218 protein-coding genes, 2 tRNA genes, 16 pseudogenes and 1 riboswitch (2 of these 237 only partly in view) are annotated in these 221,990 nt (G+C 70.4%); of the genes and pseudogenes, 81 read left to right on the forward strand and 155 right to left on the reverse strand.

All coding sequences use genetic code 11. The features are described from left to right. Positions 1–1,874: the 3' portion of a phenylacetic acid degradation bifunctional protein PaaZ gene (paaZ, locus tag ACQ86L_RS06830; protein WP_434318224.1), read on the forward strand. It extends 178 nt beyond the left edge of the window; 1,874 of the gene's 2,052 nt are visible here — the last part of the coding sequence; its start codon lies off the left edge, out of view; its stop codon occupies positions 1,872–1,874. 71 nt (positions 1,875–1,945) lie between these two features. Here paaZ and ACQ86L_RS06835 read toward each other — a convergent pair whose 3' ends face one another. Beyond that, positions 1,946–2,557, reverse strand: coding sequence for a TetR/AcrR family transcriptional regulator (locus ACQ86L_RS06835; RefSeq protein WP_434318225.1), 612 nt, complete (start codon positions 2,555–2,557; stop codon positions 1,946–1,948). A 65-nt stretch (positions 2,558–2,622) separates the two neighbouring features. On the opposite strand from ACQ86L_RS06835, the pseudogene paaA reads away from it, so the two are divergent. The 7 genes and pseudogenes from paaA (at position 2,623) to ACQ86L_RS06870 (ending at position 8,625) form a co-directional block, all read left to right on the forward strand. After that, positions 2,623–3,608: pseudogene (gene paaA, locus ACQ86L_RS06840) on the forward strand (1,2-phenylacetyl-CoA epoxidase subunit PaaA). Then, positions 3,605–3,910, forward strand: coding sequence for a 1,2-phenylacetyl-CoA epoxidase subunit PaaB (gene paaB / locus ACQ86L_RS06845; protein ID WP_434318226.1), 306 nt, complete (start codon positions 3,605–3,607; stop codon positions 3,908–3,910). The pseudogene paaA and the gene paaB overlap by 4 nt, the downstream one beginning before the upstream one ends. Then, positions 3,907–4,734, forward strand: a complete 828-nt coding sequence (gene paaC / locus ACQ86L_RS06850; RefSeq protein ID WP_434318227.1) for a 1,2-phenylacetyl-CoA epoxidase subunit PaaC — start codon at positions 3,907–3,909, stop codon at positions 4,732–4,734. The genes paaB and paaC overlap by 4 nt, the downstream gene beginning before the upstream one ends. Beyond that, positions 4,731–5,213, forward strand: coding sequence for a 1,2-phenylacetyl-CoA epoxidase subunit PaaD (gene paaD / locus ACQ86L_RS06855; RefSeq protein ID WP_434318228.1), 483 nt, complete (start codon positions 4,731–4,733; stop codon positions 5,211–5,213). The genes paaC and paaD overlap by 4 nt, the downstream gene beginning before the upstream one ends. A 10-nt stretch (positions 5,214–5,223) precedes the next feature. Further along, positions 5,224–6,311: pseudogene (gene paaE / locus ACQ86L_RS06860) on the forward strand (1,2-phenylacetyl-CoA epoxidase subunit PaaE). A gap of 27 nt (positions 6,312–6,338) precedes the next feature. After that, entirely contained in the window at positions 6,339–7,109 is a 771-nt protein-coding gene (locus ACQ86L_RS06865; RefSeq protein ID WP_434318229.1) for an enoyl-CoA hydratase/isomerase family protein, read from the forward strand. 130 nt (positions 7,110–7,239) lie between these two features. After that, the gene (locus ACQ86L_RS06870) at positions 7,240–8,625 is read left to right on the forward strand and encodes an LLM class flavin-dependent oxidoreductase (protein ID WP_434318230.1); all 1,386 of its coding nucleotides are present in this window, start codon (positions 7,240–7,242) and stop codon (positions 8,623–8,625) included. A gap of 170 nt (positions 8,626–8,795) precedes the next feature. Here ACQ86L_RS06870 and ACQ86L_RS06875 read toward each other — a convergent pair whose 3' ends face one another. Then, positions 8,796–10,151, reverse strand: a complete 1,356-nt coding sequence (locus tag ACQ86L_RS06875) for a maltokinase N-terminal cap-like domain-containing protein (RefSeq protein WP_434318231.1) — start codon at positions 10,149–10,151, stop codon at positions 8,796–8,798. Further along, the gene (locus ACQ86L_RS06880; protein ID WP_434318232.1) at positions 10,148–11,503 is read right to left on the reverse strand and encodes a M23 family metallopeptidase; all 1,356 of its coding nucleotides are present in this window, start codon (positions 11,501–11,503) and stop codon (positions 10,148–10,150) included. Before ACQ86L_RS06880 ends, ACQ86L_RS06875 begins: the two co-directional genes overlap by 4 nt. Positions 11,504–11,844: 341 nt before the next feature. Here ACQ86L_RS06880 and lepB point away from each other — a divergent pair, with 341 nt between their 5' ends. Beyond that, positions 11,845–12,555: a signal peptidase I gene (lepB, locus tag ACQ86L_RS06885; protein WP_434318855.1), complete on the forward strand. Its 711-nt coding sequence runs from the start codon at positions 11,845–11,847 to the stop codon at positions 12,553–12,555. A gap of 4 nt (positions 12,556–12,559) precedes the next feature. Here the strand turns inward: lepB and ACQ86L_RS06890 are convergent, their stop codons facing one another. Continuing rightward, positions 12,560–13,480 (reverse strand): siderophore-interacting protein, encoded by a 921-nt coding sequence (locus tag ACQ86L_RS06890; protein ID WP_434318233.1) that lies wholly within the window; start codon positions 13,478–13,480, stop codon positions 12,560–12,562. Positions 13,481–13,607: 127 nt separating this feature from the next. Between ACQ86L_RS06890 and ACQ86L_RS06895 the strand changes: the two genes are divergently transcribed. Genes ACQ86L_RS06895 through ACQ86L_RS06905 form a run of 3 tightly spaced genes read left to right on the forward strand, consistent with a single transcriptional unit; the run spans position 13,608 to position 14,820 of the window. Then, complete coding sequence (locus ACQ86L_RS06895; RefSeq protein ID WP_434318234.1) at positions 13,608–14,075, forward strand: hypothetical protein; 468 nt, start codon at positions 13,608–13,610, stop codon at positions 14,073–14,075. 33 nt (positions 14,076–14,108) lie between these two features. Then, complete coding sequence (locus ACQ86L_RS06900; protein ID WP_434318235.1) at positions 14,109–14,438, forward strand: YciI family protein; 330 nt, start codon at positions 14,109–14,111, stop codon at positions 14,436–14,438. A 25-nt stretch (positions 14,439–14,463) separates the two neighbouring features. Then, positions 14,464–14,820 carry a PLD nuclease N-terminal domain-containing protein gene (locus ACQ86L_RS06905; RefSeq protein ID WP_434318236.1) on the forward strand — a complete coding sequence of 119 codons (357 nt, stop codon included), beginning with the start codon at positions 14,464–14,466 and terminating at the stop codon, positions 14,818–14,820. A 12-nt stretch (positions 14,821–14,832) separates the two neighbouring features. Here ACQ86L_RS06905 and ACQ86L_RS06910 read toward each other — a convergent pair whose 3' ends face one another. The 4 genes and pseudogenes from ACQ86L_RS06910 to ACQ86L_RS06925 form a co-directional block, all read right to left on the reverse strand. Beyond that, positions 14,833–16,605 carry a glycoside hydrolase family 35 protein gene (locus ACQ86L_RS06910; protein WP_434318237.1) on the reverse strand — a complete coding sequence of 591 codons (1,773 nt, stop codon included), beginning with the start codon at positions 16,603–16,605 and terminating at the stop codon, positions 14,833–14,835. A gap of 64 nt (positions 16,606–16,669) precedes the next feature. After that, positions 16,670–18,019, reverse strand: coding sequence for an ABC transporter substrate-binding protein (locus ACQ86L_RS06915; RefSeq protein ID WP_434318238.1), 1,350 nt, complete (start codon positions 18,017–18,019; stop codon positions 16,670–16,672). Positions 18,020–18,066: 47 nt separating this feature from the next. Continuing rightward, a pseudogene (locus ACQ86L_RS06920) lies at positions 18,067–19,001 on the reverse strand (carbohydrate ABC transporter permease). Then, positions 19,001–19,927, reverse strand: a complete 927-nt coding sequence (locus ACQ86L_RS06925) for a carbohydrate ABC transporter permease (RefSeq protein WP_434318239.1) — start codon at positions 19,925–19,927, stop codon at positions 19,001–19,003. The pseudogene ACQ86L_RS06920 and the gene ACQ86L_RS06925 overlap by 1 nt, the downstream one beginning before the upstream one ends. Before the next feature lie 186 nt (positions 19,928–20,113). Here ACQ86L_RS06925 and ACQ86L_RS06930 point away from each other — a divergent pair, with 186 nt between their 5' ends. Then, positions 20,114–21,184 (forward strand): LacI family DNA-binding transcriptional regulator, encoded by a 1,071-nt coding sequence (locus ACQ86L_RS06930; protein WP_434318240.1) that lies wholly within the window; start codon positions 20,114–20,116, stop codon positions 21,182–21,184. Positions 21,185–21,190: 6 nt separating this feature from the next. On the opposite strand, the gene ACQ86L_RS06935 is transcribed toward ACQ86L_RS06930, so the two are convergent. Then, positions 21,191–21,988 carry an SDR family oxidoreductase gene (locus tag ACQ86L_RS06935; protein ID WP_434318241.1) on the reverse strand — a complete coding sequence of 266 codons (798 nt, stop codon included), beginning with the start codon at positions 21,986–21,988 and terminating at the stop codon, positions 21,191–21,193. A gap of 71 nt (positions 21,989–22,059) precedes the next feature. Between ACQ86L_RS06935 and ACQ86L_RS06940 the strand changes: the two genes are divergently transcribed. Beyond that, a complete protein-coding gene (locus tag ACQ86L_RS06940; protein WP_434318242.1) occupies positions 22,060–22,920 on the forward strand; it encodes a sigma-70 family RNA polymerase sigma factor in 861 nt (286 codons plus the stop codon). Between the two features lie 68 nt (positions 22,921–22,988). Here the strand turns inward: ACQ86L_RS06940 and ACQ86L_RS06945 are convergent, their stop codons facing one another. Further along, positions 22,989–23,369, reverse strand: a complete 381-nt coding sequence (locus ACQ86L_RS06945; protein WP_434318243.1) for a VOC family protein — start codon at positions 23,367–23,369, stop codon at positions 22,989–22,991. 42 nt (positions 23,370–23,411) lie between these two features. Next, entirely contained in the window at positions 23,412–23,768 is a 357-nt protein-coding gene (locus tag ACQ86L_RS06950; RefSeq protein WP_434318244.1) for a YciI family protein, read from the reverse strand. A 200-nt stretch (positions 23,769–23,968) separates the two neighbouring features. On the opposite strand from ACQ86L_RS06950, the gene ACQ86L_RS06955 reads away from it, so the two are divergent. From ACQ86L_RS06955 to ACQ86L_RS06970, 4 genes and pseudogenes are all read left to right on the forward strand, one after another. After that, positions 23,969–25,621, forward strand: a complete 1,653-nt coding sequence (locus ACQ86L_RS06955) for a thiamine pyrophosphate-binding protein (RefSeq protein ID WP_434318245.1) — start codon at positions 23,969–23,971, stop codon at positions 25,619–25,621. A gap of 100 nt (positions 25,622–25,721) precedes the next feature. Further along, positions 25,722–26,654: pseudogene (locus ACQ86L_RS06960) on the forward strand (cellulose binding domain-containing protein); the annotation flags it as partial. A gap of 20 nt (positions 26,655–26,674) precedes the next feature. Continuing rightward, complete coding sequence (locus ACQ86L_RS06965) at positions 26,675–27,688, forward strand: chitinase (protein ID WP_434318246.1); 1,014 nt, start codon at positions 26,675–26,677, stop codon at positions 27,686–27,688. 47 nt (positions 27,689–27,735) lie between these two features. Continuing rightward, positions 27,736–28,476 (forward strand): IclR family transcriptional regulator, encoded by a 741-nt coding sequence (locus ACQ86L_RS06970; protein WP_434318247.1) that lies wholly within the window; start codon positions 27,736–27,738, stop codon positions 28,474–28,476. 19 nt (positions 28,477–28,495) lie between these two features. Here the strand turns inward: ACQ86L_RS06970 and ACQ86L_RS06975 are convergent, their stop codons facing one another. The 3 genes from ACQ86L_RS06975 to ACQ86L_RS06985 all read right to left on the reverse strand — a co-directional run bounded on the left by ACQ86L_RS06975 (position 28,496) and on the right by ACQ86L_RS06985 (position 31,586). Continuing rightward, a complete protein-coding gene (locus ACQ86L_RS06975; protein ID WP_434318248.1) occupies positions 28,496–30,394 on the reverse strand; it encodes an FAD-binding monooxygenase in 1,899 nt (632 codons plus the stop codon). A gap of 141 nt (positions 30,395–30,535) precedes the next feature. Beyond that, positions 30,536–30,608, reverse strand: a tRNA-Thr gene (locus ACQ86L_RS06980). A 78-nt stretch (positions 30,609–30,686) separates the two neighbouring features. Continuing rightward, entirely contained in the window at positions 30,687–31,586 is a 900-nt protein-coding gene (locus tag ACQ86L_RS06985) for a DsbA family protein (RefSeq protein WP_434318249.1), read from the reverse strand. A 345-nt stretch (positions 31,587–31,931) separates the two neighbouring features. On the opposite strand from ACQ86L_RS06985, the gene ACQ86L_RS06990 reads away from it, so the two are divergent. Together ACQ86L_RS06990 and ACQ86L_RS06995 are read left to right on the forward strand one after the other, a co-directional pair. Further along, positions 31,932–33,026, forward strand: a complete 1,095-nt coding sequence (locus tag ACQ86L_RS06990) for an ABC transporter ATP-binding protein (protein WP_434318250.1) — start codon at positions 31,932–31,934, stop codon at positions 33,024–33,026. Positions 33,027–33,117: 91 nt separating this feature from the next. Further along, a complete protein-coding gene (locus tag ACQ86L_RS06995) occupies positions 33,118–34,422 on the forward strand; it encodes a DUF4032 domain-containing protein (protein WP_434318251.1) in 1,305 nt (434 codons plus the stop codon). Between the two features lie 76 nt (positions 34,423–34,498). On the opposite strand, the gene rlmB is transcribed toward ACQ86L_RS06995, so the two are convergent. The 5 genes and pseudogenes from rlmB to ACQ86L_RS07020 all read right to left on the reverse strand — a co-directional run bounded on the left by rlmB (position 34,499) and on the right by ACQ86L_RS07020 (position 39,263). After that, positions 34,499–35,521, reverse strand: coding sequence for a 23S rRNA (guanosine(2251)-2'-O)-methyltransferase RlmB (gene rlmB, locus ACQ86L_RS07000; protein WP_434318252.1), 1,023 nt, complete (start codon positions 35,519–35,521; stop codon positions 34,499–34,501). Further along, positions 35,518–36,950: pseudogene (cysS, locus tag ACQ86L_RS07005) on the reverse strand (cysteine--tRNA ligase). Before cysS ends, rlmB begins: the two are co-directional and overlap by 4 nt. An 89-nt stretch (positions 36,951–37,039) precedes the next feature. Continuing rightward, positions 37,040–37,420: a nuclear transport factor 2 family protein gene (locus tag ACQ86L_RS07010; protein ID WP_434318253.1), complete on the reverse strand. Its 381-nt coding sequence runs from the start codon at positions 37,418–37,420 to the stop codon at positions 37,040–37,042. A gap of 102 nt (positions 37,421–37,522) precedes the next feature. Further along, a complete protein-coding gene (gene ispD, locus ACQ86L_RS07015; RefSeq protein WP_434318254.1) occupies positions 37,523–38,683 on the reverse strand; it encodes a 2-C-methyl-D-erythritol 4-phosphate cytidylyltransferase in 1,161 nt (386 codons plus the stop codon). Between the two features lie 97 nt (positions 38,684–38,780). Then, a complete protein-coding gene (locus tag ACQ86L_RS07020; protein ID WP_021763858.1) occupies positions 38,781–39,263 on the reverse strand; it encodes a CarD family transcriptional regulator in 483 nt (160 codons plus the stop codon). A gap of 177 nt (positions 39,264–39,440) precedes the next feature. On the opposite strand from ACQ86L_RS07020, the gene ACQ86L_RS07025 reads away from it, so the two are divergent. Next, the gene (locus ACQ86L_RS07025) at positions 39,441–39,944 is read left to right on the forward strand and encodes a hypothetical protein (protein ID WP_434318255.1); all 504 of its coding nucleotides are present in this window, start codon (positions 39,441–39,443) and stop codon (positions 39,942–39,944) included. Positions 39,945–40,019: 75 nt separating this feature from the next. Here the strand turns inward: ACQ86L_RS07025 and ACQ86L_RS07030 are convergent, their stop codons facing one another. Together ACQ86L_RS07030 and ACQ86L_RS07035 are read right to left on the reverse strand one after the other, a co-directional pair. Further along, positions 40,020–40,703, reverse strand: coding sequence for a response regulator (locus ACQ86L_RS07030; protein ID WP_434318256.1), 684 nt, complete (start codon positions 40,701–40,703; stop codon positions 40,020–40,022). Then, positions 40,700–41,851, reverse strand: coding sequence for a sensor histidine kinase (locus ACQ86L_RS07035; protein ID WP_434318257.1), 1,152 nt, complete (start codon positions 41,849–41,851; stop codon positions 40,700–40,702). The genes ACQ86L_RS07030 and ACQ86L_RS07035 overlap by 4 nt, the downstream gene beginning before the upstream one ends. Positions 41,852–42,044: 193 nt before the next feature. Here ACQ86L_RS07035 and phoU point away from each other — a divergent pair, with 193 nt between their 5' ends. Both phoU and ACQ86L_RS07045 read left to right on the forward strand, forming a co-directional pair. Continuing rightward, the gene (gene phoU, locus ACQ86L_RS07040; RefSeq protein WP_369962404.1) at positions 42,045–42,701 is read left to right on the forward strand and encodes a phosphate signaling complex protein PhoU; all 657 of its coding nucleotides are present in this window, start codon (positions 42,045–42,047) and stop codon (positions 42,699–42,701) included. Positions 42,702–42,890: 189 nt separating this feature from the next. Beyond that, positions 42,891–44,735 (forward strand): hypothetical protein, encoded by a 1,845-nt coding sequence (locus tag ACQ86L_RS07045; protein WP_434318258.1) that lies wholly within the window; start codon positions 42,891–42,893, stop codon positions 44,733–44,735. A 1,034-nt stretch (positions 44,736–45,769) separates the two neighbouring features. On the opposite strand, the gene ACQ86L_RS07050 is transcribed toward ACQ86L_RS07045, so the two are convergent. From ACQ86L_RS07050 to ACQ86L_RS07120, 15 genes are all read right to left on the reverse strand, one after another. Beyond that, positions 45,770–46,246 carry a DUF5085 family protein gene (locus tag ACQ86L_RS07050; RefSeq protein WP_434318259.1) on the reverse strand — a complete coding sequence of 159 codons (477 nt, stop codon included), beginning with the start codon at positions 46,244–46,246 and terminating at the stop codon, positions 45,770–45,772. Then, complete coding sequence (locus tag ACQ86L_RS07055) at positions 46,246–46,689, reverse strand: hypothetical protein (protein WP_434318260.1); 444 nt, start codon at positions 46,687–46,689, stop codon at positions 46,246–46,248. Before ACQ86L_RS07055 ends, ACQ86L_RS07050 begins: the two co-directional genes overlap by 1 nt. Positions 46,690–46,724: 35 nt before the next feature. Then, positions 46,725–47,237 carry a hypothetical protein gene (locus ACQ86L_RS07060; protein WP_434318261.1) on the reverse strand — a complete coding sequence of 171 codons (513 nt, stop codon included), beginning with the start codon at positions 47,235–47,237 and terminating at the stop codon, positions 46,725–46,727. Continuing rightward, positions 47,237–47,593, reverse strand: coding sequence for a hypothetical protein (locus tag ACQ86L_RS07065; RefSeq protein WP_434318262.1), 357 nt, complete (start codon positions 47,591–47,593; stop codon positions 47,237–47,239). Before ACQ86L_RS07065 ends, ACQ86L_RS07060 begins: the two co-directional genes overlap by 1 nt. A 4-nt stretch (positions 47,594–47,597) precedes the next feature. Further along, positions 47,598–48,854 (reverse strand): hypothetical protein, encoded by a 1,257-nt coding sequence (locus ACQ86L_RS07070; protein ID WP_434318263.1) that lies wholly within the window; start codon positions 48,852–48,854, stop codon positions 47,598–47,600. Next, positions 48,845–49,201 carry a hypothetical protein gene (locus tag ACQ86L_RS07075; RefSeq protein WP_434318264.1) on the reverse strand — a complete coding sequence of 119 codons (357 nt, stop codon included), beginning with the start codon at positions 49,199–49,201 and terminating at the stop codon, positions 48,845–48,847. Before ACQ86L_RS07075 ends, ACQ86L_RS07070 begins: the two co-directional genes overlap by 10 nt. Further along, positions 49,198–49,467, reverse strand: a complete 270-nt coding sequence (locus ACQ86L_RS07080; protein ID WP_434318265.1) for a hypothetical protein — start codon at positions 49,465–49,467, stop codon at positions 49,198–49,200. Before ACQ86L_RS07080 ends, ACQ86L_RS07075 begins: the two co-directional genes overlap by 4 nt. Next, positions 49,464–49,922: a DUF4176 domain-containing protein gene (locus ACQ86L_RS07085; RefSeq protein WP_434318856.1), complete on the reverse strand. Its 459-nt coding sequence runs from the start codon at positions 49,920–49,922 to the stop codon at positions 49,464–49,466. The genes ACQ86L_RS07080 and ACQ86L_RS07085 overlap by 4 nt, the downstream gene beginning before the upstream one ends. Then, entirely contained in the window at positions 49,922–54,376 is a 4,455-nt protein-coding gene (gene essC / locus ACQ86L_RS07090) for a type VII secretion protein EssC (RefSeq protein ID WP_434318266.1), read from the reverse strand. The genes ACQ86L_RS07085 and essC overlap by 1 nt, the downstream gene beginning before the upstream one ends. After that, a complete protein-coding gene (gene essB, locus ACQ86L_RS07095) occupies positions 54,373–55,452 on the reverse strand; it encodes a type VII secretion protein EssB (RefSeq protein WP_434318267.1) in 1,080 nt (359 codons plus the stop codon). Before essB ends, essC begins: the two co-directional genes overlap by 4 nt. A gap of 67 nt (positions 55,453–55,519) precedes the next feature. Then, positions 55,520–55,753, reverse strand: coding sequence for an EsaB/YukD family protein (locus tag ACQ86L_RS07100; protein ID WP_434318268.1), 234 nt, complete (start codon positions 55,751–55,753; stop codon positions 55,520–55,522). After that, the gene (locus tag ACQ86L_RS07105; RefSeq protein ID WP_434318269.1) at positions 55,750–56,268 is read right to left on the reverse strand and encodes a hypothetical protein; all 519 of its coding nucleotides are present in this window, start codon (positions 56,266–56,268) and stop codon (positions 55,750–55,752) included. The genes ACQ86L_RS07100 and ACQ86L_RS07105 overlap by 4 nt, the downstream gene beginning before the upstream one ends. Beyond that, entirely contained in the window at positions 56,234–56,524 is a 291-nt protein-coding gene (locus tag ACQ86L_RS07110) for a WXG100 family type VII secretion target (RefSeq protein ID WP_179605143.1), read from the reverse strand. The genes ACQ86L_RS07105 and ACQ86L_RS07110 overlap by 35 nt, the downstream gene beginning before the upstream one ends. Before the next feature lie 136 nt (positions 56,525–56,660). Next, positions 56,661–57,098, reverse strand: a complete 438-nt coding sequence (locus ACQ86L_RS07115) for a 2'-5' RNA ligase family protein (protein ID WP_434318857.1) — start codon at positions 57,096–57,098, stop codon at positions 56,661–56,663. A gap of 38 nt (positions 57,099–57,136) precedes the next feature. Further along, on the reverse strand, positions 57,137–57,886 hold the full coding sequence (locus tag ACQ86L_RS07120; protein ID WP_434318270.1) for a phosphoglyceromutase: 750 nt from the start codon (positions 57,884–57,886) through the stop codon (positions 57,137–57,139). 17 nt (positions 57,887–57,903) lie between these two features. Between ACQ86L_RS07120 and ACQ86L_RS07125 the strand changes: the two genes are divergently transcribed. After that, positions 57,904–58,737, forward strand: a complete 834-nt coding sequence (locus ACQ86L_RS07125; RefSeq protein ID WP_434318271.1) for a class I SAM-dependent methyltransferase — start codon at positions 57,904–57,906, stop codon at positions 58,735–58,737. An 84-nt stretch (positions 58,738–58,821) separates the two neighbouring features. Here the strand turns inward: ACQ86L_RS07125 and ACQ86L_RS07130 are convergent, their stop codons facing one another. From ACQ86L_RS07130 to ACQ86L_RS07140, 3 genes are all read right to left on the reverse strand, one after another. Continuing rightward, complete coding sequence (locus tag ACQ86L_RS07130; RefSeq protein ID WP_434318272.1) at positions 58,822–59,934, reverse strand: YgfZ/GcvT domain-containing protein; 1,113 nt, start codon at positions 59,932–59,934, stop codon at positions 58,822–58,824. Position 59,935: 1 nt separating this feature from the next. Continuing rightward, positions 59,936–60,532: an FABP family protein gene (locus ACQ86L_RS07135; protein WP_434318273.1), complete on the reverse strand. Its 597-nt coding sequence runs from the start codon at positions 60,530–60,532 to the stop codon at positions 59,936–59,938. 126 nt (positions 60,533–60,658) lie between these two features. After that, positions 60,659–61,000: a hypothetical protein gene (locus ACQ86L_RS07140; protein WP_345834192.1), complete on the reverse strand. Its 342-nt coding sequence runs from the start codon at positions 60,998–61,000 to the stop codon at positions 60,659–60,661. Positions 61,001–61,114: 114 nt separating this feature from the next. On the opposite strand from ACQ86L_RS07140, the gene ACQ86L_RS07145 reads away from it, so the two are divergent. From ACQ86L_RS07145 to pstB, 9 genes and pseudogenes are all read left to right on the forward strand, one after another. Beyond that, complete coding sequence (locus tag ACQ86L_RS07145; protein ID WP_434318274.1) at positions 61,115–61,807, forward strand: response regulator transcription factor; 693 nt, start codon at positions 61,115–61,117, stop codon at positions 61,805–61,807. A 109-nt stretch (positions 61,808–61,916) separates the two neighbouring features. Continuing rightward, positions 61,917–64,130, forward strand: coding sequence for an RNA degradosome polyphosphate kinase (locus ACQ86L_RS07150; protein WP_434318275.1), 2,214 nt, complete (start codon positions 61,917–61,919; stop codon positions 64,128–64,130). Next, the gene (locus ACQ86L_RS07155) at positions 64,127–65,065 is read left to right on the forward strand and encodes an NUDIX hydrolase (RefSeq protein WP_434318276.1); all 939 of its coding nucleotides are present in this window, start codon (positions 64,127–64,129) and stop codon (positions 65,063–65,065) included. Before ACQ86L_RS07150 ends, ACQ86L_RS07155 begins: the two co-directional genes overlap by 4 nt. A 95-nt stretch (positions 65,066–65,160) precedes the next feature. Beyond that, positions 65,161–65,937, forward strand: coding sequence for a hypothetical protein (locus ACQ86L_RS07160; RefSeq protein ID WP_434318277.1), 777 nt, complete (start codon positions 65,161–65,163; stop codon positions 65,935–65,937). 68 nt (positions 65,938–66,005) lie between these two features. Further along, complete coding sequence (locus tag ACQ86L_RS07165) at positions 66,006–66,866, forward strand: L,D-transpeptidase (protein WP_434318278.1); 861 nt, start codon at positions 66,006–66,008, stop codon at positions 66,864–66,866. A 163-nt stretch (positions 66,867–67,029) separates the two neighbouring features. Continuing rightward, positions 67,030–68,124, forward strand: coding sequence for a phosphate ABC transporter substrate-binding protein PstS (gene pstS / locus ACQ86L_RS07170; protein WP_434318279.1), 1,095 nt, complete (start codon positions 67,030–67,032; stop codon positions 68,122–68,124). 94 nt (positions 68,125–68,218) lie between these two features. Continuing rightward, entirely contained in the window at positions 68,219–69,166 is a 948-nt protein-coding gene (pstC, locus tag ACQ86L_RS07175) for a phosphate ABC transporter permease subunit PstC (protein ID WP_185276620.1), read from the forward strand. Then, positions 69,166–70,262 (forward strand): annotated as a pseudogene (gene pstA / locus ACQ86L_RS07180) (phosphate ABC transporter permease PstA). The gene pstC and the pseudogene pstA overlap by 1 nt, the downstream one beginning before the upstream one ends. Positions 70,263–70,309: 47 nt before the next feature. Continuing rightward, on the forward strand, positions 70,310–71,089 hold the full coding sequence (pstB, locus tag ACQ86L_RS07185) for a phosphate ABC transporter ATP-binding protein PstB (protein WP_434318280.1): 780 nt from the start codon (positions 70,310–70,312) through the stop codon (positions 71,087–71,089). Between the two features lie 75 nt (positions 71,090–71,164). Here pstB and ACQ86L_RS07190 read toward each other — a convergent pair whose 3' ends face one another. The 3 genes and pseudogenes from ACQ86L_RS07190 to ACQ86L_RS07200 all read right to left on the reverse strand — a co-directional run bounded on the left by ACQ86L_RS07190 (position 71,165) and on the right by ACQ86L_RS07200 (position 73,415). Then, the gene (locus tag ACQ86L_RS07190; RefSeq protein WP_434318281.1) at positions 71,165–71,965 is read right to left on the reverse strand and encodes an anti-sigma factor domain-containing protein; all 801 of its coding nucleotides are present in this window, start codon (positions 71,963–71,965) and stop codon (positions 71,165–71,167) included. Further along, entirely contained in the window at positions 71,962–72,525 is a 564-nt protein-coding gene (sigK, locus tag ACQ86L_RS07195) for an ECF RNA polymerase sigma factor SigK (RefSeq protein ID WP_434318282.1), read from the reverse strand. Before sigK ends, ACQ86L_RS07190 begins: the two co-directional genes overlap by 4 nt. A gap of 262 nt (positions 72,526–72,787) precedes the next feature. After that, a pseudogene (locus ACQ86L_RS07200) lies at positions 72,788–73,415 on the reverse strand (DNA-directed RNA polymerase subunit beta). 56 nt (positions 73,416–73,471) lie between these two features. On the opposite strand from ACQ86L_RS07200, the gene ACQ86L_RS07205 reads away from it, so the two are divergent. Further along, positions 73,472–73,544 (forward strand) — tRNA-Lys (locus ACQ86L_RS07205). Positions 73,545–73,594: 50 nt separating this feature from the next. Here the strand turns inward: ACQ86L_RS07205 and ACQ86L_RS07210 are convergent. Both ACQ86L_RS07210 and ACQ86L_RS07215 read right to left on the reverse strand, forming a co-directional pair. Continuing rightward, positions 73,595–74,065: a nucleoside deaminase gene (locus ACQ86L_RS07210; protein WP_434318283.1), complete on the reverse strand. Its 471-nt coding sequence runs from the start codon at positions 74,063–74,065 to the stop codon at positions 73,595–73,597. Next, positions 74,062–75,513, reverse strand: coding sequence for a purine-cytosine permease family protein (locus tag ACQ86L_RS07215; protein WP_434318284.1), 1,452 nt, complete (start codon positions 75,511–75,513; stop codon positions 74,062–74,064). Before ACQ86L_RS07215 ends, ACQ86L_RS07210 begins: the two co-directional genes overlap by 4 nt. A 202-nt stretch (positions 75,514–75,715) precedes the next feature. On the opposite strand from ACQ86L_RS07215, the gene ACQ86L_RS07220 reads away from it, so the two are divergent. Beyond that, complete coding sequence (locus tag ACQ86L_RS07220; RefSeq protein WP_434318285.1) at positions 75,716–76,270, forward strand: hypothetical protein; 555 nt, start codon at positions 75,716–75,718, stop codon at positions 76,268–76,270. Between the two features lie 211 nt (positions 76,271–76,481). Here the strand turns inward: ACQ86L_RS07220 and ACQ86L_RS07225 are convergent, their stop codons facing one another. The 4 genes from ACQ86L_RS07225 to ACQ86L_RS07240 form a co-directional block, all read right to left on the reverse strand. Continuing rightward, entirely contained in the window at positions 76,482–77,066 is a 585-nt protein-coding gene (locus tag ACQ86L_RS07225; protein WP_434318286.1) for a protein tyrosine phosphatase, read from the reverse strand. 296 nt (positions 77,067–77,362) lie between these two features. Then, a complete protein-coding gene (locus tag ACQ86L_RS07230) occupies positions 77,363–78,637 on the reverse strand; it encodes a S1C family serine protease (protein WP_434318287.1) in 1,275 nt (424 codons plus the stop codon). 143 nt (positions 78,638–78,780) lie between these two features. Continuing rightward, positions 78,781–80,058, reverse strand: a complete 1,278-nt coding sequence (locus ACQ86L_RS07235; RefSeq protein ID WP_434318288.1) for a chloride channel protein — start codon at positions 80,056–80,058, stop codon at positions 78,781–78,783. A gap of 61 nt (positions 80,059–80,119) precedes the next feature. Further along, positions 80,120–80,479: a DUF4232 domain-containing protein gene (locus ACQ86L_RS07240; RefSeq protein WP_434318289.1), complete on the reverse strand. Its 360-nt coding sequence runs from the start codon at positions 80,477–80,479 to the stop codon at positions 80,120–80,122. Positions 80,480–80,518: 39 nt separating this feature from the next. On the opposite strand from ACQ86L_RS07240, the gene ACQ86L_RS07245 reads away from it, so the two are divergent. The 3 genes from ACQ86L_RS07245 to ACQ86L_RS07255 are packed head-to-tail and all read left to right on the forward strand — an operon-like array spanning position 80,519 to position 82,345. Further along, the gene (locus tag ACQ86L_RS07245) at positions 80,519–80,833 is read left to right on the forward strand and encodes a hypothetical protein (protein WP_434318290.1); all 315 of its coding nucleotides are present in this window, start codon (positions 80,519–80,521) and stop codon (positions 80,831–80,833) included. Then, positions 80,830–81,927, forward strand: coding sequence for a calcium:proton antiporter (locus ACQ86L_RS07250; RefSeq protein ID WP_434318291.1), 1,098 nt, complete (start codon positions 80,830–80,832; stop codon positions 81,925–81,927). The genes ACQ86L_RS07245 and ACQ86L_RS07250 overlap by 4 nt, the downstream gene beginning before the upstream one ends. 25 nt (positions 81,928–81,952) lie before the next feature. After that, positions 81,953–82,345: a DUF1801 domain-containing protein gene (locus tag ACQ86L_RS07255; RefSeq protein WP_434318292.1), complete on the forward strand. Its 393-nt coding sequence runs from the start codon at positions 81,953–81,955 to the stop codon at positions 82,343–82,345. On the opposite strand, the gene ACQ86L_RS07260 is transcribed toward ACQ86L_RS07255, so the two are convergent. Next, the gene (locus ACQ86L_RS07260) at positions 82,329–82,910 is read right to left on the reverse strand and encodes a TetR/AcrR family transcriptional regulator (protein WP_434318293.1); all 582 of its coding nucleotides are present in this window, start codon (positions 82,908–82,910) and stop codon (positions 82,329–82,331) included. The two genes, ACQ86L_RS07255 and ACQ86L_RS07260, sit on opposite strands and share 17 nt — an antisense overlap. An 87-nt stretch (positions 82,911–82,997) precedes the next feature. Between ACQ86L_RS07260 and ACQ86L_RS07265 the strand changes: the two genes are divergently transcribed. Further along, a complete protein-coding gene (locus ACQ86L_RS07265; protein ID WP_434318294.1) occupies positions 82,998–83,702 on the forward strand; it encodes an SDR family oxidoreductase in 705 nt (234 codons plus the stop codon). On the opposite strand, the gene ACQ86L_RS07270 is transcribed toward ACQ86L_RS07265, so the two are convergent. Continuing rightward, positions 83,681–84,613 (reverse strand): aldose 1-epimerase family protein, encoded by a 933-nt coding sequence (locus ACQ86L_RS07270; protein ID WP_434318295.1) that lies wholly within the window; start codon positions 84,611–84,613, stop codon positions 83,681–83,683. The two genes, ACQ86L_RS07265 and ACQ86L_RS07270, sit on opposite strands and share 22 nt — an antisense overlap. Positions 84,614–84,629: 16 nt before the next feature. Next, positions 84,630–85,415 (reverse strand): DeoR/GlpR family DNA-binding transcription regulator, encoded by a 786-nt coding sequence (locus ACQ86L_RS07275; RefSeq protein ID WP_434318296.1) that lies wholly within the window; start codon positions 85,413–85,415, stop codon positions 84,630–84,632. Positions 85,416–85,497: 82 nt separating this feature from the next. On the opposite strand from ACQ86L_RS07275, the pseudogene galT reads away from it, so the two are divergent. From galT to ACQ86L_RS07295, 4 genes and pseudogenes are all read left to right on the forward strand, one after another. Then, positions 85,498–86,696 (forward strand): annotated as a pseudogene (galT, locus tag ACQ86L_RS07280) (galactose-1-phosphate uridylyltransferase). After that, a pseudogene (gene galK, locus ACQ86L_RS07285) lies at positions 86,693–87,853 on the forward strand (galactokinase); the annotation flags it as partial. The pseudogenes galT and galK, both read left to right, overlap by 4 nt. Before the next feature lie 43 nt (positions 87,854–87,896). Beyond that, on the forward strand, positions 87,897–88,685 hold the full coding sequence (locus ACQ86L_RS07290) for an MBL fold metallo-hydrolase (RefSeq protein ID WP_434318297.1): 789 nt from the start codon (positions 87,897–87,899) through the stop codon (positions 88,683–88,685). Positions 88,686–88,735: 50 nt separating this feature from the next. Further along, positions 88,736–89,248, forward strand: coding sequence for a gamma carbonic anhydrase family protein (locus ACQ86L_RS07295; RefSeq protein ID WP_434318298.1), 513 nt, complete (start codon positions 88,736–88,738; stop codon positions 89,246–89,248). A 73-nt stretch (positions 89,249–89,321) separates the two neighbouring features. On the opposite strand, the gene ACQ86L_RS07300 is transcribed toward ACQ86L_RS07295, so the two are convergent. From ACQ86L_RS07300 to glyA, 3 genes are all read right to left on the reverse strand, one after another. After that, complete coding sequence (locus tag ACQ86L_RS07300; RefSeq protein WP_434318299.1) at positions 89,322–89,819, reverse strand: YbaK/EbsC family protein; 498 nt, start codon at positions 89,817–89,819, stop codon at positions 89,322–89,324. Beyond that, positions 89,816–90,697 (reverse strand): bifunctional methylenetetrahydrofolate dehydrogenase/methenyltetrahydrofolate cyclohydrolase, encoded by an 882-nt coding sequence (locus ACQ86L_RS07305; RefSeq protein WP_434318300.1) that lies wholly within the window; start codon positions 90,695–90,697, stop codon positions 89,816–89,818. The genes ACQ86L_RS07300 and ACQ86L_RS07305 overlap by 4 nt, the downstream gene beginning before the upstream one ends. Positions 90,698–90,781: 84 nt before the next feature. Further along, positions 90,782–92,107 (reverse strand): serine hydroxymethyltransferase, encoded by a 1,326-nt coding sequence (glyA, locus tag ACQ86L_RS07310; protein WP_434318301.1) that lies wholly within the window; start codon positions 92,105–92,107, stop codon positions 90,782–90,784. A gap of 36 nt (positions 92,108–92,143) precedes the next feature. Beyond that, positions 92,144–92,243, reverse strand: a riboswitch (ZMP/ZTP riboswitch). Positions 92,244–92,395: 152 nt separating this feature from the next. Between glyA and ACQ86L_RS07315 the strand changes: the two genes are divergently transcribed. Then, complete coding sequence (locus ACQ86L_RS07315; protein WP_434318302.1) at positions 92,396–93,907, forward strand: family 20 glycosylhydrolase; 1,512 nt, start codon at positions 92,396–92,398, stop codon at positions 93,905–93,907. A gap of 115 nt (positions 93,908–94,022) precedes the next feature. On the opposite strand, the gene ACQ86L_RS07320 is transcribed toward ACQ86L_RS07315, so the two are convergent. From ACQ86L_RS07320 to ACQ86L_RS07330, 3 genes are read right to left on the reverse strand one after another with little or no spacing between them, the layout of a single operon-like run. Further along, entirely contained in the window at positions 94,023–94,145 is a 123-nt protein-coding gene (locus tag ACQ86L_RS07320; protein ID WP_434318303.1) for a hypothetical protein, read from the reverse strand. After that, positions 94,142–94,678: a hypothetical protein gene (locus tag ACQ86L_RS07325; protein ID WP_434318304.1), complete on the reverse strand. Its 537-nt coding sequence runs from the start codon at positions 94,676–94,678 to the stop codon at positions 94,142–94,144. The genes ACQ86L_RS07320 and ACQ86L_RS07325 overlap by 4 nt, the downstream gene beginning before the upstream one ends. 51 nt (positions 94,679–94,729) lie before the next feature. Continuing rightward, entirely contained in the window at positions 94,730–96,559 is a 1,830-nt protein-coding gene (locus tag ACQ86L_RS07330; RefSeq protein ID WP_434318305.1) for a DUF4012 domain-containing protein, read from the reverse strand. 195 nt (positions 96,560–96,754) lie between these two features. On the opposite strand from ACQ86L_RS07330, the gene ACQ86L_RS07335 reads away from it, so the two are divergent. Then, positions 96,755–98,821: a LuxR C-terminal-related transcriptional regulator gene (locus ACQ86L_RS07335; protein WP_434318306.1), complete on the forward strand. Its 2,067-nt coding sequence runs from the start codon at positions 96,755–96,757 to the stop codon at positions 98,819–98,821. An 11-nt stretch (positions 98,822–98,832) separates the two neighbouring features. Here the strand turns inward: ACQ86L_RS07335 and ACQ86L_RS07340 are convergent, their stop codons facing one another. From ACQ86L_RS07340 to ACQ86L_RS07355, 4 genes are all read right to left on the reverse strand, one after another. Further along, complete coding sequence (locus tag ACQ86L_RS07340; RefSeq protein WP_434318307.1) at positions 98,833–100,077, reverse strand: mannosyltransferase family protein; 1,245 nt, start codon at positions 100,075–100,077, stop codon at positions 98,833–98,835. Between the two features lie 107 nt (positions 100,078–100,184). Continuing rightward, positions 100,185–101,087 (reverse strand): carbohydrate ABC transporter permease, encoded by a 903-nt coding sequence (locus tag ACQ86L_RS07345; protein WP_434318308.1) that lies wholly within the window; start codon positions 101,085–101,087, stop codon positions 100,185–100,187. Continuing rightward, entirely contained in the window at positions 101,084–102,040 is a 957-nt protein-coding gene (locus ACQ86L_RS07350) for a carbohydrate ABC transporter permease (protein WP_434318309.1), read from the reverse strand. The genes ACQ86L_RS07345 and ACQ86L_RS07350 overlap by 4 nt, the downstream gene beginning before the upstream one ends. Before the next feature lie 7 nt (positions 102,041–102,047). Further along, positions 102,048–103,289 (reverse strand): extracellular solute-binding protein, encoded by a 1,242-nt coding sequence (locus ACQ86L_RS07355; RefSeq protein ID WP_434318310.1) that lies wholly within the window; start codon positions 103,287–103,289, stop codon positions 102,048–102,050. Positions 103,290–103,605: 316 nt separating this feature from the next. Here ACQ86L_RS07355 and ACQ86L_RS07360 point away from each other — a divergent pair, with 316 nt between their 5' ends. The 10 genes and pseudogenes from ACQ86L_RS07360 (at position 103,606) to nagA (ACQ86L_RS07405) (ending at position 111,694) form a co-directional block, all read left to right on the forward strand. Next, positions 103,606–104,511 (forward strand): SIS domain-containing protein, encoded by a 906-nt coding sequence (locus ACQ86L_RS07360; protein WP_434318311.1) that lies wholly within the window; start codon positions 103,606–103,608, stop codon positions 104,509–104,511. Next, positions 104,508–105,482, forward strand: a complete 975-nt coding sequence (locus ACQ86L_RS07365) for an ROK family protein (protein WP_434318312.1) — start codon at positions 104,508–104,510, stop codon at positions 105,480–105,482. Before ACQ86L_RS07360 ends, ACQ86L_RS07365 begins: the two co-directional genes overlap by 4 nt. Further along, positions 105,479–105,751 (forward strand): annotated as a pseudogene (locus tag ACQ86L_RS07370) (PfkB family carbohydrate kinase); the annotation flags it as partial. The gene ACQ86L_RS07365 and the pseudogene ACQ86L_RS07370, both read left to right, overlap by 4 nt. Before the next feature lie 80 nt (positions 105,752–105,831). After that, positions 105,832–106,386: a PfkB family carbohydrate kinase gene (locus ACQ86L_RS07375; protein WP_434318858.1), complete on the forward strand. Its 555-nt coding sequence runs from the start codon at positions 105,832–105,834 to the stop codon at positions 106,384–106,386. Between the two features lie 24 nt (positions 106,387–106,410). Beyond that, the gene (locus ACQ86L_RS07380) at positions 106,411–107,283 is read left to right on the forward strand and encodes a class II fructose-bisphosphate aldolase (protein WP_434318313.1); all 873 of its coding nucleotides are present in this window, start codon (positions 106,411–106,413) and stop codon (positions 107,281–107,283) included. Then, on the forward strand, positions 107,280–108,065 hold the full coding sequence (locus ACQ86L_RS07385) for a DeoR/GlpR family DNA-binding transcription regulator (RefSeq protein ID WP_185276578.1): 786 nt from the start codon (positions 107,280–107,282) through the stop codon (positions 108,063–108,065). Before ACQ86L_RS07380 ends, ACQ86L_RS07385 begins: the two co-directional genes overlap by 4 nt. Further along, on the forward strand, positions 108,062–109,222 hold the full coding sequence (gene nagA, locus ACQ86L_RS07390; RefSeq protein WP_434318314.1) for an N-acetylglucosamine-6-phosphate deacetylase: 1,161 nt from the start codon (positions 108,062–108,064) through the stop codon (positions 109,220–109,222). The genes ACQ86L_RS07385 and nagA (ACQ86L_RS07390) overlap by 4 nt, the downstream gene beginning before the upstream one ends. Before the next feature lie 42 nt (positions 109,223–109,264). Beyond that, the gene (gene purU, locus ACQ86L_RS07395) at positions 109,265–110,137 is read left to right on the forward strand and encodes a formyltetrahydrofolate deformylase (RefSeq protein WP_434318315.1); all 873 of its coding nucleotides are present in this window, start codon (positions 109,265–109,267) and stop codon (positions 110,135–110,137) included. A gap of 50 nt (positions 110,138–110,187) precedes the next feature. Further along, complete coding sequence (locus ACQ86L_RS07400) at positions 110,188–110,550, forward strand: YrdB family protein (protein ID WP_434318316.1); 363 nt, start codon at positions 110,188–110,190, stop codon at positions 110,548–110,550. After that, positions 110,547–111,694, forward strand: a pseudogene (nagA, locus tag ACQ86L_RS07405) (N-acetylglucosamine-6-phosphate deacetylase). Before ACQ86L_RS07400 ends, nagA (ACQ86L_RS07405) begins: the two are co-directional and overlap by 4 nt. A gap of 6 nt (positions 111,695–111,700) precedes the next feature. On the opposite strand, the gene ACQ86L_RS07410 reads toward nagA (ACQ86L_RS07405), so the two are convergent. The 10 genes from ACQ86L_RS07410 to ACQ86L_RS07455 form a co-directional block, all read right to left on the reverse strand. Next, positions 111,701–112,486 carry a glucosamine-6-phosphate deaminase gene (locus ACQ86L_RS07410; protein ID WP_434318317.1) on the reverse strand — a complete coding sequence of 262 codons (786 nt, stop codon included), beginning with the start codon at positions 112,484–112,486 and terminating at the stop codon, positions 111,701–111,703. Next, a complete protein-coding gene (locus tag ACQ86L_RS07415; protein ID WP_434318318.1) occupies positions 112,479–113,381 on the reverse strand; it encodes an ROK family protein in 903 nt (300 codons plus the stop codon). The genes ACQ86L_RS07410 and ACQ86L_RS07415 overlap by 8 nt, the downstream gene beginning before the upstream one ends. Beyond that, on the reverse strand, positions 113,378–114,535 hold the full coding sequence (locus ACQ86L_RS07420) for a glycoside hydrolase family 3 N-terminal domain-containing protein (protein ID WP_434318319.1): 1,158 nt from the start codon (positions 114,533–114,535) through the stop codon (positions 113,378–113,380). Before ACQ86L_RS07420 ends, ACQ86L_RS07415 begins: the two co-directional genes overlap by 4 nt. After that, on the reverse strand, positions 114,532–114,906 hold the full coding sequence (locus tag ACQ86L_RS07425; RefSeq protein WP_434318320.1) for a hypothetical protein: 375 nt from the start codon (positions 114,904–114,906) through the stop codon (positions 114,532–114,534). Before ACQ86L_RS07425 ends, ACQ86L_RS07420 begins: the two co-directional genes overlap by 4 nt. A gap of 5 nt (positions 114,907–114,911) precedes the next feature. After that, positions 114,912–115,781: a carbohydrate ABC transporter permease gene (locus tag ACQ86L_RS07430; RefSeq protein WP_434318321.1), complete on the reverse strand. Its 870-nt coding sequence runs from the start codon at positions 115,779–115,781 to the stop codon at positions 114,912–114,914. Beyond that, entirely contained in the window at positions 115,778–116,734 is a 957-nt protein-coding gene (locus tag ACQ86L_RS07435) for a carbohydrate ABC transporter permease (RefSeq protein WP_345834128.1), read from the reverse strand. The genes ACQ86L_RS07430 and ACQ86L_RS07435 overlap by 4 nt, the downstream gene beginning before the upstream one ends. Before the next feature lie 121 nt (positions 116,735–116,855). After that, complete coding sequence (locus tag ACQ86L_RS07440) at positions 116,856–118,205, reverse strand: extracellular solute-binding protein (protein ID WP_434318322.1); 1,350 nt, start codon at positions 118,203–118,205, stop codon at positions 116,856–116,858. Positions 118,206–118,304: 99 nt separating this feature from the next. Then, on the reverse strand, positions 118,305–119,486 hold the full coding sequence (locus ACQ86L_RS07445) for an ROK family transcriptional regulator (protein WP_434318323.1): 1,182 nt from the start codon (positions 119,484–119,486) through the stop codon (positions 118,305–118,307). Positions 119,487–119,556: 70 nt separating this feature from the next. Beyond that, a complete protein-coding gene (locus ACQ86L_RS07450) occupies positions 119,557–119,922 on the reverse strand; it encodes a cupin domain-containing protein (RefSeq protein WP_434318324.1) in 366 nt (121 codons plus the stop codon). Further along, on the reverse strand, positions 119,922–120,653 hold the full coding sequence (locus tag ACQ86L_RS07455) for an alpha/beta fold hydrolase (RefSeq protein WP_434318325.1): 732 nt from the start codon (positions 120,651–120,653) through the stop codon (positions 119,922–119,924). The genes ACQ86L_RS07450 and ACQ86L_RS07455 overlap by 1 nt, the downstream gene beginning before the upstream one ends. Before the next feature lie 158 nt (positions 120,654–120,811). Here ACQ86L_RS07455 and ACQ86L_RS07460 point away from each other — a divergent pair, with 158 nt between their 5' ends. Further along, entirely contained in the window at positions 120,812–121,600 is a 789-nt protein-coding gene (locus ACQ86L_RS07460; RefSeq protein WP_434318326.1) for an SDR family NAD(P)-dependent oxidoreductase, read from the forward strand. A gap of 84 nt (positions 121,601–121,684) precedes the next feature. Here the strand turns inward: ACQ86L_RS07460 and ACQ86L_RS07465 are convergent, their stop codons facing one another. Continuing rightward, the gene (locus tag ACQ86L_RS07465; protein ID WP_434318327.1) at positions 121,685–122,899 is read right to left on the reverse strand and encodes an NADP-dependent isocitrate dehydrogenase; all 1,215 of its coding nucleotides are present in this window, start codon (positions 122,897–122,899) and stop codon (positions 121,685–121,687) included. Positions 122,900–123,048: 149 nt separating this feature from the next. Between ACQ86L_RS07465 and ACQ86L_RS07470 the strand changes: the two genes are divergently transcribed. The 3 genes from ACQ86L_RS07470 (at position 123,049) to ACQ86L_RS07480 (ending at position 124,366) form a co-directional block, all read left to right on the forward strand. Further along, positions 123,049–123,501: a GNAT family N-acetyltransferase gene (locus ACQ86L_RS07470; RefSeq protein WP_434318328.1), complete on the forward strand. Its 453-nt coding sequence runs from the start codon at positions 123,049–123,051 to the stop codon at positions 123,499–123,501. Then, positions 123,485–123,814, forward strand: a complete 330-nt coding sequence (locus ACQ86L_RS07475; RefSeq protein ID WP_434318329.1) for an MGMT family protein — start codon at positions 123,485–123,487, stop codon at positions 123,812–123,814. Before ACQ86L_RS07470 ends, ACQ86L_RS07475 begins: the two co-directional genes overlap by 17 nt. A gap of 111 nt (positions 123,815–123,925) precedes the next feature. Then, a complete protein-coding gene (locus ACQ86L_RS07480; protein ID WP_434318330.1) occupies positions 123,926–124,366 on the forward strand; it encodes a hypothetical protein in 441 nt (146 codons plus the stop codon). Between the two features lie 21 nt (positions 124,367–124,387). Here ACQ86L_RS07480 and ACQ86L_RS07485 read toward each other — a convergent pair whose 3' ends face one another. From ACQ86L_RS07485 to ACQ86L_RS07495, 3 genes are read right to left on the reverse strand one after another with little or no spacing between them, the layout of a single operon-like run. Then, positions 124,388–126,178, reverse strand: coding sequence for a sensor histidine kinase (locus tag ACQ86L_RS07485; RefSeq protein WP_434318331.1), 1,791 nt, complete (start codon positions 126,176–126,178; stop codon positions 124,388–124,390). 7 nt (positions 126,179–126,185) lie between these two features. After that, positions 126,186–126,869: a response regulator gene (locus ACQ86L_RS07490; RefSeq protein WP_434318332.1), complete on the reverse strand. Its 684-nt coding sequence runs from the start codon at positions 126,867–126,869 to the stop codon at positions 126,186–126,188. A 4-nt stretch (positions 126,870–126,873) separates the two neighbouring features. Then, positions 126,874–127,221, reverse strand: coding sequence for a response regulator (locus ACQ86L_RS07495; RefSeq protein ID WP_434318333.1), 348 nt, complete (start codon positions 127,219–127,221; stop codon positions 126,874–126,876). Between the two features lie 169 nt (positions 127,222–127,390). Between ACQ86L_RS07495 and ACQ86L_RS07500 the strand changes: the two genes are divergently transcribed. Then, a complete protein-coding gene (locus ACQ86L_RS07500; protein WP_434318334.1) occupies positions 127,391–128,389 on the forward strand; it encodes a hypothetical protein in 999 nt (332 codons plus the stop codon). Positions 128,390–128,522: 133 nt separating this feature from the next. Beyond that, complete coding sequence (locus ACQ86L_RS07505) at positions 128,523–130,226, forward strand: hypothetical protein (RefSeq protein ID WP_434318335.1); 1,704 nt, start codon at positions 128,523–128,525, stop codon at positions 130,224–130,226. 64 nt (positions 130,227–130,290) lie between these two features. Here the strand turns inward: ACQ86L_RS07505 and ACQ86L_RS07510 are convergent, their stop codons facing one another. The 3 genes and pseudogenes from ACQ86L_RS07510 to ACQ86L_RS07520 all read right to left on the reverse strand — a co-directional run bounded on the left by ACQ86L_RS07510 (position 130,291) and on the right by ACQ86L_RS07520 (position 135,003). Beyond that, complete coding sequence (locus ACQ86L_RS07510; protein ID WP_434318336.1) at positions 130,291–132,105, reverse strand: ABC transporter ATP-binding protein; 1,815 nt, start codon at positions 132,103–132,105, stop codon at positions 130,291–130,293. Next, positions 132,102–133,945: pseudogene (locus tag ACQ86L_RS07515) on the reverse strand (ABC transporter ATP-binding protein). Before ACQ86L_RS07515 ends, ACQ86L_RS07510 begins: the two are co-directional and overlap by 4 nt. Positions 133,946–134,391: 446 nt before the next feature. Continuing rightward, positions 134,392–135,003, reverse strand: coding sequence for a dimethylarginine dimethylaminohydrolase family protein (locus tag ACQ86L_RS07520; protein WP_434318337.1), 612 nt, complete (start codon positions 135,001–135,003; stop codon positions 134,392–134,394). 248 nt (positions 135,004–135,251) lie between these two features. Here ACQ86L_RS07520 and ACQ86L_RS07525 point away from each other — a divergent pair, with 248 nt between their 5' ends. Next, a complete protein-coding gene (locus tag ACQ86L_RS07525; protein WP_434318338.1) occupies positions 135,252–135,455 on the forward strand; it encodes a hypothetical protein in 204 nt (67 codons plus the stop codon). Between the two features lie 245 nt (positions 135,456–135,700). Here ACQ86L_RS07525 and ACQ86L_RS07530 read toward each other — a convergent pair whose 3' ends face one another. From ACQ86L_RS07530 to sucC, 7 genes and pseudogenes are all read right to left on the reverse strand, one after another. After that, positions 135,701–136,756 carry a Glu/Leu/Phe/Val dehydrogenase dimerization domain-containing protein gene (locus tag ACQ86L_RS07530; RefSeq protein WP_434318339.1) on the reverse strand — a complete coding sequence of 352 codons (1,056 nt, stop codon included), beginning with the start codon at positions 136,754–136,756 and terminating at the stop codon, positions 135,701–135,703. 97 nt (positions 136,757–136,853) lie between these two features. Next, a pseudogene (purH, locus tag ACQ86L_RS07535) lies at positions 136,854–138,433 on the reverse strand (bifunctional phosphoribosylaminoimidazolecarboxamide formyltransferase/IMP cyclohydrolase). Continuing rightward, complete coding sequence (gene purN / locus ACQ86L_RS07540; protein WP_345834108.1) at positions 138,430–139,023, reverse strand: phosphoribosylglycinamide formyltransferase; 594 nt, start codon at positions 139,021–139,023, stop codon at positions 138,430–138,432. Before purN ends, purH begins: the two are co-directional and overlap by 4 nt. 9 nt (positions 139,024–139,032) lie before the next feature. Further along, positions 139,033–140,357: pseudogene (locus ACQ86L_RS07545) on the reverse strand (cell division protein PerM). Between the two features lie 55 nt (positions 140,358–140,412). Continuing rightward, positions 140,413–141,798: a hypothetical protein gene (locus ACQ86L_RS07550; RefSeq protein WP_434318340.1), complete on the reverse strand. Its 1,386-nt coding sequence runs from the start codon at positions 141,796–141,798 to the stop codon at positions 140,413–140,415. 145 nt (positions 141,799–141,943) lie between these two features. Beyond that, on the reverse strand, positions 141,944–142,831 hold the full coding sequence (sucD, locus tag ACQ86L_RS07555) for a succinate--CoA ligase subunit alpha (protein ID WP_179605066.1): 888 nt from the start codon (positions 142,829–142,831) through the stop codon (positions 141,944–141,946). 18 nt (positions 142,832–142,849) lie between these two features. Next, positions 142,850–144,013 carry an ADP-forming succinate--CoA ligase subunit beta gene (sucC, locus tag ACQ86L_RS07560; RefSeq protein ID WP_434318341.1) on the reverse strand — a complete coding sequence of 388 codons (1,164 nt, stop codon included), beginning with the start codon at positions 144,011–144,013 and terminating at the stop codon, positions 142,850–142,852. Positions 144,014–144,247: 234 nt separating this feature from the next. Here sucC and ACQ86L_RS07565 point away from each other — a divergent pair, with 234 nt between their 5' ends. Both ACQ86L_RS07565 and ACQ86L_RS07570 read left to right on the forward strand, forming a co-directional pair. Further along, a complete protein-coding gene (locus tag ACQ86L_RS07565; RefSeq protein ID WP_434318342.1) occupies positions 144,248–145,747 on the forward strand; it encodes a hypothetical protein in 1,500 nt (499 codons plus the stop codon). Further along, complete coding sequence (locus ACQ86L_RS07570) at positions 145,744–146,583, forward strand: oxygenase MpaB family protein (protein ID WP_434318343.1); 840 nt, start codon at positions 145,744–145,746, stop codon at positions 146,581–146,583. The genes ACQ86L_RS07565 and ACQ86L_RS07570 overlap by 4 nt, the downstream gene beginning before the upstream one ends. Here the strand turns inward: ACQ86L_RS07570 and ACQ86L_RS07575 are convergent. From ACQ86L_RS07575 to ACQ86L_RS07585, 3 genes are all read right to left on the reverse strand, one after another. Next, positions 146,580–147,641: an FUSC family protein gene (locus tag ACQ86L_RS07575; RefSeq protein ID WP_434318344.1), complete on the reverse strand. Its 1,062-nt coding sequence runs from the start codon at positions 147,639–147,641 to the stop codon at positions 146,580–146,582. The two genes, ACQ86L_RS07570 and ACQ86L_RS07575, sit on opposite strands and share 4 nt — an antisense overlap. Then, positions 147,638–150,160, reverse strand: coding sequence for an ATP-dependent helicase (locus ACQ86L_RS07580; protein ID WP_434318345.1), 2,523 nt, complete (start codon positions 150,158–150,160; stop codon positions 147,638–147,640). The genes ACQ86L_RS07575 and ACQ86L_RS07580 overlap by 4 nt, the downstream gene beginning before the upstream one ends. Before the next feature lie 89 nt (positions 150,161–150,249). Beyond that, complete coding sequence (locus tag ACQ86L_RS07585; RefSeq protein ID WP_345834100.1) at positions 150,250–151,317, reverse strand: glycerophosphodiester phosphodiesterase family protein; 1,068 nt, start codon at positions 151,315–151,317, stop codon at positions 150,250–150,252. A gap of 64 nt (positions 151,318–151,381) precedes the next feature. Here ACQ86L_RS07585 and ACQ86L_RS07590 point away from each other — a divergent pair, with 64 nt between their 5' ends. Beyond that, complete coding sequence (locus ACQ86L_RS07590) at positions 151,382–151,984, forward strand: hypothetical protein (RefSeq protein WP_434318346.1); 603 nt, start codon at positions 151,382–151,384, stop codon at positions 151,982–151,984. Positions 151,985–152,011: 27 nt separating this feature from the next. Continuing rightward, a complete protein-coding gene (locus ACQ86L_RS07595; protein WP_434318347.1) occupies positions 152,012–152,806 on the forward strand; it encodes a Bax inhibitor-1/YccA family protein in 795 nt (264 codons plus the stop codon). A 66-nt stretch (positions 152,807–152,872) separates the two neighbouring features. On the opposite strand, the gene guaA is transcribed toward ACQ86L_RS07595, so the two are convergent. The 6 genes from guaA to ACQ86L_RS07625 form a co-directional block, all read right to left on the reverse strand. Continuing rightward, on the reverse strand, positions 152,873–154,486 hold the full coding sequence (guaA, locus tag ACQ86L_RS07600) for a glutamine-hydrolyzing GMP synthase (protein ID WP_434318348.1): 1,614 nt from the start codon (positions 154,484–154,486) through the stop codon (positions 152,873–152,875). Between the two features lie 10 nt (positions 154,487–154,496). Then, a complete protein-coding gene (locus tag ACQ86L_RS07605; RefSeq protein ID WP_345834096.1) occupies positions 154,497–154,946 on the reverse strand; it encodes a DUF3817 domain-containing protein in 450 nt (149 codons plus the stop codon). Between the two features lie 4 nt (positions 154,947–154,950). After that, on the reverse strand, positions 154,951–155,757 hold the full coding sequence (locus ACQ86L_RS07610) for an SURF1 family cytochrome oxidase biogenesis protein (RefSeq protein ID WP_434318349.1): 807 nt from the start codon (positions 155,755–155,757) through the stop codon (positions 154,951–154,953). Positions 155,758–155,826: 69 nt separating this feature from the next. Next, the gene (locus ACQ86L_RS07615; RefSeq protein ID WP_434318350.1) at positions 155,827–156,126 is read right to left on the reverse strand and encodes a hypothetical protein; all 300 of its coding nucleotides are present in this window, start codon (positions 156,124–156,126) and stop codon (positions 155,827–155,829) included. After that, a complete protein-coding gene (locus ACQ86L_RS07620) occupies positions 156,099–157,190 on the reverse strand; it encodes a cation:proton antiporter (protein ID WP_434318351.1) in 1,092 nt (363 codons plus the stop codon). Before ACQ86L_RS07620 ends, ACQ86L_RS07615 begins: the two co-directional genes overlap by 28 nt. A gap of 3 nt (positions 157,191–157,193) precedes the next feature. After that, positions 157,194–157,721, reverse strand: coding sequence for a cation:proton antiporter regulatory subunit (locus ACQ86L_RS07625; protein ID WP_345834093.1), 528 nt, complete (start codon positions 157,719–157,721; stop codon positions 157,194–157,196). 95 nt (positions 157,722–157,816) lie between these two features. On the opposite strand from ACQ86L_RS07625, the gene ACQ86L_RS07630 reads away from it, so the two are divergent. Continuing rightward, entirely contained in the window at positions 157,817–158,098 is a 282-nt protein-coding gene (locus tag ACQ86L_RS07630) for a type II toxin-antitoxin system Phd/YefM family antitoxin (protein WP_434318352.1), read from the forward strand. Continuing rightward, a complete protein-coding gene (locus tag ACQ86L_RS07635) occupies positions 158,095–158,349 on the forward strand; it encodes a type II toxin-antitoxin system RelE family toxin (RefSeq protein ID WP_434318353.1) in 255 nt (84 codons plus the stop codon). The genes ACQ86L_RS07630 and ACQ86L_RS07635 overlap by 4 nt, the downstream gene beginning before the upstream one ends. A 6-nt stretch (positions 158,350–158,355) precedes the next feature. On the opposite strand, the gene ACQ86L_RS07640 is transcribed toward ACQ86L_RS07635, so the two are convergent. Together ACQ86L_RS07640 and ACQ86L_RS07645 are read right to left on the reverse strand one after the other, a co-directional pair. Then, the gene (locus ACQ86L_RS07640) at positions 158,356–160,227 is read right to left on the reverse strand and encodes a glycerol-3-phosphate dehydrogenase/oxidase (RefSeq protein ID WP_434318354.1); all 1,872 of its coding nucleotides are present in this window, start codon (positions 160,225–160,227) and stop codon (positions 158,356–158,358) included. Positions 160,228–160,261: 34 nt separating this feature from the next. Further along, on the reverse strand, positions 160,262–161,380 hold the full coding sequence (locus ACQ86L_RS07645; protein WP_434318859.1) for a GuaB3 family IMP dehydrogenase-related protein: 1,119 nt from the start codon (positions 161,378–161,380) through the stop codon (positions 160,262–160,264). Between the two features lie 45 nt (positions 161,381–161,425). Between ACQ86L_RS07645 and ACQ86L_RS07650 the strand changes: the two genes are divergently transcribed. Beyond that, positions 161,426–162,568: a MalY/PatB family protein gene (locus tag ACQ86L_RS07650; protein WP_434318355.1), complete on the forward strand. Its 1,143-nt coding sequence runs from the start codon at positions 161,426–161,428 to the stop codon at positions 162,566–162,568. Positions 162,569–162,600: 32 nt separating this feature from the next. Here the strand turns inward: ACQ86L_RS07650 and ACQ86L_RS07655 are convergent, their stop codons facing one another. From ACQ86L_RS07655 to groES, 4 genes are all read right to left on the reverse strand, one after another. Next, positions 162,601–164,289: an ABC-F family ATP-binding cassette domain-containing protein gene (locus ACQ86L_RS07655; protein WP_434318356.1), complete on the reverse strand. Its 1,689-nt coding sequence runs from the start codon at positions 164,287–164,289 to the stop codon at positions 162,601–162,603. 94 nt (positions 164,290–164,383) lie between these two features. Next, complete coding sequence (gene guaB, locus ACQ86L_RS07660; RefSeq protein ID WP_345834086.1) at positions 164,384–165,886, reverse strand: IMP dehydrogenase; 1,503 nt, start codon at positions 165,884–165,886, stop codon at positions 164,384–164,386. Between the two features lie 153 nt (positions 165,887–166,039). Beyond that, complete coding sequence (gene rarD / locus ACQ86L_RS07665; protein WP_434318357.1) at positions 166,040–166,975, reverse strand: EamA family transporter RarD; 936 nt, start codon at positions 166,973–166,975, stop codon at positions 166,040–166,042. Between the two features lie 120 nt (positions 166,976–167,095). Beyond that, complete coding sequence (gene groES, locus ACQ86L_RS07670; protein WP_055894868.1) at positions 167,096–167,392, reverse strand: co-chaperone GroES; 297 nt, start codon at positions 167,390–167,392, stop codon at positions 167,096–167,098. Positions 167,393–167,543: 151 nt separating this feature from the next. Here groES and ACQ86L_RS07675 point away from each other — a divergent pair, with 151 nt between their 5' ends. Further along, complete coding sequence (locus ACQ86L_RS07675; RefSeq protein WP_434318358.1) at positions 167,544–168,731, forward strand: THUMP-like domain-containing protein; 1,188 nt, start codon at positions 167,544–167,546, stop codon at positions 168,729–168,731. A gap of 6 nt (positions 168,732–168,737) precedes the next feature. Here ACQ86L_RS07675 and ACQ86L_RS07680 read toward each other — a convergent pair whose 3' ends face one another. The 4 genes from ACQ86L_RS07680 to tsaB form a co-directional block, all read right to left on the reverse strand. Beyond that, a complete protein-coding gene (locus ACQ86L_RS07680; protein ID WP_434318359.1) occupies positions 168,738–169,397 on the reverse strand; it encodes a DUF4190 domain-containing protein in 660 nt (219 codons plus the stop codon). Between the two features lie 104 nt (positions 169,398–169,501). After that, positions 169,502–170,596 carry a tRNA (adenosine(37)-N6)-threonylcarbamoyltransferase complex transferase subunit TsaD gene (tsaD, locus tag ACQ86L_RS07685; RefSeq protein ID WP_434318360.1) on the reverse strand — a complete coding sequence of 365 codons (1,095 nt, stop codon included), beginning with the start codon at positions 170,594–170,596 and terminating at the stop codon, positions 169,502–169,504. Continuing rightward, positions 170,593–171,027, reverse strand: coding sequence for a ribosomal protein S18-alanine N-acetyltransferase (rimI, locus tag ACQ86L_RS07690; RefSeq protein WP_434318860.1), 435 nt, complete (start codon positions 171,025–171,027; stop codon positions 170,593–170,595). The genes tsaD and rimI overlap by 4 nt, the downstream gene beginning before the upstream one ends. Before the next feature lie 68 nt (positions 171,028–171,095). Next, on the reverse strand, positions 171,096–171,716 hold the full coding sequence (gene tsaB, locus ACQ86L_RS07695; protein ID WP_434318361.1) for a tRNA (adenosine(37)-N6)-threonylcarbamoyltransferase complex dimerization subunit type 1 TsaB: 621 nt from the start codon (positions 171,714–171,716) through the stop codon (positions 171,096–171,098). Between the two features lie 68 nt (positions 171,717–171,784). Between tsaB and ACQ86L_RS07700 the strand changes: the two genes are divergently transcribed. The 3 genes from ACQ86L_RS07700 (at position 171,785) to ACQ86L_RS07710 (ending at position 175,931) form a co-directional block, all read left to right on the forward strand. Next, positions 171,785–173,035, forward strand: coding sequence for an ROK family protein (locus tag ACQ86L_RS07700; protein WP_434318362.1), 1,251 nt, complete (start codon positions 171,785–171,787; stop codon positions 173,033–173,035). 131 nt (positions 173,036–173,166) lie between these two features. Then, the gene (locus tag ACQ86L_RS07705) at positions 173,167–174,423 is read left to right on the forward strand and encodes an MFS transporter (protein WP_434318363.1); all 1,257 of its coding nucleotides are present in this window, start codon (positions 173,167–173,169) and stop codon (positions 174,421–174,423) included. A 14-nt stretch (positions 174,424–174,437) separates the two neighbouring features. After that, entirely contained in the window at positions 174,438–175,931 is a 1,494-nt protein-coding gene (locus ACQ86L_RS07710; protein WP_434318364.1) for a carboxylesterase/lipase family protein, read from the forward strand. Between the two features lie 75 nt (positions 175,932–176,006). On the opposite strand, the gene tsaE is transcribed toward ACQ86L_RS07710, so the two are convergent. The 4 genes from tsaE to glmS are packed head-to-tail and all read right to left on the reverse strand — an operon-like array spanning position 176,007 to position 179,850. After that, entirely contained in the window at positions 176,007–176,474 is a 468-nt protein-coding gene (gene tsaE, locus ACQ86L_RS07715) for a tRNA (adenosine(37)-N6)-threonylcarbamoyltransferase complex ATPase subunit type 1 TsaE (RefSeq protein ID WP_434318861.1), read from the reverse strand. 44 nt (positions 176,475–176,518) lie between these two features. After that, positions 176,519–177,640 carry an alanine racemase gene (gene alr, locus ACQ86L_RS07720; protein ID WP_434318365.1) on the reverse strand — a complete coding sequence of 374 codons (1,122 nt, stop codon included), beginning with the start codon at positions 177,638–177,640 and terminating at the stop codon, positions 176,519–176,521. Continuing rightward, positions 177,637–177,993 (reverse strand): holo-ACP synthase, encoded by a 357-nt coding sequence (locus ACQ86L_RS07725; protein ID WP_434318366.1) that lies wholly within the window; start codon positions 177,991–177,993, stop codon positions 177,637–177,639. Before ACQ86L_RS07725 ends, alr begins: the two co-directional genes overlap by 4 nt. 6 nt (positions 177,994–177,999) lie before the next feature. Then, positions 178,000–179,850 carry a glutamine--fructose-6-phosphate transaminase (isomerizing) gene (glmS, locus tag ACQ86L_RS07730; RefSeq protein ID WP_434318367.1) on the reverse strand — a complete coding sequence of 617 codons (1,851 nt, stop codon included), beginning with the start codon at positions 179,848–179,850 and terminating at the stop codon, positions 178,000–178,002. 41 nt (positions 179,851–179,891) lie between these two features. On the opposite strand from glmS, the gene coaA reads away from it, so the two are divergent. From coaA to ACQ86L_RS07750, 4 genes are all read left to right on the forward strand, one after another. Next, entirely contained in the window at positions 179,892–180,860 is a 969-nt protein-coding gene (gene coaA, locus ACQ86L_RS07735) for a type I pantothenate kinase (RefSeq protein WP_434318368.1), read from the forward strand. A gap of 112 nt (positions 180,861–180,972) precedes the next feature. Further along, entirely contained in the window at positions 180,973–181,281 is a 309-nt protein-coding gene (locus ACQ86L_RS07740) for a helix-turn-helix domain-containing protein (protein WP_434318369.1), read from the forward strand. Positions 181,282–181,362: 81 nt separating this feature from the next. Continuing rightward, complete coding sequence (locus ACQ86L_RS07745; protein WP_434318370.1) at positions 181,363–181,686, forward strand: helix-turn-helix domain-containing protein; 324 nt, start codon at positions 181,363–181,365, stop codon at positions 181,684–181,686. Between the two features lie 9 nt (positions 181,687–181,695). After that, entirely contained in the window at positions 181,696–182,046 is a 351-nt protein-coding gene (locus tag ACQ86L_RS07750; RefSeq protein WP_434318371.1) for a helix-turn-helix domain-containing protein, read from the forward strand. Here the strand turns inward: ACQ86L_RS07750 and glmM are convergent. From glmM to ACQ86L_RS07785, 7 genes and pseudogenes are all read right to left on the reverse strand, one after another. Next, positions 182,043–183,404 (reverse strand): phosphoglucosamine mutase, encoded by a 1,362-nt coding sequence (gene glmM / locus ACQ86L_RS07755; protein ID WP_434318372.1) that lies wholly within the window; start codon positions 183,402–183,404, stop codon positions 182,043–182,045. The two genes, ACQ86L_RS07750 and glmM, sit on opposite strands and share 4 nt — an antisense overlap. 27 nt (positions 183,405–183,431) lie before the next feature. Continuing rightward, complete coding sequence (gene rpsI, locus ACQ86L_RS07760; RefSeq protein WP_345834069.1) at positions 183,432–183,932, reverse strand: 30S ribosomal protein S9; 501 nt, start codon at positions 183,930–183,932, stop codon at positions 183,432–183,434. 49 nt (positions 183,933–183,981) lie between these two features. After that, positions 183,982–184,428: a 50S ribosomal protein L13 gene (gene rplM, locus ACQ86L_RS07765; RefSeq protein WP_345834068.1), complete on the reverse strand. Its 447-nt coding sequence runs from the start codon at positions 184,426–184,428 to the stop codon at positions 183,982–183,984. Positions 184,429–184,633: 205 nt separating this feature from the next. Continuing rightward, a pseudogene (locus ACQ86L_RS07770) lies at positions 184,634–185,499 on the reverse strand (tRNA pseudouridine synthase A). 22 nt (positions 185,500–185,521) lie between these two features. Continuing rightward, positions 185,522–186,562: a GNAT family N-acetyltransferase gene (locus tag ACQ86L_RS07775; protein WP_434318373.1), complete on the reverse strand. Its 1,041-nt coding sequence runs from the start codon at positions 186,560–186,562 to the stop codon at positions 185,522–185,524. A gap of 9 nt (positions 186,563–186,571) precedes the next feature. Beyond that, positions 186,572–187,876 (reverse strand): MFS transporter, encoded by a 1,305-nt coding sequence (locus ACQ86L_RS07780; protein ID WP_434318374.1) that lies wholly within the window; start codon positions 187,874–187,876, stop codon positions 186,572–186,574. Positions 187,877–187,933: 57 nt separating this feature from the next. Beyond that, the gene (locus tag ACQ86L_RS07785; protein WP_434318375.1) at positions 187,934–188,575 is read right to left on the reverse strand and encodes a TetR/AcrR family transcriptional regulator; all 642 of its coding nucleotides are present in this window, start codon (positions 188,573–188,575) and stop codon (positions 187,934–187,936) included. Positions 188,576–188,669: 94 nt separating this feature from the next. On the opposite strand from ACQ86L_RS07785, the gene ACQ86L_RS07790 reads away from it, so the two are divergent. Together ACQ86L_RS07790 and ACQ86L_RS07795 are read left to right on the forward strand one after the other, a co-directional pair. After that, positions 188,670–189,563, forward strand: a complete 894-nt coding sequence (locus ACQ86L_RS07790; RefSeq protein ID WP_434318376.1) for a shikimate dehydrogenase — start codon at positions 188,670–188,672, stop codon at positions 189,561–189,563. Further along, positions 189,563–191,347 (forward strand): bifunctional sugar phosphate isomerase/epimerase/4-hydroxyphenylpyruvate dioxygenase family protein, encoded by a 1,785-nt coding sequence (locus tag ACQ86L_RS07795; protein WP_434318377.1) that lies wholly within the window; start codon positions 189,563–189,565, stop codon positions 191,345–191,347. The genes ACQ86L_RS07790 and ACQ86L_RS07795 overlap by 1 nt, the downstream gene beginning before the upstream one ends. Positions 191,348–191,352: 5 nt before the next feature. Here ACQ86L_RS07795 and ACQ86L_RS07800 read toward each other — a convergent pair whose 3' ends face one another. The 30 genes and pseudogenes from ACQ86L_RS07800 to rpsJ form a co-directional block, all read right to left on the reverse strand. Continuing rightward, positions 191,353–192,633, reverse strand: coding sequence for an acyltransferase family protein (locus ACQ86L_RS07800; protein WP_434318378.1), 1,281 nt, complete (start codon positions 192,631–192,633; stop codon positions 191,353–191,355). Positions 192,634–192,760: 127 nt separating this feature from the next. After that, positions 192,761–193,318, reverse strand: coding sequence for a 50S ribosomal protein L17 (gene rplQ, locus ACQ86L_RS07805; RefSeq protein WP_434318379.1), 558 nt, complete (start codon positions 193,316–193,318; stop codon positions 192,761–192,763). A gap of 49 nt (positions 193,319–193,367) precedes the next feature. After that, a complete protein-coding gene (locus ACQ86L_RS07810) occupies positions 193,368–194,366 on the reverse strand; it encodes a DNA-directed RNA polymerase subunit alpha (RefSeq protein WP_345834060.1) in 999 nt (332 codons plus the stop codon). A 118-nt stretch (positions 194,367–194,484) separates the two neighbouring features. After that, positions 194,485–194,883 carry a 30S ribosomal protein S11 gene (rpsK, locus tag ACQ86L_RS07815; protein ID WP_018191944.1) on the reverse strand — a complete coding sequence of 133 codons (399 nt, stop codon included), beginning with the start codon at positions 194,881–194,883 and terminating at the stop codon, positions 194,485–194,487. A gap of 29 nt (positions 194,884–194,912) precedes the next feature. Then, positions 194,913–195,287, reverse strand: a complete 375-nt coding sequence (gene rpsM / locus ACQ86L_RS07820; RefSeq protein ID WP_055914002.1) for a 30S ribosomal protein S13 — start codon at positions 195,285–195,287, stop codon at positions 194,913–194,915. A gap of 150 nt (positions 195,288–195,437) precedes the next feature. Beyond that, entirely contained in the window at positions 195,438–195,551 is a 114-nt protein-coding gene (gene rpmJ, locus ACQ86L_RS07825) for a 50S ribosomal protein L36 (protein WP_011186712.1), read from the reverse strand. Between the two features lie 79 nt (positions 195,552–195,630). Then, positions 195,631–195,852 carry a translation initiation factor IF-1 gene (gene infA / locus ACQ86L_RS07830; RefSeq protein ID WP_011186713.1) on the reverse strand — a complete coding sequence of 74 codons (222 nt, stop codon included), beginning with the start codon at positions 195,850–195,852 and terminating at the stop codon, positions 195,631–195,633. A gap of 172 nt (positions 195,853–196,024) precedes the next feature. Further along, a pseudogene (gene map, locus ACQ86L_RS07835) lies at positions 196,025–196,854 on the reverse strand (type I methionyl aminopeptidase). 4 nt (positions 196,855–196,858) lie between these two features. Continuing rightward, positions 196,859–197,467 carry an adenylate kinase gene (locus ACQ86L_RS07840; RefSeq protein ID WP_434318380.1) on the reverse strand — a complete coding sequence of 203 codons (609 nt, stop codon included), beginning with the start codon at positions 197,465–197,467 and terminating at the stop codon, positions 196,859–196,861. Further along, complete coding sequence (secY, locus tag ACQ86L_RS07845) at positions 197,464–198,786, reverse strand: preprotein translocase subunit SecY (protein ID WP_434318381.1); 1,323 nt, start codon at positions 198,784–198,786, stop codon at positions 197,464–197,466. The genes ACQ86L_RS07840 and secY overlap by 4 nt, the downstream gene beginning before the upstream one ends. Before the next feature lie 80 nt (positions 198,787–198,866). Then, complete coding sequence (rplO, locus tag ACQ86L_RS07850) at positions 198,867–199,544, reverse strand: 50S ribosomal protein L15 (RefSeq protein WP_434318382.1); 678 nt, start codon at positions 199,542–199,544, stop codon at positions 198,867–198,869. Then, positions 199,544–199,729, reverse strand: coding sequence for a 50S ribosomal protein L30 (rpmD, locus tag ACQ86L_RS07855; protein ID WP_185276507.1), 186 nt, complete (start codon positions 199,727–199,729; stop codon positions 199,544–199,546). The genes rplO and rpmD overlap by 1 nt, the downstream gene beginning before the upstream one ends. After that, positions 199,729–200,448 carry a 30S ribosomal protein S5 gene (rpsE, locus tag ACQ86L_RS07860; RefSeq protein ID WP_055913991.1) on the reverse strand — a complete coding sequence of 240 codons (720 nt, stop codon included), beginning with the start codon at positions 200,446–200,448 and terminating at the stop codon, positions 199,729–199,731. Before rpsE ends, rpmD begins: the two co-directional genes overlap by 1 nt. Then, positions 200,445–200,816 (reverse strand): 50S ribosomal protein L18, encoded by a 372-nt coding sequence (gene rplR, locus ACQ86L_RS07865; RefSeq protein ID WP_370054590.1) that lies wholly within the window; start codon positions 200,814–200,816, stop codon positions 200,445–200,447. The genes rpsE and rplR overlap by 4 nt, the downstream gene beginning before the upstream one ends. A 2-nt stretch (positions 200,817–200,818) precedes the next feature. Further along, a complete protein-coding gene (gene rplF, locus ACQ86L_RS07870; RefSeq protein ID WP_434318383.1) occupies positions 200,819–201,355 on the reverse strand; it encodes a 50S ribosomal protein L6 in 537 nt (178 codons plus the stop codon). A gap of 7 nt (positions 201,356–201,362) precedes the next feature. After that, complete coding sequence (rpsH, locus tag ACQ86L_RS07875) at positions 201,363–201,761, reverse strand: 30S ribosomal protein S8 (RefSeq protein WP_345834053.1); 399 nt, start codon at positions 201,759–201,761, stop codon at positions 201,363–201,365. Between the two features lie 110 nt (positions 201,762–201,871). Continuing rightward, positions 201,872–202,459: a 50S ribosomal protein L5 gene (gene rplE / locus ACQ86L_RS07880; RefSeq protein ID WP_370054592.1), complete on the reverse strand. Its 588-nt coding sequence runs from the start codon at positions 202,457–202,459 to the stop codon at positions 201,872–201,874. After that, positions 202,459–202,818: a 50S ribosomal protein L24 gene (rplX, locus tag ACQ86L_RS07885; protein WP_158865608.1), complete on the reverse strand. Its 360-nt coding sequence runs from the start codon at positions 202,816–202,818 to the stop codon at positions 202,459–202,461. Before rplX ends, rplE begins: the two co-directional genes overlap by 1 nt. A gap of 2 nt (positions 202,819–202,820) precedes the next feature. Continuing rightward, a complete protein-coding gene (gene rplN, locus ACQ86L_RS07890; protein ID WP_018191958.1) occupies positions 202,821–203,189 on the reverse strand; it encodes a 50S ribosomal protein L14 in 369 nt (122 codons plus the stop codon). Beyond that, positions 203,186–203,491: a 30S ribosomal protein S17 gene (gene rpsQ / locus ACQ86L_RS07895; protein ID WP_018191959.1), complete on the reverse strand. Its 306-nt coding sequence runs from the start codon at positions 203,489–203,491 to the stop codon at positions 203,186–203,188. The genes rplN and rpsQ overlap by 4 nt, the downstream gene beginning before the upstream one ends. Further along, complete coding sequence (rpmC, locus tag ACQ86L_RS07900) at positions 203,491–203,823, reverse strand: 50S ribosomal protein L29 (RefSeq protein ID WP_345834051.1); 333 nt, start codon at positions 203,821–203,823, stop codon at positions 203,491–203,493. Before rpmC ends, rpsQ begins: the two co-directional genes overlap by 1 nt. Further along, positions 203,823–204,242 (reverse strand): 50S ribosomal protein L16, encoded by a 420-nt coding sequence (rplP, locus tag ACQ86L_RS07905; RefSeq protein WP_055894786.1) that lies wholly within the window; start codon positions 204,240–204,242, stop codon positions 203,823–203,825. Before rplP ends, rpmC begins: the two co-directional genes overlap by 1 nt. A 2-nt stretch (positions 204,243–204,244) precedes the next feature. After that, the gene (rpsC, locus tag ACQ86L_RS07910) at positions 204,245–205,024 is read right to left on the reverse strand and encodes a 30S ribosomal protein S3 (RefSeq protein ID WP_345834050.1); all 780 of its coding nucleotides are present in this window, start codon (positions 205,022–205,024) and stop codon (positions 204,245–204,247) included. Then, complete coding sequence (gene rplV / locus ACQ86L_RS07915) at positions 205,024–205,416, reverse strand: 50S ribosomal protein L22 (RefSeq protein WP_345834049.1); 393 nt, start codon at positions 205,414–205,416, stop codon at positions 205,024–205,026. Before rplV ends, rpsC begins: the two co-directional genes overlap by 1 nt. A gap of 24 nt (positions 205,417–205,440) precedes the next feature. Beyond that, positions 205,441–205,722, reverse strand: coding sequence for a 30S ribosomal protein S19 (gene rpsS, locus ACQ86L_RS07920; RefSeq protein ID WP_018191964.1), 282 nt, complete (start codon positions 205,720–205,722; stop codon positions 205,441–205,443). Between the two features lie 12 nt (positions 205,723–205,734). After that, positions 205,735–206,574, reverse strand: coding sequence for a 50S ribosomal protein L2 (gene rplB / locus ACQ86L_RS07925; protein ID WP_345834048.1), 840 nt, complete (start codon positions 206,572–206,574; stop codon positions 205,735–205,737). A 24-nt stretch (positions 206,575–206,598) separates the two neighbouring features. Continuing rightward, on the reverse strand, positions 206,599–206,898 hold the full coding sequence (gene rplW, locus ACQ86L_RS07930) for a 50S ribosomal protein L23 (protein WP_434318384.1): 300 nt from the start codon (positions 206,896–206,898) through the stop codon (positions 206,599–206,601). Further along, a complete protein-coding gene (gene rplD, locus ACQ86L_RS07935) occupies positions 206,898–207,548 on the reverse strand; it encodes a 50S ribosomal protein L4 (protein WP_434318385.1) in 651 nt (216 codons plus the stop codon). The genes rplW and rplD overlap by 1 nt, the downstream gene beginning before the upstream one ends. Positions 207,549–207,552: 4 nt before the next feature. Continuing rightward, on the reverse strand, positions 207,553–208,212 hold the full coding sequence (gene rplC / locus ACQ86L_RS07940) for a 50S ribosomal protein L3 (protein ID WP_345834046.1): 660 nt from the start codon (positions 208,210–208,212) through the stop codon (positions 207,553–207,555). A gap of 13 nt (positions 208,213–208,225) precedes the next feature. After that, complete coding sequence (rpsJ, locus tag ACQ86L_RS07945; RefSeq protein WP_005050520.1) at positions 208,226–208,534, reverse strand: 30S ribosomal protein S10; 309 nt, start codon at positions 208,532–208,534, stop codon at positions 208,226–208,228. A 455-nt stretch (positions 208,535–208,989) separates the two neighbouring features. Here rpsJ and ACQ86L_RS07950 point away from each other — a divergent pair, with 455 nt between their 5' ends. Then, complete coding sequence (locus ACQ86L_RS07950) at positions 208,990–209,928, forward strand: hypothetical protein (RefSeq protein ID WP_434318386.1); 939 nt, start codon at positions 208,990–208,992, stop codon at positions 209,926–209,928. 245 nt (positions 209,929–210,173) lie between these two features. Here ACQ86L_RS07950 and ACQ86L_RS07955 read toward each other — a convergent pair whose 3' ends face one another. The 5 genes from ACQ86L_RS07955 to rpsL all read right to left on the reverse strand — a co-directional run bounded on the left by ACQ86L_RS07955 (position 210,174) and on the right by rpsL (position 216,219). Continuing rightward, entirely contained in the window at positions 210,174–211,727 is a 1,554-nt protein-coding gene (locus ACQ86L_RS07955; protein ID WP_434318387.1) for a choice-of-anchor L domain-containing protein, read from the reverse strand. 137 nt (positions 211,728–211,864) lie between these two features. Continuing rightward, a complete protein-coding gene (gene tuf / locus ACQ86L_RS07960; protein WP_055913937.1) occupies positions 211,865–213,058 on the reverse strand; it encodes an elongation factor Tu in 1,194 nt (397 codons plus the stop codon). Between the two features lie 114 nt (positions 213,059–213,172). Then, positions 213,173–215,287 (reverse strand): elongation factor G, encoded by a 2,115-nt coding sequence (gene fusA, locus ACQ86L_RS07965; protein ID WP_345834044.1) that lies wholly within the window; start codon positions 215,285–215,287, stop codon positions 213,173–213,175. An 87-nt stretch (positions 215,288–215,374) separates the two neighbouring features. After that, a complete protein-coding gene (gene rpsG / locus ACQ86L_RS07970) occupies positions 215,375–215,845 on the reverse strand; it encodes a 30S ribosomal protein S7 (RefSeq protein WP_345834043.1) in 471 nt (156 codons plus the stop codon). Next, positions 215,845–216,219: a 30S ribosomal protein S12 gene (gene rpsL, locus ACQ86L_RS07975; RefSeq protein WP_055811472.1), complete on the reverse strand. Its 375-nt coding sequence runs from the start codon at positions 216,217–216,219 to the stop codon at positions 215,845–215,847. The genes rpsG and rpsL overlap by 1 nt, the downstream gene beginning before the upstream one ends. Positions 216,220–216,639: 420 nt before the next feature. Here rpsL and ACQ86L_RS07980 point away from each other — a divergent pair, with 420 nt between their 5' ends. Continuing rightward, the gene (locus ACQ86L_RS07980) at positions 216,640–217,482 is read left to right on the forward strand and encodes a WecB/TagA/CpsF family glycosyltransferase (RefSeq protein WP_434318388.1); all 843 of its coding nucleotides are present in this window, start codon (positions 216,640–216,642) and stop codon (positions 217,480–217,482) included. A gap of 15 nt (positions 217,483–217,497) precedes the next feature. Here ACQ86L_RS07980 and ACQ86L_RS07985 read toward each other — a convergent pair whose 3' ends face one another. The 5 genes from ACQ86L_RS07985 to ACQ86L_RS08005 all read right to left on the reverse strand — a co-directional run. Beyond that, positions 217,498–218,613 carry a hypothetical protein gene (locus ACQ86L_RS07985; protein ID WP_434318389.1) on the reverse strand — a complete coding sequence of 372 codons (1,116 nt, stop codon included), beginning with the start codon at positions 218,611–218,613 and terminating at the stop codon, positions 217,498–217,500. Positions 218,614–218,693: 80 nt separating this feature from the next. Then, positions 218,694–219,185 (reverse strand): DUF6121 family protein, encoded by a 492-nt coding sequence (locus tag ACQ86L_RS07990; RefSeq protein WP_434318390.1) that lies wholly within the window; start codon positions 219,183–219,185, stop codon positions 218,694–218,696. Positions 219,186–219,234: 49 nt separating this feature from the next. Next, positions 219,235–220,398 carry a hypothetical protein gene (locus tag ACQ86L_RS07995; RefSeq protein ID WP_434318391.1) on the reverse strand — a complete coding sequence of 388 codons (1,164 nt, stop codon included), beginning with the start codon at positions 220,396–220,398 and terminating at the stop codon, positions 219,235–219,237. A gap of 100 nt (positions 220,399–220,498) precedes the next feature. Continuing rightward, positions 220,499–221,245: a type 4a pilus biogenesis protein PilO gene (gene pilO / locus ACQ86L_RS08000; RefSeq protein WP_434318392.1), complete on the reverse strand. Its 747-nt coding sequence runs from the start codon at positions 221,243–221,245 to the stop codon at positions 220,499–220,501. Positions 221,246–221,247: 2 nt separating this feature from the next. Beyond that, positions 221,248–221,990 carry the 3' portion of a hypothetical protein gene (locus ACQ86L_RS08005; RefSeq protein ID WP_434318393.1) on the reverse strand. 85 nt of this gene lie beyond the right edge of the window, so 743 of the gene's 828 nt are visible here — the last part of the coding sequence; its start codon lies off the right edge, out of view — the gene reads right to left on this strand; the stop codon is at positions 221,248–221,250.

Below are 221,990 nucleotides of genomic sequence, written 5' to 3' on the forward strand. Positions count from 1 at the left end.
TGACCTTCCACCAGCGGGCGATGCTGCTCAAGCGGATGGCGCAGGTCCTGACCGAACGCAAGCAGGAGCTGTACGACCTCTCCGCCCGCGCCGGCGCCACCCGGACGGACGCCTGGATCGACGTGGACGGCGGCATCGGCGCGATGTTCACCTACTCGTCGAAGGGCCGTCGCGAACTCCCGAACGCGCACGTCATCGTGGACGGTCCCGCGGAGTCGCTGGCGAAGGACGGCTCGTTCCTCGGGCAGCACATCTTCACCCGGCTCCCCGGCGTCGCCGTGCAGATCAACGCGTTCAACTTCCCGGTCTGGGGGCTGCTGGAGAAGTTCGCACCCTCCTTCCTCGCCGGGATGCCGACCCTGGCGAAGCCTGCGACGCCGACCGCGTACGTGGCGGAGGCGATGGTGCGCATCCTGGTCGAGTCCGGCCTGCTGCCCGCCGGCTCGCTGCAACTGGTCTCGGGCAGCGTGCCCGGGCTGTTCGACCACCTGCGGCTGGGCGACCTGGTCGCGTTCACCGGTTCGGCCTCCACCGCCGAGCGCCTGCGCGCGCACGGCTCGGTGCAGACCGGCGGCGTGCGGTTCACGAGCGAGACGGACTCCATCAACGCGTCGGTGCTCGGCCCCGACGCGCTCCCCGGCACTCCCGAGTTCGACGCCTACGTGAAGCAGCTCGTGGTCGAGCTGACCGCCAAGGCCGGCCAGAAGTGCACGGCGATCCGCCGCGCGATCGTCCCGGCCGCCGCAGTCGATGACCTGCTCGCCGCGGTGCGCTCGCGCATCGAGGAGCGCGTGGTCGTCGGGGACCCGCGGGCGGAGGGGGTCACGATGGGCCCGCTCGCCTCGCGCGAGCAGCGTGCGGAGGTGCTGCGGCAGGTGGCGCGGCTGGTGGAGGCCGGTGGCGAGCTGGCCATCGGCGGCCTCGACCAGCCGAGCGTCGTGCGGGCCGACGGCAGCCTCGGCGTCGAGCTGGAGGGCGCCTTCGTCGCCCCGATCGTGCTGCGGTTCGCCGACGCCCGCACCCCGGAGGCGCACTCCGTGGAGGCTTTCGGCCCGGTCGCGGCCGTGCTGCCGTACGGCTCGGCCGCCGAGGCGGCGCAGCTCGTCGCGCTCGGCGGCGGCTCGCTCGTGACGAGCGCGGCGACGCACGACCCCGACTTCGCCCGCGAGCTCGTGATGGCGACCGCGGCCTACAACGGCCGCATCCTGCTGCTCGACCGCGACGACGCGCGCACCTCCACCGGCCACGGCTCGCCGATGCCGCACCTGGTCCACGGCGGCCCCGGCCGCGCGGGCGGCGGCGAGGAGCTGGGCGGCATCCGCGCCGTGCTGAACCACATGCAGCGCACCGCCATCCAGGGCTCCCCCGACCTCCTCACGGCGGTCACCGGTGTGTGGCACGAGGGCGCCGCGGCCGAGACCGACGGCCCGCACCCGTTCCGCAAGTCGCTCGCGACGCTGCGGATCGGCGACCAGGTGCAGTCGGAGTCGCGCCGCGTGACCCTGGACGACATCGAGACGTTCGCGACCTTCACCGGCGACACGTTCTACGCGCACATGGACGAGGAGGCCGCGGCCGCGAACCCGTTCTTCCCCGGGCGGGTCGCGCACGGCTACCTGCTCGTGTCGTGGGCGGCCGGCCTGTTCGTGGACCCGGCGCCGGGCCCCGTGCTGGCGAACTACGGGCTGGAGAACCTGCGCTTCCTGACGCCGGTCTCCCCCGGCGACAGCATCCGGGTGGCGCTGACGGCCAAGCAGATCACGCCGCGCGAGACGGACGAGTACGGCGAGGTGCGCTGGGACGCGCGCATCCTCAACCAGAAGGACGAGCTGGTCGCGTCGTACGACGTCCTCACCCTGGTCGCGAAGGAGTGATCCCACCCGCCGAGGGGCACGTTGTTGTCACTTTCGAGCGCGAGAAGTGACAACAACGTGCCCCTCGGCGGTTACGAACGGAGGGCCAGCGCGAGGATGGTGTCCGCGAGCGCATCGGGCGGGACCGGCCCTGCGGGGTCGTACCACTCGGTGAGCGAGTTGATCATGCCGAACAGCAGTCGGGCGACCACCGCCGGGTCGGCGTCCACCCGCAGCGAGCCCTCGTCGCGCGCCTCCGCCACCATCGCGGCCACCGCGTGATCGAAGGCGCGCCGGCGCTGCAGCGCCGCCCGCTCGACCTCGGTGTTGCCGCGGACGCGCAGCAGCAGGGTGACGTACGGGAGGCGGTCCGCCAGCACCAGCACGGCCTCGCGGAGCACCTGGGCCAGCCGGTCGGCGGCGGTCCCTGTGGTCTCCTCGGCCGAGCGCAGCGCGCCCTCCAGGCCGTCGAGCGCCTCGTCCAGGGCGAGCGCCAGCAGCTCGTCCTTGGAGGCGACGTGGTGGTAGATCGCCGACTTGGACAGCCCAAGCCGCTCGGCGAGCATCCCGATGGAGGTGGCGTCGTAGCCGTGCTCATTGAAGGCGGCGACGGCGACCTCGAGGATGCCGCGCTGGTCGTAGCCGGGCGGCCCCGGCGCAGGGGTTCGGCCGTCCGGGTGTCGGTCACCCAGCAAGTGTGGCACGAACCCACCCGGCTCGCATATACTGAACGAACGATCAGTAAGTATTGATGGGAGAGCTTGGTTCAATGGCGAACACGACGGAAGCCACTACCCTCACGGACGACGACGCCGCCGGCGAGGCGCTCTTCGAGCAGCTCATCGCCGCAGACTCCCGCGTCGAGCCGCGCGACTGGATGCCCGACGCCTACCGGCGCACCCTCATCCGGCAGATGTCGCAGCACGCGCACTCCGAGATCATCGGCATGCAGCCGGAGGCCAACTGGATCAGCCGCGCCCCGAGCCTCAAGCGCAAGGCCATCCTGATGGCCAAGGTGCAGGACGAAGCGGGCCACGGGCTCTACCTCTACTCGGCGACCCAGACGCTCGGCATCACGCGCGACGAGATGACCGAGCAGCTGATCAGCGGCGCCGCGAAGTACTCCTCGATCTTCAACTACCCCACCCTGAGCTGGGCCGACATCGGCGCGATCGGCTGGCTCGTCGACGGCGCGGCGATCTGCAACCAGGTGCCGCTGTGCCGCTGCTCGTACGCGCCGTACGGCCGCGCGATGGTGCGCATCTGCAAGGAGGAGTCCTTCCACCAGCGGCAGGGCTTCGAGATCCTGCTGACGCTGATGCGCGGCACCCCGGAGCAGCAGCGGATGGCGCAGGACGCCGTGAACCGCTGGTACTGGCCGTCGCTGATGATGTTCGGGCCGCCGGATGCCGACTCCCCAACTCCGCGCGCTCGATGGCGTGGAAGATCAAGCGCTTCTCCAACGACGAGCTGCGGCAGCGGTTCGTCGGGATGCTCGTGCCGCAGGCCGAGGCGCTCGGCGTGACGTTCCCCGACCCCGACCTGCGCTGGAACGAGGAGCGCCAGGCGTACGACCTCGGCGAGATCGACTGGAGCGAGCTGCAGCGCGTCATCGCCGGCGACGGCCCGTGCAACGCCCAGCGGCTGCAGCGCCGCCGCGACGCGCACGAGGACGGCGCCTGGGTGCGCGAGGCCGCGGCGGCCTATGCGGAGAAGAAGGCCCAGCAGGCCCGGAACCAGGAGGTCGCCGCATGAGCGCCCAGCAGAAGCCCGCCCACGAGGTCTGGCCCCTGTGGGAGGTCTTCGTGCGGGCCTCCCGCGGCCTCAGCCACGTCCACGTCGGCTCGCTGCACGCGCCCGACGAGGAGCTCGCGGTGCGCAACGCCCGCGACCTCTACACCCGCCGCGGCGAGGGCGTCTCGATCTGGGTGGTCCGCTCCGACGCGATCACCACGAGCGACCCGTCCGCCAAGGACGCGTTCTTCACTTCGCCGGAGGGCAAGAACTTCCGGCACGCCACGTACTACACGGAGAGCGAAGGGGTGAAGCACCTGTGACGGACCACGATCACGACGAGCACGGCCACGTCGAGCTCAGCACCGTGACCCTGTCGGCCGAGTTCGTCGCCGACGAGGCCACGGCCTCCCCCGACGCCGCCGAGTACGCGCTCTGGCTCGGCGACGACTCGCTCGTGCTCGCGCAGCGGCTCGGCTGGTGGATCTCCCGCGCCCCCGAGCTGGAGGAGGACGTCGCGCTCGCGAACATCGCCCTCGACCTGCTCGGCCACGCCCGTGCCCTGCTCCGGTACGCCGGCAGCGCCACCGAGCGGTCGGAGGACGACCTGGCCTACTGGCGCGACGAGCAGGACTTCCGCTCCGCGCACCTCTTCGAGCAGCCGAACGGCGACTTCGCGCACACGATCGTGCGGCAGTTCGCGGCCTCCCACTACCTCTTCGAGCTCTACGAGCGGCTGCGTGCATCGGCCGACCCGGTGCTCGCCGCCATCGCGGGCAAGGCCGTCAAGGAGGTCGCCTACCACTGCGACCACGCCGACCAGTGGGTGCTGCGGCTGGCGCTCGGCACCGACGAGTCCCGCCGCCGCACGCTGACCGCGTTCGACGACCTGTGGCCGTACGTGGCGGAACTGTTCCGCGACGAGGCGCTGAACGACCGGCTGGAGGACGTGGCCCCGCGGCCGTCGACCCTGCGCGACGCCTTCGACGCGGCGATCGCGCCGATCGTGGCGGAGGCCGAGCTGGAACTCCCGACGACGTTCACCGCCGCGGGTGGCGGCCGCGAGGGCCGCCACTCCGAGCACCTGGCGCCGCTGCTGGCGGAGATGCAGGTGCTGACCCGCTCGCACCCGGGGGCGACCTGGTGACCGGGCACGCGGCCGAGGCCGGCCGGGCATGGGCGGCGGCGGCGGCCGTCCTCGATCCCGAGGTGCCCGTGCTGACGATCGACGACCTCGGCGTCCTGCGCGCGGTCACGGTGACCGACACCGGCGTGGAGGTCGTGCTCACGCCGACCTACTCGGGCTGCCCGGCGATGGATGCGATCCGCGAGGATGTCGTGCGCGCCCTCGCCGCCGAGGGCTTCGCCGACGTGCGTGTCAGCCTGGCGCTGGCCCCGGCCTGGACGACGGACTGGATCAGCGACCACGGCCGCGCCGCGCTCCGCGACTTCGGCATCGCGCCGCCTCCCGGCACCGGCCCCGTCCGGCTCACGCTCGCGATCAAGTGCCCGCACTGCAGCTCGCTGAAGACCAGGGAGATCTCCCACTTCGGCTCCACCGCGTGCAAGGCCCTCTACGTCTGCGACGAGTGCGGCGAGCCGTTCGACCACTTCAAGGCTCTGTGAGGTTCCCCTGATGGCGCGTGCGCGATTCCACACGCTCGCGGTCGCAGAGGTGCGCCCGCTGACCGCCGCGAGCGTCGAGGTGACGTTCGCCGTCCCCGACGACCTGCACGGCGAGTACGACTACCTGCCGGGGCAGCACGTCGCCCTCCGCGCGACCGTCGGCGGCAAGGAGCTGCGGCGCAGCTACTCGATCTGCCGCCCGCCGTCGCCCGGCCGGATCAGCGTCGCGATCAAGCGCGACCTGGGCGGAGCGTTCTCCACCTGGGCGACCAGCGAGCTGCGCACGGGCGACCGGATCGACGTGATGAGCCCGCAGGGCACGTTCACGATCGACCTCGGCGCGCTCGACGGCGTGCACGTCGCCGGGATCGCGGCCGGGTCGGGCATCACGCCGCTGATGGCGCTGGCCTCCAGCGTGCTGGCGGCCTCCGACACCAGCTCGTTCACCCTCGTCTACACGAACCGCACGGCGATCGACGTGATGTTCCTGGAGGAACTGGCGGACCTCAAGGACCGCTACCCGTCGCGGCTCGCGCTGCATCACGTGCTCTCGCGCGAGCAGCGCTCCGCTCCCTGCTCTCCGGCCGGATCGACGAGGAGCGGCTGCGTACCATCCTGGACGCGCTGCTGCCGCCGGACACCGTGGACCAGTGGTTCCTCTGCGGCCCGTTCGAGCTGGTGCAGCTCTGCCGCGACGTGCTGGAGACCTACGACGTGCCGCCGTCCAGCGTCCACTTCGAGCTGTTCACGACCGGCGACCCCGGCGAGGTCCGCGGTGACGTCGGGCACCCGGTCGTCGTGCACGAGGGCGAGAAGACGGCGGAGATCGAGTTCACGCTCGACGGCCAGACCTCCACGGTGACGACGCCGGTGGATGCGAACGAGTCGGTGCTCAACGCCGCGCTGCGCGTGCGGCCGGACGTGCCGTTCGCCTGCACCGGCGGCGTCTGCGGCACCTGCCGCGCGCGGCTGCTCTCCGGCGACGTGCGGATGACCGAGAACTACGCACTCGAACCGGAGGAGCTGGAGGCGGGCTACGTCCTCACCTGCCAGTCGCACCCGCTCACCGAGAAGGTCGCGGTGGACTATGACGTCTGAGTCGTTCCTGATATCCGAGGAGGCGCAGTGATCGAGCTCACCATCCGGGACGACGTCGCGCACGTCACGCTGAACGCGCCGGAGCGGCTCAACGCGCTCGGGCCCGACGACCTCCGGGCGCTCGACGCCGCCTACGCCGAGGCCGAGGCGGCCGGGGTGCGCGCGCTCGTGCTGCGCGGCGAGGGGCGCTCGTTCTGCGCCGGACGCGACATCTCCGGCGTCGACCCGGCGACGGACGATGTGTCGGGCTACCTCGACGGGCTGGTGACGCCGCTGCTGCGCCGGATGAGCGCGTTCCCCGCGCCGACCTTCGCGGCGGCGCGCGGCGCGGCCCTCGGCGTCGGACTCGGCCTCCTGGTCGCCACAGACGTCGTGTACGTCGCCGAGGACGCCAAGATCGGCTCGCCGTTCGCCGCCCTGGGCGCCGCGCTCGACTCGGGAGGCCACTGGCTGCTGGTGTCGAGGCTCGGCCCGCACCGCGCACTCGACCTCATCTACTCCGGAAAGCTGATCTCCGGCGCGGAGGCCGTGGCGGGCGGGCTGTTCAGCCGCGCGCTGCCCGCGGACGACGTGGAGGCCGCCGCGACGGGGGCCGCGACTGTAGCCTCCCGCGGCGCCACCCAGGCGTACCTCGCGAGCAAGCGCATCGTCGCGGGCCTGCGCGACGGCGACCTCGACCTCTGGTCGTCCGTCGCCGCTGAGAACGCCGCGCAGGCGGAGCTGCGCGACACGCAGGACTACCACGAGGGCTTCGCCGCCTTCCAGCAGAAACGTCCCCCACTCTTCCGCGGCCACTGACTCCATCCGTTCCGGAGTTGTGTACGCGACACGCCGCGGCGGAGCGTACATAACTCCGGAAACGATGGCGGCGTTACGGAATGTGGCGGAGGACGTGCGGGGCGCGAAGAACGCATGCATTGTTGAGCGCATGACTCGGCAGATTCGTTTCAACGCTTTCGATATGAACTGCGTCGCCCACCAGTCCTCGGGGATGTGGCGTCACCCCGACGACCAGGCCTGGCGGTACAAGGACCTCACCTACTGGACCGAGCTCGCGAAGCTCCTCGAGCGCGGCACTTTCGACGGGATCTTCATCGCCGACGTCCTCGGCACCTACGACGTCTACGGCGGCAGCAACGAGGCCGCGATCCGGCACGGAGCGCAGGTCCCGGTCAACGACCCGCTCCTCCTCGTCTCGGCGATGGCGCTGGTGACCGAGAACCTGGGCTTCGGCGTCACCGCGGGCACCGCCTACGAGCACCCCTACCCGTTCGCGCGCCGGATGTCGACGCTCGACCACCTGACCAACGGCCGGGTCGGCTGGAACGTCGTCACCGGCTACCTGCCGTCCGCGGCGCGCAACATGGGCCACGACGACCAGCTGCAGCACGACGACCGCTACGACCACGCCGACGAGTACCTGGAGGTGCTCTACAAGCTGTGGGAGGGCTCCTGGGAGGACGACGCCGTCATCCGCGACCGCGAGTCCGGCGTCTTCACCGACCCGGCGAAGGTGCACGAGATCGGCCACAAGGGCAAGCACTTCACGGTCCCCGGCATCCACCTCTCCGAGCCGAGCCCGCAGCGCACACCGGTGATCTACCAGGCCGGCGCGTCCAAGCGCGGCATCTCCTTCGCGGCCGAGAACGCCGAGGCGATCTTCGTCGCGGCTTCCACCAAGGAGGGCCTCAAGGAGACGGTCAGCAAGCTGCGCGACGCGCTGGAGGCCGCGGGCCGCGACCGCTACTCCGCCCGCATCTACACGCTGCTCACGATCGTCACCGACGAGACCGACGAGAAGGCACAGGCCAAGTTCGAGGACTTCCTGCAGTACACGAACGACGAGGGCGCGCTGGTCTTCATGTCGGGCTGGATGGGCGTCGACCTGTCCCAGTACGACCTGGACGAGCCGATAGGCAACGTCAAGAGCAACGCTATCCAGTCGGCGGTCGCGAACTTCCAGCGGCCGAACGCCGACGGCGGCGAGTGGACGGTCCGCGACATCGGCCGCAACGGCGTCATCGGCGGCCTCGGCCCGTTCATCGTCGGCGGCGCCGTCAGCATCGCCGACCAGCTCCAGGAGTGGGTCGAGGAGACCGATGTGGACGGGTTCAACCTGGCCTACGCGATCACGCCCGGCACGTTCGAGGACATCGTGGAGTTCGTCATCCCCGAGCTGCGCAAGCGCGGCGCGTACCCGGAGGCCTACGCCGAGGGCACCCTGCGCAACAAGCTGCACGGCGCCGGCGACCGGCTCCCGGAAGGCCACCGCGGCGCGAAGTACCGGATCGGCGCGAAGGCCGCCTCGGCCTGACGCCCTCCGGGCCGCGGGGTAGACGGCATGGTCTGTCTCCCCGCGGCCGTGCGCGCGCCGCACAATGCCTCCACGGCGGGCATGGGCTTCGAAGATGTCCGCCTACGCGGCGCCCGGCGTGCGGGTAACACGCCCGGCGCCGCGGTTGCGCCTCCGGGCCGCCGCCGGCCTCAGTGCGCCACCCCGGCCGCATCGCTCAGCAGCCGGTCGACCGCCGCGCGCGGGATGGGGATCCAGCTCGGCCGGTGCCGAGCCTCGTAGGTGATCTCGTAGACCGCCTTGTCGAGTTCGAACGCCGCCAGCAGCACGGCGAACTCGTCCAGGACGTCCCCGGCCACGCTCGCGTAGCCGTCCAGATACGCCTTCCTGGCGTCCGCCGCCCACCGGGAGGCGTCGATCGGGTCCTCGCGCCGGGCGAGCGAGCCGGCGACGTAGTCGAAGGAGCGCAGCATTCCTGCCACGTCGCGCATGGTCGCGTCGGGCAGCGCGCGCTCGGCGAGCGGCCGCAGCGGCTCGCCCTCGAAGTCGATGAACTGCCAGCCGCGGGCGGGCGAGAACAGCACCTGACCCAGGTGAAGGTCGCCGTGGATGCGCTGCAACACGGGCAGCGGAGCGGTCGCGGCCGCTTCGTAGACCGTCGCGATCGCCGCCCGCAGCGTCTCGACCTCCGGGACCTCCGTGGTCGTGATCGTGAGTCGCTGGAACATCCCGTCGAGCGCGACGCGCACGTCGTCGGGCTCGGCGCGCTTGGTCGGCAGCACGCCCGCGAGCAGGCGGTGCAGCTCGGCCGTGCCTGCGCCGAGGGCGAAGGCGCGCTCGGTGAAGTCCTCGCCCGCCTCGGCCGCGCTGACCGCCAGCTCCCAGCCGTCCTCCGCGCCGGGGACGAAGTCCTGCATCAGCGCGAGCTCCCCGGCGGCCGCGCCGCCCTCTGGCGCAGGCCACGAACCGGTCAGCCAGCCGAGCAGCGCCGGCGTGCGCTCCGAGCCGCCCGCCGTCAGCGCGGCGAGCGTGGAGATGTCCGGGTTCTCACCGTCCTGCACCACCCGGAAGACCTTCACGAGCGAGAGCCGGTCGCCCAGCTCGGCGACGATGGAGGTGTTCGACTGCTCCGCCGACAGCCGCCTGGACGACAGCACGGGGATGCGCTCGCCGAGTGTGTGGCCGCTCGCGCGGGCGTGCTCGCCGTCCGCCGCCCCTGCCCCGGTCATCAGCGCCGCGAGCGCCGCGACGTACGCCTCCTCGACCGGCCCGTCGTAGAGGTACCGGCCGCCGGCCTCGCCCACGTACCCGGCCGGGTCGCCGTCCCTGCGCACGCGCGCGACCAGCGGCACCTGGTAGACGCGGGGCGTGCGCGGCGCGTCGTCGCAGAAGAAGTGCGTCACGATCCGGGATCCGTCGTCCGCGCTCTCGGGCGCGCGCTCCAGTTCGAAGGAGCCCAGGAGCCGCAGCCTCGGCTCGAACGCTTTGGTCGAGTACCAGCGCTGGCGGCGCATCCACGAGCCCACCAGCTCCGTCAGTTCCGTCATGCCTGAACCGTACGCCCCTCAGCGGGTTCCGACGATGACCCCCGGGCCGCGAGGAAGGGGTACGGATCAATCTGCACGCCGTTCACCCGGACTTCCAGATGCAGGTGGCATCCCGTGGAGGCGCCGGTCGAGCCGACCTGCGCGATCGGCTGCCCGACCGCGACGTGCTCGCCGACCGTCACGCCGATTCCGCCGTCCCGGATGTGCCCGTAGGCGGTCTCGACGCCGCCGCCGTGGTCGATGAGGATGAAGTTCCCATACGACCCGTTCGGGCCCGCGGCGAGGATGGTGCCCGCTGCGGCGGCGACGATGGTCGTGCCGCACGCCGCGCCGATGTCGTCGCCCGGGTGGAAGGGCGCCGTCCCGGCCGGGCGCGACGGCCGCGGGCCGAACGGGTCGGTCATCGGGCCGTGCACGGGGAGCGTCCATCCCGCCGCGATGGCGGACGGGTCGACGGTGAGCGCCTGCCAGCCGGTCCCGGCGGTGAGCACGGTGGGGAGCTGCGCGAGCGCGGCGGAGGCCGAGTCGACCTGCGCCTGCGCGTCCGTGACCGCCTGCTGGCTGGCGCCGACGTCGATGCCGGCCAGCGCGTCGGCCGCGTGCTTCGCCTGGCCGCTCAGGGTGGTCGCGGCCTTGGCGTCCGCCGCGGCGTCGCGCAGTGCGGTCACCCGGTCTCCGGAGAGCGTGCGCAGCCGGTCGACGGCCCCGAGCTTCGAGAGGAGGTCGCCGTTCGTCCCGAGCACCGCCGCGAGCGGGTCCGACCCGAGACCCTTCCAGCCGGAGGCGCGGATCAGCGCCGTCGCGAAGGCGGCGGAGGCGTCGGCCTTCTTCTTCGCGGCCTTCGCCTGCGCGGCGAGCGCGGCGGACGCGGCCTGCGCCTGGGCCTGCTCGCGCTGCGCGCCGAGGTTGGCGTCGGTGGCGTCGGCGAGCGTCTGCTGGGCCGTTGCCAGGTCGCTGGCGAGCTGGGCCGCCTGCTCGACCTGGGCGATGTCGGACTGCACGGTGCCGCCGAGGTCGGGCGGTACGAGCAGCGGGATGTCGTCGACCGGGTCGGGGGCGGGCGCGGGGGGCGGGGTCGGGGTGGGCGTGGGTGTCGGGGTGGGCGTTGGCGTCGGGGTGGGCGTGGGCGTCGGGGTGGGCGTCGGAGTCGGGGTGGGAGTCGGCGTAGGCGTCGGTTTCGGCGTCGGGGTGGGTGTCGGCGTCGGCGAGGGTGTCGGCGCGGGTGAATCGTCCGGATCGGGCGTCGGCGTCGAGGTGGTGCAGTCCGTGCCCCGGCACTCGTCGGCCGAGGCCGGCAACGGCGCGAGCACGAGCCCGGTCGCCAGGAGCAGCGCCGCCGCGTGGGCCAGCACCCTCAGGAGCGATCGGCCGTCCGGGGTCGGGCCTCCCGGGACGCCCCCGCGCAGCCCGGCGGGACCACCCGGAAAGGGCAACGGACCGGCGGCACGGAGGGCCGGATCGCGGCGGATGCGCCCTCCATCGCCGCGGCGCGGAGGTTCGCGTCGTGTCAGCAGTCTGAAGCGCGTCAACGCATCCCGCATGATCACGCGGGCACCCGACGGGCGTCGGGCCGGCCCGTCCTCCGATCCTTTCACCGCGCCGGGCCGGAGGACAATCCCTCGTCAGGGGGTCGGATGCGTCTCACAGCCTGGGCACGCTAGCGTGAAGCCTTGTGACCGACAGCACCGAGACCATGCGACCCCGTCGAGCCACCCGCAAGTCCGGCTGGAAGGTGCTCCTCCGCGACGTCGTGGTGATCTTCGTGATCGCGGTGCTGGTCTCGTTCCTGATCAAGACGTTCGTGGCCCGCTCGTTCTACATCCCCTCGGGCTCGATGGAGAACACCCTCCAGATCAACGACCGGATCATCGTCAACGAGCTGCAGCCGTCGGTCTTCCCGCTCTCCCGCGGGGATGTCGTCGTGTTCAAGGATCCGGGCGGCTGGCTGCCCGCCGCGGCGCCGAAGACCGGCAACCCCATCCAGCAGGGCGTCGGGGCCGTGCTCGACTTCGTCGGCCTCGGCGCGTCGGACAGCGACCAGCACCTCGTGAAGCGCCTGATCGGCCTCCCGGGCGACCACATCACCTGCTGCAACGCGCTCGGTCAGATGAGCGTGAACGGGGTGCCGCTCAAGGAGCCGTACGTGCTGCTGCCGGCGGGGCAGCAGGCGGTGTCGGCCAAGCCGTTCGACGTGACCGTGCCTGCCGGCAAGGTCTGGGTCATGGGCGACAACCGCTACAACTCTGCGGACTCCCGGTACCACATGGACGACCCGACCAAGGGTTTCGTGCCGCTGAGCGACGTCGTCGGCCGGGCCTTCGTGGTGAGCTGGCCGGTGAGCCATTGGACCTGGCTGAGCAACTATCCCGAGACGTTCTCGGGCACCGAGGTCAACGGCAAGTAGCGCGCTAGGCCTGCTCCGCCCGCCCCAGCCGCCAGTACCCCATGAACGCCACCCGCCCGCGGTCGATCCCGTGCCCGCGCACGAGGAGCCTGCGGAGCGTCTTCACGACGCCCGACTCCCCCGCGATCCAGGCGTAGAACCCGCCGGAGGCCTCCCCCGGGCTGTCCCACAGGATGTCCGCGTCCACGTCGACCTCCTCCAGGCGCTGTGTGCGTCCCGCTGCGGCCGCCGCGACCACGTCCAGGTGCCCGGCCAGCCAGCCGGTCACCGCAGGGAGGAGGGCGCAGCCGTGCTCGCCGCCGTCCCGCGGCACCCACGTGACCTCGACGTTCCGTCCGACCCGGAGCGGCAGGGCATCGGCGCCGGTCGGCACCTCGATGAACGCGTGCGCCGTGCGCGTCGGCGGCAGCGCCTCCAGGATCGAGGCGATCGCCGGGGCCGCGGTCTCGTCGCCCGCGAGGAGCAGCTCGGTGGCCTCCCCCGGCCTCCAGTCGATGCCGACCCCGGAGTGCGGGCTGAGCGCGTCCGGACCGATCACCACGAGCTCGTCCCCCGGCGCCGCGGAGGCCAGCCAGCGAGCGGCCGGGCCGCCGTCTCCGTGCACGACGAAGTCCACGTCGACGCGGCGCTCGTGCGGGTCGACGTCGCGCACCGTGTAGGTGCGGAACGGATTGCGGCGGTGCTCGGGCAGCGCGCGCCAGTGGCCGTACCAGTCGCCCGCGTCGAGCGGGCTGAAGCTGCCGTCCTGGAGCGGGAAGACCAGCTTGATCCGCTGGTCCAGCCGCTCGATGCCGAAGGTCTCGAACTCGTCGCAGGAAAGGCTCACGCGTGCGAAGCCCGGGCTCAGCCTCCGGAGCCCCAGCACCTGCGCGCGATACGGCCGGTACGCCGGACGATCGGTGAGCGGCGTGGCGAGCACGGGCACAGCGGTTCCCTTCGGGCCGGGGAGCGGGGCGGGAGGATGAGTAAGGTAAGGCTACACTAACCAGATCGGACGACCGCTCGGGCGGGACGCTGGACGCCCCCGCCGCCCGCACAGTATCGTCGGGCGCGTGACGACCGCGCACCACCACCACCCTCTGCTCGGGAGGGACGCGCGCCTGATCATCCTGATCACCGGCGTGCTGGCGGGCGCCGTCGTCGGCTTCCTGCACATCATCGACTATGAGCTGGGCAGCGACACCAAGCGCGAACTGCTCAGCCCGCAGCTCTTCCTCTACGGCCCGGCGGCCGCGGGCGTGGGGTTCGTCAGCGCGGCCGTCCACTACGCCTGGTTCGCGCGCGCCCGGCCGGGCGGCATCCACTGGTGGCGGCACGTCTGCGCCACGGCGAGCGCGTTCGTGGTCGCGTACGTCGGCTACATCCTGCTCTGGCTGACCACGCCGGCGACCTACCTCGGCTGGTTCAGCGAGCCGCTGGGGGCCGCCGCTGTGGCGGGGACCGTGGAGTACGTCGTGTACCGGCTCATCCTCGGGCGACGGAATGTCGAGCGGCGGCCGCTCCGTTCGACGTCCGAGTGAACCGACAATCCGATTCCGAAAGGACCCACCCCGATGAAGTACATGATGTTCGTGATCACCGACTCCCAGCCGGACACCGAGACCGACGAGTCCGACGTCGACCTCTGGGTGGACCCGCTCGACGCCAGCGGCAAGCGGATCATCGGGGAGGTGCTCCAGCCGCAGTCCGAGTCGCGCGTCGTCCGCGTGCGCGACGGCAAGCGCTACGTGACCGACGGGCCCTTCACCGAGACGAAGGAAGTCATCTGCGGCTTCGACATCCTGGACGTCGAGGACCTGGACGAGGCCATCGAGATCGCCTCCCGGCACCCGATGGCACGCAATGGCCAGCTGGAACTGCGGCCCTTCATGGTCTGGGGGTGAGCGGGCCTCACCCTAGACTCGGCGCATGGCCGTCGTCCCCCTGCTGATCCTCGTCTTCTTCGTCGTCGCACTCATCGACATCATCCTGCGCGACAGCAGTCAGGTGAAGCACCTGCCGAAGGTGGCCTGGATCTTCATCGTGATCCTGCTCCCGCTGATCGGGGGCGTGCTGTGGTTCGCGGTCGGGCGGGAGTACAGCGGCGCCGGGTACCGCCGCCCGCGGGGGACGTACGTCGTCCGCGAGCAGGCGGCCCCGGCCGCCCGGCCGCTGTCGACGGAGGAGCAGCTGGCCGCCCTCGAACGGGAGATCGAGGACGACCGCATCCGGCAGCTGGAGGCCGAGCTCCGCAACCGCCGCGACCTCGACCCCGACCCCTCCTGACGTTCCTCGGCGTCAGAAGTCGGTGTGGCCGAGGCGCGGCTCGGAGACGAACGCCGCGGTCGCGTCGGCGGCGGACTCCAGCTCCAGGATCACGAGCTCGTTGCGCCCGGCGCGGGTGATCGGCGCGGGGACGTGCAGCGTCTCCTGGGGGCCGCGGGTCCAGTAGCGGCCGAGGTTGAAGCCGTTGATCCAGGCGACGCCCTTGCCCCATCCGGTCGTGTCGAGGAACAGCGTCCCCTGCTCCTCCAGGTCGAAGGTGGCGCGCGCGAACACCGGCCCGGCGAGCCGCTCGGGTTCGCGCTCCACCGCGATGCCCGCGGCGTCGAGCTCGGCGCGCACGGAGTCCAGCGATGGCAGGGGCAGCGGGAGCACGCTCCAGCGCCGCAGTCCCTCGCCGTTCAGCCGGACCGGGCCGATCAGGCCCTTCGGCTCGCCGATCCGGGGGCCGTAGTCGACGCGGCCCTGGTCCTCCACGAGCACGGTGAGCGTGCCGCGGCTCGGTGAGAGGGTGATCGCGCTGTCGTGGTGGTCGCGGGCGAGCACGCCGACGCGGGTGGAGCCGACGAAGACGTAGGCGCGGTCGCGCACCTCGCCGAACTCCAGCACCGCGGGCTCAGTCGTGTCGATCTCGGTGCGGTAGAGCCCGAACCCCGCGTAGTGACCGAGCGCGTCGAAGGTCGGGAGGTCGTCGGTGTGCTGCCAGTCGCCCAGCTTCGGCGCGACCGCGAACAGCGGGACGGCGTCGAGGAACGGCACGCTGAACGCGGGCGCGGCGGCGGCCACGACGGGCTCCTCCGCGGGGACCGGCGCGTGCTTGACGATCACGTCGCGGAACGCCCAGAACTTCTCGGTGGGCTCTCCCGCCTCGTCCAGCGGGGCGTCGTAGTCGTAGCTGGTGACGATCGGCTGGTAGACGCCCTTGTCGTTAGCGCCGTTCGTGAAGCCGAAGTTCGTGCCGCCGTGGAACATGTAGATGTTGACCGAGGCGCCGAGCGCGAGAAGCTCGTCCAGGTCGGCGGCGGACTGCTCGACGGAGGTCGTGTGGTGGTGCGCGCCCCAGTGGTCGAACCAGCCGTCCCAGAACTCGGAGCACATCAGCGGGCCGGTCGGCTGGTGCTCGCGGAGGGTGGCGAGCCGTTCGCGCGAGCGGGAACCGAAGGAGGCCGTCTTGAGGAGGCCGGGCAGCGAGCCGTTCTCGAGCATCGCCGGCTCCGGCTGGTCGACCGTGGTCAGCGGGACGGTGATGCCCGCGACCCGGATGACCTCCACGAGGTGCCGGAGGTAGTCCTTGTCGTCGCCGTACGCGCCGTACTCGTTCTCGACCTGCACGAGCAGCACCGGGCCGCCCTCCGTCACCTGCAACGGGCGGACGATCGCGAGCACCCGCTCCAGGAACGCCGTGACCGCCGCCAGGAACACCGGCTCCGAGCGCCGGATGCCGACCGCCGGGTCCGTGAACAGCCACGCCGGCAGTCCGCCGTTGTCCCACTCGGCGCAGATGTACGGCCCGGGCCGCACGATCGCGTGCATCCCCTCCTCCTGCACCGTGCGCAGGAAGCGCGCCAGGTCGAGCGCGCCTTCCGCGGTCCACTCGCCCGGCCGCGGCTCGTGGGCATTCCACGGCACGTACGTCTCGACGGTGTTCAGGCCCATCAGCCGCGCCTTGCGGATGCGGTCGGCCCAGTCGTCGGGGTGGACGCGGAAGTAGTGGATCGCCCCCGACAGGATGCGGTGGGGACGGCCGTCGAGGAAGAAGTCGTCCCCGGCGATCTCGAACGTGCTCATGTGCTCTCTCCTCCCCGGGCGCCCGCCGTACGACAGCGGACGCCCGAGGGCCGGTGGATGGTTGTTACTTGCCGCTGACCGTGAAGCCCTGCTGGTTGCCGTAGCTCACCAGCGCCTTCTGCCAGGCCTGCAGGCCGGGGTTCAGGCTGGAGTTCGAGGTGTACGACTGGCCGACGGTGTCGCCGTAGATGCTGTTCGCGTAGACCTGGAAGGGCAGGTACTGCCAGCCGGTGGAGACGTTCTTCGCGCCGTCGACGAGCACCTCGTTGATCTTCTGGCCGCCGAAGTACTCCGGCGCCTGGGCGAGGAAGTCGGACGAGTTCAGGTCCTTGGTCGTGGACGGGAAGCCGCCGGACCGCAGGAACACCTCGATCGACGCCGGGTCGTTGTTCAGCCACTTGAGGAAGCCCGCGGCGAGCGCCTGGTTCTTCGACTGCTTGAGCACGACCTGCGCGCCGCCGCCGTTCTCCGCGTTGGTCGGGGTGCCGTCGTAGGTCGGGATGGGCGCGACACGCCACTGGCCGGAGCCGTCCTTGACCGAGGACTCCAGCACGCCGGGCATCCAGGCACCGGTGACCAGGGTCGCGATCGAGCCGTTGCCGAGCGCCTTGAACCAGTCGTCGCTCCAGCCGGGGACGGTGGAGAGCAGCTTGCCCTGCACCAGCTTGTCCCAGGTGCCGGTCCACTTCTTGCTGCCCTCGTCCTGCAGGTTGATCGACACCTTGGTGCCGTCCACCTGGAACGGCCGGCCGCCGGCCTGCCAGATCATCGAGGTGGTGAAGCCGGAGTCGCCCGAGTCGCTGGTGATGTACTTGGTCGGGTCGGCCGCGTGCAGCTTCTGCGCGTCGGCGACGTACTCGTCCCACGTCTTCGGGACGGTCAGGCCGTACTTGTCGAAGACCGTCTTGTTGTAGAACATCGCCATGGGGCCGCTGTCCTGCGGGAGGCCGACGAGCTTGCCGCCGACGTTGACCGAGCCCCACGGACCGGGCGTGTAGTCGCTCTTGAGCGAGTCGAAGCCGTACTGCTTCAGGTCGACGAGCGAGTCGGAGAGCGCGAACTGCGGGATGGCGTAGTACTCGACCTGGGCGACGTCGGGCGCGCCGGAGCCGGCTTTGATCGCATTCTGCAGCTTGGTGTACTCGGTGGTGTTGGTGCCGGCGTTGACGAGCTTGACCTTCACCTTCGGGTAGGCCTTCTCGAACGCGGCGACCTGGGCCTCCGCCGACGGGGTCCACGACCAGTACGTGATCGTGCCGCCCTGCTTGAGGGCCGCGTCGACGTCGGAGGAGCTGCCGCCGCCGGTGGAGCCGGAGCCCGACGAGCACGCGGCGAGCGAGGCGCCGATGACGGCGCTCGCGACGACGGCGGTCGCCAACCGGCGCAGGTTCCGTGAACGCAGGATGCGCTTCATGGTGGTGTTCCTTTCACTTCCTTGTGGGTGGGAGGGACGTGCTGTGTTCACTGCTTGACGCTTCCGGCGGCCAGACCCGACTGCCAGTAGCGCTGGAGCACCAGGAACGCGGCCACGATCGGGATGATCGTGACGAGCGACCCGGTGATCACGAGGTTGAAGATCGGCTGGGCGCCGACCCCGGTCGCCTGCGCGCTCCACTGGCTGAGGCCGACCGTGAGGGGTACCAGGTCGGGTCGCTGAGCATGATGAGCGGCAGGAAGTAGTTGTTCCAGGTGGCGACGATCGCGAACAGCGCGACGGTCACGACTCCGGGGGCGAGGAGGCGGAGCGAGATGGTGAAGAAGGTGCGGAACTCGCCGGCGCCGTCCATCCGGGCGGCCTCCAGCAGCTCGGTCGGGATGGCCTCGCTGGCGTAGGTCCAGATCAGGTAGAAGCCGAACGGGCTGATCAGCGACGGCAGGATGACCGCCCACGGGGTGTTCGTGAGCCCCACCTGGCTGAACATCAGGAAGGTCGGGACGGCCAGCGCCGTGCCGGGCACCGCGATCGCGCCCAGCACGACGGCGAACACCAGCCGCTTCCCCGGGAAGTTGAACTTGGCCATCCCGTACCCGGCGACCGTGGCGAGCAGCGTCGCCCCGCCCGCGCCCACCACGACATAGAGGAGCGTGTTGCCGAGCCACTGCAGGAAGATCCCGTCGCGGTAGGTGAACAGCTGCGCGAGGTTCTCGAAGAGGTTGAAGTCCTTGCCGAACCAGAGCCCGAACGACGAGTACAGGTCGGGCTGGCTCTTCGTCGCGTTGACGATCAGCCAGACCAGCGGCACGAACGAGTAGAGCGTGAACACGATCATCACGACGGTGAGCACGGTCGACTTGCGGGTGCGGCGACCGGAGACCGGCGCGGCCGCACGGGCGGCGCGGTTGGAGCGGGCGGCGGCGCGCGAGGGCGCTTTGCGGCGTTCGGTGAGCGCGGTCATCAGCGGACCTCCTTGCGCGAGCCCCGGAGCTGGACGACGTAGGCGATCACCGCGGTGATGACGCCCATCACGATCGCGACCGTCGCCGCGTAGTTGAACTGCTGACCGGCGAACGACAGGTTGTAGGCGTACATGTTGGGCGTGAAGTAGCTGCTGATCGCGTTGGGCGCCAGCTGCTTGAGCAGGTTCGGCTCGTTGAAGAGCTGGAAGCTGCCGATGATCGAGAAGATCGTCGCGATGACGATCGCGCCGCGGACCGCGGGCAGCTTGATGCTGAAAACGGTGCGGAACGCGCCGGCGCCGTCGATCTCGGCCGCCTCGTACAGCTCACCGGGGATGACGCGCAGCGCCGCATAGAAGATGAGCATGTTGTAGCCCATGAACTCCCAGGTCACGATGTTGCCGATCGAGCCGAGGATCCACTGCCCGGCGAGCGGAGCCAGCTGCGTACCGAGCAAGTGGTTGACGCTCGCGGTCAGGCCGAACTGATCGCCGTAGATGAATCCCCAGATCAGCGCCGCGACCACGCCGGGGACGGCGTACGGCAGGAAGAGCGCGATGCGGAAGAACCCGGCGCCGTACAGCCGGGCCGAGTCGAGCGCGAGGGCCGCGACGAGCGAGAGGGCGAGCATGATCGGCACCTGGATGACCAGGAAGAGCGCGACCCGGCCGAAGGACTCCCAGAACTTCGCGTCCTGCAGCAGCCCGAGGTAGTTGTCGAGCCCGACGAACGCGTTGCCGCCGACGAGTTGCTGGCGGAACAGGCTGAGGTAGAGCGCGTAGACCACCGGCGCGACGATCATGAGGGCGAACACGACCAGGAACGGGGCGACGAAGGCCCAGCCGCGCCAGTCTTTTCGCGGACGGCGGAGGCGCCGCTGCGGGGATGCCGGCGGGGCGGCCGGCGTGAGGGACGTCGTTGTCATGGCCTTCCTCGGTGAATCGGTGCTCGCCGCGGCGTGCAGTGGTGTCCTGCGGTGTCTCGGCGGATGTTTACGTCAACATCTGGTTGCATACCCTAGCATGTTGACGTCAACATGATGCAAGTCCCGTTTCCGCCTCCGGGCTGTCGCGGCAGGAATCACCCTCAGCACTCACCAGAATGGGGAACCATGACCGAGTCGATCGCCGACCCGGCGCCCGCACGCCGCGGCGGCCGCACCCGCGGTCCGTCGCTCGGCGACGTCGCAGCGCACGCCGGGGTCTCCACCCAGACCGTGTCGCGCGTCGCCAACGGCCTGACCAACGTGGAGGGCGCCACCCGCGACCGCGTGCTGGCCTCCATGCAGGCGCTCGGCTACCGGCCCAACCGCGCTGCGCGGGCGCTGCGCTCCGGGCTGTTCCGCAACATCGGCGTCGTGATGTTCACGCTCTCGTCGTACGGCAACATGCGGACGCTGGACGCGATCGCCGGCTCCGCAGCGACCGCCGGTTACTCCATCACCGTCGTGCCGGTGGAGCGTCCCACCCAGCAGGACGTCAGCGTCGCCTTCACGCGCCTGCTGGAGCAGGCGGTGGACGGCATCATCATCGTCATCGAGGCCCACATCGTCGACCGCGCCGACGTGGAGCTGCCGTCCGGGCTGTCCGTCGTGGTCATCGACTCCACCGAGCGGCCCGACTACCCGCAGGTGGACACCGACCAGGCGGAGGGCGCGCGCCAAGCGACCGAGCACCTGCTCTCGCTCGGCCACGAGACCGTGTGGCACATCTCCGGGCCGGCCGACTCGTACTCGGCCGCGCGCCGCGAGCAGGCCTGGCGGGACACGCTGGAGGCCGCCGGGGCCCCGGTGCCGGAGGTGTTCCGCGGCGACTGGTCGACCACGGCCGGGTACGGCTACGGACGGGAGATCGCCGCGCGCCCCGAGATCACCGCGGTCTTCGCCGCGAACGACCAGATGGCGCTCGGCGTCCTCCGAGCGCTCCACGAGGCCGGCCGCCGGGTGCCGGCCGACGTGAGCGTGGTCGGCTTCGACGACATGGCGGAGGCGGACTCGTTCTGGCCGCCGCTGACCACGATCCACCAGGAGTTCGAGGCCACCGGCCGCCGCGCGGTCGAGCTGCTCATCGCCGAGATCGAGGGCCGGCCGGAGCCGGTGCGCTCGTCCGTGCTGCCCACCCGCCTCGTCGTCCGCGCCAGCACCGGCCCGGCGCCCGCCTCCCCCTCGCCGAAGGGCACGTAAACGCCCCTAAGACCGCGTTTTAGGGGCGTCTACGTGCCCCTCGACGGTCAGCTCAGGCGCGGTGCGGAGGAATTCGGCCCAGGTGGTGCGGCCGCGGCGGGCGTCGGCGCCGGCGAGGTTGGCGCCGGCGCGGTAGGCGGCGCCCACCTTCCCCGGCAGGCCGAAGCGCACGAACCGGCGCCGCAGGCCGCGCGCGTCGGCGTACTCGCGCAGCAGCTCCTCCGCCTCCAGCACCTCCGGCCCGGCCAGCTCGCCGGCCATCCCGGCGGGCGACCCCGACGCGAGCTCGGCCAGCCGTTCGGCGACCTCCCCGGCGTCCACCGGCTCGAAGCGGATGCGCGGCGCGGGAGCCACCGGCAGCTTGGTCATCCCGGCCGCCATCCGCAGCACGAGCTGGTGGACCTGCGCCGCCCGCAGGACGGTCGACGGCACCGCCGACGCCGCGAAGATCGTCTCGACCTGCTCCTTCGCCCGGAAGTACCCGATCGGCATCCGCCCCGCGCCGACCACCGAGAGGGTCAGGATGTGTCGCACGCCTGCGCGCTCGGCCGCGGCCGTGACGTTCGCCGCCGCGACGTCGTCGCCCTTCGCCCCTCCGGCGAGGTGGACCACGGCCTCCACGCCCGTCATGGCGGCGTCGAGGCCCGCACCGGTCATCACGTCGCCGACGACGTGGTCCGCCGCGCCACCCAGGGGCGCATGCCGGGTCAGCACCCGCACGGTCGCGCCGCGCCCCTCCAGCAGCGGCACCAGCCGCCGTCCGATCGTGCCGGTCCCGCCGGTCACCAGGATCCGTCCGTCCATGTCGTCCTCCTGTCACATCGAGGCGCACCGCCTCGTCGATAGGGTGACGAGCAGGTGACGGAGGATGTGACATGAGCGAGGACGACCAGCGGCTGGCAGCTCGCTTCGAGACCGCGCGCCCGCGACTGCGCGCGATCGCGACCCAGCTGCTGGGCTCCGCGGCCGACGCCGACGACGCGGTCCAGGAGGCCTGGCTCCGCCTCCGGCGCACCGATGTCGCCGCGATCGACAACCTCGACGCCTGGCTCACCACCGTGGTCTCCCGGGTCTGCCTCGACCAGCTCAAGAGCGCACGGCGGACGCGGGAGCGGTCGTGGGAGGTCCTCCCCTGGCAGGACGAGCCGGTGTCCGACCTCGGCGACCCGGCCGAGTTGGCGGCGCTCGGCGACCGGGTGAGCGTCGCGCTCCTGGTCGTGCTGGAGACGCTCTCGCCCGCCGAACGCCTCGCCTTCGTGCTCCACGACGTGTTCGGCCTCCCGTTCGACGAGGTCGCCGGGGTGCTCGACCGCTCCCCCGACGCCGCACGCCAGCTCGCCTCCCGCGCCCGCCGCCGGCTCCGGGAGGCGCCCCCGCCCGCGCGCCCGGCCCGGCGCGAGCAGCGCGGTGTGCTCGACGCCTGGCTGCGCGCGGTGCAGGAGGGCGACCTGTCGGCGCTGCTGGCGCTCCTGGACGATGGCGCGGTGCTGCACGCCGACTACGGGCGCGGACGGCTGCAGACCCTCGTGGGCGCGACCGCCATCGCCGAGCAGGCGACCCTCGCGGCCCGCCTCGCGCAGACCTCCGTCCCGGTGCTCATCGACGGCCGGCCGGGCGTGGCCGCAGTGGTCGACGGCCGGGTCGTGTCGGTCATGGCGTTCGACATCGCCGGCGGCCGCATCCGCGCCCTCGACGTGCTCTTCGACCCCGCCCGCCTCGCCGGCACCCACCTCTGACACCCGCCGAGGGGCACGTTGTTGTCACTTCCGCGCGCGAAAAGTGACAACGACGTGCCCCTCGGCGGTCAGCTCGCGCGCTCGACCACTTCGAAACGGTTGCCGTCGGCGTCGCGGGCCTGGAACATCGCGGGCACGCCGGGCCAGCGCAGCAGCGCCCCCACGTCCACCCCGCGCCGGGTCAGCTCCTCGTGGGTGGCGCCCGCGTCCGCGCTCTCGAACCGGACGCCCGTCTCGATGCCGGCCGGGACGTCCTCGCTGGCGGCCACGAGCGACACCGACACCGTCGACCCGGGCGGCGCCAGCATGATCCAGCGCCCTCCCGTCGGCAGCGGCGCGTCGACCAGCACGGCGAAGCCGAGCATGTCGCGGTAGAAAGCCAGCGCCCGGTCCTGGTCCTCGACCGGGATGCCGATGGTGTTCACTCCGATGATCCCTGTGTCCGTCATGACCGCATCCTCCTCTCGCCGTCGTCCTCCTGACAACGGGCGTCAGCCGCGGCTCACGAGCGGCCGCACCTCGATGCCGCCGTGCCCCTGCCGCGCCTCCGCGAGCGAGCTCGCCAACGCGACCGCCTCCTCCTGGCTCTCCGCCTCGATCACGTAGAACCCCCCGACGACCTCCTTGGACTCCGAGAACGGCCCGTCGGTGGGCCGTGGCTCACCGTCCGGGCCGGTGCGGACCGTCGTCGCCGTGGACGACGCCTGCAGCTCCCCCGCGGCACGCACCGCAGCGCCCGCCTTCTCGTTGAACGCCCGATGGGCGTCGTCGACCGCGGCGCGCCCCTCCTGGTCGAGCGCGTCCCAGCGGCTCTCGTCGCCGTAGATGAGGATCAGGTAGCCGGTCATGTCTCTCCCTTTCGTGGATGCCGAACACCTGGACGTCGAACGAGCGGCGCGTTTTTCGACAGCGGCTATACTGCTGACGTCCGGCCGTCCAACGGCCCGGTGCTCGAAAAATGGGCACGAAGCCGCGCTCGGCGGATCAGCAGCGCGCGAGACACATACGGATCATCGCACCCTCCGTTCCCGTCTCGAAAGGCACCGTCATGCCCTCCGTCTCCGCGCACGTCGCCGCCACCCTCGCCCGCCACGTCGACCAGGTCTTCGGGGTGATGGGCAACGGCAACGCCCACTTCCTCGACGCCATCGAGCGCGAGGGACGCGTCCCCTATACCGCCATGCGCCACGAGGCCGGCGCGGTCGTCGCCGCAGACGCGTACCACCGCGCGTCCGGGAGGCTCGCCGCCGCCACCGCCACCTACGGCGCAGGGTTCACCAACACCCTGACCGCGCTGGCGGAGGCCCGCCAGGCGCACATCCCGCTCGTCCTCGTCGTCGGCGACGAGCCGACCTCCGGCCCGCGCCCCTGGGGCGTGGACCAGATCGCGCTGGCCAGCGCAGTCGGCGCACGCACCTACACGGTCGGCCGCACCGACGCCGCGGCGACCACGGCCATCGCGGTCGAGCACGCGCTCACCTATCGCGTGCCCACCGTGCTCGCGATCCCGTACGACGTCGCCACCCGGGAGGCCGGCCCGGTGCCCGAGGCGCCGGCGCCCGCCCTCCCCGCACCGCTCGCCCCCGCCGGCCCGTTCGCGCGCGGCGCGATCGTCGACGCCGCCGCAGCCCTCGCCGGCGCGGAGCGGCCCTTCCTCCTCGCGGGCCGCGGCGCCTGGATCGCCGGCGCGGGAGACGCGCTCGGCGCCCTCGCCGACGCGACCGGCGCCCTCACCGCGGGCACAGCGCTCGGCCGCGGCGTGTTCCCCGACGCCCGCTACGACCTCGGCGTGACCGGGGGCTTCGGCGCGGAGGGCGCGATGGAGGCCGTCCGCTCGGCCGACGTCGCGGTCGTCTTCGGCGCGTCCCTCAACCAGTTCACGATGCGCTTCGGCGACCTGTTCGCGCCGGGCACGCGCGTCATCCAAGTGGACGTCGCCCCCGCCGCGACCCACCCGAACGTCGGCGCCTACCTGCGCGGCGACGCCCGCGTGGTCGCCAAGGCGCTGCTGGAGGAGCTGCGCGCGCTCGGCGCCGCACCCTCCGGCTGGCGCGAGTCGGCCGACCTCCCGGCACTCCGTACGCGCCCGGCCGGCGACGGCCTGGCCGCGGACGGCCGCCTCGACCCGCGCACGGCCGCGGCCCGCATCGGCGATTTGCTGCCCACGGACCGCGTCGTCGTCTCCGACGGCGGTCACTTCATCGGCTGGGCGAACATGTACTGGCCGGTCGCCTCCCCGGACCGGATGATCATGGTCGGCACCGCTTACCAGTCGATCGGCCTCGGCTTCCCGAGCGTCGCCGGAGCCGCCCTCGCGCACCCGGAGTCGACGATCGTGCTCACGACCGGCGACGGCGGCGGCCTGATGGCGCTGGCCGACCTGGAGTCCGCGGTCCGCGTCGCGGGAGGCCGCGGCCTGTGCGTGGTCTGGAACGACGCCGCCTACGGTGCGGAGGTCAACCTCTACGGGCTGAAGGGGCTCGCCCAGGGCCCGATGCGTATCCCCGAGGTCGACTTCGCCGGGCTCGGCGCGGCGGTCGGCGCGGAGGGCGTCGTGGTGCGGACGCCGGAGGACTTGGAGGCGCTGGCCCGCTGGGCGGCGCGCCCGGCTGCCGAGCGCCCGTTCCTGGTGCTGGACCTGCGGATCTCGGGCGATGTGGTGGCGCCGTATCAGGAGGAGATCATCCGGGTGAACTCGTGAACGACGGTGACTGCGTGGCGCGCTGACCGAGCCCCCGCGATGGCCGATAGTGACTGACGTACCTCCCTTCGCCGTTCCGTCGTAAGTCGTCAGGAGTGCCATGCCCGAGTCAGCGTCCCGTCCCGCACGCCACCGGGCGACCGGCCACCGAGTCCAGGCGGCCGTCCGCCGGCTGCTCGGGCAGTTCCGCCCCGGCCGCCGCACCTCGCATCGGCGGCAGGCTTTCATCGCCGCACTGGCCGTCGCCGGCCTTCTCGGCGCGGGCGCCGTCGCGACCTCCGGCGCACTGGCCGCCGCGACGCCGAGCGTGAACGTCACCTGGACGACCGCGAACTCCTGGACCACCGGCTTCCAGTCGGCGGTCACCGTGGCCAATGGGACCAGCACGACGCTGAAGCCGTGGCAGGTGCGGTTCGACTTCCCGCACACGCTCGTCAGCATCTGGTCGGCGGTCTCCACGACCTCCCCGGCCGGGACGCTCACCGTCGGCGCGCCCTCCTGGGCGACGACCCTGGCCCCGGGAGGCTCGGCCTCGTTCGGCCTGACCGCGACCCGGGTCGGGACGGCGGCGATCGTGCCGACGTCGTGCACGATCGTCGGACTGTCGGCCGGTGCGAGCGTGCCGTGCGCGGTGAACGGCGGCGCGGCGGGCGGCACCACCTCGTCGCCCACGCCGACGCCGACCCCTACACCCAAGCCGACCCCCACCCCCACACCGACCGCCACCCCATCCCCCACTCCCGGCGCCGGCCTCACCGTCGCCTGGACCGTCACCTCCGAGTGGACCTCCGGCTTCCAGTCGTCCGTCTCGGTCACCAACACCTCGCAGACCACCCTGTCGCCCTGGCAGCTCGCCTTCACGACCGCCGACAGCGTCGTCACCCTCTGGGACGGCACCGCCACGACCACGAGCGACGGCTTCGGCGTGACCGCGCCGTCCTACGCCGGCACGCTCGCCCCCGGCGCGACCGCGACCTTCGGCCTCACCTCGACGAAGGCGGCGGGAGCCCCGCTGGTCCCGACCGCCTGCCGCGTGGTCGGGGCGAACCTCCCGTGCTCGATCGGTGGAGGCGCCACCTCGACGCCGACGCCCACACCGACTCCCACGCCCACCCCCACTCCGACCCCGTCCCCCACCCCCGGCACGCCCTCCCCCTCCTCATCGCCCCCTACGTCGACATGGGCCTCTGGCCCACCGCCGACCTCACCTCGTTCGCGTCGTCGGCGGGGGTGCGGGCCGTCACCGCGGCGTTCATCGTCGCCGACCGCAGCAGCGCCTGCTCGCCCACCTGGGCCGGTTACACCGCTTACACGATCGGCGGCAGCCAGGACTTCCTCGCCGACGTCACGGCTTTCCAGTCACAGGGCGGCCGGGTCGTCGCCTCCTTCGGCGGCGCGGCCAACGATGAGCTCGCCCGCGTCTGCACCGACCCGGCCGAACTCCTCGCCGCATACTCGACGGTCGTCTCGCGGTTCTCGCTCGACCGGGTGGACTTCGACATCGAGGGCGCCGACGTCTCCGACTCCGCGTCGAACATCCGCCGCGCCACCGCGGTCGCGGCCCTCCAGCGGCAGCGCGCCGCGGCGGGCCACCCGCTGCAGGTCACGCTCACGCTTCCTGTGATGCCGTACGGCCTCCTGACGAGCGGCGTCCGTACCATCTCCGAGTTCACCGCCGCCGGCGTGCAGCTCTCGGCCGTGAACGTGATGACGATGGACTACGGCACCGGCGTGACGAACATGGGACAGGCCGCGATCGACGCCGCCACCGCGACCGCGGGACAGCTGAAGGGTGTCGCCGCATACGCGTCCTGGACCGACACCCAGCGCCTCGGCCTGATCGCCGTGACCCCGATGTTCGGCCTGAACGACACCGGCGAGCAGTTCACGCTCACCGACGCCACGACAGTGGGACGCTACGCGAAGGCGAACGGGCTCGCCGGCCTGAGCTGGTGGGAGCTGACCCGCGACCAGCCGTGCACCTCGGGCGTCCCCGCCTACATGTGCTCGGGGACGAGCCAGCCGCGCTGGGCGTACTCCCGCGCGTTCGTCGCAGCGGCGGCCTGAGCCGCGGCCGTCACCGCGTCCCGCCCGGGATGCGAAAGAATGGGCGCATGGCGAGCACACCTGACGACGCGGGCGCACCGGAAGCGCCCGACGCCACGGCCGCCCCGCACTCGCAGACGCTCTCGCGCGGCATCCGCGTGCTGGAGGCGCTGGCCGACGCCGACCGCCCCCTCACCATCGTCGAGCTCGCCGCTTCCCTCGGCGTGCACCGCTCGATCGTCTACCGCATCCTCCGCACGCTGGAGGACCACGGCCTCGTCGTCCGCAACCCGGCCGGGGCCGCCCTGCTCGGGCCGCGGATGGCGACCCTCGCCCGTGCTGTGTCCCGCGACCTCCAGTCCGCTGCCGTCCCGGAGCTCGGCGCGGTCGCGAACGAGCTCGGGATGACCGCCTTCCTCGCCGTGCTCGACCGCGGCGAGGTCGTCACCCTGGTCAGCATCGAGCCCTCGCACGCGCAGGCCGCCGTCGCCCAGCGGCCGGGCAGCCGGCACCCGATCACCACGGGTGCGCCGGGGATCGCCCTCCAGTCGGCGCTCACCGAGGCGCAGTGGGGCGAGCTGCCCGACGGTCACCCGCGCGAGGAGGCCATGGAGGCCCGCGGACGCGGCTTCGCGACCAGCCACGACGAGGTCATCCCCGGCCTGGCGTCGGTGGCGGTGCCGCTCGTCATCCACGGTCAGCCGCTCGCCGCGCTCGCGGTCGTGTACGTGGCGAACGGACGGGATGTGGCCGCGATCGGCGCGCGCCTCGGCCGGGCGGCGGCCACGGTCGCCGGCGAGCTGCGCTGAGCCGACCGGCGACCACCCGTCAGACGGCCGCCTTCTCCTCAGCCCCCACTCGCAGGATCGGCGCGAAGAACTCCCCCAGTTCCGCGTACCCCGCCAACGGCAGCACCTGCGCCACGTACTGATCCGGCCGCACCACCACGATCACCCCGCCGCGGTCGATCCCGCGGGCGTCGAACACATCGTCTCCCGGCGCCGCGGCGTACACCTTCTCGTAGTCGACCAGGTCGAACGGCCCGGTCCGCGGCAGGAACGCCTCCGGCACCCGCCCGAGGTCGACGCCGGTGTGGTCCTGCTGGTAGACGACCTTCACGTCGAACCAGGCGTCGATGTCCGCGCCGCGCGGGGTCGCGGCGAGCGGCGAGTCTGCGGAGGTCGTGAGCCAGTCCGCGAACGCCGGCACCAGCGCACCCTCCCCGGCCGCCGCCGCGTCGCCGAACACGTAGATCCGCCAGCGCCCGTCCGCCGTCGCGTGGTGCCCCAGGTGCACCGGATTCCCATCGCAGACCCGCTCGACGACCGGCGACTTGAACCGCTTGCCGATCGGGAACCCGGTCGCGAGCTCCTGGTGCTCCGGCTCTCCGACGATCAGCGACGGCGCGTACTCGGTCAGGAATCCCGCGGGGAACTCCGCCGTGCGCACGTAGAAGTCCTCCAGCTCGGACGGGTCCTTCAGGTCCTCCGGCTTCGTGGCCATCAGCGTCGACCACTCCTTGTCGAAGTCGATCAGGTTCTTGGCGACCACGTGCCGCTCCGCCGAGTAGGTTGCCAGCAGCGACTCCGGGCTGCGGCCCTGCAGCACGTGGCCGAGCTTCCAGCCGAGGTTGAAGCCGTCCTGGATGGAGACGTTCATCCCCTGCCCGGCCTTGGCGCTGTGCGTGTGGCAGGCGTCGCCGGCGATGAACACCCGCGGCGTTCGCGACCCGAGCACGTGGAGCGGGATGTCGTCGAACCGGTCGGTCAGCCGGTGGCCGACCTCGTAGACGCTGTGCCAGGCGACGTTGCGCACGTCGAGCGTGTACGGGTGCAGGATCTCGTTGGCCTTGGCGATGATCTGCTCGATGCTCGTCGCCCGCACCGCGCCGTGGTCGTCGTCGGCCACCGCGCCGAGGTCCACGTACATCCGGAACAGATAGCCGCCCTCGCGCGGGATGAGCAGGATGTTGCCGTACTCCGACTGGATCGAGCACTTGGTGCGGATGTCGGGGAAGTCGGTGACGGCGAGCACGTCCATCACGCCCCAGGCGTGGTTGGCCTGGTCGCCGGCGAGGGTGCAGCCGATGGACTCGCGCACCTTGCTGCGCGCGCCGTCGGCGCCGACCACGTACTTGGCGCGGACCACCCGCTCCTCGCCCGCGTTCTCACCCGCACTGCGCACGAGCGTGACGACGACCGGGTACTCTCCCTCGTCCTCGACGCGCAGCCCGCGGAACTCCCAGCCGTAGTCGGGCCGCATCCGCGTCGGTCCGTTGGTCATGAACTCGGCGAAGTAGTCGAGCACGCGCGCCTGGTTGACGAGCAGGTGCGGGAACTCGCTGATCCCGGTCGGGTCGTCGACCGCCCGCGCCGCCCGGACGATCCGGGTGGGGTCGGCCGGGTCCGGCTTCCAGAACGCCATCTCGGTGATCCGGTAGGCCTCGGCGGTGATCCGCTCCGCGAACCCGAACGCCTGGAAGGTCTCGACGCTGCGTGCCTGGATGCCGTCCGCCTGCCCGATCTCCAGCCGGCCGCCGCGGCGCTCCACGAGCCGGGTGCTGACGCCGGGGAACTGCGCGAGCTGCGCCGCGGTGACCATCCCGGCCGGTCCGGAGCCGACGACGAGCACGTCGATGACCTCCGGCAGCTCGGGCGACCAGGCCGGCCCGACCGCGGGCAGCACGTGCGGGTCGCCGGACACGTAGCCGTGGTGGTGGAACTGCATGGGAAGGCTCCTCACATCGTCGTGATCGCGTGTTCTATATCCGAACGCCTGGTTCTGATTTCGCACAATCAGGATAAAGCGGACGACGACGACCGGCAAGCGCGACGAACGGCGCCGCACGGCGAAGAGGGAAAGGAACGGAGCCGACTGCGAGGTTCGAACTCGCGACCGCTCGCTTACAAGGCGAGTGCTCTACCAGCTGAGCTAAGTCGGCGAACAGGCCGGACGCCCGTCGCGAACCATCCTAGAGGATGCGCGGCGGGCGCCCTGGTGCCGGACGGGAGGCCGGAACTCAGCTCCCCGCGCTCGGCGACGGCGTCGGCGTGGAGGTCGACGAGTACTCGTCGCCCTGGGCCTGGAGGATGAACGCCTTGAAGTCGTCCGCGTTGGTCAGCGAGCCGGTGTACGGCTTGCCGTTGACGAGCACGAGCAGCGCGTTCGTCATCTTCTTGACGCTGGAGTTCGGGATCGGGCCGCTGAGCGCGCGGTCGCTGGCGGAGCCGACCCAGGTCTTGAACCGGCCGTCATCCACGCAGGAGTCGATGTCCGAGTGGGAGGCGCCGGCCGCGGCCGCGAGCTTCTTCAGCTGGTCGTCGCTGAGGCCCGGGCCGCCGTCGGCGGGCTGGTTCTGGAACAGCGACTGGTTGAACGCCCAGAACGACCTCGGCGAGTAGTTCGCGACGCAGGCCGCGGCGTTCGCGGCGCGCAGCGAGTAGCGGGTGCCCGCGGAGTGGCTGGTGTAGATCGCGACCGGGTGCATCTCGACCGTGACCGCGCCGTCCTTCACCAGCGGCTGGAGCTGCTTGAGGTTCGTGCGCTGGAAGTCGCCGCACAGCTTGCACAGGTAGTCGGCGTAGATGCGGATGTCCACCGAGCTGCCGTTCGGGTCCGGCGCGCTGGCGATCGGCTTGGCGTCCGCCGCGAGCGCCGGGGTCGTCTTGACCTTGAGGCCGGAGCCGACGACCACGCCGTCGCTCGCCATGTTCTTCGGGCCGGGGACAGTGGGCCGGATCGCGCCCATGATGACCACCGCGACGATGGCCAGGACCGCGATGACGCCGACCACGATGCCGCCGGACAGCAGGGCCTTGTTCCTGCGGTCCCTGCGGTTCTGCGTCGTGCGGAGCTGTCGGGCTTTCTCCCGCGCGGCTGCGCGGACGTCGCCGCTGCGGCTCTCGTCGGGGTCGTTCATGGAACTCATATCTCGGGGGAATCGGCTCTCGGGGGTAGGCGGTGCGGCGCGCGGGGGACGTGCCGCCGGGTGTGGCGTGAGCAGACGCAACCAGACGACCATATTGCGGCAGTCTGGGAATAGACCAGACATACCCCGCTCACGCCCCGAGCGCCACCTGGGGATTGGCCCCCGTGTGCGGTACACCGGCGCGCGGCGGGCTCCCGAATACTCGTGGTAAGAGCAGCGCTTCGGATGCCTTACTATGGGGGTCGTGGCATCGACGCCCTCGGACGTCGACGCCACGTCTATTCCTCACAACGGATCGTCCGGCACGTACCTGCCGGTGAAGGAGACAACAGAAACATGGCTACTGTCACGTATGACAAGGCGACCCGGCTCTATCCGGGTTCCAACCGCCCCGCGGTCGACGCCCTCGACCTCGACATCGCGGACGGGGAGTTCCTCGTCCTGGTCGGCCCGTCCGGCTGCGGCAAGTCCACCTCGCTCCGCATGCTCGCGGGCCTCGAAGAGGTCAACGACGGCAACATCTTCATCGGCGAGCGCAACGTCACCGACGTCCCGCCGAAGGACCGCGACATCGCGATGGTGTTCCAGAACTACGCGCTGTACCCGCACATGACGGTCGCCGAGAACATGGGCTTCGCGCTCAAGATCGCCGGCGTCGGCAAGGACGAGCGCGCCTCCCGCGTCCTCGAGGCCGCAAAGCTGCTCGACCTGGAGCCCTACCTCGGCCGCAAGCCGAAGGCGCTCTCCGGTGGTCAGCGTCAGCGCGTCGCCATGGGCCGCGCGATCGTCCGCTCCCCGCAGGTGTTCCTCATGGACGAGCCGCTGTCGAACCTCGACGCCAAGCTCCGCGTCCAGACCCGCACCCAGATCGCGTCCCTCACCCGCCGCCTCGGCGTGACCACGGTCTACGTCACCCACGACCAGACCGAGGCGCTCACCATGGGCGACCGCATCGCGGTCCTCAAGGACGGCGTGCTCCAGCAGGTCGGCACCCCGCGCGACCTGTACGCGCAGCCGAAGAACGTCTTCGTCGCCGGCTTCATCGGCTCTCCCGCCATGAACCTGTTCACCGCGGACGTCACCGACGGCGGCGTCAAGTTCGGCACGACGGTCGTCCCGATCGAGCGCGAGATCCTCGCGAACGCCGGCAACGCCGTCACCATCGGTGTCCGTCCCGAGGACGTCGTCGTCTCGTCCGCCGAGAGCGGCGGCCTGAAGGTCGCGGTCGACCTCGTCGAGGAGCTCGGCGCCGACGGCTACCTCTACGGCCACTCCGAGCTCGAAGGCAAGCGCACCGACATCGTCGGCCGCGTCGATGGCCGCGTTCACCCGAACGCGGGCGACACCGTCTACATCACCCCGAAGCCGGGCCACGTCCACCTCTTCCACGCGGAGTCGGGCGAGCGTCTCGGCGGCGCCGTCGTCGACTGAGGTCGTCGCAGCTGATCCTCACTCTGCCGCAGTCCGGTCCCGGGCTGCGGCAGAGTGCTTTCCGCCCTCACCCGCTCCTGGAAGGCGCCTCATGGCCGGCTCTGTCAACATCACCGCGGCGACCGTCGATCCCGCCCTGCTCGATCTGCCCTGGAACCTGCCGCTGGACCAGTGGTCGAACGAGCACATCGCGCTGCTGCCGAAGGGCATCAGCCGGCACCTCGTCCGGTTCGCGAACCTCTCCGGCTACGTCATCGCCATCAAGGAGACGACAGCGGAGATGGCGCAGCGCGAGTACGAGATGCTGCGCACCCTCCAGCGCCTGGACGTGCCCTGCGTCGACCCGGTCGCCGTCATCAAGAACCGGACGGACGACGACGGCGACGCGCTGAACGCCGCGCTCGTCACCCGGCACCTCAAGTTCTCGCTCCCCTACCGCGCGCTGTTCTCGCAGACCCTGCGCCCGGACACGGCGACCCGTCTGGTCGACGCCCTGGCCGTCCTGCTGGTGCGGCTGCACATCGTCGGCTTCTTCTGGGGCGACGTCTCGCTCTCGAACACGCTGTTCCGCCGTGATGCGGGCGCGTTCGCGGCGTACCTGGTGGACGCCGAGACCGGCCAGCTCTACGACGGCGGCCTGTCGAACGGGCAGCGCGAGAACGACCTGGAGATCGCCCGCGTGAACATCGCAGGCGAGCTGATGGACCTGGAGGCCGGCGGCCGGGTGGACGAGGAGCTCGACCCCATCAAGGTGTCGAACGGGATCGTCGCGGCCTACCGCTCGCTCTGGAAGGAGCTGACCGGCAGCGAGTCGTTCTCCTCGTCGGAGCGCTGGCGGATCAGCCAGCGCGTCGAGCGCCTCAACGAGCTCGGCTTCGACATCGAGGAGCTGGCGATCAAGACCTCCGACGAGGGCACGACCGTCCGCATCCAGCCGAAGGTCGTGGACGCGGGCCATCACTCCCGCCGCCTGCTGCGCCTGACCGGTCTGGACACCGGCGAGAACCAGGCCCGCCGCCTCCTCAACGACCTGGACTCCTATGCGGCGACGGTCGGCAAGCCCGGCCTCGACGAGGAGGCGATGGCCCACGAGTGGCTGATGCGCGTCTTCGAGCCCGTCGTCCGCGCCATCCCGGCCGATCTGAAGGGCAAGCTGGAGCCGGCGGAGGTCTTCCACCAGCTCCTGGAGCACCGCTGGTTCATGTCGCAGGCCGAGGGCCGGGACGTCCCTCTGGCGGAGGCGCTGACCTCCTACATCAACGACATCCTCCGCCACCGCCGCGACGAGGCCACCGTCGTCGCACCGATCACCGAGACGCTCAGCATCCCGGTGCTCGGCGGTGCCACCACCGCCGAGACCGACGACGACGAGGACGACTGGCGCTCCAAAGTCTGAGCCCCAACGCCGAGGGGCACGTTGTTGTCGCTTTCCGGGCTCGGAAGCGACAACAACGTGCCCCTCGATGGTTGCGTCAGCGCTTGACGGGCTTGCCCTCCGCGCGGAGCTTCGAGATCTCGTAGAGGGTGACGCTCGCCGCGATGCCCGCGTTGAGCGACTCCGTGGAGGCCGAGATCGGGATCGACACGACCGCGTCGCAGGTTTCGGTCACCAGGCGGGACAGGCCCTTGCCCTCGCTGCCGACGACGATCACGACCGGTCGGTCGGCGAAGGAGAGGCCGGGGAGGCTGGTGTCGCCGTCGCCGTCGAGACCGAGGACGAAGACGCCCGCCTTCTTGAACTCCTTCAGCGTCTGGGTCAGGTTCGGGGCCATCGCGACCGGCGTGCGCGCAGCCGCGCCCGCGGAGGTCTTCCACGCCGCCGCGGTCATGCCGACCGAGCGGCGCTGCGGGATGATGACGCCCTGACCGCCGAACGCGGCCGTCGAGCGGATGATCGCGCCCAGGTTGCGGGGGTCGGTGATCCCGTCGAGCGCGACGAACAGCGGCGTCTGGCCCTTGCGGAGCGTGTAGTCGAGCAGCTCGCCCGGGTGGGCGTACTCGTAGGGCGGCACCTTCAGCGCGACGCCCTGGTGCACGGCGTCGCGGCCGGCCAGGCGGTCCAGTTCCGGACGCATGATCTCCAGCACCGGGATGGCGCGGCCGGTCGCGATCGAAAGGATCTCCTTCATCCGGTCGTCCATCTCGATCCGCGACGCGATGTAGAGCGTGGAGGCCGGGATCGCCGCGCGCAGCGCCTCCAGCACGGAGTTGCGGCCGGTGACGATCTCGCTCTCGTCGCCGGTCTTCGCCCGGCGGGCCGCGCCGGACGCGCCGCGGGGAGCGCCGTCGCGGCCGCCGCGCAGCTCCGCCTTGGCCGCCGCGCGCTCGCGGAGCTGCTTGTTCTTGTAGGCCACGTGGTATTCGCGGTCCTCCGCCTTCGGGGTCGGGCCGCGGCCTTCGAGGGCCTTGCGGCCGTGGCCGCCGGTGCCGACCTGCGCGCCCTTCTTGCTCTTGCGCACTGCCCCGGCCCGGGGCTTGCCACCTGAGTTCTTCATGCTTCGATACTCCAATGCGACCCCGACGGGGTGTCTTCGATACTGATTCCCGCGGCGGTCAATTCGTCGCGGATGCGGTCTGCTGCCGCGAAGTCACGTGCCTGACGCGCCTCCTGACGGTCGTCGAGAAGGCGACCGATCAGCGTGCCGAGCGCGTGCTCGGCCGTGCTCGAACCGGCGGAGCGCCAGTGCGGCGAGAGCGGGTTGATGCCGAGCACCTCGGTCATCGCGAGAACATGGCCGCGCGCGGCCGCGGCCGCCTCCAAGTCTTCCGCATCCAGTGCCGCGTTTCCTGAACGTACGGTGTCGTGCAGCACGGCGAGCGCCTGCGGCACGGCGAGGTCGTCGTCCATCGCCTCGGCGAACGCGCCGGGGACGACCTCCACGCCGCTGCCGGCGAAGCGCGTGCCCGCGAGCCGCCGGTCGACGCGCTCGAAGAAGCCGGCGATGCGGTCGAGCGCCGCCTCCGCCTCGCTGAGCGAGCCGTCGTGGAAGTCGATGGTCGACCGGTAGTGCGCCGACCCGAGGTAGTAGCGCACGACCAGCGGACGGGCGGCGCCGAGCAGGTCGGCGGCGTACACCGAGTTGCCGAGCGACTTGCTCATCTTCTGCCCGTTGACGTGGACGAGACCGTTGTGCACCCAGTAGGAGGCGAACGCGTCCCCGGCGGCCGTCGACTGGGCGAGCTCGTTCTCGTGGTGCGGGAACCGCAGATCGAGGCCGCCGCCGTGGATGTCGAACTGCGGCCCGAGGTAGCGGCGCGACATCGCGGAGCACTCGATGTGCCAGCCCGGCCGCCCCTCCCCCACGGCGACGGGAACGCCGCCGAAGCGGGCTCGTCGCTCTTGCGCCCCTTCCAGAGGGCGAAGTCGCGGGGATCGCGCTTGGCCCGCGGGTCGGCGTCGGCCGCGGCCTCCATGTTGTCGATGCTCTGCCGGGTGAGCTCGCCGTACGCCGGCCAGCTCTTGACGTCGAAGTAGACGTCGCCCGAGCCGTCCTCGGCGACGTAGGCGTGCCCGCGCTCGATCAGCCGGGCGATCAGCTCCTGCATCTGGGGGATGCTCGCGGTCGCGCGCGGCTCGTAGGTGGGCGGCTGGACGCCGAGGGCCGTGTAGCCGGCCGTGAACTCCAGCTCGAACCGGTAGGCGAGCGCCCACCACTCCTCCGAGCCGCCCTGCGACTGCGCCGCGAGCGCGTTGACGAGGATCTTGTCGTCGATGTCGGTGACATTGCGCACCAGGGTCACGTCCAGCCCGCGATACGCGAGCCAGCGGCGCAACTGGTCGTAGACCAGCGCCGAGCGGAGGTGCCCGATGTGCGGCGACGACTGCACCGTCGGCCCGCACACGTACATGCCCACCGCGCCGGGGCGCAGGGGGACGAAGTCGCGCAGGGCGCCGGCCTTCGTGTCGAAGAGTCGCAGAGTCACGGCACCAGCCTACGGGTCGGGGCGAACGACCGCTTCGCGCGCGACGAAGATGTGGAGGACCGTGTCCGGCTGCGCACCCGTGGAGGAGCTCAGCGGGCCGCCCGCTCCGCCAGCGCCTCGTTGACCGGCGCGAACGCGACCCGATCGAAGATCAGCTCGATCGCGGTGATCCGTCCCTCACGCACGGTGACCAGTTCCACGCACGGCACCGCGCCGGCCGGGGTGTCCGTCACGAAGTCGTAGACGACGCAGGCGCGGTCGCCGTCGGCGAAGACCTCCCGCACGTCGTTGCGCACCAGCGCGGGCAGCAACCGGCCGAGCGCCGCGATCCATTCCTGCTTCCCGATCGTCCCGCCCGCGAAGACCGCCGCGAGCTCGTCGGAGAGCAGGCCGCCGACCGTCTCCAGGTCGTGCGCGCCGACCGCCTCGATGTACGTCCGCGCGATGGCCGCGCTCTCTGACTGCGTCATGTCGTCCCGTCCCTCTGCTCGCTCCGGCCGCGCCCGATTCCCGAGCCCGTCACGCCACAGGGTAAGGGCCGCCGCCGACATGCGTACGGGCGCTTCGACGGGTCAGCGCGGGAACAGCAGGGCGGTGGCGAAGACGGCGATCCCCTCGCCGCGGCCCGTGAAGCCGAGCCCGTCCGTGGTCGTCGCACTGAGCGACACCGGGGCGCCGAGGAGGCCGGACAGAAGCTGCTCGGCCTCCACCCGCCGCGGCGCGAACTTCGGCCGCTGCCCGATGAGCTGCACCGAGACGTTCCCGATCCGGTAGCCCGCCTCCTCCACGAGGCGGCGCGTCTCCGTCAGGAACACCTCCCCGTGCGCTCCCGCGAAGCGCGGGTCGCCCGTGCCGAACACCCCGCCGATGTCGCCCAGGCCGGCCGCGCCGAGCAGAGCGTCGACGATCGCGTGGCTCGCGGCGTCCCCGTCGCTGTGCCCGGACAGCCCCGACTCGTCGGGCCAGTGGAGGCCGGCGAGCCACAGCTCGGCCGCCGGGTCGAACGCGTGCGTGTCCGTGCCGAGCCCGATGCGCGGCACACCGGAGGGCGCGAGGAGGTCGTGGGCACGCTGCAGGTCCCACGGCGTGGTGATCTTGAACGCCTCCGTCGCACCCGGCACGACGGTCACACGGAATCCGGCCGCCGCGACCAGACCCGCGTCGTCGGTCTCGTCGGTGGTCGCGGCGGCGTAGGCGGCGAGGAGCTGGTCCCGCGGGAAGCCCTGCGGGGTCTGCACGGCGGCGAGTGTGGAGCGGTCCACGGTCTCGTGAACGGAGCCGTCACCCGCGACGCGCTTGATGGTGTCGCTGACCGCGAGCCCCGGGATCACGCCGTGACCCGTCTCCACGACCGCGTCGACCACGGCGTCGAACAGCGCCGAGGGAGCGAGCGCGCGGGCGGCGTCGTGGACGAGCACGACCTCCACCTCGTCGCCGACCACGGCGAGCCCGGCCGCGACCGACTGCTGACGGGTGGCGCCTCCCGCCACGACTCTCGCCGACCGGCCGAGCGCCGCGCTGCCGATGACTGCGGCCTCCTCGACACGGTCGGCGGGGACGACGAGGATCGCATCGGCCGCGGACCGCATGCCGCGCACGGCATGCAGCGACCGCTCCAGCAGCGTCCGTCCGTCGAGCTCCACGAACGCCTTCGGCACCTCGGCCCCCAGGCGTGTGCCGGAGCCTGCTGCGACGACGACGACCGCGACGCGCGGTCCGGAGTTGCTGCTCATGATCCCGAGACTACCCGCCGCGCCTCCAGGCGCGCGGACGCCGAAGGGGCCCGCGACGCAACGTCGCGGGCCCCTTCGAAGACGGGTGAATCGCAGGTTAGGAGGCGAGCACCTCGTCGAGGAGGCTGGAGGCCTTCTCGTCGTCGGTCTTCTCCGCCAGGGCGAGCTCCGAGATGAGAATCTGCCGGGCCTTGGCCAGCATGCGCTTCTCACCGGCGGACAGGCCGCGGTCCTGGTCGCGGCGCCACAGGTCGCGGACCACCTCGGAGACCTTGATGACGTCGCCCGACGCCAGCTTCTCCAGGTTGGCCTTGTACCGGCGGGACCAGTTGGTGGGCTCCTCCGTGAAGGGGGCGCGCAGCACCTCGAACACGCGGTCGAGGCCCTCCTTGCCGATGACATCGCGCACGCCCACGAGATCCACGTTCTCCGCGGGGACCTCGATGGTCAGGTCGCCCTGAGTCACGTTGAGCTTGAGGTACAGCTTCTCTTCACCCTTGATGATTCTTTTCTTGACTTCGGTGATCGTTGCAGCACCGTGATGGGGGTAAACGACGGTTTCGCCAACCTCGAAAAGCATAGATATGTTGTCCCTTCAGCAACGAATAGGATACCACACGAGGCACATGCTAAGGTTCGCCCCCGCAGCTCCCGGAGGGCCGGGGCGCCCTGTCGGCATACGGTAAACTCGGCACGAAACCGCTTCGTGACAAGGCATCAGCGCGCCGTCGAGCGGAACGATACGGAGGATCATCCAGTGAAAGCTCGCGTCGCGGCGTCCATCGTCCTCGCCCTGGCGGTCGCAGCCGGCACAGCCGGGTGCGGATTCATCGCACCGCAGGCCACCACGAAGCACTACGACGCCAGCGACGGCGTGAGCGGCAACGTCGGCCAGATCGACGTGCGCAACGCCTTCATCGTCACCGACGGCGTCGGCGGCAAGGTCGGGAACCTCGTGGTCAGCCTGGTCAACACCGACAGCAAGAGCCACCGCGTCGCCATCACCTCCGGCTCCTCCGGAAGCGCGGCCTACGTCACCGTCGAGCCCGGCCAGGTCAAGAAGATCGGCGCACAGCCCGACAAGGCGTCCTCCAGCAACGTCTTCCTCACCCCGTTCGAGGCGCTGCCGGGCAGCAACTACGACGTGTACTTCCAGTACGCCGACGAGACCGGCGTGAAGCTGCAGGTCCCGGTCCTCGACGGCGGCCTCCCGGACTACAAGAGCCTCGTGCCGCCGACCATCCTCCCGGCCCAGGGCTGAGCCGGACGAACGCAGACAGACGAAAGCCGCCCTCGCGATTCGCGAGGGCGGCTTCGTCGTTCGCAGGGACGGCCGTCAGGCGTTGAAGCGGTAGCCGAGCCCGCGCACCGTCACCAGCATCTGCGGGTCCGACGGGCTCTCCTCGATGCGCGAGCGGATGCGCTTGATGTGCACGTCCAGCGTCTTGGTGTCGCCGAAGTAGTCGCTCCCCCACACCCGGTCGATGAGCTGACCGCGGGTGAGCACGCGTCCGGCGTTGCGGAGCAGCAGCTCCAGCAGCTCGAATTCCTTCAGCGGCATGGAGATCTCGTCGCCCTTGACCGCGACCGTGTGCCGGTCCACGTCCATGCGGACCGTGCCGGCCTCCAGGATGCCGTCGTCCTCCAGCTCGGCCTCGTCCACCCGCCGGCGCAGCACCGCGCGGATTCGGGCCAGCAGCTCGCGCGAGGAGTACGGCTTGGTCACGTAGTCGTCCGCGCCCAGCTCCAGGCCGACCACGATGTCCACCTCGGAGTCCTTGGCGGTCAGCATGATGATCGGGACGGTGGAGCGCGTGCGGATCTCGCGGCACACCTCGGTGCCGGGGATGCCGGGGAGCATGAGGTCGAGCAGCACCAGATCGGCGCCGCCGCGGTCGAACTCCGCGAGGGCCGTCGGGCCGTCTTCGGCGACGGTCACCTCGTAGCCCTCACGCTTGAGCAGGTACGCGAGCGGCTCACTGAGCGCGGCCTCATCCTCGACGAGCAGGATCGCTGTCACAGGTTCTCTCCAATCGGGGGACGGACGGCGGCGGCCTCGGGCAGCCGGATGGTGAAGGTGGAGCCTCGGCCGGGCTGCGACCAGACCCGGACCTCTCCGCCATGGTTCTGCACGGCGTGCTTGACGATCGAGAGGCCGAGCCCGGTGCCCCCGGTGTTGCGGGAGCGGGCCTGGTCCACCCGGAAGAAGCGCTCGAACACGCGGTCGAGGTCCTCCTCGGGGATGCCCTCGCCCTGGTCGGTGACGGCGATCTCGACCACGCCGTCGACCGTGCGCACGCCGATCCCGATGCGGGAGTCCTCCGGCGAGTACTGGATCGCGTTCGAGATGAGGTTGTGGACCGCCGTGACGAGCAGGGCCTCGTTGCCGAGCACGGTCGCGTCCTTCTCGCCGCGCATCGCGATCTCGATCTGGCGCGACTCCGCCGCGACCTTGTTCTGGTCGATCGCGGCGCGGACGACCTTCTTGGCCGAGAGCCGCTCCGCGTCGCCGAGCGCGTCGGCGGCCTGCAGGCGGCTCAGTTCGATGATGTCCTGGGTGATGCGGGCGAGCCGGGAGGCCTCCTCGCTCAGCCGCAGCGCGAACCGGCGCACCTGCTCCGGGTCGTCGGAGGCGTCGTCCAGCGCCTCGGCCAGGAGGCCGACGGCGCCGATCGGCGTCTTCAGCTCGTGGCTGATGTTCGCCACGAAGTCGCGGCGCACGGACTCGAGCCGGAACGACTCCGTGCGGTCCTCGGCCAGCAGCAGGATGTACCGCGAGCCCAGCCGAGCCACCCGCACGCTCAGGTGGATGTTGGCGTCGCCGAACGGCCCGCGCGCCAGCTCGCACTCCTCCGTGACCGGCTCGCCCGTGCGGCGCACGCGGTCGACCAGTGCCACGAGGTGCGGGTGGACGAGCGCGCCGTTCCAGACCAGGCCGATCGCATGCGCGCCGGGGGATGCCTTGATGACGTTGTTCGACGGGTCGATGACGACGCCTGCGGACTCCATCGCGTCGAGCACCTGGTCGACGCCGTCCGGGACCGCCGGGTTGGACACTGCGGCCGCGTGGTCCCCGCGCCGTGCCGCGATGTGGAGGATCCAGACGAATCCCGCGCCGACGACCAGCCCCAGCCCGAGCGAGAGCAGCACCAACCAGGCGGAGTCCATACCCAAAGCGTAGGTGATCCGCGAGGACGCGCCGCGACCGATGAGGCTCTGCGCCGCGTGTTTTCGCGGGTACGTTAGACAGTGTTCAGCCCTACGGCACCGTCCGTTAACCTCCCGAAGCGACCATGCTGAACGGGGTCAGTCGACCCCTGTATCCCGCGTGCCCGCGCACGCCCAGGAAGGATCTCATCCCATGCGCGAAGTTTTCCAGCAGGAGCTGGCCGACGTCCAGGACCGGTTGGTCGAGATCGCCGAGCTTGTCGTCCGCTCGATCCGCAGCGCCACGGAGGCGTTCAACGAGTCGGACGTGTCCCTCGCCGAAGAGGTGATCGCCAACGACCACCGCATCGATGAGCTGACGGTGCTGCTCGACGAGCTCTCGATCCAGATCCTCGCCCGCCAGCAGCCGGTCGCCCGTGACCTCCGCATCGTCGTGAGCGCGCTGCGCATCAGCGCCTCCCTGGAGCGGATGGGCGACATGGCCGAGCACATCGCCCAGCTCGCCCGCTACCGCTTCCCCGACAAGGTGGTGCCCAAGAGCCTCCGCGGGACCTTCGCCGAGATGGGCCGCCTCGACGTGCAGATCGCCGAGAAGCTCGCCGAGCTGCTGCGAACGCAGGACATGCGGATCGCCGACGAGATCCGCAACGACGACGACGACATCGACGAGCTGCACGCCAGCGTGTTCGACAAGGTGCTCGGCGAGACCTGGAAGGGCCAGGCCGTGGACACCGTCGATGCCACCCTCGCGAGCCGCTACCACGAGCGCTTCGCCGACCACGCCGTCTCCATCGCCAAGAAGGTCCAGTACCTCGCCACCGGCGACTGGGCTCCCGAGCTGGCGGGCTGAGCCTCGACGCACACCGCCGAGTACGCGAACCGCTCGCGTACTCGGCGGTTTTGTTTTCCCTCCATGGGCTTGGATATCCGGGCTTAGATTTCATACGCATTATGATGGACGGAGCGAACAGCGATCTCGTGGGGAGAGGTGCACATGGCAGGCCGGCCGGCAGGAAAGCGTGGATCGAAGCTGGCGCGGTTGCTGTCCGTGCCCCTGCTGCTGGCGGCGCTGGTCGCCGGCTTCCTGATCCTGAACGACGACGCGGCCCATCGAGTCGGTGACTTCCGGCCGACGGTGGGGCTGGTGAACGAGGACCTCGCCGCCGAGTTCAACAACGAGGAGTACGCGTTCGGCACGTCTTTCATGGACCGGATCTCCAAGGACTCCGAATACAACTGGACGGTGGTCTCGCGGCCCGTCGCGGAGAAGGCGTACCGGGACGGCTCGGTCGACGCCGTCCTCTACATCCCGCAGTCGTTCACGCACGACATCCTGACGCTCCAGGAGACCAGCCCGACCCAGGCGACGGTCGAGTTCCGGCTTCGGCACCAGCCGGACGACAGCGCCGATCGCCTGCTGGAGAGCAGGATCCGCGGCATCGTGCACGACTTCAACCGGAGCGTGGTCACCATGTACTACGCCTCGCTCGCCGACAACATCGCCGAGGCGGACGGGCACATGAGCGCCGCCGTCGGCATCCAGAAGGCCCTCATCGCGGCACTCGCGTCGGACGTGCACGAACCGTTCGCGACGACGATGCCGACCTTCGACAGCCTCATCTCGAGCGCCACCGGCCTGAAGGCCGTCAACGCGGCAGCCCTCGAAGCGCAGAGCTCCTTCGCGAAGGCGGTCGCGGACCTGCTCACCGGCAACGCCGACGCTCTCTCCGGCCAGCTGCCCGGGATCGAGGAGCACGCCGAGCGCCAACGAGAGATCGCACAGCTCAACGCCGAGAACAGCAACCGGGGCATCGCCGATCAGGCCGAGTCCGACCGCGACGTCTACGGAGCCCAGTTCGACCTGTTCAGGACCGGCACCCTGTGCACGCTGAGCGGTCTGGACGCGCTCGACGCCCCGGCGCCGTGCGCTGACCCGGACGGCGTCGTCCCGCCGCATCTGCAGAGCAGGGTCGCCGAGCTCCGGCAGGCGATCACGCAGCACTCCGAGGACCTCGCCCTCTCCCTCAAAGCCGTGACCGACGACCTCGACCGGAGAATCGGCAACCTGCGAGCCGTCGAACTGCTGTTGAACCCTCCGGCCGAGCCGACCGATCCCGATGACCCTCCCCTGCCGGCTCCCCCGACCCCGCCTGCCGCGCCCGTCGACCTCGCGATCCTCACGATCCTGCACGACGAGATCGACGCGCTGGAGGCGACCAGAGCCTCCCTCGACCCCGGCGGCGAGCCTTCTCCACTGTTCGAGCCGGAGTTGACGAACCTGGACGCCTGGTACGCCGCCGCCCTCGACTTCGTGAAGGGCGCCGCCCTCGCGCCGAACACGGTCAACAGCCTCGACGTCCAGGACTGGACCACCTACACCCCAGACGGCGGCGGGGTCTACGTCGACAACAGCCAACAACTCCACAACCAGCTCAGCACGTTCATCACCCAGTCGGCGGAGACCAGCAGCCGCCTCACCATCAACTCCACGACGACGCCCGACAACTCCAGCCTGTTCGACACGCTCCTGCAGAACTCGACCACCACGTCGTCCGGCGCCGAGAGGGCGCTCCACGGAGTCGACAAGCTGCTGTCCAGAGGGAACACCGGCCTCGCAGAGAACCAGGCGTACTACGCCAACTTCGCGACCGTCCTCGCCAACACGAGAACACCGGGCGTCGACACCGGCAACATCTACGCCTTCTTCTCCGCCCCGATCGACGCGAAGAACGTGACACCCGAGCGCCCGTCCGTGGCGTCAGTGGCCGCCGACGCGGCGGGCACGCTGGACCCGAAATGGCTGATCGTCTTCGCGGGCGGCTTGCTCGTGGGAGGGTCCCTGATGGCGGTCGGCGGCGATATCCGCAAGCGGAAGAGGGCGTGAACTCGTCACGCTCGCTCGCCGGGTTTCGGAAGAACTTCGCGCGAAAGATGATCCGAGCCGACTACCGGCTGAACGACCCGCTTTTCGGAGCTGTTCATCGAACTCGCGGGAACGGGCCAAACGCAAGGCATTACCTCAAGCTCGGCGAAGTCGGGCGCAGTCGACTCGTCAGCAACAGGGCGTTCTGGGTTCTCGTCAACGCCTATGGGATCTTCCTCGTCGGCAGCGGATGATCCGGTGGTACCCGGAGGAATACCTCACGAGCGACAAGCTCGGCCGAGCCATCATGATCGTGTCGACGCTGTTGCCGATATCGTTAGGGCTTCTCCTTCTCTACTACGTGCGCCCGTCAAACCTCGTCGGCGAATTCTCTGCTGGGTTACCACTTCGTCGCCATCACCCTCTGCCTGTCGTGGCGGATACTCCTTGACTCGCAGTCCTTTCTGCGGTGGACGTTCCGCAACTGGAATACGCCCGCCGAGAACTCACCATGAGCATCTCTCACGCTGGATGGCCCCCGGTGGCGTGACCGGGGATCAGCGATTCCACGAGGCACCACAGGGCTAGAGCCGCCAACCCGAAAGCCACATACTGCATCGGTATCCCGAAGAGGGTGTGTCGGTTTCGGGCCGTTCTGGTCACCTCGGCTTCTTCGGCCGCGAACAGGTCCTCCGACATGCGTTGCGCTTCTTCGAGCGATGCCGGCTGGGGTTGGCCGGGTCCGAGCGAGAATCTTCCGCTCACCACCAGCTCATCCAGCTGCGCACGACGGCCCTGCGCCCAGGCGCCGACCCTACGCTGAGGGCGATTCGGTTCAACGCCACGCCCGTAAACCAGGTGGCCACCGCCGCGAGAAGCAGGACGCAACATGCCACAATCGCGAAGGACGATTGCGGAAGACCCAGGGACTCAAGCCATACCGCGACAACCACGGCGGCTACGGCATAGAGAACCGGAAGGATTCCCCACCCTTGCCAGATCAACATGTGACCTTCTTTCGTCTGTTGCGATTCAGTCGGCAGCGGGCGCCAGGGTCACGAGTCGATCCCCTCCGCCGGATCGACGTAGCCCAGATACACGGACGCATATTTCGACCCGTCACTCGGGAAGACGTGGAAGAACGGCGCGTTGATGACAAAGCCCCGGCTGTCGAGCCCAGCGAGGAGCTGCGCGTACACCAACTCGGTCTGGTTCTCGACGTCGCCTGTGACGACTCCACGCGCCAGGGGGCCGATCTCGACGTAGGAATGGAACAGCATTCCTTCTTCCGGCGTCAGGATGCGCTCCTGGATCGGGAGGAAGATCTCGATGTCCGTGATCTCATCCATTGGCACATTGTTCAAGCTGTAGAAGTAAGGCCCCTTCGGGGTGCCACCGACCCGGACGACGTCTGAGACGAACGATTCCAGATTCTCGCCGAGCCTGCTGTTGTGGAACTTCGCGCGGCGGCTGACCACGTTCTGATACGCCAGCTTCTCCTCGAACGTGATGCCCTGGAGAGAAGGGTCCATCAGCGAGCCTCCGCATCGACGTAGAGGTCCAGCATGACCTCGCCATAGAACTTGAGCACCACATGGTGGATGTTCCTGATCTCCAGCCCAGCTTCGGCGACCGCCAGCTCGATGTCCTCATACGGCACCGGCTCATCGAGGTCATGGTGTCGGTAGAAGAACTCCGTATCCAGTTCGAGATGCTCCACGAAGCCGAAACTCTCGGTCCTGTCGTCCACGATGTTGATCCGATTACCGAGAGTCGTCATGATCGTGAACTCTTTGCGGCCAGGAACGCTGGAGAAGACGATCGGGCCACTGGTGTAGTAGCCGTTGTGCATCAAGACCTGCTTGAAGTAGTCAGCGACAGGGTCGATGACCTCGAAGAGTTCGTCTCCCGGTCGAAGGTCTGCGGTGTGGCTCACAACGTTGTGCAGGCTCAACACCCGACGTTTGAACTTCATGAACTGGTCCTTCCATTCTTGACCTGCATAGCGAGTCAGCCCTCCAGGATCTTGGCCAGGGTGCCGAACGCTACGCACACCGCTATGAAGATGCCGACCCACAGCGCGATCTTTTTGAAGACAGCTCGCGCCTGACCCTTCTTGCGGCGACGCTTGGCCGGTCGTTCATCCCAATACCGCTTGTCCCGCGACTTCAAATGCGCGAGATAGGTGAACTCGACCGGGAGGCTCGGCGTCACGGTCGCGAACAAAAGGAAGAGGATCACGCCCAAGGTGATCTCCACGTACTGACCCTGCGTAAGCACGTTCGGGATGACCGTCGCCGCTCCGAAGATGATCCACATGCTCTTCGAGCTATACACACTCGAGGCGGCTATGAGGTTGCCCCAAGTGCGCTCGTCCGAATGACCATCGCGCAGACGGTTTCGCAACAGGAGGACATGCACGACCGTCGCCCCGCACAGATACAGCATGCCGATCGCGCCGACGAAGGGGAACAGTGCGACGTCGAACATCGTGAATCCCGCATGGTCGACGCGGGCGATCATTAGCGCCCCCCAAGGCACAGCATGTACACCATGACGGCCGCGGATACTGCCATGACGCGGGAGAAGAACACCTGAAACCGGTAGATCAACGCCCGGAAGAACGACGACAGCAACACCAGAACACTGAAGCCCAGAGCAACGAGATTCACGCAGAACAGCACCACGAACGCTCGGTGACCGCCAGGAAGAAAGGCAGTTGCGCCCGCGGTGACCGTCAAGAAGCTCAGAAAGAGCGCATTGACGAACGCCATCACGGGCAGGTAGGCGAATGACGCCCTGCTGTTGGCGAGGGTAACGAAGTAAATCTCGTTTGCCTCAAGGCGCGCACGTTCGGCCTTAGTCAGTTTCTTACCCATCACATCACCAGAACTTCGCCACGATGGTGTTCCACAGATCCTCAGCGCCATTGGCGAGGTTCCTGGCACCTTCTTTGGCCCACTCAACTGCCGTCTTGTCGCCGAACTTCACCTCGCTGAGGACCACGTTGAAGAAGATCCCCGCGCCGGCGCCGATGACGGTTCCCAAGGGCGGCAGGAGGAACGACCCGACCGCGGCACCCGCGCCAGCGGCCGCTGCAGCACTACCGAGGTCGACGGCAGTGTCGGTCGTGAAGTCACGCCAATCGCGTGCGCTGACGTCGCCAGTCAGGTATCGTTCCGCGTTGCTCCCGACCGTCAGGACCGTTCCCGCGGCCCCCAGACCCATACCGACCCTGCTGAGTTTCGAAGCGTCCTTCCACCCCGTGAAGTCTCCCGTCAGATCAGTGACAAAGCCACGCCCGCCGGCTTTGATCGGCCTCTGGTAGTGGTCGATCCTGGTCTTGGTGGCCGCGTTGAAGTCTTTGCCTCTGCCGTACAGGTGCGTGCTCGCCGGCTTGTAGAGATACCTGCCGCCATACTTCAACCGACCCTCGGCGTCTCTCCTGATCTTGTTGCCGGCCAGATGGTCGAGGATCACGCTCCGCGTCACCGCGGCACCGATGCCATTCCCGACAGATCCCAGGACCAAGGAGCCCTTCAGGCTCTCAAGAAGAGAAACAGTCTCGCCCGTCGCCGCGGCGAGGTTGGTGAGCCCATCCACGAACAGCTCAGCCGTGCGCGCAGCGAACTCCTGGAGCGCCCGCAGCCTATCCTCCAGGTCCTTGACGTCGGTCACCAGCTGCGCCAGCACCAACTCCAACTGCGTATTCGCCGCCTCCAAAGCCAGACCCACCGCCGGCAGCGTCGCCGACGCGGCAGCCGCGGTGCGGTTGGCCTCGATCTGACGTTCCGTCGCGTCCCGTTGGGCCCTCGTCGCCGCGAGCTGGACATTCAGCTCGTCCTCTTTCAGCACGCCGAAGCGGGCAACCAGCTCGTCCGCCCGGGTGTACTTCTCCAGATCCGCGTGGATCGAGGCGATCGCGTCCTTCGCATCCTTGATGGAGGGCCGGACGATCTGAGCGAAGAGCGTGTCGACGGCGGAGTATCCCTTGCCCGAAAGCTCACCACTCCCCAGAGCGTCGCCGAGCTTCACACACGCGCTATCCGTCGCATCCAGCACAGCGGTCGCAGCGGTCAGGTTCGCCGAAAGCGCGCCCGTCAACGCGCTCGAGTCACCCGAATCGTAGGTCAATCCCATGACGCGCCAGCCTTCTCCTGCCGCAGCCGCTCCACCTCGGCCTCGGACTTCCAGCGGATGTCCCTCGCTGCCTCGTCCAGGAGCTCGACGTGATCGCGCGCCAGTCGGCTGACGTAGGCGTCGAGCTCACTTCTCGCAGCCAGCCCCTTCTGCACGAAGTAGTTCTTCGCGCCGAGACCGATGCCTGCTTCTTCGAACCGTTGGGTATTCGTTCGCATCACTTGGTGATACGTCTCCCACTGCTCACTGAGCACGCGGATCGTCGCCAGGTCTTCCGCCGCCTGACTCTCGCGGTCCCTGATCTGGCGATCCAGCGCCACACGCCGTTCCACGGCGGAATCGTTCATCGTTTCCCGCCCACACTCGCCGCGTCGCGCTTGTCGCGTTCTTCGATCTCCGTTGCGAGAGCGGTGACGCCGTCGGCCTGACCCTTCACACCGGAGACCATCTCGGAAACGACGCTCAGAACGTTGTCGGCGACCTTCACACCGTTCGTCATGCCCGGGACATTGCTTGTCCCGAGGCTCACGCGTTGCCCTGTGCTGTCGACCTCGATCGCGGCGAAGCCCGACACCGCGGCATGGGCCGCACCAGTATTTGATGAAATCTTCATTTCTCACCCTTTCGGGAGTCGGCGTCGATCACGCGACGGAGATCGGAGAACGGGTCGACACCGGGCGGTGACGCTCCGTGAACGTCTGAGTCAGGTGCTTGCGCCTCAGGGATCTCCGTGAGCGCATCCGTGAACTGTTGCGCTGGGCTGGTCGCCCGGCGGCCGTTCTCCATCTGGTCCAGAAGGTCCGCGAGAAAGGCCTCGTCGGCGTCGTCGGAATAGCCTTCGAAGATGACCGCCTGAATCTCACGCGCCAGGAGGGGAAAGGTCTCCTGATCGGGCGCTTCGCCGAACGGATGCGGGGCGACCAAGTAACGGGGCTCGACCTCGGGCCGTTCGTTGTCGGCGCGATACGCCCCGCGCGCGAGGATCACGAACAGACCAGACGCGCGTTCGTTCTCGATCCGAACGATGGACCCCAGGCCCAAGAGTTCGCCCTGAAGCTCCAACGACATCATCCTTCGCTTTCGTTCGGGGTCGGCACGACGATGTGGTCGAGTTCTCCGTCGGTGAGGGAGTGCAGGACGTTCTTGGCGTGCGCCTCTTTCCTCACTGCGACCGGCAGATTGTCGATGAAGCGCTGCGTGCCCAGGTCACCGCCGAAAAGGATCCGATCCACGTTCTCTTTCAACGGGCCGACCAACCCGAAGCCACTGTTCACCTTCGACAGGTGATCGAGAACGATGATCTGGACGAGCCCGTTGCTCAGGCCGAGGAGCTCTGCGATCTGTTCCGTCGTCAGCGTGAGTCTCTCGAACACATCTGTCATGCCGTTGATGACCACGCACCGCTGCCTGCGTGTGCCGTGCTCGATGAGCTCCAGAAGCGCGGGTTTCAGCGCGTCGGCGTGGGCCTTGACCGCCTTCTTGCCGACGTACAGCGACGTTTCTGCCGGGACGTGCGCGTGGAGGGCGTCGTGGGCGTCGATCACCACCAGGTTCTCGGCATCGACGGCATCGACGATCTGGGCGATCAGGAACGGATACAGCAATGCCGCCTGCTTCCCCGAATCCGGGAAGATCGCCAACGAACCGCCGGCGAAGAGTTCACAGGTCTCGGGCTCGGAATCGGTCTTGTTCAGCCCCAGGAACAGCGTGTGCGCCGGCGCTTCGTGCGTTGCGAAACGCGTGAAGACTTCCGGTGTGAGCTCCTGGGGAACCATCGGAATCGGCGCCGGCCGCGCGCCATCCCAGGCTTCGTCCAGTTCAGTCACCTGGGCTTCGAGCGCCGAAAGGGTCTCGGAGCCGTTCTCGCCCGCGGCGGGCAGATAGAACTGGATTGCCGTCGGCACTCCGGCGAGGAGCTGACCGCGGCCCGGGAGGTTGGTCTGCAGCAGCCGCTCTCGGCCCATCAGCTGGGCGACGTCAGTCTCGTCGTTCAGGTAGAGGCACAGTTTCGTCGAGACGTTGCTGAGCATGTTCATGCGCACACCGCCCACCCGGCTCGCACTCATCACGAGATACACACCGAGTGCTGCGCCCTCGCGAAGCACCTGCAAAAGCACGTTGTCGATCGAGTCCTTTCTGGAGTCGTTCGTGGTGAGGTTGTCGTAGCCGTCGAGCACGTTGAGCGTGACCGGAAGCGCCCGCGACGTCTTCGCCCCGTACTGCTCGAGATTCGCGACCCCCGCATCCTTGAACAACTGCTTGCGGGTGGCCATCGCGTCCGAGACCGCGCTGAGCATCTTGCTGAGCTTCTCGCCCTCCTCCGAGGTGACGATGTCCGCGACGTTGGGCAGATCCCGCAGCGGGAGAAGCCCGTTGTTGCCGAAGTCGAACAGGTAGACGTGCATTTGCTCGGGCGTCCGGGTCTTCGCGAGATTCATCACTATCGTCTGCAACACCGTCGACTTCCCGTAACCCGGACTACCGAAGACGACCGTGTGTCCGGCCCGTGCGAGGTCGAAGTCGTAGCTCTCCTGCGCCTGTCGGCTCGGGATGTCGAGCAGACCGAGTGGGACGCCGTCCTGGTCCCCGGTCGGCGCCGGAGCCGGGATCCTGCCGGCGAGGCTCGGCAGCCACGGCTTCTCCGGCCGCGTGAGCGCGTCGTCGCCGTCGAAGATGGTCACGATCGTGTCGATGACCGCGTCGAGCTGGGACGGCAGGTCGCTCGTGTCTTTGCCCTGCTCCACTTCCTCGTCGGGGTCGTAGAAGAGCTCGTACTGGCCGAGGTCGTTGATCTTGTAGATCCGCTCGTCCACCTTCTCGGTGACCTGCGCGTCGGGGTCGTAGGGCACCCCGGCGTAGCCGCTCTGGAAGAGCTCGTACACCTCGTTCTGGCCGACCTTCAGGTATCCGCGACCGGGGTTCGTGATGTGCGCGGCATCCGTGGTCTTCAGCAGCTCGTTCGAGTCCTGCTCGCCGGCCATCTTCAGCGCGATCTTCGAGGTCGAGTTCGCCTCGATCTGGTCGTTCACCACGCCGCTCGGCTTCTGCGTCGCGAGGATCAGGTGCACACCGAGGCTTCGACCGATGCGGGCGACCGAGGTGAGCTCGTCGAGGAACTCGGGCACGTTGGCCTTCAGCTCGGCGAACTCGTCAGACACCAGCACCAGGTGCGGCAGCGGCTTCGTCGGGTACTTCACCTCCGGCTTCGGATCGTGCCGCTGCTTGTACAAGGTCATGTAGGCGTTGATGCTGTTCACGCCGTAGACCGCGAACTCGCGCTGACGCTTGTCGAGCTCCGCCTTGATGCTCGCCAGCGCTCTCGCGGTTCCCGCGCCGTCGAGGTTGGTGATCGCGCCCATGAAGTGCGGCAGCCGGTCGAGCGTGTTGGCGATGCCGCCGCCCTTCCAGTCGATGATGAGCATGCCCACGTCCTCCGGCGAGAAGTTGATCGCCAGACCGATGAGGTAGGTCGTCAGGAACTCCGACTTGCCCGAGCCCGTCGTGCCGCCCACGAGCGCGTGCGGGCCGTGCGCACGCTCGTGCAGATCCCAGTACACGTGATCGGACTTGCCCCGCCACCCGATCAGCGACGAAATGGACTTGTTCGGTTCGGCGCTCGCCCAACGCTCCGCGATCCGGAGGTCGTCGACGGTCTTCACCTCGTACTGTTCCAGCAGGCTCAGGGCCTCCGGCACCGCGTTCTTCTCGACCTCCAGATGGTTCAGATTCGAGAGCTTGCGGAGGGAGTGCTCGAGGTCCTCAGGCAACACGTACGGAGTGAACGGGGTCGCCACATACACACCCTTGTCGGTGACGAGCTCGCCCTTCACCTGGTGCGGCGCCTGGATGAGCGTGGTCACCGTCTCCGGAAGGAGTTTCGCGTCCTCGCTGCACCAGATCACGGTCACGCCGAGCCCGCTCATATCCTCGGCGAGCAGTTCGTTGATGCCGTGGCCGGCCAGGTGGCGGTCGTCGGAGATCGTGAACACGTAGTGCGGCGAGAACTGCGGCTGCTGCGTGCCCGCGTCCTTCACCGCCTGCTTGCGCTTCTGAAGCAGCTGGTAGAAGCCGTTCAGCACGACGTCGCGCAGCTTGTCGGTATGGACCAGACCCCGCATGTTCAGCTCCTGGAGCTTGAAATGCGGCAGCAAGCGCCACGCGCTCCACGTCTGCGTGTATGCCTCGCGCGAGAGCAGGCTGACGAAGTTCACGTCGCGGTACGAGTGGAAGAACGCCGTCTGGAAGAGCAACGATTGCAGGTAGTCGGTGACGTCACCGGGAGGGCCGACGAACCCGAGGGTCTGCCCCGCCAGGCTGATGGGAGTCGGTGCGTCACGCTGGGTGCGGAACCCCGACGCGAGCTCGGCCACCCGCTGGGCCTCGACGCTCGCGTCCTTCTCGCTCACATCGGAGGACACCGTCAACACGGACGGACGATCGGACAACCCCAGTGAGACGCGCAAGAAGTCCTTGTTGAAACGCTGACGCTCGTAGATCCTCTGGTCGTACCGTTCGACCATCACCGCGAGCTCGTGCGGGCTCGGCTGCTGATACCGCAGCACGTCGCGCTCCTCGTCGTACGCCTTGGAGACACCGGCCACGGTCCTCACGAGGTATTGCGTGTAGTCCTCGTCCGCTGTGACAGCGGCCGCTCGGGTCTCCCTCCGCTCCGTGACGTACTGCGACACCGTGAACGAGGCCGTCAGGAGGGTCGCCAGGCCCATGCCGAGCATCATCGCCGGATTCGTCCCGATGACCATCGTCGTCACGCCGGAGGCCGCGATCATGAAGAACGGCGGCACCACCATCCGCAGAAGCCGGTTCTTGGGCTTCGCGCCCGGCTTGTCCGGCCCCTGCAGGGCGAACTCGGCCTCCTCGACCTCCAGGTTCAGCTTCGGAGAGCGCCGATAGTCGGGAAAGTCCGCCGGGAACTCCGGCTCCGGCGGCTGCGCCAACAGCGTCGCGTGGTCGAACTCCACCTCAGAGCCGAACGTGGTGATCTTGAACTGCGTCGGGCGCTTCTCGAGGAGGAATGCCTCCGTCAGCACCACCGTGCCGACGTCGAGGTCCCGGATCTCCCGCCCGGCGACCGCGACGTCGTCGACGTACACGAGCCGCCCTCGTGCTTCGACGATGACCGAGTCCGCCTGCACGATCAGCAGCGGCGAGCCCGCTGCCCGGATGCCGGCATACGGCACATCCCCGATCACGAGGTCGCGGCTCGTATCGGTGACGAAGCACACGGTCCGAGCGTCCGCGGCGGGCACCACGAGGCAGTCGAGCGCGCCGACCGTTCTCCGCCCGGCGCCGATCAGCTCCCCATCGACGTACAGGGACTCGTTGATGACGCTGAACTTGTGGCCGTCATGCTCGACGAACGGGTGCTCCTCCGTGAGCGTCAGCCTGACGGCTCTCTCTCCGTCGACCGCATACACGAGGTAGAGCAGCTGACTCGGGTCGAGTCGGGAGTCGAGCGCTGCACCCTGGAAGCCGGCGAGCGGCTCCGTCGCGAACACGCTCATTCGGCCGCCGCCGGGTCGCTCGTGCCCTCCAGCGTGGCTGTCAGCTCGTCGATGGCCTTCGCGTACTCGTCCAGGAGCTTCTGCTTCTCGCCGCCGGGCATCTGAGAGTTCAGCTTCGTGGACTGGTACAGGTCGGTGTAGGCGAGCAACGTGAGCTGATCGTCCCCGAGGTTCTGCGCGTAGTCGAGGGCCTGCTCGAACTCACCGCGGCCGATGGCGATCCAGTAGTTCAGCGTCACGTCGTCGGACTTCTGGGAGAGGGTGTTCAGGACCGCCTGCTTCTGCGTGGCCGTGAGGTCATCGAGGTTGACGCTCGACACCGCCAGGACGTACTTCGCGGACGCCGGGAGAGAGGTGGCCGCGAAGCCTTCCAGCTCCGTCAGAGCACCGCCGTAGTCGTTCGCGAGGAAGCGCGCCTGAGCGGAGACCACCGCATCCTGCAGGCGGTTGTGGCTCGCGGTCTGCCAGGCGAACACGCCGGCGACCAGCGCGGCGGTGAGGCCGAGCGCGCCGACGAGCCGGTACCCCGAATACCGGCGCTTGGGAACGCTGACTCTGCGAGCGGCGACGTCCGCCTGCTCGGCCGTCAGCTGCGCGTCGATGTACGCGAACAACTCGTCGGCCGTCGCCGCCTGCCGCACCGCGATCGAGAAGGTGTCCTGCAAAGCCGCCGCCCCATCGAGGAGCTGCTCGAAGGGGAGCTTCGGACGGAAGACGTGGAGCACCATCGCCTTCAGCGACGCGAGGAAGCGCGCTTCATCGAACACCGTCGGCACGAGCATGCCCTGGAGGCCGAAGTGCACCACCCGGAGCAGGCCGCCGTTGAGATAGACGTTGTCCGGATGGATCACCGGCACGCGGAAGCCGTCGCGATAGCCGACGCAGGCGACGAGCTTCTGGGCCAGCGACAGCCGGTCGAGCCGGGTCCTCGCCCGACCGACCGCCTCCCCGAAACGGATCTCACCTTCGGCGACCCCGTATTCGACCACGAGGCCGGCATCGGTCTCACGCGCGTCGATGTAGCGGGAGATCACATCGAGACTCGCGCTCTGGTACCCGTTCTTGTCCACGCTCACGCGAAGACTCCCGGGACTCGTCTCGAGTTCGAGAACCGTTCCGTCTAGCTCAATACGCATTACTCAGTCACGTCACAATCTGAAGGCGATCGCCGTTGCCGATCCCGAAGGAGGAAATGAAGTCGTGCCCGCTCACCGCGAGGGCCTTGTCATCGAGCGCGAACGAGAAGTCGTCCGGCAGTGACGTCCCCTTCGCGGCGAACGCGTCGCGGATCAACTGCCGCAGCCGGTCGAACCTGACCGCGGCCGGCACGAGGAGGTCGATCTGCCGCTGCGCATAGACGAGGGTGATCTCGATCACGACGCCGCCCGGCGTCGTCTCGCCCAGAGCCGTCCCAGCACGATTCCCCCCACCAGCACGATCGGCACCACGACGACGGCCAGCACCCCGAGGAGGACGGAGGACTCCTCGCGCTCGTCCGACGATGAGGCGATCACGTCGGACGAGTAGTCCTCGAACAAGGCTGCTCTCACCGACCGATACTGATCACCGGACGGTCGAGCCTCGGCGAAGGTCAGGGCCTCGACGACGCTCAATCGTTCAGCGGACTGCGCTCGTCGCTGCTCTGCCTGCGTAGACAGGCGGTCCGAGAACAGGCTGCTGCGGATCGGGAACTCACCGGAGGAACCGGCGCCCACCGACTCGTTGACGAGAACCGTCGTGTTGAGGCTCAGCTTGCCCGCATCATCCTGGTCGTCGGCGACGGCTGAGACTGCGGGCGCGCTGACGGTCAGGCCGACCGCCAGCGCGCACGCACTCAGACCTGCGCCGATGAGCCGATCAGAAGCCGAAGCTCTGCGCATCCTGCGCGTCACGCTCAGCGATGGTGTCGGCGTACTTGTTCAGCTGTTCGTTGATGTTGACCAGCAGCTCCTCGAACTTCTTCACGCTCTCGTGCAGCTGGTTGTACTGCTCGAGATACGCCTGAAAAGCCTGACCCTTCCACTGCTCGGCAATGGTCGAGTTCATCTGGTTGACCTTCTGGATCGCCTGCTCGATCTCTTCCTTCGAGCGGGTGTAGACCTGAGCCTGCTGCTTCAGTTCTTCCGGCGTAACGCTGATCTGGCCCATGTTGACGTCTCCTGTTTCGACACAAAACGTACTACCGCGATATACGGAGTATTTCGGCTTCGACGCTATAAGCCGCGGTCGATCGTGTCAAATCTCACACGTGAAATGTGGCCCGAATGCCACTTCAGTGCCGGGGTCAGGCGAGTGGGACGCGGGCGGCGACCCGGCGGGAGCCTGGAGTACGGGCGACCAGGGCGAGCTCGGTCAGGGCGGCGTGGTCGCCGGGCGCGAGCGCGGCGGAGCGCTGGTCGCTCGCGTGCGGCCGGTAGCCGCCTCGGACGTGGCGCTGGTCGGCGATGACCGCGCCCGCGGCCTCCAGCGCGTCGACGCAGGCTGTGTGCAGCGCGAGCAGCGCGGGCGACGGGCGGACCAGGGTGACCGGCACCGCGTGGCGGTGTCCGAACGACGCGCGCGCGCCGGCGACGACGGGGATGCGCGGCCCGTGCGGCAGGAGCGCGGCGACGGCGTCCGCCTCCAGCTCGGTCTGGAACGGGGGCACGACGGTGATGTGCAGCGGCCAGTCCCCCGCTGCGAACTCCGCAGGAACGACGACGTCGCCGCCGCGTTCCGGCAGGAACGCGACGACGACGTACGACGGGACGGCCGTGAGGCCTACTTCTTGCCCTGGGCGGCGACGGCCGCGGCTCCGGCGGCGGCGGCCTCCGGGTCGAGGTACACGCCGGGCTCGATGGGCGCGAACGTCTCGTCCAGCTTGTAGACCAGCGGGATGCCGGTCGGGATGTTCAGCTCGGCGATCTCCTCGTCGGAGATGCCGTCGAGGTGCTTGACCAGCGCGCGCAGCGAGTTGCCGTGCGCGGTCACCAGGACGGTCTTGCCCTCGGCGAGGCTGACGGTGATGTCGGACTCCCAGTACGGCAGCATCCGCGCGATGACGTCCTTCAGGCACTCCGTGCGGGGGAGGTCGTCGCCGAGGCCGGCGTAGCGCGGGTCGTTCGCCTGCGACCACTCGCTGTCGTCGTCGAGCGGCGGCGGCGGCACGTCGAAGGAGCGGCGCCAGAGCTGGAACTGCTCCGGACCGTACTTCTCCAGGGTCTCCGCCTTGTCGAGACCCTGCAGCGCGCCGTAGTGACGCTCGTTGAGACGCCAGGAGCGCTCGACCGGGATCCAGAGGCGGTCGGCGACGTCCAGCGCGAGGTTCGCGGTCTGGATCGCGCGGGTCAGCACCGAGGTGTAGAGGATGTCGGGCGTCAGGCCGGACTCGGCCAGGAGCTCGCCGGCGCGGGTGGCCTCGGCGACGCCCTGCTCGCTGAGCCGGACGTCGACCCAGCCGGTGAACAGGTTCTGCTGGTTCCACACGCTGTTGCCGTGACGGAGGAGGATCAAAGTGTAGGGGGTGGGCATGCGATTAATCTTGTCACATGCCCTCCACGTCCTCCCGCGCCGGCTCGGTGGTCGGCACCGTCACCCGCGGGACGACCAACACGAACCGCCTGCGGAGGGTGGATCGCTGGATCGCGGCGCTGCCCGAACTGCGCCGCACGGGCGACCCGATCGTGGTCGACCTCGGCTACGGCGCGAGCGGTGTGACGGCCTTCGAGCTCCAGCACAGGCTGGCGAAGGTGCGTCCCGACGTCGAGGTCCTGGGGCTGGAGATCGACCCCGGTCGGGTCCGGACCGCGCTCGCGCAGCTGGAGGACGTGCGAGCGGGGAGCACCGGATTCGACCCGCGGGCGCGGGTGGGCTTCGCGGTCGGCGGCTTCGAGGTGCCGCTGCCGGGGCGGCACGCGGCGGTCATCCGCGCGTTCAACGTGCTGCGGCAGTACGACGAGTCGGAGGTCGCACCCGCCTGGGAGCGCATGCTCGGCCGCCTGCAACTCGGCGGCGCGCTCGTCGAGGGCACCTGCGACGAGATCGGCCGGATCGCGAGCTGGGTCACGCTCGACAGGACCGGACCGCAGACCTTCACCGTCTCGCTGCGCCTGCGCGGGCTGGATGCGCCGAGCGTCGTGGCCGAGCGGCTGCCCAAGGCGCTCATCCACCGGAACGTCCCCGGCGAGGGCGTTCACGCCTACCTCGCGGACCTCGACCGGCTCTGGCGGGTCCACTCCCCGCTCGCCGCGTACGGACCGAAGCAGCGCTGGATGGCGGTGGCGCAGGGGATGCGCGATGCGGGGTGGCCGGTGGTCGGCGGGCGGTCTCGGTGGCGGCTCGGCGAGCTCACAGTGCGTTGGGAGGCTGTCGCGCCCGTGTAGGCAACGGAGGAGATCCGCCGCGGGCTGCGGTGGATGTCGTCCCTTGGCTGACGTGCTGGGGCCTGGCCGGGCGGATGTCCTCCGTCAGCCGCGCGGGGTGCGGGTGACGGCGCCCAGGCGCGGGAGGTGGGGGACGTGGGCCTCGGCGCCGGCCTCCGGGGGGACGACGACCTCCTGGGCGGCGGCGACGGGGGTGCCGTCGGCGTCCACGGTGAGGGTGGCCGCGGGGTCGGTGCCGCGCTTGACGATCGCGAGGGCGATCGGGCCGAGCTCGTAGTGCAGGGCGGAGGACGTGACGGTGCCGACCACGCGTCCGTCGAGCGTGACCTCGGCGCCGCGGGCCGGGTGGACCCCTTCCGAGCCGTCGAGGTGCAGCATCACGAGGCGGCGCGGCGGGTGGCCGAGGTTGTGCACCTTGGCGACCGTCTCCTGGCCGCGGTAGCAGCCCTTGGTGAGGTGGACGGCCGTGCGCAGCCAGTCGAGCTCGTGCGGGATGGTGCGCTCGTCCACCTCGGTGGCGAAGCGCGGGCGCCAGGCGGCGATCCGCAGGGCGTCGGCGGCGAGCGTGCCGGCGACGGTCAGCTCCCCGGACTCCACGCGGGCCACGATCGACGGGAGGGCGTCGCGCGGCACGACCCGCTCGCTCCAGCTCCAGCTCGCGCCGGGGTGCTCGCCGCGGGCGTACTGGTGGCCGCCGGGGGTCACCGCGTGCCAGGGGTCGTGCCAGATCAGCGGGACGCCGTTCGGCGCGGCGATCGGCAACGGAGGCTCGCCGAGCGTGCCGATCGTCGCGAGCGTCTCGGTGTGGTCGGCCAGCTCGACGCGGAGCATGAAGCGCATCGAGTCCAGCCAGGCGAGCAGGCCGGTGGCCTCCGGCCGGTCGACCAGCAGCCACAGCGTCGAGCCGTCCTCGATCAGACGCACGGCGTGCTCCACGCGGCCGGTGACGTCGAGAAGCAGGGTCTCGGACGACTCCCCGGGCTGGAGGCCGAGCAGCGACTGGCTGGTCAGCGAGTTGAGCCAGCTCAGACGGTCCGGGCCGGTGATCGACAGCACCGCGCGGTCGGACAGGTCGACGATCGCGCCGCCTTCGAGCAGGGCGCGCTGCTCCGCGAGCGGGTTGCCGTAGTGCGAGGGGACTCCGCTGTCGGCGATGTCCACCGCACCGGGGAGGGAGAGGAAGGGCGAGGCGTCCACGTCAGTCCACCTTGGCGAGCCGGGCGGAGGCGTGCGTGCGCAGCTCCTGGCCGAGCGCCGCGATGTCCCAGGCCCACAGGAGGTGGCCCTCCACGAGTCCGTAGAGCCGGGTCGCCGCGCTGTACTCCTTGGCGCCGGCCGTGCGCACGACGGCGTCCGTCGCCAGGTCGATGCGCGGGCCGTTCACCTGGCCGATGTAGAGCTCGCTCACGCCGTCCGGGTGGATGATCGCCACGTCGATGTCGAAGCCGCCGCTGGAGGCGCGCAGAGTCTCGACCGCCTGCGCGGTGCCGAACGGGCGCGTGCCCTGGCCCGGCAGCATCGCGGGGCCCGGGTCGCCCTCGACCAGGGTGCGGCTGAGCCGCCAGTAGCCGGTCTCCGCGGCGAGCGGGGTGTGGTCCTCATCGAGCACCCACGAGGTCGCGGAGTAGTTGAGGTAGGCCTCGCCGTCGTGGCTGAAGCTCACCCGCTGGCCGAATTCGAGCTGGGTGTGCTCCTCGCCGAGGGCGTAGTCGACCACGCCGCTCCCCTCCCAGACCCCGATCAGCCAGGAGAGCGGGACGAGTTCGGCCGGAAGGTCGGTGGGGAGCTCGATCATGCCTAGCGCTGGCCGCGGAAGAGGTTGTAGACGACCACGCCGGAGACACCGAGGATCGCGAGCGTGGCCAGACCCAGCAGGCCGATGAAGAAGAGTTCGAGAGCGACGAGCATACGGCCAGTCTAATCAGTGCCCGAGCGTGACGAGGCCGAGGATGCCCCCGATGACGCCGAGGATGACGAAACTCCCGGTCAGCGTCGTCGCCAGCCGGTTGACGAAGCCGTCCTTGCGCTGCGTTGCGAGCTGGGCTCCGAAGGACGCGAGCACGCACACGCCGAGCGCGAGCGACAGCCAGGACGCGTACTGGATCGGGTGGGAGAGGAAGGCGATGAGCACGCCGAGCACGAGCGCGAGCGCCCACACCCCGCCGACGCTCAGCGCGACCATCGAGCGCGGCATCGGCTCGGGAGGCGGCCCCGCCGCGGCGGCGGGACCGAGAAGGCCCGGATCGGACGGCGTCTCGCTCATCCCCCTATTGTGCCGTGCGCGACCGGCAACCGCGTCCCCCGATGACGACGCGATCTGCCGCCGTAAGCGTTTCCGGTAGCATTGCCGCACGAAGACGGGCGAGGAGGATACTGGGTGGCGCAGCTGTTGATCCTCACGTCCGCGCCCGATGCGGACGTGCTCCCGGCCCTCGGCCTCCTCAGTCACCGCGTCCGGCAGATCCCCGCCGAGCCGGCCTCCTTGGTCAACGCCCCCGCCTGCGACCTCATCTTCGTCGATGCCAGGCGCGACCTGGCGAGCGCGAAGTCGCTGTGCAAGATCCTGACCACGACCGGCATCACGGTGCCGCTGCTGCTGGTGCTCACGGAGGGCGGCCTCACGGCGGTGAGCGCCGACTGGGGCGTCAACGACGTGGTGCTCGACAGCGCCGGCCCGGCGGAAGTGGACGCGCGCATCCGGCTGGCGATCGGCCGGCAGACGCAGGAGCACTCGCAGACGAAGATCCAGGCGTCCGGCATCACCATCGACGAGGCGAGCTACTCGGCCAAGGCGCACGGCAAGGCGCTCGACCTCACCTTCAAGGAGTTCGAGCTGCTGCGGTTCTTCGCCACGCACCCGTCGCGGGTGTTCACGCGCGAGCAGCTGCTGAGCGAGGTGTGGGGCTACGACTACTTCGGCGGCACCCGCACGGTCGACGTCCACGTGCGGAGGCTGCGCGCCAAGCTCGGCGACCTGGAGTCGCTGATCGGGACGGTCCGCAACGTAGGCTACCGCTTCAATGTGTACGAGGACGAGAACGACCGGCTGCCATCCTCGCTGCGGCCCTGACGTTCTCCCGGCGTGGAGGCTGTCCTCCACGATCTGACCGGACGGCCGTTTCTCCACAGTTAACCGAACTCCGTGCCGCCCGCCGGGCGCGCGGTGCCATGATGGGGGCATGGACGGCGAGCGCACGGCACTGGAGAACGGCCTACTCGACAACGGGCTGAGCGGCAGCCTGGGCAGCGACTTCGACGACGATTTCGCCCCCTTCATCTACGAGCCGGACCCGACTCTCCCCGACCACCGCTATCTCGACCGGGAGCTGAGCTGGCTGGCGTTCAACCAGCGCGTGCTGGAGCTCGCGGAGGACCCGCTGCTGCCGGTGCTGGAACGGGCCAACTTCCTCGCGATCTTCGCCAGCAACCTGGATGAGTTCTTCATGGTCAGGGTCGCCGGACTCAAACGACGCATCGCCACCGGGCTGGCCGTTCCCACGAACATCGGCCGCGCGCCGCAGGAGGTCCTGGCCGACATCTCCGAGAAGGCCCACGAACTGCAGGTCCGTCACGCCAAGGCCTACCGGGAGCAGGTGCTGCCCGCTCTGGAGGAGGCCGGCATCACGGTCTCGTCGTGGGACGAGCTGGACGACGCCGACAAGGTGCAGATGCGCGAGGTGTTCTCGCAGCAGATCTTCCCGGTGCTGATGCCGCTGGCCGTCGATCCCGCGCACCCGTTCCCGTATATCTCCGGGCTGTCGCTGAACCTCTCGATCCGGGTGCGCAACTCGCGCACGGGCAAGGAGCAGTTCGCGCGCCTCAAGGTGCCGCAGATGCTGCCGCGCTTCGTGCGTATCGACGCGCGCGAGGGTCTCGGCCAGGTGCGCTTCCTGCGCCTGGAGGACCTGATCGCCAACCACCTCGGTGACCTCTTCCCCGGCATGGAGATCCTCGATCACCACGTCTTCCGCGTCACGCGCAACGAGGACGTCGAGATCGACGAGGACGAGACCGAGAACCTGATCCAGGCGCTGGAGCGCGAGCTGCTGCGCCGCCGGTTCGGGCCGCCCATCCGGCTGGAAGTCACCGACGACATGGACGACGTCACGCTCGGCCTGCTCGTCCGCGAGCTCGACGTCACCGAGCAGGAGGTCTACCGCCTGCCCGCGCCGCTCGACCTCGGCGGACTCTTCGACATCTCCCGGATCGACCGGCCCGACCTGCACTACCCCAACCACGTTCCGACCACGGCGCCGCAGCTCATGCCGAGCGAGCCGAACGCCAAGCCGGACGTCTTCGCCGCGGTCGCGCGGCAGGACATCCTGCTGCACCACCCGTACGAGTCGTTCGCGACGAGCGTGCAGGCGTTCCTGGAGCAGGCGGCCGCCGACCCGCACGTCCTGGCCATCAAGCAGACGCTGTACCGCACCTCGGGCGACAGCCCGATCGTCGAGGCCCTGATCGATGCGGCCGAGGCCGGCAAGCAGGTGCTGGCGCTGGTCGAGATCAAGGCGCGCTTCGACGAGCAGAACAACATCTCCTGGGCGCGCAAACTCGAGAAGGCCGGCGTGCACGTCGTCTACGGGCTGGTGGGGCTCAAGACGCACTGCAAGCTCGCGCTGGTCATCCGCGAGGAGAAGGGCGTCCTCAAGCACTACAGCCACATCGGCACGGGCAACTACAACCCCAAGACCTCCCGCATCTACGAGGACCTCGGCCTGCTGACGGCCGACGACCAGGTGGGCAAGGACCTCACCCGGCTTTTCAACGAGCTGTCGGGCTATGCGATCGAGAAGAAGTTCAAGCGCCTGCTGGTCGCGCCCCTGCACCTCCGCAAGGGCCTGCTCAAGCGAATCGACACCGAGGCGGCGAACGCGGCGGCGGGCAAGCCGTCCGGCATCCGCATCAAGCTCAACTCCATCGTGGACGAGGCGATCATCGACGCGCTCTACCGCGCCAGCCAGGCCGGCGTGCCGGTCGAGCTCTGGGTCCGCGGCATCTGCGGCCTCGTGCCGGGACGCGACGGGCTCTCCGAGAACATCCGGGTGCGCTCGGTGCTCGGGCGCTACCTGGAGCACTCGCGCGTGTTCTCGTTCGTGAACGACGGCGACCCGCACGTCTACATCGGCAGCGCGGACATGATGCACCGCAACCTCGACCGCCGCGTGGAGGCGCTGGTGCGCCTGGCCGACCCCGAGCACCTCGCCGAGCTCGACCGCCTGTTCGACCTCGCGTTCGACGAGCGCACGGCGGCGTGGACGCTCGCGGAGGACGGCGTCTGGACCCGGCACCACCTGGACGAGAACGGCGCGCCGCTCACCGACCTCCAGACCAAGCTGCAGCAGCAGGCCGCCCACCGTCCGCGTTCGGCCCGCACGGGAACCAGGCGGTGAGCCTCGCCGTCTACGCCGCGGGCGCCCTCTGCTGGCGCGTCGTGGACGACAAGATCGTGGTGCTCGTCGTGCACCGCACCAAGTACGGCGATGTGACCATCCCGAAGGGAAAGGTCGACCCGGGCGAGACGCTGCCTCAGACGGCGGTGCGCGAGATCCTGGAGGAGACCGGGCTCGCCGTGACGCTCGGCGTCCCGCTCGGCATCTCGGCGTACCCGCTGAGCTCCGGGCGGGAGAAGATCGTCCACTACTGGGCGGCGGAGGTCGTCGACCAGGCGATCGAGCGCTCGACGTTCGTCCCGAACACCGAGATCGCGGCGATCGAGTGGGTCACGCTGAAGAAGGCCCGCAGCTACCTCACCTACGAGCGCGACGTGGAGATCATCGACGCGTTCGAGTCTCTGGTGCGTCAGGGCGTCACCTCGACGTTCGCCCTCATCGCGCTGCGCCACGGCAAGGCCGAGCCGCGCGGCGCGTGGGCCGGCTCCGACGCCTCCCGCCCGCTCACCGACCGCGGCGTCAAGCAGGCGGCCGGCGCTGTTGCGAGCCTGCTCGCGTGGCAGCCGCGGCGCATCGTCACCAGCGACGCCGTGCGCTGCGTCGCGACGGTCGCGCCGCTCGCCGCCGCGACCGGCGTCAAGCCGCGCCGCGAGCCCGGCATCAGCCAGGACGCCTACGAGGACGGCGACGGCGACGTGCGCACGATCGTCGGAAAGCGCGTGCGCTCGCGCAAGACCGCCGTGCTGTGCAGCCATGGCCCGGTCCTGCCGGAGATCCTGCGCGAGATCGCGCTGGCCACGGGCACGATGCCGGGCGGCTACCTCACCGACGCGGCCGACCTCGACACCGGCGGGTTCTCGGTCGTGCACCTCTCGGCGACCAACCCGTCGTCGGGCATCGTCTCCATCGAGACGTATGCGCCGTCGGTCGAGTAATTGAAATACTGATGTTTATTTGAGATTACTCAGGGTGTGACGCTAGATTGGCACGGTCGTCCCAGTCGGGACGGCAGTACCAACCAAGGGGAAGCATGCTCTCTACCACTCGCACGCGCCTGGCGCTCAGCGCCGCGGCCGCGGCCGCCGTCATCGGCGGGCTCTTCGTCGCCGCGCCGGCGAACGCCGCCACCGGCGACATCGCACTCGCGAACTCGACCTTCACCGCCGGTGACTGGGGAACCGGTCTCGACGTGTCGGGTTCCGGCTTCACAGCCGACACCACTGTCACCATCACCGTGAGCTACACCGACATGGTTCTCGGCCAGCAGGACGTCACTGCGGACGCCACCGGCGCCTTCGCGAGCGAGGTCTTCACGCCGTCCAGCAGCCTCCCGCTGCCCGCGGCCGGCGAGGACGTCCTCGTGGCGGCCACGTCGACCGACGGCGACACCTCCAACACCGTCACGCTCGACGTGCGCGCTCTCAAGGGCATCTCCGCGAGCACCACGACGATCTCGACGGAGGATCTGACCAACCCGGACGTCGGGATCAGGATCACCGCGGCGGGTTACACCCCCGGTGAGACCGTCGCGCTGTCGACCGTCTACAACGGCGAGACACTTCCCGCCATGACATTCGAGGCCGACCGCAGCGGAAGCGTCGACGCGGCGCTCTTCCTCGCGCAGGGCACCGCCGAGGCCGGCCAGATCGAGTTCACGTTCACAGGCGAGACCTCGACCGTGGCCAACTCCATCACGATCACCGTCACCGGTGACACCATCAACGCCGGTCCCCCGCAGATCGCGCCGGCGCCGGCGCCCGCACCGGCACCGGGCCCCACGGGCAAGCTGCCCCGCGTGAGCGGCTGAGGCCCGGAACAACCTCACAGCGGGGTGGACGCGTTCAGCGTCCACCCCGCTTCTCGTCGGAGCACAGCATGAAACGCATCCTCACCGCGGCCGGAGCCGCAGTCCTCACCATCGCCGCCCTGTCCGCGTGCGCGCCCGGCACGCCCGCCGCGACCACCACACCCACCTCCTCCCGCACCCCCGAGGCCACCGGACCCGCCCTCCCGCCCGGGCTGACGCCGTCGGCGATCGCCGCGCTGCCGGCCGCGGTCTACGACGCGGTCATCCCCGGCCTCCTCACCGCTCCGGCCGATCCCCGGATCACCCACGCGTCCTCGGTCGCGTTCGACACCCCGGTCTACGGCGCGGACTTCGCCACCGCCGTCGCGCGCATCCCCGCCAAGGACTTCCTCGGCAAGCCGACCGTCGTCGTGCCCGTCGAGACGAAGGGCGGCTGGTCGATGGTCCTCACCGCCAGCCGTCAGCTCCTCCCTTCGCAGGCCGGCGACGGCGTTACCGCGCCGGCCCAGACCGCCGCATGGCTGCCCACCTCGGCGCTCGGAGCGTCCGTCCCGCTCTCACACCGGATCGTCGTGTCCGTCTCGGCGCAGACGCTCACGATCACCGACGCGGACGGGAAGGCGGAGCAGACCTTCCCCGTCGGTGTGGGGACCGCCGAGACGCCGACGCCGACCGGCACGACCGGTTACCTGCAGGCGCGCTACCTCGATCCCGCGCAGGGCCAGACGGTCCACCGCATCCAGCTCACCTCGCTGCACGCGACGGCCGCCGACGAACCGTACGGCGGTGCCGACGGCGGGCTCATCGGCATCCACTACCAGGATATGGCGTCCGGAGCGGTCTCCCACGGCTGCATCCGGATGGGCGGCGACGGAATCGCCGCCGTCGACCGGCTGCCGCTCGGAACGCCGATCACGGTCCAGGACTGACGGGGCGAACGGGCACAGAACCTATGCGTGCGTATCAAGAGGCCACCGGTCGTTAACCTTCCGTTTACCACTGCGGGGGACTCTGGTCAGACACCGGGAATAGCGTCTCACGCGGGTCGCACCGACCCCGTCCTGTTGTTACTGATCCCCGGAAGGGACAACTGTGAAACTGAAGCGTCTTGGCGTTCCCGTGGCACTTCTCGCCGCCGCCGCCATCTCCCTCACCGCCTGTGCGTCGAACGAGGGCAGCACCCCGGCGACCACCGCGGCCAAGCCGTCGAACCTCTCCGGCACGCTGAATGGCATCGGCTCGTCCGCCCAGGGCGCCGCGCAGACCGTCTGGGCCGCGGGCTTCCAGCAGGCCAACCCGAAGGTCACCGTCAACTACGACCCGCAGGGCTCGGGCGCCGGCCGCAAGAGCTTCATCTCGGGTGCCGCCGACTTCGCCGGCTCGGACGCCGCGCTCAAGACCGAGGAGCTCGCCGGGACGTTCGCCGGCTGCGCCGCGGGCGCCAAGGGCATCGACCTCCCCGTCTACATCTCCCCGATCGCCATCGCGTACAACGTGGACGGCGTGAAGGACCTCAAGCTCGACGCCGACACGATCGCCGGCATCTTCTCGGGCAAAATCACCACCTGGGACGACGCGAAGATCAAGTCGCAGAACTCGGGCGCCACGCTCCCGTCCGCGCCGATCACCGTCGTGCACCGCTCGGACGACTCGGGCACCACGCAGAACTTCACCGAGTACCTCGCGGCGAACGCTCCCACCGTGTGGACCGCTCCCGCCGCGCAGACCTTCCCGTTCCAGGTCGGTGACGCCGCCAAGGGCACCTCGGGTGTCGCGGACGCCACCAAGAACGCGAAGAACTCGATCACCTACATCGACGAGTCCGGCTCGGCCGGCCTGTCGATCGCGCAACTCAAGGTGGGCGACAACTACGAGAAGATCAGCGCGGACGGTGCGGCCAAGGTCGTCGCCGCCTCCCCGATCGCCTCGGGCCGCGACACCAACGACCTGGCCATCCAGATCAACCGCAAGGACACCAGCAAGGGCGCCTGGCCGCTCGTCCTGGTCTCCTACGTGATCGCGTGCCAGCAGTACAAGGACGCCGCCAAGGCGGACCTGGTCAAGGGCTACGTCGACTACATCGTCAGCAGCGACGCGCAGAAGGCCGCGGCCGACCAGGCCGGCTCGGCTCCGCTCGCGAGCGACCTGTCCTCCAAGGTCAGCAAGGCTGTCGCCAGCATCAAGTAACACCCCGGCCGCTCGGCCTGGACCGCACCCCGGTCCAGGCCGAGCGGCGCACCACACTCACCCCTGACGGGGACCCGATGAGAGAAAGCAACGAATGACCGCCGGAACCGCAGGAGCCATCAGGCCGAAGGCGAAAGTCCGCCTCGGCGACCGCGTCTTCTCCACCTCGACCGTCGTGGCCGGGTCGCTCATCCTCGCCACCCTCGCCGCCGTCGCGCTCTTCCTCATCATCCAGAGCATCCCCGCTCTGAGCGCCGGCGCCGGCCAGCTCCCCAACAACGCCACCAACTTCTGGGCGTGGGTCTGGCCGCTGGTCTTCGGCACCATCTGGGCCGCGCTCATCGCGCTCATCATCGCCACGCCGCTGTCGATCGGCATCGCCCTCTTCATCTCGCACTACGCGCCCCGCCGCGTCGCGCAGACCCTCGGCTACATCATCGACCTGCTCGCCGCCGTCCCGTCGGTCGTCTTCGGCCTCTGGGGCATCGCGACGCTCTCCTCCTTCGTCCAGCCCTTCTACGCCTGGCTCGGCCAGTACCTCGGCTGGTTCCCGCTCTTCGCCCCGCCGATCTCCGGCACCGGCCGCACCATCCTCACCGCCGCCATCGTGCTCGCCGTGATGGTCATCCCGATCATGACGGCGATCTGCCGCGAGATCTTCCTGCAGACCCCGCGCCTGCACGAGGAGGCCGCACTGGCGCTCGGCGCCACCAAGTGGGAGATGGTCCGCATGGCGGTCCTCCCGTTCGCCCGCAGCGGCATCGTCTCCGCGATCATGCTCGGCCTCGGCCGCGCGCTCGGCGAGACCCTGGCGATTGCGATGGTGCTCTCGCCGGCGCTCATCGTGAAGTTCGCCGTGCTGCAGGCGCAGAGCCCGAACACGATCGCCGCGAACATCGCGCTGCAGTTCCCGGAGGCGACCGGCGTCGGTGTCAACGCGCTCATCGCCTCCGGCCTGGTGCTGTTCGTCGTGACCCTGCTGATCAACATGCTCGCCCGTTACATCGTCAGCCGCCGTGCGGCCTTCTCTGGAGCGAACTGATGGCCGCCACCACGACCGCGACGGCGGCGCCCCGCCCGCTGGCCAACTCGTACACCGCGGGAAAGCTTCCGCGCTGGACCCCCTGGGTGATGCTCGTCGGCTCCTGGGCCGTGCTCATCGCCGTCTTCGCGATGCTCGCGGCGAGCGGCGCCACCAAGGGCTTCAACATCGTCGGAGCGGTCTTCTTCGGCACGGTGCTGTTCGACGTCGCGATCTACTCCACGTCGCTGCTGGTCGAGGGCAACCGGAAAGCGAAGGACCGGCTGGTCACCTCGCTCGTCGCGACGGCGTTCATCATCGCGCTGCTCCCCCTCATCTCGCTCGGCTGGACGGTCGTCGCCCAGGGCCTCGCGCGCTTCGACCTCACCTTCTTCTCCGAGTCGATGCGCAACATCATCGGCGAGGGCGGCGGCGCGCTCCACGCGATCGTCGGCACGCTGGAGATCACGCTCATGGCGGCGGTCATCTCGGTGCCGATCGGCCTCCTCACCTCGATCTACCTCGTCGAGTACGGCCGGGGCGTCCTCGCCCGCGGCATCACGTTCTTCGTGGACGTCATGACCGGCATCCCCTCGATCGTCGCCGGTCTGTTCGCCTACGCGCTGTTCGCCCTGTTCTTCGGGCCGGCCATCCGCAACGGCTTCATGGGGTCGGTGGCGCTGTCCGTGCTGATGATCCCGGTCGTCGTGCGCTCGAGCGAGGAGATCCTGCGGATCGTCCCCAACGAGCTGCGGGAGGCCTCCTCGCCCTCGGCGTGCCGAAATGGCTGACCGTGCTCAAGGTCGTCCTGCCGACGTCGCTCGCGGGCCTCGTCACCGGGGTGATGCTCGCCATCGCCCGCGTGATCGGCGAGACCGCGCCGCTGCTGATCGTGGCCGGCTTCACCACGAGCATGAACTACGACCTCTTCAACGACCGGATGATGACGCTGCCCGTGTTCGTGTACACGCAGTACACGCAGGCGGCCGGCCTGCACGCGCAGGCCTCCGTCGACCGTGCCTGGACGGGTGCGCTCACGCTGATCATCATCGTCATGCTCCTGAACCTCATCGGCCGGATCGTCGCGAAGGCCTTCGCCCCCAAGTACGGCCGCTGACCGCGGACTCCACAGCTTCAACCCGAAGAACGCAGACAAGGAAAAACGTGTCCAAGCGCATCGAAGTCAACGACCTCAACGTCTACTACAGCAAGTTCCTCGCCGTGGAGGGCGTGTCGCTCACCATCGAGCCGCGCACGGTGACCGCCTTCATCGGCCCGTCGGGCTGCGGCAAGTCGACCTTCCTCCGGACGCTGAACCGCATGCACGAGGTCATCCCCGGCGCGTACGTCGACGGCGAGGTGCTGATCGACGGCAACAACCTGTACGGCGCCGGAGTCGACCCGGTGCTCGTGCGCCGCCAGGTGGGCATGGTCTTCCAGCGCCCGAACCCGTTCCCGACCATGAGCATCCGCGACAACGTGCTCGCCGGCGTCAAGCTCAACAACCGCCGGATGTCGAAGAGCGAGTCGGACGACCTGGTCGAGAAGTCCCTGCAGGGCGCCAACCTCTGGAACGAGGTCAAGGACCGCCTGGCCCTCCCCGGCTCCGGCCTCTCGGGCGGCCAGCAGCAGCGCCTGTGCATCGCGCGAGCCATCGCGGTCTCCCCCGACGTGCTCCTGATGGACGAGCCGTGCTCGGCGCTCGACCCGATCTCCACCCTCGCGATCGAGGACCTGATCGAGGAGCTCAAGAACGACTACACGATCGTGATCGTCACCCACAACATGCAGCAGGCCTCGCGCGTCTCCGACCGCACCGCGTTCTTCAACATCGCGGGCACCGGCAAGCCGGGCAAGCTCATCGAGTACAACGACACCAACATGATCTTCTCGAACCCGACCGAGCAGGCCACCGAGGACTACGTCTCCGGCCGCTTCGGTTGATCCGCGCACGGCAATGAGCGAGGCCCACGGGATGTCCCGTGGGCCTCGTTGCGTTCGCCGTGCGATCGGCTCGGCTCAGGAGTTGATGGCGACGATCGGCTTCGTGGTCGGCTGCTTGGAGCCTCCGCTGGGCTCGACTGTCATGCCGATGGTGTCGCCGGGCGTCATCGTGCCGGTGAGGACGCGCCAGGTCGCGACGTGGCCGGCGGAGTCCATCGTGCCAGCCGGGGTGGCGGCGCCGTCGCGGATGTACCAGAGCTCGTAGGTCTTGCCGCCGGCGAGCTTTGGGAGGTCGGTGGCGACGATCGCGGACTGGCCCAGCTGGGCCGACCAGACGAGCGTCGCGGTTCCGCCGCCGGTGATGGGGGCGGAGCTGCGCTGCGTGTCCGGGGCGGCGTTCAGCGCGGCCAGAGCGCTGGACTGCTGCTGCTGGTAGGAGTCGGTTCCGGAGAGGCTGACGCCGACGAAGGCGCCGGCGATGAAGAGGACGACGGCGGCCGCGGCGGAGGCGAGGATCGCGCCGGGGCGCTGGAACCAGCGACGGGCGGCGCGGGCCTCGGCGGGGGTGGGGGCGGCCGCTGCGGTGCTCGGCGCGTCGATGCTCGGTTCCGCAGTGCTCGGTGCCGCAGTGCTCGGTGCTGTGTGGGCCGCCACGGGGGCAGGTGCTGCCGCGTCGTCCTCCGGGGCGAGTTGCGGCGTCTCGGCGATCCGCGCGAACAGCGCGGCCTTCAGCGCCGAGGGCGGCTCGACGGGGTCGGACGCGAGCGCGAGCTGGGCGGCGACGTCCTCGAAGTCCTCCGCCTCCCGGGCGTTGTCCGCACCGAGGCGGGCGCCGAGGCGCGCGGGGTCCACGGCGTCGCGGTTCTCGTCGCTCATGGTGTCACCCCCAGTTCGTCGCGCAGGCGTATCATCGCATCCCGCAACCGGGTTTTGGCTGTGCCGAGGGGGATGCCGAGCTCGGCGGCGAGCTCGCTCTGGCTGAGCCCGCCGAAGTAGGCGAGCGTGACGGCTTGGCGCTGCACCTCGCTCAACTTCCTCATCGCCACCTCCACTCGCTCGTGCTCGACCCGGACCTCCACCGTCTCCGCCACCACGTCGAACGCCGTCGGCAGGTCGCGGATGCCGACGGCCGTGTCCCGGTCGTGAGAGGCCTGGGACGCGCGGATGCGGTCGATCGCCCTCCTGTGCGCCATCGTCAGGAGCCAGGTGAGCGCTCTGCCCTTATTCGGATCGAAGCGCCGAGCGGATTGCCACGCCTCCAGGAAGACCTCCTGGGCGACCTCCTCGGACTGCGCGGCGTCGATCAGGAGGCGCCGGATCAGGCCGAGCACGCGGGAGGCCGTGTGGTCGTAGAAGTCGGAGAACGCGTGCTGATCGCCCTCTGCGACACGCAGCAGGAGGTCGTCGAGCTGCTCCACCGCGGGGGCGTCGTCCACTCTTCGATCTCCGCTCGTCTGGGCCGCTGACGCCTTCGACTGTAGCCCTTCCCCCGCGGTGAGCGGGTCACGACGGGCACGAAAGAGCCGGACCGCAGAACGCCTCTCGGCGCGAGGCCGCTCGAAGCGGCAAGTATTGGAGCCCGGGGTTACTGCGGTCCGGCTTCGTCAAGCATACAGGAGGCCGCAGCGGGCTTCACGGCGTGGCGTTCGCAGGGAGAGAACGGCTGACGGGAATACCGGGCGCATCACCGCTCGCCGCTCAGTCGAGCGAGTCGGTGCGCCACAGCCGGGCGCAGGTCGTCAGCTCCTCGGCCGTGCGGGTGAAACGCAGGGCGCGCGTGGTCAGCTCGCTCGCCCGCTCCGGGTCGAGCGCGTCCCGGTCGTCGGCCACGGAGACGCATCCCGCCGCCGTCACCCGGCAGAACGCGGCGGCCCGGTCCAGCGCGACCGCGAAGTCACCCTCGAACACCCCGCGCAAGATGCGATCGGCGAGCTCCGTCACCTCCCCGGCCCGGCCGGCGTCGGCGCGCCCGCGACCACGGGGTCGATGGAGGCGATGACCTCCGTGCCCCGCTGGTACAGCAGCGCGGTCCCCTCGGCGTCCTGCCGGATCAGCAGCCGCAGCAGGTAGATCCGCCACAGGGCCCCCGGCAGGCTCTTCGGGTTGGACCGCGCCCACAACTCGGCGATCGCGTCGATGCCGTGCTCGTCGGTGTACGCGACGAGCCGGTCCACGATCTCCGGATCGGGATCCTCGCGGACGCGCGCGAGCAGCGCCTGGGCGGTCTCGTGGGCGACTTTGCTGATCTGCGCGGGATCGTCCCCACCGAGAAAGGCCTCGAACATCCCCCGGGAAACAGCGTTGGCTTGTGATAGCGGTCCGACATCCCCCCATTCTGCCCCGGCACGGGAGGTGCGGAATCCACGCTAGATTAGACGACGAGGGCCTCTAGCTCAGTCGGTAGAGCATCGGACTTTTAATCCGCGGGTCGTGGGTTCGAGCCCCACGGGGCCCACTTCGCACATCGCAGGTGCAGGTCGCGCCAGGAGGAGCGACGCACCCGGATCAGTCCTCCCCGATGTCCTCGTTCCACAGTTCGGGGTTCGCCTCGATGAAGTCGCCCATCGTGCGGATCAGTGCGGCGTCGTTGATCACCGTGACGTCGACGCCGTGGCCGGCCAGCCAGTCCTGTCCGCCGAGGAAGCTGCGGTCGTCGCCGACCACGACCCGGCCGATGCCGAACTGCTTCACCAGGCCGGAGCAGTACCAGCAGGGCGAGAGGGTCGTGACCATGACCGTGTCGCGGTAGCTGCGCTGTCGGCCGGCGTTGCGGAACGCGTTGGTCTCCGCGTGCATGGACGCGTCGCCGTCCTGCACGCGCCGGTTGTGGCCGCTGCCGAGCAGCCTCCCCTCGCCGTCGAAGAGCGCCGCGCCGATCGGGATGCCGCCCTCGGCGGCGCCCCGCTGGGCCTCAGCGGCGGCCACCGCGAGCTTCTCCGCGTCGGTGGTGTAGACGCGGGCCTCGTCGACGCTCACGCCACCTCGTCGGCGGCGTCGACGCCGATGATCACCGTCGGCTCCTCGGCCAGCGGCGCGCCGAGGGTCACGCGGAAGGCGCGGAACAGGACGGCGTACAGGATCGCCGCGAGGACGAACCCGACGAGCGGCGTCAGGTCGCCGATCGGGAGCGCCTTCGCCACGGGTCCGGTGTAGAAGGGCTGGTTGGAGAACAGCAGGATCGACACTCCACCCGCGACCACGAGCGAGATCCACCCCGCCGGGTTGCGGTACTTCGCGTGGCTGGTGACGAGGCTCGCGATCTCCGTGCCGCGGCGGAGCAGCCGGTCCGTCAGCACGACGCCGAGCCAGGGAGCGATCCAGTAGGCGATGACCAGCAGGAAGTTCTCGTACTTCGCGCCCGCGTCCGGCAGCGCGCTCCAGGCGATGAAGAAGCCGATGACGCCGAAACCGAGCGCAACGATCGCGCGACGCCAGGCGAACGGGATCCGGATGCCGGCGGCGAGGAAGGACATCGCCCCCGAGTAGATGTTGAGCGCGTTCGCCGCGATGGCCCCGATGGCGATCGCCAGCAGCGTGAGGTCGCGGATGACGACCGGCATGGAGGCCGTGAACGACGCCGTCGGGTCGTCCGGGTTGAACCCGGCGATGGTCGCCGCTGCTGCGCCCGCCGCCATCAGGACGACGCAGCTGACGAAGTTGCCGAGGCCGGCCGCCCAGCCGATCGCACGACGGCTGGCGTCGGCCGGGAGGTAGCGGCTGTAGTCGGAGGCGTAGGGGTTCCAGCCGGCTGCGTAGCCGAACGCGGCCGCGGCCGTGAGCGTCCAGCCTACGAAGCTGAACCCGCCTCCCTTGACCGGAGCCCCGAGGTTCGCGTGCAGGAAGACCGTGACGGTGGCGACGAGGAAGATCGCACCGAGGATGTAGGTGGCGTAGCGCTCGAACAGCTGCACGAGATCGTGGCCGATGAAGGCCACGACCACCTCGACGACCACGACGATCAGCAGCGACACCACCGCCGGCATGCCCGTGAGCGTCGTGAGCGCGAACGCGCCGCTGACGGAGTTGACGGCGAACCAGCCGAGACCGGCCATCACCGTGTTCAGCGCCGACGGGAGGATGTTGCCCCGGCTCCCGAACGCCGTGCGGCCGATGACCATCTGGGCGAGCCCCTCCCGCGGGCCCCACGTCGAGAGGATGCCCTGGGTGAGCGCGCCGAGCGCGGTGCCGAACACGAGCGCGGTCATCGCCTGCCAGAAGCCGAGCCCGAAGAACGCCACCGCGATCACGCCGACGAAGATCGTGGCGAACTCGAGGTTCGGCGCCGTCCACGTGGCGAACAGCTGCCAGGGCGAACCGTGCCGTCGCTCCGGCGGGATCGCCTCGATGCCGCCGCTCTCGATGGCGGTCGCGTTGGGACGACGGGTCTCTACGGGTTCAATGCCGACCTGCGGCGTTCGCGTCATGCGTGCGAGCATACGTACTCCACGGACTCCGCAGGGGCCGGATGCCCTCTCCCGCACGAAACGTCACATGCTGTTTACAAAGGGCAATTATCTCGGCCTCCCGCGGCGTCCGGAGACCTCCATCCAATCCGATTCGGGGATGCCTCCGGACCACTCCTGACGGCCGGAATCACTCCGGCCGCGCAACGCAAGGGAGTTCGGAATGAACAACGTCACCAAGCGCGTCGGGATCCGGGGCGGAGCGGCTGTGGTCGCCTCCGGTCTGATCGTGGGAGGTCTCGCCCTTCCGGCGAACGCGGAGACGAGCAACAACACCGACACCGCACCCACCACGACCACGGCCGTGGCTCCGCACACGCTCGATTACCTGAGCGTGTCGGACATCCTGCACAGCGTCTCCGCTCCGGTCACGGTCGGCCCCGTCGTCCAGGGCCCTGTCGCCAGCGGCAACGCGAGCGGCAACACCGTCGGCCCCGTCGCGAGCGGCGACCCCGTCGCCAGCGGCAACCAGGCGAACGGCAACTCGGTCGGAAGCAACGACTCGACCCCGGTTGCGAGCGGCAACAACGCCCCGGTCGGTTCGGGCAACGACACGTCGGCCGGCAACGGCACACGAGTCTCGGCTCCTGTGCGCTCCGGCGACACGACCGGCGCCTCGCTGAGCAACCTCGGCGCGTCGGTGACCGACTCGGTCAACAGCGCCGTGAGCGACGCCCTCAAGGGCCTCAACGGGACCAGCGGAGTGCTGGGCCGCTGACCTGAGAGAGTCGCGCCTCGGCGCCCGGACCGAACAGTCCGGGCGCCGAGGCTCGCTCTCAGGCCGTCCGGACCCGGGAGGCCGCCCCGGACCGGGACACGCTGATCACGGCCAGCGCGACGGCAGCGACCTCGCCCAGCAGGTCCAGGCGAGCGCCACGCTCCGCACCCTCATCGCACCCCCGTGCACGAGCTTCAGGTCTACACCGGGCCTACGGCTTCCCGTGACCCCCACCGGCGTGCGAGGAGCCGCCCGCGTTCCCCGAGCCGCCGTGCGTCGCGTGCGCGGGACCCGTCACGGCCGGCGCACCGGTCGGCGCGGGCGCCGGGGTGGGCTGGTGGGCGCCGGAATTGCCCGGCGCGACGATCGTGGCGCAGTACGCGTCGATCCCTCCGGCGCCACCTGCCGCCTTCTCCAGCGATCCGTACGCGACCGAGGTCGCGGCGAGGCCGCCGTGCTCGTAGGCGGTGCACAAGCCGTGTGCTGCCGGGCCCGAAGCGTCGGGGCCGACCGGGACGGCGGTCGAGGTCGGGTCCGTGGTCGGGTCCGTGGTCGGTTCCGGAGTCGGCGCCGCCGTGTCCGTCGCCGAGTCGGTCGGCTCGGCCGTGGGAGGCGCTGTCGGGTCGGCGGTCGGGTCGGCGGTCGGCGCTCCGATGAGCGCGTGGGCCTCGTCCTGGAGGCCGGAGGGGAGGGCGTCCGCATAGGCGGCCGCCGTCGTCCCGCCGAGGGCGATAGTCCCGAGGGCGACGAGCCCGATCGTGAGCTTGTGGGCGGCGATGACGGAGACGAGTGACATCCGGTTCTTTCCTGACTTCCTGTCGTGGACGGACGCCGTACGGGCCCTCCCTCTCTTAATCGGCCGGATGGCTCCAAAGGTTACGCACAGCCGACACCAAAAAGGAGGCCCGGCACCCCGGCACCCCGGCACCCCGAGACAATCCACCGTCACCCATCCGCAGCGACCGGAGGACATCCGCCGTACCCGGGCCTGCATCTCCTCCGCTGGCTGACATTTCCGCACTCGCCAGCGCGAATTCCTCCTTTACCGACACCTGTCGCGAACGGAGGAGATCCGAGGCCCTCGAACCGTGGTTACGCGACCGGTCCCTGCGCCAAGGTCACCTGCGCGGTGTGCGACGCGCCGGAGGCGTCGGTCCAGGAGACGCTCGCGCTGTCGCCCGGGTGGAGAGCGGCGAGCGCGGTGGTCAGGGCCTGCGCCGAGTCGATGGTCGTGCCGTTCACCGCGGTGATCGTGTCCCCAGCGGCGAGCCCGGCGGATTCGGCGGGGCCACCGGAGACGACACCGGAGATGGTGGCGCCGGCGACAGAGCCTGCCGCCACGCTGTCGCTCGGCGCGACCTCCACGCCCAGGAAGGCCGGGTAGCCGATCGTCACCGTGGAGGACGCCTGGCCGGACGTGATCTCGCCCGCGATGGTGAGCGCGTTCTGGATCGGGATGGCGTAGCCCTCGGTCGCTCCGCCCTGCGCGGCGGCGGTGTCGATGCCGATCACCTGGTCCGCCGAGTTGAACAGCGGGCCGCCCGAGTCGCCGGCCTGGATGTCGGCGTCGGTCTGGATGAGGCCGCTCAGCGTCTCGGAGACGGCGGTCTGCTCGGCCTGCGTGGTGATGGTCTGGTCGAGCGCCGTCACGGAGCCGGGCGACGCGGAGGGCGTTCCTCCCGTGCCCCCTGCGTTGCCGACTCCCGTGACGGCGTCGCCCACAGCCACGTCCGCGGACGTGTCGAGGTTCGCGGTGCTGAGGCCCGACGCATTGCTCAGCTGGAGGACGGCGATGTCGTCCGTGGTGTCGGTGCCGACCACCTTCGCGGTGTACTGGGCGCCGGTGGCGACGACGGTGACGCTGATGCTGGTCGCGCCCTCCACCACGTGGTTGTTGGTGAGGATCTCGCCGTTGGAGGTGAGCACCAGGCCGGTGCCGGCGCTCTCGGCCTGGGCGTAGGTGAGTTGCGACGTGATGTCGACCACTCCCACCTCCTCGGCGGCGGTGGCGCTCGCGAGGGTGGACGAGCCGGCGGAGGACGACGAGCCCGAACCCGAGCCGCCGTAGCCTCCGCTGCCCCCGGAGCCGTACCCGTACGAGTACCCGCCCGCGCCGAAGCCGTTGCGGCTCAGCGTGTTGTGGACGCTGCTGGACGCGGTGGAGGCGGTCGTGGAGGCCGAACCGGCGGTGTAGGTCAGCGCCCCGAGCCCGAACGCCGAGCCGACGGCGAGGGTCGCGGCGACCGCGGTGGACACCACGATGACCGGCCGGCGTCGGCGCCGCGGCGCCCGCGTGGGTGCGGCTGCGGTGGGCTGCGCCGCACCGTTCTCTGCTGCTACGGGGGGAACTCCCTCGACCTCGTCCATGACTGTGGTCCTCTCGACGTCAGGCTTGATGTCGACAGCACACCGCACATGAGTGAGAAGCCATGATGCGCAGCTTTTGACTGCGCCGGGAGAAAACCAGAGATTCCTATGAATCGGGTCACGGGACGGTCACGCCGCCAGGATCACGCAACCCCGGTGAACCGCCCCCGCTCCAGCACGTAGCCCACCGCTACGGCTCCCGCGATGCAGAGCATGAGCGGCGCCAGCATGTCCGGGCCCTGGTTGGTGAACTCCATGACGAGCAGCAGCGCCGTCAACGGCGCGCGCATGGTGACCGCGAGGAAGGCCGCCGCGCCGAGCAGCGCGAAGGCCGCGAGCGGCTCGCCCGGCCAGAGCAGCTCCCACACTCCGCCGAGCGTCAGGCCGAGCCCGGCGCCGATCGCGAACGACGGGGTCAGGGTGCCGCCGGCCGCACCCGCACCGATCGTGCCGACCGTCGCAGCGGTCTTGACCACGGTGGTGAGGAGGATCACCGCGATCGGCAGCGTCGCCTCCAGCGCGAGCTGGCCGAGCGAGCGGCCGTTGCCGAGGATCGCGGGCAGCCAGAGCGACACCACGCCGACCGCGGCGAAGACCAGCGGCATGACGATGAGGATGCCCCACGACTTCGGGCGGTGGTCCTGGGCGAAACGGGTCAGCCGCACGAAGCCGACGGCCGCGAAGCCGATGAGCGGTCCCGCGAGGATCGCCCACACCACGATCTGCGGGCGCAACGGGATCTGGTGCACGAGGTACAGCGGGTTGGCCGGGACCACCAGCCGGGCGACGAGCGCCGCGATCGCCGACGTGGCGAGGGCGGGCAGCACCGTCGCGAAGCTGATCTCGGCCAGGAGGATCTCGATGGCGAACACCGCGCCGCCGAACGGGACGTTGTAGACGGCGGCGAGACCGGCGCCCGCACCGCACGCGACCAGGATGCGGCGCTCGCGGGCGTTCACGCCGGCGCGCTCCGACAGCCACGACGCCCACCAGGCCGCGATCTCGCGCGGGGCGACCTCCCGGCCGATGGAGGCGCCGAGGCCCACGATGATCACCTGAAGGGCGGCGTTGAGGAGCGTCACGACGCCGGGCATCCTGCGCCCGTCGACCGCGGCCTCCACCGAGACGATGGCGCGCGCGGGGCTGCGGCGTCCCCAGCGGCGCAGGAAGAACCAGCCGACCGCGCCGAGGACGCCGGCGAGGACCAGCGCGACGACACGGCTCAGCGGCGGAGCGTCCAGCAGCCCCTCCAGGAAGGTCCCCTCCGAGTACCCGAACGCCAGGTGCTGGATGGTGTGCAGGCCGAGGTAGACCAGCCCTCCGCCCACACCGGCGCCGACGCCGACGAGCGCCGTGACGACGACGAGCCGGGCCAGCCAGGCGGGCGTCGCGCGCGCGGGAACGCGTCGGGAGGTGGGCACGCTCCCAGGCTACTGCCAGCCGGGTCGCGCCCCCGGGAGGCGTCTCAGAGGATCAGCCGGCTCACGGAGCCGCGAGGCCGCCGACGGTGAGGAGGTTGACCGTCGTCGTCGTGCACGCCGTGTAGTTGTCGGCCTTCACGAACAGCGACTCGGTCGACCCGGGCGGGTACACGCGGAAGCCGTCGGCCGGCTTCGGCTTGCAGTCCGCGTCGGGGTAGTTGAGAGCCTGGGTGATCTTCAGCGGCGCCTGCGCGGTGCCGCCCGGCTGCAGGACCACCGTGTCGTGCGGGGTGGTGCGGTCGAACTGGGCCGCGTTGCCGAGCTGGGTGCCGTTGCCGTCCCCCACGAACGAGACGCCGGGCCAGCCCTGCAGCGAGCACTGCGTCGAGCCGGTGTTGGTGAGGACAATGGTGACCCCCACGCTGCCGGCGGCGCCGCCTGCCCCTTGCCGATGGCGCCGGTGAGGTTCGAGGTGGCGCACTGGCCCTGGATGGGCTGCGAGTCGCTGGTCGCCGTCGGGCGCGGTGAGGCCGAGCCCGAGCCCGAGCCGGACGTGGAGTCCGACGAAGCGGGGGACGCCGTCGGGCTCGCGCCCGCGGAGCAGCCGGCGAGGCCCAGCGCGAACGCCGCGGCGAGCGCGACGGCGAAAGCGGGCCTGGCGATGACGGAGCGACGCGGCGAGACGGACATGCCCTATTGTCAGCACGCCGAGGCGGTCCGCCCGGCGATGACTCGCCGCCCGGCCCCGAGTTGCACTGGCAGTATGAAGGCATGAGAGCGCTCGGGACCTGGTTGGCACGCTTCTGGACGGTCTTCGTCCCCGTCATCGGCGTCGTCGTCCTGGTCGCGTTCTGGACGGTGGAACTGCAACCGCTCGCCGTCGCGCTGATCGCGGTCGTCCTCGCCGGGACCGTGCTGGCCGCCGTGCAGCACGCGGAGGTCGTCGCACACAGGGTCGGCGAGCCGTTCGGATCGCTCGTGCTCGCCGTGGCGGTGACGATCATCGAGGTCGCGTTGATCGTGACGCTGATGACCACGGGCAAGGACTCCGCGACGCTCGCGCGCGACACTGTCTTCTCGGCCGTCATGATCACCATGAACGGCATCGTCGGCCTCAGCCTCCTGCTCAGCGCGACCCGGCGGGAGACCACCGCCTTCAACGCGCAGGGCAGCGGCGCGGCGCTCGGCACGGTCACGGCGATGGCGACGCTCACGATGGTGCTGCCGACCTTCACGGAGGCGACCCCCGGACCGGAGTTCTCGACCGGCCAGCTCGCGTTCGCCGCGATCGCGTCGGTCGCCCTGTACGGGATGTTCGTCTTCACGCAGACGTTCGCGCACCGCGACTTCTTCCTTCCGGTCTCCCCCAAGGGCACACCGCTCACGGAGGACAGCCACGCCGACGCGCCGTCGACACGCACGGCGCTGATCAGCGTCGGCCTCCTGCTGGTCGCCCTCGTCGCCGTGGTCGGGCTGGCCAAGCTGGAGTCCACGCCGATCGAGCGCGCGGTGACCGGGATCGGCCTCCCGCAGTCGTTCGTCGGCGTGATCATCGCGCTGCTGGTGCTGCTCCCGGAGGGCATCGCCGCGTCGAAGGCGGCTCGCCGCAACCGGATGCAGACCAGCCTCAACCTGGCGCTCGGCTCGGCCATCGCGAGCATCGGCCTCACCGTCCCGGCGATCGCGGTCGCGTCGATCTCGCTGCCGGGGCCGCTGCACCTCGGGCTCGGCGCGAGTCAGATCGTGCTGCTGATGCTGACGGTGGTGGTCAGCATCCTGACGATCATGCCGGGGCAGGCGGCGCGCATCAAGGGCGGCATCCACCTCATCATCTTCGCGGCGTTCATCTTCCTGTCGATCGTGCCGTGACGGTGGCCCGGCGTACGCTCCGAGCATGAGCGGACGCGACCCGCGGGTGGATGCCTACCTGGCGCCGCTGCCGGCCTGGCAGCAGGACGTCTTCGGCGAGCTGCGGGACATCCTGCACGAGGCGGACCCGGCGATCGAGGAGACGATCAAGCGCTCGGTCCAGCCGTACTTCGTGCTCGACGGCACCGTCGCCGCCTTCCTCGCGGCGAAGGACCACGTCAACCTGTTCGTCTACGACGGCGGGATCGTGCCCGACCCGGCCGGGCTCATCACGGCGGGGCACGACAACGCGACCGCGCGCACGATCGGGTTCCGGGAGGGCGACCCGATCGACCGGGAGGCGCTGCTGACCTTCCTGCGCCGGCTCATCGCGGACAATCGCGCGGGCGGCTGGCGCACGCTCACCGGCCGGCGTTGACCGCGGCGTCCCAGAGCGTCTCCGCGGCCAGCCGGGCGGCCAGGGGCGTCCCGCCGCACAGCGCGGCGCTCGCGGACGCGCCGTCGAACAGGAGCGTGAGCTGCACGGCGAGGACATACGGCGACACGGCGCCCGCGGCCTCGGCCTGGCGCTGGAAGTACGCGGTCAGCTCGCCCTTGAAGTGCTGCGCCACCTGCGCGGCGGGGTGGTCCCGGTCGCGCAGCTCGGTGGCCACGTTGACGAACGGGCAGCCGAAGTAGTCGCCGGCCTCCGCCGCGCGGTGGAGGGCGTCGTAGACGTGCAGGGCCCGCTCGCGCGGGGTCCGGCCGTCGTCGCCCTCGCTGAAGTAGCCCGCGACCACGCGGGGGCCGTACTCCGTCAGCATGTCGGCGACGATCGCGTCCTTGCTCTCGAAGTGCTGATAGATGGAGCGCTTGGAGACCTGGGCCTCCTGCGCCAGCCGGTCGACGCCGACCGCATGCACGCCCTCGCGGATGAAGAGCCGGGCGGCCGCGTCCAGCACGCGCTCCCGGGGCTTGGGGCGGGGGGCGGTCGTCGTGGTCATGCGTCGATTCTAGAGGCCGGGTTGCGCAAAGTAAACCGATCTGTGTACATTGTCGGAAACAGATCAGTTTACTTTTGGAGGATCATCATGACCGATCTCACCGGACGCGTCGCCCTCGTCACCGGCGCCAACCGCGGCCTCGGGGCCGCCTTCGTCGCCGAGCTCCTGGAGCGCGGGGCGTCGAAGGTCTACGCCGCCGCCCGCCGACCCGAGTCGGTCGACGTCACCGACCCGCGCGTCGTCCCGCTCGAGCTTGACGTCACCGACGCGGAGAGCATCCGCCGCGCCGCCGAGGTCGCCACCGACGTGACCGTGCTCGTCAACAACGCGGGGATCGGCGTGAACCAGTCGCTCGTGAGCGGCGACCTGACCGAGATCCACCGCGAGTTCGACACCAACTTCTGGGGTCCGGTGCTGGTGACCCGCGCCTTCGCGCCGATCCTCGCCGCGAACGGCGGCGGCGCGATCGTCAACATGCACTCCGCCCTGAGCTGGTACGCCATCGGCTCGTACAGCGCGGGCAAGGCCGCGCTGTGGTCGGCGAGCAACTCCGCTCGCGTCGAGCTCGCGCCGCAGGGCATCCAGGTGGTCGGCGTCCACGTCGGCTACGTCGACACCGACATGGCCGCGCACGCGGACGGCTACAAGGTGCCGCCGGCGCAGGTCGTCGCCGAGGCGCTGGACGCCGTCGCCGCGGGAGACGCGGAGGCCGTCGTCGGCGAGACCGCGCAGCAGGTGAAGTCCGTCCTCCACCAGGACGTGCGCGTGCTCTACCCCCAGCTCGCCAGGTAGGAGTCGGACGCGAAGCCGCGCGGGCGGATGCCCCACTGCGCGGTCCAGGTCTCGCCCGGCTCCACCCAGCGCAGGCCCTGGCCGGTGTTGAGCGCGTTCGCCGGGGCGGTCATCGGCTCCACGGCGAGCGCGACCTCCCCGGCCTCCTTCGTGGCGAAGGCCCGGTGCGTGAACACCTGGACGTAGGCGAAGGACGCGTCGCCCCAGAGGGTGACCGTGCGGCCATCCGCCGCGGCGAGCACGTGCTCGGGCGAGCCGAGGTCGCCGAAGCCGTCGTTGAGGTCGAGGTCCGCGACGATCCCGCCCTCCGAGAGGTCGTACTTCGTGCCGGCGACCGGGGCCTCGCCGGTGACGTTCAGCCGGTCGTCGGTCTCGAAGCGCGTCCTGGCGTGGACGGTCAGGGTGAGCTGGGTGGCCGGGACGTCGCCGATGCGGAGGTACGGGTGCGCGCCGATCGCGACGGGCGCGCTCCGCTCGCCGCGGTTCGTCACCGTGTGCGTGACCGTCAGGCCCTCCGTGTCGAGCTCGTGCGTGACGGTGGTGTCGAGGATGAACGGGTAGCCGGGCTCCGGGTAGATCGTGGCCGCCTGCGTCACCGCCGAGTCGGAGCGCTCGACCAGCGTGTACGGCCGGTAGCGCAGGAGGCCGTGCGAGGCGTTGCCGAGCGACGGCTCGGTGAGCGCGAGCCGCTGGGGGACGCCGTCCAGCTCCCAGACGCCGTCCTTCACCCGGTTCGGCCACGGCATCAGCACGATGCCGTCGGCCGAGGGCGGGGTGGAGTCCTCCGGGAACGGCTCCAGGATGTCCGCTCCCCCGTACCGGAGGGTGCGGAGGCCGGCCGCCACCTGCGTGACGGTGGCGGTCAGGTCGCCGAACTCGAGGTCGTACTGTTCTCCGGTCGGTGCTCGCATGGGGACAGCGTATTCCTCAGGCGACGGTCACCGGCAAGCCCGCTTCGCGCAGGGATCGCACGGCCTCCGCGGCGGCGGACTCGCCGGTGAGGAGGCCGGCCACGTCCTCCAGCGCGGCGATGCGGCCGACGTGCGTGCGACCGAGCTTGGAGCCGTCGGCGACGACCAGCGCGCGGCCGGACGACGCCACCATGACGCGCTTGAGGTCGGCCTCCGGGAGGTTCACGTTGGTGATCCCGCCGACGGGGTCGACGCCCGTGCAGCCGATGAAGGCGAGGTCGGCGTGCACGCGCTCCAGGAGGACGGACGCCAGCGGCTCGACCAGCGAGTGCTGCAGCGGCCGCAGCGTGCCGCCGGTGACGACCACCTGGAAACGCGGGATGGCGCGCTCCAATTCGAGCGCGATGGTGAGGCCGTTGGTGATGACGGTGACGTCCTCCAGGTCGTCGCGGTCGGCGAGCGCCCGCGCGATCGCGGCGGTGGTCGTGCCGACGTCGAGGAGGACGCTGCTGCCGGACTCGACCAGCGCCGCCGCGGCCGCGCCGATCCTCCGCTTCTCCTCGGCGGACGACTCCAGCGCCTCCTCGAAGCTCGCCTCCCGCGTGCCGGCACCGCGCAGCACCGCCCCGCCGTGGACGCGGCGGATGCTCTGCTGCGCGTCGAGGGCGTCGAGGTCGGAGCGCACGGTGACGTCGGAGACCTGGAACGCCTCGCTCAGTTCGGCGACGCGGACGAACCCGGTGCGGCCGATGAGGTCGAGCATCCGCTCTCGGCGGAGGGCGGCGGGCAGCGGTTCGCTCATACCGGCAATGCTCCAGCGCTTGCGTTTACTTGTCAATCCGCAAGTCAATCGGTACATTTGCTTTCGGAAACGAAAGGTAAGCATGGCCGCCATCACGAAGCGCCCGCACCGCCTGTCCGACGGTCGCGACCTCATCTACTACGACGACCCGGACTCCGCGCTCGACCCGGACCGCGCGCCCGACCTGCGCGAGCCCGCGCCGCGTCCGGCCACGGCGACCATGCGCCAGGACCCGCTGACCGGCGACTGGGTCTCGATCGCCGCCGCGCGGCAGAACCGCGTCATGCTCCCGCCGGCGGAGCTGGACCCGCTGGCGCCGGCCACCCCGGGCAACCCGTCCGAGATCCCGAGCCTGTACGACGTCGCGGTCTTCGAGAACAAGTCGCCGTCGTTCGGTCCGCTGCTGGAGGACGCGAACCAGCCGGCCGGGCTCGACGACCTCGCCGCGGTCGGGCTGGAGCGCACCCGCACCTCGGTGGGCCGCTGCGAGGTCGTCTGCTTCAGCCCCGCCACCACGGGTTCGTTCGGCAGCCTCACGCCGACCCGCGCCCGCACCGTCATCGAGGCGTGGGCCGACCGCACCGCGGCACTCTCCGCCCTCCCGAACGTGCGCCAGGTCTTCCCGTTCGAGAACCGCGGGGAGGCCATCGGCGTCACCCTGCACCACCCGCACGGGCAGATCTACGCCTACCCGTACGTCACCCCGCGCACCAGCGCCCTCATCCGGTCGCTGGAGAGCTACGGGCCGACGCTGTTCGCCGACATCCTGGAGCGCGAGCGCGCGTCGGAGCGGGTCATCCTCGCCGGCGAGCACTGGACGGCGTTCGTGCCGTTCGCGGCGCGCTGGCCGATCGAGATCCACGTGCTGCCGCACCGCCACATCCCCGACCTCGCCGCCACCTCGGACGCCGAGCGCGACGAGCTCGCCACCCTCTACCTGCGCGTGCTGCGCGGGGTGGACGCGCTCTACGACTCCCCCACGCCGTACATCGCGGCCTGGCACCAGGCGCCCGTCCACGCGCACCGCGACGACATCCGGCTCATGCTGCAGCTGACCTCCCCCGCCGCGGCGCGGATAAGCTGAAGTTCCTGGCCGGCTCCGAGTCCGCGATGGGCGCGTGGATCGGCGACATCCCGCCCGAGCAGGCCGCGGCCGCGCTCCGGGAGGCCGTCGCCCGTGCCGATCGCGAGAACCCGGTGGGCGAGCTGCCCGCCGGGATCGCCGGGCTCGTGACCATGCCCGCCACCGCCTCCACCCCCGAAGGAAAGATCCCCGCATGACCGACCTGCGCACCGGCGTCCGCGACGACTTCGTCACGATCTTCGGCCGGGAGCCCGACGGCGTCTGGTCGAGCCCCGGCCGGGTGAACCTCATCGGCGAGCACACCGACTACAACCTCGGCTTCGTGCTGCCGTTCGCGATCAACCGCCGCACGGTCGCCGCCCTCGGGTTGCGCGACGACCGCACCGTGCGGGTCGGCAGCACGTTCGCGGACGAGCTGGTGGAGATCGACCTCGACCGGCTCTCCCCCGACGCGCTCGACGGCTGGTCGGCCTACCCGCTCGGCGTCGCCTGGGCGCTGGGCGAGTTCGGCGCCGACCTGGCGGCTGTGCCGGGCTTCGACCTCCTGATCGACTCCAACGTCCCCGTCGGCGCCGGTCTGTCGTCGTCCGCGGCGATCGAGGGCGCGACCGCGCTCGCGCTCAACGACGTGTGGCGACTCGGGCTCGATCGCCAGACGCTGGCCCGCGTCGGCCAGCGCAGCGAGAACATCGTCGTCGGCGCTCCGACCGGCATCATGGACCAGTCCGCGTCGCTGCTCGGCCGGCCCGACTCCGCGGTGTTCCTCGACTGCCGCTCGCTCGAGTCGCAGATCGTGCCGCTCGGGCTCGAGGAAGCGGGCCTCGCCGTCCTCATCGTGGACACCGGCGTCACCCACGCGCACGCGACCGGCGGCTACGCCGAGCGCAGGGCGTCGTGCGAGGCCGGAGCCGCGGCCCTCGGGGTCGCGTCGCTGCGGGACGTGAGCGTGGACGACCTCCCGCGCGCCCGCGAGCTGCTGGACGACGTGACCTTCCGCCGGGTGCGGCACGTCGTCACCGAGGACCAGCGCGTCCTCGACACCGTCCGCCTCCTGCGGGAGAGCGGCCCGACGGCGATCGGCGACCTGCTCGACGCCTCCCACGTCTCCATGCGCGACGACTTCGAGATCTCGGTCCCGGAGCTCGACCTCGCGGTCGAGACGGCGCAGGCGAACGGCGCGATCGGCGCGCGGATGACGGGCGGCGGATTCGGCGGCTCGGCGATCGCGCTCGTGCCGCTCGACGCGCTCAGCCGCGTGCAGGTCGCGCTCGACGGGGCCTTCGCCGAGCACGGCTTCGGTCAACCGGAGGTGTTCACCGTGAACGCCTCGAGGGCTCGCGGCGCGAGAGCTGAGTCCCGTTCATCCGCACGTCACCGGCCTCCGCCAGAATGGGACGATGAGCGAACCGGAGATCACCTGGCTGAGTCCCGACACGGTCCAGCTCCGCCAGCCGAAGTCCTCGCACTGGGAGGCGCCGTTCCTGTTCCTGCTGTTCGGGCGGGAGCGCGCGCTGCTCATCGACACCGGGGCGACGAACGACGAGCAGGTGTTCCCGCTCCGCGCGGCGGTCGACGCGCTCACCGAGGAGTGGCTGCGCCGCAACCCGGCTGTCTTCACGCGGCCGTATCCGCTCGTCGTGGCGCACAGCCACGCGCACCGCGACCACATCGCGGGTGACCCGCTCCTGGCCGGACGGCCGGGGACGACGCTGGTCGGGACCACGCCCGCGCAGGTGATCGCATTCTTCGGCTTCCGATCGTGGCCGGACGAGACGGTGGACTTCCCGCTCGGGCGCCGCACCGTCGACGTGATCGGCGGCCCGGGCCATGAGCCGTCCGCTGTGGCGTTCTTCGACCGCGAGACCGGCATCCTGTTCAGCGGCGACACCGTGCTGCCCGGCCATCTCTACGTGCGCGACCTGGCGCAGTACCGGGCGACGATCGAGCGGCTGATCCGCTTCAGGGACGCGCCGACCGCGCCGGTGCGCGAGCTGCGCGGCGCGCACGTCGAGATGTCGGACACGCCCGGCGTCATCTACGCGCCGGGGACGCTCGACCAGCCGGACGAGCTGCCGCTCCCGCTGCCGCCGCGCATCCTCGACCGGGTGCTCTCGGCGCTGGACGAGTTCCGTGGCGAGCCCGGCGAGCGGGTCGTCCGCAGGCGGTTCGTGGTCGCCGCCGACTGAGCGAATGCCTGCTCCGCGGCGGTGCGGGCGGGCGCTCTAGGGTGGTGGGTATGACGATCATCACGCTCACGGACGGCTCCACCCCCAGCGTCGCGGACGACGCCTTCGTGGCGGCCGGCGCCGTGCTCGCGGGGCGCGTGCGACTGCTCGCCGGCTCCAGCGTCTGGTACAACGCGGTGCTGCGGGCGGAGGCGGAGGACATCGTCCTCGGCGAGCGCAGCAACCTCCAGGACAACGTGTCCTGCCATGTCGACCACGGCTATCCGCTGACCATCGGCGCGGACGTGTCGGTCGGCCACAACGCCGTGCTGCACGGCTGCACGATCGAGGACGGCGTGCTGGTCGGGATGCAGGCGACGGTGCTCAACGGCGCGGTCGTCGGCGCGGGCTCGCTGCTCGCGGCGGGGACCGTCGTGCTGGAGGGCGCGGTCATCCCGCCCGGGTCGCTGGTCGCGGGAGTTCCCGGCAAGGTGCGCCGCGAGCTCACCGAGGAGGAGCGCGCCGGCATCCTCCGCAACGCCCAGGCCTACCTCACCCACGTCACCGAGCACCCCGCGCCCTGAACCCACCGCCGAGGGGCACGTTGTTGTCACTTCCGGGCTCGAAAAGTGACAACGACGTGCCCCTCGGCCGGGGTCAGGACTCGTGAGGGGCGGGCTCGACGGGGGCGGGGGTTCCGTTGGTGATGCGGACGAGCTCGGCGAACGTGGTCGGGAAGACCGTATGCGCGTGGCCGGCGGCGGCCCAGACCTCGGGGTAGCCGGCGAGCGCGACGTCCACGACGGTGCGCAGGCGCTCCGGGTGCCCGAGCGGCGCGACGCCGCCGATGGTCTGGCCCGTCGCCGCCTTCACCGTCTCGGGGTCCGCGCGGCGGATGCGGCCGCCCAGCCGCTCGCCGAGAAAGGCGGTGTCGACACGGTGCGCGCCCGACGTCATCACCAGCAGCGGCTCGCCGTCGATCGTGAAGACCAGGGAGTTGGCGATCGCTCCGACCTCCACGCCCAGCTCGGCCGCGGCCGAGACCGCGGTCGGGGTCGCGGACTCGAACCAGCGCACGCGCGGCTCGACCCCGGCCTCCAGCAGCGCCGCCTCCACCCGCTCGACCGCGGGATGCGTGCGGTCCTCTGCGGTCATGCCAGCGCCCGCTCCGCGGACTCCACCACGTTCTGCAGCAGCAGCGCGCGGGTCATCGGGCCGACGCCGCCCGGGTTCGGCGAGACCCACGCGGCGACCTCGGCGACGTCGGCCGCCACGTCGCCGGCGACCTTGCTTTTGCCGGTGACCGGGTCCTCCACCCGGCTCACGCCCACGTCGAGGACGATGGCGCCCGGCTTGACGTTGTCGGCGGTCACCAGACCGGCGACGCCCGCGGCCGCGACGATCACGTCGGCGCTGCGCAGGATGCCGTCCAGGTCGACCGTGCCGGTGTGGGTCAGGGTCACGGTGGCGTTGTACTCGCGGCGGGTGAGCAGCGAGCCGATCGCGCGGCCCACGGTCACCCCGCGGCCGACGACCACGACATGCTTGCCGTTCAGGTCGATCCCGTGCCGCAGCATCAGCTCGATGACGCCGCGTGGCGTGCAGGGCAGCGGGGTGGTGATCGGCCGGTTGACGTTGAGGACCAGGCGGCCCAGGTTCGTCGGGTGGAGGCCGTCGGCGTCCTTGGCGGGGTCGACAAGCTCCAGGATCGCGTCGGTGTCGAGGTGCGACGGCAGCGGGAGCTGCACGATGAAGCCGGTGCAGTCCGGGTCGTCGTTGAGGTCCTCGATCACGGCCTCCAGCTCGGCCTGCGAGATGTCCGCGGGGAGGTCGCGGCGGATGGAGGCGATGCCGACCTCCGCGCAGTCGCGGTGCTTGCCCGCGACGTACCACTGCGATCCCGGGTCGTCGCCGACCAGGATCGTGCCGAGCCCCGGCACGACGCCCTGCTCGCGCAGCCGCGCCACGCGCTCCGTGAGCTCGGCCTTGATCTCCCCCGCCGTAGCCTTACCGTCCAGTACCTTCGCCGTCACTCCGGCCTCCATCCATCAGTTCCTGAGTTGTGCACGCGACACGCCGTCTCGCCCCGTGCACAACTCCGGAACGGATGGGGTGAGCTAGATCGAGGACGGGAGCTCGACGGGGAAGCCCTCCTGGCCGGAGGGGGTCAGGCCGGGGTAGAGCGGGAACGCGGCGGTGAGAGCGTCGACGCGGGCGCGCAGCGCCTTGGTGTCGGCGCCGGGGCGCAGCGCGAGGGCGATGATGTCGGCCACCTCGGTGAACTCGGTGTCGCCGAAGCCGCGGGTCGCGAGCGCGGGCGTGCCGATCCGGAGGCCGGAGGTCACCATCGGCGGGCGCGGGTCGAACGGCACCGCGTTGCGGTTGACGGTGATGCCGACCTCGTGGAGGACGTCCTCCGCCTGCTTGCCGTCGAGCTCCGAGTGGCGGAGGTCGGCGAGCACGAGGTGCACGTCGGTGCCGCCGGTGAGGACGTCGACGCCCACTGCCTTCGAGTCCTCGGCGGTCAGGCGCTCGGCGAGCAGCTTCGCGCCGCGGACGGTGCGCTCCTGGCGGTCCTTGAACTCCTCGGTCGCAGCGAGCTTGAACGCGGTCGCCTTGGCCGCGATCACGTGCATGAGCGGGCCGCCCTGCTGGCCCGGGAACACGTTGGAGTTGAGCTTCTTGGCGAGCTCCATGTCGCGGCTGACGATGAAGCCGGAGCGCGGGCCGCCGATGGTCTTGTGCACGGTCGAGCTGACGACGTCGGCGTACGGCACGGGCGACGGGTGGATGCCCGCGGCCACGAGGCCGGCGAAGTGCGCCATGTCCACCCAGAGCTTCGCGCCCACTTCGTCCGCGATCTCGCGGAACGCGGCGAAGTCGAGCTGGCGCGGGTAGGCCGACCAGCCGGCGATGATGACCTGCGGCTTGTGCTCGATGGCCTTGTCGCGCACGACGTTCATGTCGACGGTGAAGGACTCCGGGTCGACGCCGTAGGCGACCGCGTTGTAGAGCTTGCCGGAGAAGTTGAGCTTCATCCCGTGGGTCAGGTGGCCGCCGTGGGCGAGCTCCAGGCCGAGGATGGTGTCGCCGGGGGTGGCGATGGCCGACAGGACGGCCGCGTTCGCGGACGCGCCGGAGTGCGGCTGGACGTTGGCGTACTCGGCGCCGAACAGGCTCTTCGCCCGGTCGATCGCCAGCTGCTCGGCGATGTCGACGTACTCGCAGCCGCCGTAGTAGCGGCGCCCCGGGTAGCCCTCGGCGTACTTGTTCGTCAGCACCGAGCCGACGGCTTCGAGAACGGCGCGCGGCACGAAGTTCTCCGAGGCGATCATCTCGAGGTAGTCGCGCTGGCGGCCGAGCTCGAGCTGCAGCACCTCCGCGATCTCGGGATCGACCTCCGCCAGCGGGGCGGTGAAGGTGGACGGAAGGGTGTCGGTCACTATCGGCTCCTTGAAAGCAGGGATGGACAATCGTTGTGCATCGACCCAGGCGCGCGGCCGAATCCATCCGTTCGTTCGAGGTAACCGTTGTCGCTCCCCGATGGTGACCATCTGAGCGCCAGTCGCGACGTGAGCAAGCATAGCAAAGGGGCGTCGAACAGGCCCGTGCTCATCCGCTGGAGGCCTTGCTGATTAGTTAGGACGGCTGCGATACTCGCTGATGGCCGTCCCGCGGGTGGGCAGCGTCGGCCGAACCCCGAGAATCCCCTGACGTGGTTAGGAACAGCCGTGGTCGTGCCTCGCCCCGCCCAGCTCGAGAACACGGGCGACGCGCCCTTCACACTCCTCCCCGGCGCCAGGATCATCGTCGCGGGGCCCGGCGCCGACGCCGTCGGCCGGCTGCTGCACGTCGAACTCGCGACGGACTGCCGGCGGGAGCTGGCCGTGGTCCACGAGCCTCCGGCGTTCGGGGACATCGCGATCGTGATCGCGGACGACGAGGGGCCGGCCGGGCACCCGGCCGAGGGCTACACGCTGGAGGTCGCGGCCGAGGGCGTGCGGATCGGCGCGGCCACCGCGGCCGGCGCGTTCTGGGGCGTCCAGACGCTGCGCCAGCTCGTCCCCGCCGAGTGCGAGGGCGACGCGCTGACGGTCGACGCGGTCCGGATCAGCGACCACCCGCGCTTCGCCTACCGCGGCGCGATGCTGGACGTCGCGCGGCACTTCTTCCGGGTCGCGGACGTCAAACGGTTCATCGACGCCGTCGTCCTGCTGAAGGTGAACCACCTCCATCTCCACCTGACCGACGACCAGGGCTGGCGCGTCGAGATCGCCGGGTGGCCCGAGCTGACGCGCATCGGCGGCTCCACGGGCAGCGACGGCAGCCGGGGCGGCTACTACACCGCGGACGACTACCGCGAGCTGGTCGCGTACGCGGCGGAGCGGCACGTCACGATCGTCCCCGAGCTCGACATGCCGGGGCACACGAACGCGGCGCTCGCCTCCTACCCCGAGCTCAACCCGGACGGCGTCGCGCCCGCGCTGTACACCGGGTCGGAGGTCGGCTTCAGCACCCTGCGGACGGGCGACCCGGTCACGGACGGCTTCGTGCGCGACGTGATCCGCGAGGTCGCGGCCCTCACGCCCGGTCCGTACCTCCACATCGGCGGCGACGAGTGCCTCAGCACCTCGGAGACGGATTTCGAGGCCTTCGTGCGGCGGGCGGCGCAGCTCGTCGCCGAGGCCGGCAAGATCCCGGTCGGCTGGCACGAGATGGGCCGCGCCGCGGGACTCCCCGAGGGGACGGTCGGGCAGTACTGGTCGTTCCGCGTCCCGCGCGGCGACGCGGCCGAGGAGACGCTGGCGTTCGTCCGGGGCGGTGGCGCCGTGATCATGTCCCCGGCCGACGTCGCCTATCTCGACATCGTGTACGAGGAGGGCGACCCGATCGGTCAGGACTGGGCCGACGGCCCGACTGATCTTCGCAGCGCGTACCAGTGGGACCCCGCGCGGATCGTGCCGGGGCTGGGCGACGCGCACATCCTCGGCGTCGAGGCTCCGGTGTGGACCGAGACCATCGCGACGATCGAGGAGGTCGAGCGGATGGCGTTCCCCCGGCTCGCGGCCGTCGCCGAGATCGGCTGGTCGGAGGCTCCCGCGGACACGGCCGAGGTGGTGTCGACGCGCGACTTCGACGAGTTCGCGGCGAGGGTGGCCCGGCTCGCCGAGCACTGGGACGCGCTGGGGACGTCGTACCGCCGGGTCGCGGAAGTGCTGTGGCCGGAGGACGCGACGAGCTGAGGTCCGCGCTCGACGGGACCGCCGTCCTGTGTGCGGACGCGAAGGGAGCCGGTGACCCCGTGGGGCCACCGGCTCCTCTCGTCCGGCGAGTGTCAGGCTCGCCGGGTCGCGATCATCACGCGGCAGCGGTCTCCGCGCTGCGGCGGCGACGACGGACGATCAGCAGGACGACGCCCGCGCCGACCAGGAGCGCGGCCGAGCCGGCGATGCCCGCGACCGCGATGTCCGAACCGGTCATCGCGAGGCCGCCGTTACCGCCGGAGCCGCCACCGGTCGTGCCGGTGCCGGCGCCGTTGTTCGTTCCGTCACCGGTGTTGCCGTTTCCGTTGCCGCCGTTCCCACCGCCCGGGGGATGACCGGGTTCACGACCGAGATGTCGAACGTGTCCCAGACCGAGCTGTCGGCGCGGAGGACCTGGTACGTGTAGCTGGAGCCCGCCTGGGAGGGGATGACGAACGCGAACGTGTGCGAGCCGTCGTCCTCCGCCGTCGCGGTGAACTGCCCGACCGTCCCCGCGACCGGGGCGGTGCGCAGCGATGCCCTGGTCGCGGTGTGCCCGTTCAGGCCGGTGAGGGTGTGCGTCAGGGACTCGCCCGCCGAGTAGGCAGTCGCCGGAGCGGTGTACGTGACAGTCTCGCCCGGTTCGGCGGTGTACTTGTCGAGCGAGCCGTGCAGCCCGCCGCCGCCCGGCGGGTAGTCCGCGTGGGCTGCCACCGTGGGCGCGAGGGCAAGTGCCAGGGCGACGAGGCCGCCGAACAATGTCTTCTTCATGGATTCTCCTTCGTAGGGGATGGGTGTCACTGGCCGACCGGAGCGGTTCGGTCAGCCACAGGTCCCGGGCTCGGCGAAGTGCTCGAACTCGGTGGCGGTGGGGGTCGCGACGACGCGGGCGACGGTCGGCGACCGGGTGGGCGGGGCGGTGAACTCGGCGACGACGACCGAGACGGCTCCCGGGGCGAGGTCGACCTGGACGACGGACACGGGATGGCCGTCGATCATCCGGGTGAGGGCGGTGACCTCCGTGCCGTCGACGGTCACGCGGTGCGGACGGAGGCTGTCGGTCGCGGCGAACTGCACCATCGTCCGGAGGTGTCCGGCCGGGAGGCCGGGGACGCCGTACCCGGTCACGACCCAGGGGTACGAGGCGATGTCCGCCGGCGCCGTGGAGGCGAGCGTCGCGGTGGCCGTGACCGTGTTGCCGACCTTCTTCGCGGTGTCCTTCTTCGCCGTGTCCTTCGTCGCCGCCGCGTGGCAGGTGGCGGTGACGGAGCCTTCGAGGTAGCTGTCCATCTTGCCGGCGGTCCCGTCGGCCAGGAACACGCCCACGGGCGCACCGCGGTCGGTGAGCTGGGCGAGCGGTCCGGCCAGCGGGCCGCCCGCGATCTCGTGCTGCAGCGCGGCTTCGGCGAACCAGAGCGAGATGCGGCCCTCGTCCACGGCCGTGGCCAGCGCCTTCAGCACCGGGACGGTGCCCGTCCCCGCGCCGAAGAGCTTGTCGAACATGGCGCGCGTGAGTTCGCCGAAGAACACGTCCTGGTCGTCGCGACTCTCGATCTCGACGTAGACGTCCCGCAGCAGGACGCGGGAGGCGTTCTCGCTGTTCAGCTCGCGGCCGGCGACGGTGATCGGGCCGGTCGCCGCCAGCAGCAGCCCGATGGTCGCGGTGTCGATCGAGACCACCCCGTCGAGCTCCTGGCCGAGGGCCGCCCGCCAGTGGGCGGCCGTGAGCTCGCCGCTCCGAACGAAGTCGGGCGTGAGGTTGACGTTCTGGATGTACTCGCCGAGCTGGGGCCCGAACAGCGCTCGCTCCTCCGGACTCACCGGGAGCCCGGTCCCCTCGGCGGGGTTGAGCTGATCGGGGACGAGCTGCTGCCCCAGCTCGATGCGCCCTCCGTCGGCGGTCAGCGCCGAGATGGCCCCCGCGATCCCGCCGGTCGTCCGGAGCTCGGCGTTGTTGTTGAACAGCAGCGCGTAGTTCTTCGCACCGCCCGCACCGATCGCGGCCGGGAGGACGCGTGCGGCGACCGAGAGCGACGAGACGGTCTGGTGGAGGCTGTCGACCAGGCCCTCGGCCGCCCGGACGCCGGAGGCCAGCGGCGGCACGAGCGGGCCGCCCGCGGCCTCGCGCAGCGTCGCGCGGCCGCGTTCGAGCGCGCGCTCCGCCGTGCGGAGGTGGGCAGCCGTGCCCGCGACGGCCTCGGTGTCGACCGTGCGGTCCGCGAGCGACACGGCGGTCTCCAGCGTGGCGAGGTCGGCGACGACGGGCGCCAGTCCCCCGTCGACGGTCTCGTGGAGCGCTTCGACGGTGAGCCGGTACGAGCGGAGGTTGGCCCCGGCGAACGGGACGTACTCGGACGCGCGCCAGACCACATCGCCCGTCAGACCCTTTGCGTCGTCCAGGCGGTCACCCACCGCGCGGATGCGGTCGGCGCGGGAGGCGGCCGACACCGGGTCGGCGGCGACGGCGGCGACAGTCGACTTCGCGTCGGCGCGCGCGGTCGACACGTGGCCGTAGGAGATGGCCGCTCTGACGCCCACCCAAGCGGCGCACGCCACGACGACGAGGGCGACGGCGCCGAGCGAGATCAGCACGACACGCGTGACGCGTGCGCGCTCGGCCGCTCTCGCACGGCGGCGCGATCGACCGCTCATAGGCCCCCGACTCCCTTTCGACATCGGGACCCATGTTCTCGTCGGTACCGCGGTGGCCCACCGTCGATCCGGGGATTTACGTGCGGATCGGTCGAGGTTCCGTGCAGTTCGCCCGACCTTACGTGGAGCGCCTTACATCTTGCGTATTACCGTTGGGCTGCAGCAGTTCACCACACGTCCCCATGGAGCCAGCCGATGATCGTTCCCCGCGTCGCGGACTCCACTCCGCTCGCCGGAAGGGAGCGCGTCCTGACGCTCGTGCGCGAGCTCCTGTTCTCCAGCGACGCGGACGTCGACCTCGTCGGTCCGCGGCTGAGCGGGCGCTCGACCGTCGTCGACGCGGTGGCCTCCTCCGCGGCCGACGCGCGCAGGACCGTCGTGCGCGTGAACGGCGTCCGATCACTGCGTGAGAGCCCGCTCGCCGCCCTCCACGCGGCCGGGATCGGGGTGCTGACGTCCCCGGAGCGCCGCACGGCGTCCGCCCTCCAGCAGGCGATCGACGCGTTGGGGACCGCGGTCGGGTCCGGCGCGGCCGCGCTCCTGGTGGACGACGCCGACCTCCTCGACGACGCGTCCACCGGCGCGATCGACGCCGTGCGCCGCGCGACCCGCACTCCGCTGCTGCGCACCCGCGCGCGGCGGGAGGAGGGGCCGTCGACGGCGTACGTGGTGGAGGTCGTGCCGCTCGACTACGAGGAGCTCCGGTCGGCCGTCGCGGAGCGCCTCGGCGGTCCCGTCGACGCGAGCGCGATGAGCCGCGTGTACGCGCTGTGCGGCGGCAACGTGGGCCTCGCTCTCGCGCTCGCGGAGCTCGCGGTGCTGGAGGGCCGGCTGGTCCGGGGGTCGGGTGGGTGGTCCGCGACCGGGGAGCTGTGGAGCAGAGCGCTCCGCGGCGCCCTCGACGCGCAGCTCTCCGGACTCGGTCCGGCCGAGCGCGTCGCGCTGGAGAGGATCGCGGTGACCGGCGTCGGCGACGTGGCATCGACGCGCGGGCTGGTCGACCCCGGCGCCCTCGACGGACTCGCTGCGGCGGGCGTCCTCCGGATCGTGCCGCACCGCGGGCGCCGGCTCATCGCCCTCGATCCGCCGGTCCTCGCCGACCACCTCCGCGACCGCGCGCAGGTGGACGCCCCGCCCACCGACGCCGCGTTCGTCCAGCTCGTGCACGCGGCGGCCGACTCCCGCCGTGAGGAGGCGTCACGGGTGTGGTGCGCCGCCCCGTCGCCGGGATCGGCGCTCGCCCTCGCGCACGCCCTGATGGCCGACACGGGGATGGCGCCGGGCGCGGCGGCCGAGCTCGACCGGGTGCTGGCCGCGTCGGCCGGCCTGCCGGGCGACCCGCTGGACACGGCAGAGCTCGCCGTGCTCCGCGCGCGTCGGTCGGTGGCCGCCGGCGCCGGGCTCGCGGAGGCCCTTGCGGTCCTCAGGGCCGAGGTCGCCGGGCTCGGCCCCTTCGCACGGCTCGCGGACGCCGCCGGGGTGATGCTCGCCGTCGAGGTCGGGGCGGAGCCGGCCGTTCCCGAGGAGCGCCTGCGCGACGACCGCGACCTGCCGCCTCCCGTGCGGGCACGGCTGCTGGAGGCCTCCCGCGCGGTCGCCCTCCGCTGCGGGCGCTTCGAGGACGCCGTGCGCCTCCTCGACGAGCTCGCCGCCGCGCTGCCGGTCTCCTCGGATGGAGCCCCGCTGTCCGCGGTCGGCGCGGGCGTGCGCTGGATCGACGCCCAGCTCGCCGCGGGCAGGGGGCGGCCGGACGAGGCCGCCGAGCTGCTCCGCCGGCTGGCCTCAGCTCTCGCGACGCACGGCGAGCTGCCCACGGCCGCGCTCGCACTGCTGACATCGCTCGAACACGCGATCGACGAGGCCGGGCTCGCGGAGGCACGCGCCCTGCTCGATCGTCAGCAGTCCGAGCTCCACGACGCGCACCTCGCGTTCGTGGAGGCCCAGGCAGCGCCCGGCTCCGCGGACCTGGGCGCGCTCGCGGAGCGGCTCGCCTCGACAGGACGGGCCGCACCGGCCGCCGCGCTTCGCTCCGCCGGCGACGGCTCCGACAGCGGCGGGTTCTTCTCGACGCCGATCGCGCTGACGGATCGGGAGCGCGAGATCACGCGGCTCGTGGCGACAGGACTCAGCAACCCGGAGATCGCGTCGCGCCTCGTCCTCAGCGTCCGTACCGTCGAGAGCCACGTCAGCAGGGTGATGCGCAAGACCTCGGCGACCAACCGCGGCGAACTCGTCGCCCTCGCCCTCCGGCTCTCGCCGTGAGCGGGGTCAGGTCACGGGTAGCCCACGAACCACAACAGCACGAGCGCCACGGGCTGCAGCGCGATCCCCGCCGCCAGCGCGATCGTCCGGGCACGCCGGTTCCGGGTCAGCCCCGGCGCCCCGGCGAGCGGCGCCAGCGGCATGAGCAGCCGGAAGAGGCTCTGCTGCGGCAGGAAGACGGCGAACAGATAGAGCGCGTAGCTGGCAGCGTAGGCGACCACCTCGGTGCCGAGCGCACGGATGCCCGGCCGGTTCAGCAGCCACGCGTAGCCGCCGATCGCCGCGACGACGAGGAGGGCGCCCGCGACGCTCGCGTACCGCCAGGTGAAGAGGAACCACGGCGTCAGCGGCACGAAGGCGACCCGTCCGATGAAGCCCGTCCACCAGGACAGCTCGGTCTCCACATACGCCCCTGGCGTCCCAGTGACGGTCGCCGCGATCAGCGGCCAGGCCAGCCCCGCCACAGCGGTCACCGCGCCGGCGACGATCATCGCCACGCGCTCCCGCACGCCGAAGGTCTCGTCTCCCCGGCGCGCCCGCCGCGCGCGGATCACGTACACGATCCCGAGGGTGAGCGGAAGGGCGAGCTCTCCCGGACGCGTGAACGCGGCCGCGACCCCGAACGGGATGACCGTCCAGTACCGCCGCGCCATCGTCGCCAGCAGCGCCGCGAACAGCAGGAGGAAGAACAGGCTCTCGGCGTAGGCGATCTGCAGCACGAACGAGAGCGGCCCGAAACAGAAGAACACGGCCGCCCAGAGCCCGCTGACCGGGCCGACGCGCGACGCCACGACCCGGTAGAGCACGAGGCTGGCCGCCGCACCGCAGAGCACCGCGACCAGCACGCCGGCCGCCGGGAACCCGAGCCCGGTCGCGGACATGAGCGCGCGCACGATCAGCGGGTACAGCGGCAGGAACGCCCACTCGTTCTGCTGCACGTCGCCGTCGGCGTCGACCGGCAGGGTCGTCGGATAGCCGTGCTCGACGATGCGCCAGTAGTACGAGGCGTCCCAGGTGCCCGCGAAGCCGAGGAAGGTCGGGTGCGTCTGCGGGCTGCCACCCTCCCAGTGCATCGCGCCCGCGACGAGGTACAGCGCGAGCATGAGCAGCGTCGTCAGCACCCGGGAGGCCGCGTAGACGCCGAGCACGCCCGCCCACCACGGCATCCTCCACCGGAACAGCCGCACATGGGCGGCCTCGACCACGGGCCCGACGGGATCCGCCGGGTGCAGCGAACTCGTGATACCGGCCGTCATCGTCTCGATGCTACCGCGCGCCGATGCAGTGGTGCATCGGGTGCGTCGGGGCGCCCGCGTCGCGCCACACGCGCGGGCGCCCCAGCTCGGGACGGCGGCCTCCGCCGCTACTTGACGCTGCCCGCCGTGAGACCTCCGACGAGGCGCTTCTCGATCAGCGCGAACAGGATGACCACCGGGATGATCGCGACGACCGACACCGCGAAGACGTACTGCCAGGCCGCGTCGTACTGGCCGACGAACTTGGTCAGCGCCACCGAGAGCGGCTGGTTGGCGTCCGTGGAGAGGATGACGAGGCTCGCCGCGAACTCGTTCCAGGAGGCGACGAACGTGTAGATGATCGCCGTGACGATGCCCGGCCAGACCAGCGGGAGCTGGACGCGCAGCAGCACCGTCCACTTCCCCGCGCCGTCGAGCTGGGCGGCCTCGTCGACCTCCTTGGGCACGCCCGCGAAGAACGTGTGCATGATCCAGATCGCGAACGCCAGGTTGAACGCCGCGTTGACCAGGATCATCGCCAGCCAGGTGTCGTTGATCCCGAGCGCCACCATCTCCTTGAACAGGCCGGTCGCCAGCACGGTCGGCTGCAGCATCTGCGTGACGATCACGAGGAAGAGGAACACCCCGCGGCCCGGGAACCGGAACCGCGCCGTGTAGTACGCCGCCGGGACGCAGACCAGCAGCACGACCACCGTCGCGAACACCGAGATGACGATGGTCGAGATCAGATTGAGCGGCAATGGGGTCTCCGGGGTGGACCACATCGTGAGGTAGTTCTCCGGATGCCACGTCGTCGGGAGGTAGGTCGGCGGGACGGTGAGGATGTTGTCCCTGCTCTTGAACGAGCCGACCAGCATGATCAGGTACGGCGCGATGAAGATCAGGGCGATGACGACGCCCGCGATCACCTTGCCGGCGACGCGCCAGGTGAAGCCGGACCGCGGACGGCGGCGGGGCTCGGCGGCGCGCGCGGGCGTTCCGGCGAGCGCGACGGGGGCGGGCGCGGTCACGAGACCTCCTTCATCGGCTTCACGATCCACAGGTAGAGCGCCACGACCACCAGCACGATCAGGAAGTTGATCACGCTGAGCGCGCTCGACAGGTCGATGCGCTGCTCGTTCTGCAGCAGCTTGAACACGTACGTGGTCGTCGTGTCGGCCTTGTAGCCTGGGATCGTCCCGGTCATCAGCTTGAGGATCGGCAGCGAGTTGAAGACGTTGATGATGTTGATCAGGCTGGCCAGCGCGATCGCGGGCCGCAGGTTGGGCAGCGTCACCCCGAAGTAGGAGCGCACCGCGCCCGCGCCGTCGACCTTCGCGGCCTCCAGCATGTCACCCGGGATGCCGGCGAGTCCGGCCAGGATCGTGTAGGTCGTGAACGGGAGCGACACGAACACCGCGATGGCGATGGAGGACAAGAACGCCGGCAGCGGCTCCTTCGTGAACCCGAACGGCTGCGCGAGAACGTGGATGTCGACCAGGAACTTGTTGATGATCCCGTAGAACGGGTCGAGCCCGTAGACGAAGACGGTTGTCGTCATGACGACGCTCGCCGCCCAGGGGACGATGATCGCCATCCGCACCCAGCGCCGGCCGGGGAAGTTCTTGTCGAGGAACTGCGCCAGGGCCAGGGAGATCACCACGGTGACGAGCACCACCGAGACGACCCAGATGACCGTGTTGAGGAGGATGCCCGGGATCTCCGGGCGCGAGAGCACCGTGAGGTAGTTCTGCAGGCCGACCGATCCGTGGTCGACGCCGGCGACCGAGATCTTCCGGGTCGAGTTGAAGATCATGTAGCCCGCGGGGAACAGCACGATGCCGAAGATGAGGATGAGCGCCGGCAGCGTCCACGGCACGGCGTTCCACAGCGTGGTGGTGCTGCCGTGCCCGGCGCGAGGCGCCCCGCGGCGGGGACGGCCGGTGGCCGCCCCCGTCGTGGTCGTTTCGATGGTCGAGCTCATGCCGCTGCTACTGGCCCGAAGCCTTCGACTGGATGGACTTCAGCAGGTCGGTCGGGTTCGCGCCCTGTCCGAGCTGTCCGATCTGGCTCTGGATGGCGCCCTGGGCGGCCGACCAGTTCGGGTTCGTCGACGGGTAGAACTTGGCGTTCGGCAGCAGGTCGAGGAACGGCTTGATGTCCGCGTTCGAGCCCATCGAGTCCGCGCCGGACTTGGTCGTGGGCAGGAAGCCCTCGGCGCCGACCCACTTGGTGTAGACCGCCGGTGTGTAGAAGTAGTCGAGGAACTTCTTGATCGCGTCCTTCTTGTCCGTCTTGTTCTTGAAGGCCATCAGGTGGTCGGCGACGCCGAGCGTGAAGGCGGAACCGTCCTTGGTCGGGATCGGTGCGATCGCGTACTTGAGCGACGGGTTCTTGTCCTTGATCTGGCCGACGATCGGCGGGAGGCCGATCTGCATGCCGAGCTGGCCCTGGATGAAGACGTTCATCAACGGCGTGCGGTTGGTCGAACCGGGGTTCGCCTGGGTGAAGCCCTGCGTGATGATCTTCTGCATCTCGGTGGCGCCGGTGACGTTCTCCGCACTGTCGATCGTCAGCTTCTTGGCGTCGCCGTAGCCGCCGCCCGCTCCGTAGAACCAGATCGCGGTCTCGGCCTGGGCCTCCTCGGAGCCGAGCGGCATGCCGTAGGGCGTGACCCCGGCGGCCTTCAGCTTGGCGGCGTCCGCCTCGAAGTCCGCCCAGGTCTTCGGCGGCTCAGCGATCCCGGCCTTGGCGAAGTCGTCCTTGTTGTAGAAGAGGGCGCGCGCCGACGCGATGAACGGGAGGCCCCACTGGGTGCCGTCGATGCTCGCGTTCTTGTTGAACGCCGGCTGGAAGTCGTCCAGCGTCTTGGCCGAGACGATGTCCTTCGCCGGGTAGAGCAGGTCGTCGGCGGCGAAGCCGGCGAACGCGTCGATGTTCAGGATGTCCGGCTGCTTGCCCGCCTGGATGCGGGTCTTGATGACGTTGTTGATGTCCGTCCACGACTCGACGTCGAGGTTGACCGTGATGCCCTTGTTGGCCGCCTCGAAGTCCTTGATGATCTGCTGCCACTCGGCCTTGGTGTTGTCCGAGTAGCTGGCGACCATCAGGTTGAGCTGGCTGCTTCCGCTGGCCGAGCCCCCCGAGCCTCCACTGAAGCCGCAGGACGCGAGCGTCAGGGTCGCGACCGCCGCCGAGGCGACGGCGGCTCCCCACCGCAGAGACTTCTTCATCGACTTTCCTCACTCTCGATAAGGATTCCGGACCGTCGCCGAAGGTACTGCAGGTGCGCGACGGTGCGTATCTGGATGATGCTTCGTGATTTGTTTCATGCAGAAACGATCACATGCACTCAATTGATGGTCGAATAATTGCGCACACTGGAGGGGCGCGTCAAGGAACAACCGCGAGATCGTTACATGGGATTTACACGCGCCGCCCAGATCCGGCGGTATCCGGGCCGAAACGATCGAAAATGATCAGTAGACAGATCTAACGCTCATAAGCAATCATTGTCCTGACCGAATCAACGGCGAACAGGAGCGAGCAGTGACGGACATCCCCCTCGGAGTGCACATGGAGGCCGAGCTGCGATCGCAGCCGGAGACCTGGGCTCGCGCGGCCGCACTCCGGGAGGAACAGGCCCTGCTCCCCGCGTCCGGCGAGCGCATCGCGGTCGTCGGTTGCGGCACGTCCTGGTTCATGGCCCAGTCGTACGCCGTGCTGCGCGAGTCTGCCGGCCACGGCCTCACCGACGCGTACGCGGCCTCGGAGGCCGTCGTGGATCGGGACTACGACGCGATCGTCGCGATCAGCCGCTCGGGCACGACGACGGAGGTCATCGAGCTGGTCGACGGCCTGCGCGGCCGCTCGCGCCGGCCGCGGACCATCGCGGTCGTCGGCGCGGCGGGAACGCCGTTGCCCGACCTCGTGGACGACACGGTGCTACTGCCCTTCGCCGACGAGACCTCCGTCGTCCAGACGCGCTTCGCGACGACGGCTCTGGCCCTGATGCGCGCCTCCCTCGGCCACGACCTGGACGCCGCCATCGAGCAGGCCGCCGCCGCGATCGACGAAGACCTGGACGACGCACTCCTGTCAGCCGACCAGTACAGCTTCCTCGGCGCCGGCTGGACCATCGGCCTCGCGCACGAGGCCGCCCTCAAGATGCGCGAGGCGTCGCAGTCGTGGACGGAGTCCTACCCGGCGAAGGAGTACCGGCACGGCCCGATCGCGATCGCGGCTCCCGGCCGGGTCACCTGGATGCTGGGCGATGCCCCGGCAGGGCTCGCCCAGGACGTCGCCGCCACCGGCGCGCGCTACGAGGACGCGCCGATCGACGGGCTGGCCGACCTCGTCCGCGCGCAGCGCGTCGCTCTGGAGCGCGCCCGGCGCGCGGGACTCGACCCCGACCGTCCCCGAAACCTGACCCGCTCTGTCATCCTGACCTCGTGAACGCGCACGCTGCCGCCGACGACAGGCTCGGCTCCGGGGCCGCGGTGCTCGCCTTCGACGTCGGCGGCACCGATCTGAAGGCCGCACTGGTGGACTCCGCCGGCCGCATCGTCGAGCTGATCCGCTGCCCCACCCCGCTCGACGGCGAGCGCACCGGCGAGGCCGTCGTCGCCGCGACCGCGGAGCTGGCCGCCGGGTTCCGGCGCGCGCATCCCGAGGTGGTCCCCGTCGCGGCGGGCCTGGTCGTCCCCGGGCACGTGGACGAGGAGACCGGCGTCGGCGTGTTCTCGGAGAACCTCGGCTGGCGGGACTTCCCGTTCCGCGACCGCGCGACGGAGGCGTACGGGATGCCGGTGTCGTTCAGTCACGACGTGCGCGCCGCGGGCGAGGCCGAGTACCGGCTGGGTGCCGCCGCGGGCTTCCGTGACGTCGTCGTGATGGCGATCGGCACCGGGATCGCGGGCGCCATCTTCATCGACGGCACGCTGTTCACCGGCGGCGGAATGGCAGGCGAGATGGGCCACTCCCGGGTCGCGGACGGCCCCGACTGCGCATGCGGCGGCCGCGGCTGCCTGGAGGCCGTGGCCTCGGCCGCGGCGATCGCGCGCCGGTACACGGCGATCAGCGGCGTCCCGGTGGCCGGGTCGCGGGAGGTGCTGGAGCGGGCGCGCTCCGGCGATCCCGCTGCGCAGCGCATCTGGGACTCCGCCCTCGACGCCCTCGCGCTCGACCTGTCGCACACCGTCGCGCTGCTCGCCCCCGAAGCCGTCGTGATCGGCGGAGGGCTCGCGCAGGCCGGCGACGAGCTCTTCGTGCCGCTGGCCCAGCGCCTCGACGCGATCCTCACCTTCCACCGGCGACCGCAGCTGATCCCGGCGCGCATCGGCGAGAACGCGGGCGTGATCGGCGCTGCCCTGCGGGCGCGGGAGGTCCCCGCCCCGGCGGCCGACGCCCTGAAAGCCGTCCGATGATCCTCACCGTCACCCCGAATCCCGCGATCGACCTCACCTATCGCGTCGCCGCGCTGGAGCCCGGCGAGACGCACCGGGTCGCGCCTCCTGCGGCGCGCGCGGGCGGCAAGGGCCTCAACGTCGCCCGGGTGATCGCGCAGACCGGCGGAGCGTCGTTCATCCTGACGACGGCGGGCGGAGCCTCCGGGCTGCGCCTGGCCGACGACCTGGAGGCGAGCGGCCTGCCGTCCGAGCTGATCCCTGTGGCCGCGCCGACGCGCAGCAGCGTCGCGATCGTGGACGAGGGCTCCGGCGTCGCGACGATCCTCAACGAGACCGGCGCCGCCTCTCCCCCGCCGAGTGGACCGCGCTGCGGGAGGCCGTCGAGCGCCTCGCCGTTCCGGCCACCGCGGTCGTCGGGTCCGGCAGCCTGCCGCCTGGCGCGCCAGAGGGCTTCTACGCCGACCTCGTGGAGGTCGCCACGCGGCGCGGCATCCCGAGCGTCGTCGACGCGAGCGGGACCGCGCTGCTCGCCGCCGCCGAGGCCGGAGCCGACGTGCTCAAGCCCAACCGGCGCGAGCTGGCCGACACGGTCGGCTCGGACGACCCGGTCGCCGGCGCCCGCGTGCTGCTCGCCGCCGGCGCCGGGCTGGTGCTCGTCTCGCTGGGCGCCGACGGAATGCTCGCGGTCGGCGAGAGCCGGACCTGGTCCGCCCGGCTGCCCCGGCCCCTCGCCGGCAACGCGACCGGTGCGGGAGACGCGGCCGTCGCCGCCCTCGCGACGGCGCTGGCCGCCGGCATCACCGATCCCGCCGTCCTCGTCCGCCGGGCCACCGCCTGGTCGGCCGCCGCCGTCGTCGCCCCGCTGGCGGGCGAGCTCGACCCCGCCTACCCGGAGTACGAGGCACGCCTCGTGACCTCCTGAACCGACTCGACCCCGGAGCCCCGCATGCCTCTCGTCCCCACGCTCGACCTCCTGCACGGAGCGGTCGCCGCGCGCACCGGCGTCGCCGCCTTCAACGTCATCCACCTGGAGACCGCGGAGGCGCTGGTGTCGGCCGCCGAGGAGACCCGCCGCCCCGTCATCCTGCAGATCTCGCAGAACTGCGCCGACTACCACGGCGGCCTCGACCCGATCGCGCGGGGCACGCTCGCCCTCGCCGCGGACTCGTCCGCCCACGTCGCCGTCCACCTCGACCACGCGGAGGACGCCGCGCTGACGCGGCAGGCCGTCGACCTCGGCTTCGGCTCGGTCATGTTCGACGGGTCGACGCTCCCCTACGACGACAACGTGGCCGCGACCGTGCGGGTCGTCGAGTACGCGCACGCCAACGAGGTCTCCGTGGAGGCCGAGCTCGGCGAGATCGGCGGGAAGGACGGCGCGCACGCGCCCGGCGCCCGCACCGACCCCGTGGAGGCCCGCCGGTTCGTGACCGAGACGGGCGTCGACGCGCTGGCCGTCGCCGTCGGCAGCTCGCACGCGATGACCGAGCGGAACGCCCGGCTCGACCTCGACCTCATCGCCTCGCTCCGACACGCCGTGCACGTTCCGCTGGTCCTGCACGGCTCCAGCGGGGTCGCGGATGAGACGATCGAGGCGGCGATCCGCTCCGGCATCACCAAGGTCAACGTCTCCACCCACCTGAACCGCTTCTTCACCGACGCGATCCGCGCCTACCTGCGCGCGAATCCGGAGGTCGTGGACTCCCGGCGGTACGTGCGGGAGGGGCGTGCGGCCGTGGCGGCGGAGGCGGCGCGCCTGATGACCCTGTTCGACGTCGCCGCCGGCGCGGCGAGCGGAACGGAGACTGCACAGCGATGAACAGAGCGGAACGGCTGAACGCCGTCCTCGACCTCCTGGCCGAGTCGGGCCAGGTGGAGGTCGAGGACATCGTGGCCAAGCTCGACGTGTCCGCGGCGACGGCGCGGCGCGACCTGGACGCCCTGGCGTCGCAGCAGCTGCTGACGCGCACCCGCGGCGGAGCGGTCGGCCAGTCGGTCGCCTACGACCTCCCGATCCGCTACAAGCGCGAGCAGCACGCGCCCGAGAAGCTGCGGATCGCGCAGGCGGCGAGCGCGCTCGTGCCGCGCGGAGCGGTCGTCGGTCTCTGCGGCGGCACGACGAGCACCGCGGTGGCGACCGTGCTCGGGTCGCGGCCCGACCTCATGGAGCCGTCGCCGCATCCCAACCTCACCGTGGTCACCAACGCCATCAACATCGCCGCCCAGCTGGTGATGCGCCCGCAGATCAAGACGGTCGTCACCGGCGGCGTCGTGCACGCGCGCTCGTACGAGCTGGTCGGCCCGTACAGCGACGTCGTGCTGGAGAAGATCACGATGGACATCGCCTTCATCGGCGTCAACGGGATCGACCCGCTCGTCGGCGCGACCGTGCACGACGAGGGCGAGGCGAGCGTCAACTCGCTCATGGCCCGCCGGGCGACCAGGGCCGTCGTCGTCGCGGACTCCAGCAAGATCGGCCGCAAGGCCTTCGCGACCCTCGGCGGCCCCAAGCTGCTGACCACACTCATCACCGACGACGGCATCACGGCCGAGCAGCGGGCGGCGTTCGTGGAGGCCGGCTTCGAGGTCATCGTCGCGTGAGCCGGCACGTCATCCACTCCGCCCGTCTCGTCGACGACGGCCGCACGACCCGCGACGCCTGGGTGCTGTTCGACGGCGAGCGCGTCGCCGCGACCGGCGTCGGCGAAGACTGGGTCGCGGCGGTCGCGGGCGAGCCCTCCGCCGTCGTCACGGACGCCCGCGGTGGCTGGCTGACCCCCGGCTTCATCGACCTGCACGGCCACGGCGGCGGCGGGGCGGCGTTCGACGACGGCGCCGACGCGATCCGCACGGCGATGGCCCTGCACCAGCGCCACGGCACGACGCGCTTCGTGGTCTCGCTGGTGACGGCGACGGTCCCCGAGCTGGCCGAGCGCGTGCGCGGCGTGGCAGCGCTGGCGGCGGACGACCCGCGCGTCCTCGGCTCGCACCTGGAAGGCCCCTTCCTCGACGTCGCGCACAAGGGCGCGCACGACCCGGCCCTGCTGCGCTCGGCGACGCCCGCCGACATCGAGCTGCTGCTCGACGCCGCGGGCGGCACCCTCCGCCAGGTCACCCTCGCACCCGAGCTGCCCGGCGGCATGGACGCGGTGCGCGCCTTCTCCGCGGCCGGCGTCGCCGTCGCGGTCGGCCACACCGGCGCGGACTACGACCAGACCCGCACCGCGTTCGACGCCGGCGCCACGATCCTGACGCATGCCTTCAACGGCATGGACGGCATCCACCACCGCGCGCCCGGCCCGGTCGCGGCCGCGACGCGCACGGCGGGGGTGACCGTGGAGGTCATCAACGACGGCATCCACGTGCACCCCGAGGTGGTCCGGATGGCGTTCGCCTCCGCTCCGGGCCGCGTCGCGCTGATCACGGACGCCATGGCGGCGGCCGGCGAGGCCGACGGCGACTACCTGCTGGGAACCCTCCGCGTGGAGGTGCGCGACGGTGTCGCCCGCCTGGCCGGGGGCGGCTCGATCGCCGGCTCGACGCTGACCCAGGACGACGCGCTGCGCCGCGCGGTGCGCGAGGTCGGCGTCACCGTCGAGGAGGCCGTCCGCGCGCTCACCGAGACGCCCGCGGCCGCGATCGGGCGCGGCGCCGACCTGGGCCGCCTCGCGCCGGGGTACGCGGCGGACGCCGTGCTGCTGGACGACGACTTCCGGGTGCTGCAGGTGTGGACGGCGGGAGCGCCCGTTCCGCGCTAGGACCGGGAACGCCTCACCCGCGCGGGCCGCTACCCTGGACGGATGGACTCCGCCCCCGCGACCGTCACCTCCAACCACTGGGTGCTGACCTTCAGCTGCGCCGACCGTCCCGGCATCGTCCACGCCGTCTCCGGCGCGATCGTGGCCGCCCGCGGCAACATCACCGAGAGCCAGCAGTTCGCGAGCACGGACACCGGGCGCTTCTTCATGCGCCTGCAGGTGGAGTCCGCGGCCGACCGCGCCGAGTTCGAGCGCGCGCTCGCGCCCGTCGTGGAGCGGTTCGGGATGACCCACCGCGTCGACAACGTCGGCCGCCCGCTCCGCACGCTCGTGCTGGTGTCCACCGCGGCGCACTGCCTCAACGACCTGCTGTTCCGCCAGCGTGCGGGCCAGCTCCCGGTCGAGATCCCGCTCGTGCTGTCCAACCACGCCGCGCTCGGCGACCTCGCCGGCTTCTACGGCGTCCCGTTCGAGTCGCAGCAGGTGACCGACCCCGAGTCGAAGGCCGCGTTCGAGGCGCGCGTCCTGGAGGCCGTCGCGGAGCACGACATCGAACTGGTCGTGCTCGCGCGCTACATGCAGATCCTCTCCCCCGCGCTGTGCGAGAAGCTCGCCGGCCGGGCGATCAACATCCACCACTCGTTCCTGCCCGGCTTCAAGGGCGCCAATCCCTACCGCCAGGCCCACGCCCGCGGCGTCAAGCTGATCGGCGCCACCGCGCACTTCGTCACCAGCGACCTGGACGAGGGGCCGATCATCGAGCAGAACGTCGTGCGCGTCGACCACACCCGCAGCGTCCAGGAGTTGGTCGCTATCGGCCAGGACGAGGAGTCGCGCACCCTCACGCAGGCGGTCAAGTGGTTCGCGGAGGACCGCGTGCTGCTCGACGGCGCGCGCACCATCATCTTCCGCTGAGCGGGATCCGGCGCTCAGCCACGGCCGACCCGGATCGGTAGACTGGGCCGGTGACCTCCACGCACGACCAGCAGGCCCCGATCAAAGTCGGGCCCAATGACATCCTCCGCTTCGTGCTGGAGCTGTTCGCCATCGTCTCACTGGGCATCTGGGGCTTCGCCGCGTGGCCGCTGCCGTGGAACATCGTCGTCGGCATCGGCGCTCCCGTGCTGGCGATCCTGCTGTGGGCGCTGTTCCGCTCCCCCAAGGCCGTGCTCCACGTCGACGCGTTCGTGAAGGCGCTCGTGGAGATCGTCGTGATGGGCTGCGCCGCCTTCGCCTGGTGGAGCCTGGGGCAGCCGATCGTCGCGCTGGTGTTCGCGGTCGTGGCGACCGTGAGCGGCGTGATCAACGGGCGGCGCGAGTTCGCATGACCGGCGTCGTCGTCCATGACGCCCGCAAAGTGGATGCGAGCGGACGGGTCGACGAGTTCTGGCTGGTCGCCGACGGCGACACGATCGTCGCGACCGGCTCCGGCACGGGCTGGCACGAGGCCGCCCGCGTCCCCGGCCGCGAGGTGATCGACGCCGGCGGTCACTGGCTGACGCCCGGATTCATCGACCTGCACTGCCACGGCGGCGGCGGCCACCCGTACGACGACGGCCCGGAGGAGATGCTCGCGGCCCTCGCGACGCACCGCGCCCACGGCACGACCCGCGCGCTCGTCTCGCACGTCGCGAACCCGCTGGCCTCTCTGCGCGAGAGCCTCCGAGTCGTGGCCGACCTGACGAGAGTCGACCCGATGGTGCTCGGCTCGCACCTGGAAGGGCCGTTCCTGGCCCGCGAGCGGCGCGGCGCGCACGACGACGCCTTCCTGCGCGATCCCGGCCCGGAGATGGTGGAGGAGCTGATCGGCGCCGCCCGCGGCACCCTCCGCACCGCGACCATCGCGCCCGAGCTGCCCAACGCCCTGGAGGCGATCGGCGTGCTCATCGAAGCCGGCGTCGTCGTCGGCATCGGCCACACCGCAGCCGACTACGAGCAGGCGAAACGGGCGTTCGAGGTCGGCGCGCGGCTGCTGGTGCACGCGTTCAACGCGATGAACGGCATCCACCACCGCGCGCCCGGCCCGGTCATGGCGGCGATCGAGAACCCGGAGGTGACACTGGAGCTCATCCTCGACGGCCTGCACGTGCACCCGTCGGTGGCGGGTCTGCTGTTCCGGGAGGCGCCGGGGCGGGTGGCCCTGGTCACCGACGCGATGGCCGCGGCCGGCGCGACGGACGGCGACTACCGCCTGGGCGGCCTGAACGTCAGCGTCCGCGACGGCCTGGCCGTGCTCTCCGGCACCACCACGATCGCGGGATCGACCCTCACCCAGGACGCCGCCCTCCGCAACGCGATCACCCGCGTGGGCCTCGACCCGGTGACGGCGGTCACCGCGCTCACCGCGACCCCGCGAAGGCGCTCGGCGAGTCCCGCCTCGGCCGCCTCCACGCCGGCTACGCCGCCGACGCGGTCCTCCTCGACCACGACTGGCACGTCCAGCAGGTCCTGGCCGCCGGCAGACTCCTCTAGCCCCTGTTACAGCTTCTGCCAGGCGGGCTTGTGGTCGTAGGCGTAGCGGTAGTAGTCGATGTTGCGGAGCTTCGAAGCGGCGGCCTCGTCCACGAGCACGGTGACGTGGGGGTGGAGCTGGATGGCCGAGCCGGGGTTGGAGGCCGACACCGGGCCCTCCACCGCACCGGCCAGCGCCTCCGCCTTGCCCTCGCCGAAGGCCAGCAGCAGCAGGTGCCGCGCCTTCAGGATGGTCGAGAGCCCCTGGGTGATGCAGTGCATGGGCACGTCGTCCTCGCTGGCGAAGAACCGGGCGTTGTCGCGTCGGGTCTGCTCGGTCAGCGTCTTCACCCGCGTGACGGAGGCGAACGAGGACCCCGGTTCGTTGAAGCCGATGTGGCCGTCGGTGCCGATGCCGAGCAATTGCACGTCCACCCCGCCGGACTCCGCGATCGCCTTCTCGTAGTCGGCTCCGGCGTGCTCGATCGTCGCGAGGGCGCCGTTCGGGACGTGGATGAGGGCGGGGGTGAGGCCCAGCGGCTCCACGACCTCGCGGGTGATGACCGAACGGTAGGACTCCGGGTGGCCGGCGGGCAGGCCGACGTACTCGTCCAGCGCGTAGCCGCGCACGTGGGAGACATCGGTTCCGGCCTGCGCGACCCGGCGGGCCAGCGCCCGGTACACCGGCAGCGGGGTGGACCCGGTCGCCAGGCCCAGCACCGCGTCGGGCTTGGCGGCGATCAGCGCCTGGATGGACTCCGCCGCGAGCTCGCCCGCCGCGTCCTTGTCCGCCACCACCACGACTTCAGCCATCTGCTCCTCCAACGAGCGCCGCACCCAACGCGGCAACGGGTGTTCCTTCGGGAACGAGGCGCACCCGCCGGGACAGCGCGAGCGACGCGAGGAACGGGGACGTCTCCGCCCATCCGTCGAGCACCTCGTGGACGTCACGCAGCAGCCGGTCCCCGAGATGACTCAGGCCGCCGCCGATCACCACGGTGTCGACGTCGACGGTCAGCACGAGGACCCGCACCGCTGCGGCGATGCCCTCCGCAAGCCTAGCGGCGATCGCCTTCGCCTCGCGGTCGCCGTCCGCCGCCGCCGCGAACAGCGCGCGTGCCGGGAGCGGGTCGTCCGTGCGCCACTGCCGGGCGATGCCGGAGCCGCTCGCGACGGTCTCCAGGCAGCCGCGCTGACCGCAGCCGCAGAGCGCGCCGGCCGGGTCGACCGGGAGGTGCCCGATCTCGCCCGCGACGCCGGACGCGCCGCGCCAGAGCCGGCCGTCCACGACGACGCCGGCGGCCATCCCCGTACCGAGGTTGAGGTACGCCATCGAGCCGTCGAGGCCGAGCAGATGGAAGGCGCCGAGCGCTGCCGCCTTCACGTCGTTCTCGACGCGCACGCCGACGCCCAGCCGCCCGGCCAGCTCGCCGCCGAGCGCGAGCCGCTCGACACCCAGATTGACCGCGTGCGCGACGTGCCCGGAGGCGCTGTCCACCATCCCGGGGATGCCGATGCCGATGGAGGTGAAGCCGCCCGCCGGCAGCCCGGTGAGCTCGCCGATCCTGGCGACCGCGGCGACGGCGGTCTCCACGACCGCGGCGTGACCGAACCCGGTCGCCAGCCGGACCCGCTGCGCCAGCCCGCCCAGGTCGTCGACCGCGACGGCGTCGGTCTTGGTGCCGCCGATGTCGATGCCGAGCCTCACGGGGTGCGCCCCTGTTCCCCGTCGAGCAGCTCGATCAGCGAGCGCCCGACGAGCCGGGAGGCGCCGAAGGTCGCGATGTCCGCGTAGCGGCGGTCGTCGCTCGGCCACCCCATGTCCACCACGAGCACGTCCCGCTCGGCGCGCAGCCGGTCGATCGCCGCGCGGGCGAAGGCGTGCCGGTGGTTGTCCTTGCCGACCACGAGCACCGGGGACTGCGCGGCGAGCACGAGGTCGGGATGGTCGCCCTCGGTGAACACCACCAGCGGGTTGGCCGCGAAGGCCGACGTCGCCCCGTCCGTCTCCGCCGCGACCTCCGCGAACGGGCCCCACGGCGCCTCGCCGATCGCGATGTTCGCCACGGTGTCGACCCGGACGACGGAGTACCGGCCGTGGTGGGACCGCAGCCACGACGACGCGTGCTCGGAGATGTCGAACGCCTCCGCGACGCGACGCACGTCGGCGGGGTCGAGGACCCCGGCTCCGCGCGACGCGGCCTCGTGCGCGGCGCGGTCCGCCCGCACCGCCCCGGCGAGCGCGAGCACGCGCCCGGCGGCCTGCTCGATCCGGGCCGCGGATACGCGTCCCTCCGCGACCGCCGCGACGATCGCGTCCTCGATCTCGGCGAGCTGCGCGTCGGTGTTCTCGGTCCCGATGCAGAGCAGGTCGCAGCCCGCCGCGAGCGCCAGCACCGCCGCCTGCGGGATGCCGCGCTCCCCGCTCGCGCCGTGCATGTCGAGCGCGTCGGTGACGACGACGCCGCCGAAGCCCAGCTCGCCGCGGAGGAGGCCCTCCACGATGGTGCGGCTGAAGGTCGCAGGCAGCTCCGGGTCGATCCGTGGCAGCAGGATGTGCGAGGTCATCACCGTGCGCGCGCCCGCGTCGATGACGGCGCGGAACGGCTCCAGCTCGCGCTCGCGCAACTCCTCCAGCGTCAGCTCGACGACCGGCAGCTCCAGGTGCGAGTCGGCCGCCGTGTCGCCGTGGCCCGGGAAGTGCTTGGCGCACACCGCGACGCCGGCGGACTGGAGGCCGCGCGTCCAGGCGGCGCCCTGCTCGGCGACCACCGCGGGCAGCGAGCCGAAGCTGCGCACCCCGATCACCGGGTTGTCCGCGTTGGAGTTGATGTCGACGTCCGGCGCGAAGTCGAGGTTCACGCCGGCGGCGTGGAGCTCCTCCCCACCCGGCGCGCGATGCCCTCGGTGTACGCGTCGTCGCCGAGCCGGCCGAGGACCGCGTTACCGGGGTAGGGCGAGCCCGTCTCGTAGTACAGCCGGGTGACGTCGCCGCCCTCCTCGTCGATCGCGACGATGGCGTCGGGATTCGCAGCGTAGATCGCGTCCGTCAGCGCGCGCAGCTGCACCACGGACTCCACGTTCTGGCCGAACACGCACACCCCGCCGAGGCCGTTCCGCAGGCGCTCCTCCAGCCACGCGGGCAGCGTGGTCCCCAGGAATCCGGGGAGGAGCGTCGCCGCGATGCTGCGACGGAGGGCGGTGTCGGTCGCGCTGGGCTGGGTGACCGACATCCCGCTCACCCCTTGACCGCCCCGCTGACCAGCCCGCTGGTCATGCGGCCCTGGACGAGGAGGAAGAAGATGATGACCGGCACCGCCACCAGCGTGGAGGCCGCCATCACCTGTCCCCAGTCGGTCGCCCGCGACGCGGACTGCTGGATGAAGCCGCGCAGCCAGAGCGGCAGCGTCTGGCTGCTGTTCTCCTGCAGGATGACCAGCGCCACCGTGAACTCGTTCCAGGCCTGCAGGAAGGCGTAGACGCCCGAGGCGACGAGACCCGGCGCGAGCAGCGGGAAGGTGATGCGCAGGAAGGCCTGCGTGCGGCTCAGCCCGTCCACCATCGCGGCCTCTTCGAGGTCGGCCGGGATGCCGGCGACGAAGCCGCGCAGCATCCAGATCGTGAACGGCACGACGGCCGCGATGTAGATGATGCTGACGCCGATCACCGTGTTCAGGAGGCCGAGCGAGCCCATCAGCTTGTACTGCGCGATGAACAGGCCCTCGGCGGGCAGCATCTGGATGAGCAGCACGGCCAGCACGAACGACGTCCGCCCGCGGAACTTGAACCGGCTGATGGCGAGCGCCGCGAGGAAGGCGAAGGCCAGGCAGAACACGACGGTGACGAGCGCGACGACCACGCTCATCCCGAGCGCCGGGAAGAACGTCCCGCCGTTGACGACGGCCGAGAAATTGTCGAACGAGCCCCCGAACGGCAGCCAGGTCGGGGTGGAGCTCTGCAGCACGACGTTCGGCAGCAGCGACGAGTTGAGCATCCAGTAGACCGGGAAGACCCAGATCAGCCCGAGTACCACGGCCAGGACACCGAGGAGGATGCGGCCGGGGCGGACCTTCTGCTTCAGCTTGCGGTCGCCGGCGACGGTGGTCATGACTGGTCCTCCTTGAGCAGGTGGCGGACGTAGAACCAGCTCAGGGCGATGGTCAGGATGAGGACGAACACCGAGACGGCGCTGGCCATCGCGAAGTCGCTCGATCCGACGCCGAGCTGGTAGATGTAGGTGCCGAGCAGGTTGGTCTCGCTCGCGATGGAGCCCTTGTCCTGCAGCAGCTTGATCTGGGTGAACACCCGCAGGTCCCAGATGATCTGCAGCAGCAGAACGATCCCGAGCACCGGGCGGATCATCGGCAGGATGATGTACCGCAGTCGCTGGGGGCCCTTGGCGCCGTCCACCTGCGCGGCCTCCAGCACCTCCGTGGAGACCTGTGTGAGCCCGGCGTAGACCGAGAACGCCACGAACGGCACGCTCATCCAGGTGACGATGACACCGGCGACGAAGAAGAACGAGAGCGGGTTCTGCAGCCAGTTGTGGTTCTGGAAGTCCAGCCCCCAGGAGGTCAGGACGTTGTTGATCACGCCGCGGCGCCAGTCGAACAGCCAGTTCCAGACGGTCATCGCGGCGACGACGGGCATGGCCCAGGCGAGCAGGAGCGTGATCTGGAGGAAGATCCGCGGGAAGCGCGAGATGCCCGTCATCAGGAGGGCGAGGCCGACGCCGATCACGACGGTGACGCCCGCGGTGACGAGGCAGAAGACGATGGAGCGGCCGACGACGACCCACATGTACGGGTCGGAGAACAGCGTGATGTAGTTGTCGAACCAGACGAACGGCGCGGGCCGGCCGAACTGCTGGGCGAGCCCGAAGTGCTGCATCGACGTGATGAGCTGCCAGACGATCGGGTAGCCGAGCGCGAGGAGCAGGATGAGGATGGCCGGCAGCAGCAGGGCGTAGGGGGTGAGCCGGCCTCGGCGCTTACGCGGCGCGGACGGAGCGGGTGCGCTCGCGGTCGGCGCGGCGGTCACGGGTTCGCGGGTGGTCGTCACGGCGGTCCTCCTTCCGGGTTGGGTAGTCAAGAGTCTGGGGCAGGAGCGAGGGCGCGGAAGGGTGGTGCTGCTTCCGCGCCCTCGCCTGCTGGTGTTTCTCGGTGTTGCTCGGTGGAGCCGATCAGCCGTTCTTCACATTGAGGAGGGCGTTGATCTTGGTGTCGTACTGCTGGGCCAGGCCCTTCAGGTCGGACGAGTCGCGGATCTTGGAGAAGAACTCCTCCATCACGTTGGCCGCCTCGACACCGGCCCAGCCCGGAGCGGCCGGGGTCAGCTTCGAGTTGGAGGCCGACGCGATGAGCGCCTTCGCGAACTGGTCGTCGCCGAGCGAGGACATGTAGTCCGAGTTCGCCGGGCCCAGGCCGTTCTTGCCGAGCATCTCCTGGTACTCCTTGCTGAAGATGATCTTCAGCAGCGTCTTGGACAGGCCCGGGTTCTTGGACTTGGCCGAGATGCCGATGTTGGAGCCTCCGGCGAAGACCGGAGCGGGCTTCCTGTCGTTGCCCGGCAGCACGTAGGTGCCGAAGGTGTTGTCGTTCCAGGTGCGGACCGCCTTGCCGTCCTTGGTGGACAGGTCGCCGATCGACCAGTGCGCCCAGCCCGGAGCCATGATGGTGGCGGCGGCCAGCGAGGTGTCACCGGTCTTGTTGCCGTTGGCGTCCACCGTCTGGTCGGTGTCGTTCAGGTAGATGTACTGGTTCGAGTCCTTGGCGTCGTTCGGGGCCTTGGACGCGTTCTTGTAGATGTCCTGCAGCTGCTGGAGGCCCTTCAGCGAGTTCGCCGAGTCGAGCGTGGCGACCCACTTGGAGCCTTCCTTCTTGGCGATGTCACCGCCGTTCGCGAAGATCCAGGAGATGCCGTCGCGCCAGTCCTGACCGCCGAGGAAGAAGCCGGAGAAGTTCGGGATCCCCTTCGGGTTCTTGGCCGTGATGTCGGCGACGGTGCTGTTGAACTGGTCGAGCGTGGTCGGCACCGAGGCCCCGGCCGCGTTGTAGACGTCCTTGCGGTAGAACATGTAGCGCGAGCCGAAGTAGTACGGCAGCGTGTAGTTCTTGCCGTCGACCTTGCCGGCCTCGACGAAGGACGGGAGCAGCTTGTCGCCGCCGAGGTCCTTGTACATGTCCGAGATGTCGAGGAACGCGCCGACATTGGTGAAGGTCGGCGACTGGGTGTTGCCCATCTCCGTCACGTCCGGCGTGTTGTTCGCGTCCGGCAGCGAGGTGGTGAGCTTGGTGACGATGTCTCCCCAGTCCTGCTGCTCGATCTTGAGCGTCGCCCCGGTCTCCTTGTTGAACTCGGTCTTCAGGTAGTTGCGCAGCGCGTCAGGGGTGTCGGAGCCGACGAGCCACAGGGTGACCGTCTTGCCCTTCCCATCGGTGCTCGGAGCCTGGGCTCCGCCAGAGGCGCATCCGGCGAGCACGAGAGCGGAAGCTGTAGCCACAGCGGCGAGGCCGACGAGCTTTCTCTTCATTGCTGTTCCCTTCATTCGTTCGGGCTTTCTTGAGTGGGTCAGTGTGTGCGGTCGCATCACACCGTCGGTGCAGGGGTCGTGGAGTTGCACGGTGCTGTGTTACGAGACCCCGAGTTGTCCGGAGAGGACGAGTACGGCCGCGCCGCGCAGGACGATGTCCTGCCCCTGCGTGGTCATCCGGACCGCGAGGTCGGCGTGGTTCTCCGCCATCGTCCGGTTCCGGAGCGTGTGGATGGTCGCCTCGGCGAGGGGGCCATCGAGCAGATCGGTCGGGCCGCTCAGCACGAGCTCCGACAGGTTGAGGGCGCCGACGACCGGCGCCAGGGCGATGCCGAGCCGCTGGCCCGCCTCGCGGAGGACCGGGGTGGCGTCGCGCCCTGCGGCCTCGGCCTCCCGGATGCCGCGCCGGAGCTGCGGCACGCTGAGCCAGTGCTCCAGCACCTGCTCCCGGGTGTAGGTGGCGTCCAGCCCGAGGTCGGTGCCGACCATGACCTGGCCGATCTCGCCCGCGGCGAAGTGGCTGCCGTAGACGAGCGTGCCGGCGATGATGAGGCCGGCGCCGATGCCGTGGCCGACGCGGATGAGCATCATATCGCCGGTGGCACCGCCGTAGCTGTGCTCGGCGAGCACGGCCGCGTTGGCGTCGTTCGCGACGACGACGGGGAGGCCGGTCAGCCGGTGCAGCTCGTCCTGCAGCCGCACGTCCGTCCAGCCGAGGTTGGGCGCGGTGAGGATGGTGCCGCTGAGGTCGACGACGCCGGGCGAGCCGACGCCGACCCCCAGGATCGGGGCGGTGGCCGCGCCGACGAGCTGCTGCACGAGCGCGCGGACCTTGGCGAGCGCGGCCTCGCCGGTGGCGGGCTCCCCGTCGCCGTCTTCGAGCGGGACCTCCGCCTCGGCGAGCAGCTCGCCGTCGAGGTCCATGACCGCGCCGCGGAAGCGGTCGTGGTCGCTGAGGTCGACGCCGACGATCTGGTGGGCCGTCCGGTTGATGTCGAGCAGCACGGCGGGCTTGCCCGGCCGGGCGGACTCCCGCTGCCCGAGCTCCACCACCAGACCTTCGGCCAGCAGCTCGGCGACGAGGTCGGAGACGGTCACGCGGGTCAGCCCGGTCTCCCGGGCGAGGTCCGCTCGGCTGCGCTGTCCGGAGCGGTAGAGGGTCTGGAGGACGAGCGAGCGGTTGTGGCTGCGGGCGTGCTCCGGGAGGACCTTGGAGCGCGGACGAAGCGCCCTGCCGGGGCCGAGGCCTCCCGCGCTGCCGAGCACATCCGTCGTGGTCATGTTTGTTAGTAAAGCTTACGAACAAAAGAAATGCAAGCAGCGAAATGAACTTGTTACACGGAGAATCCGGCTACCCGTCGACGTGGACGAAACGAGCGAGCGGCTCATCCGCCCGGACGAGGTAGGTGGAGAGCATCCGGCCGAGCCCGGGGCCGAGGTCCCGGGCGTTGTGCGGTGTGTCCGGCGGGATCAGGAATCCGTCGCCCGCATGCAGGAGGAGGGTCTCGCGATCCTGGATCCGCATCTCCACGGTGCCCTCCACGATGTAGCCGACCTCCTCCCCTGGATGCACGTGCCATCCGGACTCCACGCCCTCGGGGATCTCCGTGAGCACCTGGACGATCTCACGTCCCGGGATCGAAGCGGGTGCGCGCTGCACCTCGGTGCGTTTCAGCCTCCCCGCCAGCTCGTCGGCCGGGACGTCGTCGCCGGGCATCAGCCGACCGCGCGCAGTGCCGCGAGGATGACGTCCGCCACGCGCCGCGGCTGGGACAGCATCACCAGATGCGAGCCCTCCACCTCGGTGATGTCGGCCCCGGCATGCTGCGCCATCCGCAGGACGACGTCCGCCCCCGCGGCCTTGTCGCCGGTGGCGACGACCGCCCACGACGGGAGGCTCTTCCAGGCCGGCACGCCGTTCCGCTCGTCGAAGGCCGACGCTGCGACCGGACGCTGCGAGGCGCCGAGAACAGCGGCCTGCGCGGCAGGGAGGTCCCCGGCGAACACCTGCGGGAAGTCCGCTGCGGCGACGTACAGCTCCACCGCGGTCTCGTCGCCCGTCCCGACCGGATAGTTCCGCTGCACCAGGGCCGACGCCAGCGCGCTGTCGCGCGAGGTGCCCTCGATCTCGCCGAGGGTCTGCCCTTCGTCCGGCGCGAACGCCGCCACGTAGACGAGCCCTTTCACGTTCCCGAGACCGGTGGCGGCGTTCGTGATCACCGCGCCGCCGTAGGAGTGCCCCACCGCGAGCACCGGTCCGTCGATCTGCCCGATCACGCTCCGGATGTACGCCGAATCCGATTCGATGCCCCGCAGCGGATTCGACGGCGCGAGAACCGTCACGCCTTCCGCCTGCAGCACCTCGGTGAGTGCCGCCCAACTGCCCGCGTCCGCGAACGCCCCGTGCACCAGCACCACCGTGGCGCCGGCGTCGTCGCCTTCTGTCATCGTGTCACCTCGTCACACGCGCGACCCAGCGTGATTGCTCGCCGACGGGTCGCCGCTGAACGCCCGCCGGTGCCGGAAACCGGACGATGGCAGGAGTGTACGTCCGCGGACGGCACGCTGGCAGGGCCTCGTTCGCGCGGGAAGCTACACTCCACCTCGTGACCGACTCCTCCCCCGCCCCCGCCCGCACCCCCTTCGCCCTCACCGGCTCCCGCGCCCTGGTGACCGCCGCCAGCCGCGGCCTCGGCCGGGAGATCGCCCTCGAACTCGCCGGCCAGGGCGCCGACGTCGTACTCGGCGTGCGCGACCCCGACGGCTCGGCCGACCTGGTGGCGGAGCTGGAGGCGTTCGGCGTGACGGCGCGGGCGATCCGCATGGACGTGCTCGACCTGGCGGCCAGCCGCGCCGCCATCGACGAGGTCACCGCCGGGCTCGGCCCGATCGACATCCTGGTGAACAACGCGGGCGGCGGGGTCAACGCGCCCGCGATCGATGTCACCGAGGAGGACTTCGAGCGCGTCTGGCAGCTCAACACGCGGTCCACGTTCTTCCTCGCGCAGCACGTCGCGAAGAGCATGCGCGCGAACGGCGGCGGCGCGATCGTCAACGTCGCGTCGCAGGCCGGGCTGGTCGCCCTCCCCCTGGAGTCGTCCTACTGCACGGCGAAGGCCGCGGTCATCCACCTCACCCGCTGCCTCGCGGTCGAGTGGGGCGGCTATGGCATCCGCGTGAACGCCGTGGCCCCCACCTTCATCGAGACGGACGGCACCGCCGACGCGCTCTCCGACGACGCGTTCCGGGCCGACACGATCGAGCGCATCGCAGCACTGCACCGCATCGGGGTGCCGCGGGAGGTGTCGGGGGCGGTGGCGTTCCTGGCGTCGCCCGCCGCGTCGCTCATCACCGGGCAGACCCTGGCGATCGACGGCGGCTGGACCGCCCGCTGAACACCATCCCGGTTAACGATTCGTGCCGAATGTCGCCTCCAGCACCGCCAGAGTCGACATTCGGCACGAATGAGGGGTGGGTGGTTACGCCACGCGCGCCTTCAGGTTCTCGCTGATCGCGTCCAGGAACTGCTCCGTCGTCAGGTACTCCTGCTCCGGCCCGACCAGGAGGGCGAGGTCCTTGGTCATCTTGCCCTCCTCGACCGTCTTCACCACGACGTCCTCGAGCGTGTGGGTGAAGTCGATCAGGTCCTGGTTGCCGTCGAGCTTGCCGCGGTGCGCGAGGCCGCGCGTCCAGGCGAAGATCGAGGCGATCGGGTTGGTGGAGGTCGGCTTGCCCTGCTGGTACTGGCGGTAGTGGCGCGTCACCGTGCCGTGGGCGGCCTCCGCCTCGACGACCGAGCCGTCCGGGGTGGTCAGCACGGAGGTCATCAGGCCGAGCGAGCCGAAGCCCTGCGCGACCGTGTCGGACTGCACGTCGCCGTCGTAGTTCTTGCACGCCCAGACGTAGCCGCCCTCCCACTTGAGGCTGGAGGCGACCATGTCGTCGATCAGGCGGTGCTCGTAGGTGAGGCCGGCCGCGTCGAACTTCTCCTTGTACTCGGTGTCGAAGACCTCCTGGAACAGGTCCTTGAACCGGCCGTCGTAGGCCTTGAGGATGGTGTTCTTGGTCGACAGGTAGACCGGGTACTGGCGGTCGAGGCCGTAGTTGAACGACGCGCGGGCGAAGTCGCGGATGGACTCGTCCTGGTTGTACATGCCCATCGCGACGCCAGCGCCCGGAGCCTGGTAGATCTCGAACGACTGGGCCTCGCCGCCGTCGGCCGGCTGGAAGCTCATGGTCAGCGTGCCGGGGCCGTCGAAGGTGAAGTCGGTGGCGCGGTACTGGTCGCCGAAGGCGTGACGGCCGATGACGATCGGCTTGTTCCAGCCCGGGACCAGCCGCGGGATGTTGGAGATGATGATCGGCTCGCGGAACACGACGCCGCCGAGGATGTTGCGGATCGTGCCGTTCGGGCTCTTCCACATCTTCTTGAGGCCGAACTCCTCGACGCGGGCCTCGTCCGGGGTGATGGTCGCGCACTTGACGCCGACGCCGTGCTTCTGGATGGCGTGCGCCGCGTCGATCGTGATCTGGTCGTCGGTCTCGTCGCGCTTCTGGATGCCGAGGTCGTAGTACTCGAGGTTCACGTCGAGGTACGGGTGGATGAGGGAGTCCTTGATCGCCTTCCAGATGATGCGCGTCATCTCGTCGCCGTCGAGCTCGACGACCGTTCCTTCAACCTTGATCTTGTCCACTGGTTCTCCTGAGGTCTGTGCCGTTTTTCAGCCGGAGACAGCTTACCCGAGTCCGGTAACTATCTTGACATCGAGACAGTTTTGTCAGCGTCCCGTCAGCCGCACCCGGCCGACTATGCGCGGGTCGCCTCGCACGTTACCCTTTCGTTATGGCTGAGTTGAGACTGGAAGAGTTGAGCGCGAAGACCGTCGTCGCGGCGAACGCGCTGTCGTTGAAGCCCGGCCAGGAGCAGTTCATCGCTCCGGTGTCGTACTCGGCCGCCGCCGCGGTCGCCGACCCGTCGACGTCGTGGCAGCGCGTCGTCCTCGACGGCGACGACGTCGTCGGCTTCATCATGGGCGACTTCAACCCCTACGCCGAGCACGACGAGTTCAAGGCCATCCTCTGGCGCATCAACGTGGACGCCGACGACCAGGGCCGCGGCATCGGCACCTTCGCGGTCAAGGCCCTCGCGGCCGAGGCGCGCGACCGCGGCGTCACCCGGCTCCACGTGATCTGGGAGTCCGGCGAGCTCGGCCCGGAGCAGTTCTTCCTGCGCACCGGCTTCAAGCCGATCGGAGAGACGCAGTACGGCGAGACCATCGGTGCCCTCGACCTTTGAGCCGGCGTCCGGCGACCCGGCGTCCGGCGACCCGGCGGCCGACGACTTCGCCTCGCGCGTGCTCGCGGTCGTGGACAGCATCCCGCCCGGCCGGGTCATGACCTACGGCGACGTCGCCGCAGCGCTGGGATCGCGCGCCGCGCGGATGGTCGGCCAGGTCATGGCGTACTCCGGCGGCGACGTCCCGTGGTGGCGCGTCGTGCGCGCGAGCGGGCATCCGCCGGCGAACCACGAGCACATCGCGCTGGAGCACTACCGCGCCGAGGGGACGCCCCTGCTCGGCGGGGGAGGTCGCCGTACCGCGTGGATCTGAGGCGCGCACGGCACGACGCACGCTGAGATCATCCTCCCGATCGATGCAAGCGCTCAGCTTCATGGTGTTGACTGGACGGGTCTGTCCATGTGAACCCGTCCAGGAGCGTCCGTGCCCCGTACCCGTCGACTCGGCCTCGCCGTCGCCTCCGTCCCCCTCGTCGCCGCCCTCACCGGGTGCTCGGTCGTGTCGGCGTTCACCCCGCACGTCGATCCCTCGATCTACGACACGGCCAAGGACTTCAACGCCGCGGACACCACGCGCATCGGCTCGCCCTCGTTCGTCCCGGCCGACGCGACCGTGATCCGGGTCGACTACGACACGCAGAGCCGGGAGGCGATCATGACCTTCACCTCGCCGACGCTGCTCGCGAAGGACGTCTGCAAGCTGACGAACGTCGCCCCGCCCAAGCCGACCATCCAGGACAGCTGGTGGCCGATCTCCGGCATCCCCGCGAACGCGTCCTACTCGTGCCCGGGAGGCTGGAGCGCCTTCACCATCGCGACGCAGGTGTACGCGGTCCGGCCCGCCTCCGCCAGCAACGCCAAGTGACCGCCCGCTGACCGTTCGCGGTCAGGGCCGGCTGCCCTCGGCCACCTGAGCGGGGAGCACGAGCTCCACGATCGTCCCGAGCCCGGCGACCGAGCGCACCTCGACGTGCCCGCCGACGGTCTCCACCCGGTCGCGCAGCCCCTCCAGGCCGCCGCCCGGCTCGATGCGCGCTCCCCCGCGACCGTCGTCCTTCACGGTCACGGTCACGGCGTCGCCGTCGTCGTCGCGGGCGACGAGCACCGAGCAGGTTCGGGCCCCGGCGTGCTTGGCGGCGTTCGCCAGGCACTCCGAGACGCAGTAGTAGATCGTCTCCTCGACCACCTCCGGGAGCCGCTCGGCCGGCTCGACGCGCACCTCGACCGGGATGACGCTGCGCTGCGCGAGCTCCTCCAGCGCCGAGCGCAGGTCGCCGTCGGTCAGCACGGTCGGGTGGATGCCGCGCGCGAGCTCGCGGAGCTCCCTGAGCGCGTCGGCGAGCTGCGCCGACGCCTTCTCCAGGTCGCCGACGAGCTCCGCCTGGCCCGCGGCGCCGGCCTTCGTCGCGGCGATGCGGAGGCCGATGGCCAGCGACACGAGCTGCTGCTGCGAGCCGTCGTGCAGGTCTCGCTCCAGCCGCCGCCGGGCGAGGTAGCCCTCCTCGACGATGCGCAGGCGCGACTCGCGGAGCTCCTGGATGGTCTGCTCCAGGCGGCCGCGCAGCCGGTCGTTGTCCACCGACAGCAGCAGCGCGGAGGACACCGCGTCGAGCAGCCGGTCGTCCTGACCGAGGGCCACGTCGTGCTCGATCAGGGCGATCGGGCCCTGATCCGAGTCGATCGCCATCGTCGACCGGCCGGGCCGCTCCGGTCTGTCGCCGTCCGGCATCGCGTCCCCGTCACTCGTGCGATAGGCGCGACGGTGCTCGTCCCACCAGAACACGCGGAGCGAGTGATCGTGCAGGGTGCGCGCGAGGCTGGACTCCCAGAGCGCCCTGTCCACCTTGTCGCGCGCGACGATGACCAGGTCCGCTACGCGCGACCGCAGTCCGCGCGCGTAGAACACGCCGCCCACGAACGCCGGCGGGATGAGCGCGATCGCGATCGGCGGGACGAACTCCAGCCCGCCGCTGTCCCAGCCGAGGGCGAAGCTCACCGAGTCCTGCACCGTGCCGTAGCACCACAGCAGCAGCGCGAGCGGCATCACGAACGACACCCGCCTGGCCGGGAGGGAGCTCGTGACCCAGCGCACCGCCAGCCTCCCCGCCACCGTCAGCAGCAGCACCACGCCGACGATGCGCCACGCGACCCCGAGCCAGTAGTCCGCGTCCGGGCTCGGCAGGATGGCGTACGGGTTCGCCACGCAGCCGCAGTCCGCAGGCGCGGGCGAGGAGAACAGCAGGATGCCGAGGAACCGCACCAGGAACGCGCCGCTCAGGGTGTACGCCACGACCCGGTCGAAGCGCGACACCAGGTGGCCGCCGGGATACGTGAGCACCAGGATGCCGACCAGCACCGCCCACAGGTCGGTCACGCCCTCCACCAGCGGCCACAGCCAGCCGATGTCGCGGGTGAGCGGGTACCAGGCGCCCGCCGCCCAGAAGAACGCGGCGCCGACCATCAGCCAGCCGGGCGCCGGGCTGCGGATCGCGCGCCAGGCGATGACGGCGCACACGACGTAGTCCAGCGCGACCGCGACGAACACGACGGCCCAGCCGATGCCCTGCGGCCGCGGGCCGTAGTCGCCGGTCACCGCGCTGAGCACCTGCGCCAGCACGTTGGCGGCGATCGTCACCGTGACGGCGGCGGCCCGCAGCCAGAGGCGCCCGGCCCCCATGGTCGCCTCAGGCGTCCCGGCCGAGGAAGCGCAGCACCGCGAGCACGCGCCGGTGGCCTTCGGTGGTCTCCTCGATGTCCAGCTTGGCCATGATGTGGCCGATGTGCGACTCGACCGTGCGGAGGCTGAGGTGCAGCGCTGCGGCGATGCCCGCGTTGGAGAGCCCCTCCGCCATCAGCCGGAGCACGTCGACCTCGCGCGAGGACAGCGACTCGACCGCGGCCTCCGTCGAGCGCGCGGCGACGAGCACCTGCACGACCTCCGGGTCGACGACCGACCCTCCCGCCGCGACGGTGCGCACGGCGTTCACCAGCGCGTCGGCGTCGGCGACGCGGTCCTTCAGCAGGTAGCCGGTGCCGCTGCCCGCGCTCATGGCGCGGATCGCGTACGCGGCCGTGGTGTACATCGAGAGCAGGAGGACGCCGACCTGCGACCCGGACGCGCGCAGCGTCTCCAGCGCGCGCAGGCCTTCGTCGGTGTGCGTCGGCGGCATCTTGATGTCGAGCACGACGGCGTCGACACGGTCGTCGTCCGCGAGCACGTCGAGCGCCTGCTCTGCCGTGTCCACCGACGCCACGACCTCCACGCCGCCCGCGCGCAGGATCTGCCCGATCCCCTCGCGGAGCAGCACAGCGTCATCGGCGACTGCGACCCGGAGCGGGCGGGTACCCGAGTTGTCTACCCCGACCACGCGCTTACCTTAGCAGGCTGCGAATCGCCTCACCGGTCAGTTCCGCCTTGGTGATGAAACCGTCCGCCCCGCTGTCGGACACGCGCGTCCCGTAGTCCCGCAGCGACCGGCTCGACGTGAGCACGACCCGGGCCCCGGTCTCGTGCATCGCGGGGACCAGGTCGAAGCCGTTGGCGTCGGGGAGGCCGATGTCCATCAGCACCACGTCCGGGGCGAGGGTACGGCTGAGCGCGACCCCGCTGGCGCCGGTCTCGGCGTCCCCGACGACGGAGAAGCGCTCCAGCGTGAGGAGCTCGGCCGCCTGGGCCCGGAACCGTGCGTGGTCGTCGACGATCACAACACGAAGGCACATGCCTCGATTCTCTCCAGCGCCGCCGCGGAGTCGCATCCGTGCCAGCACGCATCGGCAAACGGGTGACCCCCCGGATGCGGCGCAGGGGCCGCCGGCGGGAGCATATGAGTCAAGCTCAGCAACGCCCGGAGACCCGCCGGCCGCGCCAGAGGAACCCGAGGAGAACGCGATGTCCGCCGCAACCCGAACCGCCTTCCCGAACGGCGCCGCCCGAACGGCAGCCGAGGCGGTCGCGGCGGGCCTCGACGGCCTCCCGCTCGTCGTCCTGGACCTGGACCGCGCCCGCCGCCGGTACACCGCGCTGCGGGAGGCCTTCCCCTGGGTCGACGTGCTCTACGACGTCAGCGCGCTCGCGCACCCCCGCCTGCTCGCAGCGTTCGCGGTCGCAGGCGGCGGATTCGCCGTCACCCACGATCAGGCGCTCCCCGCGCTGCTCGCTGCCGGCATCGGCGGCGGGCGCATCCTGCACGCGACACCCGTCGCCCACCCGCACGGGTCGCGCGCGGCGTACGACGCCGGCGTCCGGCACTTCGTGGCCGACGGACCGCACGCGGTGGAGGGCTTCGCGGGGGCGCCCGACGACCTGCGTGTCCTCCTCCGGCTGCGGCCGGGGCTGGCGCCGCGGCCCGCGCACCAGGCCGTCGGCGGGATGGCCCCGGAGGAGGCGGTGTCCGCGGCCGCGGCCGCGCGTGGGCTCGGCGTCCGGATCGCGGGGCTATCCCTCGCTCTCCCGGAGGACGTCGGCCCGGCCGAGTACGTGTCCGAGATCGTCCGGTCGGTCGGCGTCGCGGCCGACATCGAGGCGGCGTCCGGGTTCCGGCTGCGCGTCCTCGACCTCGGCGGAGGCTTCCCCGGCCGCAGCGGCGACCGCCCCGCCGAGCGGGCGGAGCTGGCCCGCGCGATCCGCGGCATCGTCGCCCCCGCGACCTCCGGCGTGACGGTGACCGCCGCGGCCGGGCACGCGGTCACGGCGGGCTGCGTGGCCGTCGTCACGGACCGGACCCGCATCGACGTCGACCTCGCGACCGCCACTGAGCTGATCGACGCAGGGGCGGAGGTCGTGGTGATCGACACCGGCTCCTCTCCGGTGCACCGCTTCCCGCTGCTCCGCCTCCCGCTCGGGCGCGGCGCCGAGCACCGGATCGTCCGACGAGCGCCGCGCGGCTGATCCGCACAGACCTGGCCGGCGACGGGCCGCCAACCCAACCCGTATCCAACCCCTTGGCCCGTCCCGACCACGGCGACAAGCCCCGGATCCCTCGATCCGGGGCTTGTCCGTACTGCCGTGTATCGTGTGGGATGTGAAATTCGCATCTCTTCTCCTGGCCGGCGCGATCGGCCTCCCCACCGTCCCAGCGGTCGGCATGGCGGCGCCTGCGGCCGCCGCTCCCTCCGTCTACACCGTCACCGGCACGGTGTTCCACGACGCCGACCGCGACGGCGCCTACTCGCTCGGCGATCTCCCGCTCGCGAAGGCGACCGTCGACCTCTACGGCAGCGCGGCGGACGCCGCCTCCCGCACCGGCGCGGTGCGCACGGTGACCGCCAACGCGCTCGGCGTCTACACGGCGACCCCGCTCCCTGCCGGCACCTACTACGCCGCGGCGAGCGCCGCCGGCTACCGGCCGGGCGCCCTGGCCGCGACCACCGTCCAGGGCCTCTCGCTGATCGGCGTCGCGGACGTCGCCGCCACGAAGCAGACGGACCTGACCGCCACCGTCTTCGCCGACAGCAACGGCAACGGCCTCCGGGACGCCGGCGAGGGCAACCTCGACGGGAAGACGCTGATCTTCATCGACGTCCTCGCGACCAAGCGGGCGGTCGAGGACGGCTCGCTGGCCTCGACCGACGTCGGATCGGCCGTCGCCGGCGCCCTGGGCGGATCGCTCGACCTCGGCGACGCGATCCGCTTCCGCACGACCGCGAACGACCGTCCGGTCACGTTCTCCGATGTCCCGCCGGGCGCCTACGTCGTGATGCGCTCGCCGTTCAACCTGACGATCGGCGACCTCCTCGCCAACACCTCCCGCGTCACCGCCCTGATCGACCTGATCGGCTCGGGGAGCGCCGACGCCCTGCTGGCGATGGACCCGGCCTTGCTGGACACCGGCGACATCAGCACCACGCCGCGGAACGACTACCTCCACGCGCTCGCCTCCGGGCTCTCCCGCGCGGTCGCCGTGGCCGACCAGGCGGACACCGAGAAGCTCCTCGGAGGGGACGCGTCCGCGCAGCTCGGCACGGCCACCGGCACGATCGCGCAGGCGGCCGGTCTGCTCGGCGGCATCCCTGCCACGCACATCGCCGTGGTCGACCGCTGGGGGGCCGCTTACCAGCTCACCGGCCTCGCGCCGAAGAAGACGACGGACTTCCTGTTCGGCGTCCGCCAGCCGGTCAGCATCACCGGCACCGTGTTCGCCGACACCAACGCCAACGGCAAGAAGGACGGCCTGGAGACCTCGGAGGCCGTCACCCTCACCGCGTACCGTGTGGACGGCGCCGTGCTCGGCTCGACCACGACCCCGGCGCTGCTCGGGTCGTACAAGCTGGGCGGCCTCCCCTACGACACCGACATCTACGTGGGCCTGAGCGGGACCGCCAAGACGCCCTCGGTGCGCTTCACGGGCGGCGCGCCCGCGGCCCTCGCGGACGTGACGCTGATCGGCTCGTACCGCCTCGCCGGCGACGGCACCGCCGACTCGGTGAGGCAGGACCTCGGCCTCGCGACGCTGACCGCGCCGACCGCGACGGTGGGCGCCGTCTCCGCGTCGGGCACGGCGACCCTCACCCTGACGAACTCGAGGTCGGCGGCTGTGAGCATCGGCTACCGCGTCAACGGCGGCGCGAGCACCGCGTCGACCGTCCCGGCGAAGCCGCTCCTCGGCTCGGCCGGGACGCGCACCATCACCCTCACCGGCCTCGTCCCCGGCGAGAACACGGTGACGATCGACTGGTCGGCCGGCGTCTACGACGGCGGCGCACTGACCCTCCCGGTCGTCCGCTGATCCCAGCGGACAGCACGAAGGCCCCGGAAGGAGCGATCCGTCCGGGGCCTTCGTCGCTACGGACTCAGACCAGCGAGTCCCGCCACGCGGCGTGGAGCTGGGCGAACCGGCCCGTGCCCGCGATGAGCTCGTCCGGCGAGCCGTCCTCCACCACGCGGCCGTGCTCCATGACCAGCACCCGGTCCGCGATCGCCACCGTCGACAGACGGTGGGCGATGATCACGGCGGTGCGGTCGGCGAGCAGCGTCTGCAGCGCCTCCTGCACCAGGCGCTCGCTCGGGATGTCGAGCGAGCTGGTCGCCTCGTCCAGGATGAGCACCGCCGGGTTCGCCAGGAACGCCCGGGCGAACGAGATCAGCTGCCGCTGACCCGCGGACACCCGGCCGCCGCGCTTGTTCACGTCGGTGTCGTACCCGTTCGGCAGGCCCGCGATGAACTCGTGGGCGCCGACCGCGATCGCGGCCTCCTCGATCTCCTCGCGCGTCGCGTCCGGCTTGCCGAGCGCGATGTTCTCGGCGACCGAGCCGCTGAACAGGTACGCCTCCTGGGTGACCATGACGATCGCCCGGCGCAGGTCCTTCGGGTGCATGTCCCGCAGGTCCACGCCGTCGAGCGTGACCTCGCCCTCGCTCGGGTCGTAGAACCGCGAGATCAGCTTGGCCAGCGTCGACTTGCCCGCTCCGGTGGAGCCGACGAGCGCCACGGTCTGCCCGGCCGGGATGTCCAGGCTGAACTCCGGCAGGATGACCCGATCCTGCTTGTACGCGAAGGTCACGTCGTCGAAGCGCACGTGGCCCTCCGCCGTCCACAGGTCGGTCGGGCGCACCGGGTCGGGAACGCTCGGCGCCTCCTCCAGGACGCCCGAGATCTTCTCGAGCGCCGCGGCGGCCGACTGGTAGGAGTTGTAGAACATCGCCATCTCCTCCATCGGGTCGAAGAACCGGCGCGTGTAGAGCAGCGTCGCCAGCAGCACGCCGATCGCGAGCTGCCCGTCCGCGACCCGGAAGCCGCCGACGAGCAGCACGGCGCCGACCGTGACGTTGCCGATCATCACGAGCCCTGGATCGAAGATCCCGAACAGCTGGATGACGCGAGCGTTGACGTCGCGGTAGTCCTCGACCAGGCCGCCGAACTCCTTCTCGTTGCGCTTCTCCTTGCGGAACGCCTTGACCGCGCGGATACCGGTCATGGTCTCCACGAAGTGCACGATCAGCTTCGCCGACGCCACCCGCGAGATGCGGAACAGCACCTGCGAGCGCTTCTGGAACCAGCGGGTCAGCAGGTACAGCGGGAGCAGCGAGCAGAGCAGCACGACCCCGCTCACCCAGTCGAGCCAGAACAGCGCGATGCCGATGAACAGCATGTAGAGGAAGCCCTGCACGAGCTGGTTGATGCCCGAGTCCAGCAGCTCGCGGATGGAGTCCAGGTCGCTGGTCTGCCGCGAGATGATGCGACCGGACGTGTACGACTCGTGGAACTCCAGCGAGAGCCGCTGGGTGTGCAGGAACACCCGCTTGCGCAGGTCGATCAGGATCGCCTGGCTGATCCGCGCGCTCAGCACGGTGTACCACGCGATCAGCACGGCGCCGATGACGCCGGTGATCAGGTACGCGACGCCGGCTGCGGCGACCGGGAGCCAGTTCTGGCTCTTCAGCGCCGTGATGCCGTTGTCGATGCCGAACGCGATGATCGCAGGTCCCGCCACCTGGCCGGCCGTGCTCACCACGACGACGATCGCGGTCAGCACCAGCCGCGTGCGCAGCGGGTGCAGCAGCGAGCCGAGCAGGCGGAGCGAGCGCCGGCGGATCTGCCGGCTCTCCTCCTTGTTGAGGTCGTTGCGCTCTTCGCCTTCGACGCCCAGGACGGTCGCGGTGCTCACAGGTTCACCTCCTGAAGGATCTCCTCGTCGCGCTCCTCTTCGAGGGAGGAGAGGACGAAACGGTAGTGCTCGTTGCTCACGAGCAGGTCGTGGTGGGTGCCGACGGCCGTGATCCGGCCGTCCTCCAGCAGCGCCACCCGGTCGGCCAGCATGACCGTCGAGGGGCGATGGGCGACGACCAGCGCGGTCGTGGCGGCGAGCACCCGGCGGAGGGCGGCCTCCACCAGGGCCTCGGTGTCGACGTCGAGCGCGGACAGCGGGTCGTCCAGCACCAGGATGCTGGGCGCCGCGGCCACGGCCCGTGCGAGCGCGAGACGCTGACGCTGGCCGCCGGACAGGCTGAGGCCCTCCTCGCCGACCTTCGTCTCCACGCCCTCCGGGAGCTCGTAGACGAAACCGGCCTGCGCGATCTCCAGCGCCTCGGTCAGGATGCGCTCCGCGTCGGCCGAGGCCGGGTCGAGCCCGTCGCGGCCGAGCAGAACGTTGTCGCGCACGGAGGCCGAGAACAGGGTCGCGTCCTCGAACGCCATCGCGATCGCCTTGCGCAGGTCGTAGCGGGTGAGGTCGCGCACGTCCACGCCGTCCACCTTCACCGCTCCGCCCGTCACGTCGTACAGGCGGGTGGTGAGCGCAGTCAGCGTCGACTTGCCGCTGCCGGTCAGGCCGACCAGGGCCATCGTCTCCCCGGCCGGACTGTGAGGTCGATGCCGTTCAGGAGGTCGGGGTAGCGCTCCGGCGAGTCCTGGTAGCGGAAGTGCACGTCGTCGAAGACGAGCTCTCCCCGGGGCTCGGCGATGTGCTTCGGCTCGGCGGGGTCGGTGATCGTGTTGACCTCGTCCATGACCTCGAAGAAGCGGTCGGCCGCAGTGCGCGTGTCGAACGTCATCGAGAGCAGGAAGCCGATCGACTCGATCGGGAACCGCAGCACGGTCGCCGTCGCGAAGAACGCGACCAGTTCGCCGACCGTGAGCTCGCCCTGCGCGGCCAGCCACACGCCGACCACCAGGCAGATGCCGAACGCGACGTCCGGGATGAGCAGCAGCCACAGCCAGATGCCCGCGATGGCCTTCGCCTTCTCGATCTCGGTGCCGCGCAGCGCCTCCGCCTGCGACTCGAACTTCTTCAGCGCGTGCTTGCCGCGGCCGAACGCCTTGAGGACGCGGATGCCGTGCACCGACTCCTCGACGGCGGTCGCCAGGTCGCCGGCCTGATCCTGGCTGCGCCGGGCGACGATCGAGTACTTCTTCTCGAAGACGAAGCCGTAGATCCACAGCGGGACGGACAGCACCAGGAAGATCAGCCCGAGGATCCAGTTCCAGCCGATCAGGATGGCGAAGCCGACGATGATCGTGACGACGTTGACGACGAGCAGCACGATGCCGAACGACAGCCAGCGCCGGATCAGGCTGAGGTCGCTGACGGCGCGCGACAGCAGCTGACCGCTCGGCCACTTGTCGTGGAACGACACGGGCAGGTCCTGCAGCTTCTCGTAGAGGGCGTTGCGCATCCGCGCCTCGACGTGGGTGCCCGGGGTGAGCACGAACCAGCGTCGCAGCGAGATGAACACGGCCTCGGCAGCGCCCAGCCCGACGACGAGCAGCGCCGCCGGCCACACGGCCGACGGGTCGCCCGTGGCGAGCGGACCGTCGACCAGCCAGCGGAGCACCTGCGGGATGCTCAGCGCGACCAGGCTCGCCAGCAGCGCGGCGACCATGCCGAGCAGGATGCGTGGCGCCGCGGATTTGGCGAACGGCAGGATGCGCAGCAGCGTGCGCACGGTCCCCGAGCGCTTCTTCTGTTCTTCTTGCGGAGGGTGCTGATGGGTTTCAGCGATAGACATGAGTTCCGTTTTCTCTTCGTGCGTTTCTTGTCTTCTTGGTGGGGTGCGCCGGTCGGCTCCGACCCGTTGAGGCGTGCTGAGAGGTCGCCAAAGGGATGCGTCCACGAGAGCGTGACGTGCCAGGGCTACAGATGCCCTGTGCGGGTGCCGGCGACAGTCAGCCGGAAGCGCGTACCTGCCTGGGACCTACCAGGTGGGGGCCGGCTCCGGGGACGCGTACGCGGCGGCGACGAGCCCGAACACGGTCACGGTTCGTGTGTTCTCAGTCGTTGTCATGGCGTCCTCCCAGTAGCCCGATGCGTCTTCCGAATGCTGCGACAAGGCAGCCCTACAGAATATTCCCAGCATCTCTCAGAGCGCAAGAAGATTTTTCATCCGGTACACGAAGATTCGTGACGAATGTCGAGAATCGCGCCGCTATTGCCGCGATTCTTGACGAATGTCGGTCAGCGGATGCGGATCGACAGGCAGGTGACGCAGCCCTCGAGCTTCTCGAACTCCGAGATGTCGACCTGGATCACGGTATAGCCGAGGTCCTCGACCAGCGCGACGGAGCCCGGCGCCGACGACGACATCAGCACGGTCTCGTCGTCCAGGACGACGACCGCGGTGCCGTGCGCCTCGGGGACCGGCAGGAAGCGCCCGAAGATCCGCGGGTCGTCCACGATCGGCTCATAGCCGATCACGGTGCCGTCCGGGAGGGCGGTGACGGCGGTCTTGAGGTGCAGCGCCTTGGTGACCGGCACCGCGACGACCGTGTAGCCGAGCGGGCCGACGAGCGCGCGGAGCTGGCGGATGCCCTCCGCGTTGGTGCGGCCGCCTCGGCCGACGTAGACGGTGTCGCCGACCTTGAGGACGTCGCCGCCGTCGAGGGTGCCCGGCTCCTCGATGCGCAGCAGGCGGAGACCCTGCGAACGCAGCGCGGCCTCGGTGCCGGCGATCTCGGGCTTGCGCGAGTCCGCGCCGGGACGGGAGATGACGGCGGTGTCGCCGAAGACCACGGCCGTGTCCTCCACGAACACGGAGTCGGCGAGCTGGTCGGCGCTGGCGACCTCCACGGTCTCGCCAGCCGGCGGCGGAGAGCGCCGCGACGTAGTCGTCCCACTGCTTGTCGGCGAGCTCGCTGTCGACGGCCTCGCGCTCGATGTGGGTGATCAGGCCCTCGCTGAGGTTGCCTGCGGGGATGCGCACGAGCGCGATCTTGCGGGAGGCCGGGGCGCCCTGCGACTCGATGGCGCCGAACACGGCGTAGCCGGCGGTCGGGAACGCGATGGCGACAGCGAGCCAGAACGGGAGGTTGATCCCGATGAACGACGACGCGATCTGGCCCCAGGCTTGGCCGGTGAGCGTGACGTTCAGCGTCGAGAACAGCACGAGCGTGCCGATCGCCGCGCTGATCAGGCCGACCAGGATGCCCGCGACCACTGCGATCCAGCGGCGGTCGTACGCGCCGAGCAGGGCCGCGATCGCGGCGAGGACGAATGCCGCGAGCGCGTTCCAGGCCACGTAAGGCGTGATGCTCCCGAGCACGGCCGAGTTGAGCTGGTTCGCGATCAGCAGCACGAGCGTGGCGGCCACCAGGCCGATGGCGGCCACGGCGACGGCGGACACGAGGGAGGCGACGAGCCGGCGGGCCCAGGAGGAAGTCATGGGACAAAAGCCTATCCGACCGCTCCCTATGGGAATGCTGGCATCCGTCGCCGCACGGCGTCCCGCTCTCGGCCGCAGCGACCGGGAGCGGGACGCGGGAACGGCTCAGGCGTGCGCGGGCTCGCGGAGGCGGGCGAGGGCGATCTCGTCGGCGGCCTCCAGTGTGGTGATGCCGCGCTCGGCCGCCACGTCGAAGACGCGCGCCACGATGTCGCCGATGCCCTCGACGCGCTCGCGCGTGGCCTCGGCGGACGGCTCCGCCTCGTTCATCATCGCGAGGAAGATGACGCCGCCCGCGTTGACGACGAAGTCGGGCGCCCAGAGGATGCCGCGGGCGGCGAGGCGCTCGGCGCCGGAGCGCTCGGCGAGCTGGTTGTTCGCCGGTCCGACGACCGCCTTGACGCGCAGCTCGTCGATCACGGCGTCCGTCAGGACGCCGCCGACACCGGCGGGGACGAAGAGGTCGCCCTCCACGCGGTGCGCCTCGTCCGGCTCCACCCAGGCCGCCCCCAGCGCCTCGGCGAGGGCGCGCTTGGCCGGGTTGACGTCGGTGACGGTGAGCACCGCGCCCTCGCTCGCGAGGCGCATGGCGATGATCGAGCCGACGTGACCGAGACCGAGCACGGTGACGCGGCGCCCGGCGACGTCGCGGCTGCCGGTGGCGCGCTCCAGGGTCGCGAGCAGGCCCGCGTACACACCGGCGGCGGTCGCGTCGCTCGGCTCGCCGACGCCGCCCTCCGCGGGCGGCAGGCCGCACACGTGGGCGGTGCGCGTGGCGACGACGGACATGTCCTCGGCGCTCGTGCCGACGTCCTCCGCGGTCATGTAGCTGCCGCCCAGGCTCTCGACGGCGTCGCCGAGGTCGAGCATGACCTCGTAGCGCTCGGTCGGGCTGAGCTGCTTGCCGCGCGGCAGGTAGACGACGGCCTTGCCGCCGCCGCGGTTGAGACCGGCGGCGGCGTTCTTGAACGTCATCCCCTCGGCCAGGCGCAGGGAGTCGGCGACGGCCTCCTGCCAGGAGTCGTAGTTCCACACGCGGCAGCCGCCGAGGGCGGGGCCGAGGACGGTGGAGTGCACCGCGATGCTGATGGTGAGGCCGCTCCGCCTCCCCTTCACCACATGCAGTGTTTCGTGCGGAAGGTCGGTGGGCAGGACGGACATCGGTGTCTCCTCGTGGGATCGCGGTGAATGCTGAGGGTCTTGTGGACCGTCGTCTATTCTCCGCGACCCCGCGAAGGGATGCAATCCGGCTGGCGGGTCAGTGGAAGAAGTGCCGCTCGCCCGTGAAGTACATCGTCACTCCGGCCGCCTTCGCCGCGGCGATGACGTCCTCGTCGCGGATCGAGCCGCCCGGCTGCACGATCGCGGACACGCCCGCGGCGATCAGGATCTCCGGGCCGTCGGCGAACGGGAAGAACGCGTCCGAGGCCGCCACCGATCCCGCGGCGCGGTCGCCCGCGCGGCTGACGGCGAGGTTGCAGGAGTCGACCCGGTTCACCTGGCCCATGCCGACGCCGACGGAGGCGCCGCCCTTGGCGAGCAGGATGGCGTTCGACTTGACCGCGCGGCAGGCCTTCCAGGCGAACTCCAGGTCGGCGCGCGTCGCGGCATCCGCCTCCGCACCGGAGACCAGCGTCCAGCCGCTCGAGTCGAAGTGATCGAACCGGTCGGCGTCCTGCACCAGCACGCCGCCGGAGAGCTGGCGGAACTCGGTCACCGAGCGCGCGTAGCCCTCGGGCAGCCGGAGGATGCGGAGGTTCTTCTTGGTCTGCAGCAGCTCCAGCGCCTCCGGCTCGAAGTCCGGGGCGATGAGCACCTCGGTGAAGATGCCCTTCACCGTCTCGGCCATCGCGAGCGTCACCGTGCGGTTCGCGGCGATCACGCCGCCGTACGCGGACACCGGGTCGCACTCGTGCGCCTTGCGGTGGGCGTCTGCGATGTCGTCGGAGACCGCGATGCCGCACGGGTTGGCGTGCTTGATGATCGCGACGGCCGGCTCGGTGAAGTCGTACGCGCTGCGCAGGGCCGCGTCGGCGTCCACGTAGTTGTTGTACGACATCTCCTTGCCGCCGAGCTGCGTCGCCTGCGCGATGCCGCGGCCGGCCGGGTCGGCGTAGAGCGCCGCGGCCTGGTGCGAGTTCTCGCCGTAGCGGAGCGTCTGCTTCAGCTCCGCGCGGACCTCGAAGCGCTCGGCGAAGTCGTCCGTGGAGGGAGCCTCCCCGCGAACCACGCCGCGACGGCGCCGTCGTAGGAGGCCGTGTGCGCGAACGCCTTCGCGGCGAGCGCGCGACGCTGGTCGAAGCTGGTGCCGCCCGCGGCGACCGCTGCGGCGACCTCCGCGTAGTCGTCCGGCGAGACGACGATCGCGACGTTCGCGTGGTTCTTGGCCGACGCGCGCACCATCGCCGGGCCGCCGATGTCGATCTGCTCGACCACGTCGTTGCCGACCGCGCCGGAGGCGACGGTCTCCACGAACGGGTAGAGGTTGACGACGACGAGCTCGAACGGCTCGATGCCGAAGTCCTTCAGCTGCTCCTCGTGCGAGGCGAGCCGCAGGTCGGCGAGCAGGCCCGAGTGGATGGCGGGGTGCAGTGTCTTGACCCGGCCGTCCAGCGACTCCGGGAAGCCGGTGACGCTCGCGACGTCCGTCACGGCGTGGCCCGCGTCGCGGATGGTCTGCGCGGTGGAGCCGGTCGACACGATCTCGACCCCGGCCTCCGCCAGCGTCGCAGCGAGGTCGAGCAGGCCCGTCTTGTCGCTGACCGAGATCAGTGCGCGGCGGATCGGGACGACGTCCCGTTCGCGGTAGAGGCTGGCGTCGTGGCGGGGTCCGCTCATACTCGGGAGAGCTCCTTGAGGTCGATGTGTCCGTTGGCGATGTCGAGGACGGCGTCGATCAGCAGCCGTCGCTCCACGGGTTTGATGCGTTCGTGCAGGCTGGCCTCGGTGTCGCCCGGCACGATCGGGACGCGCTCCTGGCTGATCACCGGTCCCGCGTCGACGCCGTTGTCGACCACGATCAGGCTGGCGCCGGTCTGCGTGGCGCCGGCGGCGAGCGCGTCGCGGACGCCGTGGGCGCCCGGGAACTCGGGCAGGAACGCCGGGTGCGTGTTGATGAGGTGCGGCGAGAGCGCGTCGACCACGCGCGGCGGCACCAGGCGCATGAAGCCGGACAGGATGACGAGGTCGGGCTCCCAGAGCCGGATCTGGTCCAGCAGGGCGTCGCCCCACTCCTCCCGGCTGTCGTAGGAGGTGAAGGGCACCGTGAACGAGGGGATGCCGAACTCCTCGGCGTGGTCCAGGCCGTCGGCGTCGCGGTCGGCTCCCACCGCGACGACGCGGGCCGGGAACTCGGCGTCGGAGGCGGCCTCCAGCAGCGCACGCAGATTGGAGCCACCACCGGAGATCAGCACGACGATCGAGAGCACGCGACAAGCCTACCCACCCGCGGGGCGGGCTCCGACCGGCGAGGGAGCGCTCCCCGGCTCAGCGCCGGGCGCGGCCTCCCGCCAGCAGCCCGATGACGGCGGCGACCGCCACCTCCCCGCCGCGAGCGCGCCGACGAACAACGGGTTGGGTCCGACGTCGTGGAGCCGGCCGGGGCCGAGCGCGCCGGAGGACCACCAGGCGAGGAGGCCGAGCTCGATGCCCGCGACGACGCCGATGCCGAGCGCGGTGAGGACGAGGGCCAGGGCGCCGTCGATCTGGGCCCGCCTCGTGCCGCGCAGCAGTGCGGCGGCGAGGAAGCCGGCGAGCAGGGGCACGATCACGCCCGCGAGCCCGAAGGTGTAGCCGTGCGCCGGGATGACGCCGAAGAGCGGGACACCGGGGAGCGGCCCGAGCGCGGTCCCGATCGGGCTGACCGTGGACCCCGTGCCGATGGCGAACCCTGGCCCGACCAGCCAGGACATCAGCCAGATCACGAGGTTCGGCAGGAAGGCGAGCTGGGCGACCGTCAGGGCGATCCCCCGGCGACCCCGGTCTGGAGCTGCTCGTAGAGGCCGATGATCGCACCGTAGTTGCCGAAGATGAGGAGCGTCAGGAGCAGCGCAGACAATCCGATGACGATGGCGGTCGCGGCGCTCCCGGCGCGCAGGGCGCCGACGACCGCGGTGCGCACCGGGGCGGGGACGGCCGCGACCCGGGAGCGGACAGCGACACTGACCGGCGCGGCGGCGCCGCGGCCCGGCGCCGACGTCGCACGGTCGTCGCCCGTCCGGTCGCCGGCGTGATCGGCAGACGGCTCCCGCACTCCGCGGAGCGCAGCGAAGACGAAGCCGATCCCGATGCCGAGCGCGTAGACGAAGGTGGGGAGCACGAAGCCCCGCCAGAGCGACGGCTGCACGAGGGCGCTGCCCGCGGTCGCCGTGACCACGACGGAGATCAGGAAGAAAACCGCGAGCGCGGAGACCGCCCCGGTCGAGCGGTACGGCGTCTCGGCCGCGCGCAGCCCGGTGCGCACACCGAGCCCGGCGGTGAGCGCGGCGAATCCCAGGAGCGCGATCGTCACCTGGAACGGCGCCGCGGCGGCCGGGAGGCCGAGGGATCCGACGAGCTGCGGGTCCAGCGTCACGGTGAGGTTCACGCCGTGCCCCAGCAGCCAGATGTCCGCCGTCGCGCGCCAGATCACCGCGAAGTCCCCGGCGAGATGGTACTGGGCCGCCCACAGCACGGTGAGCGGGACGAGGCAGATCGCCAGCCCGATCGCCGCGACGATGACCGCCTCGAGCGCGGCGAGCAGGGCGACGGTTGTGCGATTCATGACCGGATGGAGCCTACCGGGAGCAGGGCCGCCCGCCCGGCAGACACTTCGGCCCTCAGGAGACGGTCATCACCGGGGTGTCGTCGTCGGCGTCCTCCGGCACCGTGATGACGGGTCGCTGGACGAGCTCCAGGATGGCGATGACGACGGCCGCGATCACCAGCGTCCAGATGATGAGCGACGGGGTGAGCGGTCGCACGAACAGGACCACCGCCGCAGCGATGACCGCGACCGCGGCCCGGAGCAGCACCCGCTGGGCGTAGAACCACTCCCCAACTCGGCCCGTGGTGATCCCGTGCCGCTCGGCGGACTCCCGGACCCAGGTCACCCCGGAGCCGAAGAACCCGCGCAGCTTGCGCGGCACCCCGAACGGACCCGAGAACCAGCCGACCAGCGCGACGACGATCGCGAGCACGAGCACGGCGACACCCGTGTCCTTCATCGCCGTCGAGACCGTCGTGTAGAGCGTCGTCGCGACTCCGGCGGGCACCAGTCGAGGAGAGGCCGAGGCGATGAACACGACCTGGCCGATGGCGATGGCGGACACGACGACGATCATCGCGATGGCCAGCGCCGACGCCGCCCCGATCAGGGCGAGGGCGCGGCGGCGCGCCACGATCACACCGAGGGCGAGCAGGCCGATCGAGACCCACGGGAGCCACGCGCCGGCGACGACGGCGAGGTTGTAGAAGACCTGGAGGGTCGGGATCGACGAGTTCTGCGCGACCGTGATCGTCTTGTCGATCGTCGGGATGCGCGAGGCGAAGCTGATCCCCTGGTCCACGAGGATCTGCTTCACCTTGTCGATGATCGGCCCGAGCTGGACGCCGACCGAGCCGTCCTTGCCGATCGCGATCGCCGCCTGCGGATTGCCCTGCATCGTCGCGACGAGCTGGTTGTGACTGACCCGCAGTGCGTCCTGCCACACCTGGGCGAACGCGTCGGAGGCCACGAACCGGCCGACAGTGGTCTGGATCAACGACACGATGCCCTGAGCGAGCGGCACCTTGAGGGCGTCGAGCGCCTTGGTCGCCACGGGTCCCGTGCCGAGGCCGGTGATGCCGTCGATCACCTGCGAGGTGAGCTGCGGGATGTCCACGTGCTGCTGGATGACCTTGACCGTCTCGTCCGTGACGTACGCCTGGACGCCGGGGTCTTTCGCGAGCGGCGCGTAGGTGGCGACGAACGCGTCCGTGTCGGTGAGCTGCACCTTCGCCCAGGACGCCACCACCGCGACGGGCGCCAGGATCGCTCCGATCACGATGAGGACGACGGCGAGCAGGGTCCAGCCCCAGCCGCGCTTGTGCTTCGGCTCCGGCACCGGCGCGAAGTCCGGTAGCGGCTCGGTCGCGTTCTCGTCGAGCCGGCTCCGGAGCACGGCGTTCTCGGACTCCAGCGCTGCGACCCGGCGCTCCAGCTCGGCGTTCGTCAGACGTGGCATCGCATCCCCCTCCCGGACGGTGGTGCGCTCACTGTAACGCCGCCCGAGCGGCCGCGGGCAGGCCCCGATCCAGGCTGTGGAGAAACGGATCGGGGCCGGACTCCGTGGAGGAGTCCGGCCCCGATCGGCGGTACGAGCGGTGCTGTTACAGCGCCGCGTAGACCTCGCGGAGCAGCGCGGCGGTCTCGGACGGGGTCTTGCCGACCTTCACGCCCGCGGCCTCCAACGCCTCCTTTTTCGCCTGCGCCGTGCCGGCCGAGCCGGAGACGATCGCGCCGGCGTGGCCCATCGTCTTGCCCTCCGGCGCGGTGAAGCCGGCCACGTAGCCGACGACCGGCTTGGTCACGTTCGCCTTGATGAAGTCGGCCGCGCGCTCCTCGGCGTCGCCGCCGATCTCGCCGATCATGACGATCGCCTTGGTCTCCGGGTCGGCCTCGAACGCGGCGAGCGCGTCGATGTGCGTGGTGCCGATGATCGGGTCGCCGCCGATGCCGATGGCGGTCGAGAAGCCCAGGTCGCGCAGCTCGTACATCATCTGGTAGGTCAGCGTGCCGGACTTGGAGACCAGGCCGATCGGCCCCTTGCCGGTGATGGTGGCCGGGGTGATGCCGACGAGCGACTCACCCGGGGTGATGATGCCGGGGCAGTTCGGGCCGATGATCCGGGTCTTGTTGCCCTTCTCCTTGGCGTAGGCCCAGGCCTCGGCGGAGTCCTGCACCGGGATGCCCTCGGTGATGACGACGAGCAGCGGGATCTCGGCGTCGATGGCCTCCACCATGGCGTCCTTGGCGAACGCCGGCGGCACGAAGATGATCGACACGTCCGCGCCGGTCTTCTCGATCGCCTCCACGACGGTGCCGAACACGGGGAGCTCGACGTCGCCGTGCGTCACCGTGGTGCCGGCCTTGCGGGCGTTGACGCCGCCGACGACCTGGGTGCCGGCCTTCAGCATCAGCGCGGTGTGCTTGGTGCCCTCGCCGCCGGTGATGCCCTGGACGATGACCTTGGAGTCCTTGTTGAGGAAGATAGACATTCTCTGATTCGTCCTTGCTTACTTCGCTGCCAGCTCGGCGGCCTTGTCGGCGCCTTCGTCCATGGTGAGTGCGAGGGTGACCAGCGGGTGGTTCGCCTCGGTGAGGATGCGGCGGCCCTCCTCGACCTTGTTGCCGTCGAGACGGACGACGAGCGGCTTGTTGGCCTCGTCGCCGAGGATCTCCAGCGCCTTGACGATGCCGTTGGCGACCGCGTCGCACGCGGTGATGCCGCCGAAGACGTTGACGAAGACACTCTCGACCTGCGGGTCGTTGAGGATGACATCCAGGCCGGCGGCCATGACCTCGGCGGACGCGCCGCCGCCGATGTCGAGGAAGTTCGCCGGCTTGACGCCCTTGTGCTTCTCGCCCGCGTAGGAGACGACGTCGAGCGTGGACATGACCAGTCCAGCGCCGTTGCCGATGATGCCGACCTGGCCGTCGAGCTTGACGTAGTTGAGGTCGGCCTTCTTGGCCTTGGCCTCCAGCGGGTCCGCGGCGGCCGCGTCCTCCAGCGCCTCGTGGTCGGGGTGACGGAACCCGGCGTTCTCGTCGAGGGTGACCTTGCCGTCGAGGGCGATGATGTCGCCCTCCTCGGTGAGGACGAGCGGGTTGACCTCGACCAGCGTGGCGTCCTCGCCAGTGTAGACCGCGTACAGCTTCACGAAGACGTCCGCGACCTTGTCGACCAGGTCGTCCGGGAAGCCGGCCGCCTTCGCGATCTCGACGGCCTTGGCGGAGTCGAGTCCGGCGCGCGGGTCGACCTCGATGCGGGCGAGCGCCTCGGGCTTCTCGACCGCGAGCTGCTCGATCTCCATGCCGCCCTCGACGCTGGTCAGCGACAGGTAGGAGCGGTTGGCCCGGTCGAGGAGCACCGAGAAGTAGAACTCGCGGGCGATGCGGGCGCCGCCGGCGACCATGACCCGGCGGACCACGTGGCCCTTGATGTCCAGGCCCAGGATGGCCTTGGCGGCCTCTTCGGCCTCGTCCGGCGTCTTGGCGACCTTCACGCCGCCCGCCTTGCCACGGCCTCCGACCTTGACCTGCGCCTTGACGACGGTGACGCCGCCCAGCTTCTCCGCGGCCGCACGGACCTCCTCCGGAGTGTCCGCGACGATGCCCGGAAGGACCGGGACGCCGTACTTCTCAAACAGGTCTCTGGCCTGGTACTCGAATAGATCCACGGTTATCCAATCCGCTGATGTCCGGCGCGCTCGTGGCGCTCCGGCGGTTATCTCCTGGGCGGTCCGGCGGGAGAATAGCTCGACGCCGAGATAAATTCGCCAGTGAGAACTTTAGCGCGTCCGACTGAACAGCCCGAATCGGTTTCTCCTCCACAGGGGGACGCGCAGGACGACCTCTCCACGGATTCGCCCGGAGCCGCCCACGGGCGTTGCGTCGCCGCGACCGTTGAGGGCATGACACATCGCATATCGAACCTCGTGACCGTCTTCGTCCTCGCCGGCCTCGCCGTCTTCCTCGGCATGCTGCACGCGCTCGTCGCGTCCCCCGACGCGCGTGCGCTGACCGGAGCCGGCCACGGCCCCGGCTACCTCTCCCCCGACGGCTGGTGGCTCGGCACCTACCGCCTCGACGACGGCGCCCAGGGCTTCTGCCTGAACGCCGGCAAGCCGAGCCCCACCGGCAACGGCTACGACTACGCGGACGCCGCGGCGCTCGGCTGGTACACGCCGGAGCAGTCGGCCTCCCTCGCGTACATCTCCCGCACCTGGGCCGGCACCGACGACCGGCTGACCGCCGCCGCCGGACAGATCGCGACCTGGCTGGTCGCGGGCCTCGGCGGCCACACGCCGGAAGAGCTCGCGGCCCGAGCCGGATCGGACGCCGGCCCGGTCCTCGCCCGGGCGCACGAGATGGTCGACGAGGCCGCGCGCCTCGGCTCGTCCTCCGTACGGGCGGAGGCCGTGCTGGAGCTGGCGGAGACCGGGCCGGGCCGGGTCCGCGTCGAGCTCTCCGTCGTGCGGCCCTCCGGGACCGAGCTCCTGCCTGCCGGCGCCCACCTGGCACGGGTGTCGCTCGGCGGCGCGGCCTTCGCGGACGGCGCCGGCGACGCCGTCGTCCCGACCGGGACGGACGTGGCGATCGTGCCGTCCGGCGACGCGGCGAGCGTGACCGTGAGCGCGGCGGCCTCCTTCGACGGGCTGCCGTACGGCGACCGGCTGCTGGTCGCCGCGCCGCACACGGACGCGCAGGCGGTGCTCGTCGCGGTTCCGGCGACCGCGGAGGCGCGCGCTGCGGCGTCAACGACCGGTCCGTCGCCGCTGCCGTTCCAGCCGATCGTCGCGACGATGACGAGCGCTCCCGAGGCCCTGCCCGGCGCGCTCATCCACGACCGGCTCACCGTGTCGGTCGACGCCGCGGACGGGCTGCTGCCGTCCTGGGGCGTGCGCGCCGTGGACGACGGCTTCGAGCCGGTGGAGGCCGTTGTCGAGAGCACGCTGTACGGCCCGTTCCCCGCTCCTGTGTCGGAGTCACCCGACGTCCCCGCCGGCGCACCGGTGGTCTGCACGGTGGAGACGACGGTGGACGGCACGGGCGAGTACGACACCCCCGAGTGCGCCCTTCCCGCCGCGGGGCACTACGTCTGGGCCGAGCGGATCGACCCGGCGCGGCTGTCCGCGGGAGGCGGCGGGGAGCGGCTCCGTCCCTGGCAGTCGGCGTTCGGCGTCGCCACGGAGATCACGCTCGCGTCGGCTCCCGTGGTCCCGGCGCCCGAGGAGCCCGCGCCCGCGCCGCTCGCGCCGGCTGCGCTGGCGGACACCGGCGGCTCCTGGGCGGCGGAGGCCTGGCCGGCGGCGGTCGCCCTCGGGGCGGCCGGCTCCGCGGTGCTGACCGCCGGACTCGGCCGGCGGCTGCGTCGCCGGAACGCGGCCTCCCGTTGCAGGATGGACGCATGACCAGCACCCGCGCCGTCCGTGGCTCGTCGCGATCCGGGGTGACCGGCGAGCTCACGTACCTCCAGCTCACCGGCGAGGCGCTCTGCCTCGCCGGTGGCGGCCGGGCGCTGCTGCTGCAGATCGCGCACCCGGCGGTGGGGCGCGGCGTGGTGGAGCACAGTGATTTCGCCAACCGGATGCTGGAGCGATTCCACGCCACCGTGACCTTCGTCTACGCCGCGACCTTCGCGACGCCAGCCGAGTTCGACGTGGTCCGCCGGAGGGTCAACCGGGCGCACGCTCCCGTGCGCGGGGCGGCCACCGGATCGTCACCGGCGTACAGCGCTTTCGACCCGGAGCTGCAGCTCTGGGTCGCGGCCACCCTCTACGCGACGATGGTCGACCTCGGCGAGCGCGTCTTCGGCCCGCTGAGCCCCGCCGCGCGAGAGGAGCTGTACCGCGACGCGACCCGCTCCGGAGCCGGGCTCCAGGTCCGCCCGGAGGAGTGGCCCGCCACCGAGGCCGACTTCCAGGACTACTGGCACGACATGGTCGGCCGGCTCCGCGTGACGGACGCCACCCGGGCGGTCGCCGGCCAGATCCTCCATCCGCGGGGTGTGCCGCTCTGGCTCCGCGCGGGCCTCCCGGACGCCAGGATCGTCACCGCGGGGCTGCTGCCGCCGAGCGTGCGGGACCAGTTCGGGCTGTCGTGGACACCCGCGATCGAGCGCGGCTTCGAGCGCCGGATGCGGTTGGCGGAGGCGGTCTACCCGCGGCTCCCGCTGCGACTCCGGCAGCGGCCGCGCGACCTGTACCTGGCCCGGTTGCGGCAGTCGCTGAAGGAGGACCGCGGCTAGCGGGCGAGCCCGCGCGATCGCTCGATCCAGCGGGCCAGCAGGACCAGGCCGATCCCGATCGCGGCGCCCAGCACGGTCTCCAGCACGCGGTCGGCCACCAGCGTGCCGAGCGGCGCCGGAGAGGCGAGGTGCGACACGGCGAGCGCCATCGGGGTGATGAAGAGCAGGGCCGAGCCGTAGTGGCGGCCGACCAGCATCTCCGCGAAGAACTGGCAGACCACGATCACCGCGATCACCACCAGGGCCGGCGGCGACCACACCAGGACCAGCGCCGCCACGGCGACGCCCCCGATGGTGCCGAGGATCCGGTGGAGCGACCGGGAGATCGAGTGCGCGGCGCGCGCGGGAGGGATGACGGCGACCACGCTCACCACCGCCCAGTAGGCGTGGCCCAGCCCGAAGACGAGGGCGAGGCCTCCCGCGATCAGGACGCCGACGGCGTTCTGCGCCGCGGTCAGCCAGACGCGGCGATCGCGCAGGACGCTCGTGTCGACGCCGGGGCGGCGGTGCAGCTTCTTCAGGAGCACGGCGCCCGTCCGCGCGGCCCGGTCCCCGGCCGCGCGGCGCAGCAGCCAGCCCGACATCGTCAGCAGCCACGCGAACGCTGCGACCGCGGCCGCGAGGCCGATCCGGCCCCAGGCCTCCGCCCCGGCGGGCGTCGGGATCGCCGCGCACACCAGCAGCGCGAACACGAAGAACAGCGGCTGCGCCGGCAGGAGCTGGAAGGCGGTCGCGAAGAACGTCCCGATCACCACCACGGCCACCAGCAGCACGGCCGCGAGCCACAGCGGCTCGCCCAGCACCGCGACCAGGACGCCGAGCGCGATGCTCGCCAGGAGCGCGACCGCCGCCACCGAGACGCTTCGGAGGCGGAGCCGGTAGGGCTCGTTGCGTCCGTACAGCGCGGTGAACGCGCCGAACGTGGCATACGCGGCCAGGTCGAGGCGTCCGACGGCGAGCAGGACCAGCAGGGGCACTGCGACCGCGGCAGCGGCCCGGAAGCCGACCTCGACGCTCAGGGAGGCGAGCTGCTGCCTCGGCCTCAGCCTCAGCCTCACAGCTTGTCGATCGGTGCGATCTTGATGAGGAGCTTCTTCGCGCCCACCTTCTCGAACTGGACGTGCGCGACGCGCTTGGCGCCCTCACCGGTGACGTTGGTCACCCGGCCGTCGCCGAAGTCCGCGTGCCGGATACGGTCGCCCGGCGCGAGCTCCAGGTCGCCGTTGTCGCGGACCTTGCCAGTCACCCGGTTCGGCCACTCCGCCTTCGGACGCTCGGCCACGGCGCTCCCGCCGACCGGATAGCTCTCGTTCCAGCGTCCCGCCGTGCCGCCGCCGAGCCCGGGCCGGCGCGCGTTCAGCGCACGCGACTGGGAGCCGCCGCGACCATTGGCGGCGCCGGGCGACTGGCGCCAGTCGATGAGGTCGGCCGGGATCTCCTGCAGGTACCGGCTCGGCATCGCGACCGCCGTCTCGCCGAACTGCGCGCGCGTCACGGCGAGCGACAGGAACAGCCGCTTCTTGGCGCGCGTGATCCCCACGTAGAACAGCCGCCGCTCCTCCGCAGGCCCGCCCGGCTCGTTGGCCGACATCCGGTGCGGGAGGAGGTCCTCCTCGATGCCCGTCAGGAACACCGCGTCGTACTCCAGACCCTTGGCCGTGTGCAGCGTCATCAGCGACACCGAGCCGCTGGAGTCGTCGATCTCGTCCGCCGCCGCGACCAGCGACACCTCGGTGAGGAAGTCGACCAGCGTGCCGTCCGGGTTGTTGCGCCCGAATTCGCGGGTCACCGCGACGAGCTCGTCCACGTTCTCCGCCCGCGCCTCGTCCTGCGGGTCGCGGCTCTTGCGGAGCACCTCCAGGTACCCGCTGCCGTCGAGCAGGAAGGTGAGCACGTCCGCGACCGACGCGGCGCCGGCCGGGTTGGCCGGGTCGATCTTCGCAGCGGCCTCGTCCAGCAGCCCCGAGAGCTGCAGGATGGCGCCGGTCACCTTCGGCCCCAGGCCCAGCGAACCGGCGTCGCGCATGGCGTCGCGGAACGTGAAGCCGTTGTCCTCCGCGTAGCTCGCGAGCTGCGTCTCGGTCGCGGGACCGATGCCGCGCTTGGGCGTGTTCAGGATGCGGCGGAGCGCCAGGGTGTCGTCCGGGTTGGCGACCGTGATCAGGTACGCCATCGAGTCCTTGATCTCGGCGCGCTCGTAGAACTTGGTGCCGCCCATCACCTTGTAGGGCAGCGCCGAGCGGATGAAGATCTCCTCCAGCGCACGCGTCTGGGCGTTGGTGCGGTAGAAGACCGCCATGTCCTTGTAGTCCATGCCGGCGGCGTGCAGCTTCTCGATCTCGTCGGCGACGAACTGCGCCTCGTCGTGACCGGAGTAGCCGGTATAGCCGACGATCTTGTCGCCGTCCCCGACCGCGGTCCAGAGCTTCTTGTCCTTGCGGTCGAAGTTGTTCGCGATCACGGCGTTGGCCGCGCTCAGGATGTTCTGCGTCGACCGGTAGTTCTGCTCCAGCAGCACCACCTTGGCGCCGGGGAAGTCGCGCTCGAACTCCACGATGTTGCGGATGTCCGCGCCGCGGAACGCGTAGATGGACTGGTCCGAGTCGCCGACCACGGTCAGCGACGCCCCCGGGACGGCGCCGACCACGTCGCGCAGCTTGCTCACGTTGCGGCCGTGCTGCTCCATCTCCTCCGCGATGTCGGGCGAGACCGGCATGGTCAGCTCGCGGATGAGCGAGTACTGCGCGTGGTTGGTGTCCTGGTACTCGTCGACGAGGATGTGCCGGAACCGCGTCTGGTACAGCGCCGCCACCTTCGGGAAGGCGCGGAACAGGAAGACCGTCTCGGCGATGAGGTCGTCGAAGTCGAAGGCGTTGGCCCGGCGGAGCGCCCGCGTGTACTGCCGGAAGATCTCGAGGAACATCACCTCCTGCGGGTCGCTCAGGTTGGCCGAGCGCGCGAAGGTCTCGATGTCGGTCAGCTCGTTCTTGAGCTTGGAGATGCGGCCGGACGTCCCGGCGACGGTGAAGCCGAGCGTGTCGGCGTCGAGTTCCTTGATGATGCGCTTCAGCAGCGCGCGGGTGTCGCCGGAGTCGTAGATCGTGAAGCTCTGCGTCTTGCCGATGGTCTCGGCCTCCCGGCGCAGGATGCGGACGCACGCGGAGTGGAAAGTCGAGATCCACATGCCCTGGGCCCGGCCGCCGAGCAGTTGCTCGACGCGCTCGCGCATCTCGTTCGCCGCCTTGTTGGTGAACGTGATGGCGAGGATCTCGCTCGGCCACGCCTCGCGGCTCTCGATGAGCCCGGCGATGCGGCGGGTCAGGACGCTGGTCTTGCCCGAGCCGGCGCCCGCGACGATGAGGAGGGCGGCACCGCGGTACTCGGCGGCCTCGCGCTGCTGCGGGTTGAGCCCGGCGAACAGGCGCTCGTTCGGCCCGCGGCGTTCGCCGCCGCTGCCGTCGCGCCCCTGGGCCGCGCCGTCGCCGGGGCGCACGTCGCCCTCCCAGCCGTCGAGGATGATCGGCACGGAGGAGGGCACCGCGGAAGAGGAGGAGGGGGCGTCGGGAAGGCTCGTCATGTCTCCAGCCATTTTAGCCGCCGCCACCGTCATCGCGGCCGGTAGCCGCCCACGCGCCCCGAGGTCGCCGGTGCCGGTCGGCCAGCGCGTCAGCGCCCGTCCCGCACCGCCACCGCGAGATCCGGATGGTCCGCGAACACTCCGTCCACGCCCGAGTGCAGCAGGATCGCGAAGAGCCGGCGCCAGTCGCCCCACTCGTCGTCGCGGCCGGGATTCCGGAACTCCGCCGGCAGCATCCCGTTCTCCGGCCGGAGGGTCCAGCAGTACACGAACAGCCCGGCCGAGTGCGCGAGGTCGACCAGGTCGGACGTGACCGCGCCGATGTCGACGCCGCCCTCGTCCTCGCCGAACAGGCCGACCGCCACCGACCCCGAGTGCAGGATCTGCGAGACGTCCACGCTGATCCCGTCCACCCGGTCCGCCGGTGACGCCGCCGAGCCGAGTGCGTAGAGCCCGCGCAGCGTCAGGTCGGAGGCGTAGCCGGGCGCCGCGGCCCCCAGCGACGCGACGCGGTCCGCCGGCGCGCCCTCCGCTTCGAGCAGGTAGACGCGCTGCCCGCGGAAGCCGCCGTCGTGCAGGCGCCCGAGCACCGTCTTCTCGAAGCTCTCGGCGACGAGCCCGGGATGCTCCGACCAGCCCGCCGCGGCGAGCTCGCCCAGGAACAGCTCGTGCAGCGGCAGCCCGGCCGCCTCGAAGTAGGTGGCGTGCTTCAGCTCCGCCACCATCCCGAGCGCCCTGCCCGCCGCGTCGGAGGCCGCGTCGACGACCTCCAGGACGTCCGCGAGCCGCAGGATCGGGTAGCGGTCGTCGAAGGTCGCGCTCGCCTGCCGCAGGTGCGGGACGCGCTCCCGCGCCCGCAGCGTGGCCAGTTCGGCCCAGGTGAAGTCCTCGGTGAACCAGCCGGTCAGCGGCAGCCCGTCGACCTCCTTGGTCGTGCGGCGGGACGCGAACTCGGGATGCTCGGCCACGTTCGTCGTGCCGGAGATCTCGTTCTCGTGCCGCACGACCAGCACGCCGTCCTTGGTGGCCACCAGGTCGGGTTCGACCGAGTCGGCGCCGAGCGCGAAGGCCAGCTCGTACGCCGCCCGCGTGTGCTCCGGGCGATATCCGGGCGCGCCCCGGTGGCCGATCACGGACGGTCTGGAGCGGGCGCGCATGTCGTGATCCTAGCCGGGCGCCGAAGCCGTTCCGGTGCGCACGTGCGGGTGACACAATCGGAGTGTGCCCGACCCCGACGGCCTCCCGACCCCGACCGCGCCGGCGCCCCGCGTGAGCCCGGAGGCGCCCGGAGGCTGGCGCGAGCCGACGCGCGCGCTCGACCTGCACTGGGGCGGCTACCGCGGCCGGTGGATCGCCGGGCTCGCGATGATCGTCGTCGGAACGGCCTGCGTCCTGGTGACGACCGCCTACAGCCTGCCGTTCCTGCTGGCCGGCTCGATCCTGCAGCCGGCGGGGTGGGCGGTGATGCCCTCCACGATCGGGCGGCGGGTCGCCGTGGTCGTCCCCGTGCTCGGCTTCACCTGGCTGATGCTCGGCGGCTCCGGCTTCGCCTGGTGCTACGCCATTATGCTGGCGGCCTGGCTGCTCGTCCGGATCCGGCCGCTCCCGACCTTCGCGGTGCTGCTGCTGCCGATCGCCGCCAGCCTGGTGCTCCCGCTGTTCGTGACCACGTACGGGCAGGGCTGGATCACCATCCTGGTCATGAGCGTGATCGTGGTGGGCTCCGCGTGGCTGGCCCGCGCCGGAGCGGCCGCACTCGATTCATGGCAAGCTGTCAGAACTCTCAGAAACACAACCGATAGGTTGGACGCACCGAGACCGTAAGCGGTCCCCGACAGTAGCGAGGAACCCATGGCACTCACCAACCCGGCATTCTCCACGAATCCGGCCTTCCAGAACAACGGGCAGGCGACGGCCGGCACGGTCAGCGCCGAGAACCTCGAGCAGCTGTATCAGGCGCCGTCCGCGACCTCCGCGGACACCGATCGCATGACGATCGAGGACACGATCAACAAGAGCGCGATCTCGTTCGCCCTCCTCGTCGCCGGCGCGGTGGTCGGCTGGATGGTGCCGGGGCTCGCCCTCCCCGCGGCGATCGTCGGCTTCGTGCTCGCCCTGGTCAACATCTTCAAGAAGAAGCCGTCGCCCGCGCTCATCCTGAGCTACGCCGGCGTTCAGGGCCTCTTCGTCGGCGGCATCTCCGCGGTCTTCGAGTCGATCTACCCGGGCATCGTCATCCAGGCGGTCATCGGCACCCTCGCGGTCGTGGGCGTGACGCTCGCGCTGTTCGCCTCGGGCAAGATCCGCGCCTCGGCCAAGGCCACCAAGATCTTCCTGATCGCGATGTTCGGCTACCTGGCGTACTCCCTCGTCAACGTGGTCCTGATGTGGACCGGCGTCACGCACAGCGCCTTCGGCCTCAGCAGCGACGTCAAGCTGTTCGGCATCCCGCTCGGCGTGCTCATCGGCGTGGTCGTCGTCATCATGGGCGCGTACTCGCTGGTGCTCGACTTCGACTTCATCCAGCGCGGCGTCAAGAACCGCGCACCGCGCGTCTACGGCTGGTCCGGCGCGTTCGGGATCATGGTCACCGTGATCTGGCTGTACCTGGAGATCCTGCGACTGCTCGCGATCTCCCGCAACTAGCCGGCATACGCAGAAGGGCCGGGATGCTGTCGCAGCATCCCGGCCCTTCTCGCGTCTACGGGAGTCTCACTCCCATTCGATGGTCCCCGGCGGCTTCGACGTGACGTCGAGCACGACGCGGTTGACGCCGTCCACCTCGTTGGTGATGCGGTTGGAGATCGTGGCCAGCAGGTCGTACGGCAGGCGCGTCCAGTCGGCGGTCATGGCGTCCTCGCTGGAGACCGGGCGCAGCACGATCGGGTGGCCGTAGGTGCGGCCGTCGCCCATCACGCCGACCGAGCGGACGTCCGCGAGCAGCACGACGGGGCACTGCCAGATCTCGGCGTCGAGCCCGGCGGCGGTCAGCTCGGCACGCACGATCGCGTCGGCGTCGCGGAGCAGGTCCAGGCGTTCCTGGGTCACCTCGCCGACGATCCGGATGCCGAGGCCGGGGCCGGGGAACGGCTGGCGGCCGACGATGACCTCCGGCAGCCCCAGCTCGCGGCCGATCGCGCGCACCTCGTCCTTGAACAGGGTGCGCAACGGCTCCACGAGCTCGAACTGGAGGTCCTCCGGGAGACCGCCGACATTGTGATGGCTCTTGATGTTGGCCGTGCCGGTGCCGCCGCCCGACTCCACCACGTCCGGGTAGAGGGTGCCCTGTACCAGGAAGCGGATCGGGTCGCCGTCATGCTCGGCCTCAGCGATCAGATCCGCCTGGGCCTTCTCGAACACGCGGATGAACTCGCGGCCGATGATCTTGCGCTTGGTCTCGGGGTCGGAGACGCCGGCGAGCGCGGACAGGAACTGCTCCTGCGCGTTCACCGTCACGAGCCGGACGCCGGTCGCGGCGACGTAGTCCTCCTCGACCTGACGCGCCTCGTCCTTGCGGAGCAGGCCGTGGTCCACGAACACGCAGACGAGCTGGTCGCCGACCGCCTTGTGGACGAGCGCGGCCGCGACGGCCGAGTCGACGCCGCCGGACAGAGCGCACAGCACGCGTCCGGTGCCCACCTGGGCGCGGATCGCGGCGACCTGATCGGCGATGACGTTGCCGCTGTTCCAGTCGGCGGGGATGCCGGCGGCGCGGTGCAGGAAGTTCTCGAGCACGGCCTGGCCGTACTGCGAGTGCTTGACCTCCGGGTGCCACTGCACGCCGTACAGGCGCCGCTCCTCGTTCGCGAACGCGGCGACCGGGGTGTCGTCGGTGGAGGCCAGCACCTCGAAGCCCTCCGGCGCCCGGGAGACCGAGTCGCCGTGGCTCATCCACGCGGTCTGCTCGGCGGGCTGGCCGTCGAGGAGGCTGCCCGCGCCGTCCGTCGCGGCGCCCGAGACGCGGACGGCGGTCGAACCGTACTCGCGGCGGCCGGTCTTCGCGACCTCGCCGCCGAGCGCCGTGGCCATCACCTGGAAGCCGTAGCAGATGCCGAGCACGGGCACGCCGAGCTCGAAGATCGCCTCGTCCAGGCGCGGCGCGCCCTCCTCGTAGACGCTGGAGGGGCCGCCGGAGAGGACGATGCCCGCTGGCCGCTTGGCCGCGACCTCCGCCGCCGTCACGGTGTGCGGCACGATCTCGGAGTAGACGTTCGCCTCGCGCACCCGGCGGGCGATCAGCTGCGCGTACTGCGCGCCGAAGTCGACCACCAGGACCGGGCCTGCGGGCGCGGCCGAGTCGGCCCCGCCGAGGATGTCCGAGAACACTGCGTCGGTGCTAATTTGCGGCCTCCACGTACGTCGCTGCCTCGGCCTCGCGGCCGGCCAGATAGCTCTTGACCTGCTTGGTGATCCTGGCCTCCACGAAGAAGGACAGGAAGGGGATGACGCCGCCGAGGGCGATGGTGACGAACTTCGAGAACGGCCAGCGCATCAGGCTCCACAGCCGGAAGTCGGAGAACAGGTACACGACGTACAGCCAGCCGTGGGCGATCAGGATGCCGGTGCTGAGGTCGACGCCGGTCGGCGCGACCGCGGTCTTGACGGGCACGAAAGTGAGCGTGCCGTAGTTGCTGAACGCGAAGAGCTGGTAGCCGAAGCCGTACTTCACGAGCATCTCCACGCAGAGCAGCAGGAGCATGATGCCGGTGACGTAGGCGAACACCTGGTAGAACTTCAGCGCCCCGCGGATCTTCGGGAAGTCTTCGAGCTTGGGAGCGAGGGGCATGGATTTATTCTACGTTCCCGGCGTGCGCCCTCGCGCCGTCGCCCGCTGCCGCCTCGGCCGCGAGCGCGCGCTCCTCGTCCTCCCGCTCCTTGGCGTCGCGGACGAGCCGGTACCAGAGGAAGATCGCGAACCCGGCGAAGATGATCCACTCGGCCGCGTAGAAGATGTTGAGCCAGTTGAGCTCGGTCTGCTGGATGGGCGGCGGCGAGTCGATCTTCTCCAGCCCGGCGGGAGCCGTCCGGTCGACCACGTACGCGTTGTAGACGTCCATGCCGTCCACCCCGGTCCACAGGTTGTAGAGCTGGCCGACGCCGAGGGTCTTCATCGCGGTCGGGTTCTTCTTGTCGTCCGGGACCTGCGGCTGCTCGTCGGGGAGGATGCGGCCGACGATCTTCTGCGGCTCCTCCGGCTGCTGGGCGAGCCGGGCCATGACGGACTTCGCGCTCGCCTCGTCGGGCGCCCAGCCGCGGGCGACGGCGAGCGCGATGCGGTGGCCGCCGCCGGCGTCGACGTCCACATGGGAGACGACCCACCAGCCGGTCTTCCCGAAGTTGATCCGGTCGTACAGGAGCTGGTCGTCTCCGGCCACGAACGTGCCGGTGAACTCCACGAGCTGGCCGACCGACTTGTCCGTCATCGGCCCGTTCGGCTTGGCGACCTGCGCGAGCGGGAGCACCGTCTCGGTCGGCGCCACGACGGCCTTGCCGGACTCGATGGCGCGTTCGAGCTGCCACTGGCCGAGCGCGGCGAACCCCGCGGCGAGCGCCAGCGCGAACAGCAGGGCGCCGATCCAGCGCGGGCGCAGCATCATCTGCAGCATCGTGGTGCCGCCCTGCGGCGCCTGCGCGCCGGCCGGGCTGCCGGGGGTGGTGTCGATGGGTCAGTCCCGCTTTCGTTCGACGGTCGTGTCCTGCTGCTGCATGGCCTGCTCGACGATCCGGTCCACAGCCTGGCGCGTGTCGTCGCGCCTGTCGTCGCGGCGCGTGTCGGAGTCGAGGTCGGCGGTGGCCGCCTCGACGAGTGCGATCTCCTCGTCGAGCATGGGATCGCGCTTCTTCCGCCGGTCGCGCCGCTTGGACGATCCGGACCGGAGAATCATCGCACCGATCTTCTCGGAGTTCGCTGCAAGGATCGGCCCGATCACGGCCATGATCAGCACGTAGAGCCCGGCGAACGGCACGATGCGCGCGTCCAGCCCGGCGCTGAGCGACAGCGTCGCCAGGATGAGCGCGAACTCCCCCGGTTCTGCAGGATCACCGTCGTGTTGATGCCCGCCTGCACGCCGAACCCGTTGATCCAAGCGACGAACTGGCCGGCGAGGATGTTGAGCACGATTGTCATGGCCACCGCGATGAGCACCGGCCCGAGGACGGCCGGGAACTTCGCCGGGTCGAGCTCCAGCCCGAAGTTGAGGAAGAAGAACGCCGCGAACACGTCGCGCAGCGGGATCGCGATGTGCTCGATCTTGTTGCGGTACTTCGTCGCCCCCAGTACGAGCCCGATCAGGAACGCCCCGATCGCGTCGGTGACGCCGAGGATCTCGCCGATGCCCGCGAACAGCACCGCGAGCCCGAAGAACAGGATGGTGAAGAGCTCGTCGTCCTTCGTGCGGAACAGCCGGGAGACGTACCTCCCGCCGAACCGGGCGAGCGTGAACATCACCACCAGGAACAGGAACGCGACCGTCAGCTTGCCGACCACCGGCCAGAGCTGGGTCTCGCCGCTCAGCACCACCGACACGATCGCGAGGTAGATCGCGATGAAGATGTCCTCCACGACCGTCACACCGAGGATCATCGGCGTCTCGGTGTTGGGGAGTCGGCGCAGCTCGATGAGCAGCTTCGTCACGATCGCCGACGATGACGTGGCCGTCATCCCGGCGATGATGAGGGCCTCCCTGGTGCCCCAGCCGACCCAGAAGCCGAATGCGAGGCCGACGCCCATGTTGATGAGGATGTAGGAGCCGCCGGAGACGACCAGCTTGCCGAAGTTGCCGAAGAACTCGTCCTGGTCGAACTCCAGCCCGAGGTTGAACAGCAGCAGGATGAGCCCGAAGACCGCGATGAGCTCGATGTAGTTGCTCTCGAAGTCGAGCGGGAACCAGCCGGTGTGCGGGCTCGCCAGCAGCCCGACGAGCATGTAGATGGGGATCGCGGGGAGCCCCACCAGCTTGCCGAGGCGTCCGAGCACGTACGCGACGAGCAGCAGGATGCCGAGGATGATGAGGTCTTCTCCGAGATGCATGGATCAGCCTCCCGGCGGAGCGTCGGACGTGGCCCGCGCGGTCTGACCGGTGCGGAAGAACGCGAACGCCTTGGCGACCTTCTCGGGGGTGCCCGCGACGACGAGCGTGTCGCCGGGGAAGACCTTGAAGTCGGGTGCGGGCGCCGGATTCGCGGAGTCCCCGCGCACGACGGCGACGACGGTGAGCCCGACGAAGCCGCGGTCGCCGGGCGCTCCGAGCTGCTGCCCGGCGATGTAGTCCTCGTAGTCGACGGAGAACCAGTCGATGCTGAGCCCGGGGATCTGGTCGAGCGCGGTCAGCGACTCCGTGATCTGCGTGCCGCCGAGGAGCTCGGCGAGCGTGTGCGCCTCGTCCTCGCTGAGGCGCAGCGAGACCTTGGTCACGTCGGCGCCGTCCTCGTGATCGGAGAACGTGATCAGGTCGCTGTGCCCGGAGCGGTGGGCGATGACGCCGACCTTCCCTCCGTCGTCCGTCACGAAGGTGTGCAACACCCCGACCCCGGGCAGTTTGACCCGTCGAACGTCAACCATTTTCCGTCTCCATCCGTCGCGGGCACTGGGTTACAGCCTACCGGAGACAGGCGGGCGATCGTACAAAATGCACGTATTGCGCCAGAATGTACAAAATGAGTGATATCGTCGGCCTCATGAACCAGATCGCCATCTCCGAGGCCCGCGCACGGCTGTCGTCGCTCATCGACGAGTCGCACGCCGAGCCGGTTTATCTGACGCGCCGCGAGCGCGCAGTGGCCGCGATCGTCGACGCCGACCAGCTCAAGCACCTCTTGGAGGACGCCGAGGAGCTCGCCGACATCCGCGCCGTGGATGCGGCATGGGAGGAGACGGAACGTCTGCGGGAGACGCCTGTCCCGTGGGAGGACGTCAAGCGCGAGCTCGGACTCGCGTGACCTACGCCGTCCAGCTCCTCCCCGCAGCGATCCGTTCCATCAAGAAGCTCCCGCCCGAAGGCAAGCGCCGGGTTCAGGCGGTCATCGAGCTCCTCGGCGACGATCCTCGTCCTCCCGCGTCGAAGAAGCTCACCGGCCGCGTCGAGTGGCGCGTCCGTTCTGGCGACTATCGCGTGCTGTACCGCATCGAGGACGGCATCTTGACGGTTGTCGTGGTCGATGCCGGCCACCGGCGCGAGATCTATCGCTGACCGAGTTCACTCCTCCTTCGGAGGCGCGTCCGCAGCCTTGCTAGCCGCCGCCTTCGCCGCCGGGGTCTTCGCCGACGCCGCCTTGGCCGTGCGCGTGACCGCCCCGGCCTTCGCCGCCGCGGCGTCCACGTCCACGATGTCCGGCGCCTCCAGCCGCACCCGGTCGGCCGACTCGTCGTCCGGCTGCTGCTGGCTGGCGCGCTCGGCCGCGACCCGCTTCAGGTAGGTCTGCACCTCGCGCTCCTCGCGTCCGGAGTCCCAGCCGAGCACCCCGGCCATCAGCGACGCCGCGACGGGCGCCGCCGAGACGCCGCGGTCCCAGGCCTCGATCGAGATGCGGGTGCGGCGGGCGAGCACGTCCTCCAGGTGGAGGGCGCCCTCGTGGCTGGCCGCGTAGACGACCTCCGCGCCGATGTAGTCGTCGGCTCCGGGCAGCGGCTGGGCCAGCGACGGATCCTCGCGGACCAGGGCGAGGATGTCCTCCGTCATCGTGCCGTACCGGTTGAGCAGGTGCTCCACGCGCGCCGGGTGGAGGCCGGACTCGCTCGCGATGCGGCCGCGCCGGTTCCACGCGGCCTGGTAGCCCTCCGCGCCGACGAGCGGGATCTCCATCGTCGTGCTGGCCGGGATCTTGCCGTCGAGCGCCGACACCGCGGCGTCGATCGCGTCCTTCGCCATCACCCGGTACGTCGTCCACTTGCCGCCGGCGATCACGACCAGGCCGGGCACCGAGTGCGCCACCAGGTGCTCGCGGGACAGCTTGGAGGTCTCCTCCGACTCGCCCGCCAGCAGCGGGCGCAGGCCGGCGTAGACGCCCTCCACGTCCTCCCGGGTCAGCGGCACGTTGAGCACCTGGTTGACGTGCGCGAGCAGGTAGTCGATGTCGGCCGCCGTCGCCGCCGGGTGCGCCTTGTCGAGGTGCCAGTCGGTGTCGGTCGTGCCGATCAGCCAGTGCCGTCCCCACGGGATGACGAAGAGCACGCTCTTCTCGGTGCGCAGGATGAGGCCCATCTTCGACTGGAAGCGGTCGCGCGGCACCACCAGGTGGATGCCCTTCGACGCGCGGACCTTGAACTGGCCGCGCTCCCCCACCATCGACTGGGTGTCGTCCGTCCACACGCCGGTGGCGTTGACGACCTGCTTGGCGCGGATCTCGAAGCGCTCGCCGGTCTCCTGGTCGACCGCCTGCACGCCGACGACCCGCTCGCCGACCTTGAGGAAGCCCTCCACGCGGACGCGCGGCGCGATGTGGGCGCCGTAGTGGGCCGCCGTGCGCGCCAGTGTCGCCGTGTAACGGGCGTCGTCGACCTGCGCGTCGTAGTACGTGATGCCGCCGACCAGCGCGCTCGGCGACATGCTCGGGATGGCCTTGAGCACCTGACGCCGGCTGAGGTGGCGGTGGTGCGGCACCCCCGGCGGGCGGAGGCCGCTGTAGGAGAAGATGTCGTACAGCATCATGCCGGCGCCGATGTAGAAGCGCTCCCACACGTGCTTGTGCAGCGGGTAGAGGAACCGGACCGGTTTGACCAGGTGCGGGGCGATCCGCTGCAGCAGGAGGCCGCGCTCGATCAGCGCCTCCCGCACCAGCCCGAAGTCGAGCTGCTCCAGGTAGCGGATGCCGCCGTGGACCAGCTTGGACGACCGGCTGGAGGTGCCGGACGCGAAGTCGCGTGCCTCCACCAGGCCGACGCTCAGCCCGCGGGTGACCGCGTCGACCGCGCTGCCCACGCCGACGATGCCACCGCCGACGACGAGGATGTCGAGCTCGGTGTCCTTGAGGGCCTGGATCGCGGCGGCGCGCTCGGCGGGACCGAGGCGTGAGGGGTAGCCCACCGCCGTCGACCGCGCGGTGGTGCCGGACGGGGATGTTGTCGCCATCGTTTCCTCCTCCCCGGCCGCCTTCGGCCAGGACCTAATGCGATTGGTACGGCGCGACCACGACCTCGACGCGCTGGAACTCCTTCAAGTCCGAGTATCCCGTCGTTGCCATGCTCCTGCGCAAGGCCCCCACCAGATTCGCAGTTCCCTCCGCGACCGGCGCCGGTCCGTACAGGACCTCCTCGAGCGGCGCGACCTGGCCGACCGCGACCCGGTTGCCACGCGGAAGCTGCGGGTGGTGCGCCTCCGCGCCCCAGTGCCAGCCGCCGCCGGGCGCGTCGGTGGCGCGCGCGAGCGTGGTGCCGAGCATGACGGCGTCGGCGCCGCAGGCGATGGCCTTGACGATGTCACCCGAGCTGCCGAGGCCGCCGTCGGCGATGACGTGCACGTACCGGCCGCCCGACTCGTCCATGTAGTCGCGGCGGGCGCCGGCGACGTCCGCGACGGCCGTGGCCATCGGGGCGTGGATGCCGAGGGTGGAGCGGGTGGTGGAGGCCGCGCCTCCGCCGAAGCCGACGAGCACACCGGCCGCACCGGTGCGCATGAGGTGCAGTGCGGCCGTGTAAGTCGCGGCGCCGCCGACGATCACGGGGACGTCGAGCTCGTAGATGAACTTCTTGAGGTTGAGGGGCTCGACGTTCTTCGAGACGTGCTCGGCCGAGACGGTCGTGCCGCGGATGACGAACAAGTCGACGCCCGCCTCCACGACGGTCTGGTACAGCTCCTGGGTGCGCTGCGGCGAGAGCGCGCCGGCGACGGTGACGCCGCCCTCCCGGATCTCGGCGAGCCGGCGGGTGACCAGCTCGGGTTTGATCGGCTCCGAGTAGATCTCCTGCATGCGCCGGGTCGCCTTGTCGGCGGGCAGCTCGCGGATCTCGGCGAGCAGCGGCTCCGGGTCCTCGTAGCGGGTCCAGACGCCCTCCAGGTCGAGGACGCCGAGCCCGCCGAGCTGGCCCATCATGATCGCGGTGGTCGGCGAGACCACCGAGTCCATCGGGGCGGCCAGGAACGGGATGTTGAACTGGTACGCGTCGATGGTCCAGGCGACCGAGACGTCCTCGGGGTCGCGCGTGCGCCGGCTGGGCACCACCGCGACGTCGTCGAAGGCGTACACGCGGCGGGCACGCTTGGCCCGCCCGATCTCAATCTCCATACTCACGGGTTCAGTCTATGGCGCGGCACTGGCAGAGTAGTCAGGGTGACCGTCGACGCCGAGCCTCTCGCCCGCCTCCGCCAGCGCACCAGCGAGAAGTGGAGTCTGTATCCGGACGACGTGCTCCCGCTGTTCGTGGCCGAGACGGACTACCCGCTGGCCCCGCCGATCGCCGCCGCCCTGCACGCCGCGATCGACCGCGGCGACACCGGCTACATCGGCGAGGACGACCACGCCAAGAGCGCCTTCGCCCGCTTCGCGCACGACACCTGGGGGTGGGAGGTCGACCCCGGCTCCGTCCTGACGACGACGGACGTCAGCGTGGTCATCGTGGAGGCGCTGCGCATGCTGATCGCGCCGGGCGACCGGGTGGTCATCACGCCGCCGGTCTACCCGCCGTTCTACGAGTTCATCCCGGAAGCGGGCGGCGTGGTCGAGGAGGTCCCGCTCCTGGACGACGGCACGACGTGGTCCCTCGACCTCGACGGCCTGGAGCGCGCCTTCGCCGCCGGCGCCCGCTCGTTCCTGCTCTGCCACCCGCACAACCCGCTCGGCCTCGTCCATCCCCGGCCCGTCCTGCAGGCCGTGGCAGCGCTGGCCGCGCGCTACGACGTGGCCGTGGTGAGCGACGAGATCCACGCGCCGCTGACCCACACGGACGCGACCTTCACGCCGTTCCTGTCGGTGTCGGACGACGCCCGCCGCGTCGGTGTCGCCGCGCACTCGGCGAGCAAGGCGTGGAACCTCGCCGGGGTGAAGTGCGCACTGATGGTCGCGGCGTCGCCGTCGCGCGCGGCGCAGCTCCACGCCCTCCCGGTGGAGGTGGAGGTGCGCACGAGCCTGCTCGGCCGCATCGCGACGGAGGCGGCGTTCGACGAGAGCCGGGAGTGGCTGGCCGGGACGCTGGAGTCGATCGAGGCCAATCGCGCGCTCCTGGGGCGGCTGCTGGCGACGCACCTCCCGGAGGCCGTGTACCGCGAGCCGCACGCGAGCTACCTGGCATGGGTCGACTTCCGGGGGCTCGGCTGGGGCGACGAGCCGGCGGCACGCATTCTGGAGGAGGCGCGGGTGGCGCTGGTGCGCGGACTGGACTTCGGGCGCGAGGGGGCGGGGTTCGCGCGGGTCAACATCGCGTGCTCGCCCGAGGTGCTGACGGAGGCGGTGGAGCGGATCGCGCGCCTCCGCTGACCCCCTCCTCCTCCCGCCGAGGGGGCGCACCCTCACCGCACCCGCTCCACCCGCTTCTCATCCCATACCGGCTCCCCCGCCTCGTACACGTTCCCGTCCGCCCCGAACACGAGGTACCGGTCGAACCCGCGCGCGAACCACCGGTCGTGCGTCACCGCGACGACGGTCCCCTCGTATCCCGCGAGCCCGTCCTCCAGGGCCTCCGCCGACACCAGGTCCAGGTTGTCCGTCGGCTCGTCGAGCAGCAGGAGCGTCGCGCCCGACAGCTCCAGCAGCAGGATCTGGAGGCGCGCCTGCTGACCTCCCGACAGCGACTCGAACGTCTGCTCGGCCGACGCGGCGAGGCCGTAGCGGTCGAGGACGCGGCTGGCGGCCTCCCGAGGCATGCCCGCGCGGCGGTCGTCGCCGCGGTGCAGGATGTCCAGGAGGGTCCGCCCCACCAGCTCGGGATGCTCGTGCGCCTGGGCGAACAGGCCGGGAGCCACCCGGGCGCCGAGCTTCGCGACGCCGGAATGCGGCACCGGCGCACCCGCCACCTCTGCGGAGGCGAGGTGACCGGCCGACGGGTCGGGATCGCTCCCTCCGGCGGCGAGGAGACGCAGGAAGTGCGACTTGCCCGACCCGTTCGAGCCGAGGACGGCGATGCGCTCGCCGAACCAGACCTCCAGGTCGAACGGACGCATCAGACCGGTCAGCTCCAGGCCGTCGCACTCGATCACCCGTCGCCCCGTGCGGGAGCCGGTCAGGCGCATCCGGACGTTCTGCTCGCGCGGGCGCTCCTGCGGCGGCCCGGCCTGCTCGAACTTGGCGAGCCGGGTCTGGGCGGCCTGGTAGGCCGAGGCGAGGTCGCTGTTGTACTTCGCCTTCTCCTTGAAGCGCAGCACCAGGGCCTTCAGCTTGGCGTGCTCCTCGTCCCAGCGCCGGCGCAGCTCCTCCAGCCGCGCCATCCGCTCCTCGCGGGCGGCGTGGTAGCCATCGAACCCGCCGCCGTGTGTCCAGGCGGTGTTGCCCGCGCCGCCGAGCTCCAGGGTGACGATCCGGTCGGCGGCGCGCGCCAGCAGCTCGCGGTCGTGGGAGACCAGGAGCACGGTCTTCGGCGTCGAGCGGAGCTGCTCCTCCAGCCAGCGCTTGGCGGGGACGTCGAGGTAGTTGTCCGGCTCGTCCAGCAGCAGCACCTGCTCCGGACCGCGCAGCAGCGCCTCCAGGACCAGCCGCTTCTGCTCGCCGCCGGACAGGCTCCGTACGCTGCGGTACTGGGCGCGCTCGAACGGGAGGCCGAGGGCGGCGACGGTGCAGTGGTCCCAGACGACCTCCTGGTCGTAGCCGCCGGCGTCCGCGTACTCGGTGAGCGCGGTCGCGTAGCGGAGCTGGGTGTCCGTCTCGTCGCGCTCGATGATCGCCTCCTCGGCGGCGGCGAGTGCCTCCGACGCCCGGCGGACGGCGGCGGGCGCGACGAGCACGAGGAGGTCGCGCACGGTCCGGTCGTCGCGGACGTGGCCGACGAACTGGTCCATCACGCCGAGGCCGCCGTCGATCACGACGCCGCCGCTGTCCGGCCGCAGCTCGCCGCGGATGATCCGCAGCAGCGTCGACTTGCCCGCGCCGTTCGCGCCGATCAGCGCGGAGACGCTGCCGTCCCCGACCCGGAACGACACGTCATCCAGGAGCGGGCGGCCGTCGGCGAGTGTGTACGAGACGCCGGAGACGTCGATGTGACCCATGGCTGGTTCCTGTCGTGCTGTGGACAAAGCCTTCCAGCCTAGACGAAACCGCCGCCCACGAGAAGGTGGGCGGCGGTTTCGAAACGACAGCGGATCAGCGGCGGTAGTTGGGCGCCTCCACGACCATCTGGATGTCGTGCGGGTGCGACTCCTTGAGCCCGGCGGCGGTGATGCGGACGAACCGGCCGCGCTCCTTCAGCTCCGGGATGGTGCGGGCGCCGACGTAGAACATCGACTGGCGGAGGCCGCCGACGAGCTGGTACGCCACCGCGGACAGCGGGCCGCGGTACGGGACCTGGCCCTCGATGCCCTCGGCGATGAGCTGCTCGTCGCTCGGGACGTCGGCCTGGAAGTAGCGGTCGCGCGAATACGAGGTCTTCTTGCCGCGGGTCTGGAGGGCGCCGAGCGACCCCATGCCACGGTAGTTCTTGAACTGCTTGCCGTTGACGAACACCAGGTCGCCGGGCGACTCGGCGGTGCCGGCCAGCAGCGAGCCGAGCATCACGCTCTCGGCGCCCGCGACCAGCGCCTTGGCGATGTCGCCCGAGTACTGGAGGCCGCCGTCGGCGATGAGCGGGACGTCCGCCGCACGCGCGGCCAGCGAGGCCTCGTAGACCGCGGTCACCTGCGGCACGCCGACGCCGGCGACGACGCGGGTGGTGCAGATCGAGCCCGGCCCGACGCCGACCTTGATGGCGTCCGCACCCGCGTCGATGAGCGCCTGCGCGCCGGAGCGGGTCGCGACGTTGCCGCCGATGACATCCACGTGCGAGGCGCGCGGCTCGTGCTTGAGCCGGTGGATGATGTCGAGCACACCCGCGGAGTCGCCGTTGGCGGTGTCCACGACGATGACGTCCACGCCCGCGTCGACCAGCGTCATCGCGCGGTCCCAGGCGTCGCCGAAGAAGCCGATCGCGGCGCCGACGCGGAGGCGGCCCTCGTCGTCCTTGGTGGCGAACGGGTACTTCTCGCTCTTGTCGAAGTCCTTGACGGTGATGAGCCCGCGGAGCCGGCCGTCGGCGTCCACGAGCGGGAGCTTCTCGATCTTGTGCTCGGCGAAGATGGCGACCGCGGAGTCCGGGTCGATGCCGACCGGCGCGGTGATCAGCGGCATGCGGGTCATCACGTCGCGCACGAGGGTGGTGGACCGCTCGAACGGGGAGACGAAGCGCATGTCGCGGTTGGTGATGATGCCGACGAGCTTGCCGTCGCCCTCTACCACCGGGAGCCCGGAGACGCGGAACTGCCCGCAGAGGAGGTCGACCTCCTCGACGGTGGCGTCCGGGGTGGTGGTCACCGGGTTGGTGATCATGCCCGACTCGGAACGCTTCACCTTGTCGACGTTGGTGGCCTGATCCTCGATGGACAGGTTGCGGTGGATGATGCCGATGCCGCCGTGCCGGGCCATGGCGACGGCCATGCGCGACTCGGTCACGGTGTCCATGGCGCTGGAGAGGAGCGGGGTCGCCATGCTGATCCGCTTGGTCAGGCGAGTCGAGGTGTCCGCCTCACTCGGGATGACGTCGGTGTGCCCGGGAAGGAGCATGACGTCGTCGTAGGTCAAACCGATGAATCCGAACGGATCCGCCTGGTCCATTTCACCCCTATCAAGGTCGCGCGAGTTGTGGATGTCTCATCGTAACGGCACAAGCTGGGCGGTTATTCCGCGGCGGGGAGCGTCACGGCGCCTCTTTTTATGAGCTAAGGCCTTAGCTCATAAAAGTCGCGCCGGTCATTATGAGATAGCGCCCTACTCCACCGTCGCGAGATCGAGCTCGGCCTGCTTCTTCCCCTGCCGGGCCGCCACGATCATGTCGACGCTGAGGATGGCGAGGGCGAGCCAGACGATCGCGAAGCCGATCCAGCGCTCAGGCGGCATCGCCTCGTTCAGCACTGCGACGCCGACGACGAACTGGATGAACGGCGCGAAGTACTGGATGAAGCCCATGTAGACCAGCGGCAGGCGCCGGGAGGCCGCGGCGAAGAACAGCAGCGGCACGGCGGTGATCACGCCCGCGCCGACGAGCAGTACCGAGTGCCAGGGGCCGTCGCTGCCGATCGTCAGGCCGACCGTGAGGCTCACGACCACGAGCTGCACGATCGCGACCGGGGTCAGCCACATGGTCTCCAGCGTCAGCCCGGAGACAGCGTCGACCCGGCCGCCGACGCGCTTCTTGATGAGGCCGTAGAAGCCGAACGAGAACGCCAGGATGAGCGCGATCCACGGGACCTGCCCGTAACCGACCGCGAGCACGACCACGGCGATCACGCTGACGCCGACCGCCACCCACTGGGCGACCCGGAGGCGCTCGCGCTGGACGATCACACCGAGGAACACCGTCACGATCGGGTTGATGAAGTAGCCGAGGGCGGCCTCCACGACGTGCCCGCTGACCGTGGCCAGCACATAGGTCTGCCAGTTGACGTAGATGAGCGCGCCGGCGAGGCCCATCGTGAACAGGACCCTGCGGTCCTTCAACAGGGCGCCGAACGTGCGCCAGGCGCGCGTCACGGTGAGCGCGATCGCGCAGAACACCAGCGAGAAGAGCACCCGCCAGGCGACGATCTCCCAGGCGGTGGTCGGCGCGAGCGCCAGGAAGTAGATGGGGAGGATTCCCCAGAGGACGTAGGCGGAGATCGCGTAGGTCAGGCCGGACCTGCGGTGTTCGGAGAGGGGCTGCGGCACTCCCACGACACTACTCCGAACCGGGGACAGGGACCGACCCGGTGGAGGCCTTACGCAGCCCGCGGGGACGACGAAGGCCCGGGCGCAGCAGCGCCCGGGCCTCGGCCGAAAGAAGGTGCGTCAGCGAACGACGACCGCGAGGACGTCGCGAGCCGAAAGGACCAGGTAGTCCTCGCCGCCGAACTTGACCTCGGTGCCCCCGTACTTGGAGTAGATCACCTTGTCGCCGACGGCGACGTCGAGCGGAACGCGGTTGCCATTGTCGTCGATACGGCCCGGTCCGACGGCGACGACCTCGCCCTCCTGGGGCTTCTCCTTGGCGGTGTCGGGGATGACCAGACCGGAGGCAGTGGTCTGCTCAGCCTCGACCTGCTTGATGACGATGCGATCTTCGAGCGGCTTGATGGAGACCGACACGGTTGACCTCTTTCTTTGGTGAACTCAGTCTTTGCGAACTCAATGCGTTGCGCGGCTTGCGTTAGCAAACTCGCACGGAGAGTGCTAACACGAGTCTAGGGGGTGCGTTAGCAGTCCCGCAACGTGAGTGCCAGAAGGTAGCGTGGTCCACATGGACCGGTCCGAACTCGTCGAGCTGCTGAGCCCCGAAGGCCTCCGACTGCTCGACTCGCTGCCCCCGTACCGGTCCGAGAAGGACGTGCTCGCGATGGTCACCGACCTCCGCAAGCAGGGCCACTCCCCCGGACTGGTGGCGGCGGTGCTGACGCAGGCGAAGCTGCGCAAGAAGGCGGTCGGCAAGTTCGGCGAGTTCGCCTCCCGGATGCTCTTCACCGAGGCGGGGCTGGAGCAGGCGACGCGCCTGTCGGTCGCGGCACGCCACGCCGGCCGGTTCCGGGCGGCCGGACTGACCCGCGTCGCGGACCTCGGCTGCGGCATCGGCGGCGACGCGCTCGCCCTCGCCGCGCTGGAGCTGGAGGTTCTGGCGGTCGACGCCGACGAGGTCACGGCCGCGATCGCCGCCTTCAACCTCGCGCCGTTCCCGTCCGCGACGGTCGAGCACCGGCGCGCCGAGGATGTCAGCCTCCGGGAGATCGACGGCGTCTTCCTCGACCCGGCCCGGCGCACGGCCGGCCACACGGACACCGACCGGCTGACCGATCCCGACGACTACACGCCGTCGCTCGGCTTCGCGTACGAGCTCGCGACCGGCCGCTCGGTCGGGCTGAAGCTCGGCCCCGGCTTCGACCGCGACCTCATCCCGTCGACCGCGGAGGCCCAGTGGGTGTCCGCCGACGGGCAGGTGGTCGAGCTCGGGCTCTGGTTCGGCGCGCTCGCCCGCACGGGCATCCGGCGCGCGGCCCTGGTGCTGCGCGGCGACGAGGCGAACGAGCTCACGGCCGAGGCCGACAGCGAGGACGCCGAGACCGGCGAGCTCGGCGAGTACCTCTACGAGCCGGACGGCGCGGTCATCCGCGCGCGCCTGATCGGGGACCTCGCCCGGCGGATCGACGGACGGATGCTCGGCGACGGCATCGCCTACATCACGGCCGACGAGCCGGTGCCGACGCCGTTCGCGGCGGGCTTCCGCATCCTGGAGACCCTGCCGTTCGCCGAGAAGGACCTCAAGAAGGCGCTGCGCTCACGCGGGATCGGCACGCTGGAGATCAAGAAGCGCGGCGTGGACGTCGACCCCGCCGCGCTCCGGACGCGCCTCAAGCTTTCGGGCGACCGTCCTGCGACCCTGATCCTGACCAGGGTCGCAGGACGTCACACGGCGTTGCTCGCCGAGCGCCTCTGAACCCGGTCAGTACCGGTACGTGTTCGAGAGGCTGGCCAGGAAGATCCCCCAGAAGATCCAGAAGATGATCGCGATGGCGACCGACACGAATCCCAGGATGATCCCGGTGAGCCAGAATCCCTTGGCCTGCGGCTCCCTGGTGCGGCCGATGAAGCCGAGGACGATGGCGGCGACGCCGAAAACCGCGCCGATCCCGAACGCGAGGTTCAGGACGATGCCCGCGATGCCGCCGACGAGCGACAGGATGCTGAGGATCGGCGACTTGGTCGCGGGCGCCGTCGCGTAGGGCTGCGCGTAACCGGGCGCGGGCTGGCCGTAGGCGGGCTGACCGTAACCGGGCTGGCCGGGCTGCTGACCGTAGGGCTGCTGGCCGTACGGCTGCTGACCATAGGGCTGCTGCGGCTGCTGGCCGTACGGCTGCTGACCATACGGCTGCTGCGGCTGCTGTCCATAGGGCTGCTGCCCGTACGGCTGCTGCGGCGCGCCGTACCCGGGAGCGGCCGGCTGCGCGGGAGGCGCGGGAGGTGCGACCGGAGGCGTCGGCGGGACGCCGTCGGGCGCCGCCGCGGGCGGGATGTCGGAGGACGGCGGAACCGGCTGGGCCGGCGTGCTGCCGTCCGTCCCTTCGGGCTCCGGGGCGCCGGAGGGGGTGTTCGGATCGGACATGCTGCCCATCTCCTTCTCTGGTGAGTTCCTGAGAAATGTCTGTACTGAATCCATCGTCTCAGTGGGCGGACAGCGTGTCAACGCATGCACATCTCCCGGCCGGCTCAGACCTCCGCGACCTGGATGTCCGTGACGGGAAGCGTGGAGTCCGCGCCGAAATCCAGCCGGCTCGGCGCACGGCCGGCCATGATCAGCTGCGCGCCGAGCGCCGCGATCATCGCGCCGTTGTCGGTGCACAGCGAGAGGGCCGGGATCCGCAGGGCCACCCCCGCCTCGGCCGCCCGCTGCACCGCGAGCTGACGTACCCGCGCGTTCGCGACGACGCCGCCGCCGAGCAGCAGACGCGGGACGTCGTGGTCGAGACACGCGGCGATCGCCTTGGTGATCAGCACATCCGCCACGGCCTCCCGGAACGAGGCGGCGACATCGGCGACCGGCACCTCCTCGCCGGCGTCCTGGCGCTGCTCGACCCAGCGCGCGACTGCGGTCTTCAGGCCGGAGAAGGAGAAGTCGTAGCGGTGCCGCTCCAGGTCCTTCGGCTTGGTCAGCCCGCGCGGGAACCGGATGGCGCGCGGGTCGCCGTCCGCGGCGACGCGGTCGATCTGCGGGCCGCCGGGATACGGGAGGCCGAGCACGCGGGCCACCTTGTCGAACGCCTCGCCCGCAGCGTCGTCGATCGTCTCGCCCAGCAGCTCCACGTCGGAGACCAGGTCGCGCACGAGCAGGAGCGAGGTGTGGCCGCCGGAGACCAGCAGCGCGACGGTCGGCACCTCGACCGGGTGGCCCGGGCCTCCCGCCGCGTCCAGGACGTCCGCCCCGACGTGCCCGACCAGGTGGTTGACGGCGTACAGCGGCTTGCCGAGCGACAGGGCGAGCGCCTTCGCGGCGCCGACCCCTACCATGAGCGCACCGGACAGCCCCGGCCCGCTCGTCACGGCGATGGCGTCGACGTCGGCGAGCTCGATCCCGGCGTCGGCGACGGCGGTGCGCAGCGTCGGGGTGAGCGCCTCCAGGTGGGCGCGCGCCGCGACCTCCGGGACGACGCCGCCGTACCGGGCGTGCTCCTCCATCGAGGAGGCGATCGTGTTGGAGAGCAGCGTCGTGCCGCGCACGATTCCGACGCCGGTCTCGTCGCAGGAGGTCTCGATGCCGAGGACGAGCGGCCCCTCGCCGTGCGATCCGTGCTGAGCGTCGTTCATGCGATCGTAGTCTCCGGGGTCGGGACGGTCAGGCGCATCACGATCGCGTCCACCCCGTCCGGCTGGTAGTAGCGCGGGCGCACGCCGATCTCCTCGAAGCCGAGCGTGCGGTAGAGGGTCTGGGCGCCCGGGTTGTCGGCGCGCACTTCCAGGAACACCTCCCGGGCGCCGCGGTTCCGCGCCTCCCCGATGAGGGCGAGCATGAGGGCGCGCCCGAGGCCGTGGCGCCGCGCGCGCGGCGCCACGGCGATGGTCTGGATGTCGCCCTCGCCCGCGCCGCGCGGGGCGAGCAGGCCGGCGTAGCCGTCGATGCGGTCCGGGTCGTCCAGCCCGACGGCGACCAGGTAGTACCCGTGGGCTCCGGTCACCTCGGAGCGCATCGACTGCTCCGACCAGGCGTCCGTGACGAAAGTCGCGCGCTCCAGCACCATGATCGCGTCGACGTCCGCCTCGGTGGCGCGGCGGAGCTGCCACGATGGCGCGCTGGGCCTCGGCTCGCTCACGCGCTCACCCGCTTCGGGCCGGCCGAGAGCGTGACATCCGGCGAGCGCAGGTACAGCGGCTCGTTGCGATCGAACGGGAGTCCCGCGGCGAAGCGCAGCTCGGCGATCATCCCGAGCAGTCCGGCGGAGACGGTGGCGGCTTCTTCGCGGGGCAGGTCGGGATGCGGCAGCGCGTCCGGCTTGTCCAGGCCGGGGCCGTCGACGCGGACCGGAAGGCCGTGCTCGTCCACGCCCGAGAACGCCGTCCAGTAGCGTTCGCGGCGGCGCGCGTCGGTCACGACCAGGAGCGGACCCGCGTGGCCGGCGAGATAGCGCTCGTACGCCACCGCGTCGTGGCTGACGACGGGGACGAGCGGGCGTCCGGCGCCGAACGCGAAGGCGGTCGCGGCCGCGATGCCGACCCGCAGGCCGGTGAACGGACCGGGACCCATCCCCGCCACGACGCCGGACAGCGCGTCCGGGCGCGTGCCGGAGGCGTCGAGCGCCGCGGCGATGAGGTCGCCGATCACCTCGGCGTGCCGCATAGTGTCCGGCTCCGTCACTTCGGCGAGGATGCCGCCGTCACGGTCGACCACGGCGACACTCGTGCCCGCGGAGGTGTCGATGGCGAGGAGCATGCCTCCAGCCTAGGCGGGATGCGGGCCGCTGCGGACTCGTCCGGTCGCCCGTGTGCGAAGCTGTCGGCATGGCGTCCTCCCCGTCCGGCTCCCTGGTCTCGGCCGACGTGCGCCGCCACAACCTGGCGCTCGTCGCGCACCGGCTCGCACATCGGGGCCCGCAGTCACGCAGCCAGCTCGCCGACGCCACCGGGCTCGCCCGCGGCTCCGTGACCGCGCTCGTCGCCGCGCTGGTGGAGGCCGGGGTCGTGCGCGAGTCGGAGGAGCCGGAGGCCGCGCCGCACGGGTCCGCCTCCCGTGGCCGCCCGCTCACTCTGCTGCGCCTGGCGGCCGACCACGTCGCCCTCCTCGTCCTCCAGCTCGACGCCGACCAGGCGACCGCCGTCCTCACCGCGGTGGACGGCCGCGCGCTGTTCCGGGCGTCCGAGCACCACGGCCGGCCGATGGGCGACCCCGGGCGGGTGCTCGACGTGCTCGCCCGCGTGCTGGCCCGCACGCTCGACGCGGCCGCCGGACTCGGACGGCGGGTAGTGGACCTGACCGTGGTGGTGTTCGCCCCGATCGGCGGCACGCCTCCCGTGGTGGTGGCCGACACCGACCTCGAGTGGGGCGAGGTCGACGTGCTCGGTGAGCTCCGGCGACGGGTCCCGGAGCTGCCGCCCGCCACGCTGGCGAGCGACGGCACAGTCGCCGCGCTGGCCGAGCTCGCGGAGCTGGAGGCCGCCGGCTCGGCAATCCGCGACCTGGTCTACGCCAAGAGCAACTCGGGAATCGGCGGCGCGGTCGTCGCGGAGGGTGCGCTCGTCGCCGGCGCGCACGGCTTCGCGGGCGCGTTCGGCCACATCTCGGTCGATCCACACGGTGTTCGTTGTCTGTGCGGTCAGCGCGGCTGCCTCGTCACCGTCGCAGGGCCGGACGTGGTGCTGGCCGAGGCCGGACTCACCGCCGAGGTCGCCGAGCGCGGGCTGACGGAGGCGCTGCGCGAGCTGGTCGCCCGCATCCAGGGCGGGGAGGCCCGGGCGAGCGCCGCGTGGGAGGCCGCACTTCCGTGGATCGCGCACGCGCTCCGCATCGTGGCGATGACCGTCGACCCGGAGGTCGTCGTGCTGGGCGGGTACTGGAGCGAGCTGGCGGAGTCCATCGCCGACGCGTTCGCGCAGGACGGGCCGGCGATCGCGGCGACGGCGGCGATCGCCGTGGTCCCCGGGCGGTTGGGCGAGGATGCGGCCCTGCTCGGCGCCGCGCGCGTCGCCCGCGACGCCCTCCTCGACGACCCCCTCGCGTTGACCCCCAGTCCGGCGCCCTCCCCCACGATTTGATTCGACGCTTGAATTAATCGCGCGGATGCGTCATGCTTACGCGGGTAATCACACCCTCGAAAGGACCGACCGTGACGACGATGTCATCGAGCTCCCCCGAACCAGCGCCCCTCTCCGCAGCCCAAGCCGCGGTGACCGACACCGACGCGGTGGACACCGCGGGCACCGTCAGCCCGCTCGCCCGCCGCGGCCTGCTCCCCTCGCTCGCGATCACCTCCCTGGTGCTCTTCGCGACCTACTCCGGCCTGGTCAGCGTGCTGCTGCCCAACCAGGTCGCGACCATCGACCCGGCGCACAAGGTGGCCAACCTCGCGATCGTGACCACGACCTCCTTCGTGTTCACCCTGTTCGCGCAGCCGATCGTCGGCGCGTTCAGCGACCGCACCCGCTCCCGGATGGGCCGGCGCGCGCCGTGGATGGTGATCGGCACCGCGGTCGCCGCCGCGTTCCTGATCGGGCTCGGCTCGCTGCAGTCCATCCTCTGGATCACGGTCTTCTGGGTCGTCATCCAGGTGGCCCTGAACGCGATGCAGGGACCGCTCAGCGCGATCACGCCCGACCGCTTCCCGCGCAGCCGCCGTGGTGTCGCCTCCGCGATGGTCGGGATCGGCACGATGGCCGGCGTCACCGTCGGCGTCATCGTGGCGGGCATGCTCGCCGCGAATGTGGGCGTCGCCTACTCGGCGTTCGGGATCGTCGTGCTCCTGGTCACGCTCGGCTTCGTGCTGCTCAACCGCGACTACTCCAGCACGGGCATCGAGCTGCCGCCCTTCCGCTGGAGGGCGTTCTTCGCCGGCTTCTGGATCAACCCGCGCAAGCACCCCGACTTCGCCTGGGCCTTCGCGGCGCGGTTCCTGTTCATCCTCGGCTACTTCGTCGCTTTCAGCTACCAGCTCTTCATCCTGACCGACTACATCGGGATGTCGCTGAAGCAGGCGAACGCCCAGATCGGCGTGATCAGCCTCGCGTCGCTCGCCACCACCGTCGTCTCGGTCGCCCTCGCGGGCTGGCTGAGCGACAAGCTCGGGCGCCGCAAGGTCTTCATCTACCTCGCGTCCGTGCTGATGATCGTCGGGCTGGCGATGCCACTGCTGACGCCCACGATCACCGGGATGCTGCTGATGTCGGCGATCAACGGCTTCGGCTTCGGCCTCTACATGGCCTGCGACACCGCCCTGATGACCGAGGTGCTGCCCGGCGGCGGCGTCGCGGCCGCCAAAGACCTCGGCATCCTCAACGTGGCCACCAACATCCCGCAGGCGCTCAGCCCCGCCATCGCGGCCGTGCTGATCGGCGCGGTCGGCGGCTACCCGGCGCTGTTCGTGTTCGCGATGGTGTGCGTCGCGCTGGCCGCCCTCGTCCTCATCCCCATCAAGTCCGTCCGCTGAGAAGGAGAAACCCCGTGACAGACAGCACCCTCGACCGACCTGAGGTCACCACCGCGGGGGGCCGTGTACGCGGCCGCTGGCGCGACGGCTCTGCCGCCTTCCTCGGCATCCCGTTCGCCGAGCCGCCGGCGGGCGACCTGCGCTTCGCCGCCCCGGTCCCGCACCGCCGGTGGGACGGCGTGCTCGACGCCGGCGAGCACGGCGCGACCCCGCAGCGCAAGGCGCTCGCAGAGATCACCCTCATCCCCGAGCCGTCCTACCCCGGGGAGTCGACGCTCAACGTGGACGTCTTCACGCCGCGCCCCGGCGACGCCGACGCGAGGCTGCCCGTCTTGGTCTACATCCACGGCGGCGGCTACGTCGCCGGATCGCCGGCCAGCCCCTGGTATGACGGCGCCGCCTTCAACCGCGACGGGATCGTGACGGTCAGCGTCTCGTACCGGCTCGGCTTCGACGGCTTCGGCTGGATCGAGGACGCGCCCGCGAACCGCGGCGTGCTCGACTGGATCCTGGCGCTGGAGTGGGTGCGCGACAACATCGCGGCCTTCGGCGGCGACCCGTCGTCGGTCACGATCGCGGGCCAGTCGGCCGGCGGCGGCGCGGTGCTCACACTGCTGACGGTGCCGCGCGCGGCGAGCCTGTTCCAGCGGGTCTACTCGATCTCCGGGACCACGGCGAGCGTCGCACTGGAGGACGCGGAGCGCTACGGTCGGACCCTCGCCGCCGCCGCGGGAGTCGAGCCCACCCGGGCCGGGCTGTCCACGCTGACCGAGGAGCGCATCCTGGCGCTGCAGGCCGAGGAGGACGCGGTCACCTCGCCGGAGGCGCCTGCGGACCCGATGGCTCCGCTGCGCGCTCTGGCCTCCGGGTCGGCGCTGCGCTGGGCTCCGGTCGTGGACGGCGACCTCGTGACTGCGCCCATCGGCGCGGCGATCGCGGACGGAGTCGGGGCGGACAAGGCCCTCGTGCTCGGCGCGACGGACAACGAGTTCAACATGGCGGTCGCCGATCTGCGCGACGCACTGGCCGGGACCGACCCGGCCGCGCTGCTGGCCTCCGTCGGCGTCCCGGGGGAGGCGGCGGACGCGTATGTCGCCGGCCACCCAGGGCTCGACACCGCCGGAACCCTCGGCCAGTTCGTGACGGACGCGATGTTCCGGGCGCCCGCCCGCGAGATCGCGGAATCCCGCGCGGCGGCAGGCGCCCCCGCCTGGATCTACCGGTTCGCGTGGACGTCGCCGACCTTCGGCGCGGCCGTGCACTGCCTCGACGTACCGTTCTTCTTCGACTGCCTCGACAGCGAGCGGGTGGGCTACATCGCGGGGGAACAGCCGCCGGCCTCCCTCGCCGACGACGTGCACGGGGCGGCGGTGCGGTTCATCGCCACAGGCGACCCGGGATGGCCGGCCTACGTGCTGCCGGACCGCGACGTGCAGGTGTTCGACATCCCGACCACGGCCGTGGGGGACGGCCTGGCCGACGTCGGCGTGCTTCAGAGCGCGCGCTGACGTCACCGCCCGCGCCGACGGAGGCGACGCCGCCGGCGCGGGCACACTCCTCCACCGTGCCCCTCGGCGTTGTGATCAGGCGGACCAGCGAGGACCGAAGCCCGTCACGGTGACCGTGCGCGGCTCGTCGGCGTCCAGGTCCACGTCGCCGAGATCCACCGCGCCCAGGTCGTCGTCCGTCTCCCCGGCTCCACCGGTCGGCCGCACGATGTCGACCTCGAGCCACGACTCCGCGACGCCGTCGAGCATCCCGCCGCCCCATTCCACGACCACCACCGAGCCGGCGAAGTCGATGTCGAGGTCGTCCAGCTCCACCGCACTGCCGAGCCGGTACGCGTCGACATGCACCAGCGGCGCACCGTCGACCAGGCTCGGGTGCGTGCGCGCCAGCACGAACGTCGGGCTCGTGACCGGGCCGCGGACGCCGAGACCCTCGCCGATCCCGCGGGTCAGTGTCGTCTTGCCGGCGCCGAGCGGGCCGGTCAGCACCACGAGGTCGCCGGCGACCAGCATCCCGGCCAGCTCCAGGCCGATGGCGTGCATGTCGTCGGCGGTGTCCACCGTCCGCGAGACGAGGATGCGCCCGGTCACGCCGTTCCCCCTCGGTAGCTGCGCCGCACCCTCCCGCCGACGCGGGTGACGATCTCCCAGTTGATGGTGTCCGCCGCCTCCGCCCAGTCGTCCGCGGTCGGCACGCCGGTCGCGGGGTCGCCGAACAGCACGACCTCGTCGCCGACCGCGACCTCCGCGTCGCCGACGTCGACCACGAACTGGTCCATCGCGACCCGGCCGGACACCCGGTAGCGGCGGCCGTGGATCGACACCGGTCCCCGGCCCGACGCGTGGCGCGGGATGCCCTCGGCGTACCCGAGCGGCACGAGCACCAGCGTCGTCTCGGTCGCCGTGCGGTACGTGTAGTCGTAGGAGACACCGGTCCCGGCGGCCACTCTGCGCACCGCAGCCACCCGGCCACGCAGCGTCATCGCCGGTCGCAACCCGAGTTCGGCTGCCGACTCGGGGCCGAAGGGGCTCAGCCCGTAGATCGCCAACCCGAACCGGACCAGGTCGAACCGCGACTCGGGAAGGGTGAGCGCGGCGGCGCTGGCCGCGATGTGCCGCAGCGACGGCCGCAGCCCCGCGGCCTCGGCCTGGTCGACCCCGCGCCGGAACACCGCGATGGCGGCCCGGTCGTCGTCGGGCGACGCGTTCGAGAGGTGGCTGAACAGGCCGCGCACCACGAGCGTCCCGGACTGCTCGAGCTCGTGCGCCCGGGCCACGACGGCCTCCCACTCGGAGGCGGGGACACCGTTGCGGCTGAGCCCGGTCTCCAGCTTGAGCTGCACGAACGCCGGCGTCTCGACCGTTCCGGCTGCCGCAGCCGCCTCCAGCTGGGCCGCGGACGAGATGCCCACGTCGATGCCCGCGGCGACAGCGGCCGCGAAGTCCTCATCCGGATCGTGCAGCCACGCCAGCACCGGGGCGTCGATCCCGGCCTCCCGCAGCTGCAGTCCCTCGGGAATGTCAGCGACGCCGAGCCAGTCCGCACCGCCGGCGAGGGCCGCCCGCGCGCACTCGACTGCTCCGTGCCCGTAGGCGTTGGCCTTGACGACCGCCAGCACATGGGGCGTGCCCACGATCTCCCGCAGGCGTGCGACGTTCGCGCTCACCGCATCCAGGTCGACGACGGCCTCGCGGAAACCGCCGCTCACGTGTCGCGCTCCAGCACCACGAACGCGGAGGCGATCCCGGCGTCATGCGACATCGACACGTGGATGTGCGCGATGCCGCGCTCGGCGACCTGGCGTCCGACGACGTTGTGCAGCACGAAACCCGGGTTCCTCTCTTCGTCCGGCACGATCTCCATATCGTGCCAGCGCACGCCTTGCGAGCCGCCGAGCGCCTTGATCAGCGCCTCCTTGGCGGCGAACCGCGCGGCGAGGGAGTGCACCGGCAGGCCGCGCTCGGCCTCCGTGAACAGGCGCTCGCGCAGCTTCGGGGTGCGCTCCAGCGATCGGGCGAAGCGCGCCAGATCGACGACGTCGATCCCGATGCCGGCGATCACGGCGACCTACTCGACGGTGACGGACTTGGCCAGGTTGCGCGGCTGGTCCACGTCCAGGCCCTTGGCCGCTGACAGCTCCATGGCGAAGATCTGCAGCGGGACCACCGACAGCAGCGGCTCGAACAGCGGCGCGGCGAGCGGGATGCGGATGACCTCGTCCGCGAACGGCAGCACCGCCGCGTCCCCGGCCTCGGCGATCGCGATCACGCGGGCGCCGCGGGCGCGGATCTCCTGGATGTTGGAGACGACCTTCTTGTGCAGCTCGTCCGACCAGCGCGGGCTCGGCACCACGACGAACACGGGCTGGCCCGGCTCGATCAGCGCGATCGGGCCGTGCTTGAGCTCGCCGGCGGCGAACCCCTCGGCGTGGATGTACGCGAGCTCCTTGAGCTTGAGCGCACCCTCCAGCGCGATCGGGTAGCCGACATGACGGCCGAGGAACAGGACCGAGCGGGTGTCCGACATCCAGTGCGCGAGCTGGGCGATGGTCGCGTGCGCTTCGAGCACGGTGGCGATCTTCTCCGGAACGGCCTGGAGCTCGGCGACCGCGTCGCGCTGCTGGGCGGCGGACAGAGTGCCGCGCACCCGGCCGAGGTGGAGGCCGAAGAGGTAGAGCGCGGTGATCTGCGCGACGAACGCCTTGGTCGAGGCGACCGCGACCTCCGGGCCGGCGTGCGTGTACAGCGCCGCGTCGGACTCGCGCGGGATGGTCGCGCCCTGCGTGTTGCAGACCGAGATCGCCTTGGCGCCGGCCTCGCGGGCGTACTTGACCGCCATCAGCGTGTCCATCGTCTCGCCGGACTGGCTGATCGAGATGACCAGCGTGCCCGCGGTGAGGACCGGCTCGCGGTAGCGGAACTCGTGGCTGAGCTCGACCGTGACGGGGACGCGCGCCCACTTCTCGATCGCGTAGCTGCCGACCAGGCCGGCGTAGGCGGCGGTGCCGCAGGCGACGATGGTGATGCGGTCGATGCCTTCCAGGAACTCGTCGCCGATCGCGTCGAGTTCGGGGACGTGCACTGTCCCGTCGATGATGCGGCCGCGCAGCGTGTTCGCCACGGCGTCCGGCTCCTCGGCGATCTCCTTGGCCATGAACGACGACCAGCCGCCCTTCTCGGCGGCGGAGGCGTCCCAGGCGACCTCGAACGGCTCCACCGCGACCGGCGCGCCGGCGAAATCGGTGACGGTGACGGAGTCGGGGGTGATCGTGACGATCTGGTCCTGGCCGATCGCGAGCGCGCGGCGGGTGTGCTCCACGAACGCCGCGACGTCGGAGCCCAGGAAGTTCTCGCCCTCGCCGAGGCCGATCACCAGCGGGGAGTTGCGGCGGGCGCCGACGACGACGTGCGGCTGGTCCTGGTGCAGTGCGAGCAGCGTGAACGCGCCCTCCAGCCGCGAGACAACACGCTGGAACGCCTCGCTCAGGTCGCCGGTGGCGCGGTACTCGCGGCCGAGCAGCACCGCCGCGACCTCGGTGTCGGTCTCGGACTCGAACGCGAAGCCGTCGGCGAGCAGCTCGTCCTTGAGGCTCGCGAAGTTCTCGATGATGCCGTTGTGGATGACGGCGAGCCGGCCGTCGTCGCCCAGATGCGGGTGAGCGTTGCGGTCGGTCGGGCCGCCGTGCGTCGCCCATCGGGTGTGGCCGATGCCGGTGCCGCCGTTGGGGATCGGGTTGGCCTTGAGGTCGTCGGCGAGCACGGCCAGCTTGCCGGCCTTCTTGGCCGTCCCGAGGTGGCCGTCGGGGTCGATGACCGCGACGCCGGCCGAGTCGTAGCCGCGATACTCGAGGCGCTTCAGACCGCCGAGCAGCACCTCCAGGCTCTTATCGGTACCGACATACCCAACGATTCCACACATGCACCCGAGTCTATCGTGGGCGCACCTTAGACTTTTCTCCTATGGCTGAGAACGGCGCCGCTCGCGGCGGATCCACGGCGAACGGCGAATCCAGCACCCCCTTCGTGGAGCTGAGCCGTTCCGACTGGGCCGAGCTGGCGCAGAACACCCGGCTGCCGCTCAACGCGACCGAGATCGTGCAGCTGCGCGGCCTCGGCGACCCGCTGGACCTGCGGGAGGTCGAGGAGGTCTACCTGCCGCTCAGCCGCCTGCTCAACCTGCACGTCGGCGGAACCAAGCAGCTGCACCGCGTCACGAGCGACTTCCTCGGCGAGCGCGCCCAGCCGACGCCGTTCGTGATCGGCGTCGCGGGCTCCGTGGCCGTCGGCAAGTCGAGCATCGCGCGCCTCCTGCGCGAGCTGCTCTCCCGCTGGGACGACACCCCGCGCGTCGAGCTGGTGACGACGGACGGCTTCCTCCTCCCCAACGCCGAGCTGGAGCGGCGCGGCCTGATGGAGCGAAAAGGCTTCCCCGAGTCGTACGACCGCCGCGCGCTGCTGCGGTTCGTCACCGCGGTCAAGAGCAGGGCGCCCGAGGTGCGCGCCCCCTTCTACTCACACCTGAGCTACGACATCGTGCCGGACGCGGAGATCGTGGTCCGCCGGCCGGATGTCCTGATCGTGGAGGGCCTCAACGTCCTGCAGCCCGCGGGAGGCGGCAACCGGCTCGCGGTGAGCGACCTCTTCGACTTCAGCGTATACGTGGACGCCAGGACGCGCGACATCGCGCACTGGTACGAGGAGCGCTTCCTCAAGCTGCAGCGCGGCGCGTTCGCGAACCCGAAGTCGTACTTCCACCGCTACTCCCAGCTCACCGAGGAGGAGGCCAGGGCCCGGGCGGCGTCGATCTGGACGGCGATCAACGAGCCCAACCTCATCCAGAACATCCGGCCGACCCGCTCGCGCGCCAAGCTCGTCCTGCGCAAGGAGGCCGATCACACGGTGAGCTCGGTGCTGCTCCGCAAGCTCTGATCCCGGGCGGATCGCGCGCGCCGCTGCGGCGCGGAGCGAACGCACCTCGCGCCCAGATGGCACGTGCTCTAAGACTCTGGATCACTCCTTCCAGATCCCGTAGGCATGACGCATGGCTACACCACGATCGCGCGCCGCCCAGCTCTTCGGCCAGCGGGTGCGCACCGCGCGGATGGCCCTGGGCGTCAGCCAGGTGGACATCGCCCAGCTCGCGGACATGCACGTGACCAACTACGGACGTGTCGAACGAGGCGAGGCCAACTCGGAGTTGCACACGATCGTCCGGCTCGCGACCGCGCTCGAGCTGGACCCCGGTGATCTCGTGACGGGACTGTACGGCGACGACATGCTCCCCGCTCGGGAGCACGCCTACTCCGTCGCCGACTTCATCGCGGCGAAACGCCGCCGGGACATCGCGTGAGTGAGCTTAAATGCATGTTGAATATGTACATACAGTGTTCGTCCTCTGGGAAACATCCCTATGGCATACGAGGGTAGACGCATGTCGTCCCCACGCTTCGAGGCAGCCCGCATCTTGGGCTCCCGCCTCCGGGAACGGCGCATCGAGCTCGGCCTCTCGCAGTACGAAGTCGCCAACCTCAGCCAGGTCGACGTCGCCAACTACGGCAAGGTGGAGCGCGGCGTCGGCAACCCGACGCTCATGACGATGCTGCAGCTCGCTGTCACCCTCGAGACGGAACCCGGCGCTCTGCTCGACGGCCTCGCCGATGCGACGCTCCTGCCGGAACGCACGCGGCCCTTCTCGGTCTCCGACTTCGTGCGCGAGCAGAACGCGCGGCTCGACCGGGAATCCGCCAAGGACTGATCGGTTCCGATGACGACGCAGAGCTCGGGAGCCGCGCGGATCGTCGGCGCCCGCCTGCGCGAGCGGCGGACGGCACTCGGCCTCTCACAGCACACGGTCGCGCTCGACAGCGGCGTGGACGTCGCCAACTACGGCAACCTCGAACGCGGGACCGGAAACCCGACGCTGCTGACGCTGCTCCGGCTCGCGGTCAGACTCGATGTCGACCCGGCCGAACTGCTGGACGGGCTCACCGACCGCGGCCTGCTGCCGCCGGAGGCACGGCCGTACACCGCAACGGAGTTCCGGCGCGAGGCTCAGCGCCATGCCGGTCACGAGCAGCGCAACCCGCCGGGCTCGGAGAGACCGGGCTCGGCCTAGACGCCCAGTCGCTCCCGAACGACGTCCGCCAGCTCGTTCGCGAGCCGCTCGGCCGTGTGCTGGTCGGCGGCCTCCACCATGACGCGCACCAGCGGCTCGGTGCCGGACGGGCGCAGCAGCACCCGGCCGGTGTCGCCCAGTGCCGCCTCGGCGGTCTGAACGGCGAGCTTCAGCGGCTCGTCGGTGTGGACAGCGTGGTGGTCCACGCCCTTCACGTTGACCATCACCTGCGGGTACACGGTCATGACCTTGGCCAGCTCGGACAGCGGCTTGCGCTGACGCGCCATCTCGCTGAGGAGGTGGAGGCCGGTCAGGATGCCGTCGCCGGTGGTCGCGAACTCGCGCATGATGACGTGGCCCGACTGCTCGCCGCCGAGGGCGTAGTCGTTCTGGTTCATCTCCTCCAGCACGTAGCGGTCGCCGACGGCGGTCTCCACGATCCGGATGCCGTGCTCGCGCATCGCGATCTTGAGGCCGAGGTTGCTCATCACGGTCGCGACGAGGGTGTCGTCGGTGAGCTTGCCGCGCTCCTTCATGCCGACCGCGAGGATCGCCATGATCTGGTCGCCGTCGACGACGTTGCCGTCTGCGTCGATCGCGAGGCAGCGGTCGGCGTCGCCGTCGTGGGCGATGCCGACGTCCGCGCCGGCCGCGAGGACGGCCTTCGCCAGGTTGTCGAGGTGCGTCGAGCCGACGCCGTCGTTGATGTTCATGCCGTCGGGCGAGTCGCCGATGACGGTCACGCGGGCGCCCGCGTCGGTGAACACCTCGGGCGAGATGCCGGCGGCCGCGCCGTGAGCGCAGTCGAGCACGACGTGGATGCCGTCGAGCCGGTGCGGGAGGCTCGCCAGCAGGTGCACGACGTAGCGGTCCTCCGCGTCCGCGAAGCGGCGGATGCGGCCGACCTCGGCGCCGGTCGGAGTCAGCTTCTCCATATCGAGGTGCTGCTCGATGCGGTCCTCGACGATGTCGGGGAGCTTGGTGCCGCCGCGGGCGAAGATCTTGATCCCGTTGTCGGGAGCGGGGTTGTGCGAGGCCGAGACCATCACGCCGAAGTCGGCGTCGAAGTCGGCGATGAGGAAGGCCGCGGCCGGCGTCGGGATGACACCGGCGTCGTAGACGTCGATGCCCGAGCTGGCCAGCCCGGCGGCGACGGCGGCCGAGAGGAACTCGCCGGAGACCCGGGGGTCCCTGGCGACGATGGCACGCGGGCGCTTGCCGGCAGCGCGCCGCGCCTCGGCGCTGCGGCCTCGCGTCAGGACAGCAGCAGCTGCCTGCGCGAGGCCGAGCGCCAAGTCGGCGGTGAGAGGACCGTTCGCGAGTCCGCGGACTCCGTCGGTTCCGAAAAGGCGGGGCATGGACCGAAGCCTAGACGCTGGGATGCGTCAACGCTTGGAGAACTGCGACGCCTTGCGGGCCTTCTTGAGACCGGCCTTCTTGCGCTCGGTGACGCGCGCGTCACGGGTGAGGAAGCCGGCCTTCTTGAGGGTCGGACGGTTGTTCTCGCGGTCGATCTCGTTCAGCGCGCGGGCGATGGCGAGGCGCAGGGCGCCGGCCTGACCCGACGGGCCGCCGCCGGTGATACGGGCGACGACGTCGTACGAGCCGATGAGGTCGAGCACCTTGAACGGGTCGGTGATGAGCTGCTGGTGCAGCTTGTTCGGGAAGTAGTCCGCGAATTCACGCCCGTTGACCGTGATGGTGCCGGAGCCGGGGACCAGGCGCGCACGCGCGATGGCCTCCTTGCGGCGGCCGACGGCTGCGCCGGGCACGGAGAGGACGGGACGCGGGGCGGCCGGGGCCGCGCTCTCGGGGGTCTCGGTCGAGTAGGACTCGACGTTCTCGGCAACCTGGGCCGAGTCGATGCTGTCTGCGATCTTCGCCACGATGGTGATAATCCTTTGTCTTTAAGTCAGTCGTGAAGGTCTGGATCGCTTACTGGGCGACCTGGCCGAGCGTGTACTGCTTCGGCTGCTGGGCGGCGTGCGGGTGCTCGCTTCCGGTGTAGACCTTCAGCTTGCGGAGCTGGGCGCGGCCCAGGGAGGTCTTCGGCAGCATGCCGCGGACGGCCTTCTCGACGGCGCGGACCGGGTTCTTCTCGAGGAGCTCCGAGTAGGTGGTGGCCTTGAGGCCGCCCGGGTAGCCCGAGTGGCGGTAGGCCTTCTTCTGAGCCGCCTTCTGGCCGGTGAGGGCCACCTTGTCGGCGTTCACGATGATGACGAAGTCGCCCATGTCCATGTGGGGGGCGAAGGTCGCCTTGTGCTTGCCGCGCAGGAGGGCGGCGGTGTGGCTGGCGAGACGGCCGAGCACGACATCGGTCGCGTCGATGACGACCCAGTCGCGCTGGATCTCGTCTGCCTTCGGGGAGTAAGTGCGCGTCACAGTAGTGGCTGCTTTCTGTATCGAACGGAGGAGTTCGTGAATCCCGCTCCGATGGGGGTTCTCGTCTCGATGAGGCGGGAACCGGGGCCGGTGGAGGGCTCACGTTCGTGTGTCGCGCCGCAGTGAGGCGCGGACACCAAGGGTCAATACTACGCGACACGCCCGGAGGGGGTCAAACCGGGACGGTATCCCGCCACCGCGGTGGTCAGAGCGACCGCAGCCCGCGCGTCTGCTCTGCGCGCAGGGCGAGCTCCGCGTCATCCGGGTAGCCCACCTCCATCAGCGTCAGCCCGCGCGCCGGCATCACCTTGAACGCGCTCGTGCGGACGCGCTCGTCCCGGAGTTCGACCAGATCGCCCGGCGTCAGTGACCCCTCGCCGACCTCCACGCACGCGCCCACGAGCGCGCGGACCATGCTGTGGCAGAACGCGTCGGCCACGACCTCCCCCAGCAGCACGCCGTCGTCGTCGCGCCGCCAGGAGAAATCGAGGAGGGTGCGGATCGTGGTCGCGCCCTCCCGGGCCTTGCAGTAGCTGGCGAAGTCATGGAGGCCGAGGAGGCCGTGCGAGGCCATGTCCATCGCGTCGGCGTCGAGGTCCGCCGAGACCCAGGCCGTCCGGTGCCGCTGGAGCGGGTCGCGCAGCGCCAGGCGGTCGGCGACCCGGTACTCGTACCGCCTCCAGACCGCGGAGAAGCGCGCGTCGAAACCGAGCGGCGCCTCGCTCGCGCGCAGCACGACCACGTCGGCGACCGGACCCAGGATGCCGTTGAGCCGGCGGCCCAGCGCCTCGGCGGGCGCGAGGGGAGGCCGCTTGCCGTGCGGTCTGCGCAACACCGCGACCTGCTCGGGCGAAAGGTCCACGTGGGCGACCTGCCCGCGCGCGTGCACGCCGGCGTCGGTGCGGCCCGCCACGGTCAGCAGCGGGGCCTCGCCCGCTCGCCGGAAGATCGTGGCGAGCGCGGCCTCCAGCTCCCCTGCACGGTGCGCAGCGCGGGCTGGCGGCCCCAGCCGTTGAAGTCGGTGCCCTGGTAGGCGATGTCGAGCCGGAATCGGGTCGCCTCGTCGGTCATCCCTCGATTCTAGGGAAGCTGCTCAGTACTCCCGGACCAGCGCGGTCTCGCCGAACGTGGTGACGAACCCCATCCCCGTGTAGAGGCTGTCGGCGCCGGTCGGGCTGGCGGCGTCCACATCGAGCACCGCCTTCTGCCAGCCGCGGCGCGCGCTCTCGGCAAGAACCGCTCCGAGAAGCGCGGGCGCGATGCGACGGCCTCGATGAGCCCGGGTGACCGCGACCGTCGAGATGTAGGTGCCGGAGAAGCCCTGCCCCGGCCAGTCGTCCTCGTTCACGTCGCAGAGGATCACACCGGCCACCTCGTCCCCGGCCAGCGCCACGAACGACACGTCCGGGGCGAACGTCCCGCCGATCAGCGACTCCCACTGCTCGTCGCTGAGCGGCTGGCTGCCCCAGTGATCGAGGAAGGCCTCGTCGCGCGCCGCGTGGACGGCGTCGGCGAGGTCGCTCGTGTACGGCACGATCCGCACATCCTCCGTCGGGGTCACGTCCGGGATCGGCTCGGCCAGGTCCCGTTCCATCGTGTGGAACCAGCGCACCGCGGTGAACCCGGCAGCCGCCAGCAGCCGCTCGCGATCGGGTGCGCGCCGGTCGGCGTAGCCCACCAGCCAGCCCGGCAGCGCCGCCTCGATCGTCGCCAGCTTCTGCTCCCCGCGCGCCCGCTGCCAGGCGATCAGCTCGCGCCCGATGCCCTTTCCGCGATGCTCGGGATGCACGGCGCCGTTCATGAACTCGCGCACCAGGGAGACCTGTCGCGGCGGCTCCAGCACCGACCCGACCGCCAGCACCGCGCCGTCGTGGCCCTGCGCGAGGAGGGTGTCCCGCTCCCGGTCGAGGAAGCTGAAGGCCAGCTCGTCCGCCAGCTCCTCCCGGGTGGTGAGGTAGTTCGGGTGGTCGACCGCGTCGCTCGCCCGCAGCACGGCGAGCACGGCGTCGGTGTCGGCCTCCGCGATCGGCCGCCACTCGGCGACCAGCGGATGCCGCGGCCGGTACGTCGGCGGCGCCGCAACACGCTCGCTCAGCGGTGGAAGGTGCGCTCCGATGATCTCAGGCCCCGGCATCCGGCCAGCCTAGCGGCGCCGGCCCAGCTCCGCTGTGGGCGTCCGGGCGGTCTCCCGCGCCGTCAGCGCCGCGAGCGTCACCACAACGGCGATCACCGCGGTGAACACGGAGATGACGATCCAGCCGTCCGGCCCGGTGCCGCCCATCGCCGTGACGATGCTCGGCGCGAAGCCGGCCATCAGGAAGCCGAGCTGCGTCCCGATCGCGACGCCGGAGAAACGCACCTCGCGCGGGAACATCTCGTTGTAGAACGACGGCCAGACCGCGTTCGCCGCCGCGTACCCGCAGGAGAACACCGCCACCGCCAGGAGGAAGGCGACCCAGACCTCCGAGCCGGACATCGAGCGCAGGTAGAACGGCATCAGCACGGCGCTCGCGAGCGCCCCGTAGATGAACACGGGCTTGCGGCCGATCCGGTCGGCGAGCATCCCGAACAGGGGCTGCGTGACGAGAGCCACGATGTTCGCCACGACGACCAGCCAGAGCGTCACCGACGCGTCCAGGCCGGCATCCGTCCCGTAGGCGATGGCCAGGTTGCCGAACACCGTGGACACCGCCGCGATCATCGCGAGGAACACCACGCGCAGCACGTCACGCCAGTGCGAGCGGAGCAGCCCGACCAGCGGCAGCTTCTCGATCTCGCCGCCCTCGGCGGCGCTGACGAACTCCGGCGACTCCGGCAGCGACCGGCGCACGACGAACGCGACCACGACCACGACGGCCGACAGCCAGAACGGGATGCGCCAGCCCACGGAGTACAGAACGTCCTCCGGCAGCGCCATGATCGGGATGAACGCGATGGCGGCGAGCACCTGGCCGCCCTGCGTGCCGGTCAGCGTCCACGAGGTGAAGAAGGCGCGCCGGCGGTCCGGCGCGTGCTCCAGCGTCATGGAGCTCGCCCCGGCCTGCTCCCCCGCGGCCGACAGCCCTTGGAGCAGCCGGCAGAGCACCAGCAGCCCTGGAGCCAGCCAGCCGACGGTCTCGAAGGTCGGCAGGCAGCCGATCGCGAACGTGGAGAACCCCATCAGCGCGAGCGTGAAGACCAGCACCTTCCTGCGGCCGATCCGGTCGCCGAAGTGGCCGAGGACCACCGCGCCCACCGGACGCGCCACGTAGGCGAAGCCGAACGTCGCGAACGACATCACGCGCGCGGTGGTGTCGGCGTCGGGGAAGAAGATGTGCGGGAAGATCAGGGCGGCGGCCGACCCGAAGATGAAGAAGTCGTAATACTCGACGGCCGAGCCGAGGAATCCGGCGAAGGCCGCGCGCACCGGTGTCCGGGTACGCGTGGGGGCAGGGGCGAGGGCGGTCATCGTCGACACTCGTTTCTTTTGTAGCTGTTTCGATCCGCCGGGCGTGCCCGGCAGGGATCAACGGTCCGCGGTGAGGAGCGCGACGATCATGTCGCCGAGCATCCGCCGGTAGTGCCCGGCGCGCGACTGGTTCAGCAGATCGCGGCCGAAGAGGTACCCGAACGTGTGGCGGTTGGCCACCGGGAACACGCAGAAGGAGCTGATCGCCATGTGCACGTCGGTGGCGTCCAGGTCGTCGCGGAACACGCCCGCGGCCCGTCCGCGCCGCAGCACCTCGTCGATCAGCTCCAGTGCCGGGAGCGCCAGGCTCTCCGGCTCGCCCACCTCACGCAGGAACGCGGCGCGGTGGATGTTCTCGATCGCCACGAGCCGCACGAAGTCCTGGCGGCTGGTGTGGTGGTCGAAAGTGCGTTCGGCGATGGCGCGGATGGCCTCCACCGGCGCGAGACCGGAGACGTCGAGCTGCTGCTCGTAGCCGCGCATCTCGGCGTAGGCGGCCTCCAGCACGCTCACGTAGAGCTGCTCCTTGCCGCCGAAGTAGTAGTAGATCATCCGCTTCGTCGTGGACATCCGGCGGGCGATCTCGTCCACGCGGGCGCCGGAGTAGCCGCGGTCCGCGAACTCCTGCGTCGCGACGGCGAGGATCTCGGCGCGCGTGCGCTCCGCGTCGCGGATCCGCTCGTGATCCAGCCGGGCCATCCCGCCTCCTCGCTAATGAACTATCTGGTACGTTAAGAAACCTCGTGGCGCTTTGTCAAGCGGCGCGGCACCGCACGATGGTCGAGGAGGACGCATGAGCGTGGTCGGAGAGTCGTACCTGGTCGGGCTCCTGGGCGAGGGCGTGCTGCCCTCCCTGACACCTCCGCTGCACGAGCGGGAGGCCGACGAACAGGGGCTGCGCTACCTCTACCGGCCCCTCGACCTGCTGTCGTTCGATGGCGGCGGCGACCTCGACGCGACGATCGGCCGGGTCCTGGACGCCGCCGCCCTGCTCGGTTTCGACGCCCTCAACATCACCCACCCCTGCAAGCAGCGCGTCCTCGCCCACCTCGACGAGGTGACCGAATCCGCGGCGGCGATCGGCTCGGTCAACACCGTGCTGCTCGCGGCCGGGCGGCGCGTCGGCCACAACACCGACGTGACCGGTTTCGCGTCCGCGCTCGGCCACGGCCTCCCCGGCGCCGACCTCGGGCACGTCGTCGTCATCGGCGGGGGCGGGGCGGGGGCGGCCGTCTGCGCCGCGCTGCTGGAGGCCGGCGCCTCCCGGCTCACGGTGGCCGACCTCGACGTAGAGCGCGCCGCCGCGCTGGCCGCCTCCCTCGGGCGGCGGTTCCCGGCCGCGTCGGTCTCGGGCGTCTCCTCCGATGCACTGCCCGCGCTGCTCGGCGAGCCGGCGAGTGCCGTCACCGGACTGGTCAACGCCAGCTTCGTCGGCATGCACACCCATCCCGGCATCCCGCTCGACGCCGGGCTGCTGCGGCAGGGCCTCTGGGTGGCGGACGTCGTCTACCGGCCCGTCGACACCGAGCTCCTCCGCGCGGCACGGGAGGCCGGATGCCGCACGCTCGACGGCGGCGGGATGGCCGTCGGTCAGGCGGCGGACGCGTTCCGGCTCATCACCGGCGCCGAGCCCGACCGCGAGCGGATGCGCGCCCACTTCGCCGCGATGATCCGGGAGGGCCGCTGATGCGCACCTCCATCGCGACGGTCTGCCTGTCCGGGACGCTCGTCGACAAGCTGCACGCCATCGCCGACGCCGGGTTCGACGCCGTCGAGGTCTTCGAGCCCGACCTGATCGCCGCCCCGCAGTCGCCGGAGGAGGTGCGCGCGCTCTGCGACCGGCTCGGCCTGCGGATCGCGCTCTACCAGCCGTTCCGCGACGCGGAGGGCGTGACCGAGCCGGAGTTCGCGCAGGTGCTGCGCCGGGCCGAGGCCAAGTTCATGCTCATGGACCGGCTCGGCGTCGACACGGTGCTGGTGTGCAGCAACGTCGCCACGGCCTCGATCGACGACGACGCGGTCTCCGCAGCGCAGCTCGGCCGCCTCGCCGACCGCGCCGACGCGCACGGCAAGCGCCTCGCGTTCGAGGCCCTGGCCTGGGGGCGGTACATCGACGACTACCGGCGGGCCTGGCGCATCGTGGAGCGCGCCGACCATCCCGCACTCGGGGTGTGCCTGGACAGCTTCCACATCCTCTCCCGCGGCCACGACCCTGCGGACATCGAGCGGATCCCGAGCGAGAAGATCTTCTTCGTCCAGCTCGCCGACGCCCCGCTGCTGTCGATGGACGTGCTCTCCTGGAGCAGGCATCATCGCCTGTTCCCGGGCGAGGGCGGCTTCGACCTCCCGGCCTTCGTCGACCACACCCTGCGTGCCGGTTACACCGGTCCGCTGTCGCTGGAGGTCTTCAACGACGTCTTCCGGCAGACCGATCCGGCGCGGACCGCACGGCACGCCCGCCGATCGCTGACCGTCCTGGAGGACGCACTCCGGAGCGGCGCGGGCCGCCCCGCGGCGGAGCCCCGCGAGCTCGACCAGGTGGAGCTCAAGGCGCAGGACACGGACGCCATCGCTGCCGTGCTGGAGCGGATCGGCTTCGCGCCGCGTGGCCGCCACGTCACGAAACCGGCGTGGCTCTACGCCGCCGGCGAGGCCCGGATCGTCCTCAACGAGCACAACGCCGCGGGCAGAAGCCCGCACGTCGCCGGCTTCGGCATCCGCACCGACCGACCGGAGGAGGCCGCCGCCCGGGCGGAGCGCCTCGGGGCGCAGCGCGCGCACCGCCGTGTGCTCACCGGCGAGGCCGACCTCCCGGCGGTGCTCGCGCCCGACGGCACCGAGATCCTGATCAGCGGCCAGGAGAGCAGCCCGGCCTGGCCGAGCGAGTTCGCCGGCGGACGCGGCACGCCCGATCCTGCGATCCGCGGCATCGACCACGTCAACCTCACCGAGGCCGCCGCCGACATCGAGGAGGCCGTGCTGTTCTACGGGACGGCGCTCGGCCTGGAGCGCGAGTCCTCGGCCGAGCTCGCCGGCCCTGCTGGCCTGGTCCGCAGCCAGGTGCTCCGCTCGGGCGACGGAGCGGTGCGCCTGGCGCTGAACGTCGTCCCGCCTTTCGCCGAGCGCACGACGACAGCAGCGCAGCGGCACGCGCAGCACGTCGCGATCGCCTGCGACGACCTCCACGCACTGGTCGGCCGCGCGCGAGCGCGGGGCCTGCGCACGGTCCCGGTCTCGGCGAACTACTACGACGACCTCGCCGCCCGCTTCGAGCTGCCACCGGGCGAGCTGGATCGGCTCCGGGGCGCCGGGCTGCTCTACGACCGCGACGCGTCAGGCGAGTACCTGCACTGCTACACCGAGACGGTGGGCTCCGTGTTCTTCGAGCTGGTGGAGCGACGGGGCGGCTACGACGGCTTCGGCGCCGCCAACACGCCGGTGCGGCTCACCGCGCAGCACCTCGCGCACTGACGCCGCTAGACCCCGACGCGCTCGATGTCCGGCTCGCCGGCCGAGGTCACGCGCGACCGCGCGCCACCGGCCAGCAGGGCCGCCACCGCGACCGTGACCAGCGCCCAGCCGATCAGACCGATCGCGGCGGGGAGGTAGCCGCCGAGGAGGACGACGCCGACGCCCACCATCGCGACCGCGGCCCAGAAAGCTGAGAGCACGAGCGGGAGGGGCCGCTTCGAGGCGGAGGGCCAAAGCTTCTCCAGCCGCGGCACGAGCAGGCAGGCGACGGCCACGAAGGCGGCGATCGCGAGGATCCACACCGGCCGCGTGGCCCACCAGGACGGCGAGAGCACGGGCGGGAAGGGCAGCCCCAGTGCGAGTTGGATGCCGACCACGGCAGCCATCGCCACCGTGTGCCACACGTAGATCACCATCCCGAACACCCCGAGCACGAAGACGACCCTCACCACGAGAGGAACGGCCATCGCGCGCCGGATCGACGGCTGCAGCAGCGCGAACAACGACACCTGGCCCAGCGACAGCAGCAGGATGCACAGCGTCGGCGGATTGAGATTGGTGAGCATGTCGAACGAGTAGCCGGCGAAACCGACGAGCATCCCCATCGCGGCGTAGGACGCTGCCGCGAACCCGACCAGCAGCCACCGGGTCGCGCGCTCGAACCACCCGTCCCGGAGGAGGAATCCGAGCTGCTGGGCGAACAGCCAGACGAATCCCCAGTTGAGGGCGGCAACCGGCAGCCCTCCAGCGCGGCTCAGCAGGTCGATGACCGCGGCGCCGGCAGCCAGCGCCGTGAGGGTTCGCAGCGGTGCGCGGTCGTGGAGCGCGGCCATCGACGGCACGACGGCACTCACCCCGATGTAGACCGCGATGAACCAGAGCGGCTCCGCAAGCCGGTGCGCGAGCTGCTCGAGGAAGGTCCCGTCCACGCCGCCCACCGCCATGATCGCCAGCACCGCGCCGACGCCAGGCATGACCAGCACGACGGGTTGAGCCAGCCGGAGGGTGCGTGATCGGACATACGTCGATGCGGTGGCGCCCTCACCGCGCATTCGTCGCCACTGCCCGAGCGCGGCGAAGCCGCCACAGAAGAAGAACACCGGCATGATCATCAGCGGCCAGGTCGCCCAGGCGAGCGGGCGGAAGTCGGCGAGGGCGTTGAAGGCGCTGACCGGCTCCCCGCCGACACCCAGTTGCAACGCGTGCAGGAGAACCACCACCGGCAGGCACAGCGCCCGTGCGAAGTCCACCGACAGATCCCGTCCAGCCGGAACGCGCAGCGTCACGGAGTCCCCTTTGATCTCAGTACGGAATTCCAGATTTTACCGGGAGATCGTCCTCACCGCAACGGCGTGAAACGCGAAACGCCCCGCATCCGAACGGATGCGGGGCGTTTCGACAGGATGCGGAAGGTCAGGCCTTCTCGGCCTCCGCCTCGGCGGTGGTCTCCTCGGCGGCCTCGGCGTCGCCGGTGGCCTCCTCGACGACCTCGGCCTCAGCGGCGGCGGTCTCCTCGGACGTGGTGTCCTCGGTGGTCTCCTCGGCGGCCGGCTCCTCGACCGGAGCGGCCTTCGGGGCGGCGGTCTTCTTGGTCGACTTCACCTTCGGTGCGACAGGCTCGAGCACGAGCTCGATCTGCGCCATCGGCGCGTTGTCGCCCTTGCGGTAGCCGAGCTTGGTGATGCGGGTGTAGCCGCCCTCACGCTCAGCGACCAGCGGCGCGATCTCGGTGAAGAGCTCGTGGACGACGGACTTGTCGCCGATGACCGCGAGAACGCGACGGCGCGCGTGCAGGTCGCCGCGCTTCGCGAACGTGATCAGACGCTCGGCGTAGGGACGCAGGCGCTTGGCCTTGGTCTCGGTCGTCTTGATGCTCTTGTGCGTGAACAGCGCAGCGGCCAGGTTGGCGAGCATGAGGCGCTCGTGCGCGGGGCCGCCTCCGAGGCGGGGGCCCTTGGTGGGCTTAGGCATGATCGGTTATCTCCAGTAGTGAAAAGTCGAAGGCTTCGCTGACGCGGCCTCAGATGGTGGTGGACTCGTCCTCGTCGTACCCGCTGTAGAAGTGGGCGCCGTCGAACCCGGGGACCGAGTCCTTCAGCGACAGGCCCATCTCCGTCAGCTTGTCCTTGACCTCATCCACCGACTTCTGACCGAAGTTGCGGATGTTCATGAGCTGCGTCTCCGACAGCGAGACGAGCTCGCTGACGGTGTTGATGCCCTCGCGCTTGAGGCAGTTGTAGGAGCGGACCGACAGGTCCAGGTCCTCGATCGGCATCGACAGCTCGGAGCTGAGCACCTGGTCGACCGGCGCGGGGCCGATCTCGATGCCCTCGGCCGCGCTGTTGAGCTCGCGGGCCAGACCGAACAGCTCGGTCAGCGTGCGGCCGGCGGACGCGATGGCGTCGCGCGGGCTGATCGCGGGCTTGGTCTCGACGTCGACCACGAGGCGGTCGAAGTCGGTGCGCTCACCGGCACGGGTGGCCTCGACGCGGTAGGTGACCTTGAGGACCGGGGAGTAGATCGAGTCGATCGGGATCTGGCCCGCCTCGGAGTACTCGTTGCGGTTCTGCTGAGCCGAGACGTAGCCGCGCCCGCGCTCGATGGTGAGCTCGACCTCGAACTTCGCCTTGTCGTTCAGGGTGGCGATGACCAGCTCGGGGTTGTGGATCTCCACGCCCGCCGGAGCCGAGATGTCGGCCGCGGTGACCTGGCCGGAGCCGGTCTTGCGGAGGTAGGCGGTGATCGGCTCGTCGTGCTCGCTGGAGACGACCAGGCCCTTGATGTTCAGGATGATCTCGGTGACATCCTCCTTCACACCCGGGACGGTGCTGAACTCGTGCAGCACGCCGTCGATGCGGATGCTGGTGACGGCGGCGCCCGGGATGGAGGAGAGCAGGGTGCGGCGGAGCGAGTTGCCGAGGGTGTAGCCGAAGCCCGGCTCGAGCGGCTCGATGACGAACCGCGAGCGGAACTCGGAGATGTTCTCTTCGGTGAGCGTAGGACGCTGTGCAATGAGCACTATTGATTCCTTTCGGCTGAGTGTCCGCTATATGACACTCGCGTGAGTGAGGTGGGGTTCGTCACGCCGTCAGGCGGCGGTCCTGGAGGACCGCCGCCTGGGCGGACGTGGAAGAGAACTAGACGCGGCGACGCTTCGGCGGGCGGCAGCCGTTGTGCGCCTGCGGGGTGACGTCGTTGATCGAGCCCACCTCGAGGCCGGCGGCCTGGAGCGAGCGGATCGCGGTCTCGCGGCCCGAGCCCGGGCCCTTGACGAAGACGTCGACCTTCTTCATCCCGTGCTCCTGCGCCTGGCGGGCGGCCGACTCGGCTGCCAGCTGTGCGGCGAACGGGGTGGACTTGCGCGAGCCCTTGAAGCCAACGCCACCGGAGGACGCCCACGAGATGACCGCACCGGTGGTGTCGGTGATCGAGACGATGGTGTTGTTGAAGGTGCTCTTGATGTGGGCCTGGCCCACAGCGATGTTCTTCTTTTCCTTCTTGCGCGGCTTGCGAGCGGCCGACTTGGGTGCTGCCATAATATTTCTCCTTCAGTCCTGGTGTCGGCCTAGCGAGCCTTCTTCTTACCGGCGACGGTACGCTTCGGGCCCTTGCGGGTACGCGCGTTCGTCTTGGTTCGCTGGCCGCGGACCGGGAGGCCCTTGCGGTGGCGGATGCCCTCGTAGCTGCCGATCTCGACCTTGCGGCGGATGTCGGCGGCGACCTCGCGGCGGAGGTCACCCTCGACCTTGAAGTTGCCTTCGATGTAGTCGCGCAGTGCGACGAGCTGGTCGTCGGTCAGGTCCTTGACGCGGATGTCGCCCGAGATCTCGGTCTCGCGAAGGGTCTGGAGCGCACGCGTGCGCCCGACGCCGTAGATGTAGGTGAGTGCGACCTCCACGCGCTTCTCGCGCGGGATGTCGACGCCTGCTAGACGTGCCATGTTGTGGCTTCTCCTGTGATGAGTGGAGGTCTTCAGCGGTCCCGGTGCCCCGGCCTCCTCCGAGGGTGTCCCCGCCTCCACGCTGGATGGAGGCGGGTTCTGGGATCGCTTCGTTATTCAGTTGAGTCGTGCTGGTACTGCTGCTGCGAATCAGCCCTGGCGCTGCTTGTGGCGCGGGTTCTCGCAGATGACCATGACCCGGCCGTTGCGACGGATGACCTTGCACTTGTCGCAGATCTTCTTGACGGAGGGGTTGACCTTCATTGTGCTGTTACCTTTGTTCGCTGTCCTCGTACCTCGCCAGGGGCTACCCGGTGGCGTGGCCGTTACTTACAGCAATCCCTTACTTGTAGCGGTAGACGATCCGGCCGCGGGTCAGATCGTAGGGGCTCAGCTCCACGATCACGCGGTCCTCGGGGAGGATGCGGATGTAGTGCTGACGCATCTTGCCGGAGATGTGGGCAAGAACCTTGTGACCGTTGGTGAGCTCCACGCGGAACATCGCGTTGGGGAGCGCCTCGATCACAGATCCTTCGATCTCGATGACACCGTCTTTCTTGGCCATAGCCTCACTGTCGTTACTCGTAGTGGTTTGCTGGTCGTGCGTTGACTGGCGCCGGACATGCAGAAAGCACGCCTAAGACACCAAGGATCAATCTTATGGGATACCGGCGCATTTCGCCAATTCTGGTCTATCATCGGCGCCCGCTCTGAGCGAACAGGCCCCGAACCGGCGCCTATGCGATCGGCGTCGGCGTGATCCCGAACGGCGCGAGCCCTCTGCGCCGCCGTCGGCCGCCGTCAGCACCCAGATGCCGTCGGCGTGCACCGCGACGCTGTGCTCCCAGTGCGCTGCGGCCGAACCGTCCTCCGTGGCGACCGTCCAGCCGTCGTCCTTCACGTAGGTGTCCTGGTCCCCCAGCACGACCATCGGCTCGATCGCGACGACGAGCCCCGGACGGACCTCCGGGCCCTTGGAGCGCACCCGGTAGTTGAACACCGGCGGCTCCTCGTGCATGCGGCGCCCGATCCCGTGACCGATGTAGTCGGTGAGGATGCCGTAGTCGCCTTGCGACATGATGTGGTCCTCGATCGCCTCGCCCACCTCGTTGAGGTGACGGGCGCTCGCGAGGCGGGCGATTCCGTGCCAGAGCGACTGCTCGGTGACGTCCGAGAGCTTCTGCCGCTCCGCGACCCGCTCGCGATGGGCCGGGTCGGGCAGCACGAACGTCCGCGCCGCGTCGCCGTTCCAGCCCTCCTGGATGGCCCCGCTGTCGACCGACAGGATGTCGCCCGGCAGCAGGATGCGCGAACCGGGGATGCCGTGCACGACCTCGTCGTTGACCGATGCGCAGATCGTGTGGTGGTAGCCGGCCTCCAGCTTGAAGTTGGACTTTCCGCCCGTGGCCTCGATGGCGGCCTCGGCGATCCGGTCGAGTTCGAGGGTGGAGACACCTGCGGCGACGGCTGCCGCGACGGCGTCCAGGGACGCCGCGGTCGCCCGTCCCGGCGCGACCATGAGTCGGAGCTGGGCGGGCGACTTGTAGATCGACCGCTTGAAGGCCACGCGCTTACGCGACGGTCTCGTCGGCGCCCGCGAGCAGGTGGATCCCGCGCTCGGCGAGAGCGGCGCGGATGCGCTCGGCGACCTCGTCCACACCGCCCAGGCCGTCGACCGGGACGAGCAGCCCGCGGTCCCGGTAGACATCGATCAGCGGCGAGGTCTCGCGCACGTAGACCTCCTGGCGGTGCCGGATGGCCTCCTCCGAGTCATCGGCGCGGCCCTGCTCCTGCGCACGCTTGGTGAGGCGCGCGACGATCTCGTCCTGGTCGGCCACGAGCTGGATGACCGCGGCGAGCTCCTGGCCTTTCGAGGCCAGCAGGTCGTCCAGGTACTTCACCTGCTCCAGGGTGCGCGGGTAGCCGTCGAGGAGGAAGCCGTCCTTCGCGTCGTCCTCGGCCAGCCGATCGGTGACGAGTTGGTTGGTGAGGCTGTCAGGGACGTAGTCGCCCGCGTCGACGATCGCCTTGACCTGGCGGCCGAGCGGGGTCTCGTTCTTGATGTTGGCCCGGAAGATGTCACCCGTGGAGATGTCGGGGATCCCGTACACGGAGGTGATACGGGAGGCCTGAGTGCCCTTGCCCGCTCCGGGAGGTCCGACGATCAGCATACGGGTCAACGCAGAAGCCCTTCGTAGTGCCGCTGCTGGAGCTGCGAGTCGATCTGCTTGACCGTCTCGAGTCCGACACCGACGATGATGAGGATGGACGTGCCGCCGAACATGAAGTTCTGGCTGGCGCCGAGCAGTGCGAACGCTATCAGCGGGATCAGCGCGATGATGCCGAGGTAGATCGAGCCCGGCAGGGTCACGCGGGTCAGCACGTAGTCGAGGTACTCGGCGGTGGGGCGGCCCGCGCGGATACCGGGGATGAAGCCGCCGTACTTCTTCATGTTGTCGGCGACCTCCTCCGGGTTGAACGTGATGGCCACGTAGAAGTACGTGAAGCCCACGATCAGGAGGAAGTAGAGCAGCATGTAGAGCGGGTGGTCGCCCTTGGTCAGGTAGTTCGTGATCCAGGTCACCCAGGGAGCCGGGGCCTTGCCGGCTGCCGGCTGGTTGAACTGGGCGATCAGCGCAGGCAGGTACAGCAGCGACGACGCGAAGATGACCGGGACCACGCCCGCCATGTTCACCTTGATCGGGATGTACGTGTTGTTGCCGCCGTACGTCCGGCGGCCGACCATGCGCTTGGCGTACTGCACCGGGATGCGGCGCTGCGACTGCTCGACGAAGACGACCGCGGCGACGATCAGGAGACCGATCGCAATCACCACCAGCATCACCTCGATGCTCTGCGACTGGCCGATGGCCCAGAGCGAGCTCGGGAACTGCGCCGCGATCGAGGTGAAGATCAGGAGGGACATGCCGTTGCCGATGCCGCGCTCGGTGACCAGCTCGCCCATCCACATGATGAGGCCGGTGCCGGCGGTCATGGTGACGACCATGAGCATGATGGCGTACCAGGAGTCGTCCGTGATCAGCTGTGTGCACTGCGAGACGGCCGTGGTGCCGAAGAGGGCGCCGGAACGGGCGACGGTGATGAGGGTCGTCGACTGGAGGACGCCCAGCGCGATCGTGAGATAGCGCGTGTACTGCGTGAGCTTCGCCTGGCCGGCCTGGCCCTCCTTGTAGAGGGTCTCGAAGCGCGGGATGACCACGCGGAGGAGCTGCACGATGATCGACGCGGTGATGTACGGCATGATGCCGAGCGCGAAGATCGAGAGTTTGAGGAGAGCGCCACCCGAGAACAGGTTGACCAGCGAGTAGAGCCCGGAGGTGTCCTGGTTGGCGTTCAGACAGGTCTGCACGTTGCCGAAGTCGACGAACGGCGCGGGGATGAACGAGCCCAGCCGGAACAGGGCGATGATCCCCAGCGTGAAGAAGATCTTCCGGCGGAGGTCCGGGGTGCGGAAGATCCGCGCGACGGCGCTAAACAAAAGTGCGTCCTGCTTTCCTGTAAGAGTCAGTCGGGTGACCGGAGCTTTCCGGCCACCCGACTGCGCTGCTTTACGGGCGGCTACTTGACGGAGCCACCAGCGGCGACGATCTTCTGCTCGGCAGAGCCGGAGACCTTGTCGACCGCAACGTTCAGCTTAACCGCAATGTCCCCGTTACCGAGAACCTTGACCTTCTCGTTCTTGCGAACGGCGCCCTTGGCGACGAGGTCGGAGATGGTGACATCCCCACCGGCCGGGTACAGCTCGGCCAGCTTCTCGAGGTTGACCACCTGGTACTCGACGCGGAACGGGTTCTTGAACCCGCGCAGCTTCGGCGAACGCATGTGGAACGGGAGCTGACCGCCCTGGAAGCCCGGGCGGACCTGGTAGCGGGCCTTGGTGCCCTTCGTGCCACGGCCCGCGGTCTTGCCCTTGGAACCCTCACCGCGTCCGACGCGGGTCTTGTCCTTCTTGGCGCCCGCGGCGGGACGGAGGTGGTGCACCTTGAGGACCTGCTCGCGGGGCTCCGCGACGTCCTTCTTGGCCGGGGCCTTCTTCGCCGGGGCGGAGACGGTCTCGTCCTTGGTGGAGGCGGCGGCCTTGTCGGCAGCGGCCTTCGCCGGAGCCTTCTTGGCGGCAGGCGCCTTCTTCTCGGTGCTCGCCTTCTCAGCAGCCGGCTTGGCAGCGGCCTTGGTGGCGGGCTTCTTGGCGGCCGGCTTCTCGGCAGCGGCCTCAGTGGTCGGCTTGTCGTCAGCCATTAGTCGATCTCCTCAACCTTCACCAGGTGAGCGACGGTGTTGACGTACCCGCGGTTCTGCGGGGTGTCCTCGCGGACGGTGACGTCACCGATTCGCTTCAGTCCCAGACTGCGCAGCGTGTCGCGCTGGTACTGCTTCTCGCTCACTTTCGACTTGATCTGCGTGATCTTCAGGCGCGCGGCCATCAGGCACCTACCTTCTCTGCCTTCTTGGCGGCAGCAGCGGCCTCGGCCGCCTCCGCCTCGGCACGCAGCAGGCGCGCGGGCGCAACCTGGTCGTAGTCGAGACCACGGCGAGCTGCGACGGCACGGGGCTCCTCGAGCTGCTTCAGCGCCTCGACGGTCGCGTGCACGATGTTGATCGTGTTGGACGAGCCGAGCGACTTGCTCAGCACGTCGTGGATGCCGGCGCACTCCAGGACGGCGCGCACCGGGCCACCGGCGATAACACCGGTACCGGCGGCGGCCGGACGCAGGAGGACGACGCCGGCGGCGGCCTCACCCTGCACCGGGTGCGGGATGGTGACGCCGACGCGCGGGACACGGAAGAAGTTCTTCTTCGCCTCCTCGACGCCCTTCGAGATCGCCAGCGGCACCTCGCGGGCCTTGCCGTAGCCGACGCCCACCAGGCCGTTGCCGTCGCCGACGACCACGAGAGCGGTGAAGCTGAAGCGACGACCACCCTTCACGACCTTGGAGACGCGGTTGATGGTGACGACGCGCTCCAGGAACTGGCTCTTGTCGGCGTCCCGGCTGCCGCGATCGCGGTTGGGGTTGCGCTCCCGGCCACCGCGGCGCGGCTCGCGCTCGCGGTTGTTGTCGGTCGACGCAGCGGTCTCGACCGGCTGCGCGGTCTCCGTTACCTCAGCGGCCACGGTCTGCTCCTTGTTGTTCTCGTCGCTCACAGGTTCAGCCCACCTTCACGAGCGCCTTCGGCGACGGCCGCAACGCGACCGGCGTACTTGCTGCCGCCACGGTCGAAGACCACGGCCTCGACACCGGCGCTCTTCGCGCGCTCGGCGACGAGCTCGCCCACCTTGCGGGCCTTGGCGGTCTTGTCACCGTCGAAGCCGCGCAGGTCGGTCTCCATGGTCGACGCGGAGGCCAGCGTGTGGCCCTTGGCGTCGTCGACGATCTGCACGAAGACGTGGCGGGCCGAACGGGTGACGACCAGGCGAGGACGGACCTCGGTGCCCACGACCTTCTTGCGGAGTCGGGTGTGACGACGGCCGCGAGCGGCTGCCTTGCTCTTTCCTCTGGTACCCAGAGCCATGATTACTTACCAGCCTTTCCGGCCTTGCGACGAACGACCTCGCCGGCGTAACGCACACCCTTGCCCTTGTACGGCTCGGGCTTGCGGATCTTGCGGATGTTCGCGGCGACCTCGCCAACAGCCTGCTTGTCGATCCCGCTCACGGTCACCTTGTTGTTGCCCTCGACCGTGAAGGTGATGCCGGCCGGCGGCTCGACGTTGACCGGGTGCGAGAAGCCGAGCGCGAACTCGACGCCCGCACCCTTCTGGGCCACGCGGTAACCGGTGCCGACGATCTCGAGGCCCTTGGAGTAGCCCTCGGTGACGCCGATGATGTTGTTGTTGATGAGCGTGCGGGTGAGGCCGTGGAGCGAGCGCGAAGCGCGCTCGTCGTCCGGACGGGTGACCAGGACCTGGCCCTCCTCCAGCTTCGCCTCGATGGGGCTCGCGACGACGAGCGTGAGCTCGCCCTTCGGGCCCTTGACGGTGACGGTCTGGCCGTCGATCTTCACATCGACCCCAGCGGGGATCTCGATGGGCAGTCTTCCGATACGCGACATGGCAGGGTCACCACACGTAGGCGAGGACTTCCCCACCCACGCCCTTCTTCTCAGCCTGGCGGTCCGTGAGGAGCCCCGAGGAGGTGGACAGGATCGCGACACCGAGGCCGCCGAGGACCTTGGGGAGCTCCGTCGACTTCGCGTAGACGCGGAGGCCGGGCTTGGAGACTCGCTTGATGCCTGCGATGGAACGCTCACGGTTCGGACCGAACTTGAGGTTGAGCGTCAGGGTCTGGCCGACACGGGCGTCGGAGACCTCCCAGCCGGAGATGTAGCCCTCGGAGGTGAGGATCTCGGCGATGTGGGACTTGAGCTTGGAGTGCGGCATCGACACGGTGTCGTGGTGCGCCGAGTTCGCGTTGCGCAGTCTGGTCAGCATGTCTGCGACCGGATCTGTCATCGTCATTGCGATTTTCCTTTGTTCACCAGGTTTCGTGCAGCCGTTACACGACTGACGACCTGTGGTGGAAGTGGCCGGCCGGGCGGCCGGCCCACAAAGAGACAAGACTACTAGGTCTAGTTGCCCGCCTCGTTCGAACGGAACGGGAAGCCGAGCTGCTTGAGCAGCGCGCGGCCCTCCGCGTCGTTCTTCGCGGTCGTGACGACCGTGATGTCCATACCCCGGACGCGGTCGATCCGGTCCTGGTTGATCTCGTGGAACATCGACTGCTCCGTGAGACCGAAGGTGTAGTTGCCGTTGCCGTCGAACTGCTTGTCGCTCAGGCCGCGGAAGTCCCGGATACGGGGCAGCGCGAGCGAGAGCAGACGGTCGAGGAACTCCCACATGCGGTCGCCGCGCAGCGTGACGTGCGCGCCGATCGGCTGGCCCTCGCGCAGCTTGAACTGCGCGATGGACTTGCGGGCCTTCGTGACCTGCGGCTTCTGGCCGGTGATCAGGGTGAGGTCGTTGATCGCACCGTCGATCACCTTGCCGTCGCGAGCAGCCTCGCCGACACCCATGTTGACCACGATCTTCACGAGCCCGGGCACCTGGTGCACGTTCGTGAAGCCGAAGTCGCCCTTGAGCTGAGCGGAGATCTCGGTCTTGTACTTCTGCTTCAGGCGAGGCTGGATTTTGCCAGCACTCGTTGCAGTGTCCGTCATTACAGGTCCTTACCAGACTTCTTGGCGTAACGAACGCGGACCGTCTTGGTGACGCCGTCCTTCGTTACGGTCTCGGTGCGGAAGCCGACACGGGTCGGCTTCTTGGTCTCGGGGTCGACGAGCGCCACGTTGGACACGTGGATCGGAGCCTCGTGGGTCTCGATGCCGCCCGTCTTCGTGCCACGCTGCGTCTGGCCGACGCGCACGTGCTTGGTCACGAAGTTGACGCCCTCGACGATCACGCGGTTCTTCTCCACGAGGACCTCGATGACACGACCCTGCTTGCCACGGTCGCCACCGCGGGCCTGCGAACGGCCCGAGATGACCTGGACCAGGTCGCCCTTCTTGATGTTCGCCATGGTTACAGCACCTCCGGGGCCAGCGAGATGATCTTCATGAACTTCTTGTCGCGAAGCTCACGGCCGACCGGGCCGAAGATGCGGGTGCCACGGGGGTCACCGTCGTTCTTCAGGATCACGGCGGCGTTCTCGTCGAACTTGATGTAGGAGCCGTCCGGGCGGCGGGTGTTCTTCCGCACGCGCACGACGACGGCCTTGACGACATCGCCCTTCTTGACGTTGCCGCCGGGGATCGCGTCCTTGACCGTGGCGACGATGACGTCACCCAGGCCGGCGTAGCGACGGCTGGAGCCGCCGAGGACGCGGATGGCGAGAAGCTCCTTGGCGCCGGTGTTGTCGGCGACCTTGAGTCGGGATTCCTGCTGAATCACTTGGCCTTCTCCAGAATCTCAACCAGGCGCCACCGCTTGGAGGCGCTCAGCGGACGGGTCTCGTTGATGAGAACGAGGTCGCCGATGCCGGCGGTGTTGTTCTCGTCGTGCGCCTTCACCTTGGAGGTGCGGCGGATGACCTTGCCGTACAGGGGGTGCTTCACGCGGTCCTCGACCTCGACGACGATGGTCTTGTCCATCTTGTCGCTGACGACGTACCCGCGACGGGCCTTGCGGTAACCACGGACGAGGGCCTCGTCGGCCGCCGACTCCGCGGCCGCAGCCTTGGTGGTCTCAGCCATTACTTGGCCTCCTCAGTCTCGGTCTCGGCGACCTCGGGGGCCTCAGCGGCCTCCTTCTTCGCCTTGCTCTTCTTCTCTGCCTTGGCGGGCGTGACCTCGGCCGGGGCCGGGGTCGCCCGGATCCCGAGCTCGCGCTCGCGGATCACGGTGTAGATACGAGCGATGTCGCGCTTGACCGCACGCAGGCGGCCGTGGCTCTCGAGCTGACCGGTGGCCGACTGGAAGCGCAGGTTGAACAGCTCTTCCTTGGCCTTCTTCAGCTCGTCGATCAGACGCTCGTCTTCAAAGGTGTCGAGCTCGCTGGGAGCGAGCTCCTTGGTGCCGATCGCCATTACGCGTCGCCCTCCTCGCGCTTGATGATGCGTGCCTTGAGGGGCAGCTTGTGGATTGCACGGGTCATTGCCTCACGAGCGAGTTCCTCGGAGACGCCGGAGACCTCGAAGAGGACCCGACCCGGCTTGACGTTCGCGACCCACCACTCGGGGGAACCCTTACCGGAACCCATTCGGGTCTCGGCCGGCTTCTTCGTGAGCGGACGGTCCGGGTAGATGTTGATCCACACCTTGCCGCCACGCTTGATGTGACGCGTCATGGCGATACGAGCGGACTCGATCTGACGGTTGGTCACATAAGCGGGGGTCAGGGCCTGGATGCCGAACTCGCCGAAGGAGACCTTCGTGCCACCGGTCGCCTGGCCGCTACGGCCGGGGTGGTGCTGCTTGCGGTGCTTGACTCTGCGTGGGATCAACATGGTTATGCCTCAACTCCTGCTGCGGCCGGCGCGGCCTCGGTCGCGGGGGCGTTGCCCCGGCCACCGCCGCGACGCGGACCACGGTCACGGTCGTTGCGCTCGCGCGACGGCTTCTGGTTGGCCTGCTCGCGGGCAAGCTCCTTGTTCGTGATGTCGCCCTTGTAGATCCACACCTTGACACCGATGCGACCGAAGGTGGTCTTGGCCTCGTAGAAGCCGTAGTCGATGTTGGCGCGGAGCGTGTGCAGCGGCACACGACCCTCGCGGTAGAACTCGGAGCGGCTCATCTCGGCGCCGCCGAGGCGGCCCGACACCTGGATGCGGACACCCTTGGCGCCGGCGCGCTGAGCGCCCTGCAGGCCCTTGCGCATCGCGCGGCGGAAGGCCACGCGGGCGGCGAGCTGCTCGGCGATGCCCTGGGCGACGAGCTGAGCGTCGGCCTCGGGGTTCTTGACCTCGAGGATGTTCAGCTGGATCTGCTTGCCCGAGAGCTTCTCGAGGTCGGCGCGGATGCGCTCGGCCTCGGCGCCACGGCGACCGATCACGATGCCCGGACGGGCGGTGTGGATGTCGACGCGGACGCGGTCGCGGGTGCGCTCGATCTCGATGCGGGACACGCCCGCGCGGTCGAGCGAGGTCTTCAGCAGCGTGCGGATCTTGACGTCCTCAGCGAGGTAGTCGCTGTAACGCTGACCCTTCTTCGTGCTGTCGGAGAACCAGCGCGACACGTGGTCGGTCGTGATCCCCAGACGGAAGCCGTACGGGTTGACTTTCTGGCCCATTACTTGCTCGCCTTCTTCGTAGCGTTCGCAACCTCAGCCTCGTCCGGCGTCGCGAGGACGATCGTGATGTGGCTGGTGCGCTTGTTGATCCGGAAGGCCCGGCCCTGTGCACGCGGCTGGAACCGCTTGAGCGTGGTGCCCTCGTCCACGAAGGCCTTGCTCACGTACAGGTCCTGCTCGTCCAGGTAGGTGTTGCTCTGGTCGGCCTTGACGCGCGCGTTGGCGATCGCCGAGGCGACGAGCTTGTAGACCGGCTCGCTCGCGCTCTGCGGGGCGAACTTCAGGATGGCCAGGGCCTCCTGGGCCTGCTTGCCGCGGATCAGGTTGACGACGCGGCGGGCCTTCATGGGGGTGACGCGGATGTGACGCACGCGTGCGATCGACTCCACCATTTCTCTCCTCCTTACGCCACCGCGTTAGCGGCGGCGACCCTTCTTGTCGTCCTTCACGTGACCACGGAAGGTGCGGGTGGGCGCGAACTCGCCCAGCTTGTGACCGACCATGGTCTCGGTGACGAACACCGGGATGTGCTTGCGACCGTCGTGCACCGCGATGGTGTGACCCAGCATGGCCGGGACGATCATCGAGCGGCGCGACCAGGTCTTGATCACGTTCTTGCTGTTGGCCTCGTTCGCGGCGACCACCTTGCGAAACAGGTGCTCGTCGACGAAGGGGCCCTTCTTGAGACTGCGTGGCATCTTCTCGAACTCCTACTTACGCTTCTTGCCGGCGTTACGACGGCGGACGATGAGCTTGTCGCTTTCCTTGTTGGGGTGGCGCGTGCGGCCTTCCTTCTGACCCCACGGGCTGACCGGGTGGCGACCACCGGAGGTCTTGCCCTCACCACCACCGTGCGGGTGGTCGATCGGGTTCATCGCGACACCGCGGACGGTCGGGCGGACGCCCTTCCAGCGCATACGGCCGGCCTTGCCCCAGTTGATGTTCGACTGCTCGGCGTTGCCGACCTCGCCGATCGTCGCGCGGCAGCGGACGTCGACGTTGCGGACCTCGCCCGAGGGCAGGCGCAGCTGGGCGTAGGGGCCGTCCTTCGCGACGAGACGCACCGAGGCGCCGGCGGAGCGGGCCATCTTGGCGCCGCCGCCCGGCTTGAGCTCGATGGCGTGCACGACGGTACCGGTCGGGATGTTGCGCAGCGGCAGGTTGTTGCCCGGCTTGATGTCCGAGCCGGCGCCCGACTCGACCACGTCGCCCTGCTTCAGCCCGGCCGGAGCCAGGATGTAGCGCTTGGTGCCGTCCACGAAGTGGAGCAGCGCGATGCGCGCGGTGCGGTTGGGGTCGTACTCGATGTGCGCGACCTTGGCGTTGACGCCGTCCTTGTCGTTGCGACGGAAGTCGATCACGCGGTACTGGCGCTTGTGGCCACCACCGATGTGACGGGTCGTGATGCGGCCCTGGTTGTTGCGGCCACCGGTCTTCGACAGCGGACGGAGAAGGGACTTCTCCGGCGTCGAGCGGGTGATCTCGGCGAAGTCGGCGACCGAGGAGCCGCGACGACCGGGGGTCGTGGGCTTGTAGTTACGAATAGCCATGTCTGTCTTCCTCTAGTCCTTCGCTCAGCCGACGGCCGTGAAGATGTCGATGGAACCGGACTTCAGCGTGACGATGGCACGCTTGGTGTCCTTGCGCTTGCCGAGACCGAACTTGGTGCGGCGGGTCTTGCCCTGACGGTTCAGGGTGTTGATCGACGCGACCTCGACCTTGAAGATCGACTCGATGGCGAGCTTGATCTCGGTCTTGTTCGAACGCGGGTCGACGACGAAGGTGTACTTGCCTTCGTCGATCAGGCCGTAGCTCTTCTCGGAGACGACCGGGGCGATGATGATGTCGCGCGGGTCCTTGTTGACGGCGGCCATTACGCGTTCACCTCTTCCTTCTTGCTCTTGGACGAGATGAAGCCCTCGAGCGCGGCCTGCGAGAAGACGATGTCGTCGCTCACCAGGACGTCGTAGGCGTTCAGCTGGTCGTAGGTCAGCACGTGCACGGACGGGACGTTGCGCACGCTCTTGAAAGCGAGCTCGTCGTCGCGCTCCAGCACCACGAGGACGTGGCGGGAGGTCGCGACGCCGTTGAGCAGCTCCACGACGGCCTTGGTCGAGGGGGCCTCGCCGGTCGTGAACGCCTGCACGGCGTGGATGCGGCTGCCGCGGGCGCGGTCCGAGAGGGCGCCGAGCAGAGCAGCGGCGATCATCTTCTTCGGGGTGCGCTGCGAGTAGTCGCGCGGGTTCGGTCCGTGGACGACGCCACCGCCGGTCATCTGAGGAGCGCGGATCGAGCCCTGACGAGCGCGACCGGTGCCCTTCTGCTTGAACGGCTTGCGGCCGGCGCCGGAGACCTCGCCACGACCCTTGGTCTTGTGGGTGCCCTGTCGCGCGGCGGCGAGCTGAGCGGTCACGACCTGGTGGATCAGCGGGATGTTGGTCTGGACGTCGAACAGGGAGTCCGGAAGCTCGATGGAGCCGGCCTTCTTGCCCTTGAGGTCGACGACGTCAATCGAGGTAGCCATGTGCTTAGGCCCCCTTCACTGCGTTGCGGACGAAAACGATGCGGCCACGAGCGCCGGGGACGGCGCCCTTGACGAGCAGCAGGCCCTTCTCGGCGTCGACGGCCTGGACCTTGAGGTTCAGGACGGTCACGCGCTCGCCACCCATGCGACCGGCCATGCGCATGCCCTTGAAGACACGGCTCGGGGTCGAGGAGGCGCCGATGGAGCCCGGCTTGCGGTGGTTGCGGTGCGCACCGTGCGAGGCGGAGACGCCTTTGAAGTTGTGGCGCTTCATGACACCGGCGAAGCCCTTGCCCTTGGAGGTGCCCACGACGTCGACCAGCTGGCCGGCCTCGAAGGTGGCGTCCACGGTGAGCTCCTGGCCGGCCGAGTACTCGGCGGCGTCAGCGGTGCGGACCTCGGTGAGGTGACGGCGCGGCGTGACGCCCGCCTTGTCGAAGTGGCCGCCGGCCGGCTTGTTGACCTTGCGCGGGTCGATCTGGCCGTAGGCGATCTGGACGGCGTTGTAGCCGTCGACCTCGGGGGTGCGGACCTGGGTCACGACGTTCGGCGTGATCTCGATGACGGTCACGGGGATGAGCTTGTTGTTCTCGTCCCAGACCTGGGTCATGCCGAGCTTCTTGCCGAGGAGTCCCTTGGAGGTCTTGGTGTCGATGTTGGACATAGCGGCACTCCCCTTAGAGCTTGATCTCGATGTTGACGTCGGCGGGCAGGTCGAGACGCATGAGCGAGTCGACGGCCTTCGGCGTCGGGTCGATGATGTCGATCAGCCGCTTGTGCGTGCGCATCTCGAAGTGCTCGCGGCTGTCCTTGTACTTGTGGGGCGAACGGATGACGCACACCACGTTCTTCTCGGTGGGAAGCGGCACCGGGCCGACGACGGTCGCGCCTGCACGGGTCACCGTGTCGACGATCTTGCGCGCCGAGGTGTCGATGACCTCGTGGTCATACGACTTAAGCCGAATGCGGATCTTCTGTCCCGCCATGTCTGACTCTCTCTCTTGTTATGGCGTCGTACGAGACGGCTCTTACGAACCGCGCTCGCATTGGACGCAGTGCGACGTACGCGTGGGAAACGCCACTATTCTTCTGTCAACTCACCGCACGCCTCGAGGCACAGAGAAATCCCTGCTTTTCGAAGATGTCGATTGTGAGCATGTCCTGCTACCTGCGGCCTAACCCCTCGACCGCCGGTCCGAAGACTCTCGCGGTGGGCTATGCACTGCCTGGCAGTGATCCGTTCGGAGCGCACGTCAGCGCACTCGTTCCGAAATGTTGAACCAGACAAGTTTGCCAGATCCGGAGCGATGCTGCAACCCGGGCGTGTCGCGGGTGTCCGGCGGCGGTGCGAATTGCCTCCACAGCCGCTCCCGCGCGCGGAGTTCTCCACAGATTTCCGGCCTCCCGCCCGCTGCCGCGTGCCCGTCGCCAGGCTGGATCCATGACAGCACTCCACGACACCTCCAGCGCCCCCGCCCGGCTCCACCGCCTCCACCTGCGCGCTGTCGAACCCGGGCGTCATGTGACCCTCAAGCAGGTCGGGCGGCAGCGCTCCGCACGCGAGCACGTCGAGCGACTGCGGCTGTTCGCGGCGATGCGCGCGCGACCGCCCGTGTTCGCGTACTGGTCCGCGGCGCTGGTCCACGGGCTCCCCCTGCTCTGCCCTCCGCCCGCCACCGTCCACGTGGCGGCCGCCGGATCGGCCGACCACGCCGATCACGGCATCGTCTCCCATCGTCGCACCGGGAAGCAGCCGCCTGTGAGCAAGCGCGACCTCCTGGCGACGCCGGTCCCGGAGACCGTCGCGGCCCTCGCCGGGCGCACGTCCTTCGTCGAGGGCGTGGTGCTCGCGGACCACGCCCTCCAGACAGGCGCGTACGGCCAGCGCGTGCCCCTCACCACGCGGGAGGAGCTGTTGGAATCCGCCGGGCTGCTGCGCGACCCCCAGGAGCGGCGACGGGCGCTCGCCGTCGCGCGCTTCGCCGACGGTCGCGCCGAGTCGCCGCTCGAGTCGGTGAGCCGCGCCACGATGGCTCTCGTGGGAGCGCCTCCTCCCGACCTGCAGGTGCCACTCCACGATCCGGAGGGCGTCTTCGCCCGTCTCGACTTCGCCTGGCCCGGGCTCGGACTCGCCGGGGAGGCGGACGGCGGAGAGAAGCTCCAGCACCCGGCCTTTCGGCAGTTCCCGGACGTGCGACAGGCTCTCGCGGCACGCGCGGAGCGGGACAGCCGGATCGAGGCGGTGGGGCTGCGCGTCCTGCACTGGCGCTGGGCCACGGGGCGGCGCGTCGACCTGATGCGGGAGTTCCTGACCCGAGAGGGCGTGCCGCTCGATCCGAAGACCCGGCTCCGAGAGCTGGAGCTGGGACCGGGCTCGTGACGCAGAGAGAACGGGACCGGCGTTCGCCGATCCCGCTCCGAACGGCGCCTCGCGCCGCCGCTCTCGTGGTTCCAAGACCGCCTAGGCGGTGTCCGAACTCTTCGTCCGTGCTCCGGTCAGCGGCTTGGTCTGGTTTGCGAGGTCCATGCTCACCATAGGCAGTCTCCCTTCGTCGACGGACCCGTTCGGTTGAAACGGTGACCTCATTCTGCGCCCGACCCGGCGAGAGGTAAACCCCTGCGGACTCATGCGCGGAAACTGCTGCGTCGCGATCGCAGCAGGAGGCCGAGACAGAGGACCACCGCGCCGGCTGCACCGGCGCCGATGGCCGACGACGCGAGCGGGATGATCTCGACGGTGGCGCCGGTGCGGGCGAGAGTGTGCGAGCGCTCCGTCACAGCGACCGGCCCCGGCGGGAAGACCGGAACGGTGCGGCCGGTGACGGCCGGCACCGGCCGCGCGAGGACATCCAGCGTCACGGTGGCGGACGCGCTCGTCCGACCGTCGATGGCGGCGGTGTAGACGAATGAGTCGGCTCCGACGTGTGCAGGATCGCTCAGGTAGCTGCGGTGCACGCCCTCGCCGCTGAGGACGCCGTGAGACGGCTCCGCCACGACGTCGATCCGGACGGCCGCCTCCTCCGGAACAGAGCCGTCCGCAGCGGAGGCGACCAGGCTGACCGGCGTGTCCTCCCCCGCGAACGCCGTGTACCGCAGGTCGCGCACGGTCGGAGCGAGCGAGACGTCCTCGACCACCTGGATGTCCACCCGGTACGGGCCGGCGGTCGAGTGACCGTCGCTGACCGTGTACTCGAACGCGTCCGCACCGGCGAAGCCCGCTTCGGGGGTGTAGACGCCGCCGCTGCCGGTCGGCCGGAACGTGCCGTGCGCGGGCCCGGAGACGATCGCGTACGTCAGCTCGTCGCCGTCCGGGTCCGTGCCGGGGAACTCCACCGCGGCCGACGACCCCGCCGACAGGGTGAACGCGATATCGGCCGCCGTCGGCGGAGCGTTCGACACCACGCCGCCCGCGGCCAGCAGCACCACCGAGTCGAGGATCGCGTCGGAGACGTCCGCGATCACGAGCTTGACGTGATTCTGCTCGTGCGCGGACACCGGAGCGATGCAACGCAGCGGCACGGTGAAGCCGTTGAGCGCCGTGTCGAGCGAGCCGGCCGTGTTGTCGACGAACAGTTCCGCGTTGCTGCCCGCGTTCACCGAGTCGACACTGACCGGCGCCTCCCCGACCACCGCGCAGTTCGCGCCGTTGACGAAGAAGCCGAAGACATCGTTGAAGCCCTTCCCGACCCACTTGTTGTACTCGGCCGAGCCGAACACGTAGTCGATCGACAGGGACGTCGAGGTCGGCACGACATCGAACTCCAGGACCGCCGCATCCCGGGTCCGCGCACCCGCCAGGTCGGTGGCGTCCTCGTCTCCCGGAGTGCCGAGGGGCGTCGACAGGCTGCGTCCGTGAGGGCCGGGAATCTCCGCGACCCGACCGGTGCTGAGCGCGACGCCCGAAGCCAGGCCGACCGCGTCCATCCCGGCGAACGAGCCGATCGCGCGCGGGTCGCCGGTGAAGCGGATGCCCGACGTGGAGACGTCCCCGCCGACGAGCTGTGCCACGAAGGACTCGACGGTGGTCATCGTCCCGTCCGTCACCGTCTGAGCGGGGTCGCCCAGAGCGGCCGGCCCGGCGAGCGTGAGCGGCGCGGTCACGAGGGCGAGACCTCCGATCGCGGCGACGAGACGGGCCGGAGACCGGCGAGAGCGGGCACGGGTGGGATGCGGGGACATGCGCGATTACCTTAGGTGTTAGATGCGACCACCAATATTTATCACATCCCCGAGTGCCTACCCAAAACGACGAAGGGCCGGACCCTCGCGGGTCCGGCCCTCAGCCGAAATACCTGCCCGGTGAACCGGGCGGGGACTTACTTGTTGATCTTGGTCACCGTACCGGCGCCCACGGTGCGGCCACCCTCACGGATGGCGAAGCCGAGGCCCTCCTCCATGGCGATCGGCTGGATCAGCTCGACCGACATGTCGGTGGTGTCGCCGGGCATGACCATCTCGGTGCCCTCGGGCAGCGAGATGACGCCGGTGACGTCGGTGGTGCGGAAGTAGAACTGCGGACGGTAGTTCGTGTAGAAGGGGTTGTGACGGCCACCCTCCTCCTTCGAGAGGATGTAGGCAGTGCCCTCGAAGTTGGTGTGCGGCGTGACCGAACCCGGCTTCACGACGACCTGGCCGCGCTCCACGTCCTCGCGCTTGGTGCCGCGGAGGAGCAGACCACAGTTCTCGCCGGCCCAGGCCTCGTCGAGCTGCTTGTGGAACATCTCGATACCCGTGACCGTGGTCTTCTGCGTCGGGCGGATGCCGACGATCTCGACCTCGGAGTTGATGGCGAGGGTGCCGCGCTCGGCGCGACCGGTGACGACGGTGCCACGACCGGTGATCGTGAAGACGTCCTCGATCGGCATCAGGAACGGCTTGTCCTTGTCGCGCACCGGGTCCGGGATGGACTCGTCGACGGCGTCCATGAGGTCGAGGACCGACTGGACCCACTTCTCGTCGCCCTCGAGAGCCTTGAGGCCCGAGACGCGCACGACCGGGGCGTTGTCGCCGTCGAAGTCCTGGCTGGAGAGCAGCTCGCGGACCTCGAGCTCGACGAGCTCCAGGATCTCCTCGTCGTCGACCATGTCGGACTTGTTCAGCGCGACGAGCAGGTACGGAACGCCGACCTGCTTGGCCAGCAGCACGTGCTCGCGGGTCTGAGCCATCGGACCGTCGGTGGCGGCGACCACGAGGATCGCGCCGTCCATCTGAGCGGCACCGGTGATCATGTTCTTGATGTAGTCGGCGTGACCCGGGGCGTCGACGTGCGCGTAGTGACGCTTCGGGGTCTCGTACTCGACGTGCGAGATGTTGATCGTGATACCACGCTGACGCTCTTCCGGAGCCGAGTCGATCGACGCGAAGTCGCGCTGCACGTTGGTCGCCGACGGGTACTTGTCAGCAAGCACCTTGGAGATCGCCGCGGTGAGCGTCGTCTTGCCGTGGTCGACGTGACCGATGGTTCCGATGTTCACGTGCGGCTTAGTCCGCTCGAACTTGGCCTTAGCCACTGTGGTCCTCCTCAGGACTCTCGTGCAGACACCCCGGTCGACGGATTTCGACCGGAGGGCCTACGGGATTGGTTTCTTATGTTACGGGATGTTGCCTGGGAGCAGTGACCGAGGTCACTCGCCCTTGCTCTTCTGGACGATCTCGTCGGCCACAGCCTTCGGGACCTCCGCGTAGCTGTCGAACTGCATCGAGTACACCGCACGGCCCGAGGTCTTGGACCGCAGGTCGCCGATGTAGCCGAACATCTCGGACAGCGGGACGTTGGCGCGGACGACCTTGACGCCGCTCGCATCCTCCATGGACTGGATCTGTCCACGGCGGGAGTTGAGGTCGCCGATGACGTCGCCCATGTACTCCTCCGGCGTACGCACCTCGACCGCCATGAGCGGCTCGAGGAGCACCGGGTTCGCCTTGCGCGCAGCCTCCTTGTAGGCCATCGAGCCGGCGATCTTGAACGCCATCTCCGAGGAGTCGACGTCGTGCGAGGCACCGTCGACGAGCGTCGCCTTGACACCCACCGTCGGGAAGCCGGCGAGCACGCCGACCTGCATCGCGTCCTGGATGCCCGCGTCGACCGAGGGGATGTACTCGCGCGGGACGCGACCGCCGGTGACGGCGTTCACGAACTCGTACGAGGTCTCCGGGGTCACCTCGAGCGGCTCCAGGGTGATCTGCACCTTAGCGAACTGACCGGAACCACCGGTCTGCTTCTTGTGGGTGTAGTCGTACTTCTCCACCGTGCGGCGGAGGGTCTCGCGGTAGGCCACCTGCGGCTTGCCGACGTTGGCCTCGACGTTGAACTCGCGCTTCATGCGGTCCACGAGGATGTCGAGGTGCAGCTCGCCCATGCCCTTGATGACCGTCTGACCGGTCTCCTGGTTCTGCTCGGTGCGGAACGTCGGGTCCTCTTCGGCGAGCTTCTGGATGGCCGTGCCGAGCTTCTCCTGGTCGGCCTTGGTCTTCGGCTCGATGGCGACCTCGATGACGGGCTCCGGGAAGGTCATCGACTCGAGGACGACCTGGTGGTCCGGGTCGCTCAGGGTGTCACCGGTGGTGGTGTCCTTGAGGCCGATCACCGCGTAGATGTTGCCGGCGGTGACGAAGTCGACCGGGTTCTCCTTGTTGGCGTGCATCTGGAAGATCTTGCCGATGCGCTCCTTCTTGCCCTTGGTCGAGTTCACGACACCGGCTCCGGAGTCGACGCGGCCCGAGTACACGCGCACGTAGGTCAGGCGACCGAAGAACGGGTGCACGGCAACCTTGAACGCGAGTGCCGAGAACGGCTCGGTGGCGTCGGCGTGGCGGAGGATGACCTCCTCCTCGTCGCGCGGGTTGTGCGCCTCGATGGCGGGCACGTCGAGCGGCGACGGGAGGTAGTCGATCACGGCGTCGAGCATCGGCTGCACGCCGCGGTTCTTGAACGCGGAACCGCAGAGGACCGGGTAGATCTCGTTGTTCACGGTGAGCTTGCGGATGGCCGCCTTGATCTCCGCGACGGTGATCTCCTCGCCGCCGAAGAACTTCTCGAGCAGCGCGTCGTCGGTCTCGGCGACGGTCTCCAGGAGGCGGTTGCGGTACTCCTCGGCCTTCTCCTGAAGGTCGGCCGGGATCTCCTGGACCTCGTACTTGGCGCCCATGGTCACGTCACCCTTGGCGTCGCCGGGCCAGACCAGCGCGCGCATCTCGACCAGGTCGACGACGCCGACGAAGTCGGACTCGGAGCCGATCGGGAGCTGCATCACCAGCGGCTTGGCGCCGAGGCGGGAGACGATGGTGTCGACGGTGAAGTAGAAGTCGGCGCCCAGCTTGTCCATCTTGTTGACGAAGCAGATGCGCGGGACGACGTACTTGTCGGCCTGACGCCACACGGTCTCCGACTGGGGCTCGACGCCCTCCTTCGCGTCGAAGACGGCGACGGCGCCGTCGAGGACGCGGAGCGAGCGCTCCACCTCGACGGTGAAGTCGACGTGACCCGGGGTGTCGATGATGTTGATCTGGTTCTTGTTCCAGAAGCAGGTGACCGCGGCGGACGTGATGGTGATGCCGCGCTCCTTCTCCTGCTCCATCCAGTCGGTGGTCGACGCGCCGTCGTGCGTCTCACCGATCTTGTGGTTGACGCCCGTGTAGAACAGGATGCGCTCGGTCGTGGTGGTCTTGCCGGCATCGATGTGGGCCATGATGCCGATGTTGCGGACCTTCTTGAGGTCGGTGAGCACGTCCTGTGCCACAGGGATTCCTCCGAAAAATAGAGAGTGGAAGGGGTGCCGCCCGGGCGCGGCGCTCCTAGGAGTGCAACGCCCGGACGACGAAAAGTGTTACCAGCGGTAGTGCGCGAAGGCCTTGTTCGACTCGGCCATCTTGTGCGTGTCCTCGCGGCGCTTGACTGCAGCGCCCAGACCGTTGGAGGCGTCGAGGATCTCGTTGGTGAGACGCTCGGTCATCGTCTTCTCGCGACGACCCTTGGCGTAGCTGGTGAGCCAGCGCAGCGCGAGGGTGTTCGCGCGGTGCGGCTTGACCTCGACCGGCACCTGGTAGGTCGAGCCGCCGACGCGGCGGCTGCGGACCTCGAGGGTGGGGCGGATGTTGTCGAGCGCCTTCTTGAGCGTGACGACCGCGTCCTGGCCGGACTTGGTCGAGACGCCCTCGAGCGCGTCGTAGACGATGCGCTCGGCGAGGCCCTTCTTGCCGTCGAGGAGGATCTTGTTGACGAGCTGGCTGACGACCGGCGAGCCGTACACCGGGTCGGCGACGACGGGGCGCTTCGGAGCGGGACCCTTGCGAGGCATTACTTCTTCTCCATCTTCGCGCCGTAGCGGCTGCGAGCCTGCTTGCGGTTCTTGACGGCCTGGGTGTCGAGCGCGCCACGGACGATCTTGTAGCGGACGCCGGGCAGGTCCTTCACACGGCCGCCGCGGACGAGCACCATCGAGTGCTCCTGCAGGTTGTGGCCCTCACCGGGGATGTACGCGGTGACCTCGGTCCCGTTCGAGAGCTTGACACGCGCGACCTTGCGGAGCGCCGAGTTCGGCTTCTTGGGGGTGGTGGTGTAGACACGGGTGCACACGCCGCGCTGCTGGGGGTTGGACTTCAGGGCGGGAGCCTTGGTCTTGGTGACCTTCGGCGACCGGCCCTTCCGAACCAACTGCTGAATGGTTGGCACTGAACTTCTCCTTTTATGGACTGCACGGTGACAGTTGTTGCTTTTTCCCCGCACCCCGAGCGACCCGCTTCGCGGGCGACCGAGGAGTTGGGGAGTATCGGACCGATGGCCGATATGCCGTGGGGGCGGTGATTCCGTGCGGTCTCTCCGCCCATCGGATGAGTACGTGCCGGCTCGCTCGGTGTCGGCTCTCGCGAGCACACAGCAAGCGCGCGACAGAGCGCACACCCGATAAATACTATCGTCCGCGCGGTGGGCGGTCAAATGAGCGAGGGCGTGCTAGCGCGCTGTCCGCGGACAGCGAAAGGGAGGCGCACGGTGAAGTCCCGGGTGATCGCCGGCGGCCCCGATGCACGGCGGTGACGGTCGCCCGCGCGGGCCGGAGTCTGTCATCCACTATATATATGCCAATCTTTCCCGGTGCAGACCTTCGAACGCGCCGTCCTGGGCGGCCTCCAGCTCGACCGGGCGGACCTCGACGAGTCCAGCCGCCATGTCATCGACCTCGCCCGGGCGGACGGCGGGATCGTCGTCACCTCCAACGTCTCGATCTCGCGCCACCTGCGCACCGTCGGCCTCCCCGAGCTGGAGGACCAGACCTCCTTCTGGACCGTCGACGGCGTCCCGCTCACCTGGCTGCTGAGGATCGCGGGCAAGGGCCGGTTCCCGCGCGTCACCGGGACGGACCTGATGAACGCCGTCATCGCGCATCCGGACGCGACCGACCTGCGCGTCGGCATCGTCGGGGCGCACGCGGCCGAGGCGGAGGCGTTCTACCGCGCGCGGGGCCACGCGCACGTCCATGGAGCGGCCCTCCCGTTCGCCGAGCCGGGCAGCCCGGCGCTGATCGACGCCGCGAGCGCGTTCATCGAGCGGGTGCGGCCGGACGTGCTGTTCGTCTGCCTGGGCTTCCCGAAGCAGGAGCGCCTGATCCTGGAGCTGCGGACGAGGCACCCCGAGGGCATCGTCTACATCGGGGCCGGGGCCGCGGCGCAGATGAACACCGGGCACTTCCCGCGCGCGCCGCACCTGATGCGCCGGCTCGGGCTGGAGTGGGTGTGGCGGATGGGGCAGGACCCGTCGCGCCTCGTCAAGCGCTATCTGCTCCAGGACCTGCCGTGGCTCGTCGGGATGATCCCGGTTGCTCTGATCGAACGGGTGCGGAGCCGGCGTGGAAAGCCCGTCACGCAGCCGCGTCCGCTCGGTGCGGCGTCCGGAGCGGCGGAGCGCTCTGCGACCGAGCGCGCCGACCGGGCCGCGTAGCCGGTCAGGCCCTCGTCACGCGCCCGCCTGCGCTCCCGGCCCACTGTCCGAGATCAGCGGGGTGAAGAGCGCGCCGCCGCCGTCGAAGGTCAGCATGCCGTGGAAGTCGAAGCTCCACGGGTCGGTGTAGCCCTGGCCGGTCGCCCCGTCGGACTTGCGCGTCAGCGTGGCCTCCGCCGAGATGCTGCCCGACGTGCTGTCGACCGTCCAGCCTCCCGTCGTCCACACCGGGTCGATGGTGACGTCCGGCCGGGTGTGGAGCTGCCAGCGCACGTCGCTGATGTCGTCGGCGGCGCTGTCCGCGTAGGTGCCGAACGGGCAGTGGGCCGGCACCGCGTCGTGGGAGGCGACGCACCCGTCCAGCCAGGCGTTGATCGCGGTGCGCGCCGCCGCCTGGCCGCCGTCGGAGAGCCGGGCGGTGAACACGGTGGGTGAGAGGGCGCTGCCGGCGGGGGTGGTGGTGATGGCGCGCAGGGGGACGTCGAAGTTCGCGCTCGTCGAGACGAGCTCGACCGGGTAGGTGCCGGGCAGCGCGCGGAGGGTGACGGCGGCGGCGAGTGGCATGCTCTGCGGCTTCACGCCGGCGACCGTGTACTGGATGCCCGCCGGGCCCTCGACCATGAGGTCGACGGTGTCGGGCTCGATGCGGCCGAGGCGCCAGAACGGGAGCCCAGGGAGGCCTCCCGCCTTCTCCACGACGAACGAGCGGTCATACGTGCGATCACCCTGCGTGATCTGCGCCTGCACGGTCGTGGTGGCGCCGCGGGTGATCGGGGACTGCACGGTGAACGAGCTGATGCGGTCGGTGATCTTCGAGTAGGCGGCGTCGTTGAGCAGCACATCCCCGCTGTTGGCGCGGATCCCGGCCAGCTTCATCGCCGCCTCCGCGTTGCCGTGCTCGAGCTCGCCCAGGTACTGCGCGACCAGCGTGCGCGGGAGGTTTTGGATTGCGACGACCGCCGACAGCGACACGGTGACGCCCGCGGCGGTGACCAGGAGGGTGACGGCGGCGATGAGGGCGATGATCCAGCGGCCCGCGTGCGAGCGCCGGGGTCGGGCGGGTGCGGGTGCGGGTGCGGGTGTGGAGAGGATGTCGTCGTCCGGAAGGGCAGGGGCAGGGGCGTCGGACATCGGAACCTCTCTCTCGGGTGCCCGCAGTGTATCGGCCGGGGGTGGACCGCCGCGTCCACCTGTTCGGGTCACCCCGTGGGCTATTCGTCGTCGGGCCGCTCCCACGGCCAGCGCGGCCTCCCGCGCTGCCGGAACCGGCCGACGAGGACGAGCTGGTAGAGCAGCATGATCAGGAAGGCTGCGGCGCCGGCGGTGAGGGCATAGGGGCTGCCGAGCTGCCCGGCGGCGAACAGCGCGAAGTGCAGGACGTCGCCGGTCGCGAGCGCGCCGGCCACTCCCCCGGTCAGGCAGTACGCGAGGTAGCAGGCGACGCCGGCGCCGAGCGCGTTGAGCGGCGCGATGCGCTGCTGGTCGCCCGGCACGCGGACCCCGGTCAGGATCAGCAGGATGAGGAGCACGGCCACGGTCACACCCGTCATGACCGGCCCGACCAGCGGCCCGGCGGCCTGGTCCGGGATCACCTCGGTATTCGTCCCGAGCGAGATCAGCCCGAACGCCGCGACGAGGACGGCCAGGTAGAGGCCGGCGGCGAAGCAGGCGACGACGATGGCGTAGGAACGCTCCTCACGCATGGGAGCCCCCTCGAAAGCGGTTCGGGCGAAAGCGGTTCGGGACGGTCGGTCAGTACCCCTGAGCGTACGCGTTGGCGGCCTGGTTCTGGGCGTCGGCGAGCTGCTGCTCGTAGTCGGCCTGGGCCTCCGCGTTGCGCGCCTTCAGCTTGCGTCCGCGCGCGGCGAGCCAGGCTCCCGTCCACACCGACATCTCGCGGGCGATGACGCCGGCGAGGACCGCGAACGGGTTCACCCAGACGCGGCTGAGGATGAGCGCCTGCTCGTCTGCGTTGCGCGACAGGTAGTGGGCGTCCGAGAGCTCGGCGCCGATGTAGACGAGGTAGACGAAGATCGCGACGAACAGTCCGCCGAGGATGTACGCCCACCAGCGCGCCCGGTTGATGATCTGGATCAGGACGACCATCCCGACGAAGAACGCCACGATCGGCGCCCAGCCGGCGAGCTGCGTCGTGAAGTACTGGGTGAGAACCGGCAGGAACTCGCTGCTCGGCGTGAGCATCGCGCCGACGACGACCACGGCGACGGCCCAGAGCACGGCGAACGCCACGGTGCCGACCAGGGCGATGAGGATGCCCATGCCGCGGTTGCTCTTGCGCTTGGGCGGCTCCGGGCGCTGCAGGAAGATCGGCGCGACCGGCTGCGGGATGAACGGCGGAGGGGTCTGTGCGGGAGCGGCGGCGGCGGTGGCCTCGCCCTGCGGTGCGGCGGGCGGCTGCTGTGCCTGCTGCTGGGTCGCCTCCTGCGCTGTCGCCTGCTGCGCTGTCGCCTGCTGGGCGGCCTCCCCCGCGATGATGACCGGTGCGGCGGACTGCGCCGGAGACGCGGTGTCCACGGTCGCGTCGCCCGCGGCGGTGGCGCCGGGCTCGCTGGAGGAGCGCGCGACGGCCGCCGCGACGTCGTCGGGCGACGAGGTCACGGGCTCCGGCTCGATCGCCGCGGTCGGCGGGGTCGGGGCGGGGGCGGCAGGCACCTCCGCGGCTGCGTCGTCCGCGGGACGGTTGAGGTGGCCCCGGGCGGACACCGGCGCCGACGGCGGCACGCTCATCTCCGGGTCGGTGTCGTGGGGCTCGCCCGCGGGAGCGGGGGCGGGTTCGGCGTTCGGTGCGGGCTCGGCGGCGGCCGACTCGGCCGGCGCGGTCGCGGGCGGGGTGGCAGGTTCGACCGACCCCGCTTCATCCCGCTTGTCGGCGGGTTCCGGTGTCGTGTCGCTCATGCTGGCACTCCTCGCTGCGCCCCCGGTGGGCACCCTGTGATGTGGTGCCCACTGTAGCAACGGGGGGCGGCAGGGCGAGGGAGGTTCAGCGGGAGGGCGGTTACTTGGAGGGGGTGGGAGCGGGAGTCGGGGCGCCCTTGGTCGGGGTCACGACGAAGATGAGGCCGGTGATCGTCGTGGTCTCCGAGCCCGCACTCGGCTTGCCTGCGGTTCCGCCGGACGAGGCCGTGGAGGTGTTGATGCCGCTGACGAGGAACAGTCGCTTGCCGGTCTGGATGCCGTTCACGAACGAGAGTCCCTGCGCATACGTGCCCTTCACCGTCAGGGTGACCGCCAGCGACGAGAAGTTCACCGAGGTGAGCTTGGAGCTCGTGACGGGAGGCATTCCCGCGACCGGCGTGGGCGAGGGGGTCGGAGTCGGCGTCGGCGTCGCTCCCGGCGACGGAGTCGCGGTCGGCGACGGAGTCGCGGCACCTCCTGTCGGCGCAGGCGGCGAGACCGGCTCGTAGGGCTTGGCGTCGGCGACAGAGATCCCGGCGACGGTCACGCCTGCCGCTGAGCCGAGGGCGTCGACCTCGTCGACGAAGGCGGGAATGGCCGTGTCGCTCGGGACCGAGTCGGAGAGGTCGCTCAACTGGGCATTGAGCTCGTCGAGATTCGCGTAGTCCTTCTTGAGCGAGGCGAGGGTCGCCTCCTGCTTCGCGTTGAGCGCCTGGACGTCCGCGCGCTGCGACTCTGCGGTCGCCGCGCTGGCGAGCTGGGGGGCGATGCCGAGGAACCAGCCGAGGCCGAGGGCGACGATCATCAGCAGCACGGACCCGGCGATCCAGATCTTGTTCTTGTCCACGGTCACTTCCCCGCTTTCTGCGAGAAGCGGTTCGAGAACGCCTTCTCGTCGACGTGCATGGTGATGGTCACTGTATAGACGCCGGTCTGGTCGAGGTTCACCGAGCCCGGCAGGGCATCGGCATATCCGGGCAGCGTCTTGAGGGCGTCGAGCCAGGACGGCACCGCAGGAAGGGACGGGCTCTGCGCCGTGAACACGATGGTCGCGACCCGGGGTCCCTGCAGCGACGCACTCGACTGCGGATACAGCTCGATGGGCGTCGAGGAGTCGACGTTGACGCCGGTGATCGTGACGTTCGGCGGCAGCGTGGCCTGCACGTTCTGCAAGTACGGCGTCCACGCGATCTCGGTGGACGCGCCGACCTCCTGGGCGGTCTTGATGAGGTCCACCTGGTCCTGCACGGTGCGGACCTTCGCGTAGGTCGTCTCCTGCTTGAGCAGTCCCTGCGTCGCGGCCTGCTCGGTGGCCAGGTTGTGCTGGGCTGTGGCCGCCGTCGAGCTCGCCCACAGGATGCCGAGCGCCACGACCACGACCACGGCCACGACGCCCAATCCGAGCCTGCCGCGGAGCGCGGCGGCGTTTCGGTCGGCCATGACCTCCGGGGGAAGGAGGTGGACGCGCGGCTCGGCCCCGATCACGATGCCGTCATGCCGGGGAGCGCGTCCGGTCGAGCCGCCGGGTGCGGCCTTCGCCTTCTGCCTGCCCTTCGTGCGCGCTGGAGTCTCGGTCTCGGCCGGCTGCCCGG

The organism is Leifsonia sp. P73 (genome assembly GCF_051059105.1).
Taxonomy (GTDB): domain Bacteria; phylum Actinomycetota; class Actinomycetes; order Actinomycetales; family Microbacteriaceae; genus Leifsonia.

Bases quoted from the DNA above. Each gene is read 5' to 3' on its own strand.
- ACQ86L_RS07380 (WP_434318313.1), top strand. From the start codon at position 106,411: ATGCCTCTCGTCCCCACGCTCGACCTCCTGCACGGAGCGGTCGCCGCG.
- ACQ86L_RS07330 (WP_434318305.1), bottom strand. From the start codon at position 96,559: ATGAGCGGTCGATCGCGCCGCCGTGCGAGAGCGGCCGAGCGCGCACGC.
- ACQ86L_RS07050 (WP_434318259.1), bottom strand. From the start codon at position 46,246: ATGGACCCTTCTCTCCAGGGCATCACGTTCGAGGAGAAGCTGGCGTAT.
- ACQ86L_RS07625 (WP_345834093.1), bottom strand. From the start codon at position 157,721: ATGGTTGACGTTCGACGGGTCAAACTGCCCGGGGTCGGGGTGTTGCAC.
- ACQ86L_RS07990 (WP_434318390.1), bottom strand. From the start codon at position 219,185: ATGCGTGAGGAGCGTTCCTACGCCATCGTCGTCGCCTGCTTCGCCGCC.
- rplR (WP_370054590.1), bottom strand. From the start codon at position 200,816: ATGGCTCTGGGTACCAGAGGAAAGAGCAAGGCAGCCGCTCGCGGCCGT.
- rpsS (WP_018191964.1), bottom strand. From the start codon at position 205,722: ATGCCACGCAGTCTCAAGAAGGGCCCCTTCGTCGACGAGCACCTGTTT.
- ACQ86L_RS07335 (WP_434318306.1), top strand. From the start codon at position 96,755: ATGATCGTTCCCCGCGTCGCGGACTCCACTCCGCTCGCCGGAAGGGAG.
- ACQ86L_RS07275 (WP_434318296.1), bottom strand. From the start codon at position 85,415: ATGAGCGAACCGCTGCCCGCCGCCCTCCGCCGAGAGCGGATGCTCGAC.
- ACQ86L_RS07745 (WP_434318370.1), top strand. From the start codon at position 181,363: ATGTCGTCCCCACGCTTCGAGGCAGCCCGCATCTTGGGCTCCCGCCTC.
- ACQ86L_RS07110 (WP_179605143.1), bottom strand. From the start codon at position 56,524: ATGGGCCAGATCAGCGTTACGCCGGAAGAACTGAAGCAGCAGGCTCAG.
- ACQ86L_RS06935 (WP_434318241.1), bottom strand. From the start codon at position 21,988: ATGGACGGACGGATCCTGGTGACCGGCGGGACCGGCACGATCGGACGG.
- ACQ86L_RS07525 (WP_434318338.1), top strand. From the start codon at position 135,252: ATGAACGACGACGCGATCTGGCCCCAGGCTTGGCCGGTGAGCGTGACG.
- rplC (WP_345834046.1), bottom strand. From the start codon at position 208,212: ATGTCCAACATCGACACCAAGACCTCCAAGGGACTCCTCGGCAAGAAG.
- tsaE (WP_434318861.1), bottom strand. From the start codon at position 176,474: ATGCACGCCATCGGCCTGGAGCTGGCCGGGATGCTGGTCGCCGGCGAC.
- paaB (WP_434318226.1), top strand. From the start codon at position 3,605: ATGAGCGCCCAGCAGAAGCCCGCCCACGAGGTCTGGCCCCTGTGGGAG.
- ACQ86L_RS07065 (WP_434318262.1), bottom strand. From the start codon at position 47,593: ATGGGTAAGAAACTGACTAAGGCCGAACGTGCGCGCCTTGAGGCAAAC.
- rpmD (WP_185276507.1), bottom strand. From the start codon at position 199,729: ATGGCCGCGCGCCTGAAGATCACGCAGATCAAGTCGAAAGTGAGCGAG.
- ACQ86L_RS06955 (WP_434318245.1), top strand. From the start codon at position 23,969: ATGCCCTCCGTCTCCGCGCACGTCGCCGCCACCCTCGCCCGCCACGTC.
- lepB (WP_434318855.1), top strand. From the start codon at position 11,845: ATGCGACCCCGTCGAGCCACCCGCAAGTCCGGCTGGAAGGTGCTCCTC.
- ACQ86L_RS06995 (WP_434318251.1), top strand. From the start codon at position 33,118: ATGGCCGGCTCTGTCAACATCACCGCGGCGACCGTCGATCCCGCCCTG.
- ACQ86L_RS06985 (WP_434318249.1), bottom strand. From the start codon at position 31,586: ATGAACGACCCCGACGAGAGCCGCAGCGGCGACGTCCGCGCAGCCGCG.
- rplP (WP_055894786.1), bottom strand. From the start codon at position 204,242: ATGTTGATCCCACGCAGAGTCAAGCACCGCAAGCAGCACCACCCCGGC.
- ACQ86L_RS06905 (WP_434318236.1), top strand. From the start codon at position 14,464: ATGGCCGTCGTCCCCCTGCTGATCCTCGTCTTCTTCGTCGTCGCACTC.
- ACQ86L_RS07630 (WP_434318352.1), top strand. From the start codon at position 157,817: ATGAGTGATATCGTCGGCCTCATGAACCAGATCGCCATCTCCGAGGCC.
- ACQ86L_RS07955 (WP_434318387.1), bottom strand. From the start codon at position 211,727: ATGTCCCCGCATCCCACCCGTGCCCGCTCTCGCCGGTCTCCGGCCCGT.
- ACQ86L_RS07640 (WP_434318354.1), bottom strand. From the start codon at position 160,227: ATGGCGACAACATCCCCGTCCGGCACCACCGCGCGGTCGACGGCGGTG.
- ACQ86L_RS07265 (WP_434318294.1), top strand. From the start codon at position 82,998: ATGACCGATCTCACCGGACGCGTCGCCCTCGTCACCGGCGCCAACCGC.
- ACQ86L_RS07425 (WP_434318320.1), bottom strand. From the start codon at position 114,906: ATGTCGGTCACCCAGCCCAGCGCGACCGACACCGCCCTCCGTCGCAGC.
- ACQ86L_RS06875 (WP_434318231.1), bottom strand. From the start codon at position 10,151: ATGACGGAACTGACGGAGCTGGTGGGCTCGTGGATGCGCCGCCAGCGC.
- ACQ86L_RS07225 (WP_434318286.1), bottom strand. From the start codon at position 77,066: ATGTCACTCGTCTCCGTCATCGCCGCCCACAAGCTCACGATCGGGCTC.
- ACQ86L_RS07055 (WP_434318260.1), bottom strand. From the start codon at position 46,689: ATGAAGTTCAAACGTCGGGTGTTGAGCCTGCACAACGTTGTGAGCCAC.
- pstC (WP_185276620.1), top strand. From the start codon at position 68,219: ATGACCGCCGGAACCGCAGGAGCCATCAGGCCGAAGGCGAAAGTCCGC.
- ACQ86L_RS07585 (WP_345834100.1), bottom strand. From the start codon at position 151,317: ATGCGCGCCCGCTCCAGACCGTCCGTGATCGGCCACCGGGGCGCGCCC.
- ACQ86L_RS07080 (WP_434318265.1), bottom strand. From the start codon at position 49,467: ATGAAGATTTCATCAAATACTGGTGCGGCCCATGCCGCGGTGTCGGGC.
- ACQ86L_RS07190 (WP_434318281.1), bottom strand. From the start codon at position 71,965: ATGAGCGACGAGAACCGCGACGCCGTGGACCCCGCGCGCCTCGGCGCC.
- rpsJ (WP_005050520.1), bottom strand. From the start codon at position 208,534: ATGGCGGGACAGAAGATCCGCATTCGGCTTAAGTCGTATGACCACGAG.
- tsaD (WP_434318360.1), bottom strand. From the start codon at position 170,596: ATGAACGACGCTCAGCACGGATCGCACGGCGAGGGGCCGCTCGTCCTC.
- ACQ86L_RS07605 (WP_345834096.1), bottom strand. From the start codon at position 154,946: ATGCCCCTCGCTCCCAAGCTCGAAGACTTCCCGAAGATCCGCGGGGCG.
- ACQ86L_RS07950 (WP_434318386.1), top strand. From the start codon at position 208,990: ATGACAGCACTCCACGACACCTCCAGCGCCCCCGCCCGGCTCCACCGC.
- rplX (WP_158865608.1), bottom strand. From the start codon at position 202,818: ATGGCGAACATCAAGAAGGGCGACCTGGTCCAGGTCATCTCGGGCCGT.
- ACQ86L_RS07485 (WP_434318331.1), bottom strand. From the start codon at position 126,178: ATGGGGGCCGGGCGCCTCTGGCTGCGGGCCGCCGCCGTCACGGTGACG.
- ACQ86L_RS07385 (WP_185276578.1), top strand. From the start codon at position 107,280: ATGAACAGAGCGGAACGGCTGAACGCCGTCCTCGACCTCCTGGCCGAG.
- rpsH (WP_345834053.1), bottom strand. From the start codon at position 201,761: ATGACGATGACAGATCCGGTCGCAGACATGCTGACCAGACTGCGCAAC.
- ACQ86L_RS06945 (WP_434318243.1), bottom strand. From the start codon at position 23,369: ATGACGGACACAGGGATCATCGGAGTGAACACCATCGGCATCCCGGTC.
- rpsM (WP_055914002.1), bottom strand. From the start codon at position 195,287: ATGGCACGTCTAGCAGGCGTCGACATCCCGCGCGAGAAGCGCGTGGAG.
- ACQ86L_RS07320 (WP_434318303.1), bottom strand. From the start codon at position 94,145: ATGACCGGTTCGGACATCGCGGTCGCGGGCATCGCCGGCTCGGCCGCG.
- rpsG (WP_345834043.1), bottom strand. From the start codon at position 215,845: ATGCCTCGCAAGGGTCCCGCTCCGAAGCGCCCCGTCGTCGCCGACCCG.
- ACQ86L_RS07220 (WP_434318285.1), top strand. From the start codon at position 75,716: ATGAACAACGTCACCAAGCGCGTCGGGATCCGGGGCGGAGCGGCTGTG.
- ACQ86L_RS07680 (WP_434318359.1), bottom strand. From the start codon at position 169,397: ATGTCCGATCCGAACACCCCCTCCGGCGCCCCGGAGCCCGAAGGGACG.
- ACQ86L_RS07740 (WP_434318369.1), top strand. From the start codon at position 180,973: ATGGCTACACCACGATCGCGCGCCGCCCAGCTCTTCGGCCAGCGGGTG.
- ACQ86L_RS07255 (WP_434318292.1), top strand. From the start codon at position 81,953: ATGAGCGGACGCGACCCGCGGGTGGATGCCTACCTGGCGCCGCTGCCG.
- ACQ86L_RS07120 (WP_434318270.1), bottom strand. From the start codon at position 57,886: ATGCCCACCCCCTACACTTTGATCCTCCTCCGTCACGGCAACAGCGTG.
- ACQ86L_RS07075 (WP_434318264.1), bottom strand. From the start codon at position 49,201: ATGAACGATTCCGCCGTGGAACGGCGTGTGGCGCTGGATCGCCAGATC.
- ACQ86L_RS07580 (WP_434318345.1), bottom strand. From the start codon at position 150,160: ATGACGAGCCTTCCCGACGCCCCCTCCTCCTCTTCCGCGGTGCCCTCC.
- ACQ86L_RS07355 (WP_434318310.1), bottom strand. From the start codon at position 103,289: ATGAAGAAGTCTCTGCGGTGGGGAGCCGCCGTCGCCTCGGCGGCGGTC.
- ACQ86L_RS07165 (WP_434318278.1), top strand. From the start codon at position 66,006: ATGAAACGCATCCTCACCGCGGCCGGAGCCGCAGTCCTCACCATCGCC.
- ACQ86L_RS07550 (WP_434318340.1), bottom strand. From the start codon at position 141,798: ATGCCACGTCTGACGAACGCCGAGCTGGAGCGCCGGGTCGCAGCGCTG.
- purU (WP_434318315.1), top strand. From the start codon at position 109,265: ATGGACTCCGCCCCCGCGACCGTCACCTCCAACCACTGGGTGCTGACC.
- rpsQ (WP_018191959.1), bottom strand. From the start codon at position 203,491: ATGGCTGAGACCACCAAGGCTGCGGCCGCGGAGTCGGCGGCCGACGAG.
- ACQ86L_RS07250 (WP_434318291.1), top strand. From the start codon at position 80,830: ATGAGAGCGCTCGGGACCTGGTTGGCACGCTTCTGGACGGTCTTCGTC.
- ACQ86L_RS07985 (WP_434318389.1), bottom strand. From the start codon at position 218,613: ATGTCCGACGCCCCTGCCCCTGCCCTTCCGGACGACGACATCCTCTCC.
- guaB (WP_345834086.1), bottom strand. From the start codon at position 165,886: ATGGACCAGGCGGATCCGTTCGGATTCATCGGTTTGACCTACGACGAC.
- rplV (WP_345834049.1), bottom strand. From the start codon at position 205,416: ATGGTGGAGTCGATCGCACGCGTGCGTCACATCCGCGTCACCCCCATG.
- ACQ86L_RS07655 (WP_434318356.1), bottom strand. From the start codon at position 164,289: ATGGGTCACATCGACGTCTCCGGCGTCTCGTACACACTCGCCGACGGC.
- rplD (WP_434318385.1), bottom strand. From the start codon at position 207,548: ATGGCTACCTCGATTGACGTCGTCGACCTCAAGGGCAAGAAGGCCGGC.
- ACQ86L_RS06900 (WP_434318235.1), top strand. From the start codon at position 14,109: ATGAAGTACATGATGTTCGTGATCACCGACTCCCAGCCGGACACCGAG.
- ACQ86L_RS06975 (WP_434318248.1), bottom strand. From the start codon at position 30,394: ATGCAGTTCCACCACCACGGCTACGTGTCCGGCGACCCGCACGTGCTG.
- infA (WP_011186713.1), bottom strand. From the start codon at position 195,852: ATGGCCAAGAAAGACGGTGTCATCGAGATCGAAGGATCTGTGATCGAG.
- ACQ86L_RS07270 (WP_434318295.1), bottom strand. From the start codon at position 84,613: ATGCGAGCACCGACCGGAGAACAGTACGACCTCGAGTTCGGCGACCTG.
- ACQ86L_RS07495 (WP_434318333.1), bottom strand. From the start codon at position 127,221: ATGTGCCTTCGTGTTGTGATCGTCGACGACCACGCACGGTTCCGGGCC.
- ACQ86L_RS07325 (WP_434318304.1), bottom strand. From the start codon at position 94,678: ATGAAGAAGACATTGTTCGGCGGCCTCGTCGCCCTGGCACTTGCCCTC.
- ACQ86L_RS07430 (WP_434318321.1), bottom strand. From the start codon at position 115,781: ATGACCACCGTCGCCGGCGACCGCAAGCTGAAGCAGAAGGTCCGCCCC.
- ACQ86L_RS07775 (WP_434318373.1), bottom strand. From the start codon at position 186,562: ATGCCGGGGCCTGAGATCATCGGAGCGCACCTTCCACCGCTGAGCGAG.
- ACQ86L_RS06940 (WP_434318242.1), top strand. From the start codon at position 22,060: ATGAGCGAGGACGACCAGCGGCTGGCAGCTCGCTTCGAGACCGCGCGC.
- ACQ86L_RS07010 (WP_434318253.1), bottom strand. From the start codon at position 37,420: ATGACGCAGTCAGAGAGCGCGGCCATCGCGCGGACGTACATCGAGGCG.
- ACQ86L_RS06870 (WP_434318230.1), top strand. From the start codon at position 7,240: ATGACTCGGCAGATTCGTTTCAACGCTTTCGATATGAACTGCGTCGCC.
- ACQ86L_RS07785 (WP_434318375.1), bottom strand. From the start codon at position 188,575: ATGGCCCGGCTGGATCACGAGCGGATCCGCGACGCGGAGCGCACGCGC.
- rpmJ (WP_011186712.1), bottom strand. From the start codon at position 195,551: ATGAAGGTCAACCCCTCCGTCAAGAAGATCTGCGACAAGTGCAAGGTC.
- ACQ86L_RS07060 (WP_434318261.1), bottom strand. From the start codon at position 47,237: ATGATCGCCCGCGTCGACCATGCGGGATTCACGATGTTCGACGTCGCA.
- ACQ86L_RS06915 (WP_434318238.1), bottom strand. From the start codon at position 18,019: ATGAAGCGCATCCTGCGTTCACGGAACCTGCGCCGGTTGGCGACCGCC.
- ACQ86L_RS07140 (WP_345834192.1), bottom strand. From the start codon at position 61,000: ATGAGCGAGACGCCGTCCGATCCGGGCCTTCTCGGTCCCGCCGCCGCG.
- ACQ86L_RS07150 (WP_434318275.1), top strand. From the start codon at position 61,917: ATGGACGGCGAGCGCACGGCACTGGAGAACGGCCTACTCGACAACGGG.
- ACQ86L_RS07290 (WP_434318297.1), top strand. From the start codon at position 87,897: ATGAGCGAACCGGAGATCACCTGGCTGAGTCCCGACACGGTCCAGCTC.
- ACQ86L_RS07610 (WP_434318349.1), bottom strand. From the start codon at position 155,757: ATGATGCTGCGCCCGCGCTGGATCGGCGCCCTGCTGTTCGCGCTGGCG.
- ACQ86L_RS07020 (WP_021763858.1), bottom strand. From the start codon at position 39,263: ATGCTTTTCGAGGTTGGCGAAACCGTCGTTTACCCCCATCACGGTGCT.
- ACQ86L_RS07750 (WP_434318371.1), top strand. From the start codon at position 181,696: ATGACGACGCAGAGCTCGGGAGCCGCGCGGATCGTCGGCGCCCGCCTG.
- ACQ86L_RS07700 (WP_434318362.1), top strand. From the start codon at position 171,785: ATGGCGTCCTCCCCGTCCGGCTCCCTGGTCTCGGCCGACGTGCGCCGC.
- coaA (WP_434318368.1), top strand. From the start codon at position 179,892: ATGGCTGAGAACGGCGCCGCTCGCGGCGGATCCACGGCGAACGGCGAA.
- ACQ86L_RS07260 (WP_434318293.1), bottom strand. From the start codon at position 82,910: ATGACCACGACGACCGCCCCCCGCCCCAAGCCCCGGGAGCGCGTGCTG.
- essC (WP_434318266.1), bottom strand. From the start codon at position 54,376: ATGAGCGTGTTCGCGACGGAGCCGCTCGCCGGCTTCCAGGGTGCAGCG.
- ACQ86L_RS06930 (WP_434318240.1), top strand. From the start codon at position 20,114: ATGACCGAGTCGATCGCCGACCCGGCGCCCGCACGCCGCGGCGGCCGC.
- ACQ86L_RS07620 (WP_434318351.1), bottom strand. From the start codon at position 157,190: ATGCATCTCGGAGAAGACCTCATCATCCTCGGCATCCTGCTGCTCGTC.
- ACQ86L_RS07450 (WP_434318324.1), bottom strand. From the start codon at position 119,922: ATGCCCGGCGACGACGTCCCGGCCGACGAGCTGGCGGGGAGGCTGAAA.
- rimI (WP_434318860.1), bottom strand. From the start codon at position 171,027: ATGGTGCTGGAGCGCGCGACTTTCGTCACGGACGCCTGGTCGGAGCAG.
- ACQ86L_RS07790 (WP_434318376.1), top strand. From the start codon at position 188,670: ATGAGCGTGGTCGGAGAGTCGTACCTGGTCGGGCTCCTGGGCGAGGGC.
- ACQ86L_RS07215 (WP_434318284.1), bottom strand. From the start codon at position 75,513: ATGACGCGAACGCCGCAGGTCGGCATTGAACCCGTAGAGACCCGTCGT.
- ACQ86L_RS07070 (WP_434318263.1), bottom strand. From the start codon at position 48,854: ATGGGATTGACCTACGATTCGGGTGACTCGAGCGCGTTGACGGGCGCG.
- ACQ86L_RS07570 (WP_434318343.1), top strand. From the start codon at position 145,744: ATGACCAGCACCCGCGCCGTCCGTGGCTCGTCGCGATCCGGGGTGACC.
- rplB (WP_345834048.1), bottom strand. From the start codon at position 206,574: ATGGCTATTCGTAACTACAAGCCCACGACCCCCGGTCGTCGCGGCTCC.
- ACQ86L_RS07125 (WP_434318271.1), top strand. From the start codon at position 57,904: ATGCCCTCCACGTCCTCCCGCGCCGGCTCGGTGGTCGGCACCGTCACC.
- ACQ86L_RS07645 (WP_434318859.1), bottom strand. From the start codon at position 161,380: ATGGAGATTGAGATCGGGCGGGCCAAGCGTGCCCGCCGCGTGTACGCC.
- rplF (WP_434318383.1), bottom strand. From the start codon at position 201,355: ATGTCGCGTATCGGAAGACTGCCCATCGAGATCCCCGCTGGGGTCGAT.
- ACQ86L_RS07295 (WP_434318298.1), top strand. From the start codon at position 88,736: ATGACGATCATCACGCTCACGGACGGCTCCACCCCCAGCGTCGCGGAC.
- phoU (WP_369962404.1), top strand. From the start codon at position 42,045: ATGCGCGAAGTTTTCCAGCAGGAGCTGGCCGACGTCCAGGACCGGTTG.
- ACQ86L_RS07135 (WP_434318273.1), bottom strand. From the start codon at position 60,532: ATGATCGAGCTCCCCACCGACCTTCCGGCCGAACTCGTCCCGCTCTCC.
- ACQ86L_RS07500 (WP_434318334.1), top strand. From the start codon at position 127,391: ATGTCCGCCGCAACCCGAACCGCCTTCCCGAACGGCGCCGCCCGAACG.
- ACQ86L_RS07300 (WP_434318299.1), bottom strand. From the start codon at position 89,819: ATGACCGCAGAGGACCGCACGCATCCCGCGGTCGAGCGGGTGGAGGCG.
- ACQ86L_RS07470 (WP_434318328.1), top strand. From the start codon at position 123,049: ATGGCTGAGTTGAGACTGGAAGAGTTGAGCGCGAAGACCGTCGTCGCG.
- ACQ86L_RS07085 (WP_434318856.1), bottom strand. From the start codon at position 49,922: ATGTCGTTGGAGCTTCAGGGCGAACTCTTGGGCCTGGGGTCCATCGTT.
- rpsC (WP_345834050.1), bottom strand. From the start codon at position 205,024: ATGGGCCAGAAAGTCAACCCGTACGGCTTCCGTCTGGGGATCACGACC.
- ACQ86L_RS07160 (WP_434318277.1), top strand. From the start codon at position 65,161: ATGCTCTCTACCACTCGCACGCGCCTGGCGCTCAGCGCCGCGGCCGCG.
- tsaB (WP_434318361.1), bottom strand. From the start codon at position 171,716: ATGCTCCTCGCCATCGACACCTCCGCGGGCACGAGTGTCGCCGTGGTC.
- ACQ86L_RS07780 (WP_434318374.1), bottom strand. From the start codon at position 187,876: ATGACCGCCCTCGCCCCTGCCCCCACGCGTACCCGGACACCGGTGCGC.
- ACQ86L_RS07410 (WP_434318317.1), bottom strand. From the start codon at position 112,486: ATGGCTGAAGTCGTGGTGGTGGCGGACAAGGACGCGGCGGGCGAGCTC.
- ACQ86L_RS07440 (WP_434318322.1), bottom strand. From the start codon at position 118,205: ATGAAGAGAAAGCTCGTCGGCCTCGCCGCTGTGGCTACAGCTTCCGCT.
- ACQ86L_RS07530 (WP_434318339.1), bottom strand. From the start codon at position 136,756: ATGTCCGTCCTGCCCACCGACCTTCCGCACGAAACACTGCATGTGGTG.
- sucD (WP_179605066.1), bottom strand. From the start codon at position 142,831: ATGTCTATCTTCCTCAACAAGGACTCCAAGGTCATCGTCCAGGGCATC.
- ACQ86L_RS07035 (WP_434318257.1), bottom strand. From the start codon at position 41,851: ATGGACTCCGCCTGGTTGGTGCTGCTCTCGCTCGGGCTGGGGCTGGTC.
- ACQ86L_RS07350 (WP_434318309.1), bottom strand. From the start codon at position 102,040: ATGAGCTCGACCATCGAAACGACCACGACGGGGGCGGCCACCGGCCGT.
- rpsK (WP_018191944.1), bottom strand. From the start codon at position 194,883: ATGGCAGCACCCAAGTCGGCCGCTCGCAAGCCGCGCAAGAAGGAAAAG.
- ACQ86L_RS07455 (WP_434318325.1), bottom strand. From the start codon at position 120,653: ATGACAGAAGGCGACGACGCCGGCGCCACGGTGGTGCTGGTGCACGGG.
- ACQ86L_RS07340 (WP_434318307.1), bottom strand. From the start codon at position 100,077: ATGACGGCCGGTATCACGAGTTCGCTGCACCCGGCGGATCCCGTCGGG.
- ACQ86L_RS07445 (WP_434318323.1), bottom strand. From the start codon at position 119,486: ATGACCACGACGGATGTGCTCGGCAGCGCGGGAGGCCTCGGCCCCGGC.
- ACQ86L_RS07565 (WP_434318342.1), top strand. From the start codon at position 144,248: ATGACACATCGCATATCGAACCTCGTGACCGTCTTCGTCCTCGCCGGC.
- ACQ86L_RS06925 (WP_434318239.1), bottom strand. From the start codon at position 19,927: ATGACAACGACGTCCCTCACGCCGGCCGCCCCGCCGGCATCCCCGCAG.
- ispD (WP_434318254.1), bottom strand. From the start codon at position 38,683: ATGAGCAGCAACTCCGGACCGCGCGTCGCGGTCGTCGTCGTCGCAGCA.
- glmS (WP_434318367.1), bottom strand. From the start codon at position 179,850: ATGTGTGGAATCGTTGGGTATGTCGGTACCGATAAGAGCCTGGAGGTG.
- ACQ86L_RS07675 (WP_434318358.1), top strand. From the start codon at position 167,544: ATGGACCGGTCCGAACTCGTCGAGCTGCTGAGCCCCGAAGGCCTCCGA.
- ACQ86L_RS07995 (WP_434318391.1), bottom strand. From the start codon at position 220,398: ATGAGCGACACGACACCGGAACCCGCCGACAAGCGGGATGAAGCGGGG.
- ACQ86L_RS07230 (WP_434318287.1), bottom strand. From the start codon at position 78,637: ATGGACGAGGTCGAGGGAGTTCCCCCCGTAGCAGCAGAGAACGGTGCG.
- rplQ (WP_434318379.1), bottom strand. From the start codon at position 193,318: ATGCCTAAGCCCACCAAGGGCCCCCGCCTCGGAGGCGGCCCCGCGCAC.
- rplO (WP_434318382.1), bottom strand. From the start codon at position 199,544: ATGGCTGACGACAAGCCGACCACTGAGGCCGCTGCCGAGAAGCCGGCC.
- ACQ86L_RS07595 (WP_434318347.1), top strand. From the start codon at position 152,012: ATGGCACTCACCAACCCGGCATTCTCCACGAATCCGGCCTTCCAGAAC.
- rplW (WP_434318384.1), bottom strand. From the start codon at position 206,898: ATGGCCGCCGTCAACAAGGACCCGCGCGACATCATCATCGCCCCGGTC.
- glmM (WP_434318372.1), bottom strand. From the start codon at position 183,404: ATGCCCCGCCTTTTCGGAACCGACGGAGTCCGCGGACTCGCGAACGGT.
- rplE (WP_370054592.1), bottom strand. From the start codon at position 202,459: ATGACGGACACTGCAACGAGTGCTGGCAAAATCCAGCCTCGCCTGAAG.
- ACQ86L_RS06910 (WP_434318237.1), bottom strand. From the start codon at position 16,605: ATGAGCACGTTCGAGATCGCCGGGGACGACTTCTTCCTCGACGGCCGT.
- rlmB (WP_434318252.1), bottom strand. From the start codon at position 35,521: ATGAAGAACTCAGGTGGCAAGCCCCGGGCCGGGGCAGTGCGCAAGAGC.
- ACQ86L_RS06950 (WP_434318244.1), bottom strand. From the start codon at position 23,768: ATGACCGGCTACCTGATCCTCATCTACGGCGACGAGAGCCGCTGGGAC.
- ACQ86L_RS07795 (WP_434318377.1), top strand. From the start codon at position 189,563: ATGCGCACCTCCATCGCGACGGTCTGCCTGTCCGGGACGCTCGTCGAC.
- rpmC (WP_345834051.1), bottom strand. From the start codon at position 203,823: ATGGCGATCGGCACCAAGGAGCTCGCTCCCAGCGAGCTCGACACCTTT.
- ACQ86L_RS06970 (WP_434318247.1), top strand. From the start codon at position 27,736: ATGGCGAGCACACCTGACGACGCGGGCGCACCGGAAGCGCCCGACGCC.
- ACQ86L_RS06990 (WP_434318250.1), top strand. From the start codon at position 31,932: ATGGCTACTGTCACGTATGACAAGGCGACCCGGCTCTATCCGGGTTCC.